The 197,950-nt window shown below is 68.1% G+C and carries 188 protein-coding genes, 3 tRNA genes and 2 pseudogenes (1 of these 193 cut by a window edge); 83 read left to right on the forward strand and 110 right to left on the reverse strand.

The window, feature by feature from the left end; all coding sequences use genetic code 11:
• Positions 1-1,582: the 5' portion of a BCCT family transporter gene (locus tag LFM09_RS24870; protein WP_414098941.1), read on the reverse strand. Its footprint begins 59 nt before the window's first position; the window shows 1,582 of its 1,641 coding nt (coding positions 1-1,582); its start codon is at positions 1,580-1,582; its stop codon lies beyond the left edge, outside the window.
• A 59-nt stretch (positions 1,583-1,641) separates the two neighbouring features.
• Here LFM09_RS24870 and LFM09_RS24875 point away from each other — a divergent pair, with 59 nt between their 5' ends.
• From LFM09_RS24875 to LFM09_RS24890, 4 genes are read left to right on the forward strand one after another with little or no spacing between them, the layout of a single operon-like run.
• Complete coding sequence (locus tag LFM09_RS24875; protein WP_414098942.1) at positions 1,642-2,157, forward strand: hypothetical protein; 516 nt, start codon at positions 1,642-1,644, stop codon at positions 2,155-2,157.
• A 51-nt stretch (positions 2,158-2,208) separates the two neighbouring features.
• On the forward strand, positions 2,209-2,940 hold the full coding sequence (locus LFM09_RS24880; protein ID WP_414098943.1) for a YcnI family protein: 732 nt from the start codon (positions 2,209-2,211) through the stop codon (positions 2,938-2,940).
• Positions 2,937-3,467 carry a copper resistance CopC family protein gene (locus LFM09_RS24885; protein WP_414098944.1) on the forward strand — a complete coding sequence of 177 codons (531 nt, stop codon included), beginning with the start codon at positions 2,937-2,939 and terminating at the stop codon, positions 3,465-3,467. The genes LFM09_RS24880 and LFM09_RS24885 overlap by 4 nt, the downstream gene beginning before the upstream one ends.
• Entirely contained in the window at positions 3,464-4,483 is a 1,020-nt protein-coding gene (locus LFM09_RS24890) for a copper resistance D family protein (protein ID WP_414098945.1), read from the forward strand. Before LFM09_RS24885 ends, LFM09_RS24890 begins: the two co-directional genes overlap by 4 nt.
• Here the strand turns inward: LFM09_RS24890 and LFM09_RS24895 are convergent.
• Positions 4,476-5,303 carry a LysR family transcriptional regulator gene (locus LFM09_RS24895; RefSeq protein WP_414098946.1) on the reverse strand — a complete coding sequence of 276 codons (828 nt, stop codon included), beginning with the start codon at positions 5,301-5,303 and terminating at the stop codon, positions 4,476-4,478. The genes LFM09_RS24890 and LFM09_RS24895 overlap by 8 nt on opposite strands.
• Before the next feature lie 87 nt (positions 5,304-5,390).
• Between LFM09_RS24895 and LFM09_RS24900 the strand changes: the two genes are divergently transcribed.
• Positions 5,391-6,110, forward strand: coding sequence for an SDR family oxidoreductase (locus LFM09_RS24900; RefSeq protein ID WP_414098947.1), 720 nt, complete (start codon positions 5,391-5,393; stop codon positions 6,108-6,110).
• Positions 6,111-6,192: 82 nt separating this feature from the next.
• Here the strand turns inward: LFM09_RS24900 and LFM09_RS24905 are convergent, their stop codons facing one another.
• Positions 6,193-6,474, reverse strand: a complete 282-nt coding sequence (locus LFM09_RS24905; RefSeq protein ID WP_109632983.1) for a hypothetical protein — start codon at positions 6,472-6,474, stop codon at positions 6,193-6,195.
• A gap of 163 nt (positions 6,475-6,637) precedes the next feature.
• Positions 6,638-8,020 carry a helix-turn-helix domain-containing protein gene (locus LFM09_RS24910; protein ID WP_414098948.1) on the reverse strand — a complete coding sequence of 461 codons (1,383 nt, stop codon included), beginning with the start codon at positions 8,018-8,020 and terminating at the stop codon, positions 6,638-6,640.
• A 493-nt stretch (positions 8,021-8,513) separates the two neighbouring features.
• Here LFM09_RS24910 and LFM09_RS24915 point away from each other — a divergent pair, with 493 nt between their 5' ends.
• Entirely contained in the window at positions 8,514-8,873 is a 360-nt protein-coding gene (locus LFM09_RS24915) for a hypothetical protein (RefSeq protein WP_035909125.1), read from the forward strand.
• Positions 8,874-9,121: 248 nt separating this feature from the next.
• Here LFM09_RS24915 and LFM09_RS24920 read toward each other — a convergent pair whose 3' ends face one another.
• From LFM09_RS24920 to LFM09_RS24930, 3 genes are read right to left on the reverse strand one after another with little or no spacing between them, the layout of a single operon-like run.
• On the reverse strand, positions 9,122-9,901 hold the full coding sequence (locus LFM09_RS24920) for an SDR family NAD(P)-dependent oxidoreductase (protein ID WP_414098949.1): 780 nt from the start codon (positions 9,899-9,901) through the stop codon (positions 9,122-9,124).
• The gene (locus LFM09_RS24925; RefSeq protein ID WP_414099113.1) at positions 9,901-11,061 is read right to left on the reverse strand and encodes an MFS transporter; all 1,161 of its coding nucleotides are present in this window, start codon (positions 11,059-11,061) and stop codon (positions 9,901-9,903) included. The genes LFM09_RS24920 and LFM09_RS24925 overlap by 1 nt, the downstream gene beginning before the upstream one ends.
• Positions 11,062-11,101: 40 nt before the next feature.
• The gene (locus LFM09_RS24930) at positions 11,102-12,349 is read right to left on the reverse strand and encodes a GH1 family beta-glucosidase (protein WP_414098950.1); all 1,248 of its coding nucleotides are present in this window, start codon (positions 12,347-12,349) and stop codon (positions 11,102-11,104) included.
• A gap of 83 nt (positions 12,350-12,432) precedes the next feature.
• On the opposite strand from LFM09_RS24930, the gene LFM09_RS24935 reads away from it, so the two are divergent.
• Positions 12,433-13,077 carry a TetR family transcriptional regulator gene (locus LFM09_RS24935; protein ID WP_414098951.1) on the forward strand — a complete coding sequence of 215 codons (645 nt, stop codon included), beginning with the start codon at positions 12,433-12,435 and terminating at the stop codon, positions 13,075-13,077.
• Positions 13,078-13,082: 5 nt separating this feature from the next.
• Here the strand turns inward: LFM09_RS24935 and LFM09_RS24940 are convergent, their stop codons facing one another.
• Positions 13,083-14,264: an amino acid deaminase/aldolase gene (locus LFM09_RS24940; protein ID WP_414098952.1), complete on the reverse strand. Its 1,182-nt coding sequence runs from the start codon at positions 14,262-14,264 to the stop codon at positions 13,083-13,085.
• An 86-nt stretch (positions 14,265-14,350) separates the two neighbouring features.
• Here LFM09_RS24940 and LFM09_RS24945 point away from each other — a divergent pair, with 86 nt between their 5' ends.
• Positions 14,351-15,631, forward strand: a complete 1,281-nt coding sequence (locus LFM09_RS24945; protein ID WP_414098953.1) for a D-arabinono-1,4-lactone oxidase — start codon at positions 14,351-14,353, stop codon at positions 15,629-15,631.
• Here LFM09_RS24945 and LFM09_RS24950 read toward each other — a convergent pair.
• The 4 genes from LFM09_RS24950 to LFM09_RS24965 all read right to left on the reverse strand — a co-directional run bounded on the left by LFM09_RS24950 (position 15,628) and on the right by LFM09_RS24965 (position 18,216).
• Positions 15,628-16,281, reverse strand: coding sequence for an NAD(P)H-binding protein (locus tag LFM09_RS24950; RefSeq protein ID WP_414098954.1), 654 nt, complete (start codon positions 16,279-16,281; stop codon positions 15,628-15,630). The genes LFM09_RS24945 and LFM09_RS24950 overlap by 4 nt on opposite strands.
• Positions 16,282-16,296: 15 nt before the next feature.
• Positions 16,297-16,914 carry a hypothetical protein gene (locus LFM09_RS24955; RefSeq protein ID WP_414098955.1) on the reverse strand — a complete coding sequence of 206 codons (618 nt, stop codon included), beginning with the start codon at positions 16,912-16,914 and terminating at the stop codon, positions 16,297-16,299.
• 315 nt (positions 16,915-17,229) lie between these two features.
• Positions 17,230-18,042 carry an NADP-dependent oxidoreductase gene (locus LFM09_RS24960; protein WP_414098956.1) on the reverse strand — a complete coding sequence of 271 codons (813 nt, stop codon included), beginning with the start codon at positions 18,040-18,042 and terminating at the stop codon, positions 17,230-17,232.
• A 91-nt stretch (positions 18,043-18,133) separates the two neighbouring features.
• A tRNA-Leu gene (locus tag LFM09_RS24965) sits at positions 18,134-18,216 on the reverse strand.
• Positions 18,217-18,334: 118 nt separating this feature from the next.
• Between LFM09_RS24965 and LFM09_RS24970 the strand changes: the two genes are divergently transcribed.
• The 7 genes from LFM09_RS24970 to pknB are packed head-to-tail and all read left to right on the forward strand — an operon-like array spanning position 18,335 to position 27,944.
• On the forward strand, positions 18,335-19,555 hold the full coding sequence (locus LFM09_RS24970) for a DUF3662 and FHA domain-containing protein (protein WP_414098957.1): 1,221 nt from the start codon (positions 18,335-18,337) through the stop codon (positions 19,553-19,555).
• Positions 19,556-19,606: 51 nt separating this feature from the next.
• Positions 19,607-20,068 (forward strand): FHA domain-containing protein FhaB, encoded by a 462-nt coding sequence (locus LFM09_RS24975; RefSeq protein WP_030465595.1) that lies wholly within the window; start codon positions 19,607-19,609, stop codon positions 20,066-20,068.
• On the forward strand, positions 20,065-21,477 hold the full coding sequence (locus LFM09_RS24980) for a PP2C family protein-serine/threonine phosphatase (RefSeq protein ID WP_414098958.1): 1,413 nt from the start codon (positions 20,065-20,067) through the stop codon (positions 21,475-21,477). The genes LFM09_RS24975 and LFM09_RS24980 overlap by 4 nt, the downstream gene beginning before the upstream one ends.
• Before the next feature lie 3 nt (positions 21,478-21,480).
• Positions 21,481-22,953: an FtsW/RodA/SpoVE family cell cycle protein gene (locus LFM09_RS24985; protein ID WP_414098959.1), complete on the forward strand. Its 1,473-nt coding sequence runs from the start codon at positions 21,481-21,483 to the stop codon at positions 22,951-22,953.
• On the forward strand, positions 22,950-24,434 hold the full coding sequence (locus LFM09_RS24990) for a peptidoglycan D,D-transpeptidase FtsI family protein (RefSeq protein WP_414098960.1): 1,485 nt from the start codon (positions 22,950-22,952) through the stop codon (positions 24,432-24,434). Before LFM09_RS24985 ends, LFM09_RS24990 begins: the two co-directional genes overlap by 4 nt.
• Positions 24,434-25,888, forward strand: a complete 1,455-nt coding sequence (locus tag LFM09_RS24995) for a serine/threonine-protein kinase (RefSeq protein ID WP_414098961.1) — start codon at positions 24,434-24,436, stop codon at positions 25,886-25,888. Before LFM09_RS24990 ends, LFM09_RS24995 begins: the two co-directional genes overlap by 1 nt.
• 55 nt (positions 25,889-25,943) lie before the next feature.
• A complete protein-coding gene (pknB, locus tag LFM09_RS25000; RefSeq protein ID WP_414098962.1) occupies positions 25,944-27,944 on the forward strand; it encodes a Stk1 family PASTA domain-containing Ser/Thr kinase in 2,001 nt (666 codons plus the stop codon).
• A gap of 52 nt (positions 27,945-27,996) precedes the next feature.
• Here the strand turns inward: pknB and LFM09_RS25005 are convergent, their stop codons facing one another.
• Positions 27,997-28,638: an aminodeoxychorismate/anthranilate synthase component II gene (locus LFM09_RS25005; RefSeq protein ID WP_414098963.1), complete on the reverse strand. Its 642-nt coding sequence runs from the start codon at positions 28,636-28,638 to the stop codon at positions 27,997-27,999.
• A gap of 77 nt (positions 28,639-28,715) precedes the next feature.
• Between LFM09_RS25005 and LFM09_RS25010 the strand changes: the two genes are divergently transcribed.
• Positions 28,716-30,059, forward strand: a complete 1,344-nt coding sequence (locus tag LFM09_RS25010; protein WP_414098964.1) for an FAD-dependent oxidoreductase — start codon at positions 28,716-28,718, stop codon at positions 30,057-30,059.
• 460 nt (positions 30,060-30,519) lie between these two features.
• Positions 30,520-30,969 carry a hypothetical protein gene (locus LFM09_RS25015; protein WP_414098965.1) on the forward strand — a complete coding sequence of 150 codons (450 nt, stop codon included), beginning with the start codon at positions 30,520-30,522 and terminating at the stop codon, positions 30,967-30,969.
• 357 nt (positions 30,970-31,326) lie between these two features.
• On the opposite strand, the gene LFM09_RS25020 is transcribed toward LFM09_RS25015, so the two are convergent.
• Positions 31,327-31,485 carry a hypothetical protein gene (locus LFM09_RS25020; protein ID WP_414098966.1) on the reverse strand — a complete coding sequence of 53 codons (159 nt, stop codon included), beginning with the start codon at positions 31,483-31,485 and terminating at the stop codon, positions 31,327-31,329.
• The gene (locus tag LFM09_RS25025; protein WP_414098967.1) at positions 31,485-32,438 is read right to left on the reverse strand and encodes a class E sortase; all 954 of its coding nucleotides are present in this window, start codon (positions 32,436-32,438) and stop codon (positions 31,485-31,487) included. Before LFM09_RS25025 ends, LFM09_RS25020 begins: the two co-directional genes overlap by 1 nt.
• Before the next feature lie 460 nt (positions 32,439-32,898).
• Here LFM09_RS25025 and crgA point away from each other — a divergent pair, with 460 nt between their 5' ends.
• Entirely contained in the window at positions 32,899-33,165 is a 267-nt protein-coding gene (crgA, locus tag LFM09_RS25030; protein ID WP_065915483.1) for a cell division protein CrgA, read from the forward strand.
• A gap of 245 nt (positions 33,166-33,410) precedes the next feature.
• A complete protein-coding gene (locus LFM09_RS25035) occupies positions 33,411-33,806 on the forward strand; it encodes a PH domain-containing protein (RefSeq protein WP_414098968.1) in 396 nt (131 codons plus the stop codon).
• Positions 33,807-33,813: 7 nt separating this feature from the next.
• Here the strand turns inward: LFM09_RS25035 and LFM09_RS25040 are convergent, their stop codons facing one another.
• A complete protein-coding gene (locus LFM09_RS25040; protein ID WP_414098969.1) occupies positions 33,814-34,560 on the reverse strand; it encodes a rhomboid family intramembrane serine protease in 747 nt (248 codons plus the stop codon).
• A 167-nt stretch (positions 34,561-34,727) separates the two neighbouring features.
• Positions 34,728-35,276, reverse strand: a complete 549-nt coding sequence (locus tag LFM09_RS25045) for a peptidylprolyl isomerase (protein WP_414098970.1) — start codon at positions 35,274-35,276, stop codon at positions 34,728-34,730.
• Between the two features lie 94 nt (positions 35,277-35,370).
• Between LFM09_RS25045 and LFM09_RS25050 the strand changes: the two genes are divergently transcribed.
• Positions 35,371-35,937 carry a hypothetical protein gene (locus LFM09_RS25050; RefSeq protein ID WP_414098971.1) on the forward strand — a complete coding sequence of 189 codons (567 nt, stop codon included), beginning with the start codon at positions 35,371-35,373 and terminating at the stop codon, positions 35,935-35,937.
• Here the strand turns inward: LFM09_RS25050 and LFM09_RS25055 are convergent, their stop codons facing one another.
• Positions 35,938-36,471: a DUF2020 domain-containing protein gene (locus LFM09_RS25055; RefSeq protein WP_414098972.1), complete on the reverse strand. Its 534-nt coding sequence runs from the start codon at positions 36,469-36,471 to the stop codon at positions 35,938-35,940.
• A gap of 108 nt (positions 36,472-36,579) precedes the next feature.
• Between LFM09_RS25055 and LFM09_RS25060 the strand changes: the two genes are divergently transcribed.
• Entirely contained in the window at positions 36,580-36,972 is a 393-nt protein-coding gene (locus tag LFM09_RS25060) for a DoxX family protein (protein WP_414098973.1), read from the forward strand.
• A gap of 55 nt (positions 36,973-37,027) precedes the next feature.
• On the opposite strand, the gene LFM09_RS25065 is transcribed toward LFM09_RS25060, so the two are convergent.
• The 11 genes and pseudogenes from LFM09_RS25065 to dnaA all read right to left on the reverse strand — a co-directional run bounded on the left by LFM09_RS25065 (position 37,028) and on the right by dnaA (position 49,394).
• Positions 37,028-37,100 (reverse strand) — tRNA-Ala (locus tag LFM09_RS25065).
• Between the two features lie 31 nt (positions 37,101-37,131).
• Positions 37,132-37,251, reverse strand: a pseudogene (locus tag LFM09_RS25070) (DLW-39 family protein); the annotation flags it as partial.
• Positions 37,252-37,383: 132 nt separating this feature from the next.
• Positions 37,384-37,457: transfer RNA gene (locus tag LFM09_RS25075), tRNA-Ile, on the reverse strand.
• 75 nt (positions 37,458-37,532) lie between these two features.
• Positions 37,533-38,555 (reverse strand): DUF3566 domain-containing protein, encoded by a 1,023-nt coding sequence (locus LFM09_RS25080; RefSeq protein WP_414098974.1) that lies wholly within the window; start codon positions 38,553-38,555, stop codon positions 37,533-37,535.
• Positions 38,556-38,588: 33 nt separating this feature from the next.
• A complete protein-coding gene (gene gyrA / locus LFM09_RS25085; protein ID WP_414098975.1) occupies positions 38,589-41,132 on the reverse strand; it encodes a DNA gyrase subunit A in 2,544 nt (847 codons plus the stop codon).
• A gap of 55 nt (positions 41,133-41,187) precedes the next feature.
• Positions 41,188-43,155 (reverse strand): DNA topoisomerase (ATP-hydrolyzing) subunit B, encoded by a 1,968-nt coding sequence (gyrB, locus tag LFM09_RS25090; RefSeq protein ID WP_414098976.1) that lies wholly within the window; start codon positions 43,153-43,155, stop codon positions 41,188-41,190.
• A 228-nt stretch (positions 43,156-43,383) separates the two neighbouring features.
• Positions 43,384-43,917, reverse strand: coding sequence for a DUF721 domain-containing protein (locus LFM09_RS25095; RefSeq protein ID WP_414098977.1), 534 nt, complete (start codon positions 43,915-43,917; stop codon positions 43,384-43,386).
• Between the two features lie 97 nt (positions 43,918-44,014).
• On the reverse strand, positions 44,015-45,121 hold the full coding sequence (gene recF / locus LFM09_RS25100) for a DNA replication/repair protein RecF (protein ID WP_414098978.1): 1,107 nt from the start codon (positions 45,119-45,121) through the stop codon (positions 44,015-44,017).
• Complete coding sequence (gene gnd / locus LFM09_RS25105; protein WP_414098979.1) at positions 45,122-46,003, reverse strand: phosphogluconate dehydrogenase (NAD(+)-dependent, decarboxylating); 882 nt, start codon at positions 46,001-46,003, stop codon at positions 45,122-45,124.
• A gap of 42 nt (positions 46,004-46,045) precedes the next feature.
• The gene (gene dnaN, locus LFM09_RS25110) at positions 46,046-47,170 is read right to left on the reverse strand and encodes a DNA polymerase III subunit beta (protein WP_414098980.1); all 1,125 of its coding nucleotides are present in this window, start codon (positions 47,168-47,170) and stop codon (positions 46,046-46,048) included.
• 646 nt (positions 47,171-47,816) lie between these two features.
• Positions 47,817-49,394 (reverse strand): chromosomal replication initiator protein DnaA, encoded by a 1,578-nt coding sequence (dnaA, locus tag LFM09_RS25115; RefSeq protein WP_414098981.1) that lies wholly within the window; start codon positions 49,392-49,394, stop codon positions 47,817-47,819.
• 349 nt (positions 49,395-49,743) lie between these two features.
• Here dnaA and rpmH point away from each other — a divergent pair, with 349 nt between their 5' ends.
• The 5 genes from rpmH to LFM09_RS25140 all read left to right on the forward strand — a co-directional run bounded on the left by rpmH (position 49,744) and on the right by LFM09_RS25140 (position 52,154).
• Positions 49,744-49,887: a 50S ribosomal protein L34 gene (gene rpmH, locus LFM09_RS25120; protein ID WP_030465619.1), complete on the forward strand. Its 144-nt coding sequence runs from the start codon at positions 49,744-49,746 to the stop codon at positions 49,885-49,887.
• Positions 49,888-49,961: 74 nt separating this feature from the next.
• Complete coding sequence (gene rnpA, locus LFM09_RS25125; RefSeq protein ID WP_414099114.1) at positions 49,962-50,255, forward strand: ribonuclease P protein component; 294 nt, start codon at positions 49,962-49,964, stop codon at positions 50,253-50,255.
• Entirely contained in the window at positions 50,252-50,509 is a 258-nt protein-coding gene (gene yidD / locus LFM09_RS25130) for a membrane protein insertion efficiency factor YidD (RefSeq protein WP_030465621.1), read from the forward strand. The genes rnpA and yidD overlap by 4 nt, the downstream gene beginning before the upstream one ends.
• Before the next feature lie 4 nt (positions 50,510-50,513).
• Positions 50,514-51,560 carry a membrane protein insertase YidC gene (yidC, locus tag LFM09_RS25135; RefSeq protein ID WP_414098982.1) on the forward strand — a complete coding sequence of 349 codons (1,047 nt, stop codon included), beginning with the start codon at positions 50,514-50,516 and terminating at the stop codon, positions 51,558-51,560.
• A gap of 30 nt (positions 51,561-51,590) precedes the next feature.
• Positions 51,591-52,154: a protein jag gene (locus tag LFM09_RS25140; RefSeq protein ID WP_414098983.1), complete on the forward strand. Its 564-nt coding sequence runs from the start codon at positions 51,591-51,593 to the stop codon at positions 52,152-52,154.
• A gap of 504 nt (positions 52,155-52,658) precedes the next feature.
• Here LFM09_RS25140 and LFM09_RS25145 read toward each other — a convergent pair.
• Positions 52,659-53,117 carry a hypothetical protein gene (locus tag LFM09_RS25145; RefSeq protein WP_414098984.1) on the reverse strand — a complete coding sequence of 153 codons (459 nt, stop codon included), beginning with the start codon at positions 53,115-53,117 and terminating at the stop codon, positions 52,659-52,661.
• 210 nt (positions 53,118-53,327) lie between these two features.
• Here LFM09_RS25145 and rsmG point away from each other — a divergent pair, with 210 nt between their 5' ends.
• The 3 genes from rsmG (at position 53,328) to LFM09_RS25160 (ending at position 55,902) form a co-directional block, all read left to right on the forward strand.
• On the forward strand, positions 53,328-53,975 hold the full coding sequence (rsmG, locus tag LFM09_RS25150; RefSeq protein ID WP_414099115.1) for a 16S rRNA (guanine(527)-N(7))-methyltransferase RsmG: 648 nt from the start codon (positions 53,328-53,330) through the stop codon (positions 53,973-53,975).
• Between the two features lie 92 nt (positions 53,976-54,067).
• On the forward strand, positions 54,068-54,943 hold the full coding sequence (locus LFM09_RS25155) for a ParA family protein (RefSeq protein ID WP_414099116.1): 876 nt from the start codon (positions 54,068-54,070) through the stop codon (positions 54,941-54,943).
• The gene (locus LFM09_RS25160) at positions 54,940-55,902 is read left to right on the forward strand and encodes a ParB/RepB/Spo0J family partition protein (RefSeq protein WP_414098985.1); all 963 of its coding nucleotides are present in this window, start codon (positions 54,940-54,942) and stop codon (positions 55,900-55,902) included. The genes LFM09_RS25155 and LFM09_RS25160 overlap by 4 nt, the downstream gene beginning before the upstream one ends.
• An 86-nt stretch (positions 55,903-55,988) precedes the next feature.
• Here the strand turns inward: LFM09_RS25160 and LFM09_RS25165 are convergent, their stop codons facing one another.
• Positions 55,989-56,324, reverse strand: a complete 336-nt coding sequence (locus LFM09_RS25165) for a hypothetical protein (RefSeq protein WP_414098986.1) — start codon at positions 56,322-56,324, stop codon at positions 55,989-55,991.
• Between the two features lie 209 nt (positions 56,325-56,533).
• Here LFM09_RS25165 and LFM09_RS25170 point away from each other — a divergent pair, with 209 nt between their 5' ends.
• On the forward strand, positions 56,534-57,091 hold the full coding sequence (locus LFM09_RS25170) for a winged helix-turn-helix domain-containing protein (RefSeq protein WP_414098987.1): 558 nt from the start codon (positions 56,534-56,536) through the stop codon (positions 57,089-57,091).
• Here the strand turns inward: LFM09_RS25170 and LFM09_RS25175 are convergent.
• A complete protein-coding gene (locus tag LFM09_RS25175) occupies positions 57,055-57,999 on the reverse strand; it encodes a D-alanine--D-alanine ligase family protein (protein WP_414098988.1) in 945 nt (314 codons plus the stop codon). The two genes, LFM09_RS25170 and LFM09_RS25175, sit on opposite strands and share 37 nt — an antisense overlap.
• Before the next feature lie 16 nt (positions 58,000-58,015).
• Positions 58,016-59,332 (reverse strand): PLP-dependent aminotransferase family protein, encoded by a 1,317-nt coding sequence (locus LFM09_RS25180; protein WP_414098989.1) that lies wholly within the window; start codon positions 59,330-59,332, stop codon positions 58,016-58,018.
• Between the two features lie 136 nt (positions 59,333-59,468).
• Between LFM09_RS25180 and LFM09_RS25185 the strand changes: the two genes are divergently transcribed.
• Positions 59,469-60,101 carry a GNAT family N-acetyltransferase gene (locus LFM09_RS25185; protein WP_414098990.1) on the forward strand — a complete coding sequence of 211 codons (633 nt, stop codon included), beginning with the start codon at positions 59,469-59,471 and terminating at the stop codon, positions 60,099-60,101.
• A 48-nt stretch (positions 60,102-60,149) separates the two neighbouring features.
• On the opposite strand, the gene LFM09_RS25190 is transcribed toward LFM09_RS25185, so the two are convergent.
• The 9 genes from LFM09_RS25190 to LFM09_RS25230 form a co-directional block, all read right to left on the reverse strand.
• A complete protein-coding gene (locus LFM09_RS25190; RefSeq protein WP_414098991.1) occupies positions 60,150-61,289 on the reverse strand; it encodes an N-acetylmuramoyl-L-alanine amidase in 1,140 nt (379 codons plus the stop codon).
• Between the two features lie 219 nt (positions 61,290-61,508).
• The gene (trxA, locus tag LFM09_RS25195; protein ID WP_414098992.1) at positions 61,509-61,838 is read right to left on the reverse strand and encodes a thioredoxin; all 330 of its coding nucleotides are present in this window, start codon (positions 61,836-61,838) and stop codon (positions 61,509-61,511) included.
• Between the two features lie 25 nt (positions 61,839-61,863).
• Complete coding sequence (gene trxB / locus LFM09_RS25200; protein ID WP_414098993.1) at positions 61,864-62,844, reverse strand: thioredoxin-disulfide reductase; 981 nt, start codon at positions 62,842-62,844, stop codon at positions 61,864-61,866.
• Between the two features lie 78 nt (positions 62,845-62,922).
• Positions 62,923-63,660: a hypothetical protein gene (locus LFM09_RS25205; protein ID WP_414098994.1), complete on the reverse strand. Its 738-nt coding sequence runs from the start codon at positions 63,658-63,660 to the stop codon at positions 62,923-62,925.
• Entirely contained in the window at positions 63,657-64,274 is a 618-nt protein-coding gene (sigM, locus tag LFM09_RS25210) for an RNA polymerase sigma factor SigM (protein ID WP_414098995.1), read from the reverse strand. The genes LFM09_RS25205 and sigM overlap by 4 nt, the downstream gene beginning before the upstream one ends.
• Before the next feature lie 44 nt (positions 64,275-64,318).
• Entirely contained in the window at positions 64,319-65,839 is a 1,521-nt protein-coding gene (locus LFM09_RS25215) for a protein kinase family protein (protein ID WP_414098996.1), read from the reverse strand.
• 36 nt (positions 65,840-65,875) lie between these two features.
• Positions 65,876-67,525 (reverse strand): murein biosynthesis integral membrane protein MurJ, encoded by a 1,650-nt coding sequence (gene murJ, locus LFM09_RS25220; protein ID WP_414098997.1) that lies wholly within the window; start codon positions 67,523-67,525, stop codon positions 65,876-65,878.
• Complete coding sequence (locus tag LFM09_RS25225) at positions 67,522-69,825, reverse strand: DUF6049 family protein (protein ID WP_414098998.1); 2,304 nt, start codon at positions 69,823-69,825, stop codon at positions 67,522-67,524. Before LFM09_RS25225 ends, murJ begins: the two co-directional genes overlap by 4 nt.
• A complete protein-coding gene (locus tag LFM09_RS25230) occupies positions 69,822-70,340 on the reverse strand; it encodes an NUDIX hydrolase (RefSeq protein ID WP_414098999.1) in 519 nt (172 codons plus the stop codon). Before LFM09_RS25230 ends, LFM09_RS25225 begins: the two co-directional genes overlap by 4 nt.
• Positions 70,341-70,382: 42 nt before the next feature.
• Between LFM09_RS25230 and LFM09_RS25235 the strand changes: the two genes are divergently transcribed.
• The gene (locus tag LFM09_RS25235; RefSeq protein WP_414099000.1) at positions 70,383-71,819 is read left to right on the forward strand and encodes a CCA tRNA nucleotidyltransferase; all 1,437 of its coding nucleotides are present in this window, start codon (positions 70,383-70,385) and stop codon (positions 71,817-71,819) included.
• Between the two features lie 81 nt (positions 71,820-71,900).
• On the forward strand, positions 71,901-72,170 hold the full coding sequence (locus tag LFM09_RS25240; protein ID WP_414099001.1) for a LuxR C-terminal-related transcriptional regulator: 270 nt from the start codon (positions 71,901-71,903) through the stop codon (positions 72,168-72,170).
• Here the strand turns inward: LFM09_RS25240 and LFM09_RS25245 are convergent.
• Entirely contained in the window at positions 72,099-73,439 is a 1,341-nt protein-coding gene (locus LFM09_RS25245) for an MFS transporter (protein WP_414099002.1), read from the reverse strand. The genes LFM09_RS25240 and LFM09_RS25245 overlap by 72 nt on opposite strands.
• A gap of 237 nt (positions 73,440-73,676) precedes the next feature.
• Between LFM09_RS25245 and LFM09_RS25250 the strand changes: the two genes are divergently transcribed.
• Entirely contained in the window at positions 73,677-74,249 is a 573-nt protein-coding gene (locus LFM09_RS25250; protein WP_414099003.1) for a YqgE/AlgH family protein, read from the forward strand.
• Between the two features lie 18 nt (positions 74,250-74,267).
• On the opposite strand, the gene LFM09_RS25255 is transcribed toward LFM09_RS25250, so the two are convergent.
• On the reverse strand, positions 74,268-74,672 hold the full coding sequence (locus LFM09_RS25255; protein WP_414099004.1) for an SdpI family protein: 405 nt from the start codon (positions 74,670-74,672) through the stop codon (positions 74,268-74,270).
• Positions 74,673-74,737: 65 nt separating this feature from the next.
• Between LFM09_RS25255 and LFM09_RS25260 the strand changes: the two genes are divergently transcribed.
• Positions 74,738-75,697 carry an esterase-like activity of phytase family protein gene (locus LFM09_RS25260; RefSeq protein WP_414099005.1) on the forward strand — a complete coding sequence of 320 codons (960 nt, stop codon included), beginning with the start codon at positions 74,738-74,740 and terminating at the stop codon, positions 75,695-75,697.
• Positions 75,698-75,848: 151 nt separating this feature from the next.
• Entirely contained in the window at positions 75,849-78,626 is a 2,778-nt protein-coding gene (leuS, locus tag LFM09_RS25265; protein ID WP_414099006.1) for a leucine--tRNA ligase, read from the forward strand.
• 21 nt (positions 78,627-78,647) lie between these two features.
• On the opposite strand, the gene LFM09_RS25270 is transcribed toward leuS, so the two are convergent.
• Positions 78,648-79,397, reverse strand: coding sequence for a hypothetical protein (locus LFM09_RS25270; RefSeq protein WP_414099007.1), 750 nt, complete (start codon positions 79,395-79,397; stop codon positions 78,648-78,650).
• Between the two features lie 30 nt (positions 79,398-79,427).
• Positions 79,428-80,162 (reverse strand): TetR/AcrR family transcriptional regulator, encoded by a 735-nt coding sequence (locus tag LFM09_RS25275; protein WP_414099008.1) that lies wholly within the window; start codon positions 80,160-80,162, stop codon positions 79,428-79,430.
• Between the two features lie 113 nt (positions 80,163-80,275).
• Between LFM09_RS25275 and LFM09_RS25280 the strand changes: the two genes are divergently transcribed.
• A complete protein-coding gene (locus tag LFM09_RS25280) occupies positions 80,276-82,393 on the forward strand; it encodes an MMPL family transporter (protein WP_414099009.1) in 2,118 nt (705 codons plus the stop codon).
• Here LFM09_RS25280 and LFM09_RS25285 read toward each other — a convergent pair.
• Together LFM09_RS25285 and LFM09_RS25290 are read right to left on the reverse strand one after the other, a co-directional pair.
• Positions 82,330-83,403, reverse strand: a complete 1,074-nt coding sequence (locus LFM09_RS25285; protein WP_414099010.1) for a hypothetical protein — start codon at positions 83,401-83,403, stop codon at positions 82,330-82,332. The two genes, LFM09_RS25280 and LFM09_RS25285, sit on opposite strands and share 64 nt — an antisense overlap.
• A gap of 120 nt (positions 83,404-83,523) precedes the next feature.
• Positions 83,524-85,431, reverse strand: coding sequence for a DUF2339 domain-containing protein (locus LFM09_RS25290; RefSeq protein ID WP_414099011.1), 1,908 nt, complete (start codon positions 85,429-85,431; stop codon positions 83,524-83,526).
• Positions 85,432-85,534: 103 nt separating this feature from the next.
• Between LFM09_RS25290 and LFM09_RS25295 the strand changes: the two genes are divergently transcribed.
• From LFM09_RS25295 to LFM09_RS25315, 5 genes are read left to right on the forward strand one after another with little or no spacing between them, the layout of a single operon-like run.
• Positions 85,535-86,500 (forward strand): LacI family DNA-binding transcriptional regulator, encoded by a 966-nt coding sequence (locus LFM09_RS25295; RefSeq protein WP_414099117.1) that lies wholly within the window; start codon positions 85,535-85,537, stop codon positions 86,498-86,500.
• On the forward strand, positions 86,497-87,906 hold the full coding sequence (locus LFM09_RS25300; RefSeq protein ID WP_414099012.1) for a sugar ABC transporter ATP-binding protein: 1,410 nt from the start codon (positions 86,497-86,499) through the stop codon (positions 87,904-87,906). Before LFM09_RS25295 ends, LFM09_RS25300 begins: the two co-directional genes overlap by 4 nt.
• A complete protein-coding gene (locus LFM09_RS25305; RefSeq protein WP_414099013.1) occupies positions 87,903-88,808 on the forward strand; it encodes an ABC transporter permease in 906 nt (301 codons plus the stop codon). Before LFM09_RS25300 ends, LFM09_RS25305 begins: the two co-directional genes overlap by 4 nt.
• Before the next feature lie 30 nt (positions 88,809-88,838).
• The gene (locus LFM09_RS25310) at positions 88,839-89,753 is read left to right on the forward strand and encodes a substrate-binding domain-containing protein (protein WP_414099014.1); all 915 of its coding nucleotides are present in this window, start codon (positions 88,839-88,841) and stop codon (positions 89,751-89,753) included.
• On the forward strand, positions 89,750-90,628 hold the full coding sequence (locus LFM09_RS25315; RefSeq protein WP_414099015.1) for a ribokinase: 879 nt from the start codon (positions 89,750-89,752) through the stop codon (positions 90,626-90,628). Before LFM09_RS25310 ends, LFM09_RS25315 begins: the two co-directional genes overlap by 4 nt.
• On the opposite strand, the gene LFM09_RS25320 is transcribed toward LFM09_RS25315, so the two are convergent.
• A complete protein-coding gene (locus LFM09_RS25320) occupies positions 90,606-91,283 on the reverse strand; it encodes a hypothetical protein (RefSeq protein WP_414099016.1) in 678 nt (225 codons plus the stop codon). The two genes, LFM09_RS25315 and LFM09_RS25320, sit on opposite strands and share 23 nt — an antisense overlap.
• The gene (locus tag LFM09_RS25325; RefSeq protein ID WP_414099017.1) at positions 91,280-92,491 is read right to left on the reverse strand and encodes a nitrous oxide reductase family maturation protein NosD; all 1,212 of its coding nucleotides are present in this window, start codon (positions 92,489-92,491) and stop codon (positions 91,280-91,282) included. The genes LFM09_RS25320 and LFM09_RS25325 overlap by 4 nt, the downstream gene beginning before the upstream one ends.
• A gap of 47 nt (positions 92,492-92,538) precedes the next feature.
• On the opposite strand from LFM09_RS25325, the gene LFM09_RS25330 reads away from it, so the two are divergent.
• Together LFM09_RS25330 and ptsP are read left to right on the forward strand one after the other, a co-directional pair.
• Positions 92,539-93,384, forward strand: coding sequence for a Dyp-type peroxidase (locus LFM09_RS25330; RefSeq protein WP_414099018.1), 846 nt, complete (start codon positions 92,539-92,541; stop codon positions 93,382-93,384).
• 48 nt (positions 93,385-93,432) lie between these two features.
• On the forward strand, positions 93,433-95,064 hold the full coding sequence (gene ptsP / locus LFM09_RS25335; protein ID WP_414099019.1) for a phosphoenolpyruvate--protein phosphotransferase: 1,632 nt from the start codon (positions 93,433-93,435) through the stop codon (positions 95,062-95,064).
• On the opposite strand, the gene LFM09_RS25340 is transcribed toward ptsP, so the two are convergent.
• The 9 genes from LFM09_RS25340 to macS all read right to left on the reverse strand — a co-directional run bounded on the left by LFM09_RS25340 (position 95,048) and on the right by macS (position 103,545).
• Entirely contained in the window at positions 95,048-95,899 is an 852-nt protein-coding gene (locus LFM09_RS25340; RefSeq protein WP_414099020.1) for a LysR family transcriptional regulator, read from the reverse strand. The genes ptsP and LFM09_RS25340 overlap by 17 nt on opposite strands.
• Positions 95,896-96,936: a hypothetical protein gene (locus LFM09_RS25345; RefSeq protein WP_414099021.1), complete on the reverse strand. Its 1,041-nt coding sequence runs from the start codon at positions 96,934-96,936 to the stop codon at positions 95,896-95,898. Before LFM09_RS25345 ends, LFM09_RS25340 begins: the two co-directional genes overlap by 4 nt.
• Entirely contained in the window at positions 96,921-97,394 is a 474-nt protein-coding gene (locus tag LFM09_RS25350; RefSeq protein ID WP_414099022.1) for an RNA polymerase sigma factor, read from the reverse strand. The genes LFM09_RS25345 and LFM09_RS25350 overlap by 16 nt, the downstream gene beginning before the upstream one ends.
• A gap of 67 nt (positions 97,395-97,461) precedes the next feature.
• Entirely contained in the window at positions 97,462-98,640 is a 1,179-nt protein-coding gene (locus LFM09_RS25355; protein WP_414099023.1) for a glycine C-acetyltransferase, read from the reverse strand.
• Positions 98,640-99,671, reverse strand: a complete 1,032-nt coding sequence (gene tdh, locus LFM09_RS25360; RefSeq protein WP_414099024.1) for an L-threonine 3-dehydrogenase — start codon at positions 99,669-99,671, stop codon at positions 98,640-98,642. The genes LFM09_RS25355 and tdh overlap by 1 nt, the downstream gene beginning before the upstream one ends.
• 36 nt (positions 99,672-99,707) lie before the next feature.
• On the reverse strand, positions 99,708-101,159 hold the full coding sequence (locus tag LFM09_RS25365; protein ID WP_414099025.1) for an SDR family oxidoreductase: 1,452 nt from the start codon (positions 101,157-101,159) through the stop codon (positions 99,708-99,710).
• Positions 101,160-101,195: 36 nt separating this feature from the next.
• On the reverse strand, positions 101,196-101,729 hold the full coding sequence (locus LFM09_RS25370; RefSeq protein ID WP_414099026.1) for a DUF1707 SHOCT-like domain-containing protein: 534 nt from the start codon (positions 101,727-101,729) through the stop codon (positions 101,196-101,198).
• Positions 101,726-102,373, reverse strand: a complete 648-nt coding sequence (locus LFM09_RS25375; protein WP_414099118.1) for a response regulator — start codon at positions 102,371-102,373, stop codon at positions 101,726-101,728. The genes LFM09_RS25370 and LFM09_RS25375 overlap by 4 nt, the downstream gene beginning before the upstream one ends.
• An 11-nt stretch (positions 102,374-102,384) precedes the next feature.
• A complete protein-coding gene (gene macS / locus LFM09_RS25380) occupies positions 102,385-103,545 on the reverse strand; it encodes a MacS family sensor histidine kinase (RefSeq protein WP_414099027.1) in 1,161 nt (386 codons plus the stop codon).
• Positions 103,546-103,661: 116 nt separating this feature from the next.
• On the opposite strand from macS, the gene LFM09_RS25385 reads away from it, so the two are divergent.
• The gene (locus tag LFM09_RS25385; protein WP_414099028.1) at positions 103,662-104,864 is read left to right on the forward strand and encodes a GGDEF domain-containing protein; all 1,203 of its coding nucleotides are present in this window, start codon (positions 103,662-103,664) and stop codon (positions 104,862-104,864) included.
• Between the two features lie 21 nt (positions 104,865-104,885).
• Positions 104,886-105,203, forward strand: a complete 318-nt coding sequence (locus LFM09_RS25390; protein WP_414099029.1) for a hypothetical protein — start codon at positions 104,886-104,888, stop codon at positions 105,201-105,203.
• Here LFM09_RS25390 and LFM09_RS25395 read toward each other — a convergent pair.
• A complete protein-coding gene (locus LFM09_RS25395; RefSeq protein ID WP_414099030.1) occupies positions 105,200-106,351 on the reverse strand; it encodes an AI-2E family transporter in 1,152 nt (383 codons plus the stop codon). The two genes, LFM09_RS25390 and LFM09_RS25395, sit on opposite strands and share 4 nt — an antisense overlap.
• A gap of 79 nt (positions 106,352-106,430) precedes the next feature.
• Here LFM09_RS25395 and LFM09_RS25400 point away from each other — a divergent pair, with 79 nt between their 5' ends.
• The 3 genes from LFM09_RS25400 to LFM09_RS25410 all read left to right on the forward strand — a co-directional run bounded on the left by LFM09_RS25400 (position 106,431) and on the right by LFM09_RS25410 (position 112,725).
• A complete protein-coding gene (locus LFM09_RS25400) occupies positions 106,431-108,608 on the forward strand; it encodes a hypothetical protein (protein WP_414099031.1) in 2,178 nt (725 codons plus the stop codon).
• Positions 108,609-108,770: 162 nt separating this feature from the next.
• On the forward strand, positions 108,771-109,526 hold the full coding sequence (locus LFM09_RS25405) for a hypothetical protein (protein WP_414099032.1): 756 nt from the start codon (positions 108,771-108,773) through the stop codon (positions 109,524-109,526).
• A gap of 193 nt (positions 109,527-109,719) precedes the next feature.
• Positions 109,720-112,725: a chaplin family protein gene (locus LFM09_RS25410; RefSeq protein WP_414099033.1), complete on the forward strand. Its 3,006-nt coding sequence runs from the start codon at positions 109,720-109,722 to the stop codon at positions 112,723-112,725.
• Positions 112,726-112,796: 71 nt separating this feature from the next.
• Here the strand turns inward: LFM09_RS25410 and LFM09_RS25415 are convergent, their stop codons facing one another.
• The 13 genes from LFM09_RS25415 to LFM09_RS25475 form a co-directional block, all read right to left on the reverse strand.
• Positions 112,797-113,153, reverse strand: a complete 357-nt coding sequence (locus LFM09_RS25415) for a hypothetical protein (protein ID WP_414099034.1) — start codon at positions 113,151-113,153, stop codon at positions 112,797-112,799.
• 9 nt (positions 113,154-113,162) lie between these two features.
• Positions 113,163-113,753, reverse strand: a complete 591-nt coding sequence (locus tag LFM09_RS25420) for a DUF998 domain-containing protein (protein WP_414099035.1) — start codon at positions 113,751-113,753, stop codon at positions 113,163-113,165.
• Complete coding sequence (locus tag LFM09_RS25425; RefSeq protein WP_414099036.1) at positions 113,750-114,199, reverse strand: Clp protease N-terminal domain-containing protein; 450 nt, start codon at positions 114,197-114,199, stop codon at positions 113,750-113,752. Before LFM09_RS25425 ends, LFM09_RS25420 begins: the two co-directional genes overlap by 4 nt.
• On the reverse strand, positions 114,196-114,408 hold the full coding sequence (locus LFM09_RS25430; RefSeq protein ID WP_414099119.1) for a hypothetical protein: 213 nt from the start codon (positions 114,406-114,408) through the stop codon (positions 114,196-114,198). Before LFM09_RS25430 ends, LFM09_RS25425 begins: the two co-directional genes overlap by 4 nt.
• A gap of 39 nt (positions 114,409-114,447) precedes the next feature.
• Complete coding sequence (locus LFM09_RS25435) at positions 114,448-115,164, reverse strand: MBL fold metallo-hydrolase (protein ID WP_414099037.1); 717 nt, start codon at positions 115,162-115,164, stop codon at positions 114,448-114,450.
• A complete protein-coding gene (locus LFM09_RS25440; protein WP_414099038.1) occupies positions 115,155-115,637 on the reverse strand; it encodes an N-acetyltransferase family protein in 483 nt (160 codons plus the stop codon). The genes LFM09_RS25435 and LFM09_RS25440 overlap by 10 nt, the downstream gene beginning before the upstream one ends.
• A 10-nt stretch (positions 115,638-115,647) precedes the next feature.
• Positions 115,648-115,821 carry a hypothetical protein gene (locus tag LFM09_RS25445; protein WP_414099039.1) on the reverse strand — a complete coding sequence of 58 codons (174 nt, stop codon included), beginning with the start codon at positions 115,819-115,821 and terminating at the stop codon, positions 115,648-115,650.
• A 41-nt stretch (positions 115,822-115,862) separates the two neighbouring features.
• Positions 115,863-117,890, reverse strand: coding sequence for a replicative DNA helicase (dnaB, locus tag LFM09_RS25450; RefSeq protein WP_414099040.1), 2,028 nt, complete (start codon positions 117,888-117,890; stop codon positions 115,863-115,865).
• Between the two features lie 564 nt (positions 117,891-118,454).
• The gene (rplI, locus tag LFM09_RS25455) at positions 118,455-118,910 is read right to left on the reverse strand and encodes a 50S ribosomal protein L9 (RefSeq protein ID WP_414099041.1); all 456 of its coding nucleotides are present in this window, start codon (positions 118,908-118,910) and stop codon (positions 118,455-118,457) included.
• Positions 118,911-118,928: 18 nt separating this feature from the next.
• Positions 118,929-119,168: a 30S ribosomal protein S18 gene (rpsR, locus tag LFM09_RS25460; RefSeq protein WP_030480165.1), complete on the reverse strand. Its 240-nt coding sequence runs from the start codon at positions 119,166-119,168 to the stop codon at positions 118,929-118,931.
• 58 nt (positions 119,169-119,226) lie between these two features.
• Positions 119,227-119,727: a single-stranded DNA-binding protein gene (locus LFM09_RS25465; protein WP_414099042.1), complete on the reverse strand. Its 501-nt coding sequence runs from the start codon at positions 119,725-119,727 to the stop codon at positions 119,227-119,229.
• Positions 119,728-119,756: 29 nt separating this feature from the next.
• Positions 119,757-120,065: a 30S ribosomal protein S6 gene (rpsF, locus tag LFM09_RS25470; protein ID WP_081901884.1), complete on the reverse strand. Its 309-nt coding sequence runs from the start codon at positions 120,063-120,065 to the stop codon at positions 119,757-119,759.
• A gap of 101 nt (positions 120,066-120,166) precedes the next feature.
• On the reverse strand, positions 120,167-121,090 hold the full coding sequence (locus LFM09_RS25475) for a hypothetical protein (RefSeq protein ID WP_414099043.1): 924 nt from the start codon (positions 121,088-121,090) through the stop codon (positions 120,167-120,169).
• Between the two features lie 146 nt (positions 121,091-121,236).
• On the opposite strand from LFM09_RS25475, the gene LFM09_RS25480 reads away from it, so the two are divergent.
• The 3 genes from LFM09_RS25480 to LFM09_RS25490 are packed head-to-tail and all read left to right on the forward strand — an operon-like array spanning position 121,237 to position 124,399.
• Positions 121,237-122,007: a deoxyribonuclease IV gene (locus LFM09_RS25480; protein WP_414099044.1), complete on the forward strand. Its 771-nt coding sequence runs from the start codon at positions 121,237-121,239 to the stop codon at positions 122,005-122,007.
• A gap of 21 nt (positions 122,008-122,028) precedes the next feature.
• Complete coding sequence (locus tag LFM09_RS25485; RefSeq protein WP_414099045.1) at positions 122,029-123,384, forward strand: glycosyltransferase family 87 protein; 1,356 nt, start codon at positions 122,029-122,031, stop codon at positions 123,382-123,384.
• 4 nt (positions 123,385-123,388) lie between these two features.
• Positions 123,389-124,399 carry a GDSL-type esterase/lipase family protein gene (locus LFM09_RS25490; protein WP_414099046.1) on the forward strand — a complete coding sequence of 337 codons (1,011 nt, stop codon included), beginning with the start codon at positions 123,389-123,391 and terminating at the stop codon, positions 124,397-124,399.
• Here LFM09_RS25490 and LFM09_RS25495 read toward each other — a convergent pair.
• The 3 genes from LFM09_RS25495 to LFM09_RS25505 all read right to left on the reverse strand — a co-directional run bounded on the left by LFM09_RS25495 (position 124,311) and on the right by LFM09_RS25505 (position 129,293).
• Entirely contained in the window at positions 124,311-125,903 is a 1,593-nt protein-coding gene (locus LFM09_RS25495; RefSeq protein WP_414099047.1) for a glycosyltransferase family 87 protein, read from the reverse strand. The genes LFM09_RS25490 and LFM09_RS25495 overlap by 89 nt on opposite strands.
• 94 nt (positions 125,904-125,997) lie before the next feature.
• The gene (locus LFM09_RS25500; protein WP_414099048.1) at positions 125,998-128,472 is read right to left on the reverse strand and encodes a transglycosylase domain-containing protein; all 2,475 of its coding nucleotides are present in this window, start codon (positions 128,470-128,472) and stop codon (positions 125,998-126,000) included.
• Positions 128,473-128,894: 422 nt separating this feature from the next.
• Positions 128,895-129,293: a DUF5318 domain-containing protein gene (locus tag LFM09_RS25505; protein WP_166048805.1), complete on the reverse strand. Its 399-nt coding sequence runs from the start codon at positions 129,291-129,293 to the stop codon at positions 128,895-128,897.
• Positions 129,294-129,457: 164 nt separating this feature from the next.
• Between LFM09_RS25505 and LFM09_RS25510 the strand changes: the two genes are divergently transcribed.
• Complete coding sequence (locus LFM09_RS25510; RefSeq protein WP_414099049.1) at positions 129,458-129,994, forward strand: PadR family transcriptional regulator; 537 nt, start codon at positions 129,458-129,460, stop codon at positions 129,992-129,994.
• Positions 129,995-130,024: 30 nt separating this feature from the next.
• The gene (locus LFM09_RS25515) at positions 130,025-131,107 is read left to right on the forward strand and encodes an inositol-3-phosphate synthase (RefSeq protein WP_414099050.1); all 1,083 of its coding nucleotides are present in this window, start codon (positions 130,025-130,027) and stop codon (positions 131,105-131,107) included.
• Between the two features lie 40 nt (positions 131,108-131,147).
• On the opposite strand, the gene LFM09_RS25520 is transcribed toward LFM09_RS25515, so the two are convergent.
• The 3 genes from LFM09_RS25520 to LFM09_RS25530 all read right to left on the reverse strand — a co-directional run bounded on the left by LFM09_RS25520 (position 131,148) and on the right by LFM09_RS25530 (position 133,307).
• Complete coding sequence (locus LFM09_RS25520) at positions 131,148-131,882, reverse strand: SDR family NAD(P)-dependent oxidoreductase (protein WP_414099051.1); 735 nt, start codon at positions 131,880-131,882, stop codon at positions 131,148-131,150.
• 65 nt (positions 131,883-131,947) lie between these two features.
• A complete protein-coding gene (locus LFM09_RS25525; protein WP_414099052.1) occupies positions 131,948-132,349 on the reverse strand; it encodes a phosphoribosyltransferase in 402 nt (133 codons plus the stop codon).
• Positions 132,350-132,437: 88 nt separating this feature from the next.
• A complete protein-coding gene (locus LFM09_RS25530; RefSeq protein ID WP_414099053.1) occupies positions 132,438-133,307 on the reverse strand; it encodes a DNA-processing protein DprA in 870 nt (289 codons plus the stop codon).
• A gap of 113 nt (positions 133,308-133,420) precedes the next feature.
• Here LFM09_RS25530 and LFM09_RS25535 point away from each other — a divergent pair, with 113 nt between their 5' ends.
• Positions 133,421-133,972, forward strand: coding sequence for a hypothetical protein (locus LFM09_RS25535; RefSeq protein ID WP_414099054.1), 552 nt, complete (start codon positions 133,421-133,423; stop codon positions 133,970-133,972).
• Here LFM09_RS25535 and LFM09_RS25540 read toward each other — a convergent pair.
• Both LFM09_RS25540 and LFM09_RS25545 read right to left on the reverse strand, forming a co-directional pair.
• A complete protein-coding gene (locus LFM09_RS25540) occupies positions 133,950-134,696 on the reverse strand; it encodes an SDR family NAD(P)-dependent oxidoreductase (protein ID WP_414099055.1) in 747 nt (248 codons plus the stop codon). The two genes, LFM09_RS25535 and LFM09_RS25540, sit on opposite strands and share 23 nt — an antisense overlap.
• Before the next feature lie 9 nt (positions 134,697-134,705).
• The gene (locus tag LFM09_RS25545; RefSeq protein WP_414099056.1) at positions 134,706-135,335 is read right to left on the reverse strand and encodes an HAD family hydrolase; all 630 of its coding nucleotides are present in this window, start codon (positions 135,333-135,335) and stop codon (positions 134,706-134,708) included.
• Between the two features lie 66 nt (positions 135,336-135,401).
• On the opposite strand from LFM09_RS25545, the gene LFM09_RS25550 reads away from it, so the two are divergent.
• From LFM09_RS25550 to LFM09_RS25570, 5 genes are all read left to right on the forward strand, one after another.
• Positions 135,402-136,568 carry an MFS transporter gene (locus LFM09_RS25550; protein WP_414099057.1) on the forward strand — a complete coding sequence of 389 codons (1,167 nt, stop codon included), beginning with the start codon at positions 135,402-135,404 and terminating at the stop codon, positions 136,566-136,568.
• Positions 136,569-136,625: 57 nt separating this feature from the next.
• Positions 136,626-138,641 (forward strand): PhoX family protein, encoded by a 2,016-nt coding sequence (locus LFM09_RS25555; protein ID WP_414099058.1) that lies wholly within the window; start codon positions 136,626-136,628, stop codon positions 138,639-138,641.
• 129 nt (positions 138,642-138,770) lie between these two features.
• A complete protein-coding gene (locus LFM09_RS25560; RefSeq protein WP_414099059.1) occupies positions 138,771-140,864 on the forward strand; it encodes a PhoX family protein in 2,094 nt (697 codons plus the stop codon).
• 117 nt (positions 140,865-140,981) lie between these two features.
• The gene (locus LFM09_RS25565; RefSeq protein ID WP_414099060.1) at positions 140,982-141,524 is read left to right on the forward strand and encodes a DUF3455 domain-containing protein; all 543 of its coding nucleotides are present in this window, start codon (positions 140,982-140,984) and stop codon (positions 141,522-141,524) included.
• A gap of 395 nt (positions 141,525-141,919) precedes the next feature.
• Entirely contained in the window at positions 141,920-142,336 is a 417-nt protein-coding gene (locus LFM09_RS25570) for a DUF3455 domain-containing protein (protein ID WP_414099061.1), read from the forward strand.
• Here the strand turns inward: LFM09_RS25570 and LFM09_RS25575 are convergent.
• On the reverse strand, positions 142,309-143,484 hold the full coding sequence (locus LFM09_RS25575; RefSeq protein ID WP_414099062.1) for an MFS transporter: 1,176 nt from the start codon (positions 143,482-143,484) through the stop codon (positions 142,309-142,311). The genes LFM09_RS25570 and LFM09_RS25575 overlap by 28 nt on opposite strands.
• A gap of 14 nt (positions 143,485-143,498) precedes the next feature.
• On the opposite strand from LFM09_RS25575, the gene LFM09_RS25580 reads away from it, so the two are divergent.
• On the forward strand, positions 143,499-144,176 hold the full coding sequence (locus LFM09_RS25580) for an SDR family oxidoreductase (protein WP_414099063.1): 678 nt from the start codon (positions 143,499-143,501) through the stop codon (positions 144,174-144,176).
• Between the two features lie 28 nt (positions 144,177-144,204).
• On the opposite strand, the gene LFM09_RS25585 is transcribed toward LFM09_RS25580, so the two are convergent.
• Positions 144,205-145,518, reverse strand: a complete 1,314-nt coding sequence (locus tag LFM09_RS25585; RefSeq protein WP_414099064.1) for an amidohydrolase family protein — start codon at positions 145,516-145,518, stop codon at positions 144,205-144,207.
• A gap of 426 nt (positions 145,519-145,944) precedes the next feature.
• Positions 145,945-147,102: a sensor histidine kinase gene (locus tag LFM09_RS25590; protein ID WP_414099065.1), complete on the reverse strand. Its 1,158-nt coding sequence runs from the start codon at positions 147,100-147,102 to the stop codon at positions 145,945-145,947.
• Between the two features lie 342 nt (positions 147,103-147,444).
• Here LFM09_RS25590 and tnpB point away from each other — a divergent pair.
• Both tnpB and LFM09_RS25600 read left to right on the forward strand, forming a co-directional pair.
• Positions 147,445-148,455 (forward strand): annotated as a pseudogene (tnpB, locus tag LFM09_RS25595) (IS607 family element RNA-guided endonuclease TnpB); the annotation flags it as partial.
• Positions 148,456-148,543: 88 nt separating this feature from the next.
• Positions 148,544-148,807 (forward strand): zinc ribbon domain-containing protein, encoded by a 264-nt coding sequence (locus tag LFM09_RS25600; RefSeq protein ID WP_414099066.1) that lies wholly within the window; start codon positions 148,544-148,546, stop codon positions 148,805-148,807.
• Positions 148,808-148,851: 44 nt separating this feature from the next.
• Here LFM09_RS25600 and LFM09_RS25605 read toward each other — a convergent pair whose 3' ends face one another.
• The 3 genes from LFM09_RS25605 to LFM09_RS25615 all read right to left on the reverse strand — a co-directional run bounded on the left by LFM09_RS25605 (position 148,852) and on the right by LFM09_RS25615 (position 151,208).
• The gene (locus LFM09_RS25605) at positions 148,852-149,958 is read right to left on the reverse strand and encodes a nitric oxide synthase oxygenase (RefSeq protein WP_414099067.1); all 1,107 of its coding nucleotides are present in this window, start codon (positions 149,956-149,958) and stop codon (positions 148,852-148,854) included.
• Between the two features lie 132 nt (positions 149,959-150,090).
• The gene (gene trmB, locus LFM09_RS25610; RefSeq protein ID WP_414099120.1) at positions 150,091-150,735 is read right to left on the reverse strand and encodes a tRNA (guanosine(46)-N7)-methyltransferase TrmB; all 645 of its coding nucleotides are present in this window, start codon (positions 150,733-150,735) and stop codon (positions 150,091-150,093) included.
• A 68-nt stretch (positions 150,736-150,803) separates the two neighbouring features.
• Complete coding sequence (locus LFM09_RS25615; RefSeq protein ID WP_414099068.1) at positions 150,804-151,208, reverse strand: hypothetical protein; 405 nt, start codon at positions 151,206-151,208, stop codon at positions 150,804-150,806.
• 233 nt (positions 151,209-151,441) lie between these two features.
• On the opposite strand from LFM09_RS25615, the gene mycP reads away from it, so the two are divergent.
• Positions 151,442-152,644, forward strand: coding sequence for a type VII secretion-associated serine protease mycosin (mycP, locus tag LFM09_RS25620; protein ID WP_414099069.1), 1,203 nt, complete (start codon positions 151,442-151,444; stop codon positions 152,642-152,644).
• On the opposite strand, the gene LFM09_RS25625 is transcribed toward mycP, so the two are convergent.
• The 3 genes from LFM09_RS25625 to LFM09_RS25635 form a co-directional block, all read right to left on the reverse strand.
• Positions 152,610-153,512, reverse strand: coding sequence for an ABC transporter ATP-binding protein (locus LFM09_RS25625; RefSeq protein WP_414099070.1), 903 nt, complete (start codon positions 153,510-153,512; stop codon positions 152,610-152,612). The two genes, mycP and LFM09_RS25625, sit on opposite strands and share 35 nt — an antisense overlap.
• 92 nt (positions 153,513-153,604) lie before the next feature.
• Positions 153,605-154,360 carry a hypothetical protein gene (locus LFM09_RS25630; RefSeq protein WP_414099071.1) on the reverse strand — a complete coding sequence of 252 codons (756 nt, stop codon included), beginning with the start codon at positions 154,358-154,360 and terminating at the stop codon, positions 153,605-153,607.
• Between the two features lie 5 nt (positions 154,361-154,365).
• Complete coding sequence (locus tag LFM09_RS25635) at positions 154,366-155,277, reverse strand: ABC transporter ATP-binding protein (protein WP_414099072.1); 912 nt, start codon at positions 155,275-155,277, stop codon at positions 154,366-154,368.
• Positions 155,278-155,408: 131 nt separating this feature from the next.
• Here LFM09_RS25635 and LFM09_RS25640 point away from each other — a divergent pair, with 131 nt between their 5' ends.
• A complete protein-coding gene (locus LFM09_RS25640) occupies positions 155,409-155,843 on the forward strand; it encodes a PPOX class F420-dependent oxidoreductase (protein ID WP_414099073.1) in 435 nt (144 codons plus the stop codon).
• A 7-nt stretch (positions 155,844-155,850) separates the two neighbouring features.
• On the opposite strand, the gene LFM09_RS25645 is transcribed toward LFM09_RS25640, so the two are convergent.
• Entirely contained in the window at positions 155,851-156,639 is a 789-nt protein-coding gene (locus LFM09_RS25645; protein ID WP_414099074.1) for an HAD family hydrolase, read from the reverse strand.
• A 48-nt stretch (positions 156,640-156,687) separates the two neighbouring features.
• Here LFM09_RS25645 and LFM09_RS25650 point away from each other — a divergent pair, with 48 nt between their 5' ends.
• The 3 genes from LFM09_RS25650 to LFM09_RS25660 are packed head-to-tail and all read left to right on the forward strand — an operon-like array spanning position 156,688 to position 158,598.
• Positions 156,688-157,215 carry a TetR/AcrR family transcriptional regulator gene (locus LFM09_RS25650; protein WP_414099075.1) on the forward strand — a complete coding sequence of 176 codons (528 nt, stop codon included), beginning with the start codon at positions 156,688-156,690 and terminating at the stop codon, positions 157,213-157,215.
• The gene (locus LFM09_RS25655; protein WP_414099076.1) at positions 157,215-157,694 is read left to right on the forward strand and encodes a pyridoxamine 5'-phosphate oxidase family protein; all 480 of its coding nucleotides are present in this window, start codon (positions 157,215-157,217) and stop codon (positions 157,692-157,694) included. The genes LFM09_RS25650 and LFM09_RS25655 overlap by 1 nt, the downstream gene beginning before the upstream one ends.
• Complete coding sequence (locus LFM09_RS25660; protein WP_414099077.1) at positions 157,678-158,598, forward strand: SDR family oxidoreductase; 921 nt, start codon at positions 157,678-157,680, stop codon at positions 158,596-158,598. Before LFM09_RS25655 ends, LFM09_RS25660 begins: the two co-directional genes overlap by 17 nt.
• Here LFM09_RS25660 and LFM09_RS25665 read toward each other — a convergent pair.
• Both LFM09_RS25665 and LFM09_RS25670 read right to left on the reverse strand, forming a co-directional pair.
• Positions 158,595-159,251 (reverse strand): response regulator, encoded by a 657-nt coding sequence (locus tag LFM09_RS25665; protein ID WP_414099078.1) that lies wholly within the window; start codon positions 159,249-159,251, stop codon positions 158,595-158,597. The genes LFM09_RS25660 and LFM09_RS25665 overlap by 4 nt on opposite strands.
• A gap of 9 nt (positions 159,252-159,260) precedes the next feature.
• Entirely contained in the window at positions 159,261-160,439 is a 1,179-nt protein-coding gene (locus LFM09_RS25670) for a sensor histidine kinase (RefSeq protein WP_414099079.1), read from the reverse strand.
• A 117-nt stretch (positions 160,440-160,556) separates the two neighbouring features.
• Between LFM09_RS25670 and LFM09_RS25675 the strand changes: the two genes are divergently transcribed.
• Positions 160,557-161,222, forward strand: a complete 666-nt coding sequence (locus tag LFM09_RS25675) for a hypothetical protein (RefSeq protein WP_414099080.1) — start codon at positions 160,557-160,559, stop codon at positions 161,220-161,222.
• Positions 161,219-161,587, forward strand: coding sequence for a GntR family transcriptional regulator (locus tag LFM09_RS25680; RefSeq protein WP_414099081.1), 369 nt, complete (start codon positions 161,219-161,221; stop codon positions 161,585-161,587). The genes LFM09_RS25675 and LFM09_RS25680 overlap by 4 nt, the downstream gene beginning before the upstream one ends.
• Here the strand turns inward: LFM09_RS25680 and LFM09_RS25685 are convergent.
• Complete coding sequence (locus tag LFM09_RS25685) at positions 161,572-162,009, reverse strand: hypothetical protein (RefSeq protein ID WP_414099082.1); 438 nt, start codon at positions 162,007-162,009, stop codon at positions 161,572-161,574. The two genes, LFM09_RS25680 and LFM09_RS25685, sit on opposite strands and share 16 nt — an antisense overlap.
• A 54-nt stretch (positions 162,010-162,063) precedes the next feature.
• On the opposite strand from LFM09_RS25685, the gene LFM09_RS25690 reads away from it, so the two are divergent.
• From LFM09_RS25690 to LFM09_RS25705, 4 genes are all read left to right on the forward strand, one after another.
• A complete protein-coding gene (locus tag LFM09_RS25690) occupies positions 162,064-163,566 on the forward strand; it encodes a dynamin family protein (protein ID WP_414099083.1) in 1,503 nt (500 codons plus the stop codon).
• Positions 163,563-163,928, forward strand: coding sequence for a nucleotide exchange factor GrpE (grpE, locus tag LFM09_RS25695; RefSeq protein WP_414099084.1), 366 nt, complete (start codon positions 163,563-163,565; stop codon positions 163,926-163,928). The genes LFM09_RS25690 and grpE overlap by 4 nt, the downstream gene beginning before the upstream one ends.
• On the forward strand, positions 163,925-165,745 hold the full coding sequence (locus tag LFM09_RS25700; protein ID WP_414099085.1) for a dynamin family protein: 1,821 nt from the start codon (positions 163,925-163,927) through the stop codon (positions 165,743-165,745). The genes grpE and LFM09_RS25700 overlap by 4 nt, the downstream gene beginning before the upstream one ends.
• Positions 165,746-165,995: 250 nt before the next feature.
• A complete protein-coding gene (locus tag LFM09_RS25705) occupies positions 165,996-166,295 on the forward strand; it encodes a hypothetical protein (RefSeq protein WP_414099086.1) in 300 nt (99 codons plus the stop codon).
• Here the strand turns inward: LFM09_RS25705 and LFM09_RS25710 are convergent.
• Positions 166,292-166,891 carry a hypothetical protein gene (locus LFM09_RS25710; protein WP_414099087.1) on the reverse strand — a complete coding sequence of 200 codons (600 nt, stop codon included), beginning with the start codon at positions 166,889-166,891 and terminating at the stop codon, positions 166,292-166,294. The two genes, LFM09_RS25705 and LFM09_RS25710, sit on opposite strands and share 4 nt — an antisense overlap.
• Before the next feature lie 127 nt (positions 166,892-167,018).
• Between LFM09_RS25710 and LFM09_RS25715 the strand changes: the two genes are divergently transcribed.
• From LFM09_RS25715 to LFM09_RS25725, 3 genes are all read left to right on the forward strand, one after another.
• Positions 167,019-167,705: a hypothetical protein gene (locus tag LFM09_RS25715; protein ID WP_414099088.1), complete on the forward strand. Its 687-nt coding sequence runs from the start codon at positions 167,019-167,021 to the stop codon at positions 167,703-167,705.
• 304 nt (positions 167,706-168,009) lie between these two features.
• On the forward strand, positions 168,010-169,821 hold the full coding sequence (locus LFM09_RS25720; RefSeq protein WP_414099089.1) for a phosphoenolpyruvate carboxykinase (GTP): 1,812 nt from the start codon (positions 168,010-168,012) through the stop codon (positions 169,819-169,821).
• A 234-nt stretch (positions 169,822-170,055) separates the two neighbouring features.
• Positions 170,056-170,265, forward strand: coding sequence for a hypothetical protein (locus tag LFM09_RS25725; RefSeq protein WP_414099090.1), 210 nt, complete (start codon positions 170,056-170,058; stop codon positions 170,263-170,265).
• A 285-nt stretch (positions 170,266-170,550) separates the two neighbouring features.
• On the opposite strand, the gene LFM09_RS25730 is transcribed toward LFM09_RS25725, so the two are convergent.
• The 5 genes from LFM09_RS25730 to LFM09_RS25750 all read right to left on the reverse strand — a co-directional run bounded on the left by LFM09_RS25730 (position 170,551) and on the right by LFM09_RS25750 (position 175,401).
• Positions 170,551-171,393 (reverse strand): septum formation family protein, encoded by an 843-nt coding sequence (locus tag LFM09_RS25730; RefSeq protein WP_414099091.1) that lies wholly within the window; start codon positions 171,391-171,393, stop codon positions 170,551-170,553.
• Positions 171,390-172,610 carry a hypothetical protein gene (locus LFM09_RS25735; RefSeq protein WP_414099092.1) on the reverse strand — a complete coding sequence of 407 codons (1,221 nt, stop codon included), beginning with the start codon at positions 172,608-172,610 and terminating at the stop codon, positions 171,390-171,392. The genes LFM09_RS25730 and LFM09_RS25735 overlap by 4 nt, the downstream gene beginning before the upstream one ends.
• 97 nt (positions 172,611-172,707) lie before the next feature.
• On the reverse strand, positions 172,708-174,342 hold the full coding sequence (mctP, locus tag LFM09_RS25740) for a monocarboxylate uptake permease MctP (RefSeq protein ID WP_414099093.1): 1,635 nt from the start codon (positions 174,340-174,342) through the stop codon (positions 172,708-172,710).
• Positions 174,342-174,608: a DUF3311 domain-containing protein gene (locus tag LFM09_RS25745; RefSeq protein WP_414099094.1), complete on the reverse strand. Its 267-nt coding sequence runs from the start codon at positions 174,606-174,608 to the stop codon at positions 174,342-174,344. The genes mctP and LFM09_RS25745 overlap by 1 nt, the downstream gene beginning before the upstream one ends.
• A 106-nt stretch (positions 174,609-174,714) precedes the next feature.
• A complete protein-coding gene (locus LFM09_RS25750) occupies positions 174,715-175,401 on the reverse strand; it encodes a GntR family transcriptional regulator (RefSeq protein WP_414099095.1) in 687 nt (228 codons plus the stop codon).
• Between the two features lie 97 nt (positions 175,402-175,498).
• On the opposite strand from LFM09_RS25750, the gene LFM09_RS25755 reads away from it, so the two are divergent.
• Positions 175,499-176,275, forward strand: coding sequence for a LamB/YcsF family protein (locus LFM09_RS25755; protein WP_414099096.1), 777 nt, complete (start codon positions 175,499-175,501; stop codon positions 176,273-176,275).
• 2 nt (positions 176,276-176,277) lie between these two features.
• On the opposite strand, the gene LFM09_RS25760 is transcribed toward LFM09_RS25755, so the two are convergent.
• From LFM09_RS25760 to LFM09_RS25800, 9 genes are all read right to left on the reverse strand, one after another.
• A complete protein-coding gene (locus LFM09_RS25760; RefSeq protein ID WP_414099097.1) occupies positions 176,278-177,168 on the reverse strand; it encodes an ROK family protein in 891 nt (296 codons plus the stop codon).
• Between the two features lie 36 nt (positions 177,169-177,204).
• Complete coding sequence (locus LFM09_RS25765; RefSeq protein ID WP_414099098.1) at positions 177,205-179,367, reverse strand: hypothetical protein; 2,163 nt, start codon at positions 179,365-179,367, stop codon at positions 177,205-177,207.
• Between the two features lie 51 nt (positions 179,368-179,418).
• Positions 179,419-181,527: a hypothetical protein gene (locus tag LFM09_RS25770; RefSeq protein WP_414099099.1), complete on the reverse strand. Its 2,109-nt coding sequence runs from the start codon at positions 181,525-181,527 to the stop codon at positions 179,419-179,421.
• A gap of 4 nt (positions 181,528-181,531) precedes the next feature.
• Positions 181,532-182,299, reverse strand: coding sequence for an amino acid ABC transporter ATP-binding protein (locus tag LFM09_RS25775; protein ID WP_414099100.1), 768 nt, complete (start codon positions 182,297-182,299; stop codon positions 181,532-181,534).
• On the reverse strand, positions 182,296-183,084 hold the full coding sequence (locus LFM09_RS25780) for an amino acid ABC transporter permease (protein ID WP_414099121.1): 789 nt from the start codon (positions 183,082-183,084) through the stop codon (positions 182,296-182,298). Before LFM09_RS25780 ends, LFM09_RS25775 begins: the two co-directional genes overlap by 4 nt.
• 85 nt (positions 183,085-183,169) lie before the next feature.
• On the reverse strand, positions 183,170-183,982 hold the full coding sequence (locus LFM09_RS25785; RefSeq protein ID WP_414099101.1) for a basic amino acid ABC transporter substrate-binding protein: 813 nt from the start codon (positions 183,980-183,982) through the stop codon (positions 183,170-183,172).
• 244 nt (positions 183,983-184,226) lie between these two features.
• On the reverse strand, positions 184,227-186,881 hold the full coding sequence (locus LFM09_RS25790; protein ID WP_414099102.1) for an MGH1-like glycoside hydrolase domain-containing protein: 2,655 nt from the start codon (positions 186,879-186,881) through the stop codon (positions 184,227-184,229).
• Between the two features lie 143 nt (positions 186,882-187,024).
• The gene (locus LFM09_RS25795; protein WP_414099103.1) at positions 187,025-188,722 is read right to left on the reverse strand and encodes an ATP-binding protein; all 1,698 of its coding nucleotides are present in this window, start codon (positions 188,720-188,722) and stop codon (positions 187,025-187,027) included.
• A gap of 68 nt (positions 188,723-188,790) precedes the next feature.
• A complete protein-coding gene (locus LFM09_RS25800) occupies positions 188,791-190,209 on the reverse strand; it encodes a M20/M25/M40 family metallo-hydrolase (RefSeq protein WP_414099104.1) in 1,419 nt (472 codons plus the stop codon).
• A gap of 355 nt (positions 190,210-190,564) precedes the next feature.
• On the opposite strand from LFM09_RS25800, the gene pdhA reads away from it, so the two are divergent.
• From pdhA to LFM09_RS25815, 3 genes are read left to right on the forward strand one after another with little or no spacing between them, the layout of a single operon-like run.
• A complete protein-coding gene (gene pdhA / locus LFM09_RS25805) occupies positions 190,565-191,761 on the forward strand; it encodes a pyruvate dehydrogenase (acetyl-transferring) E1 component subunit alpha (protein WP_414099105.1) in 1,197 nt (398 codons plus the stop codon).
• A complete protein-coding gene (locus LFM09_RS25810; RefSeq protein ID WP_414099106.1) occupies positions 191,761-192,786 on the forward strand; it encodes an alpha-ketoacid dehydrogenase subunit beta in 1,026 nt (341 codons plus the stop codon). Before pdhA ends, LFM09_RS25810 begins: the two co-directional genes overlap by 1 nt.
• Positions 192,787-192,800: 14 nt before the next feature.
• A complete protein-coding gene (locus tag LFM09_RS25815) occupies positions 192,801-194,174 on the forward strand; it encodes a dihydrolipoamide acetyltransferase family protein (protein ID WP_414099107.1) in 1,374 nt (457 codons plus the stop codon).
• Here the strand turns inward: LFM09_RS25815 and LFM09_RS25820 are convergent.
• A complete protein-coding gene (locus LFM09_RS25820) occupies positions 194,168-195,322 on the reverse strand; it encodes a hypothetical protein (protein WP_414099108.1) in 1,155 nt (384 codons plus the stop codon). The two genes, LFM09_RS25815 and LFM09_RS25820, sit on opposite strands and share 7 nt — an antisense overlap.
• Positions 195,323-195,439: 117 nt before the next feature.
• Between LFM09_RS25820 and LFM09_RS25825 the strand changes: the two genes are divergently transcribed.
• Both LFM09_RS25825 and LFM09_RS25830 read left to right on the forward strand, forming a co-directional pair.
• Complete coding sequence (locus LFM09_RS25825) at positions 195,440-196,939, forward strand: carboxylesterase/lipase family protein (RefSeq protein WP_414099109.1); 1,500 nt, start codon at positions 195,440-195,442, stop codon at positions 196,937-196,939.
• Positions 196,940-196,983: 44 nt separating this feature from the next.
• On the forward strand, positions 196,984-197,904 hold the full coding sequence (locus LFM09_RS25830) for a MerR family transcriptional regulator (RefSeq protein WP_414099110.1): 921 nt from the start codon (positions 196,984-196,986) through the stop codon (positions 197,902-197,904).
• Positions 197,905-197,950: the final 46 nt, after the last annotated feature.

Consider the following 197,950-nt stretch of genomic DNA (forward strand, 5'->3'; position numbering starts at 1 on the left):
CCTCCTCGACCACCTGCCCGGGGTCGAGGTGCGCGGTGACCTCCTCCATCACCTCCGCGACCCGTTCCTCGCGCCGGATCATCGGATCAGAGCGCAGATCCCGAGCCAGTGACACGCACAGCCCGACCATCACGACCATGAACGGCAACGCCGCGATGATCGTGAGGTTCTGCAGCCCTGTAAGCGCATTGGACCCGCCGACCAGCAGCATCACCGCGGCAACGGCACCGGTCAGCACGCCCCAGAAGATCACCACCGGCTTCGTCGGCCGGATCGTGCCCTCCTGCGAGAGCGTTCCCATCACGATCGACGCAGCGTCAGCACCGGACACGAAGAAGATCGCCACCAGCACCATCACGACGATCCCGGCGACCGTGGCCAACGGGAACTGGTCCAGCAACGCGAACAACTGGGACTCAGGCGTCGCCTGGCCGGCCAGATCCACTCCGGACCGCTGCTCGAAGATCGCCGTCCCGCCCAGGATCGCGAACCACACCAGCGACACAGCGGACGGCACCAGGATCACGCCGGCCACGAACTGCTTGATCGTCCGTCCTCGCGAGATCCGCGCGATGAACATGCCGACGAACGGCGTCCAGGAGATCCACCAGGCCCAGTAGAAGATCGTCCACCCGGACAACCAGGTCTCGGTCGCATCCCCGCCGGAAGCAGCGGTCCGCCCGGCCATGGTCGCGAGCTCGCGGAAGTAGTCACCGAGAGCGGTCGGCAGAAGGTTCAGGATGAAGATCGTCGGCCCGACCACGAACAGGAACAGCGCCAGCACCACGGCCAGCACCATGTTGATGTTCGACAGCCACTGGATGCCCTTCGCGACACCCGAGACGGCCGAGGCGACGAACGCCACCGTCAACACGGCGATGATCGCGACCAGCACGCCCTTGCCCACCTGACTGGTCCAGCCGGCCGCCTCCAACCCGCTCCCGATCTGCAGGGCACCCAGACCGAGCGAGGCGGCCGAGCCGAAGAGCGTGGCGAAGATGGCCATCACGTCGATGGCGCGGCCCCAGCCCGAGGCGGCGTGGCGGCCGAGGAGAGGCGCGAAAGCGGCGCTGATCAGCGAAGACCTGCCACGGCGGAAGCTTCCGTAGGCGATGGCGATGCCGACCACGGCGTAGATGGCCCACGGATGCAGCGTCCAGTGGAACAACGTCGTGGCCATCGCGGTCTCGAGCGGATCGCCATCAGTCCCGGGCGGTGGCTTCACGAAGTGGGTCAGCGGCTCGTTCACGCCGTAGAACATCAACCCGATGCCCATGCCGGCGCTGAACATCATCGCGACCCACGAGACGGTCTTGAACTCGGGTTTCTCGTCGTCACGGCCGAGCGGGATCTTGCCGTAGCGGCTGAAGGCGAGCCACAACGCGAAGACCACGAACCCGGAGGCCGAGATCACGAAGGCCCATCCCAGATGCTGGATGATCCAGCCCAGCGCTGTCTTCGAGACGGACGCCAACGAGTCTGTTCCGACAATTCCCCAGGTCACGAACGCGAGCGTGAGACCTGCGGCAATGCCGAACACAACCCGGTCGGTACTGCCCGGCTTGTCGCATTGAACGGTCATGCGGCCCCAGTTACCCGCTCATAGACCGGAACAAACTCCTCCGATTACCCTCACTTGCCGTGAGCACCCGGTCGAGTGAGTTGCGCACCCTGCGTGGTGCTGCGCTTGCGCTGACCTCTGCCGCGCTCACGATCGCGGCACACGGACTGGGCGGCGGAGAGCTGTCGGAGTTCGTCCACGCGTTGCCGCTGGTCGTGCTCATCGCGTTCGCCGCGGCGAGTCTCGCGGACAAGCGGACCGGGAAGCCCTCGATCATCGCCGGGCTCGGCACGGCCCAGTTCGCCCAGCACCTGCTGCTGAGCTGGGTCAACCACGAGCACGCGAACACGCTCACCGGGCAGATGGCCGTGGCGCACCTCGTTGCCGCGGTGCTGACCGGCGTGCTCCTGTTCCACGCGGAGAACGCCCTGTTCAGGCTGTTCTCCGCGGTCACGCGCCTGATCCCCCGCAGGCTCACGCCACTGCCGGTCACGAGGCCGGCCAGGGTGTTCACCAGCACGCCGTGCGTCCAGAACGCGCACTACCTGGACGTCTCGCGGGCGAATCGGCGGCGCGGCCCGCCCTGTGGTTCCTGATCATCCGTATCCCCCAACAGACCCCTTTTGGCAATCAGGAGCCACAACTTCATGTCGACAAATCGATTTGGCGTGCGCGCGCTCGCCGTCCTCGGCGTGGCCGGTCTCGCCGTCCTCGGCACGCCGACCATCGCATCGGCGCACGTCAGCGCCCAGCCGTCCGAGTTCACCCAGGGTGGCCGCGCGACGTTCGCGTTCCGCGTCCCGAACGAGCGGGACAACGCAGGCACCACCAAGATCGAGGTGACGCTGCCGCAGGACACCCCGCTCACGTCGGTGCGCACCAAGCCGCTGGCCGGCTGGAAGTCCGAGGTCGTCAAGGGCAAGCTCGACAAGCCCGTGACGGTCGGCGGCAAGGAGATCACCGAGGCGTTCAAGACGATCACCTGGACCGCCGACCCCGGCGTGAAGATCGGGGTCAACGAGTACCAGGAGTTCTTCGTCTCGCTCGGCACGCTGCCGGAGAAGGACACGCTGCTGCTTCCGGCCAAGCAGACCTACGAGAACGGTGAGGTCGTCGACTGGAGCCAGGCTGCCGGTGCCGACGGCAAGGAGCCGGAGCACCCGGCGCCCGCGCTGAAGCTCGCCCCGAAGAAGGCCGGCGAGGACGCTCACGGCAGCCACGGCACGACGCCGGCCGCCAACGGCACCGACACCCACGAGGCGTCGGCTGCGGGTTCCGACAAGACCGCCCGCTACCTCGGTGGCGCCGGTCTGGCCGTCGGTGCGCTCGGCCTGGGCTTCGGCGTCGGCGCGATCCTGCGTTCGCGGCGCAAGGCATGAAGCGCGCGCTAATCGCGTTCCTGTTCGCTGGTGCGGCCGTGCTCGCCACGGCCGCCCCCGCGGCGGCGCACAACGCACTGATCGGCAGCGACCCGAAGGACAAGACCTCGCTGGAGGTCGGCCCTTCGACGGTCACCCTGACGTTCGACCAGGACGTGCAGGGCGGACAGGGCATCAACAAGATCTCGGTGACCGACGGCGGCGGTGGCCACTACGAGCTCCCGGGCGACCCGATGATCAAGGACACCGCAGTCACCCAGGCGGTCAGCGCACTCGGCAAGGCCGGGATCTACAAGATCGGCTACCGCATCCTGTCCGCGGACGGCCACCCCGTCTCCGGCGAGCTGACGTTCACGCTCACGAAGGACGGCACCGGCACGCCGAGGGTGGAAGCGGCGAACGACGGCTCGGGCGCCGACCCGCACACAAGCGACGGCCTCCCCATCTGGGCGTGGATCGTCGGCGCCGTGGTGCTGCTCGGCGGTGGCGTGTTCTTCGCCCTGCGCACAGGCGGCTCGAAGGCATGAGCGACGTCCGGACCACCGCCCCCACCCACTACCGCGTGCTCGCCGGGCTCGTTCTCGGCGCTCTCGCGGGCATCGCGCTCGGCCTCGTGCTGGCACCACCCGCCGTGGTCGCCGGGGTCGTCGACGCCGGGGCGGCGGTCCGGTACGGCCTGCCGGTCACGCGGGTGCTGCTGGACGTCTCGGCGACGATCGTCGTCGGACTCTCCATCCTGCCGAAGCTGCTCGGCTTCGACCGGCCCACGCACACCGAACCGGTGATGCGCCTCGCCCGGCCGGCCGCGGTCGTCGCCGCGGCCGTCTGGGTGGTCACCGCGCTGCTGGCCATCGTGCTGCAGGCCGCCGAACTGCGGCCGGGCAGCGACGTCAGCATCGGCAACGCGATCGACTACATCGCTCAGGTCGGCGCCGGCAAAGGCCTGCTCTTCAGCGCGGCCTGCGCGTTCGTCTACCTGATCATCGGTGTCATGGCCGTGCGCAGCGGCGAGTCCGTGCCCGCTGAGCTGCGAATTCTCATCTCGATGTTCGGGCTGCTGCCGATCCCGGTGACCGGGCACGCCTCCAACTGGAAGTACCACGACTACTCGATGGTCTCCATGGAGCTGCACGTCCTGGGCGCCGCGGCCTGGACCGGCGGGCTCGGGGCGTTGATGGCGCTCGTGGCCTACCGCAAGGGACTGCTGGCCGTCGCGCTGCCGAAGTTCTCCAAGGTCGCGACCATCAGCCTGATCGTGGTCGCGGTGACGGGCCTGTTCAACGGGCTGCTGGAGCTCGTCCTCAACCCGGTCGTGCCGTTCCCGCAGTCGCTGTTCACGACCGGCTACGGGTTGCTGTTCATCGGCAAGGCGCTGTGCGCCGGGGCGGTCGCCGTGCTCGGCGCGCACATCCGGTGGCGGCTGCTGCCGAAGATCTCCCAGCACAAGGCCACCGCGATCGTGCAGTGGGCGGTCCTGGAGGTCACCATCATGGGCCTGGCGTTCGGGCTGGCCGTGGTGCTGAGCCGGGCTCCCGTCAGCTGAAGTCCATCGCCACGCGCACCAGGTCGGCAACGGCACGCGACCTGCTGTGCGGTGGCCACGCGATCACCGTCGTCACCTTCGGCGCGTCCACCACCGGTACGGCGGCGAGGCCTTCGAGCAGACCCGAGCGGACGACTTCCGGCATGACCGCGACCGCTCGGCCCAGCGCGATCATCTGGAACAGCTGCGTCAGGTTGTGCACCTCCACACCAGGGCCGGGAAGGTAGGTGCCGTCGGGTTCCGGCCAGCGCGCGAGCTCCGGCAGATCGACGACGTCGGCCATCCGCAGCTGTGCCGCACCGGCGAGCGGATGCGAGGCCGACAGGATCGCGAACTGGCTCTCGGTGCGCAGAGGCTCGACGTCGAGACCCGCGGTCGAGTCGTACGGTTCGTGCAGGATCGCCACGTCGGCCCGGCCGTCGAGCAGCGGTTGCCGGGTGTGGGCCTCGCACAACAGCAGGTCGACGGCGACCGCGCCGGGAAGGGCTGCGTAGGCGTCGAGCAGCTTCGCCAGCAGTTCGCCCGAACCTCCGGCCTTGGCGGCCAGCACCACCGAAGGCCTGTCGACCGTCCGGGTACGCCTCTCAGCGGCCGCGACCGCGCCGAGGATGGACCTTCCCTCGGCCAACAGCACCGCACCCGCCTCGGTGAGCGAGACCTTCCGGCTCGTGCGGGTCAGCAACGCGACGCCGAGCCGTTGTTCGAGCTGGGCGATCGTCCGCGACAACGGCGGCTGGGCGATGCCGAGACGGTCTGCGGCCCGGCCGAAGTGGAGTTCTTCCGCGACCGCCACGAAGTATCGGAGCTCTCTGGTCTCCACCGGCCCAACGTATCGATATCAGCCGGGTATCGCTGCCAGACCGAAGTGATGTTGGTCTTGAGGACGCTCCAGACCACGATCAACTGCATGACAGAACAGACGATTGCGCTGGTCACCGGCGCGAACAAGGGCATCGGGTACGAGATCGCGGCAGGGCTCGGCGCACTGGGGGTGAGCGTCGGAGTCGGCGCGCGGGACCGTCAGCGAGGCGAGGAAGCGACGGCGAAACTGCGAGCGGAGGGCGTGGACGCGTTCTTCGTGCCGTTGGATGTGACCGACGACGAGAGCGTCACCGAAGCAGCAGCACTGTTCGAAGAGCGGTTCGGCCGGCTCGACGCTCTGGTCAACAACGCCGCGATCGCCGGAGGGTGGCCGGACCAGCCGTCGACCGCCACGCCGGAGAGCATCAGGGCAGTGGTGGAGACCAACGTGATCGGCGTCGTCCGGGTCACCAACGCGCTGTTGCCGCTGTTGAGCCGTTCAGCGAGGCCGCGAATCGTGAACCTGTCGAGCCACGTCGCGTCGCTGACCTTGCAGACCACAGCGGGTGTCAGCCTCGGCGGGGTCAGCGGGACGTACTCGCCGTCGAAGACGTACCTGAACGCGATCACCGTCCAGTACGCCAAGGAACTGGAGAACATCAAGGTCAACGGCGCGTGCCCCGGTTATGTGGCGACCGACCTCAACGGGTTCCAGGGGACGGACACACCCGCGGAAGGAGCCAGGATCGCGATCAGGCTGGCCACTCTGCCCGAGGACGGGCCGACCGGGGGCCTGTTCGACCACAGCGGACCGGTGCCCTGGTGATTGTTCAACGTGAAACATCCGCGCGATCCGAACCAGACTCGGTGAGTGGTCCGATCGGCGCGACGAGCTGCGCACGAATGGACTAGTCGGTGATCAGTCGAGCCGAAGATTCTTCACGCATGCGCGCGAGCCGGTTCATCGTCCGCTGACCGCGGCGGTCGAGCTCGCGGCTGTCGATCCAGCCGTTCGCGTAGTAGCGGTAGTCCTGGGCCAGCGCCACCAGTTCCGCGAGGTAGTCGGCTGACCTGCGCCGTCGCTCCTCGTCGAACGCCGCCAGCAACGGCAGCTGGGTGTCGACCACCTCGTCGAGCAACTGCGCGGACCGCAGCGCTCTCTTGGAACGCCACCTCCGAGTAAGGCTCACGCGCCGCACCTCGTCCTTCGCCCCGACCTGCCGCACCTTAGGCGTGGATTTCGCGCCCGTCGATGCTGCATTCGTGGGAGAAGGTCCTGGCGTTACCGGTTCGTGTCCCACACCATCCAAAAGTGGTGCTATAGGACCCAAACGAGATGGAAGGCGCCAAAAATCAAGCAGCCGACTCGGTGCCGGTGAAGCGGGCGACGCGGTCCGCCAGCTCGCGGGCCTCGGGGTTGTTGCGGCGCTTGTCGGCTTCCTGGCGCAGCGGCTCCATGCGCTGCTTGGTGCGGACCGACTTGAGGCTTTCCGACAGGTCGACGGCCTGGCGACCGATCTTGGCGCCGTGGTCGATGTCGCCTTCGAGCAGGTGGTTGATGGCCATCGAGGTCAGGTTGAACGAGCGGCTGCGCGCGTACTCGTCACCGAAGTTGTTGATCGCCTTGGACAGCGCCGGGATGGCGGTCCGCGTGTACTTGGCATCCACCGTCTGCGCCAGCTCCGTGTGCACGGTTCCGATCATGGACGAGAGGTCGATCTCGTTGAAGAACTTCGCCCAGGCAGGCGCCTCGGCGACATTCGCACGGGAGAACTCGTCGCGCGCCCGGCCGAGCAGCTTCAGCGCCTGCTCGTCGGAGCCCATCTTCGCGTAGGCCCAGGCCTCGTTCGCGCAGAGAATGCCCACGGCGAGCTCGGAACCGGAGTTCTGCGCGGCCAACTGGCCCAGCTGGAACACCTTCAGCGCGTCGTCGGGGGCGTTCTGGTGCAAGTACACGCGGCCCATGCGGTACAGGATGTTCGCCATCAGGGCCTCGTTCTCGCCCTGCTTCGCGAGGTCGAGCGCCTGGCCGAAGTGGTTGCGGGCCGAGTCCATCAGGCCCGTGTCGAACGACGTCCAGCCGGCGAGGTTGTGCAGGTCGGCCAGGGCGACGTAAAGGCGCGTGCGGACGACGTCCGTGGAACTCGCGCCGAGCATCTGCTGTCCCCAGGACAGCTGGGCGACCACCGCGTCACGGCAGGAACCGCCGCCGTACTGGTAGTCCAGAGCACGCAACGCCCGCGTCGCCGCTTCGACCTGGCGCACATCGGTCATGCCGATGCGTCCCGGAGCCGGAGTCTGTGTGGGGTGTGAAACCCACGACCCGGAGTCCGCTCCGAACACGGCCGCGCCCACTGTCACGGCGGCGGCGTGCGCGAGGAACTTCCGACGCTTCACCGACTCGTCCTCCTCAGGATGGGGTGAGTCCGCGGTTGCGGCCACCCTCACTGCCGTTGTCTCGTCATAGGCGAGACCCATGTATCCACGTGGGACACCCAAGCCAACGGCGATCCGGGTAAGGACGTCATAAGCCATCACCTGGCGTCCCTTGAGGATCTCCGAGACTTCGGACTGCGACTGACCCGTGAGCGCCGCGATCTGGCGCTGGGACACACCGTGCCGTCGGAGCAGCCGGTAAACCGAGCTGATCTCTCGTCGGGCCAGTGCGTCCCGCATCTCCTGCTGGTCCCACACCTCGGCGGGGATCGGAGAGCCCTGGGAACTCATGGTGTTCATCGCGCACCCTCACAGTCCGTTGGGCGTCATCGGCAGACTAGGGGCAGGTCCCCGAGTCGAGAAGTCCTCTTCGGCGGAGCTGATCGGCCCTACCGAACACCGCTTACCGCTCACCGTAAGACTTCCACCGGTGGGCGCTGTGACGTCCCGTTCCGGCATGAATCATCGCAATCTAGATTCCGGTAAGCGAGTGAGCACGGAGAGGAACGACCGATAGTGGACAGCTCCTCCCCAAGCTCCACCTCCATTGTGGAGACGGGTGACACCGAATCCACATGGCGCGGCATGACCGGGCAGCGTCGAACGTGGCAGATCAGCTGCGGCGACGTGGTCGACCGGGACCGCCAGCTCACCGTGAAGGTCGTTCAGGGCCAAGTGGTTCTGGTCGGACCTCCCGGGGAGACGGCAGTCTTGTCCCACGACCAGCTCGTACAGCTCAGGGCCGCGCTACGCGAAGCCGCCGACCAGGCGGAAAGGTGACGGTGACGTTTCGATGGACGCGATCCTCGGACAGGTTCTTCGCAACGCTGTGTGGGAACGCCTCGACCTGCTCACGGAGCTGGCGAGCCGTGCGGACGCCCCGTCCCTCCTGTCGGTGGCTCGATCCGAGCTCCCTCGGCTGACCGAGGGATGGCGTGCTCTGCTGGCAGCGCACGAGCCGGACGAGAAGGGCAACTGCCCTGAGTGCTCCGGCCGTTGGCGCCAGCAGAAGTCACCTTGCTCGGTGTGGCGCGCCGCGTACGAACACCTGGTTGCGGGCGGACTCGCCCCGCGCCCGGCTCGCCACCTGCGCGAGGCTCCGGTGACTCCTCCTGTCACCAGGACCCGCCGCGCGGTGGCTCGAGCCCACTAACGGGCGTTTGCGACTGACCTGGCGTCCCCCCGACACGACCAGGTCTGCAAACCGCCTACTGACCGGTGGTCCGCGATGTGCGAACCCCCGACCGCGACATCGCGGACCCCGGTCAGCTCAACAACTCCACAGATTCCCGCGGGCCGGTGACGTGCACCTTCCCTCCCCGACCGTTACTGGTCCGCGGTCACCAACCACGGCCCCTTGCCTGCACCTCCCGCGCAGGTGAGGGGCCGTTTTCATGGGTTCTAGCGGTGAGTACCGGTCTTCCAGGTCAGGTACGAGGTCAGCCCGGGGAACAGCCGGCCGGAGATCTCGAACGCCTTGAGCTGCCACGGGAAGAGGTGCTCCGCGCGTTCCTTCTCCACCGCGTCGACGATCGCCTTCGCGCACTGCGACGGCGTGACCGTGGGGATCAACCGGGCGATCGACGGGATTCGTTCCTCCGCACCGGGATTGTTGTTGAAGTACTCGCTGGAGACCTTGCCCGGCACCACTTCGCTGATCCCGACGCCGGTTCCGCGCAGGTCGAGCCGCAGCGAAGCCGTCAGACCGCGAAGAGCCCAGCGCGACGACTGGTAGCCCACGCAGCCGGGAATCGGGAGCCGGGACACCGGTGAGTTCACGTTGACGATCCAGCCCGACCCGCGCGAACGCATGGCGCCCAGGTACTCCCTGGTCAGCAGCAACGCCGCCAGGTACGGCACCGAGGTCATGGTCTGCAGCTCGTCGGCGGACGTGTCGTCGAGGAACAGCCAGCGGCCCACGCCCGCGTTGTTCACCAGGACATCGGGTGCCGGAACGCTCTCGGCGAGCGAACGGATCTCCGCGGCGTCCGACAGATCCGCCACGTGAGCGGTCGCGGAGCCGCCGAACTCGGTGATCCGTTTGACCTGTAGATCGAGCAGTTCGGCGCTCCGGGCCACAAGGTGGACGTGCGCGCCGTGCGCCGCGAACCTGAACGCGGCCTCCGCGCCGATCCCCTGGGACGCTCCCGTGACCAGAACCTTCTTGCCCGAGACCTGCATCAGACCACCGATCGCACTCGACTCATCAACACCGCCGCCAGCGTCGTCGCCAACGCCGACACCGCGAACAGACCGCGGTAGCCACCAAGGTTGGCCAAGATCAAGGCAGTCAGCAAGGGGGCGATGACCTGCGGCAACGCATTGGCCACGTTCAGCACTCCCAAATCCTTCGCCCGATCGGACGCGGCCGGCAGCACCTGGGTCAGCAGTGCGATCGCGACCGCCCAGTACGTGCCGAAACCGACGCCGAGCAGCGGTGAGGCGATCAGAACCGCGGTCCAGGTCGGCCACACCACCAGGATCAACGCCGCGAGCGCCATCACGGCCGCGGCGCCGTAGACATACGGCTTCCGGCGCCCAGAACGATCACTCCGTGCGCCGAACAGCACCGCTCCTGCGGCGAGTGCCACCCCGTAGAGCGCCATCAACACCAGAAGTCCGTCCTCAGGGGACTCGTGGCGGACCACGTCACCGAGGAAGTACAAGAGGTACAGCGTCCCGAACGCGTTGCCGAGATTGATCATCAGGTGACCGGCCCACGCCCACGCGAAGTCGGGGTGCTGACGCGGCGAGATCCAGAACGTCGGCCGCACCGGCTTCACGATCAGCTGGGTGTCCGGTGTCCTCAGCACGAAGAAGAGCGCGCCTGCCAGCACGATGACCGCGCACGCCAAGTACCCGGCCGGCAGTCCGCTGACCAGCAACGTCACAACGACCGCGCCCAGCACCGTGCCGAGCATCTGGCTGATGCCGATCAACCCGCCGACCTGCGCGCGTTGCTCGACCGGCACCCGGTCCGGCACGGCCGAGGTCAGCGCGGCGAGCATGCCGCCGATCCCCGCCTGCACCAGGCACCAGCCGATGGTCATCACCACGACGGTCGGCGCGTTGGCCAGCACGGCAAGACCGATCGCGCCGACGATCGCACCGCTCAGCGTCCACGGGTGGCGACGCCCGAACCGTGAGGTCGTGCGGTCGGACAGAAAACCGATCAACGGCACCACGAGCAGCGAGACCAGACCGCCGAAGCCGGTGACGATGCCGAACACGAGCTCCTTGTTCGCCCGGTCGAGCAGTTCGGCCTGCTGCGGCAACAGCACCTGGATCGGTGCGTAGATCGCCAGCCACAGCCCCAGGTTCGCGAGGAACAACCACGCCATCCACCCGCGGCGGACGCGGACCACCGGCTCAGCAAGCGCTTCACTCACCGCTGATCACCTTTCTGTACCAGTGGAACGAGTCGCGCGGCGTGCGGGCTTGCGTCTCGTAGTCGACGTGGACCAGGCCGAACCGCTGCGAATAGCCGGCCTCCCACTCGAAGTTGTCGAGCAGCGACCACACGAAGTACCCGGCGACGTCGGCTTCCTGGGCGGCACGCAGATGTCCGTCGAGGTAGGCGATCCGGTCGGCGTCCTCGATCTGGTGCGGGAAGCTGCAGCCGCTCTCGGTGACGTGCACCGGAGGGAGGTTCGGGTGCCGCTCGCGCAGCGCGTTGATCATCTCGGTCAGCCCGGACGGCACGATCGGCCAGCCGAAGCCGGTGCGCGGGTACTCGTCGATCTCCACCAGTTCGAACGGCAGCGGGTTGCCCTCTGACGGCGACTTGAGTCGTGTGGGGTTGTAGTAGTTGACGCCGTAGAAGTCGAGAGGCTGGTGGATGACCTGCAGATCTCCGTCGACGACGGGCATCAGATCAGCGACTGCGTCGGGATATCGGCCCGACAGCATCGGATCTGCGTACAACCAGTTGTGGATTTGGCTGTAGGCCTCAGCAGCCGCTACGTCGTTCGGAGTAGCCGGCCAGGCGGGAGTGTGGTTGTTCGCCGTGCCAACGGCTTGTGCGTTGTACGCGCGCAGCACTTCGACCGCACGACCGTGAGCGAGGTTCAAGTGGTGGGCGGTGGGCAACGCGTCGAAGAGAAGCGTCTTACCGGGCGCGTGCTCACCGATCGCGTAGCCCTGCAACGTCACCATCGCGGGTTCGTTGATGGGGATCCACAGCTTCACCCGGTCGGCGAGGCGGTCCGCGACGAGCGCCGTGTAGTCCGCGAACCGGTCGGCGATGTCGCGGGTGAGCCAGCCGCCCTGCGCCTCCAGCTCGAGCGGCGTGTCCCAGTGGTAGAGCGTGACGACCGGAGCGATGCCGACGTCGACGAGCGCGTCGACGAGCCGGTCGTAGAAGTCGAGGCCCTCGGCGTTGACCGGACCCTTGCCGGTGGGCTGGATCCGCGGCCACGCGATGGAGAACCGGTACGCGTTCACACCGAGCTGAGTCATCAGTGCAACGTCTTCGCGCCAACGGTGGTAATGATCGCAAGCAACGCTTGCGTTGTCGTTGTCGTGTACCGGAGCGAACTCGTCCCACACGGAGGGACCCCGGCCGCCGGCACCGAACGCGCCCTCGATCTGGAACGCGGACGTGGACACTCCCCAGAGGAAGTCGCGCATCGATCCTCCAAAATGTGAAACTTGTTCGGATCGTAGGCGTGTTGACAGGTTCAGGGAAGTGAAAAGCCCGTACAACAGGCAAGATGAAAGCACCCGAACTACTGGGAGTCGCCGTGACCAGCACCACCCCGCTTCGCCGTCAGCCCGTTCAGCAGCGCAGCGCCAAGAGAGTCGAGCGCATGCTCGAAGCGTGCGCGACCCTCATCGACGAGGTGGGCTACGACGGCGTGACCACGACGTTGATCGCGGAAAGAGCGGGTGTGGCGGTCGGTTCGCTGTACCAGTTCTTCCCCGACAAGAGAGCCGTCGTGCAGGCGCTGACGCTGCGCAACGTCGACAGGTTCTCCCAGGGCATCACCGAACGGCTTGAGCAGGCGACGCTCGAGCACTGGTGGGATGCCGTGGACACGGTGTTCGACGTCTACGTGACGATGCACCGGGAGATCCCCGCGTTCGGGAAGCTGCACTTCGGTGACGTTGTGGACATGCGGCTGCTGGACGACCGCCGCGACAACAACGCCGTCATCTCCGACAAGATCTCCGAGCTGATCTCGGGGAAGTTCGGAATTCCGATGGGTGAGGTCGGGCTGCCGATCGCGATCGCCGTCGAGGCCGCCGACGCCGTGCTGAAGATGGCGTTCCGCAACAGCACGACCGGCGACCAGGCGATCCTGGTCGAGGCGAAGGCGCTCGTCAGGGGTTACCTGTCGTCGCGCCTGCCTGCCTAGACCTGCTAACCGAAGTTCCGGCGCTCGCCGCGGTACGTGGGCACGGTCCGCTCGATGCGGTCACCGTGCACCAGGTGCACCTCGTCGAACCGCTCGAACAGCTCGCCCGCCTTGGCGTGCCGCATCCACACGCGGTCGCCGATCTTCAGCTGCTCCGCCGCCTTGCCGGTGACCGGCGTCTGCACCTCGCCCGCGCCTTCGAGGCCGAGCGTTTTGAGACCTTCCGGCAGGTACGGCGACGGCTGCCGGTCCGGCGTCGGCGTGCCGGACGCGATGTACCCGCCGGCGAACAGCGTCGCGACCCGCTTGGTCGGCTTGCGGACCACGGACAACGCGAAGAGCGCCGCGGGTTCCGGCTTGAACGCCTGGTAACCGTCGAAGAGCGTCGGCCCGAAGAGCCCCGACCCGGCCGCGAGCTCGGTGACCGACGGGTCGGAGCCGGTGAGCTCCAGGCTGCCGGTGCCGCCACCGTTGACGAACTCCAGGTCGGCGACCTGCCGGACCGCGCTGACGACGGCCGTCCTGCGGCGGATCAGCTCCGGCCCGGACTTCGACTGGATGAACCGGATCCCGAGCGCCCGCAGCGGCTGACCGGGCGGGTTGTCACCCAGGCCGGCGATCTGGCCCTCGTACGCCATGACGCCGACCAGCTTGAAGCCTCGCCGTTGGGTGATCTTCGCGGCGAGTGCCCGAGCCTGGGCCGGGGTGTGGATCGACGAACGGCGCGGACCGATGTGGACACCGGGAAACGGCCGCCACGAGACATCCAGCTCCAGGCAGACCCTCAGATCCGAGTGCGGCCCGATCGCCGCGTCCACGAAGTCCAGGTGCTCGACCGAGTCGACCATGATCGTGACGCGCTGACGTGCGGTTTCGTTGGCCGCGAGCTTCTGCAGCGACGCCCGGTCCGCAGTCGGATACGCGACGAGCAGGTCCTCGCTGACGTTCTGCTCGGACAGCCACAACGCCTCGGCCAGCGAGTAGCACATGACCCCGTGGTAGCCGGGCCGTTCGAGCGCCCGGCTCACCAGGTCGCGCACCCGGATCGACTTGCTCGCCACCCGGATCGGATGACCGGCAGCGCGACGGGCGAGGTCCGCCGCGTTGTGGTCGAAGGCGTCCAGGTCGACGATCGCGAACGGAGGATCCAGATCCTTCGTCGCGGCGTCGAGTCGGTTTCTGCGCATGCCCTGACGGTACGTCCTGAACCCTTGAAACGTGAAGAGCTTTCACTTACGTTACTCGCAGGTCACACTCTCTCGTGGAGGTTCGCGTGTGGACGAACTGGGCTAGAACTGCTTCGTGCACCCCGACGCGCGTCGTCCACCCCGCGAGCACGGATGAGATCGCAGCGGCGGTCGTGTCCGCAGGCCGTGTCCGCGCGCGGGGCAGCGGTCACTCGTTCAACGACATCGCGGTCGCGCCGGAAGTGGCGCTCGACCTGGACCGTTGGACCGGGATCGTGCGCGCGGACACGGAGACCGGCCTGGTGACCGTCCGCTCTGGCACGCCGCTGCACGCGTTCAACGCCGACCTGCACCGCCTCGGCCTGGCCATGCCGAACCTGGGCGACATCGACGCCCAGACCGTCGCGGGCGCCGTCTCGACCTCCACCCACGGCACCGGCGCGAAGCTGGGCGTGCTCGCCACCGCGATCGAGTCGCTGGAACTGGTGCTGGCCGACGGCTCGGTGGTGACCTGTTCTCGCACCGAGCGTCCGGACCTGTTCAACGCGGCCCGCGTCGGGCTCGGGGCGTTGGGCGTCATCAGCACGTTGACCCTGCGGTGCGTGCCGTCGTTCGTGCTGCAGGCTTCCGAGGCACCGGGCCGGCTGGACGCGGTGCTGGAGCAGTTCGACGACCTGTGCGCGGTCGAGGACCACGTGGAGTTCCACTGGTTCACGCACTCCGACCGGGTGATCCTCAAGCGCAACAACAGGATCCCCGAGCCCGCACGCCCGCTCTCGAAGCTCCGGCAGGCGTGGGAGTACGAGGTCATGGAGAACGCCGCGTTCGGCGCGGTGTGCAAGGTCGCCAAGACGTTCCCGCGCTACACCCGCAAGCTCAACGAGATCTGCGGTTCGCTGATCTCCGAGCGGACCTACTCCGACTACTCGCACAACGTCTTCGTGACGCCGCGCCGAGTCCGGTTCGTGGAGACCGAGTTCTCGATCCCGCGCGAGACGTTGATGGACGTGATCGCCGAACTCCGTGCTGTGGCGAACAAACTGGGCGACCGGGACGCGTTGATCGTGCCGTGCGAGGTGCGCGTCGCTCAGGCGGACGACATCTGGCTGTCGACGGCGAACGGTCGCGACACCGCGTACATCTCGATGCACCAAGCACTCGGCATGCAGTACAAGGCTTTCTTCGACGCGTACGCGAGCATCGCCGCGTCCGTCGGCGGGCGGCCGCACTGGGGCAAGATGCACGACCTCACCTCCGCCGAGCTGCGGCCGTTGTACCCGCACTTCGACGACTTCCTGCGGGTGCGCGACGAGGTCGATCCGGGCAGGACGTTCACGAACGCCTACCTGGACCGCGTGCTCGGCTAGAAGGAGCGAACCGCTTCTGCGACCGGCGTCTCGCCGTTCACCAGCTCGATCGTCTTGCCGATCGTGTTGGGAGCGTTGAGCAACTCCGCCAGCACAGCGGCGACATCCGCCCGAGTGACCGAAGCGCGAGGCAGTTGTGGCGCGCCCATCGTGACCAGACCGGTGGGCGCGTCGTTCACCAGCGGACCGGGCCGCAAGATCGTCCAATCGAGATCACGCGACTTGAGGTCTTCCTCCGCCAATCGCTTGGCCTTCAGGTAGACCGCGAACTCCGGGTCCACAGAAGGAGAGTCGGCGGCTTCGATGCCGACCGTCGAGACCTGGACGAACCGCCGTACCCCCGCCTCCACCGCAGCGGAGGCGAACAGGGCGGCGGCGCGGAAGTCCACAGTGTCCTTGCGGGCGGCTCCTGAGCCTGCCCCGGCGCCGGCGGCGAAAACCGCGGCATCGGCACCCTTCATGTACGCCGCGACCGAGTCCAGATCGGAGGACTCGAGGTCGCACAACACCGGAACTGCTCCGGCTTCCTGCACGTCCGCGAAGTGATCGGGATTGCGAACCAACGCTGTTGCCGCGTCTCCACGGGCGGCCAGCAGCTGCTCGAGAAGCAACGCGATCTGCCCGTGTCCGCCGGCTATGACTACTCGCATAGCCCCGACCGTAGATCAGGAAGCGGTGGCGAGCACCTGCTCGTAGACCAGCTCGTTGACCCAGCGGGTGATGGCGGTGTCCTCGGCGGGCACGTTCTCCTGACGACCGGTGACGTCCACCGACAGGTCCTTCTCGTCGTCGGCCAGCAGAACGGAGACGCCGTAGCGACGCACGCGCGGCAGGCAGTTCGACAGGTAGTCGTGCGAGAAGGCGACCGACTCGGGCAGGACGACCGCGGCGTTGCCGTAGCGGGCGAAGGGAACGGCGGACGCGAGCGCGGTGCGCCAGTGGCGGGCCACGGCCAGGACGCCGACGATGCGGACGGCGGCCGGCGGGACGCGGCCTTCCATCTCCGGCCACACCCACGTGGAAACGGTGGTCTTGTCGGCCTCAGGGCCCGCACCCACGCACACGCGCTCGGCGTGGGCGTCGGCCAGGAGCTCGGCCACGACGACGACCTTGCGGCCCATGAGAACCATCTCGGGGAGGACGACCCCGTGCCAGCCGAGGCGGATCGCCGCGGCGGCTGCCAACTCCTCGACGGACGCGGGCAGTTCCGGAACCGGGACTGCGGTCGTCGACAAACCGTTCGAGCTGTCGAGGGCCGCGATCCTTGCTGGGGTGCTGCTCACGCCAGTGCCTCCTCGTCACCCGCGGCGGGCGATCCGCCGCGTTTCGACTCGTGCTCTGGATAAGGATTAGCAGGAAGCGCACGGCCCGCCCCCAGGTCACCGCACCCCCTGCGATCGACGGCGCCGACCGGTCGGTGACCGGTCGAAGAGCGGCACGCGGAGTTCGGTCCAACGGTGCTGCCGTCTGGGTGACGTTAATCCGGATGGACGCACCAAAAGACCTGCTCAGAGTGGGTGCGCCAGGCGTGCGGGCAAAACACCGGTGAGCGGCGCCGGTCACCGTCCGTCGACCGTTCACCGCGTCAGAACGACCACCTACATGATGATCACGGTCTTGCCAGGCCCGCGACCTGCGAAAACACCGGCCGCGTCGCGCAACGGCACGCGCTGGGAGATCGGGACCTCCAGGTCCCCTGCCTGCACCATCGACGCGAGCCGCACGAGCGTTTCCCTGGAGCCCCGCATGCCGAAGTTCTGGGCCGAGTCACTGGAGACGTAGTTGGTGTTGAAGGCCAACGGGGCGTAGCGCGCATTCGCCTCGAACGACGAACGGTCGGCGCTCACGAGGTCGATCAGCGCGTCAGCCTCGACGAGAGAGTCGCCCCGGCCGATTGGAATGACGCGCTTGCCGGCCGCACGAGCGATCTGCACGGCGAACGACCCGACGCCGCCGTTCGGCCCGATGATCAGCACGGATTCCGCGGACCCCAGTGACTCGACCAACTGCAAGGCAGTCATACCCGCGGTCGGCAATGCGGCGGCAACGGCGGGATCGAGGTCTTCCGGCAACGGCGCCAACGCGTTCCCGGCCGGAACTGTGACGTACTCGGCGTATGTTCCGCGGCCGACCGGACGGTGGAAGAAGGTGCCGAAAATCCTCTCTCCGGAACCAACCACCTCACCCGCACCATCAGTTCCGGGAACCAAGGGGAAGAGGTGCTCGCCAGAACCGCGAAGCATCCCGTTGACCACTTTGACGTCGAACGGGTTCACGCTCGCCGCGAACAAGCGGACCTTCAGTTCGTTCGGGCCCGCCTCGGGCTCTGGAAGCTCCACGAGTTCGAGCTGAGCCCCGAAGTCCGCCGCCGCTATCGCCCACATGCCGACCCCCGAACGAGTGACAGACATCACCTGTTGGATCAAGGAATCCGATACTGCCGATCAACGAAAGAACCCCTCTCGCGGATTCCGCGAGAGGGGTTCCATCTGTCTTTCTGGATGGGCAAGGGGGGAGTTGAACCCCCACGTCCTTTCGGACACACGGACCTGAACCGTGCGCGTCTGCCATTCCGCCACTTGCCCCTGGAGACGTTGGGAACACTAGCACGCGTCCAAACCAGGTTCCTAATCGCCCCCTGTAGGCCCGGTCGTACCCGGATACGATCGGTACAGGAGCCCGACCGAGCGGAAGGAGTTGACCGTGGGCCTGAAACGTTTCGAGCGCAAGCTGGAAGGTCTCGTCGGCAACACCTTCGCGCGCGTGTTCGGAGGCAACGTCGTGCCCCAAGAGGTGGCACAGGCGCTGCAACGGGAGGGTGACAGCAACATCCGCGAACTCGCGGGTGGCAGACTGCTAGCCCCCAACCACTTCAAAGTGTTGCTCGGACCTCAGGACCACGAACGTCTTGCGGGCGATGAGCAGGATGAACTACGCATCACCCAGCTACTCGCAGAGGGCCTGCGGGAGCACCTGGCCGAGTCCGGATGGGATACCTATGGTGACGTCGTAGTCTCCCTGGAGCGCTCCGAGGCGCTGCACACCGGACAGTTTCGAACCAGCTCGTCCGTCGACCCCGACGTGAAAGCGGCCAGCCGACGGTCAGCACCACCTCGCACCGCAGGAGACCGATCCATGAGCCAGCCACCCGGCTACGGACAAGGACAGGGCCAGCCCGGCCACGACCCTTATGGTCAGCAGGGCGGCTACGACCAGGGTTACGGCCAGCAGGGCCAGCAGGGCTACGGCCAGCAGGGCTACGACCAGGGCTATGGCCAGCAGCAAGGCGGCTATGACCAGGGTTACGGCCAGCAGCAGGGCTACGGCCAGCAGCAGCAGGGCTACGACCAGGGCTATGGCGGCGGCCAGCAGCCGGGCTACGACCAGGGTTACGGCGGCGGCCAGCAGCCGGGCTACGACCAGGGTTACGGTCAGCAGCCGGGCTACGGCCAGCAGCAGGGCTACGACCAGGGTTACGGCCAGCAGGGCGGTGGCTACGACCAGGGTTACGGCCAGCCGGCCGGCTATGACCAGGGTTACGGCCAGCAGCCGGGTTATGGCCAGCAAGGCGGCTACGACCAGGGCTACAACCAGGGCGGATACGCCCCGCCGGCGACCCAGGGCGCCAACCGCCAGCTCAACGCGACACTGCATCTCGACGACGGTTCCAACCGCACGTACAACCTCAAGCAGGGTGGAAACGTCGTAGGACGTGGGCAGGAAGCCGACTTCCGCCTCCCGGACACGGGTGTCTCCAGGCGCCACCTGGAAATCTCGTGGGACGGGCAGAATGCGATGCTCGCTGATCTCGGTTCGACCAACGGGACCACGGTGAACGGCACGCCAGTGCAGACTTGGCAGCTCGCGGAGGGCGACGTCGTCCGCATCGGCCACTCGTCACTGGTCTTCCGCACCGCGGGCTAGAGGTCGATACGGGCGTCGGTAAGCAACTCAAGGCAGGAGCGGTTACAACCGGTGCCAGAGCTGGTGATGCAGCTGACCAGAGCGGGCTTTCTCGTGCTCCTCTGGCTCTTTGTGCTGGCCGCCCTACGTGTGGTCCGCTCTGATCTCTACGCAGCCTCAGGGCTCCGGGCGTCAGGTCTGCCCGGATTCCGGAGGTCCGAGAAGTCGGCGAGGGGAAGCAAGGCGCCTCGGCAACTCGTGGTCACCCACGGGGCGCTGACCGGCACCCGCATCTCGCTCGACGGCAGGCCGATCCTGATCGGCCGCGCTGACGACTCCACGCTGGTCCTGGACGACGACTTCGCGTCGACCAGGCACGCACGGCTGTCCATGCGCGGCACCGACTGGTACGTGGAAGACCTCGGCTCCACGAACGGCACCTACCTAGACCGAGCCAAGGTCACCGCACCCCTGCGCGTACCTCTCGGCACCCCGATCCGCATTGGCAAAACGGTGATCGAGCTGCGCTCATGACCTTGGTTCTTCGATACGCGGCCCGCAGCGACAGGGGCCTGGTTCGCTCCAACAACCAGGACTCCGTGTACGCGGGCCCCCGCCTGCTCGCAGTAGCCGACGGCATGGGTGGCCACGCCGCCGGTGAGGTCGCGAGCAAGGTGGTCATCGCCTCGCTGGCCCACGTCGACGACGACGAGCCCGGCGACGACCTCCTCGGCAAGCTCCGCGACGCGGTCGCGAGTGGCAACGGCGCCATCTCCGAGCTCGTGACCAGCGACCCGGACCTGGAAGGCATGGGCACCACGCTCACGGCCATCCTGTTCGCGGGCAACCGGCTCGGACTCGTGCACATCGGCGACTCCCGCGCGTACCTGTTGCGCGAGGGGATGTTCGCGCAGATCACGCACGACGACACGTTCGTCCAGTCGTTGATCGACGAGGGCCGGATCACGCCGGACGAGGCCGCCACGCACCCGCAGCGCTCACTGCTGCTGCGCGCGCTGACCGGCCACGACTTCGAGCCCAGCCTCACCGTTCGGGAGGCACGGGCCGGAGACCGGTTCCTGCTCTGCTCGGACGGTCTGTCCGGTGTCGTCTCCCAGGAGACGCTGGACGAGGCGATCCGCATCCCGGACCCGCAGGCCTGCGCGGACCGCATGATCGAGCTCGCGCTCAAGGGCGGCGGCCCCGACAACGTCACGGTGATCGTGGCGGACGTCGAGGACGTCGACTTCGGCGACGACTACCCGATCGTCGGTGGCGCGGCCGGTGACGGCAGCGAGGAGCACAACACTCCGCCGGACTCCGCGGCGTCCCGTGCGAGCGCGCTCACGCAGCAGCGCCCGCCGATGCCGCAGCGGGTGGAGCCGCCACCGCCTCCGCCGCAGGACCCCAAGCGCAAGAAGCGCAACGCCATCAAGGCGTTCGCGATCATCTTCGTGCTGCTCCTGCTCACCGGTGCGCTGGCGGTCGGCGGCAAGCTGTGGCTCAACACCCAGTTCTACGTCGGCGCGACCGAGGACGGCCAGGTCGCGATCTTCCGCGGGCTCAACGGTTCCGTGCTCGGGTTCAAGCTGTCGTCGAAGGTCGAGGACTCGTGCCCGCCCGGTTCGACGGGCTGCACCCCGATCACGCTGAAGGACCTGCAGGAAGCCGGCCGCAAGACCATCACCGCGGGCATCCGCAGTGACAACGGTCTGGACGGCGCGCGTGCTGCGGTCCGGCTGCTGCGCACGGAGCACATGCTGCCGTTGTGCAAGGACACGTCCTCGACGACGACTCCCAACACGACGCCGTCGAACCCGACGGGTTCCAGCACCCCGACCGGAACGCCGCCTGCCAACGGTTCGCCGGACACCGGGGCCACCGAACCGCCGCCCACCCCGTCCGGGCAAAAGGTCGGCGTGGAATGCCGGGAGGGTCCGTAGTTGATGGGCTCGCCCGTCCCCACCGGGGAAGGCTCACCAGTCGCGTCGGTGGCGACCAGCACGTCGCCAGGGCTGCGAGCGCCGACGCGCCGCGGCACCGAGCTGGTGATGCTCGCGTTCGCCGCCGGACTCGTGACGCTGGCGCTGATCCTGGTGGAGCTGAACCAGGAACGATCGCTGAGCCTGAGGATCCTCTACCTCGGTCTCGCCTATCTCGGCCTCTTCGCCTGTGCCCACCTCGCGGTCCGCAGGTGGGCGCCGTACGCGGACCCGGCGATCCTGCCGTGCGTCGCGTTGCTCAACGGACTAGGTCTGGTGGTCATCCACCGGATCGACCTCGCGCTGGAGGGCGTCCCCTTCCCGGACGGCTCCGTGTGGGACCCGGTCGCGTTCAAGCAGGTCATCTGGACCGCGATCGGGTTGTTGCTGTTCGCGGCCACGCTGAAGTTCCTGTCGGACCACCGCACGCTGGCCCGGTTCGGCTACACGTTCGGCCTCGTCGGACTGGTCGCGCTGCTGCTGCCCGGTGTGCTGCCGGGCTTCATCGCACCGACGATCAACGGCGCGAAGATCTGGCTGCGCATCGGCCCGTTGTCGATCCAGCCGGGTGAGTTCGCCAAGGTCCTGCTGATGGTCTTCTTCGCCGCGTTCCTCGTGTCGAAGCGGGACCTCTTCACGACCGCCGGCCGCCGGTTCCTCGGCATGGACCTGCCACGTGCCCGCGACCTCGGCCCGCTGTTCGCGGCCTGGGGCGTCACGGTCGCCGTCATGGTGCTGCAGAAGGACCTCGGCTCCTCGCTGCTGTTCTTCGGCATCGTGCTGGTGCTGCTCTACGTCGCCACCGAACGTGCGGCGTGGGTCGTGCTCGGCCTCGGGTTGTTCTCCGCCGGTGCGATCGTCGCGTGGAAGCTGTTCACGCACGTGCAGCAGCGCGTGGCGAACTGGCAGGACCCGATCGGGCGCTACGACCTGATCGGTGGCGGCTACCAGATCTCGCAGTCGCTCTTCGGTCTCGCGACAGGTGGCATCGGTGGTGCCGGCCTCGGAGCCGGGCGCCCGGAGATGATCCCCGAGGCGAACACCGACTTCATCACCGCCGTGATCGGCGAGGAGCTCGGGTTCGTCGGCCTGGCAGCGGTGCTGCTGGTCTACATGGTCCTCGCCCTGCGCGGCCTGCGCGGCGCCATCTCGGTGCGCGACAGCTTCGGCAAGCTGCTCGGCGGCGGTCTCGCGTTCGCGCTCTGCTTCCAGGTGTTCATCATCGTCGGTGGTGTCACCAAGCTGATCCCGATGACGGGTATCACCGCACCGTTCCTGTCCTACGGCGGTTCGTCGCTTCTCGCGAACTACATCCTGGTCGCGTTGCTACTGCGAATTTCTGCCGCTGCGCGGGCTCCGCAGAGGGCTCCGAAGCCGAAACCGCAACAACCGGCTATCGCCGACCAGCACACTGTGATGGTGGAGCGTCCCAAATGAACACACCGCTCCGCCGCGTCGGCATGGCAATGATGGTGATGATCGTCCTGCTCCTGGGCAACGCGACCTGGGTCCAGGTGATCAACGCCGACGAGTGGCGCAAGAACCCGTACAACCGGCGCGTGCTCCTCGACGAGTACGCCCGCAAGCGCGGACTGATCACGGTCGCCGACGGCACGGTGATCGCGGACGTCAAGGAGACGACGGACCGTCTCAGGTACCTGCGCACCTACAACAACGGCCCGGCGTATGCGCAGGTGACGGGGTACCTGTCGGTCACCTACGGCACGTCGGGCATGGAGCGCGCGGAGAACGACCTGCTGAACGGCTCGGACGACCGGCTGCTCGCCCGCAGGCTCTCCGCGCTGATCACCGGTCGCGACCCGGTCGGCGGCAACGTGCAGCTCACGCTCGACGCGAAGGTGCAGCAGGTCGCGTTCGACCAGCTGACCGCGAAGGGCTTCACCGGCTCCGTCGTCGCGATGAAGCCGGACACCGGCGAGATCCTCGCGATGGTGAGCACGCCGTCCTACGACCCGAACCTGCTCGCGAGCCACAGCGGCACCGAGCAGCAGGCGGCGTGGAAGCAGCTCACCGCGCAGGGCAACGGCAATCCGCTGATCAACCGCGCGACGCAGGGTCTCTACCCGCCCGGCTCGACGTACAAGGTCGTCGTGGCGGCCGCGGCGCTCGCCGACGGCAAGAACAAGGACACCCAGTACACCGCGGCGGGCACGATCAACCTGCCGGGCACGGCGAACGCCCCGTTCCCGAACTTCAACGGCCAGCCCTGCGGACCCGGCCAGACCGTGTCGATGGAGACCGCGCTCGCCAAGTCGTGCAACACGGCGTTCGGCGAGATGGCCGGTCAGGTCGGCAAGGCCAAGCTGACGACGCAGTCGAACAAGTTCGGCTTCAACGACGACGACCTGCAGATACCGCTGGCGGTCGAGACCTCCAACCTGGGCGCGATCCAGGACGAGGCGGCGCTCTACCAGAGCGGCATCGGCCAGCGCGACGTGCGCGTCACGCCGCTGCAGAACGCGATGGTCGCGGCGACGATCGCCAACGGCGGCAAGCGGATGCAGCCTTACCTGGTGTCGAAGGTGCTGGGCCCGGACCTGAAGCCGATCGACGAGACCGAGCCCGACGAGGTCGACACCGCGATGAGCACGGCCAACGCGGCCGTGCTGCGCGACATGATGATCCAGTCGGAGATCAACACCGGTGGTGAGGGCCGCCAGGCCAACATCCAGGTGGCGTCGAAGACCGGTACCGCCGAGGTCGGCGGGTCGGCGGAAGACAGCAGGAACAAGGCTCCGCACGCCTGGTACATCGCGTTCGCCCCCGCGCAGAAGCCGGAGATCGCGATCGCCGTGATCGTCGAGAACGGTGGCGACCGCGGTCTGGGCGCGACCGGTGGCAAGGTCGCCGCGCCGATCGGGCGCGCCGTGATGAACGCGTACCTGGTGGGTCGCTGATGCTCACCACGGGCCAGCTCCTCGCCGACCGCTACCGCCTCACCAGGCGGATCGCGGTCGGTGGCATGGGCGAGGTCTGGGAAGGCGCGGACGAGCGGCTCGACCGCAGGGTGGCCGTGAAGGTGCTCAAGGCGGAGCTCTCCGGCGACCCGGAGTTCCTGCACCGCTTCCGCACCGAGGCGCGGATGACCGCGTCGCTCAACCACCCCGGCATCGCGTCGGTGCACGACTACGGCGAGACCGCGTCCGTCACCGACGGGCCGGAGGACACCGCGTACCTGGTGATGGAGCTCGTCGAGGGCGAACCGCTCGCGACGATCATCTCGCGCGGCCGGCTTTCCGCCGACGTGACGATGGACCTGCTGGAGCAGACCGGAAACGCGTTGCAGGCGGCCCACGAACGCGGGCTCGTGCACCGCGACGTGAAGCCGGGCAACATCATGGTCACGCCGTCGGGGAAGGTGAAGATCACCGACTTCGGCATCGCGAAGGCCGTCGACGCGGCACCCGTGACACGATCCGGAATGGTCATGGGCACCGCGCACTACATCGCTCCAGAGCAGGCTCTCGGCGGCGAGGCCGAACCGGCGAGCGACGTTTACTCGTTGGCCGTGTGTGGTTACGAATGCCTGGCAGGGCACCGCCCTTTTCTGTCGGACAACGCGGTGACCGTCGCGATGATGCACATCCGCGACATCGCGCCGCCGCTGCCGCCGGACGTGCCGCCGGGCGCGCGTGCGTTGATCGAGGCGACGCTGGTGAAGGACCCGCGGCAGCGCTACCGGACCGGTGGCGAGTTCGCCGCCGCGGTCAGCGCCGTGCGGGTGGGCCAGCCGCTGCCGACGCCGTCCGGGTTCACGATGCCCCCGGTGATCCCGCAGCAGGTGCAGGTACCTCCGCCGCCACCTCAGGTTTCGCAGCCGCTCCCGATTCCGCCGCCGATGCCACACCACCAGACAGGACCGGGACGCCCCGGTACCCATCCGGCGATGCGGCCGGCGCACCAGACCGGGACGTTCGCGCCCATGCCGACACCACCCGGGAGAAACCGGGCCGTCGTCTGGGTTATGGTCGCTGTCCTGGTGACCGTGCTGCTCGTGGTCGGCGTTGTCGTCCTGTGGAAGCTGACCGTGAAGCCGGACACCGGCGGCGGACAAGGCGGTCCGACCACCTCGAGCTCGGCGAACCTGAACCCGCCGGCGAACGGACAAGCGAAGCCCGACTCGGCCGACCGACTGCCGGGCAACGCGCTGAAGCAGATCGACGAGGACGACTACATCGGTCGTTCCGGCGACGAGGTCAGGACCGATCTGATCGACCAAGGCCTGGAGCCCAAGGTGCAGAGCCCGCAGGGTTCGACGCCGGGCGACCTGAAGAAGTGCCGGGTCACCGCCATCGCGCCGACAGGCGGGGTGGCGACGGGCTCGGAGGTGAAGGTGACGTGCGCGCCATGAGCAAGACCAGAACCGAGTTGGGAACACCGTCGACGAGGAGCGGGACGAAGCACCGATGAGCACTCCGCGACTGCTCTCAAACCGCTACGAACTGGGTGAGACCCTCGGGTACGGCGGCATGTCCGAGGTCCACAAGGGGCGGGACGTCCGTCTCGGCAGAGACGTGGCGATCAAGGTGCTGCGTGCCGACCTCGCCCGCGACACCCAGTTCCAGGAACGGTTCCGGCGCGAGGCGCAGAACTCGGCGGCACTGAACCACCCCGCGATCGTCGCGGTCTACGACACCGGCGAGACGCAGACCGAGTACGGCCCGCTGCCGTACATCGTGATGGAGTTCGTCGACGGGCGAACGCTGCGCGACATCGTGAAGACGCAGGGCCCGCTGTCGGGCAAGCGCGCGATGGAGGTCATGGCCGACGTCTCGGCCGCCCTCGACTTCAGCCACCGGCACGGCATCGTCCACCGCGACGTGAAGCCGGCGAACGTGATGATCACGAAGTCCGGCGCCGTGAAGGTCATGGACTTCGGCATCGCGAGGGCCATACACGATGGTCAGGCCGCGGTCACCCAGACCGCCGCGGTCATCGGCACGGCCCAGTACCTGTCGCCGGAGCAGGCGCGCGGCGAGTCCGTCGACGCCCGTTCCGACGTCTACGCGGCGGGTTGTGTGCTGTTCGAGCTGCTGACCGGCGAGCCGCCGTTCACCGGCGACTCTCCCGTCGCGGTCGCGTACCAGCACGTGCGGGAGGACCCGAAGGCGCCGTCGCAGCTGAACCCCAAGGTGTCGCCGCAGCTCGACGCGATCGTGCTGAAGGCGATGTCGAAGGGCCCGGCGAACCGCTACCAGTCCGCCGCGGAGATGCGCGCCGACCTGGTCCGCGTGCTGTCGGGTCAGCGTCCGTCCGCGCCGGCCGTGATGACGGCCGAGGACCGCACCGCCGTGATGAACGAGCAGGCGCGCGCACCCCGCACGCAGGTGATGTCCGGTGGTGGCCGGCACCGCCCGGCGGCGTTGAAGTCGGAGCCGGAAGACGACTACGACCCGATCGCCGACGAGGAAGAAGAGCGGCGCGCGAGGCGCAAGAAGGCCATCATGATCACGTTGGTGGTCATCCTGTGCGTCGCCGTGCTCGGCCTCGCCGCGTGGATCACCAACAACATCATGAACTCCGGCAGCGAGGGCTCCGACAAGGTCCCCGTGCCGTCGTTGGTGGGCCAGAGCCCGTTGGAAGCCAAGGAGAAGATCACGCAGGCGGGCCTCGTGCCGCAGCAGCAGGAGATCGCCTGCGAGCCCGGCGCGAACGGCGCGGCCGCCCCGTGCACCTCCGACCAGATCTCCAAGGTCGTGCGCACGAACCCGCCGGACGGCACCCAGGTGCAGAAGGGTTCGCAGGTCACGATCTTCGTCGGCGCGCCTCCCGGTGAGGGCACCGTGCCGGATCTGAAGGGCAAGTCTCCGCAGGAGGCGCAGCAGATCCTGGACAAGGACCCGAACGGCTTCAAGCTCCAGCAGAGCGCGGAGGGCATCGAGGTCGACGACACGAAGCTCGAGGGCAAGGTCGCGGCGCAGAACCCGGAGACCGGGCTGAAGCTGAAGAAGGGTGGCACGATCACCATCCAGCTCGGCAAGGCACCGGACAAGCAGAACGTGCCGAACGTCGTCGGCGACGACCTCGAGGACGCCAAGCAGACGCTGGAAGGTTCCGGCTTCAAGGTCAGCGTCGAGACCATCGACAGCGCCAAGCCGCAGAACCAGGTCGTGTCGCAGACGCCGACCGGCAACAGCAAGGCGGCCAAGGACACGACCGTCACGATCCGCGTCTCGAAGGGCAACCAGATCGAGATGCCGGATCTGACCGGCCTGTCGGCGAAGGACGCCGAGGAGAAGCTGCGGGCGACGGGCTGGAACGGCAACTTCAACGTCCAGGACCAGACTGTGCAGAACCCGGCCCAGGACAAGAAGGTGATCTCGACGGCGCCGGCGAAGGGCACGCAGATCACCAAGGGATCCGCGGTGACGGTCACGGTCGGCAAGCTGGGGATCGTGACGACCTAGCGTTTTTGTTTTGCTGAGGGGCGGCTTCCCGTTGGGAGGCCGCCCCTTTTGCTCACTGGCGCGCGGCGGCGGCGAGCGTGCGCATGCCGTTCTCGAGCTGCGCGACCGTGGCCTCGGGCACCTCGAACCCGCAGACCTTGAGCCAGTTGGCGAGCATGCGGTGACCGCCGTCGGTCAGCACCGACTCGGGGTGGAACTGCACACCCTCGACCGGAAGTTCCTTGTGGCGCATGGCCATCACGATGCCGGTCTCGGTCTTGCCGGTGACCTCGAACTCCGCGGGGATCGTCTCCGGCAGCACCGTCAACGAGTGGTACCGCGTCGCGATGAAAGGCTGAGGAACGCCGTCGAGCACACCCTTGCCCTCGTGGAAGACGATGCTCGTCTTGCCGTGGAGGAGTTCCGGCGCGCGGTCGACCGTGCCACCCCACACCACACCGATGGCCTGATGCCCGAGGCAAACGCCGAAGACCGGCTTCCCGGTGTCGGCACACCGCTTGATGACGTCGATGCTCGCACCCGCACGCTCCGGCGTACCGGGCCCAGGACTGACGAGCACCCCGTCGACGTTCTTGATCTCGTCGAGGTCAACCTCGTCGTTGCGCCGCACGACGCACTCCGCACCCAGCTGAGCGAGGTACTGGACGAGGTTGTAAACGAAGCTGTCGTAGTTGTCGACCACGAGCACGCGCATGTACGAAGCCTAGTCGGTCGCGTCGAGTGAGTTAGCTCATGCTTTGAGTGAGGTAAGGCTTCCCTAAAATAGGTGTCATGAGTCGTCCCTTGCGCGTCGCGGTCGTCGGCGCCGGCCCAGCCGGTGTCTACGCGGCCGACATCCTGACCAAGTCCGACGTCGACGTGCAGATCGACCTCTTCGAGAAGCTGCCGGCCCCCTACGGCCTGGTCCGCTACGGCGTCGCCCCCGACCACCCGCGAATCAAGGGCATCGTTTCGGCGCTGCAGAAGGTGCTCGACAAGCCGTCGGTCCGCTTCTTCGGCAACGTCGAGTACGGCGTCGACATCAAGCTCGACGACCTGCGCTCTTTCTACGACGCGGTCATCTTCTCGACCGGCGCTGCCGCCGACCGTCCCCTTGATGTTCCGGGTATCAACCTGCCGGGCAGCTTCGGCGCCGCGGACTTCGTTTCCTGGTACGACGGTCACCCCGATGTGCCACGCACCTGGCCGCTGACCGCTACCTCGGTCGCGGTGCTGGGTGTCGGCAACGTCGCCCTGGACGTGGCGCGAATTCTGGCGAAGACCGCGGACGAGCTGCTGGTGACCGAGATCCCCGCGAACGTCTACGAGGGTCTTGCCTCCTCGCCGGTCACCGACGTGCACGTGTTCGGCCGCCGCGGCCCGGCTCAGGCGAAGTTCACCCCGCTGGAGCTCCGCGAACTCGACCACTCGCCCAACGTCGAGGTGATCGTCCACGCTTCCGGCATCGAGTTCGACGAGGCCTCGCTCGCCGTGATCCGGTCGGACAAGCAGGTCTCGATGATCGTGAAGACCCTGCAGGAGTGGGCGATCCGCGACGTCGGCAACCGCCCGCGCCGCCTGCACCTGCACTTCCTGGAAGCACCGGTCGAGGTGCTGGGTTCTGACTGCGTGACCGGCCTGCGCACCGAGACCCAGGAACTGACCGGCGACGGCGGGGTGCGCGGCACCGGCGTCTTCACGGACTGGGACGTCCAGGCCGTGTACCGCGCCGTCGGCTACCTCTCCACGCACCTGGCCGACATCCCGTTCGACCACGTGTCGGGCACGATCCCGCACCTCGCCGGCCGCGTGCTGGACCTGGACGAGGTGCCGATGCCCGGCGTCTACACCACGGGGTGGATCAAGCGCGGCCCGATCGGCTTGATCGGTCACACCAAGGGCGACGCCCTGGAGACCATCAACAGCCTGCTGGAGGACGCCGAGTCGCTCCCCCGCTGCGAGTCGCCCGGGTTGGACGCGGTAGAGCAGTTCCTCCGGCAGCGGGGCGTGCCGTTCGTCTCGAACGAGGGCTGGCGGCGGCTCGACCTGCACGAGATGGCTCTCGGCGCGGTCGAGGGACGCGAGCGCGTGAAGGTCGTCCCGCGTGAGGAGATGACCAGGATCTCGAACGGCTGACCGCCGTTCTTCGATGGGGCCGCCACCGCGGTGGGCGCGGTGGCGGCTTCAGCTATTTCCGCCACAGTGGCGGGCTCCGCGGGCTCGGCCGCGGTTGGCGGCTCCGCAGGCTCGGCCGCAGTGGCGGGCACCGCGGACTCGGTGCCGTTGGCGGCTCCACAGGTGCGGTCGCGCTGACAGCCCGTGGACTCGGTGGCGTTGGCGGCTCTGCGGATTCGGTGGCGGCTTCAGCTATTTCGGTCGCGGCGGTAGCTCCGCGCGTTCGACCAGTGCGGCAGCAACGTGCACTCGGTCGTGCTGGCATCTCCGTGCACTCGGTCGTGGTGGCCAGCTACGCGGGCTCGGCCACGGCGGCAACTCCGTGCACTCGGTCGTCGTCGTGGTTTCGCGGCTCGGCCGCAATCGTGGCCTCGGCAATTTCGGTCGCGGCCGCACGGACACTGGAGCCGTGGACGCCGACATGACCGCTCTCCTGATGCGCCTCAACGCCGACGTAGCCGACTACAACGTCGAGCCCGACCGCGCGGTGTGGCTGGCCTGCGACCTCCTCGTCGCCGGACTCGACACCCCTGCGTTGCGCGAGCTGGCCGGCGAATCGCCGTCGCGGCTGGAGAAGAGCGAGGCTGGCGCACTCGTCGGGCAGTTCCTCGCGGAGCTCGGGATCAAGCCGATGACTCGTGAGGAGGCCGACTGGTTCATCGGCCGCGAAGTCGCCTGGAAGGTGCTCGGCGGAGCACCGCGCGCTGAGTGGGAGGACGACACCTGGCGCGTCAACATCCGGCTCGCGACGGAGAGCGGCAGCGATGACGTCTTCGCGGCGGCGGCCAACTACGACAGCGACTCCGGGCCGTACCTCGGCTTCATGCGCGACTACCTGCGGCTTGCAGAGGCTCAGCTCACTGAGTGGTGACGTGACCGGCCTCTGCGGTGACCGGCCTCTGCGGTGACCGGCCTCTGCGGTAGCCGGTCTCTGTAGCCAGGCCGACCAAGGAGTCACCACATGTCGACGACAGGTCGTGGCCAACCCCAGAGGGTCCGCTGAGAGCCTGTGCCCGCTGCCCCCGCGCGCTTCCTCATGCGCAACGACGAAAGCGGATTTCAGGTTCCCGGAGCTGCCGGAATCCTGTGGACAACTCCCTCACCTGCAGCCCCACGCTACCTCGCCCAAGTACCTGAACTGCGCAAACAGCGGTGATAGGCCCATGATCGCAGCCGAACGTCACCCGACCAGGTGGCCCGCACGAAAGCGATCACCGAGGGCCGGAGGTCACTGCTCCGTTGTGACGTTGTTGAACGGGAGCTTCGGCTCGGCCCACGGGAACACCACGAACATCAGCAGCGCGACGATGCCCGCGACGAGCACGACCGCCTCGATGATCCGCAGGTACAGCGGGCCCGGCAGGTGCCGCCAGATCCAGCCGTACATCAGCCCTCCGTCATCTCGGGCGGCACGAAGCCGTCGGCCACCGGGTAGCTCTTGGTTTCCACCGCGTGCACGATCAGGCGTTGCCGGTCGGAGAAGCGCGGGTGGCACGTCGTCAGGGTGAGCAGGCGGGCCTGCTGTTCGGGCGGCACCGTCGTGTTGACCTGGTGCGGGATCGGGGCGATGACCTCGCCCTGGGTCGGGACGACGATCTCCTGGCCCACGGTCTTGGCGTAGGCGTCGCCGAGGGTGGTGGACAGCGGGGCGACGCCGGTGCAGGCGGCTTCCTTCGCGCGCGGGTTCGTGGCCCAGCCGGCCACCTCGTTGCTCATGGGGAGCACTCGGTAGACGAACCACTGGGTCTGGGTCTGCACGACGATGGCGTTGCAGGACTGCAGCAGGTCGAGGTCGTTGAACGGGGCGCCCTTGCCCACTCGGTGGCCCGCGATGGAGAAGTTGCCGGCCTCGCCTGGCTGGGCGGTGTCCTTGTAGTGGCCCGGGCCGATTTCGAGGTGCTTGTCGGTGGTGCCCTCGACGACCGAGAACTTCCAGTCGTTGCCGAAGACCGGGATGTACATCTTCGCGAAGGCCTTGCCCTCGACCAGCTCCAGCTTCGCCTTGCGGTTCGGGTCGGACGGGGGCGGCGTGACGACGTTCGAGCTCCACTCGGAGTCGAGGGCGGCGGTCGCGTCCTGCTGCTTCTCGGCGGAGAGCAGGTCTGTCACGTAGACCTCGTAGACGACGAACAGCAGCACGACCAGGCCCATCGTGATGAGGGCTTCGCCGACGCCGCGCACCGTCTTGCGCGCGAGGCTGTCCGGCGGCGGTGCGTCGGCAGGCTCGTCGTCGTAGTAATCGTCGTCGTCGTAATAGTCATCGTCGTAGTCGTCCTCGACGCGCGGGATCACCTCGGTGGGTGGATCGACCGGGCGGGGACGAGGCGGGCGAGGGGGCATGCCCTGGGGCATTCCGCCCGGAGGGGTGCCCATGGGCGGGCGACCGGGAGGCATGCCGCGTGGAGGCGTGCCCGGCGGCGGACCCTGAGGAGGCATGCCGTTCGGCGGCGTACCGGGGGGCGGGCCTTGCGGAGGCGGGCCGGGACGGCGCGGGGGCGAGCCCGAAGGCGGCAGGCTGCCGGAGAAAGCGCTGGTGAACTGCGTCGCGTCGGGAGGCGGCACCGGACGCGGTGGAGGTGTTGCCCGCACGTGCTGCAGGTCGTCACGACGGGGAGCAGGACGCCGGGGAGGCGGCTGCTGCGGTCCCGAGTTCACCTAAGACCTCCGCGCGGACTGTGAACTGAAAACAACTGCGTTCTGCCAGGTGGTTCGCTGACCACCTCCGCTACGTTAACGTGTTCCCCGAGTAGTGCACGTAAACTTGCGTCACTCAGGGATATCCACGTCAGGCGAGGACAGCATGCCCAAGTCCAAGGTCCGGAAGAAGGCGGTCTACACCGCACCCACTGACCGCCGCACGCCGGTCAAGGTCAAGGCAGCGGGACCGTCTCACCCGGTCTACGTCGTCATCATGCTCGGCTTCATGCTGCTGGGCCTCGCGTGGCTGGTCGTCAACTACATCGCGGCCGAGAAGATCCCGTTCATGCTCGAGCTGGGGGCGTGGAACTTCGCGATCGGCTTCGCGCTGATGATCATCGGCCTGCTGATGACGATGCGCTGGCGCTAGTCACGCCAAGGGGCTCAGCGAGTCACTGTTCGTAGAGGTCGGCCCGGACGTCACACGTCCGGGCCGACCTTTGTTTGCGCCAAGTTCACCTGGTTCATCTGAGCGTCACCGAAGCACACGGCTGTAAGTCATCCCCATTGGGGACAAGTCCTGTGGACAACTTTGCGCGAAATTGCACAAGCGCCCGTTTCCCCTCATGCAGCGGGGGTTCGGTTGTCCACATTTCATGCGGGACACTCGACGGTGTGACTCGCACCTGGTCCACTCCCGCCCCGCTCGTCGCCGGCGCGTGGGTGCTCGCAATCATGCTCGCCGTCGGCACGCTCCTGGTCGGCGACAACGCCGGCCGCCTCCTCGTCGGACTGGCAACGCTGCTGGTCAGCTACCTCGCGGCGTTCGCAACGATCGCGCGGCCGAGGCTCACCGCGGACACGAACGGGCTCGCCGTGCGCGGATTCGCCAGCACCACGCTCCTGCCGTGGCACGAGGTGAAGGTCAAGTTGCAGACCACCCGCAGGCTCGGCCGGGAACAGCAGGCATTGGAACTCGACGCCGACGACCGTCTCGTGGTGCTCACGAAACTGGACCTCGGCGTCGATCCCGAAGAAGTAGCCGGAGTGCTGCACGCACTGCGGCCGTGAATCAGTTCTAGCGGCACGTCTCGGCGTACTCGAGGACGACCTCGGCCACCGTGTCGAGTTCGGAGGCACGCAACACGAACATGACTCCGAGCAACAACGCGGCCGCCACCACAGCGCCGATCTGGTAGGCGTTGCGGTTCTCGCGCGGCGCCTTGACCATCGCGAGCGTCAGCAGGCCGCCGATCACGAACCCGCCGAGGTGCCCTAGCAGCGAGGCGTTGGTGAAGATGTTCGACACCAGGTTGAGCCCGACGATCACGACGATCGTCGAGATGTCCCGCTTCTGCCGCTTGAACACGATCAGCAGCGCGCCCATCAGGCCGAACACCGCACCGGACGCGCCGGCGAGCTGCTGGCAGACGGAGCCGAAGTAGAACGCCGCCGCGCTGCCGCCGAGCAGCGACAGGAAGTACACGGCGCTGTAGCGCAGCTTGCCCAGCTCCTGCTCGATCACGGGGCCCACGACGAACAGGGCGGCCATGTTGAGCGCGAGGTGGATCAGGCCGAAGTGCATGAATCCGGACGTGACGATGCGCCACCACTCACCGTTGGCGGTGAGCTCCGGGATCAGCGACGTCGCCGTGAACAGGCCCGCGCGCGAGTTGTTCATCGGGCTGCCCGACTGGACGACCGTGACGACGTACGCGAGCACGTTGAGCGCGATCATCACCTGCGTGATGATCGGCCGGCCGTTCGAGACCTCCGCGCCCGCGAGCGTGCGGGGACGGCGAACGGTGCGAGCGCCTTCGTTCACGCAGTCGACGCATTGCATGCCGACCGAGGCGTCCCGCAGGCACTCAGGGCACGCCGGACGGTCGCACCTGGTGCAGCGCAGCCGGGTGGGCCGATCGGAATGACGTGCGCAAACCGGGGTTTCCGGTTCCGCTCCGATCGGCCCGTCCGGTGGCACTTGTGCGTTGCTCACGCGCGTTCGATCGTGATCCGCTCGATCTTGATGTCGTTGACGGGACGGTCGGCCGCACCGGTGGCGGTGTTGCCGATCGCGTCGACGACGTCGCGCGAACCCTGGTCCGCGACCTCACCGAAGATCGTGTGCTTGAAGTTCAGCCACGTCGTCGGCGCCACGGTGATGAAGAACTGCGAGCCGTTCGTGTTCGGCCCGGCGTTCGCCATCGCGAGGATGTACGGCCGGTCGAACTGCAGGTCCGAGGTGAACTCGTCCTGGAAGCGGTAGCCAGGGCCACCGCGGCCGGTACCGGTCGGGTCTCCGGTCTGGAGCATGAAGCCCGCGATGACGCGGTGGAACAGGGTGCCGTCGTAGAACGGGCCCGAGTTCGTGCCACTCGCGTTCGCCTCGGTGTAGTTCTTCGTGCCCTCGGCGAGCCCGACGAAGTTCGCCACCGTCTTGGGGGCGTGGTCGGGGAACAGGTTGATGCGGATGTCGCCCTGCGTGGTGTGCAGGGTCGCCGTCACCTTGGTCCCGACGAAGGATTCGTTGCTGTCAGCCACCACCCCATCGTGCCATCACAGGCGGCGATGTTCAGAAAGGGGCACGATGGGTACCTCCATGACATAACCGAACGACAAACGGCTGGAGCACAGAATGGACGAGGTGGACGTCATGACCCGTGCCGGCGAGTCCGTTGGCAAGGCTGTCGGCACCAGTCTCAAGGCCGCGCGTCAGGGTGTCGTTCGCGCTGGTCACGCCGCCGAGGTGAAGCTCGCGGAGCGTGGCATCACGGCTGACCAGGTCCGCGGAGCGCTCGTCGAGCGAGCCGACACGCTCATGGGCAAGGCCGAGGACTGGGAGAAGCAGACCCGCCGCTCCCGCAAGCGCCTCGCGAAGAAGAGCGCGAAGACGCGCGCAGACCTCATGAGCAAGGCCGAAGTGGTGCGCAAGGAAGTGAAGAAGGCGGCGAAGCACGCACGCAAGGACGCCAAAGTGCGCGCGAAGGAGCTCCGCAAGGCCGCAGCGAGCCTCGGTGCCGACGCACCGAAGCGCCGCCGCTGGCCGTGGGTGATGGGTCTCCTGATCGCGGCCGCAGTGGCCGGCTACATCGCGATGACGCGCAGGCCGGAAGAGGTCCACCTGCAGGACGAGGAGCAGGCCCCGATGCCGGAGCCCGTCCTCAACGGGCAGGTGCCCACGCAGAAGGAACCGGTCAAGTAGTCAGAGCTTGAGCCCCTTGATCGCCTCTTCGGCGATCCGGCGGGCCTTGATCGACTGCTTCTGGTTGGAAGTCACGACCACAGCGGCGTCGCTCTTCGCCACGGCGTAGACGACGCCGCTGTTGTTGCTCACGTACCCGCCGCTCCAGCCGGTGGGCGAGTTCGCGGGCTGTGAACCGTCCGGCGCCGCCTCGTTCACGATCGTCTTGGCGACACGCTCGTCACCCACGTAAACACGCACAGTCAACTGGACCTCAGTTGCATTGGCGTAGAAAAAGCACGCTGGGTGGGGTTCGTCCGTTGACAGTTTCACTTTGGGGACGCGCTGCCCGTTCGCCTCGGCGACGAACGCGGTCGCGAGGTACGGGCAGGTGCCGTCCTTCGCGGGCTGGGGCACGGGCGGCACTGTCGGAGCGGCGCTGGTCGTCGTGGTGACCTGCTGGGGCTGGGTCGTGGGAACCGGCACGTTCTGGGCGACATCGGTGCCGCACGCGGCGAGTACGCCGAGCAGGGGCAGCAACAGTGCTCGTTTCATAGGGGCAACAGTCAACCAGATACCAAAAGCGCCTTGAGCGGCACACTCTAAATTGGTCCATACCTTTTGTGCCCTGCCCCTGCCCCCGCGCCCTGGAAGGACCCTGACATGGAGTTCCTGGAGCAACGACGAGAGCACGCCTTGGCGCTCTTCCGCATCGTCGTCGGACTGTTGTTCATCTTTCACGGCGTGCAGAAGATCTCGAAGGGAACCGAGCTGCTGTCCTGGCCGGGCGGTCCGATGAGCCTCATCGAGCTGATCGGTGGCGGCCTCATACTGATCGGCCTGTGGACGCGCTGGGCCGCACTGCTCGCTTCCGGCGCCATGGCCTACGCCTACTTCGTCGTGCACCAGCCGCGAGGTCTGCTGCCGATCGAGAACGGCGGCGAACTCGCGGCCATGTACTCGTGGGCGTTCCTGCTGCTGGCGTTCACGGGTGCCGGCGCCTGGTCGATCGACAAGCTTCGACAGTCATCGAAGAAGTCTCTGGCCAACGCGTGATGCAAACACCGAAGCCCTGTTCGCTGCGGCGAACAGGGCTTCGGTGAAAGCAATATGGAGACGAGGGGAATCGAACCCCTAACCCCCGCCTTGCAAAGGCGGTGCTCTGCCAATTGAGCTACGTCCCCATGACCGGGCGGCAAGCCGCCCGCGAGATCAGTCGGTGGGAGCGGTGGCCTCGCGCCACAGGTCCGCGTCGGCCTTGGCCGAACGGCTGCGCTTGACGAAGAACAGGACCGCACCGGCGACCACGACGAGTGCGATGATCTTCTTAGCCACTCTGAACCCCTCCAAAGACTGTTATGCCCCGACCTACCGGACCAGCCTACAGGCTTTTCAGGTCTTCAGCCGGGGCTCCGGAACTCAGTTCCAGACAGAAACGATGATGATTCGAGAGAGTTTCGAATCGAGTGGGCCTAGGAGGACTTGAACCTCCGACCTCTTCATTATCAGTGAAGCGCTCTAACCGCCTGAGCTATAGGCCCTCGATCAACTGTCACCCCCTTGGGGGCGACGAGAAGAACCTTACAGGATCGTCCTCGCCGTCCCCAAATCGGGGGTCACTCGCGCTCGGAGAGCGTCAACTCCAAGCCACCAGCCAGATCCGCGGACACGTTGTAGACGAACGCACCCACGGTCGCGAGCGCCGTGAACAGCACGATGTTGACCGCGCCGATGATCGCCGAGACGCCGAAGACGCGGCCGGCACTGATCAACGGCTCGCCCGGCTCGTTGGCCTGGAGCAGGTCATTCGCGGTGCTGTTGATCTTGTCCCAGACGCCCATGCCGTGCAGCACGCCGTAGAGCACGCCGACCGCCACGAGCCAGACGAAGAACAATGCGACGCCGAGCACCAGGGCGAGCTTGAGCACCGACCACGGGTCGACGCGCTTCACCTGGAGCGAGGCGCGGCGCGGACCGCGGCCGGGGCGGCGGGCCGACGGGGTGGCCGCGGCGGGACGGGCTGCGCCGCCGTTGCCGAGGTTCACCGACGTGCGGCTGCTGCCCAGACCCACCGGCACGGCCGAGCCCGTGACCACGGGCTTCTGCACCTTGACGGTGTCCGGGTCGGTGGACGGGAAGGCCGGCTCCGCGGACGGAACGGGCGGCGCGCCAGGAGCCACGTACGCCTCGGTCGAGTCCTGCTGAGCGGCCTCCGTGTCGTTCGTCACGCGCTGCCAGGGCGGCGGCGCGGCGACGACGACCGGCTCCTCGGCCACCGCGGCGACCGGCACCACCGGCTCAGCGGCAGGCGCCGGAGCCGGGGTCGGCGCCGCGGTCGGCGCTGGAGCCGGAGCAGCAGCCGGAGCGGGCGTGTCGATCGCGACCGTCTTCTCCTCCGCGGGAGCGGGAGTAGGAGCGGAAGCGGCAGCGGCCGGTGGCTCGGGAGCAGCGGCGGGTGCGGTGGCCTCGGCCGCCTTCTCCGCCGACACAGGCTTGGTCTTGTCCTGCGCGTTCCCACCCGAGGAACCGGAGGCCGGCGCGGCCGCGTCTGCGGACTCCGCGTTCTTCTGCGGAGTCGGCTTGGTGATGACCGCGGTCTTGTCCGCGTCCCGACCTTCGCGGTTCTCGGGTGGAGTCACGAGCTGTCCTTAGCCTCTCGCTAGCAAGTCCGACTACTCGGCCGAGTCGGTGGGGGTAGCTGCCTGGTCGGCGGCAGAGCCCTCCGCGGCAGACGTCTCACCGTTAGTGACGTCGCTGGGCTCGTCCGCGTTGCGTGCGACGGCGATCAAAGTGGTGCTCTCGCCGAGGTTCATCAGCCGCACGCCCTTCGTCTGCCGTCCAGCCTTGCGCACCTGCTCGGCACGGGTCCTGATGACCCCGCCGGTCGAGGTGATGGCGTAGAGCTCGTCGTCGATGTCGACGATGAGCGCGCCCACCAGCCTGCCACGTCGGCGGTCGTGCTGAATGGTCAGCACACCCTTGCCGCCGCGGCCCTGGACCGGGTAGTCCTCGATCGGCGTGCGCTTCGAATACCCACCGTCGGTGGCGACCAAAACGAAGAGGCCTTCCTGGACGACTCCCACCGAGAGCAGCTCGTCGTCCGGGTTGAACCGCATGCCCTGCACGCCTGACGTGGCACGACCCATCGGGCGCAGCACGTCGTCGGTCGCGTGGAAGCGGATCGACTGGCCGTCGCGGGAGACCATCAGCAGGTCGTCGTCCGCGGAGCACAGCACGGCGCCGACCAGCTCGTCCTCATCGCGCAAGTTGATGCCGATAAGTCCACCCGATCGGTTGGAATCGAAGTCGGAGAGCTTCGACTTCTTGACCAGGCCGTTGCGGGTGGCGAGCACGAGGTACGGCGCGACCTCGTAGTTCTTGATCTGGATGACCTGCGCGATCTCCTCCTCCGGCTGGAACGCCAGGAGGTTCGCGACGTGCTGGCCGCGCGCGTTGCGGTTCGCCTCGGGCAGCTCGTACGCCTTCGTGCGGTACACACGGCCCTTGTTCGTGAAGAACAAGATCCAGTCGTGCGTCGAGCACACGAAGAAGTGCGCCACGATGTCGTCCTGTTTGAGCTGCGCGCCCTGGACGCCCTTGCCGCCGCGCTTCTGCGCCCGGTAGAGGTCGGTCTTGGTGCGCTTCGCGTAGCCGGTGCGCGTGATCGTGACGACCACGTCCTCGACCGCGATCAGGTCCTCCATGGACACGTCGCCGTCGAACGGGATGATCTTCGTGCGGCGGTCGTCGCCGAACTTGTCCACGATCGCCGTGAGCTCGTCGCGCACGATCTTGCGCTGCCGCTCCGGCTTTTCGAGGATGTCCTTGAGGTCCGCGATCTCCAGCTCGATCTCGGCCAACTGGTCGATGATCTTCTGGCGCTCGAGGGCGGCCAGGCGGCGGAGCTGCATCTCCAGGATCGCGTTGGCCTGGATCTCGTCGACGTCGAGGAGCTCCATCAGGCCCGTGCGCGCGATGTCCGGAGTCTCGGACCGGCGGATCAACGCGATCACGGCGTCGAGCTGGTCGAGCGCCTTCACCAAGCCGCGCAAGATGTGCGCGCGCTCTTCGGCCTTGCGCAGGCGGAACCTGGTGCGCCGCTGGATGACCTCGATCTGGTGCTTCACGTAGTGGCGGATCATCTGGTCGATCCGCAGCGTGCGCGGCACGCCGTCGACCAGCGCCAGCATGTTGACGCCGAACGAGTACTGCAGCTGGGTGTGCTTGTAGAGGTTGTTCAGCACGACCTTCGCCACCGCGTCGCGCTTGAGCGTGATCACGATGCGCATGCCGATGCGGCGGTTCGACTCGTCCGCGATGTTCGCGATGCCGGTGAGCTTGGCGTCGCGCACCAGTGCCGCGATGTTCTCGACCAGGTTGTCCGGGTTCACCTGGTACGGCAGTTCGGTGACGACCAGGATCGTGCGGCCCTTGGCGTCCTCGTCCATCTCGACGACCGCGCGCATGCGGACCGAGCCGCGGCCGGTGCGGTACGCGTCCTCGATGCCGGAGGTGCCGAGGATCTGGCCGTACGTCGGGAAGTCCGGACCCTTGATCCGGGCGATCGTCGCCTCGAGGGTCTCCTCGTCGGAGGCCTCGTGGTTGTCCAGCGCCCACACCACCGCGTCCGCCACCTCGCGCAGGTTGTGCGGCGGGATGTTGGTCGCCATGCCGACCGCGATGCCCGAGCTGCCGTTGATCAGCAGGTTCGGGATGCGCGACGGGAGGACGACCGGTTCCTGGATGCGGCCGTCGTAGTTGTCGCGGAAGTCGACGGTCTCTTCCTCGATGTCGGCCAGCATGTGCATGGCCAACGGGGAGAGCCGGCACTCCGTGTACCGCATGGCGGCGGCGGGGTCGTTGCCCGGCGAGCCGAAGTTGCCCTGGCCCTGGATCAACGGGTAGCGCAGCGCCCACGGCTGGGCGAGACGCACCAACGCGTCGTAGATCGCCGAGTCACCGTGCGGGTGGTAGTTGCCCATCACGTCGCCGACGACGCGCGCGCACTTGTTGAAGCCGCGGTCGGGACGGAAGCCGGAGTCGAACATCGAGTACAGAACGCGGACGTGCACGGGCTTGAGCCCGTCCCGCACGTCCGGCAACGCGCGTCCGACGATCACGGACATCGCGTAGTTGATGTACGAGTTCTGCATCTCCTGCTGGATCTCGACCGGCTCGATGCGGTCGTGGTCCGGGGGCAGAGTCGTCTCGGTCACTGTTCTCTTTCCTTCTCGCCAGAAGCGCCAGGGTGCCTAGGTGCCAAGACCGGACTCAGATGTCCAGGAACTTGATGCTCTTGGCGTTGCGGGTGATGAACGAACGGCGTGCCTCGACGTCCTCGCCCATGAGCACGCTGAACAGCTCGTCGGCGGTGGCCGCGTCGTCCATGGTGACCTGCCGCAGGATCCGGTTCGCCGGGTCCATCGTGGTCTCCCACAGCTCCTCGGCGTTCATCTCGCCGAGACCCTTGTACCGCTGGATGTTGTCGTCCTTGCCGAGCCTCTTGCCGCCCTCGATACCTGCCTTGATCACGGCGTCGCGCTCGCGGTCGGAGTAGACGTACTCCGGCTCGGCCCGCTGCCACTTGATCTTGTAGAGCGGCGGCTGCGCGAGGTACACGTGGTTGTGCTCGATGAGCGGCTGCATGAAGCGGAACAGCAGCGTGAGCAGCAGCGTGCGGATGTGCTGGCCGTCGACGTCCGCGTCGGCCATCAGCACGATCTTGTGATAGCGCAGCTTCGTGAGGTCGAACTCGTCGTGGATGCCGGTGCCGAGCGCCGTGATCAGCGACTGGACCTCGGTGTTCTTCAGCACGCGGTCGATGCGCGCCTTCTCGACGTTGATGATCTTGCCGCGGATCGGCAGGATCGCCTGGTACATCGAGTCGCGGCCTTCCTTGGCCGAACCGCCTGCCGAGTCGCCCTCGACGATGTAGAGCTCGCAACGCTCCGGCTCGGTCGAGCGGCAGTCCTTCAGCTTGCCGGGCAGGCCGCCGATGTCCAGCGCGCCCTTGCGGCGCACCAGCTCGCGGGCCTTGCGGGCGGCGATGCGGGCCTGCGCCGACGACACCGACTTCGTGACGATCGTCTTCGCCTCGTTGGGGTGCCGCTCGAACCAGTCGGCCAGGTGCTCGTTCGTCGACTTCTGCACGAACGACTTGGCCTCGCTGTTGCCCAGCTTGGTCTTCGTCTGGCCCTCGAACTGGGGCTCCTTCAACTTCACCGAGATGATCGCGGCGAGACCCTCGCGGATGTCGTCACCGGTGAGGTTGGCGTCCTTCTCCTTCAACAGCTTCTTCTCGCGCGCGTACTCGTTGACGACACGCGTCAACGCGGCGCGGAAGCCCTCTTCGTGCGTGCCGCCCTCGTGCGTGTTGATCGTGTTCGCGAACGTGTAGACCGAGGCCGTGTAGCCGGTGTTCCACTGCATCGCGACCTCGACCTGGAGGTCTTCGCCCAGCGCCTCGAAGCCGATGACCTTCGTGTGCACGGCCTCGCGCGTGTGGTTGATGTGGCGGACGAAGTCCTCCAGACCACCGGGGTAGTGGAAGACGCGCTCCTTCACCGCAGCCTTGTGGCCCTCGGCGTCGGCGACCTCGTCCTCCTCCGAGACCCGCTCGTCGCGCAGGATGATCGTGATCCCCTTGTTGAGGAACGCCATCTCCTGCAGGCGGCGCGCGATCGTCTCGACGTTGTACTCGGTGGTCTCGAAGATGTCCGGGTCGGCCCAGAACGTGACGCTGGTGCCGGTCTCGGTCGTCGGCGCACCCTTCTCCAGCGGAGTCGGCTTCGCGTTCTCGTAGCGCTGGGTCCAGTTGAACCCCTTGTGCCTGATCTCGAGATCGACGGCCGTGGACAGCGCGTTGACCACCGAGATGCCGACGCCGTGCAGACCGCCGGACACCGCGTAGGAGTCGCTGTCGAACTTGCCGCCCGCGTGCAGCTTGGTCATGACGACCTCGACGGTCGGGATGCCCTCGACCGGGTGGATGTCGGTCGGGATGCCACGACCGTCGTCGATGACCCGGACACCGCCGTTGGCCAGCAGGGTGACGTCGACCGTCGTCGCGTAGCCGGCCATCGCCTCGTCGACCGAGTTGTCCACGACCTCCTGGACCAGGTGGTGCAGACCGCGCTCGCCGGTCGAGCCGATGTACATGCCCGGCCTCTTGCGCACTGCCTCAAGACCCTCGAGGACAGTGATCGAGGACGCGCCGTACTCATTCTTCTTAGCTGACACGGGCCTGGAGTCTCCTCGCTGATGCGGGCAGGACCCGCACGATGATGGGTGACGCTCCCCGTGATTCTACCGGGCCACCCCGACAGAACGGGGTCAAGGACACCTTTGATTCGGTCACAGAGCGCCTCAACAAGCACGAGACGGGTCAGGACGGCTGAAACGGGGGTTCAAATCCGCTGGTGAACGCTCATTGCGCCGCAGAACGGCCGCTGAGCCCTTGACAGGACCTCACCCGTAGGTGTCACGCGGACCGCGCCCCGGAGCGTGCCTGGGGCCGTGTCGCCAGCTGGGAGCGTCCGGCCCCTTGATCTTGAGCCGTTTCACGACGCCGTGGCCGATGCCCGCGGCGATCCGCTTGAGCAGGTCGCGCTGCAGCAGGCGCAGCTGAGTGGCCCACGCCGTCGACGACGCCTGGACCGTCAGTTCCCCGTCACTGAGAGCGATCGGTTTCGCGTGCTCGGCGACGTCCTCTCCGACTAATTTTGCCCAACGGGCGAAGACCTGGCCACCCTGAAGTTGCTCGACCCAGCCGCGGTCGGCGGCGAGCCTGGACGCGATCCGGCCGATCGTCTGCGGGTCGCGCTCGTCCGGTCCGGGACCCGACCAGCGGCGCCGGCGGCGGTTGACCGGGCGGCCCTTCGACTTGCTGCCGGGGGTGCGTCCACGGGCCTTCGCGCTGGCCTTGGCGGCCTCCAGAGCGGCACGCGCCAGGTCGGAACCCTTCAGTGGCTCACCCTGGGGTGTGAATGAACCTGTGGACAAGTCCGGATTTGTGACGGAGTTATCCACACCATCCACAGACTTGTCCCCAGATGTGTGGGCGGACACACCCGATCGAGCTACATCTTGGGGCTCTGAGTCAGACACGTCGGACCTCCCCGCCATTCACGTCGAACCGGGCACCGCTGAGCTCTTCCGGCACGTCCTCCGCCACCGCGGCGGTGATCAGCACCTGTTCCGCGGCGGACGCGACCTTGGCCAGCTGCTGCCTGCGACCGCGGTCCAGCTCGGCGAAGACATCGTCCAGCACGAGCACCGGTTCGATGCCGTCGACACGCATGAGCTCGTACCCGCCGAGCCTCAGCGCGAGCGCGAACGACCATGACTCTCCGTGACTGGCGTACCCCTTCGCGGGCAGCTCGCCCAACGTGAGTTCCAGGTCGTCGCGGTGCGGTCCGACGAGGCACACACCCCGTTCGATCTCCTGCCGCCGCACCCGGTCGAGCTCGGCCAGCAGCAGGTCCTCGATGCTCTCCCTGTCCTCCGGAAGTTCGCCGACGCTCGACCGGTACGAGATGAGCGCCGGGCGTGACTCCGGAGCGACCTCCGCGTACGCCGAGGTCACGTGGTCCGCCATGTCGCGGACCAGCTTCATCCGCGCAGCCAGGAGCTCCGCGCCGTGCTTGGCGAGATGCCCGTCCCAGACGTCGAGCGTCGACAGGTCCGCCGACCGTGAATGCTTCACCGTCTTCAACAACGCGCTGCGCTGCTTCAGGACACGGTCGTAGTCGCTGCGAACGCCGGCGAATCTGGGCGCGCGCAACACCAGCGTCTCGTCGAGGAACCGCCGCCGGTCGCTCGGATCGCCTCGCACAAGAGAGAGGTCCTCCGGTGCGAACAACACAGTGCGCAAAATCCCGAGCACATCACGCGGACGCGGCACCGGCCCGCGGTTGATCCGCGCCCGGTTCGCCTTGCCCGCCGTGATCTCCAGCTCCACGAGCAGCTCGCGGTCGTCGTTGACCACGGCCGCCCGCACGACAGCGCGCTGGGCACCGTGCCGGATCAGCGGTGCGTCCGTGGCGACGCGGTGCGAGCCCAGCGTCGCCACGTATCCGATCGCCTCGACCAGGTTCGTCTTGCCCTGGCCGTTGCGTCCGACGAGCACCGAGACACCCGGCTCGAACGCCAGGTCCGCGACCTCCCACGAGCGGAAGTCGGTGACCTGGAGGTGTCTGACGTGCACTTATGCCTTCTGAACGGCGTGGCCACCGAACTGGTTGCGCAGTGCGGCCACCGCGCGCATCGCCGGTGAGTCGTCCTGGCGCGACTGGAACCTGGCGAAGAGCGCCGCGGAGATCACCGGGAGCGGCACCGCGTTGTTGATGCCCTCCTCGACGGTCCACCGGCCCTCACCCGAGTCCTCGACGTAACCGCGCAGGTCGTCGAGCTCCGGGTCGGACTCCAGCGCGCGCACCAGCAGGTCGAGCAACCACGACCGGACAACGGTTCCGCGCTGCCACGCCGAGATCACCGCGGGGACGTTGTCCACGACGTCGGTCTTGTCGAGCAGCTCGAAGCCCTCGGCGTACGCCTGCATCAGGCCGTACTCGATACCGTTGTGCACCATCTTCGAGTAGTGGCCGGCGCCGACCTTGCCCGCGTGCGCGAAACCTTCCTCGCGCGGACCTTCCGGACGAAGCGCGTCGAAGATCGGCATCGCCTGCTCGACGTGCGCGGCGTCGCCACCGACCATCAGCGCGTAGCCGTTGTCGAGACCCCACACACCGCCGGACACACCGCAGTCGAGGTAGCCGATCTCCTTCTCCGCCAACAGGTCCGCGTGGATCCGGTCGTCGGTGAACTTGGAGTTGCCGCCGTCGATCACGAGGTCGCCCGGTGCCAGCAGCTCGGACAGCTCCTTCACCGTGTCACGGGTGATCTCGCCAGCGGGCACCATCACCCACACCACGCGCGGCGCTTCGAGCTTGGAAACCATGTCCGCCAACGACTCCGAGTCGCTGACCTCCGGGTTGCGGTCGTAGCCGATCACCTCGTGACCGGCTCGACGCACCCGCTCGCGCATGTTGAAACCCATCTTGCCGAGGCCGACGAGTCCGAGCTGCACGGTGTTCTCCCCTAAACGTTTCTCGTTACCCGGTAAGAGGTTTTAGCCGGGCAGGCGAACGGGCATCAGGAGGTACAGGTAGCCCGGCGCCACGTTCCCATCCTCGTCCACCGGCTTGAGCAATGCCGGTCGGCTGGGTGTGGTGAAGGACAAGTGGACGCGCGGCGTGCGGACCGCGCCGAGACCGTCGAGGAGGTACCCGGGGTTGAACGCGATAGTGACCGCGTCGCCGGTGTACTCCACCGGAAGCTCTTCCTCGGCCGAACCCTCGTCGTCGCCACCGGCCGACAGGCGCAGGCCGCCGTCCACGAACTCGAGCCGGACCTGCGTGCCGCGCTCGGCGACGAGCGAGACGCGCTTGATCGCCTGGACGAGCGTGTCGACCTCGATGATCGCCGCGGCCGAGTGCTCGGTCGGGAGCAGCTGGCGGTACTTCGGGAAGTCCGCGTCGAGCAGGCGGGTCGTCGTGCGCTTGCCGGTGCCGGACAGACCGAGCAGACCGTCGTTCGCGGCGAGCGACATCTCGACCTTGCCGCCGGACGCGCCGAGCGTCTTGGCCGCGTCGCCGAGCGTGCGGGCCGGGACGAGGACGGCGACCTCGCCGAGGGACGCGTCGGGCTCCCACGGGAACTCGCGCATCGCCAGGCGGAACCGGTCCGTGGCGACGAGCACGAGCTTGCCCTCGCCGATCTCCACCCGGACACCGGTCAGCATCGGGAGCGTGTCGTCCTTGCCGGCCGCGACGGCGACCTGGGAGACGGCCTCGCCGAAGACCTCGCCGGGGAGCTCACCGATCAGCTGCGGCATCGACGGCAGCGCGGGGTAGTCCTCGACCGGCATCGTCGGGAGGCTGAACCTGGCGCTGCCACAGCTGATCATCATGCGAGCGCCGTCGACCGCGATCTCGACGGGGTGGTTCGGCAGCGCCTTGGTGATGTCGGCGAGCAGACGCCCGGAGACCAGCGCGCGGCCACCGTCGGCGATCGTCGCGGGGACCCCGACCTGAGCGGAGACCTCGTAGTCGAAGCCGGAGACCGTCAGCGAATCGTCCGACTCCGCGTCGAGCAGCACGCCGCCCAGCACGGGGACCGGCGGGCGAGACGGAAGGCTGCGAGCGACCCAGGCGACAGCGTCGGCGAGGCCGTCGCGTTCGACGCGGATCTTCATGAGGCGTCCTTTCCTCGACAGTCGACAAGCCCAACCACGACAACGTGCCAGTGGGGGTTAGGGAGCCTCGACCCTCGGCTGACCCGAGGTGCGGAGCAACCACGTTAGAGCGTCCTGGCCCTTCCCGTCACTTCGGGGTTCGGGCACCGATCCCCGGGAGCTGTCCCCCGCTGTTTTGCTTTTGAGTTCTTCCAAGAAGAGATCCAACAGCAGTAACAGTAAGGGCTGTGGATTGTGTGGACTGGTGTTGAACCCGCAGGTCGGGACACCAGCTTCCATGTGGACTAAGGGGGGATGGCACCCGGGGACAGATCGGCGCACCCGGGGACAGCCGGTTGTGCACAGGTCTCGATCCACAGATCGTCCACAGTTGTCCCCGGGTGCGTCCCCGGGTGCGGGGCAGTTGTACCCGGGTGTTCAACAGGCATCTGTGGCCAGATCGTGGCCCAGGTCTCAGAGTTTTTCAGTTGTCCCCACCCCTTCGAGTGCGGCGGGTCAACAGAAAGCCTCTCCGCGTGGCCAACCACCCCACCACCACCCGGGTTCGAGCGCGCGCGTACGGGCGTACGTCTCGTGCGACCCCGTTGCGTACGAACAAAAAAGGGGCCCTCCGTCGTGGAGGACCCCTCGTCGTACCCGGGTTGGATCAGGGTGCGTGGCGAGCGCGCTGCTTGATCCGCGACGTCAGTTCCTGCACCTGGTCGTAGATCCGCCGGCGCTCGGCCATCTCCTTGCGGATCTTCTTGTCCGCGTGCATCACCGTGGTGTGGTCGCGGCCGCCGAACGTCTGACCGATCTTCGGCAGCGACAGGTCGGTCAGCTCGCGGCACAGGTACATGGAGATCTGCCGCGCCTGCGCGAGCGCCTTCGTCTTACCCGGGCCGCAGAGGTCGTCGATCGTCACGCCGAAGAACTCGGCGGTGACCGCCATGATCGTCGGCGCGGTGATCTCCGGCGCGTGCGAGTCCGGGATCAGGTCCCGCAGCACGATCTCGGCGAGCTGGACGTCGACCGGCTGGCGGTTGAGCGACGCGAACGCCGTGACGCGGATGAGCGCGCCTTCGAGCTCGCGGATGTTGCGCTCGATCCGGGCGGCGATGAACTCCAGCACCTCGGCCGGGGCCGCGAGCCGGTCCTGAGCCGCCTTCTTGCGGAGGATCGCGATCCGGGTCTCCAGCTCGGGCGGCTGGATGTCGGTGATCAGGCCCCACTCGAACCGCGTGCGCAGGCGGTCTTCCAGCGTCTCCAGCCGCTTGGGCGGCCGGTCGCTCGACACCACGATCTGCTTGTTCGTGTTGTGGAGCGTGTTGAACGTGTGGAAGAACTCCTCCTGCGTACCTTCCTTGCCCTCCAGGAACTGGATGTCGTCGACGAGAAGAACGTCGATGTCCCGGTAGCGGCGCTGGAAGGCGACCTTGCGGTCGTCGCGCAGCGAGTTGATGAAGTCGTTGGTGAACTCCTCGGTCGACACGTACCGCACGCGCATGCCGGGGAACAGGCGCTGGGCGTAGTGCCCGACGGCGTGCAGCAGGTGCGTCTTGCCGAGGCCGCTCTCACCCCAGATGAAGAGCGGGTTGTACGCCCGGGCGGGAGCCTCCGCCACCGCGACGGCTGCGGCGTGCGCGAACCGGTTCGAGGCGCCGATGACGAACGTGTCGAAGTTGTACTTCTCGTTCAGCCGGGTCTGCGACGGCGACGGGTTCGCGGGCCTCGTGTACGGGAGGTTCACGTTGGGCGTCGCCGCTGCCGCGGTGTTGGCCGTGTTGAAGGTCGGCCAGATCTCGGTGACGGCGGCGAGCGCGTCGCCGGCTTCGTCGACCTCGTCCGAGTCGTTTCCTTCTGTTGTGTCAGTCGTTGTGGCAACCGGTTCTTCGGTGAGAACAGCGGCGTCGCCGTTGGGGATGCCCGGCACCGGCTGGACCGCCTGCACCGGGATCGGTGTGGTCGGCGGGCTGACCGGTTCCGGTGAGTCGACCTTCACCGCGAGGGAGACCGTGCGACCGAGCCTGCGGGACAGCGCGTCGGTGATCGGGTCGCGAAGTGCGCGTTCGATCGCTTCCTTCGCGAAGTCGCTCGGAGCCGCGAGCAGCGCGGTCCCGTCCAGAAGACCGATCGGACGGGTGACCCTCATCCACGCGCGCTGCTGAGGGGACAGGTGGCTCGTGGCGAGCTCCTGCACCACCTCGGCCCACACGAGACCAAGATCGACCTGCTGGTTCGACACCTCCGCGCTCCCCTCCCCTCCACCGGAGCCCATGACTCCACACGTGGACACGGAGAATAGAGGCATCCACAGAGTTATCCACAACTGTGCACTAAACGGTGCGTTGTGTTGCCGGTGCGGTGGCGGCTCCCACGCCAGGCCCGGCATGCGCGAGGGAAGAACGGTAACAAGGGCTGGCACGCCTCACAAGACGTGGCGTCGGCCACCCCGATTTGGTCGGGGCACCCGGGGGTGCGTACCCTCGTACGAGTCTCCCGCTTGCGACGGGCGCCTTTCGCGCGCCTACGTCCACTGCCGTCGGGGACGACCACCAGGCTTTGTAAGCAGTGAAGCACCGGGAGAACCGACCGTGAGCAAGGGTAAGCGCACCTTCCAGCCCAACAACCGCCGCCGCGCGAAGACGCACGGCTTCCGGCTGCGCATGCGGACCCGCGCCGGCCGCGCGATTCTCGCTGCGCGCCGTAGCAAGGGCCGTGCCACTCTGTCCGCCTGACAGCGGCTGGTAAGCGCAGCGTCGTCGTGCTCCCACCGGCCGCCCGGCTCACCCGCAGCCAGGACTTCGGCCTGGTGGTCCGCCGGGGCCGCCGCGCCGGACGACCCCGGTTGGTCGTCCACGCCTTGACGCCTGACGTGCCCACCTTGGATTCGTCCAAGGTGGGCTTCGTCGTGAGCAAGGCCGTTGGCAACTCGGTGGTCCGCCACCGGGTCTACCGCCGTCTTCGCCACGTGGTCCGACCGTGCCTGGCAGACATGCCGCCGGGAACTCTCGTCGTGGTTCGGGCGTTGGCCCCAGCAGCCGATGCTTCCAGCTCGGAGCTGGAAGCCGACTTCTCCTCTGCCTTGCGCAAGGTGCTGCGATGACCACGTTGCCCGCGAAAGTCGCCTTGTTGCCGGTGCACTTCTACCGGCGCTTCATCTCGCCGCTGCTGCCGCCGACTTGCCGCTTCTACCCGAGCTGCAGTGCGTACGCGGTGGAAGCCCTGACCGTCCACGGCGCGCTGCGTGGAACCTGGCTGACGATCCGCCGGTTGCTGCGCTGCGGACCCTGGCACCCTGGAGGCCTGGACCCCGTTCCGCCGAGGCGGCAGGTCCCCGACGTATCCACCGAGGAGTAGCTCCGTGCTCAACTTCATCTACTACCCGGTGTCCTTCATCTTGTGGTGTTGGCACTGGGTGTTCGGCAAAGTCTTCGGTGAGTCGAGCGGCTTCGCCTGGGCACTGGCCGTCGTCTTCCTGGTCTTCACCCTCCGCGCCATCCTCTTCAAGCCGTTCGTCGGCCAGGTGCGCTCCATGCGAAAGATGCAGGAGTTCGCGCCGGAGATGCAGAAGATCAAGAAGAAGTTCCCGAACGACCGCCAGCGCCAGGCGCAGGAGATGCAGAAGCTGCAGTCCGAGCACGGCGTGAACCCGCTCGGCGGCTGCCTGCCGATGCTGGTGCAGATCCCGGTGTTCATCGGTCTGTTCCACGTGCTGCGCTCGTTCAAGCCCGGCTGGGGCGAGGTCTACTTCTTCGACAAGGCGGGCGTCGACTCCTTCGTCAACGCCAAGCTCTTCGGCACGAACCTGTCGACGTTCATCACGATGCCGGCGGACCAGCTGGAGCTGTACAACACGGATCGCCTGAACGTGATCCTGCTGTCCGTGCCGCTGATGATCGTGGCGTCCATCGCGACCCACTTCACGGCCCGCCACTCGGTGCAGCGTCAGAACCAGGCCGCGCTGGACAACCCGCAGACGGCCATCATGAACAAGCTGACGCTCTACATCTTCCCGTTGGGCGTCCTCGCCGGTGGCTTCTTCTTCCCCGTGGCGATCCTGCTGTACTGGCTCTCCAACAACGCGTGGACGCTCGGCCAGCAGCACATCGTCTACAAGCGCATCGACGCCGAGGAAGAAGAGAAGAAGACCACCGCGACCACCACGCGGCAGGCCCTCGCCCCGAAGCCGGGCGCGAAGCCGGTCAACCCGAAGAAGCCCGCACCGGGCGCGAAGCCGGCGAACGGCGCCAAGCGCATGCCGACCGCAGGCCCCGGAGGAGCTTCCTCGTCGACGCCGTCGCCGTCGCCTTCGTCGGACGCCACCAACGGCAGCTCCAACACCGAGATTCCCGGCCTGACTCCAGGCCGATCCACCAGCAAGAAGCCGGGCAGCAAGAAGCGCCGCTGATTTCGGGCGTTGCCCCGGAGAGGAGACATCGTGTCGGAGACCTTGCAGGCGACCGACGACGTGGAGGCGTCGTCGTCGGCTGAGGCCGAAACTGGAGCCGAGGCCGAGCCGCAGTCGCAGAGCAAGACCGAGGACCTGCTCGTCCAGGAAGGCGACATCGCAGGCGACTACCTCGAGCGCCTGCTGGACCTGCTCGACTACGACGGCGACATCGACCTGGACGTGGAAAGCGGCCGCGCGGTCGTGAGCATCGACGGCGGCGAGGACCTCTCGAAGCTGGTCGGCCCCCGCGGCAACGTCCTGGAGTCGCTGCAGGAACTCACCCGCCTGGCCGTCCAGCAGGAGACGGGCGTCCGCTCCCGCCTGATGCTGGACATCGCCCAGTGGCGAGCAGGCCGCCGCGCCGAGCTGGCAGAGCTCGGCCGCTCCACCGCAGAAAAGGTGGTCGCCTCCGGCGAGCGCGCCCGCCTGCACCCCATGACCCCGTTCGAGCGCAAGGTCGTCCACGACGCCGTTGCCGCGGTCGCGGGCGTGCACAGCGAGAGCGAAGGCGAGGAGCCGCAGCGTCGGGTCATCATCTTCCCGAAGGACTGACGGTCCAGCTTCACAACGGCCCCTGGTTCCACCCGGAACCAGGGGCCGTTTGCTGTCCGTGCTCAGACGTGATGCCGACTTGTCGACATGACGAGATACGGCTCGCAGCTCGACCGGGTGGATGGGCGAAGCTGAAGGCAAGCGACCCTCCGCGGTGGCGATCTGAAGCGAGCCGGACAGACCTGCTGCCACGCAGGGCAACGGCGAAGCCAAGCCACCGCTCTTCCGCAGTGGGGAGGCGAAGCGGCCGGACAGGACTGCAACCCGCACGGGTAGCGGAGGCGGTGACGTGTCGTGCCAACGCGCCCACGCTGCTCGCAATCGTCGCGCAGCGGCGATGCGTGACTCGGCCCGTCCAACGGCCCGCCCCGGCCACGCACGCAAGGCGACTCTTCCGCTGGAATCGGCGCCGGCGCAGGCAAGCTGACCCGCCCGCCTGGTATCCGGTGCCCGCCACCGCAAGGTGACCCGCCCGAAACGGCGACACGAAGCGAGCCCGCCCCCTCACTGTTCCACGTGAAACCGACCATCCCGAGCCGCCCACCACTCAGCGAGCCAAGCCTCCTGCTCCGCAGTGTCCGGCACCGGAAACCCCCGAGCAGCCGAGATCAACGTCCAAGCGGCTTCAGGCTCCACTCCGTCCATCCCCAACAACACAGCGGCCAACAACGAAGACCGCCCAATCCCAGCCCAGCAGTGGAACACCACATGAGCCCCAGCGAGATACAACGAGTAGAGCTCAGCCAGAGGCTCCACCACGGCATCCCCAAGCGGCGCCGTTCGATCCTCAATCGGCACACACACGAACTTCATCCCAGCCGCAGCCACGACCTCGGCCTGTGAAACGAGATCGCACTCAACCCGCTCTTCATCGGTCTGAGCCGACACGAGCACATCAACCCCAAGCCGCCGCAGCCCCCGAACATAGGGCGCCAACAACTCCCCACCCGGCGGGTGCCCCATCGTCGAAACGATCCCAGGCCCCTCATGGGCGACCGTGTAGACACGAGGACGCAACTTTCCCCCAAGTTTCACGTGAAACAGCGCTCAGGATTTGGCGGAGCGCATGGTCGATCCGTCATGATGGTGCCCTGGCATTCGCCAGCTTTTCCACCCGGCCGCCGGAACGCCGCCGCCGCGTGGTTTCACGTGAAACGCTCACGGACGGAGAACATGGCCGGGGAGTTGCCCGACAACGCGAAGCTCGTCTTCGGTGAGCACGTGGACCGTGCCGCCGAGTTCGTCAGGCTCCTGGAGGAGCACGGCGTCGAGCGCGGACTCATCGGTCCTCGCGAGGTCGACAAGATTTGGGATCGCCACGTGCTCAACTCGGCGGTCATCGAGGAGCTGTTCGATCAGAACGCGCGCGTGGTCGACGTGGGCTCGGGAGCGGGGCTGCCGGGCGTGCCGCTCGCCATCGCGCGGCCGGACCTGAGGATCACGCTCCTGGAGCCGATGGCGCGCCGCATCGCATGGCTCGAGGAAGTCAAGGAGCGGCTCGCGCTCGACAACGTGACGGTCCTCCGCGGACGGGCGGAAGAAGGTCCGATCCGGGCGCAGCTGAAGAACTGCGACGTGGTGACCGCGCGGGCCGTGGCGCCGTTGGAGAAGCTCGCGAAGTGGTGCCTTCCGCTCCTCAAGGGTGGCGGGCAGATGGTCGCGCTCAAGGGTGAGCGTGCGCAGGAGGAGCTCGATCGCGACGGGGTCGCTGTGGGACGCGTTGGGGGCGTCAACGGCAGGGTCGTCGTCGTGGGAGCGGATGTACTTGAGGTGCCTACGACGGTGCTGATCGTCGAGCGCCAGACGAGGAGGGATCGGTGAGCGTGTACCCGGAGTTCCAAGCAGCCGATGTTCCACGTGAAACCGACTCCAAGCCCAAAGCCAAGCCGACCAACAACGGAGATGACAGCGCCGTGGTGTGGACCCCGATTGCAGAAGAGGCGGCTCGTGCGGCAAGCGTGCTGCACCCCGATGAGTCAGCGCTCCCCCGGCCCACCCATCGCCGGGTGATGACCGTGGCCAACCAGAAGGGTGGCGTCGGCAAGACGACGAGCACGGTGAATCTCGCCGCGGCTCTCGCCATCCACGGGCTCAAGACGCTCGTGATCGACCTCGACCCGCAGGGCAACGCCAGCACGGCGCTCGCGGTCGAGCACCGCTCCGGCACGCCGTCCGTCTACGAGGTGCTCATCGGCGAGATCTCCATCGCCGAGGCCGCTCAGGTCAGCCCCACGTCACCGAACCTCTACTGCGTGCCCGCCACGATCGACCTCGCCGGCGCCGAGATCGAGCTCGTCTCGATGGTCGCCCGTGAGTCGCGGCTCAAGGAAGCGCTGAGCCCGGAAGCGCTGGACGCGATCAACCCGGACTACGTCTTCATCGACTGCCCGCCGAGCCTCGGCCTGCTGACCGTCAACGCGATGGTCGCCGCCCAGGAGGTCCTCATCCCGATCCAGTGCGAGTACTACGCGCTGGAGGGGCTGAGCCAGCTGCTGCGCAACATCGAGCTCGTGCAGCAGCACCTCAACCCGGACCTCGGCATCTCCACGATCCTCCTGACGATGTACGACGGCCGCACGAAGCTCGCCGACCAGGTGACCAGCGAGGTCCGCGGCCACTTCGGCGACACGGTCCTCAAGACGGTCATTCCGCGCAGCGTGAAGGTCTCCGAGGCACCAGGATTCGGACAGACGGTGTTGACGTACGACCCAGGCTCGCGCGGTTCGATGAGCTACCTCGACGCCGCCAAGGAGATCGCCGTGCGTGGGGCGAAGGAGGAGGGCGCATGACGGAGCAGCGCAAGGGCGGACTCGGGCGCGGCCTGGCCGCATTGATTCCCCAGGGACCTCCGCCCGGTGCGCCCAGCACCATCCGGCCCGCCGCGGCCGGGAACGGGGCGACGAAGACCCAGCAGCCGATCGGTGAGGTCGCGGGTGCGGTCTACCGCGAGGTCGCGGTCACCGCGATCAAGACCAACCCCAAGCAGCCGCGCCAGGTGTTCGACCAGGACGCGATCGATGAGCTGTCGTTCTCCATCAAGGAGTTCGGGCTCATGCAGCCGATCGTGGTGCGGGAGCTCACCGCCGACACCTACGAGCTCGTCATGGGCGAGCGCAGGTGGCGGGCCACTCAGCAGGCGGGCCTCAAGACGATCCCGGCGATCGTGCGGCAGACCGCCGACGACGTGATGCTGCGCGACGCGTTGCTGGAGAACATCCACCGCGTCCAGCTCAACCCGCTCGAAGAGGCGGCGGCCTACCAGCAGCTGCTCGAAGAGTTCGGCGTGACGCATGAGGAGCTGGCCGACCGCATCGGCCGCAGCCGCCCGGTCGTCACGAACACCATCCGTCTCCTCAAGCTCCCTCTCCCCGTCCAGCGCCGGGTCGCGGCAGGCGTCCTGAGCGCCGGTCACGCTCGCGCACTGCTCGGTCTGGACGACGCCGGCGCCCAGGAAGACCTCGCCGCCCGGATCGTCGCGGAGGGCATGTCGGTCCGCGCGACCGAGGAAGCGGTGACGATCGCCAAGAACGAGCGGCCGGCCAAGGCCAAGCAGGCTCCGCGCAAGCAGATGCACGCGCCCGGTCTGCAGGAGCTCGCCGAGCGCCTCTCGGACAACTTCGACACCCGCGTGAAGGTCGAACTCGGGCAGCGAAAGGGCCGGATCGTCGTCGAATTCGGGTCAGTTGACGATCTTGAGCGCATCGTCGGAATGATCAGCCCGAATACGACAATTCGGACATCGGAGTAGGCCCATAGGATCACCCATGGGCCTTATGTCACGGTGACGATGACGCCCCGCAGCTGAAAAGCTACGGGGCGTCACCGCGTTGTGGATCAGAAAATCCGCACCTTCGTGATCCGAACACTGCCCAGGTTGTGGTTCGACCAGTGGCTGAAGTTCCGGAATCGCGCGACGCCGTCCGTGTCGATGAAGTCGACGTAGCCGCTGTTGTTGCCGGCCCTCAGGTGGTAGCTCCGCGGGAAGTCGGTGTTGGCCGATCCGGCGTTGGCGAAGCAGGTGGCGACCGCAGCGCCGTTCGGCAGGACGTGCGAGATCTTGAGTTGCCCGTTGTCCGGCGCGCAGTTGACCAGCGTGATGGCGAAGGCCGGAGTAGCGAGCCCGACGACAGCAGCCGCCGCGAGCGTTGTGGACACCAGCAGTTTGCGCACAGGTAGGTCCTTCCCCCAGGGAGTGGACGCCGATCAGCGCCCGCAACGAGACTGCTGGTCGGCTGAGAAGAGCGCACTGACTTTCGGTCACGCCCGAAAGACCCGACGTGGTGATCTAGGCGCTGCTAGGTTCGAGACGAATTCGGGTCTGGGGGGACCAAACGGTGCTACGTGTTCAACTCACGCCACAAGATCTGACAGCGATCCGCATGGCCAAGGCAGGAGCCTGTCAGCCGCAATCAGTGGCGGCGGAACGAGAAGCCAGAGCCCGCGCTTTCCTCGACGGCGGTGTGGAGGCGTTGCTGACGGGCCTGCACCCGACGATCCGCTGGGTTCGCCCGGTACTGGAGATCCACGGCCTGCCGCACGCCAGCGTCCACCTGAACGGCAAGGGGCTGGTCCTCCAGCCGATCTTCAGTCCTGGCGGCACCGTCACCCTCACCGATGGCGTCCTGACCTATCCGGTCGACCCTGAGGCACTTGTTCCACGGGGAGCCACGCCAAGCACGGTCGTTCGCCTCATGGGCCGAACAAGGGCAGCCGCCCTGGACTTCATCGCGTCAGGTGACAGCAGGTCGAGCGGGGAGATCGCGAAGTACCTCGCGATCTCCCCGTCCTCGGCCAGTGAGCACGCCAGCCTTCTGCGGAGCGCCGGGCTGATCATCAGCCTGCGCGTGCGGAACACCGTGCGGCACATGGTCACGCCGCTCGGCCGTGCTCTGCTCGAACCTCAGCGAGCGACAGCGCGCTCGATCAAACCGGCGTAGATCTCGCCCAACGACTTCCCCGCCGCCTCAACGGCCATCGGAAGCAACGACGTCTCGGTGAGCCCCGGCGACACGTTCACTTCGAGGAAGTAGACCGTGCCGTCCTCAGCCACCACCGCGTCGGTCCGCGACACGTCCCGCAGCCCGAGCAACCGGTGCGCGGCGACGGCCAACTCCCCCACCGCCTTGGCAGCGGCAGGCTCCAGCCGAGCCGGCGCGTGGAAGTCGGTCAACCCAGCGGTGTACCGGGCGGTGTAGTCGTAGACACCGGTCTCCGCCACGATCTCGACTGCCGGCAACGCGGACGGCCCGTCCGGACCGTCCACCACGGTGACAGCCACCTCGACGCCCGAGATGAACTGCTCGGCCAGCACGGTGTCGCCGTACGCCAGGCACCCCACCATCGCTGCGGGCAGATCGGCGGCGTTCCGCACCACCTGGGCACCCAGCGCGGACCCGCCCTGGTCCGGCTTGAGCATCAGCGGCAGGCCGAGAGTGGACACCATCGCGTCCAGCACCGGCTGCGCGCCCAACTCGCGGAACGTCGCGTGCGGCAGGACGATCCACTCCGGCGTGACGAGGCCGGCGCGGGCCAGTTCGGCCTTCGCGGTCGGCTTGTCCCACGCGCGGCGGCACGCCCGTGAGTCGGTGCCCACGTACGGGATGCCGAACATCTCCAGGATCGCCTGCACCGAGCCGTTCTCGCCCTCGCCGCCGTGCAGAGCGACGACGACAGCGTCCGGGCGTTCGGAACGCAGGCGCTTGACCAGAGAAGCGTCGGCGTCCCACTCCTCCACGGTCAGGCCGACTGATCGCAGGGCGGCCGAAAGACGGCGACCGGAGCGGATCGAGACCTCGCGTTCGTGGGAGAGCCCACCGGACAGCACAGCGACCATGCGGTCAGCCACAACAAAACTCCAAGGATCAGGCGGTGTCGGGCGACGGGGTCTGCGGCCCGGACAGCTGGCGGCCCGGCGTCGCCCCGAACGTCGCGTGCAGCTGCATCTCTTCCTCGATGACGTTCGCGAGGCGGCGGACGCCCTCGCGGATGCGTTCCGGGGTCGGGTAGCAGTACGAGATCCGCAGCTGGCGGGAGCCGAAGCCGTCCGCGTAGAAACCGGTGCCGGACGCGTAGGCCACGCGGGCCGTCACGGCTCGGGGCAGCATCGCCTTCGTGTCGATGCCCTCGGGCACCGTCACCCAGACGTAGAAGCCGCCATCCGGAATGTTCCACGTGGAACCTTGCGGCATGTGCTGCTCCAGAGCGGACACCGCCGCGTCCCTGCGTTCGCGGTAGGCCTCGCGGTACGTCTTGATCTGACCCTTCCAGTCCTGGGTCGAGAGATACCGCGACACGATCATCTGGTTCAGCGTGGGCGGGCACAGCGTGGCCGACTCGGCCGCCAGCACGAGCTTCTCGCGGACGGCGTGCGGCGCCAGCACCCAGCCGACCCGCAGGCCGGCGGCGAACGTCTTGGAGAACGATCCGAGGTACACAACGTTGTCCGGGTCCATCGACCGCAGCGCCGGGTACGTCTGACCGTCGAAGCCGAGGAGCCCGTACGGGTTGTCCTCCACGACCAGCACGCCGTACGAGCGGCAGATCTCCAGGATCTCGGCTCGCCGCGACACCGCCAGCGTCACGCCGGCCGGGTTGTGGAAGTTCGGGATCGTGTAGAGGAACTTGACCCGCTGACCAGCGCGTTTGCAGGCCTCAAGGGCCTCTCGCAGCAACGACGGCACGAGCCCGTCAGCGTCCATCGCGACGTGCACGACGTGCGCCTGATACGCCGTGAACGACCCGAGGGCGCCCACATAAGAAGGCCCCTCCGCGATCACCACGTCGCCGGGGTCGCAGAAGATCCGGGTGACCATGTCGAGGCCCATCTGCGAGCCGACGGTCACCACCACGTCGTCCGGGTGGCCGTTGATGCCCTCGAGCGCCATCACGTCGCAGATCTGCTCGCGCAGCAACGGAACACCGTGCGCCGAGCCGTACTGCAGGGCCACCAGACCCTCGGAGGCCACGAGCTGGCCGATCTCCGCGGACAGCGACTCCAGCGGAAGAGCCGCGAGGTGCGGCATGCCTCCGGCCAGCGACACGACCTCAGGACGGGATGCGACTGCGAAAAGTGCCCGGATCTCCGATGCCGTCATCCCTGCCGTGCGCGCTGCGTAGCGACGGAGGTGGGGATCAAGGCTTCTGGGGCCCTGCTTTGCGGGCTGTCCGGGCACAGTCATGTGGGACTCCTGAATGGGAAACGTCCCGAGGGAGTGTAACCGTCGTCCCGTTCAGGGCACGTGCCTTCCCGGTTCCGTCACATTCGCCTACCCTCGTATGGGTTCACTGTGTGTGTGCCGAGGGGTGGAGGTCGGGGTGTCGCGACGCGTTGTGGGCGTCACGCTGGACAACCTGGAGCATCTCTCCAAGCACAGCAGGACGTGCGTTTTCTGGGAACTTGCCCCTCACCTGCGTGAACAGGCCGAAGAGTACGGCGACACCGAGTTCGAGAAGGAAGCCTGGGTCTCCAGCGTCCTGCTCGAATGGGGCTCGTGCGGCCGGCTCATCTACTGCGACGGCATTCCCGCTGGTTCGGTGTTCTACGCACCACCTGCGGCCGTTCCGCGCAGCGCAGCCTTCCCCACGTCTCCGGTGAGCCCGGACGCGGTTCTCATGACGTCGCTGGAGGTTCTTCCCGAGTTCCGAGGGGGAGGACTCGCGCGCGTGCTCGTACAGGCCGTAGCGAAGGATCTGACGCGTCGTGGCGTGAAGGCCATCGAGGCGTTCGGCGACATGCGCCCGGACGAAGAAGAGCGCAGTTGCGTCACGCCGGCTGAGTTCCTCACGAGCGTCGGCTTCAAGACCGTGCGGCCGCACCCGCGCTGGCCCCGGTTGCGCCTGGAGCTGCGCAGCGCCATCACGTGGAAGGAAGATGTCGAGGCAGCGCTGGAACGTCTCCTCAACAGCGTCACCGTCTCCACCGCGGAACCGAGCTTCCGCCCCGTCTGACCACATGAAAAAGGGCCCCTGCGAAGGGGCCCTTTTTCGTCAGCTCGATCAGCTCTTCGACATCTCGTAGCGCAGCAGGTCGTTGAACGTGAACGTGCCCGTCGGCTGGTCGTCCTTGCCGAGCAGGTAGAGACGCTTCACGGCCACGAGGATGCCCTCGGCCACGATGTCGCGGAAACCAGGCGTGGCCAGGCGCGCGCGGTCCTCGGCGTTCGTCAGGTAGCCGACCTCGACGCGGACGGCCGTGCAGCGGGTGAGCCGCAGCAGGTCCCACGTCTTCGGGTGCGTACCGCAGTTGCGCATCGACGTGCGGGCGGCGACCTCGCGCTGGATGAACCCGGCCAGCGCCTCACCGACCGTCGACGACGTGCCGTTGCCCGTGCCGTAGTGGAACGTCGCCACGCCCTGCGCGTGTGGCGACCCGTTGCCGTCGGCGTGCAACGACAGGATCAGGTCGGCGCCGGCCTCGTTCGCGAACCGGGCGCGCTCTGCTTCATCGGGGCAGTTGTTCGGCCCGCGCGTCAGCAACGCCTCCATGCCGGTGGCGGCCATCTTGCCTTCAAGGCGGCGGGCCAGGTCCAGCATCAGGTCGGCCTCGGAGACGCCCTCCACCACCACGCCGCGGTCCTGACCGCCGTGGCCGGGGTCGATGACGATTCGCTTGCCCGACAGCCGCGAACCGGCCGTGCGGACCTGCTCCTGCTCACGCAGCAGCACCGGACGGCCACCGCGGACCTTCGGCTGGAGCTGACGCAACGCGCGCACGGTGTCCGGACCGCACATGCCGTCCACGATCAGTCCGTAGTCGCGTTGGAAGTTCTTCAGCGCCTGCTCGGTCTGCTGACCGAACACGCCGTTCGCACGACCGGCGTCGTACCCGAGCTCCAGCAGGCGTTCCTGCAGCATCAGCACGTCGTCACCGGTGGTCGGCTGCGACATCAGGAACGCGAGCGGCCGGTCGCCGAGTGAGAACGTGGCATCGCGCAACGCGCGGTAGGTAGCCGGGCCGACGATGCCGTCGATGATCAGCCCCCGCTGCTGCTGGAACGCGCGCACGGCGTGCTCGACCTGCTGGTCGAACTCCGGCGGCGCCTGGGGGTCGGCCGGCGGAAGCATGCCGAGCCTGGTCAGGGTCGACCTGATCTCGGCAACATCACTTCCGACGTCCCCGCGGCGGAGCAGCTGCATGCACCCTCGCTCGACTAGGGCGCCGATACTTGGTCGGCGCGTCAGTTGGGAAGTCCTCATTGTGCCCTGCGACGTTCAGTGATCGATGCAGGGCTACTCACAGTCGCACCGAGATCACTTTCCCGGTACCTGACAAGCGTGACCCGCCCGTCTTATCGATAGACGGGCGGGTCACGTTGCGCGTTGCACTGGACTTATTGGCCCATGCAAGTTTTTTCGTCAGGCCAGAACGTCCTGCAGGTCGTTGAGCAGCGCCGCCTTGGGCTTCGCGCCGACGATCTGCTTCACCGGATGGCCGCCCTGGAACAGGATCAGCGTCGGCACGGACATGATCTGGTAGTCACGGGCGATCGACGGGTTGGCGTCGATGTCGACCTTGGCGATGGTGAGCTTCTCGCCGTGCTCGGCGGCGATCTCCTCCAGCACCGGCGCAACCATCTTGCACGGGCCGCACCAGGTCGCCCAGAAGTCGACCAGTACGGGCTTCTCGCTGGTCAGCACGTCGTCCGCGAACGACTTGTCGGTCACCGTGACGGTGGCGCCTGCCATGTTCTCTCCCTAAATCGCAGAAACTTCAGTTGCTCTTGCCGTAGCCGCCACCGACGGCCTCAGCGGCGATCTCGGCGTGCTCTTCACCGCGCTCGGCGAGCCACCGTTCCGCGTCGATCGCGGCGCTGCAACCCGAGCCGGCGGCGGTGATGGCCTGGCGGTACTCGTGGTCGACGAGGTCGCCGGCCGCGAACACGCCGTCCAAGTTCGTGTAGGAGGACTTGTCCTTCGTCAGGACGTAACCCTCCTCGTCGAGGTCGACCTGGCCCTTGACCAGCGCCGAGCGCGGGTCGTGGCCGATCGCCAGGAAGAAACCGGTGACGGGCAGCTCGGACTCGGCGCCCGTCTGGGTGTCCTTGACCTTGATGGAGGACACGGTGCCGTCGCCCAGCACGTCCGTGACCTGCGTGTTCAGCTGCCACTTGATCTTCTCGTTGGCGCGGGCGCGCTCGAGCATGACCTTGGAGGCGCGGAACTCCTCACGGCGGTGGATGACCGTGACCGACTTGGCGAAGCGGGTGAGGAACGTCGCCTCCTCCATCGCCGTGTCACCGCCACCGACGACCGCGATGTCGTGGTCGCGGAAGAAGAAGCCGTCGCACGTCGCACACGCCGACACACCGCGGCCGAGCAGCTCCTGCTCACCGGGGATGTTCAGGTAACGGGCAGCGGCACCCATCGCGAGGATGACGGCCTTGGCCTCGTACTCGACGCCGTTGGCGACGACCTTCTTGATCTCGCCGGTCAGCTCGACGGACTCGACGTCCTCGGCCCGCAACTCGGCACCGAAGCGCTGCGCCTGCTCGCGCATCTGCTCCATGAGCTCCGGGCCCATGATGCCGTCGCGGAAGCCGGGGTAGTTCTCCACCTCGGTCGTCGTCATCAGGGCGCCGCCGTACTGCGAACCCTCGAAGACCAGGGGCTCGAGCTGCGCGCGAGCGGCGTACACCGCCGCGGTGTAGCCCGCGGGCCCCGATCCGATGATGATCACGTTGCGCACGCTCACGGCCCCAGCAACTCCTCGATCTCGTCGTCTGTCTGGCTCAACGGATCGTAGGTGCCGCTAATTCCGTGACGTGAGCGACTACCTCTGGCCCACGGTGGTGTCCGCGAGAACGCCTTCCGGCTTGTCCGGCCCGCAGGTCTTCGGGTCCAGCACGACCAGGCGGTACTGCCCGAGACCCGCAGGCAGGATCGCCATGACGGCGTCCTTGCCCTCCAGGTTGATCGGGCTGATGCCGAGCGGGTTGCCCGAGCTGGTGATGCCACCGCCCTTGAGGCAGCCGGCCAGACGGTCCGGGGTCTCCAACGGGCCGTAGTTCTGCGCCTTGAGCACGTCGCCGACCGCGGTGCCCAGCTCGTCGCGCTTCAGGGCGAGCGGTGCGGACGCGTTCGAGTTCGTGGTGGGTGTCTCCTGCGCGGCCGGCGGTGTGTTCGCCTGGTTCCCGGCAGGGGAGACGGCCAGCACGATGCCGAACGCCGCGGCGGCCGCGACCAGCACGCCACCGCCCATGCCGAGCCTGCGGTTGCGGCGCTTGCGGGCCTCGTCCAGCGACACGACGGGCGCGGCTGGACGGGCCTCGGCGGCCAGCGCCGCGTCGATCCGCGCGGCCACGTGGTCGGGCATGGGGATCGACGGCAACCCGTGCAGGTCCGCCAGAGTGGCGTCCAGCGCCTGCAGGATCTCCCTGGCCTCAGGGTCTGCCTCCACCCGTGGACGCAGCTGTGCGGCGACCTCAGGGGGCAGCACGCCCGCGTGCAGGTCCGCGATGAGGTCTACCGACCACGGCGGACCCATCGGCACGCGCTCCATGCCGGTCATCGGCCCTCCCACTGACGTTGCTCTTGCACATTCACACCGTCAGCTGGGACGTTCGCATCTGCGATTCGGTTCCTGAGGTGCCCGAGAACTTTGGCGAGCTTCGCGCGACCTCGCGCACACCTGCTCTTGACCGTGCCTTCCGCGATGCCCAGGAGCTGGGCCGTCTCCGCGACGGAGTAGCCCTCGACGTCCACGAGCACGATGGGCGCGCGCTGCTCCTCCGGCAGCTCCATCAGCGCTTCCTGCACGATGAGGCTGGTCTCGCGGTCGCTCATCGCGTCCCGCGGAGCGACGGGTTCGCCGGGACCGGCCTCGGGCAGGGGCACTGTCGGTCTTGTTTGTCGTCGCCTCATCCGGTCGAGGCACGCGTTCACCACGATCCGGTGAAGCCAGGTGGTGACCTGTGACTCAGCGCGGAACGTCGACGCGGCGCGGAAGGCCGAGATGAAGGCCTCCTGGAGCGCGTCCGCGGCCTCCTCCGGGTCCCGCAGCGTCCGCAACGCCACCGCCCACATCCGGTCGCGGTGCCGTTTGACCAGCTCCGAGAACGCGTAGGGGTCACCTGCGGCGTGGGCCGAGATGAGATCGGCGTCCGAGCTGGCTGCGGCGGTCACGAAGGCACTTTAGCGAGGCTGATCACAGATCATCCGAACAGGGGCTACTGGGCCCTGGTGTAGAGGATCTCTCGGATCTCGGAGCGGTTGTTGCCCGCTCCGGTGTTGGTCAGCTGGGTGATCCAGATCAGCACGTGCCCGGTCGGCTCGTGCTCGCTGAGCTGGATCTGCGTCTGCCCGTTGGACAGGTCGCCCTCGCCGATGATCTTGGTCTCCTCCAGCGGCGAGTCCAGTGCCGACGCCACCCGGATCTGCACGTGGGTCTTCTCGCTCGGAGACGTGATGGTGATCGACGCCAGCCGCACCGGCTCGGCGAACGACGCCATCAGCCCGATGCCCGGCTTCAGGGCTGGGAACTGCTGGAAGTAGTTGTCCGTCCGCCAGAACGTGTTCGCGTTGTTGTCGACCGCCCGGCTCGCCTGGTTCTGGTTGTCCGGCTGGTTCGTCACGTCGTAGACGCCGATCTGGCCCGGCTGCACCGGTCCGGCCGGCGCGGGCGGAGGCGCGGACTGGCCGTTCGAACCCGTCTGGCCGATCACCACGGTCGGGCCGCCGCCCTTGGACGGCTCGTCGCTGAAGAACCCGACGATCTGCACGCTCAGCCACACGATCACGGCGAGCGTCGCCGCGGCCAGCACACCGACGCTGATCCACAGCTTCTTCTTCTGCTGCTTGTCCTGCCTCGGCCGCTGAGTCGTCCACACGACCTCGTCGTCGTCATCACGATCACGTGGCGACACGGCCTGGATCAGCGAGGTCTCGGCCTCTTCGGCCGCGATCTGGTTCAGGACCTGCAGGATCGCCGCCGACGTGCGGATACCGCCCACCGACGTGTCTTCCAGCGACCGCACGGCGACGGACGACAGCTCGTGCGGCAGGTACGGGTGCAGGGCGTTCGGTGCCACGACGGTCCCGTCCGGCCCGGTCGGGGCGACCGGCACTCCGTTCGGTCCGCCCGGCAGCGCCCACCGGCCGGTGAGCAGCAGGTACAGGATCGCGCCGAGGCCCTTGACGTCGTCGCGCGCGATCGCGTCCGGCCGCGGACCGGGGAACGCGAGGCGCAGGCGGCCGTCCGAGGTGACCCGGATGCGCTGCGGGTGGTCGGCGCCCAGCACCAGGCCGGCGTGGTGCGCGCCCTCGATGGCGGCGCCCAGCGGTTCGAGCAGGCGGGTCGCGGCTCCCGCCGGCAGCGGGCCCTCCGCGATCAGGTCCATCAGGTCGGTGCCCTGGGTCCACTCGGCCACGACCATGCCGAGGATGCCCTCGTCCGGGCGGATTCCGGTGCCAGGCGTGAGGACGTCGATCACCCTCGAAACGCCGGGATGCGTGAACGACGCCGCGTGCATCGCACGTTCGACCGTTCGGCGGGCACGGGCGGCGGCCGCGTTGTCCGCGAGGTCGCCGAGCAGGACCGTCAGTGCGACGTCCCGGTTGAGCTGACCGTCCCTGGCGCGCCACAGCTCGGCGTTGGACCTGGCGTCCGCTCCTGATTTCGCGAGCAGGCGGTAGCGGCCGTTGCCGATGACGCCGCCGGGAACAAGGGCGGCGTGAACTCCGCTACTCACGGTACGAGGGTACGGGACGACGCTCACGGACTGGAGTCACCGGCGCCGCACCAAACGGTTGATCTTGTCGATCGCCGGCTTCATCTCGGGTACTCGGAAAGCCGCCAAAAGGCCGAACGACAGCGGCAGACCGATCAAAGTCACCAGAACGACCTCGACCCAACTGGCCACAACGACGTTCGAGAACCCGATCGCGTTCTGGACCAGCCAGTTCACGCCCTTGGCGACCGCGAACGCCAGCGAGGACGCCACCACGGTGAGACAGACGGTCCAGATGGTGAACCCGGTGCGCAGCCGGCCCAGGCGGATCCGCAGCCACACCTGACCGACGACCGCGCCGAAGACGAAGCTGAGCGACATCGCGAGCGACACGCCGACGGCGAGCTGAGCCGCGTCACCGGGCGTCGACACCGCGAGGAACAGGTAGAGCAGGCCGATGCGGACCGCCACGATCAACGCCTGGATCAACGTCGGCGTGCGGGCGTCCTTCATCGCGTAGAAGACCCGCAGCTGCAGCAGCGTGATCGCGTACGGCACGAGACCGAACGCCGAGAGCGCGAGCGCGAGACCGATCCTCGTGCCGCCCTCGACGCCGGAGTTGCCCCACGCGAACGCCGCGAGACCGATCGCCAGGCCGGACACCGTCATCAGCGCGCTGAACGGCATCAGCAGGATCGCCGACATCCGGTTGCCGAACAGCAGGTCGCGCACGATCGAGTCGTTGTCGTTGTGGGCGGCCGCCCGGCTCATCTTCGGCATCAGCGCGGTCAGCAGCGAGACGCCCAGCACGCCGTACGGCACCTGGGCGATCAGCCACTGGTAGTTGAACGCGACCAGCGTGCCCGTGGCGCTCGTCGCGACGTTCGTCAGCACCGTCATGCTGGCCAGGCCGAGGCCGACGTAGAGCAGCACCCAGAACGCGAGGCCGCCGAACTCCGACAGGCGCGCGTCCCAGCCGAAGCGCCACTTGAACCGGAAACCGGTCTTCTTCAACGCCGGGAACAGCACGGACGCCTGCACCAGCACACCGAGCGCGGTGCCGAGACCCAGCACCAGCAGGTGGGTGTCCGTCATCCGGACCGGGTTGAGCGTGAGCTCGCCGGGCAGCATCGCGTAGACGCCGAGCACGACGATCACCACGACGTTGTTCAGCACCGGCGCCCAGGTGGGGATGCCGAAGACGTGCCGTGCGTTCAACACGGCGCTGAGCAGCGCCGTCAGGCCGTAGAAGACGATGCCCGGCAGCACCAGGTACGCGAACGCCGTGACGAGCTCGGGGTTCGCGTCCGGCGAGTCCGAGATGTAGACGTCGGTCAGCAACGGCGCGGAGATCATCGCCAGCACCGTGCCGACACCCAGGATCAACGTGCCCATGGTGATCAACCACTGGGCGTACGACTCACCGCCGTCGCTGTCCTCCTTTTCGGCGCGGACCAGCAGCGGAATCGCCACGCTGGTCAGCACGCCGCCGAGGAGCAGCTCGTTGATCATCGTCGGCAGCGTCGACGCCGCCTGGTAGGAGTCACCGAGGGTCTCGGCGCCGATCACCGCGATCAGCAGGACTTTCGACAGCAGGCCGGTGACGCGGCTGACGATCGTCGCGATCGCCATCGAGCCGCTGGCCCTGGCGACCGAGGGTGCCTGCTTCTGCTGCTCTGGTTCGGTGGTCAGGGCTGTCTCGCTCACGCGCTCGACTTCTCCGGTGTGACGTTCTCGATGGACGGTGCGTCGCCGCCGTTCTCGCCGTTGCGAGCCCGGACCCGCTTGTAGATGCGTCGCCCGGAGAGCAGGACGAGCGCGATCGCGGCGATCACGGTGACGATCACCGTGATGGTGCCGTAAGCGGACGACGACACCTCCAGCTTGACAGTGTCACCGAGAGCGACGCCCTCGGGAGTCGTCAGACGGACGTTGACCGGGAACCGGCCGGAGCGCAGCACCTCGACCGGCACCCGCACGACCCGCTCGCCGCGGGCGGGAAGCACCTGGTCAGCGAGGTCGAGCTTGCGGATGCCCGGCGTGTCGGCCAGGACGATCCGCACGGTGACGCGGACGTCGAGCTTGTTCGTGATGGTGACCGGGATCGGGCTGTCGCCGGAGCCGAGCAGGATCGGGCTGGCCGGCGGCGTGACGCTGACCTGGCCCGTGAGCGCGTTCAGCTCGCTCTGGCTGATGTCGGCGGCGGACCGGGCGCCCTGTTCGTTCGACCGCCAGGCGCCGGACATCGTGCGCAGCAGGCCCAGCCACAGCGGGCCGGCCAGGTCGTTCGGCGACGCGGCTTCGGTGTCCGCCTGCTGCATCGCGGCGACCAGGCCGTTCAGCTCGGTGCTCTGCTTGGTCACCGAGTCGGTGATGGTGGGCGAGATCTCCCGAGCGCCGGCTTCCGGCGGGTACGCCACCTTGGCGGTCTTCACCGACGGCGTCGCCCTGGTCAGCTCCTCCAGTCCGGTCTGGGCCGCATAACCGGTGGCCAGCAGCTTCTGGGCGGCGCCGAGGAACTCGGTCATCTCCGCCAACGGCGCGTTCCACCGGCGCGGCGGCGTGACCACGACGTTGCGGCCGTCGCCCTGCCAACCGGCCCGGAACACCAGGACCGCCAGCGCGTTCTGCACGGACACGGGCTGGTTCTCGACCGGCGTGGTGACGCCGGAGAGCGTGCGCTGCCGGGAGTCACTGCCCTGCAGCGCGTCCGAGACCATCGAGTCGATCTTGACGGCGGTCACCGGGTGCTTGCCCGCGATGCCGACCGGGGCGGTGCCCGGAGCGTCCGTCAGGCCGGTCGGGTCGAGCAGGACCGACTTCATGCCCTGGTACTTCTGCTCGGCCAGCGGGGTGGCCAGGTCGTCGAACGTCGTCTGGTCGAGGACGCCGTCCTCCGGCCACACCAGGTCGGGCAGCGGCTGGACGGACAGGGTGTCCTGGATGATCCTGGGGCCGTCGATCAGCGCGATCGTGCGCATGTTGCCGAGCTTCGCCCTGTTCAACGCCACGAGGTCGGCGTCGGCGTACGGCAGCGCGACCACGCAACGGCCGGTGACGGCGAGCTTCAACCGGTCGAGCCACAGCTCGGCCTCGGTCCTGCCCTTGCCCTCGGTGCCACCGCGCACCTTGTACCCGGTGGTCATCGCCACGACGGTGCGCAGCAGGTCGGGGTCGATCGCCAGGCACATGCTGGTGCTCATCGACGCGATGGCCTTCTCGTAGGCCTCCAGCAGGCCGTACAGCCTGCCGTTGACCGAGAGCGACGTCGCGAGCTCGTCGTCGACCAGCTCGGACTGGCCCTCGCCGCCGAGCCGGACCATCCGCGGCTTGTCCGCGATGGGCCACAGCACGGTGAGCTTGGCCGGCGCGCCCGGCTTGCCCTTGGTCTCGCCGCCGGGGACGCCGAGCACGGGCAGCAGGGTCGACAGCGCCGCGAGCCGCGCCTGGCCGCCGTAGTCCGGGCGGCCGTTGATGTTGGCGAGGATCGGGTAGATGCCCGGTTGCTCGATCGCGAGCGAGGTGGGCGCGTTGCCGCGCAACGGCACCTCGAGCGTGAAGTCCTGCTGCTGACCGGGCTGCAGCTCGTCCGTGACCTTGGTGAAGTTCGGCTGGATGAACTCGGCGGCCGCGGGCTCCCGCAACGCCTTGCGCAGGTCGTCCTCGGAGTCGAGAGGCTCACCGCGCTCCAGGCGCAGCACGATGTCGGAGACCTTGCGGTCACCGACGTTGACGATCTTGCCGGTGATCTTGACGGTGCCCGGTGAGTCACCTGTCACGAACCGGGGGGTCAGCTGGGCGATGTCGAGCCGCAGGAACTGCTGCGGCTGCTGGCCCGGCTGTGCGGAGAGCGATCTGGTCGCCCACACCTGGGTGGCGGGCGCGGGCAGGAACGGCAGTGCGTCGACCTCGTCCGGTTGCGACTGCTCGATCGCGCCTGCGGGAGGCGCTGTGACCAGCGCGAACGCGGCGACGGCTGCTGTGCAGACCAGCTTCTTCAAGCTCACGCCGACTCCGCCCCGTTACGGCAGCGTTCGGCGAGCAGTTCCGCGGCTCGGCGGACCAGACGGCGCTCATCGGCATATGCCAGTCGCTCGTCCAGTTCGCCGAGTGGCACCCACGCCACCTCGGTGACCTCCACGTCTTCGTCGGAAAGCTCTCCCCCCAGCGCTTCGAGGAGGAAGTGGTGAACCGTCTTGTGCACCCGGCGGTCGTCAGCGACGAACCAGTAGTCGATCGACCCCAACGGGCGAAGCACCCTGCTATGAATACCGGTCTCCTCGGCGACCTCGCGCACCGCGGTCTGTTCCGCGGTCTCGCCGGCCTCGATGTGACCCTTCGGCAAAGACCACAGCAACCGGCCTCGCCGGTCAAGTCTGCCGATCACCGCAGCCCGTTGCTCGCCGTCGAGCACCAGGCCACCTGCCGACGTCTCGTCGACGGTCTTCAGCCGCCTGCCCCTGCGCCGCTTCCGGCGGCCCGGCTTGGGACCTCCTCCGGAACGTGCGGCTGACGGGGGCATACGGCCGATCGTACTTACGAACCTTAAGTACGCTGGTTTCTCGTGTCTCGATCGCTCCAGCAGAATGCGGTGGTGGAAGCTCCCGCCATCACACCCGTCGTCGCTGAGCTCGCCGCTCGGTTCGCAGCCGAGGGCAAGCGCCTCTACCTGGTAGGTGGCAGTGTGCGCGACGCCGTGCTGGGCCGCCCGACGAACGACTTCGACTTCACGACCGACGCGCGTCCGGCCGAGATCCAGTCCATTTTGTCCGGTTGGTCGGACGCTCAATGGGACACCGGGATCGCGTTCGGCACGGTCGGCGCCTCGAAGAAGGGCGAGATCATCGAGATCACGACCTTCCGCGCGGACGCCTACGACGGCGTGACCCGCAACCCCGAGGTGACCTTCGGCGACACCATCGACGGCGACCTGGTCCGCCGCGACTTCACGGTCAACGCCATGGCGTTCGACATCGCGGCCGGTGAGTTCGTGGACCCGACCGGAGGCCTTCAAGCCGCCCGAGAGGGGGTCCTGGACACCCCAGCAGCCCCGGAAGTGTCGTTTGGAGACGACCCGCTGCGGATGCTGCGGGCGGCGCGGTTCGTCTCCCAGCTGGGCTTCACCGCCGCGCCGCGGGTGATCGAGGCGATGCGCTCGATGGCAGGCGAGATCGCCCGCATCACGCCGGAGCGCGTGCAGGTCGAGCTCTCGAAGCTCCTGTGCGGCGCGCACCCGCGCCGCGGCATCGAGCTCATGGTCGAGACCGGTCTGGCCGACATCGTGTTGCCAGAGCTCACGGCCATGAAGCTGGAAATCGACGAACACCATCAACACAAGGACGTCTTCCACCACTCGCTGGTTGTGCTGGAACAGGCAATTGATCTTGAAGAAGATGATCATTCACCTGATCTGGTGTTGAGGATCGCGGCCCTCCTGCACGACATCGGCAAGCCGGCCACCCGCAGGTTCGAGCCTGGTGGCGGCGTCTCGTTCCACCACCACGAGGTCGTGGGCGCGAAGATGGTCCGCAAGCGCTTGCGGGCGTTGCGGTACTCGAAGGAGATCACCGAGGACGTCGCCAAGCTCGTCTACCTGCACCTGCGGTTCCACGGCTACGGCAACGGCGAGTGGACCGACTCGGCGGTGCGCCGCTACGTGACCGACGCGGGCGACCTGCTGACGCGGCTGCACAAGCTCGTCCGTGCCGACTGCACGACGCGCAACAAGCGCAAGGCGAACCTGCTGAAGCGGACCTACGACTCTCTTGAGGAACGCATCGCGCGCATCGCCGCCGAGGAAGACCTCGCGCGCGTGCGGCCGGACCTCGACGGCAACGAGATCATGAAGCTGCTCGGGCTGCCGCCGGGCCGGGAGGTCGGCGCCGCGTGGAAGTTCCTCAAGGAGCTTCGGCTCGACCGCGGGCCGCTGGACCGCGACGAGGCCGAGGCGGCGCTGCTCGACTGGGCGCGCGAACAGGGGATCACTCCGCCATCTCAGTGACACATCGTGAGCGCATGAAATCCCCGCGTTAGCGAACTGACAGCGCCGGGCTGCACCATGGAAGTGCGCAAGGGAGTGCGCATGGGGGTGGTGCAGATGTTCACTTGGGGACTTTCCTCAGGTCCGGCAGTACACGACCTGTGTGAGCTGACCGACGACCAACGGGCCGTGCTGAGGTGCCTCGCGCGTGGTCACGCCGACCACGAGATCGCGAGAGTGCTCGGCTTCGGTCAACAGCGCGTGGCCGACGAGGTCGCCGACATCCTGCGGCGGCTGGATCTACCCGATCGGGTGGCTGCGGTCGTCTTCGCGCACGAGGCCGGGATGTTGCACCTGCCGTTTCCGCGCTAGCAGGAGCAGGTAGGCGGCCAGACCGACCAGGTAGAGACTCGCGGCGATGATGATGAGAGCGGGCGAACGCCCGTCCAGGGGGATCACCGTCGCGGTGATGGACACCGCGGTGACCTGCGTGATGTTGAAGAGCGTGTCGTACAGGGCGAAGACCCGGCCACGCACTTCGTCACCGACGTCGTGCTGCACCGCGGTGTCCACGCAAAGCTTGACGATCTGACCGGCGAAGATCACCACGAAGCTCGCCAGCAGGATGCTGACCAGCGTCATCGGCAGCCCGAGCCCGACCTGTGCGAGCCCGGTGAGGATCAACGCGCCGCAGATCGTGCGCTTGGTGCCGAACCTGTCGACGATCCGGTCGGTGAAGACGCCGGCCAGCAGGATTCCGGCGCCGCCCGCGATCGCGACCTCGCCGAGCCCGCCGATGCCGGCCTTGAGGATGCCGACGTCCTCCAGGCTGTAGCGCATCAGCAGCAGCGTGATCATCAGGCTGATGCCGAACGCCGCCCGGTGCGCCAGCAGTGCCGCGAGCCCGGCCGTGACGCTCGGCGTGCGCCAGGTGGCCTTCGCGCCGTCCAGCAGACCTCGTGCGACAGCCTTGAACGCGTTGTGCGGCTCGTCGACCTCGTCCGGCCCGAGCACCCCGGCCTTGAACCGGCTGGCGATGAACGCGCTGCCCAGCATGCCCACGACGGCGATGCTGGTGGTCCACCCCGACCCGCCGTCCCCGGCGCCGAGCAGTGTGCGGAACCCGATCGCACACGCCGCGCCGAACACGGCCGTGATCGCGCCGGCGGTCGTGGCCAGCGCGTTCGCCTCGACCAGGTGGTCCTCGTCGACGACGTGCGGGAGTGAAGCTGAGAGTCCGGAGCCGACGAACCGGCCGATGCCCATGACGACGAGGGCGGAGATGTAGAGCGGGAGTCCGCTCAGACCTGCGCCGACTGCAAGGGCGGTGAGCAGGACGAACGCGGCGCGCGTGAGGTTCGCGACGACGATGACCTTCTTGCGGTCCCACCGGTCGAGCAACGCCCCGGTGAACGGCCCGACGAGCGAGTACGGCAGCAGGAGCACCGCGAACCCGGCCGCGATGGCAGCCGGATCGGCCTGACGTTCGGGGTTGAAGAGCACAGCGCCGGCGAGCCCGGCCTGGAAGAGTCCGTCACCCCACTGGGAGGCGAGCCGGGTCGCGAGGAGCCTGCGGTACTCGGGAATGCCGAGGAACCGGCGTGATCCCCAGTGGTGCTTCTCCACCGCAACCGTTGCCACTGCTGCACTCTATGCGCGTTGGGGTGAAAACCACGAAAGCCGGACCTCTCGGTCCGGCTCCCCTGGATCGGATGCCAGGTCGCCTCACGGCGCGGTGCACTACGCGGCTCCAGCCGTACGGTATTCCGCGAAGGCGGTTGTCTGTTGAGCCCGGGGGACACAAAGACATCCGACACCTGAGTCTAACGGGGCGCGGCCCTGAGTTGTTCCGGCGATCACGGATGATTTCATGGTGACGTGCGTCCCGATGCCGAGGTCGAGCCAGGCTCCCTGTTGGTTGCCGCCCCGAGCCTGAACGACCCGAACTTCACGCGCACGGTCGTCTACATCATCGACCAACGTCCAGAGGGGACCCTTGGCGTTGTGCTGAACCGCCCCTCCGAGGTGGCGGTGCACGACGTGCTGCCGCCGTGGGGCCCACACGTCACGAAGCCGCAGTGCATCTACATCGGCGGCCCGGTCGAGCAGAAGACGGCGCTGTGCCTGGCGGCCCTGAAGGCGGGCACCGACGCCGATTCGGTCGAGGGTCTGGTCAGCGTGCAGGGCCCGGTGGCGTTGATCGACCTGGACGCCGATCCGGACGACCTGATGCCGCTGGTCCGCGGCCTGCGGGTGTTCGCGGGCTATTCCGGGTGGGGCGAGGGTCAGCTGGCGGGCGAGATCGACCGCGGCGACTGGATCGTGGTCACCGGGCTCGCCGATGACGTGCTCGTCGGCGCGAAGGTCGACCTCTGGGGACGGGTGCTGCGCCGGCAGGGCATGCCGCTGTCGCTGCTGTCCACCTATCCCAAGGACGTCCGGGACAACTGATTTACGTGAAACGTCGGGTCACAGGCCGGCGAGCGGCGAGCAACCGCCACCACCGCAGGCGCAGCCACCGCAGCCCTTGGGCTTGACCGGCTCCGGCACCAACGCTGCCGCACGGCTGCCGACGATCCCGCCGGCGAACGCGATCACGAGCGCGCCCAGCAGTCCGATGATCCCAGCGGTGACGGCCAGGTCGGCCATGACGAACGCCATCGCGCCCGACACGATCGCCACGGCACCGGCCGCGACGTTCGGCACCCCGGCGACGCGGTTGGCCAGTGCGAACGTCTCCTCGTCGCGCAGCGCGGCGGCCGTGCGCACGCCGACGAAGCGGTTGCGGCGCAGCTTGCCCTGCAGACCCAGCAGACCGACCGCGCCGAGAGCGACGCCGAGCACACCCAGGACGACCGACAGCACGATGTTCACCACATGAGGGTAAGACGGATCCGCAGTTCACCTGGCAGTCACCCCGGTCAGGTGTGCTGTGCGCCATGCTCAGACGACTTCTGCTCGTCCCCGTGCTGCTCGGCCTGATCGCGGTTCCCGCGCAGGCGCACTCCCCCGAGGTCCGTTTCCTCGGCGAACACGTCGTGCCGAAAGGCCTGGTCGTAGGCGGTACGACGGTCGGTGGCATCTCCGGTCTCGACTACGACCAGCGCACGAACAAGTGGATCCTGATCAGCGACGATCGGGTCAAGCCGCGGTTCTACGAGGGCAAGCTGTCGCGCAGGGGCGTCGAATTCACGAACGTCCACTCTCTCGTCGGCCCCAACGGTCCATACGCACCTGGCACGGTCGATCCCGAGGACGTCCGGGTGGACCGCTGGACCGGTGACCTGCTGTGGAGCCAGGAGGGAGACCGCACGCCGACCACGTTGATCGACCCGTCGGTGCAGTTCAGCCGCGCGGACGGCTCGTTCAAGCGCGGCCTGCCCACGCCCGAAGACCTCAAGATGAAGCCCGAGACCGGGCCGCGGCAGAACCAGGCGCTGGAAGGCCTCACGTTCGCGTTCGGCGGCAGTCTCGTCGTCACCGCGCTCGAAGGCCCGCTGCTCCAGGACGGCCCGCCGGCGACCGCGGAGAAGGGCGCGGTCTCCAGAATCATCGTCCAGACGCGCACCGGTCAGGTCGTCACCCAGTACCGCTACCAGCAGGAACCGCTGTTCGCGCCGGACGCGAGCACCGGTGTCACGGCGATCCTGGAGAAGTCCCCCGGCGTCTACCTGACCCTCGAACGGTCGTTCAGCCCGACGCTCGGCAACGAGGTCCGCCTGTTCGAGTACCGGCCGTTGTCCAACAGGAAGCGGCTGCTCGCGGACATGGGCAAGTTCACGAAGCCCGACAACCTGGAGGGCATGGCGTGGGGTCCGGACGGCACGTTGTGGCTGGTCTCGGACGACAACTTCAACGCCTCCCAGGTCACCCAGTTCATCGCGCTTGCGGTGCGCTGATACCGTTGACGACATGAGCACGGCCCGCCTGCTCCTTATTTAGCCGCGCAGACCTGATCGCAAGACGGTCGGCGCGGCCGCCCCCATGCCCTCTCTGGGCTGGGGGTTTCGTCATGTCAGGGGCAGGATCGATGGAGAGGGACTCATCAACATGAGCACGGACGCGGCGGAGATCCCCGCCTACCGCTACACCGCCGAGCTGGCGAACCAGATCGAAGAGCGGTGGCAGCAGTACTGGGAGAACAACGGCACCTACCACGCGCCGAACCCCGTCGGTGCGCTCAAGGGTGACGTCCCGAGCGACAAGCTGTTCGTGCAGGACATGTTCCCGTACCCGAGCGGCGCCGGCCTGCACGTCGGGCACCCGCTGGGCTTCATCGGCACGGACGTCTTCGCGCGCTACCACCGCATGAACGGCCGCAACGTGCTGCACACCATGGGCTTCGACGCGTTCGGCCTGCCCGCGGAGCAGTACGCGGTCAAGACCGGTCAGCACCCGCGCAAGACCACGGAAGAGAACATCAACACCTACCTGCGCCAGATCCGCAGGCTGGGGCTGGGCCACGACGAGCGCCGTCGCATCTCGACGATCGACCCGGGTTACTACAAGTGGACCCAGTGGATCTTCCTGAAGATCTTCAACTCCTGGTACGACGCCGACGCGGGCAAGGCTCGGCCCATCGCCGAGTTGATCGCGCAGTTCGAGTCCGGCGAGCGGGCGACGCCGGAAGGTCAACAGTGGTCTGACCTGTCTTTTGCCGACCAGCAAAGGATCTTGGGCGATTTCCGCCTGGCCTACTTGTCGGAGGCGCCCGTCAACTGGTGTCCCGGACTGGGTACTGTGCTGGCGAACGAAGAGGTCACCGCCGACGGACGCAGTGAGCGCGGAAACTTCCCGGTGTTCAGGAAGAACCTGCGCCAGTGGATGATGCGCATCACCGCGTACTCGGACCGGCTGATCGACGACCTGGACCGTCTGGATTGGACGGAAAAGGTGAAGGCCATGCAGCGCAACTGGATCGGGCGCTCGCATGGTGCCCGAGTCCGATTCGCGGTGGGAGACGAGAACATTGAGGTCTTCACGACCCGTCCGGACACGCTGTTCGGCGCGACCTACATGGTCCTGGCACCGGAACACGAGCTGGTGGACCAGATTGCGACGCCCGATCGCGTGGCAGACATCGCCGCGTACCGGCGCGCCGCGTCCCTGAAGTCCGAACTGGACCGTCAGGAGAACAAGGAGAAGACCGGCGTCTTCATCGGGGCGTATGCGACGAACCCGGCGAACGGCACCAAGATCCCCGTCTACATCGCGGACTACGTGCTGATGGGCTACGGCACGGGCGCGATCATGGCCGTGCCCGGCCAGGACCAGCGCGACTGGGACTTCGCGAAGAAGTTCGACCTGCCGATCATCCGCACGGTCCAGCCGACCGCGGACTTCGAGGGCGAGGCGTTCACCGGCGAGGGTCCCGCGATCAACAGCGGGTTCCTGGACGGCATGGACATCGCCGAGGCCAAGAAGACGATCATCAACTGGCTGGAGGAGAACGGCTCCGGCAACGGCACCGTCCAGTTCAAGCTGCGCGACTGGCTGTTCAGCCGCCAGCGCTACTGGGGCGAGCCGTTCCCGATCGTCTACGACGAGCACGGCACCGCGATCGCGCTGCCCGAGTCGATGCTGCCGATCGAGCTGCCCGAGGTGGACGACTACTCGCCGCGCACCTTCGAGCCGGAGGACGCGGACACCGAGCCGTCGCCGCCGCTGTCGCGCGCTACGGAGTGGACGACGGTCGAGCTGGACCTGGGCGACGGGGTCAAGACCTACCGCCGCGACACGAACACCATGCCGAACTGGGCGGGTTCCTGCTGGTACCAGCTGCGCTACGTCGACCCGGACGAGACCGAGCGGTTCGTCAACCCGGAGAACGAGAAGTACTGGCTGGGCCCGCGCACGGACGAGCACGGCCCGAACGACCCCGGCGGCGTCGACCTGTACATCGGCGGCGTCGAGCATGCAGTTCTGCACCTGCTGTACTCGCGCTTCTGGCAGAAGGTGCTGTTCGACCTGGGCGAGGTGTCCAGCGACGAGCCGTACCGCCGCCTGTTCAACCAGGGCTACATCCAGGCGTACGCGTACACCGACACGCGCGGCGTCTACGTGCCCGCGGCCGAGGTCGTGGAGGAGAACGGCAAGTTCTTTCACAACGGCGCAGAGGTCAACCGCGAGTACGGAAAGATGGGCAAGAGCCTGAACAACGTCGTCACGCCGGACGAGATGTGCGAGAAGTACGGCGCCGACACGTTCCGGTTCTACGAGATGTCCATGGGCCCGATGGACGTGTCACGTCCGTGGGCGACCAAGGACGTCGTTGGCGCGCAACGGTTCCTGCAGCGTCTGTGGCGCAACCTGGTCGACGAGACCGACGGCTCTCTGCGCGTCACTGACGAAGAGCCGTCCGTCGAAGCGCTGCGGCTGCTGCACAAGACGATCGCCGGCGTGCACGACGACTACGCGAACCTGCGCTACAACACGGCAGGCGCGAAGCTGATCGAGCTGAACAACTACGTCACCAAGCACTACTCCGGCGGCACCCCCCGCGCGCTGGCCGAGCCGCTGGTGCTGATGCTGGCCCCGCAGGCCCCGCACGTGGCCGAGGAACTGTGGGCGAAGCTGGGTGGTACCGACTCGCTGGCACACGGGCCGTTCCCGGTCGCTGACGAGCAGTACCTGGTCGAGGACACCGTCGAGTACCCGATCCAGGTCAACGGCAAGGTCCGCTCGCGGGTCGTGGTCTCGGCCTCCGCCTCGCAGGACGAGATCAAGGCCGCGGCCCTGGCCGAGGAGAAGATCGCCGAACTGGTCGCGGGTGGCGAACCGCGCAAGGTGATCGTGGTCCCCGGCCGTTTGGTGAACGTCGTTCTGTAGCAACGAGACGAGCTGGCGTGGCTAGGGCCGCGCCAGCTCTTCCATCTCTGCCTCGGGCCATGACTGCGGTGCCGGGCCGAACGCGCGCCGGGCAGCCCGGACGGCCAGGGTGGCGACAGCGGCGTTGGCGCCACCGCCGATCACCGCGCCGATGCCGAACGGGACAGCCCGGCCGAGCACGATGATCCCCTGCTTGGTTCCGTACTTGGTGACGAAGTTCCTGCCCAGGACGCTGTTGATCTGACGCAGCGTTGCCGTGGGCACTTTGCTGACGAGCTGGCGGGCCCAATGCTGTCCGGTGCGCTCGGCGACCTTGCCGATGGTCTTGGAGCCGGACTCGCCGAGCAGGATCCCCAGGACCAGGGTGCGGCGGCGTTCGATCTCGTCGAGCGGGACCCTGTGGACCTCGGCGACCGAGAGCACGAACAGAGTGCTCAGTTCGAGCGAGGACAACGCCTCGCCCGCCGACAACGCCAGCGCGACACCAGTGCCGACACCGGGCGCGGCCGCGGCGCCTCCGACTGCTGCCCCCGTACCCGCCAGGGCGCTGACGTACATCTTCTCCAGGGTGCTGACGACCTCGGCTGGTGTCGCGTCCGGCTTGCGCTGGCGGGCCCGTGCGATGTTCTTGCGCACCAGCGATGTCTGCACGCCGATGGCCTTGTCCAGCAGGTCGAGGATCGCCTGGCCGCGTCCGCTCGACGACGGGACAGGTTCTTCGAGGACGTCAGGGAGATCAGGAGACTCTGCCGAGTTCGTGGCGTCGACCATGGTCCTATGTCGCCGAACACCCGATCAGCGCTACAGCGCGCGCGTCTCGGTTGAGTCGCCTTCCTGGAAGCCGATGTCGGACAGCATCTGGTCGAGCATGCTGTCGAACATCGGCTCCGGGTTGCTCACCGCGAACGGGAACCGCCCGAACACCTCCAGCGCCACATGCCCGTACAGCCGCACCCACGACTGCACCACGTGGTAGATCTTCCCCAGGTTGAGGACGTCATCCTCGACCGTGACGCCGTGCACCGACACCGCGTCCATCAGCACCTGTTGGAACCTGGCCAGGTCCTCGTGCAGCACCTCGGGCACGACGTCGTCCGCGTGCTTGGCCACGAGGTTCGACGCGATCAGCCGGCCGGCCAGCTGCAGGAACACCGACCCGAACTGGTCGGCGCCCAGCGGGTCCCGCGGCGAGGCGAACACCAGCGCGAACTCCTGCGGGTGGGCCAGTGCCCAGCGGCGGAAGCTGCGGCACACCGCCCTCACCTGGCATCCGACCTGGCCTGACGTGTCCGCTGCGAGGTCTGCGTACAGGACGTTCGCCATGTCCGCGCAGATGTCGTCGCAGAGCTGTCGCAATAGCGCGTCGTGGGAGTCGTAGTAGCGGTACAAGGCGGGTGCGGTGATGCCCAGCTCGCGTGCGATCGCACGCAGGGTCACTGCGTCGCGGCCGCGTTCCACCAAAAGGGCGCGGGCCGCCTGCCGAATCTCACGCTCGGTCTCCGCGCGGAGTCGTTCTCGGCGAGTGGCCTCGGTCATATGTCACTCCATCGGGTTGTAGACCCCGTCCACGGACCCGTACGGTTTTCAGTGAACGGTGTTTACAAGAGTTCACGGGATTTACAGAACGGTAACCCAGGAGGCCGTCGTCGATGTTCGCGAAGTGGGGATCAATCGCATATCGCCGCCGGTGGGTGGTGTTGATCGCGACCGTACTGCTCGCCGTGCTCGGCGGCGTGTGGGGACTGGGCGTGTTCGACAAGCTCAGCCAGGGTGGTTACGAGGCTCCTTCCAGCGAGGCGGCGCGGGCCGACAAGGTAGCCGAGGAGGCGTTCGGGCGGCAGAACGGTGATGTGATCGTCATTTACCGCGGCGATTTCGCCAACCCGCTCGAACTGAAGAAGATCGCCGATCACATCAGCGGCTTCCCGAAGGACGACGTCCTCAAGACCGTTGGGCCGGTGCCGTCGGACGACAAGCAGCAGGCGCTGGTCGCCATCACGTTGAGCAGCGGTGACTCGAACGAGCAGATCAAGCAGTTCGAGGACGTCCAGAAGCAGCTCGCGGTCGACGGCTTCAGCCAGCAGGTCGGTGGGCTCGTGCCCACCCAGAAGGCCATCAACGACATGTCGCAGGAGGACCTGACGCGCGCGGAGATGTTCTCGCTGCCGCTGGTCCTGCTGCTGCTCGTGATCATCTTCGGCGGTCTCGTGGCCGCGAGCCTTCCGGTCGTCGTCGGTGGGCTCGCGATCATGGGTGCGCTCGGCGTGCTGCACGGCATCGCGATCTACACCGAGGTCAACTCGTTCGCGGTCAACGTCGCGTCACTGCTCGGACTGGGCATGGCGATCGACTACGGGCTGTTCATGGTCGGCCGGTTCCGCGAGGAGCTCGCGCAAGGCCGCACGACCGAACAGGCTGTCGGCCGCACGGTCGCGTCCGCCGGCCGGACCGTGGTGTTCAGCGCGACGCTGCTGGTCATCGCGCTGGCCGGGTTGATGATCTTCCCGCACGGCTTCCTGAAGTCCCTCGCGTACGGCGGTGTGTCCGCGGTCGCGATCGCGGCGCTGGTCTCCGTCACGCTGCTGCCCGCATTGCTCGGTGTCCTCGGCCACCGGGTGGACAAGCTCGCCATGCCGTGGCGCAAGAAGGAGCCCAGCGAACGCGGCTGGCGCAAGCTCAGCGGCGCGGTCATGAAGCGGCCCGTGCTGATCGCCCTGCCGATCATCGGTGTGCTGGTCGCACTCGGCTCGCCGTTCCTCGGCGTGCAGTTCGGCCAGGTCACCGAGAAGGTGCTGCCCGAGGGCAACGCCGCGCGCGTGGCCACCGAGAACATCAACCAGAACTTCTCGGCGCTGTCCAACACCGGCTTCAAGATCGTCATCAAGGGCGGTGACCAGGCCGCGGTCCAGGAGTACCTGGGCAAGGTCAAGGACATCGCAGGCGTCACCGAGGTCCAGCCGATGGGTGCGGACAAGGGTGTCACGGCCGCGGCCGCCGGGCTGGAGCACGACGCGCTGAGCGACGAGTCGAAGCAGGCGTTGAAGGACGTCCGCGCGCTCACCCAGCCCGAAGGCGCAGAAGTGCTCGTCGGCGGCAACACCGCCATGGTCAGCGACTCGCTCGACGCCATCGCGGAGGGGCTGCCGTTGATGATCGTGCTGCTCGTCGGGGCGACGCTGATCCTGATGTTCCTGGCGTTCGGCTCGGTCGTGCTGCCGATCAAGGCGGTGATCATGAGCGCGCTGTCGTTGTCCGCGACGTTCGGCGTGCTCGTGTGGATCTTCCAGGAGGGCCACGGCGCCGGCCTGCTCGGCGTCACGCCCGGCCCGCTGGAGTCCGGCATCGTCGTGCTGATGGCGGCGATCGTGTTCGGGCTGTCGACGGACTACGAGGTCTTCCTGCTCTCCCGCATGGTCGAGGCCCGCGGCCAGGGAGCGACGACCGAGGAGGCCGTGACCACCGGCCTGGCCAAGACTGGCCGGGTGATCACCTCAGCGGCGTTGCTGCTGATCGTTGTGACCGGTGCGTTCGCGTTCTCGCAGGTCGCGATGATGCGGTTCGTCGGTGTCGGCATGATCCTGGCGCTGGCGCTCGACGCCACGGTCGTCCGGATGCTGCTCGTGCCGGCCGTGCTGAAGCTGCTCGGCAACGCCGCGTGGTGGGCGCCCGGCCCGCTCAAGCGGATCCAGGAGCGCCTCGCGCTTCACGACGAGCCGGTGGACGACCTCGACCCCGACGAGGTCCGGGAGCCGGTCGCGGTCGGCTGACCCGGCGGGAAGGCGATCATGGCCGCGTCGAACTGGCGCGGCCTTTTCTCCTCCAGCTCGCTCGCCTTCATCCGGTAGGTCGCGAGCACCGCGTTCGAACTGTCCAGCACCGTCGTCGTCGTGCCGGTCGCGAGGAACACCCTCGGGTCTCCCGGCGCGATGGCGACGCCCGGTGCGTTGATGGGCAGGCGTTCGCGCAACGTCATGGTCGCCGCGTCGATGACCGCGACCGAGCTCTCCTTCGGCAGCGCCAGGTACACCGTGGCACCGTCCGGCGTGACGGCCACGCTGCCCGCTCCCCTGCCGACGCTCACCGTGCCGACGACCTGGTTCGTGGTCGTGTCGATCACCGAGAGCGTGCCCGGAGTCTTCTCTCCCAGCCGCATGCTGCTCACGTAGAGGCGCTTGCCGTCCGGCGAGATCGCCAGGTGCTGCGGCATCCCGCCGACCTGCACCGTCGACGACTGGAACGCCGTCGCGGTGTCGACCAGGCCGACCGTGCCGTCCTGGGAGTTCGCCACGTAGAGGACCTGGTTGTTCGGGTGGACGGCGAGACCCTGCGGCTGGCCGGGCACCTTGACCGCGGCGACCAGCCGGAACGTCTCCGGGTCCACCACCGCGACGCTGCCTCCGGCCGAGACGTAGAGGCGCTTGCCGTCCGGGCGCATCGCCGCCTGCGAGAGCTGGACCTGGGTGTAGAGCTTGTCCAGGACCGCGCCGGTGTTCGCGTCGACCGCGGTGATCACGCCGGTCCAGCCGTTGACGACGTAGACCCGCCGCGCGTCCGGTGACACGGCGACACCCGTCGCGCGACCTGCCGTGTCGGCGTTGGTCAGCACGGTGCCGGTCATCGTGTCGACGACCTGCAGAAGTCCTGTCTTGCCGACCACATACGCACGCGGAGCTGCCGTTGAGGAGGTCATCGTGACGTTGTGGTGTTGCTGGACACCCATCGCCGCGATGGCCGCTGAAAGGGCTAGAACCGCGGCCACGAGGCGTGGCTTTGCCATACGCCCGATGGGACCACTTCCGGGTGCTTTCGATCTACTTCCGTCACCCGTCAGAGGGAAATCTTTGCCCGGTTGTAGTACGACCGTGCCCGCGACGGCGGTGCGGGCACGGTCGTCCCACTAGTAGGACGGAGGAGCAGCTGGTTTGGATTCATATGAATCCGAGTTCTTCGCCGTTGCCACCAATTTGGCGTAGCGGGCGCCTGCGGTCAGGAGCACCAGACCGGCGCCGAGGAACGCCAGCACGCGGGCCACACCGTCGAGCGCGGCGAGGTCGAACGTCACCAGCTTGACCACCGCGGCACCGACCAGGATGAGCCCGGAGATCCGCAGCGCCTTGTTGTTGATTCCCTTGACCAGCAAGAACAACGCGGCGATCGTCCACGACACGGTGACCACGGAGTGTCCGAAGAGGAATCCGGTCTCGTCCGGCGACACCAGCAGTGCCGCGCACAGCACCGCACCCGCCGCGCCGTAGAGCAGCACGAGGCCGGCGACGATCCACGGGAACGGGTGCCTGGCCGGTTCGCGCAGCACCTGCATCTTCAGCGCGGCCCACGGCAGCGTCGCCGCGAAGATGCCCAGCACGAGCGCCGTCACGAGGCCCGCCGCGTAGTCGCCGGGGTCGACGGTGAGGAAGCGCGGTTCGTCGAGCAGCCACGTGATCGGCACGGCCTGCCCGATCGTCATCAGGAACCCGATCGCGCCGAACGCGATCGACCCGGCCAGGGCGCTCTTCTTGCCGAGCCGGGCCGCGAGGAACGCCAGCAGCACCGCCTCGGCCAGCACGATCGCCGTCCGGACGTTGCCGTCGAGCGCGATCACCGTCGTCTGGAACAACGCGAGCATGCCCGTCGCACCGGCCGCCGTCGTGAACGCGCGGGGCAGGTCCGGGACCATCCAGATCGCCAGCAGCACCGCGGCGACCGCGCCGGCGAGCACCGAGTTGGCCGGGTCGTCCAGGAGCGTGGTCGCGAACAGCGACGGCAGCGCGGAACCCGCGACCAGCGCGATCGCGACGATGTCCTCCGGCCGCTTGCGGATCGTCAGCAGCGCCACGGCGATGCCGACGACGGTCGTGGCTCCGGCGACGCCGACCACGGTCCACTCGAAGTCGTTGGGGATGGCGCTCGCGGTGGTGAGCAGCGAGGCGATGATCGGCGGGAAGCCGCCGGCGATCGCGAGACCCGGCCAGCTGCGCTGGATCTGGACCGGTGTGCTGGCCATCTTCAGCACCAGCAGGAAACCGACCAGCAGGACCGTGAAGCCTTCGGTCAAGATCGGCGAGCAGATGGCACACGCTGCGACAACGCCGACCGCGAGCGTTTGCGAGTCCCACCGCAGGGCGAGCACGACACCAGCGGCGGCGACGCCCAGGCCGACCACGAGACCCACGCCAGGAGGCAGGTACTCGTACAGGCTGGTGGCGGCGATGACGTCGAGGTAGAGGCCCGCGAAACCGGTGGCCGCGAGCGCGAACGCCCCGGTGCGCCCGGCCGGGTTGCGGTGCAGCCACATGCCGATGCCGACCAGCGCGCCGCTGAACACCGCGCCGCCGATCACGCGCGGCATCGGGCCGAGCCAGCCGCGCTGGATGGCGAGGATCAGCAGCAGCACGAAGCCGAGAACGGTGATCGCGCCACCGACCCAGGCCAGCAGCTTCGAGCCGGCGCCGTCCTTGCCGAGCTTCTCGAACAGCGTCTCCCGCGGCTGGGGTGCAGGCCACGGCACCTGCTGAGGCGGCTGCTGCGGCCACGGCTGCTGCACGGGCGGCGGTTGCTGGGCGTGCTGCGACCACGGGTTCGGCTGCTGCGGCACCCCCGCAGGCGGCGTCGGGAAGGCCGTGGCCGGTGGCAGCGGCACGGACACCGGTGCCGCGGGAGTCGGCGGCGGCGCCACGACCTCGGCCACCGCGGTCGCGGCCGACGCGGACCGCATCTCCGAGCTGATCGTCACCAGCCGCTGCCCGATGGCTGCGAGCTCCAGCGCGAGGCGCTGCTCGTACCCGAGGCGATCCTGTCCGTCCATGTGATCAGGGTGAGGCAGACCACGCCGAGTGACATCCGTACACCTACTCATCCGGCTTGACTACATAGGTGTGTAATCGATTAACTACGCCCTCGTGACGACCATGAAGGACGTCGCGCAGCACGCCGGCGTCTCCACGGCCACCGTGTCGCGCGTGCTCAACGGCCATGCCGCGCCGACTCCCGAGACCCGCGAGCGGGTGCTCGCCGCGATCGAGGAGCTCGGCTACCGGCCCAACGCCCTGGCGCGATCCCTCAGGACCACCAGCACCCAGACCCTCGGTCTGGTCATCAGCGATCTGCTGAACCCGTTCTTCGCCGAGATCGCCCGAGCGGTCGAGGACGAAGCCCGGTCACACGGCTACTGCGTCGTGATCGGGAACGCCGACGAGAGCGCCGAGCAGGAGGCGACGTACGTGCGCACCCTGCTCGACCGCCGGGTGGACGGCCTCCTGCTGTGCCCTGCGACCGATGACCCGAGCTTGGTTCGCGAAGTGAGCGCAGGCGGCGTTCCGCTCGTCCTGCTCGACCGGACGGTCAGGGGCGCAACATGCCCCGTCGTCCGTGCCGACGGCAGCGAGGCATTGACCGCGCTCGCCCGGCGGCTCGTCGGCGCCGGCCACTCCCTCATCGGAGTCATCGCGGGCCCGCCGAACACCTCCACTGGAAGAGAGCGAACGGACGTCCTGACCGGCGCGCTCGGTGGCGTGGCGCGGGTCGTGCACGGCGACTTCCGGCAGGAGAGCGGCAGCCAGGCCGCCGCCAAGCTGCTCGACGACGGCGTCACGGCGCTGGTCGCGATGGACAACCTGATGGGCCTCGGCGCGCTGGGCGAGATCAGGGCCCGCGGCCTGCAGATCCCGCACGACGTCGCGTTCGCGGTGTTCGACGACCAGCCGTGGTTCCCGCTGCTCGACCCGCCGATCACGGTCATCGCCCAGCCGACCGTGGAGATGGGCCGCGCGGCCGCCCGCAGCCTGCTGGCGCTGATCGACGGCCGGCAGCCCGACGACGTCCGCCTCACCGCGAAGCTCGTGCTGCGCGGCTCGCTCGGGGAGGCCGAGCTGTGACCACCCTGATCACCGCCCGCGGGATCACCAAGCAGTTCGGCGCCACGAAAGCGTTGGACGGTGTCGACCTCGACATCAACGCCGGTGAGGTCCACGTCCTGCTCGGCGAGAACGGTGCGGGCAAGTCCACGCTGGTCAAGGTGCTCGCGGGCATCCACAGCCACGACGCGGGCACGATCGAGGGCCACGCCAGCCTCGCCGTGATCCACCAGGAGCTCGCGCTCGTCCCCGAGCTGAGCGTCGCGGAGAACCTGTTCCTCAACCGGCTGCCGCGCAAGTACGGCTTCGTCGACCGCGCCGAGATGCGCCGGAAAGCACCACTGCTGCTCGAACGGGTCGGGTTGAACGTCGACCCGAACGCCAAGGTAAAAGACCTCGGCATCGCTCAGCAGCAGATGATCGAGATCGCCCGCGCGTTGGACAAGAACGCCGGTGTGCTGATCCTCGACGAGCCGACCGCGGTCCTGACCGACACCGAGACCGACCGGCTACTGCAGATCATGGCTCAGCTGCGGCACAACGGCGTCGGGCTCGTCTTCATCACCCACCACCTCGACGAGATCCAGCGCATCGCCGACCGCATCACGGTCCTGCGCGACGGCCGCAGCGTGGGCGTCCTCGGGCCTGGGGCATCGACTCAGCACATGATCGAGCTCATGGTCGGCCGCCCGATCGACGAGCAGTACCCGCGTGCTGACCAACGCCCTGGCCAGCCGTTGCTGAGCATCTCGAACCTCACCAAGCGCGGCGTGTTCCGCGACGTCAACATCGAGGTCCACGCGGGCGAGGTCGTCGGCATCGCGGGCCTGGTCGGCGCCGGTCGCACCGAGGTCGCGCGGGCGGCGTTCGGCGTGGACGACTACGACTACGGCACGGTCGAGGTCGCCGGGAAGCCGGTGCCCCGCAACAACGTCCAGGCCGCGATCAAGGCCGGGCTCGGGCTCGTGCCGGAGGACCGCAAGGGCCAGGGCCTGGTCCTCACCGCAACGGTCGGCCAGAACCTCGAGCTCGTGACGCTGGAGAACCGCGACGAGAAGCGCCTGCACGACATCGCGGGCAAGCTCCGGATCAAGGGCCGGGTCGAGCAGCCGGTCAAGGAGCTCTCCGGCGGCAACCAGCAGAAGGTCGTCATCGGCAAGTGGCTGCTGGCCGACCCGAAGGTGCTGATCCTCGACGAGCCCACGCGCGGTGTCGACGTCGGCGCGAAGGTCGAGATCTACGAGCTCATCAACCGCATGACCGCCGCCGGCCGAGCCGTGTTGCTCGTGTCCAGCGACCTGCCCGAGGTGATCGGGATGAGCGACCGCGTCGTCGTGATGGCGCACGGCCGGGTGGCCGGTGAGCTGCCCAGGGGCGCAACCCAAGACCAGGTGATGGCACTCGCCGTGCAGGAGATTTCGGCATGACCACGATCAGCATCCGCAAGTACGCCAGCGAAAACGGAGCTCTGGCAGGGCTTCTCCTGCTCGCCCTGGTCATCGCGATCATGCAGCCGGCGTTCCTCTCCGCGCAGAACCTGGTCAACGTCGGCGTGCAGGCCGCGGTCATCGCGATCATGGCGTTCGGCATGACGTTCGTGGTCGTCGCCGGTGGCATCGACCTGTCGGTGGGCAGCATCGCGGCGCTGGCCGCGATGGTCGGCGCGTTGACCGCGGGCCCGATCGGGCTGGTCGTCGGCGCGTTGTGCGGGCTCGTCAACGGTGCGCTGATCAGCTACGGCAAGCTGCCGCCGTTCATCGCGACACTCGCCATGCTCAGCGTTGCCCGCGGTCTGACGCTGGTGTTCTCCGAAGGTCAGCCGCACGAGACGGACGCGCTGGTCACGTTCCTCGGCTCGAACCTCGCGCCGATGGTCCCGTTGCCGCTGCTGCTCATGCTGGCGTTCTTCGGTGTCACCGGCCTGATCCTCACGCGCACCAACCTCGGCCGTCGCATGTACGCGATCGGCGGCAACGAGGAAGCCGCGAAGCTCAGCGGCATCGACGTCCGGAAGCAGAAGCTCTGGATCTACGCGCTCTCCGGCCTCTTCGCCGCCGCCGCGGGCCTCGTGCTCGCGGGACGGCTCGGGTCCGCCGGTCCGCAGGCAGCGGTCGGCTACGAGCTCGACGCCATCGCCGCGGTCGTCATCGGCGGTGCGTCGTTGTCCGGTGGCGTTGGCCGCGCCACCGGGACGTTGGTCGGCGCACTTGTGCTCGCCGTCCTGCGCAACGGCCTCAACCTGCTGCAAGTGCCGCCGTTCTGGCAGCAGGTCGTCATCGGCGCGGTGATCGCTCTTGCCGCGTTGCTCGACTCACTTCGCCGTCGCTGAGAAAACCCGCAACAGGTAAGGAAGACACCAATGAAGGTGACCCGACGGATCGCGCTGACTCTCGGTGCCGCAGCTCTGCTGGCGACCGGGTGCAGCGGTACAGGGGCGTCCGGAGGCCAGATCACCATCGGCCTCGCTGTGTCCACTTTGAACAACCCGTTCTTCGTGGAGCTGCAGCAGGGTGCGCAGGCGATGGCGGACCAGCTCGGCGCCAAGCTGACCGTGGTCGACGCGCAGAACGACGCGACGAACCAGGTCAACCAGGTGCAGACGCTGGTGACCCAGGGCGTCAAGGCGATCATCCTGAACCCGGTCGACTCCAAGCAGTCCGCACCCGCCGCCAAGGCCGCCGAGCTGGCGAGCATCCCGCTGATCTCGGTCGACCGCGCCGTCGAGGGCAAGGTCGCCGCCGAGGTCGCGTCGAACAACGTGTCGGGCGGCAGCCTCGCGGCCATCGAGCTCGGTCGCGCCACGTCCGGCGAGGTCGCGCACCTCAAGGGCATCTCCGGCGCGTCGGCGTCGCGTGACCGCGGCCAGGGCTTCGAGCAGGGCCTGAACAGCGGCAACATCAAGGTCGTCGCCTCGGCCGTCGCGGACTTCGACCGCGCCAAGGGCCTCAACGAGACCACGAACCTGCTGCAGGGCCACCCCGGCCTCAAGGGCATCTTCGCCGAGAACGACGAGATGGCGCTCGGTGCGATCAAGGCCCTCGGCGCCCGTGCCGGCAAGGACGTCATGGTCGTCGGCTTCGACGGCACGCCGGACGGTCTGAAGGCGATCCAGGACGGCACCATGGTCGCGACCATCGCGCAGCAGCCGAAGCTCCTCGGCTCGAAGGCCGTCGAGCAGGCGGTGCACGCCGCGAAGGGCGAGCCGGTTCAGCAGGTCGTGGACGTCGAGGTCAAGGTCATCACGAAGCAGAACGTGGCAGAGTTCCTCAAGTGACGAACACTCTGCTTGTCCTCGGGTCCGCCAACGCCGACCTCGTGGTCGAGGTCGGCAGGCGGCCCGCCGGCGGTGAGACCGTGCTCGGCGGTGACACCGTCGTGCTGCCCGGCGGCAAGGGCGCGAACACCGCCGTTGCCGCCGCACGCGTTGGTGCTTCCGTTGCGCTCGTTGGTGCCGTTGGTGGCGACGGGTACGGCTCGCTGCTGCGTGAGTCGTTGGAGTCGTCCGGCGTCGACACGTCGTTGGTGAAGACTTCTTCGCGGCCGACGGGCATCGCGTACATCACCGTCACGCCGGACGGTGAGAACTCCATCGTCGTTTCGCCCGGTGCCAACGCGGATGTGGCATCGTCCGATGTGGACGCTCTGTCGTTCGACGGCGCGCAGGTGCTGACGTGCTCGCTGGAAGTGCCGTTGGAGACGGTGATCCACGCGATCGACGTGGCCTCGAAGGCCGGCGTGCGGACCGTGCTGAACCTGTCACCGGTGGCCGAACTGCCTGCTTCGACGCTCGCGCAGCTCGACACGTTGATCGTGAACGAGCACGAGGCCGCGGAGCTCGTGTCCGACTGGCGGCACCTGCTCCGGCTCGGCCCCAAGACCGCGATCGTCACGCTGGGATCGCGCGGTGTCGCCGTCGTGGTTCCGGCCGGGGTCACGGAGGTGCCCGGGATCAAGGTCGACGAGGTCGTCGACACGACCGGTGCCGGTGATGCCTTCGCCGGTGCCTTCTCCGCGCGGCTGGCCGAGGGCGACCGTGTTGTGGTCGCCGCCGAGTACGCCGTGAAGGTCGCCGCTCTGTCCGTGACGAAGGCAGGCGCGCAGCCGTCCTACCCGACCGCCGCCGAGGTCAGCTCGCTAGCGGCGGAATGACCTCGACCGGCTGCTTCGAGTCGGTGAAGTCGAAGACGGCGAGCTCCTCCTGGTTGCCCAGCTTGGCTTCCAGCCTGCGCAGCTTGCCGTCGGAGTCGAGCCAGTAGCGCACCCGAGCGTCCGCGGCGTCCTTCTGCTTCGGGCCTTCGAACACGTCGACCGCGGTGTCGCCGATCTTCTCCGAACGCAGCCAGCGCGCCGAGCTCTGCAGCAGCAGCTGGGGGTTCTCCGGTCGGTCCGCGCCGAGGTTCACCAGCAGCCGCAACGCGCCGTCCAGTTCGGAGCCGCGTTCCTGCAGGTTGCGGACCTGCCAGTCGACCACCGGCACCGGGTCGACGGCCTTGGTCGACGGCGTCATCGCGAACGCCATCCGGCCGAGGTTCCACTGCACCAGGCCCTGGGAGAACTTGTCGTCGCGGCCGTCGGTGCGCATGCCCGCGTAGCCGAGGTGGTTCACGAAGTCGACCCGGCCGTCCAGCACCAGCTTGCCGCCGGCTGACGGGACGGAAGCGGTGAACGCGCTGACGCCGGTCGTGTAGTTCGTGAACCGCACCAGTGCCAGGCGTTCTGCCTCGGGCACCGTCAACGATCGCGGGGACGGCGCCGTGCTGCAGGCGGTGAGGACCAGGAGCAGAGCGAGCGCCGGCTTCCTCACGACCGCACCGCCGCACGGTCCAGGAACAGGTCCTCGCTGGGAACGGCGTACTTCTCGACGTTCGGTGCCTTGTCCGGCAACGGGTCGTTCGGCATCTCCGGCTGCGTGGGCGGTGCGGCGACCTGGTTGAACGGGATCCCACGCGGTGCCGCAGGCTTCTTCAGCGGCTCGCCGACTCCCCCGTAGCAACGCCCTTCGACGCAGTTGTTGCGGCCGGGAGCGCGTTTTGTCGCGGCGTACAGCACGTCCTGGCCGTTGCGGGTGATCACGTTGCCCTCGAAGCGGTTGTCCAGCGGCGGCAGGTCCTCGCTGGAGCCGAGCGCGATGCCGCTGCCGGGGTTGCCGGTGATCAGGTTGCGGGACAGCACGTTCTTCGTGCCGCCCGCGATGCCCACGCCGAGTCCGAACGCGCCGTCGGCCTGCGCCGGTGAGAGCGCCTCGCTGTTGTCGGAGACGAGGTTGCCGGCGAACACGGCGTCCTCCTGCGGCACGAACGCCTCCTGGTAGTCGGAGTTCGAGGTCATGCCGACCCGGTTGCCGCTGAACCTGTTGCCCAGCACGTACATCTGCCCGGACGCGTTCGTGCCCTCGTAGCCGACGGCGTTGCGTTCGGCGACGTTGCCGCGCACGACGATGTCGCACGGCTTGCACTGGCCGACGTAGAAACCGGAGTCCGCGCTGCCGCTCGCGTAGCTCTGCTCGATCACGCCGTGCTGCGCGTCGAACGCGTAGATGCCGTACAGCGCGTTGTTGCTAGCCGTCACGTACGAGACGCGGAACCCCTGCAGCGGCGGGAACTTCTGCGTGTCCAGCTTGGTGTAGCCGTTGCTGCCGCGGCCCATCCCGCCGTTCTCGCTGAGCCCGGTGATCAGCAGGCCGTTCAACGTGTGGTTGCGGACGGTCAGGTTCTGCACGGAGACGTCCGGCGCGGTCACCACGATCCCGTTGGCGCGCTTGACCTCGCCGTCGATGATCACGCTGCCGCGCTGGGTGCCTCTGATCGTCAGGCCCTTGGTCCTGACCTGCACCGTCTCCTTGTAGACGCCGGGGGCGACGACGATGGTCGCGCCTTCCTGCGCCGCGTCGACGGCAGCCTGAATGGTGCTCAGCTGCGCCGGGACGGTGATCTCGGGTCCGAGTTTCGGTTGCGCCGCCGATGAGCATCCGGCGACCAGCAGCACTGCTACGAATGTGTACGGAGTGCGCACAGCCGGTCACCGTACTGCGCCGTTCGGCCTACTGTCACACTGCCCCTGTGAGCCCACTCTCACGCCGCCGTCTGTTGTACGGCGCTGCTGCTATCGGACTACTGGGCGGCTGTGGCTTCGAATCCCGGCAACCCGGGGTCGCCACGCCGCAGCAGCTGCATGCCGACATCTCCGTGTGGGATGCGTCGTCGTTGCCGTCGGTGCAGGTCAGCTCGTCGGTCACGGTGACGTACGGGCACGGGATCGACGGGCTGCCGGAGTTCCCCGGAGATGCCGTCCAGCCGCAGGATCTCGGTGGTCGGCTCTTCCTGCAGATCTGCGGGGACGACGTCGGTGCCGTTCGCGACGCAGCTGCGCGGTTGCGCCCCGACGGCCGGTTGCGGTGGCGTGAGCAGGGGTTCTGCAATTCCGATCGCACGAACGTGTTGGGTTTCCGGGACGGCATCGTCGTGCCGAAGACGCCGCTGGAGTTCGACCAGGAGGTCTGGCTGCCGGACGGCTCGACCATCGCGGTCGTGCGCCGGATGAAGCTGGACGTGGCCGGGTTCGCGGCGTTGCCGGTGGGTGATCAGGAGCGCGTCTTCGGGCGGCGCAAGCACGACGCCGTGCCGCTGTCCGGTGGTTCGGAGGTCGACCTGTCGGCGAAGACCCCGGACGGTGAGTACGTGATACCCGCTGACGCGCACGTCCGGCGCGCGCATCCGTTGACGGCGGGGGCCGGCCTGATGCTGCGCCGCTCCTACAACTATGCCGAGGGTCTGCTCTTCATCTCGTACCAGCGCGAGCTGAAGACGTTTGTGAACACGATGTATCGGATGGTCGATGGAGACGCACTTCTGCGTTACGCCACGACCACCAGCTCCGCTGCCTTCCGCGTTCCGCCGCTGAATTAGTCACACTGAGCTGTCCTCGGTTCCCGGTGGAAGGGTATGGTCTAGACCATGTCGAGCGCGCGGCTGAGCGGTGTCGGTGTCAGCAGCGGCCGGGCTTCCGGTCCCGTGGTCAGGGTCGCGGAGGCCCTGCCGGAACCTCCGCTGGGCCCGCGACCTGCGGATACAAAAGAAGAAGCGTCCCGCATCCGTCCGGCGACCGAGGTCGTGGCGCAGCGCCTGATGGAGCGCGCCAAGTCCGTCGAGGGCGAGGCCCGCGCCGTTCTGGAAACGACGGCCGCGATGGCCGGCGACCCTTCTCTCATCAAGTCGGCCGAGAAGCTCGTCGTGGACGAAGCTCTCCCGGCTGCCCGCGCGGTGCACCAGGCGGCGCAGAAGTTCGTGACGGCACTGCAGGCCGCCGGTGGCTACATGGCCGAACGCGCCCGCGACGTCCAGGACGTCCGCGACCGCGTGGTCGCCGAGCTCCTGGGCCTGCCCGCACCCGGTGTTCCCGATCTGGCGTCGCCGTCCGTGCTGGTAGCGCGCGACCTGGCGCCCGCCGACACCGCGGGCCTCGACCCGTCGAAGGTGCTCGCGCTGGTCACCGAGGAGGGCGGTCCCACCTCGCACACCGCGATCCTGGCGCGCTCCCTGGGCATTCCGGCCGTGGTCGCGTGCCGCGGTGTGCTCGCTCTGGACGCTCCGGCCCTTGAGGTCGACGGCGACACCGGCCAGGTCCGTGAGTCGGACGGCAAGGTCCGGGCCGCGGGTTCGGGCAAGAAGGCCACCTGGAACGGCGTCGGTGTGCTGAAGGACGGCCACCGCGTGAAGGTCCTCGGCAACGTCGGCTCACCCGCCGACGCCTCAGCCGCCGCTGCCGCGGGTGCCGAAGGTGTCGGCCTCTTCCGCACCGAGTTCTGCTTCCTCGACGCGGCGGAGGAGCCGAGTGTTGCTGAGCAGACTGCTGCTTACACGGCTGTGCTGGCGCCGTTCAAGGGCAAGCCGGTTGTGGTGCGCACCCTCGACGCGGGCGCGGACAAGCCGCTGGCGTTTCTGAACCCGGACCCCGAGCCCAACCCGGCCCTGGGCGTCCGCGGCCTGCGCGTCGCCTTCGACCGCCCGGACGTCCTGGACCGCCAGCTCGAAGCCATCGCCGCCGCCGCCGCTGCCTCCGGTGCCGAGGTCTCCGTCATGGCCCCGATGGTCGCCACCGCGGCCGAAGCCTCGTGGTTCGTCGCCCGCGCCCGCCAGGCCGGCCTCACGCGCGCCGGCGTGATGGTCGAGGTCCCCTCCGCGGCGTTGTCCGCGCGGGAGATCCTGCAGGTCGTCGACTTCATCTCCATCGGCACCAACGACCTCGCGCAGTACGTCTTCGCCGCCGACCGCCAGCTGGGCGGAGTGGCCGCGCTGAACGACCCGTGGCAGCCGGCGCTGCTGCGCCTGATCGCCCAGGTAGGCGAGGCGGCCACCGCGGCAGGCAAGCCCATCGGCGTGTGCGGTGAGGCGGCGGCCGACCCGCTGCTCGCGTGCGTGCTGATCGGCATGGGCGTGACGTCGTTGTCCATGAACCACACGGCTCTCGCGGACGTCGGCGCCAAGCTCGCCACCTCCAGCATGGACATCTGCCAGCTCGCCGCTCGTGGTGCGCTGGCGGCGGCGGACCCGGCAACGGCGAAGCTCGCGGCTAGGGCACCGCACTAGTCCGCAGCTGGTCGAGGACCGCCCCGATCAGCGGGTGGTCCTCGGTCCCGCGCCGCACCGCCGCAACGACCCGCCGCAGCGGTGCCACTCCGGCCACCGGCACCCCGCGCACGGCGTTCCGCGGCGCCAACGCCACCCCGGCTCCAGCCGCCACCAGCGCCTGGATCGCCCGGAAGTCGTCAGACGTGTGCCGGATCCGCGGCGTGAACCCGGCCTGCGCACACGCCATCTCCACGACGTCCCGCAACGGGTTGCCGGGCAGCGTCACGACCCAGTCCTCGTCGGCCAGCGCGGCGAGGTCCACCGGTCCGGTGAGCGGATGCCCTGGTGGCAGAACCACGTCGAAAGGCTCGGTGTAGAGCGGAAACCGGGTGAAGCGGTCCGTCGTGCGGTGCTCCTCGGTGATCGCCACGTCGATCTCGCCGTCCAGCAACAACCGCACGCTCTCGTGCCCCTCCGCGTCGCGCACGGACAGCTCGATCGACCGTTCCCGCAACGCGGCCAGCGCCGGCGCCACCACCTGCGTGATCGCCGAGGCGAAGGCCGCGACCCCGACCCGGCCCGCGGTTCCGGACGCCAGAGCGTCCAAAGTGGCCTGTGCGCGTTCCAGCTCCGCCGCGACGACGTGGGCGTGCGCGACGAGCAGCTCACCGGCCGGGGTCAGCGAGACCCGGCGGCCCTTCCGCAGCAGCAACGGATGCCCGGCTTCCGACTCCAAGGCCGCGAGCTGCTGTGACACCGCGGACGGCGTGAGGTGCAGCGCGGCGGCCGCGGCCGTCACCGTGCCGTGGTCGGCGAGTGCGCGCAGCACGCGGAGCCGTCGTGGGTCGATCACCGCTCAATGATGGGGGATTCCACTTCGCCGTTCACGACGACGCCTGTGGGCAGCATCGGGTCGGAGTTGCTCGCCTCCAGGAGCACGAACTCCTCCTCCGAGATCGACGTGCCCGCCGCCAGGCCGTGCTGCGGCGTGGTGATCACGTCCCGCCGCATGATCGGCATGCGGGTGTCGGGGTCCAGCACGAGCTGTGTCTCGACATCCTTGAACTGGAAGGTCTTCGGCGACGGCACCACCCCGACGATGCCTTCGCGGGTGTTCGGCAGCGTCACCTTCTCGACGTTGCGCACGAAGAGGCCCAGGAGCACCTCGTACGCCGCGAACCGCTGTTCGACGGTGACGTTCGCGGCCATCATGCCCATCGCCAGCAAGGCCATGCGGTACCTGCGATCGACCTCGCTCTGGCGGGGATCAGAGTTGAGGTCCGCCAGCTTCGCCATCAGGGCGGACGGGGTCGCCGGCAGCTTGGCGAGCTCGTCGAAACGCATCTGATCGCCCGGCGCTATCTCGAAGTCGGGGTAGTTGGTCTTCCTCACGGCGGGCTTCATCGGCCCGATGCGAACGTCGTGGTTCCCGCCCACCTGAGGCGCACGTGACGGACTGCCCGCAGCCTTCCACTTCTCGTCGTCGGCCGGCCCGAACGGCATGACGGTGCCGCTGACCTGGCTGATCGTGGTTTGCCCCTCTGCGGCGAGCCACTTGTCCGACTCCGAGGCGAACCGCACGACGTACGGGTTCGCGGGATCGCCCACCACCATCAGCGAGGTGACACGAGAGAGGACGCGCCATTTCTCCGGCCCCTTGCCCATCTGCGCGGGAGGCTGTGACGGCACCGCAACCACCGCGAGCGCGACGACCGCGGCCGCAACCAGCAACGGCAGGAGGCGCCGGAACGACGGTGCGCCCGCCCATTCACGGCGGTAGCTGGACCGGGGCAGCGAGACGATCCGGGCGAGGTCTCGTTCCATCCGCTCGGGATCGACGTCCGGAGTGGACGGACGCGTCCGGGCGAGGTCCTTCAGCAGGTCTCCCATGACTCCCTCACACGGTCGGTGGTCGGTGTCGAGAGAGCGCGCCGGAGTCGTCGTCGGGCACGGTGCAGCCGCACGAAGAACGTCGCGGTGGAGCAGCCCAGCACCTGCGCGGCTTCGGCCGAGGTCAGCCCGTGCCACGCGATGAGCGTGAGGACTTCCTGGTCGGCGGCAGACAACCCGGCGAGAGCCTCGCGCAGTTCGACGACCGCGAAGTCGTCGAAAGCCGGGGCGTCGACCAGTTCGTCGTGCGGGGTCTGCCGGTGGGCGGTGCGGATCAGGTTGCGGGCGATGCCCAGCAGCCACGGCAGCGCGTTGGCCGGCATCTGGTCGAGCTTGCGCCAGGCGATCGTGAAGGTCTCGCTGGTGATGTCTTCCGCTCGTTGCGCCCCCGCGTGGCTCGCCGCATAGGCGAGCACGCGGGGATAGCACTCCCGGTAGACCGCGCAGAAGTCCTCCACGATCGCCCCTCCCTCTTCACGAGGTAGTGCGCTGACCGTTGGGATTCTTACCGGGGGGTGATCCAGGTCACATCTTGGCTCGTGCGGCGACGAACGCGTCCACCGCGCGGTTCACGTCGTCCAACGAGTGAGCGGCCGACATCTGCGTGCGGATTCGCGCCTTGCCGTGCGGCACGACCGGGTACGAGAAGCCGATGACGTAGATGCCCTGTTCCAGCAGCAGGTCCGCCAACCGGGCCGCCTCGGCCGCGTCACCGATCATCACCGGGATGATCGGGTGCTCGCCGGGCAGCAGGTCGAAGCCCTCCTCCGTCATGCGCCGGCGGAACAGCTCGGTGTTCGCCCGCAGCTGGCCGAGCAGCTCGGAGGAACTGGAGAGCATGTCCAGCGTCGCGATCGCGGCGGCGGTGATCGACGGCGCGAGCGAGTTCGAGAACAGGTACGGCCGCGAACGCTGACGCAGCAGTTCGACGATCTCCTTGCGACCGGACGTGTAGCCGCCGGACGCACCGCCCAGCGCCTTGCCGAGCGTGCCGGTCACGATGTCGACGCGGTCCTGCACGCCGAAGAGCTCCGGCGTGCCGCGGCCGGTCGGGCCGGTGAAGCCCACGGCGTGCGAGTCGTCGACCATGACCAGCGCGTTGTACCGCTCGGCCAGGTCGCAGATCTCGTCCAGCGGCGCGAGGTAGCCGTCCATCGAGAACACGCCGTCGGTCGCGATCAGCCGGTAGCGCGCGTCGGCCGCGTCCTTGAGCTGGCGCTCCAGGTCGTCCATGTCGCGGTTCTTGTACCGGAAGCGCTTCGCCTTGCTGAGCCGGACGCCGTCGATGATCGACGCGTGGTTCAGCTCGTCGGAGATGATCGCGTCCTCGGCGCCGAGCAGCGTCTCGAACAGACCGCCGTTCGCGTCGAAGCACGAGCTGTAGAGGATCGTGTCTTCGGTGCCGAGGAACTCGCTGAGCTTGCGCTCCAGTTCCTTGTGCGGCTCCTGGGTGCCGCAGATGAACCGCACCGACGCCATGCCGAAGCCCCAGTCGTCGAGGGCCTGCTTCGCGGCCTCGATCAGGCGCGGGTGGTCGGCGAGACCGAGGTAGTTGTTGGCGCAGAAGTTCAGGACCTCGTCGCCCTGGCCGACCCGCACGGCGGCGTTCTGCGGGGTGCCGATCACGCGTTCGGACTTGTAGAGGCCGGCCTCCCGGATCTCCCCGATCGTCTTGAGGAGATCGTTCTTCAGCTCGCCGTACATCAGGCTCCCGTCCAGTCGAGGATGACCTTGCCGCACTTGCCTTCGCGCGCGGTGGCGAAGGCCTCCGCGTGCTGCGTGTAGTCGTACCGGTGGGTGATGACCGGCGCGAGGTCGAGGCCGCGCTGCAACAGCACGGTCATCGAGTACCAGGTCTCGAACATCTCGCGGCCGTAGATCCCCTTGATGTGCAGCATCTTCAGCACGACGCTGCTCCAGTCGACGGGGAACTCCTCCGCGGGCAGCCCCAGCATCGCGATGCGACCGCCGTGCGCCATGTTCGCGATCATGCTCTGGAGTGCCGACGGCTTCCCGGACATCTCCATGCCGACGTCGAAGCCCTCGGCCATGCCGAGCTCTTGCTGGGCTTGCTCGATCGTCTTCTCGGCGACGTTCACCGCGAGGTCGACACCGACCTTGCGCGCCAGGTCCAGCCGGTGCTCGGAAACGTCGGTGATGACGACGTTGCGCGCCCCTGCGTGCTTGGCCACCGCAGCCGCCATGATCCCGATCGGCCCGGCGCCCGTGATGATCACGTCCTCGCCGATGACCGGGAAGCTCAACGCGGTGTGCACGGCGTTGCCGAACGGGTCGAAGATCGCGGCCACGTCCAGGTCGACCGGCGTCCGGTGCACCCACGCGTTCTGCTCGGGCAGCACGACGTACTGCGCGAACGCTCCGTTCGAGTGCACGCCCAGGCCCTTGGTGTTGGCGCACAGGTGCCTGCGCCCGGCCTTGCAGTTGCGGCACGTCCCACACACGAGGTGACCCTCACCGCTGACCAGGTCTCCTGGTTTCACGCCGGTGACGGAGGCGCCGGTCTCGACGACCTCACCGACGAACTCGTGGCCGAGCGTGAGGGGCGCCTTGATGTTGGCGGCAGCCCAGTCGTCCCACGAGTCGATGTGCAGGTCGGTGCCGCAGATGCCGGTGCGCAGCACTTTCACGACCACGTCGGTCGGCCCCGGAGTGGGGTCGGGGACGTCGGTCAGTTCGAGGCCAGGCCCAGCGGCGACCTTGACGAGAGCCTTCATGCGGGAAGTCTCACCCTTTGCTGCTTGTGCAGTCCATCAGGACTTTCTGAACTTCTTGTGCAGTTCAGCTTCATTGGCGATGTTGCGCACCATGCCGCCGAACACCACCCCGTGAAACGGCCAGACGACCGCCCAGTAGAGGTGTCCGGCGAGCCCTTTGGGCACGAACACGGCGCGTTGGCGGTAAGTGGACCCGTGTCCCTCGTTGCCCGCCACTCGAAGTTCCAGCCACGCCTTGCCGGGCACCTTCATCTCCGCGCGCAACCGCAGCAGGCGCCCACGTTCGACCTCCTCGACCCGCCAGAAGTCGAGCGCCTCCCCCACGTTCAACCGGTGCGGATCACGCCTGCCCCGGCGAAGACCCACCCCGCCGACGAGCCTGTCGAGCCATCCTCTGATCGCCCAGGCCAGCGGAAACGAGTACCAGCCACGTTCGCCACCGATGCCCTCGACGACCTCCCACAGCCGTTCGGGCGTCGCGTTCGTCCGTCGCTCGCGCTCGTCGACGTACACGGAACCGCCGGACCAGTCGGGATCGCTCGGCAGCGGTTCGCTCGGCGCTCCCGGAGTGGAGGCTCCCGACCACCGGGTCTCCACGTCGGCGTCGCGGATCTTGTCCAGCGCCAGCTCGACGGCCTTGTCGTAGCCGGTGTTCTCGCCGGGCAGCACCTCGCGGATGTCGTTCTCCCGGCACACCACCTCGTGCACCAGCGACTCGATCAACGGCCTGGCGATCGACCGCGGCACCGGCGTGATGAGGTTGACCCAGTGCGAGGACAGGCCCGGGGTCAGCACGGGCACCGGCAGCACCCTCCGCTTCGGCAGCCCCGCGACCTCGGCGTACCTGAGCATCATCTGCAGGTAGGTCAGGACGTCCGGCCCACCGATGTCGAACGTCCGGTCAGCGTCCAACGTCGTGGCGTCGACCAGGTACCGCAGCACGTCCCGCACGGCGATCGGCTGGATCCGGTTGTGCACCCAGCGCGGCGTGACCATGACCGGCAGCCGTTCGGTCAGGTACCGCAGCATCTCGAACGACGCCGACCCGGAGCCGATGATCACCGCGGCCTGCAGCACCACCGCCGGCACCGACGACTGCAGGAACACCTCGCCGACCTCCTTGCGGGAGGCGAGGTGCGGCGAGAGCTCCGCACCGGCCGGGTGCAGCCCACCCAGGTAGACGATCCTGCGCACACCAGCGCGTTCGGCGGCTCGGGCGGTGTTCTCGGCAGCACGACGGTCGGCGTCCGCGAAGTCCTTCGAGTGCAGCGAGTGCACGAGGTAGTGGACGACCTCGACGTCTCGCATCACCGGGTCCAGGTCGCCGAGCACGTCCCCGCGGACGATCTCGACGTCAGAGGCCCACGGAACGTCGCGCAGCTTCTCCGGCGATCGCACCAGGCAGCGGACCTCGTGCCCGTCGGCCAGCAGCCTGGGCACGAGCCGTCCACCGAGGTACCCGGTCGCGCCGGTCACGAGACACCGCATGCCTCGATCCTGCGTGCCACCGAGCAAGACCGCAGATCAGCGCTTGCGCTTGATCACCACGGTGCCGCCCCGCACCGCGCCCTTGAGCTGGAAGTGCGGGTTGCCGACCGAGTTGTGGACCTTGTCCTTGAGCTCGCCGGCGGTGATCTCCACGGCGTCGCTGTTGACCGACGAGCCCGGAGGCAGCAGCAGCTTCACCGTGCCCAGCGACACGTCCAGGTCGACGTCGACGACCGGCGGCACCTCGGCGGCGGTGAAGTCGAGGTTCGTGGTGCCGAGGGTGTTGCGGATGACGAGCTCGCGCGGCACGACCCAGTGGCCCTTGCGGGTCGTGGTGCTCATCGTGTTCTTCAGCTCGGTGCGCGCGTGGGCGAGCTCGTTGTTGACCATGCCGGGCAGGTCGACGAGCACCGCGTTGAGATCGGCGCGGGTCACCGCGGCCAGCGCCGTGTCCGTGCGGACGGTGAACTCGTCGAGCGTGATCATGCCGCGGCCCACCGCCTTGTTCAGCAGGGTGACGACGTGCTCACGTTCCGCGTCGGACACCCGTAACTCGCGAGGGTCTGTCATTTCTCTGCCTCCGGTTCGCTGTCGAGACCGTGCTCGATGGCATAACGCGCCAGCTCCACCCGGTTGTGCAGTTGCAGTTTGCGCAGGGTCGATTGCACGTGGTTCTCGACCGTGCGGTGGGAGATCACCAGGCGGTTGGCGATCTGGCGTGCGGTCAGGCCTTTTGCCACCAGCCGGAGCACTTCGGTCTCCCGGTCGGTGAGTTGAGGCTTCTCCTCCGAGTCGTCCGGCGCTGCGGCCATTCGCCGGTACTCGCCGAGCACCAGGCCGGCGAGCCCCGCGGTGAACACGGCGTCACCGGCGGCGGTCCTGGTCACGGCCTCGACCAGTTCCTCGGAGGACGCGGACTTCACCAGGTAGCCGGACGCGCCCGCCTTCACGGCCTGCAGCACGTCGTCGTGCTCGCCAGACGCGGACAGCACCAGCACGCGCGTGTTCGGCAGCTCGCTGGTGATCATCAGGGTCGCGTCGACGCCGGACAGCTCGCCGAGGTTGAGGTCCATCAGCACCACATTGGGTCGCACGGCCTTCGCGATGCGCACGGCGGACGCGGCATCACCTGCCGTCGCCACGATCTCGAAGCCGCGCTCCTGCAGATCGCGTGCGACGCCTTCGCGCCACATCGGGTGGTCGTCCACGACCATCACCGAGACCGTCACCTTGCCGCCCCCTTCCTGAACACCCGAACCTCCCACTCCGTGCCCTCCCCCGGCCCGGTCTGGAGCTCCAGCGTTCCGCCGAGCGACTCCACCCGGCCTTTGATCGACTTCTCGATCCCCATCCTGCCTTCCGCGGCTGCGGAGGCGATGCGGCCGTCCGGGATGCCCGGCCCATCGTCCCTGACACTCAACACGATTTCTTCCCCGAGATCTTCCAGCAGCACCCACGCCCGCGCGTCGTCACCGGCGTGCTTGTCCACGTTGGACAGTGCCTCGCGGACGAGTGACGTGAGCTCGCCGGCCGTCGCGGCGGTGAGCATCACCTGGGTGGCCGGGGTGGACACCTGAACGCGAGGTGTGGCCAGCAACTGCAGGCCGGGGCGCAGATCGATGTCGCCGTCCACAGTGGAGTCGGTGGGTGCGGCGGCCACTAAATTGCGCAGCGCCACCTCCTGCTCACCGGCCATCTTGGCCAGTTCCGCGGCCTCGCCACCGACTTCAAGCCCGCGCTTGCGCACGCGGGCGAGCACCTGCAACACGCTGTCGTGGATGGAGCGCGCGAGCCGTTCGCGTTCCGCCGTCGCCGCTTCCGCGCGCAACGCCTGAGCGAGCAGCACCGCCGAACGCCGGGCCGTCGCCGACGCCATGCCCACGACCATGCCGGCGCCGGCCAGCAGCACCACGTCGCGCAGCAGGTCGAGGCTCGGCACGCCCTTCGACAGGTAGGTGAAGAGGCCGACGGTCAGACCACCCGCGAAGCCGGCGAACGACCCGCCGAGCGCGCCCAGCGCCACCGCCGGCACGCACGCCCAGATCGTCGTGATCAGCGGCACGTTCAGGGTCAGCAGCTGGTGGTCGGACATGATCAGCGGCGAGAGCGACATGAGTCCGCACGTCAGGGCCAGGTCGACCAGCACGAGCGGCCACCGCCTGCCCCACGTCGTGCTGTACGCGCGGCTGGTGAAGACGGACCACAGCGCCATCACCCCGAGCGTGGTCCACGCGAGCCAGGGCCGAACGTAACCGGATTGATTCGCGATCACGTTCGCCGCCGCGAAGAGGAATGTGACTATGCGTAGCGCAATCGTCCCGCGCCACAGCGGCGTGGCCGGGTCGTCGATCACCTTCGTCACACGTTCGGCAGGCAGTTTGGGCACGCTGTGCTCCTTTCGGACACCATCCTGCCGCGTGAACGTGCGCTGGCTAACCCCCAGGTGGCCGTCTTCTGCCGAACGGAGGAATGTGCGACGCTCTCCGGGTTCGGGGGAGGGCGATGCGGGTGCGCGATTGGCCGGTGTGGACACTGCGGCGGCCCGCGCTCAGCTACTGGCTGTTCATCGACCTCGCGGCACTGGCCACCGTCACCTACGTGATCGTCTCCACGCCGACGCCGTCACCCTCCGACATCGCCAGGTTCGCCGCCATCGCGGGCACCGCGGGCGCCGTGATCATCGGCAGTTCGATCTACAGCCACCGCTTGGGCGAGACCGAGCGCAACCCGTGGGCGGCACACCTCTCCTACCTGACGGCCGGCATCCTGGCGCTGCCGCCGAACCTGCTGGTGCTGTTGCTCTTCGGCCCCGCCCTGCACTGCCTGCTCGCGCAACGCCCCGAGATGTACCGCTGGCTCTTCACGCTCAGCGCCACCGCACTGGCCGTCTTCGCAACGCGCTTCCTCCTCGGCTGGTCCAACCCGCACGCCAGCCTGCTGATCATGGTCGTCGGTGCCACCGTCCTGCTGGCCCTGCGCGCGGCCCTGATCTCGTTCGGCCTGAAGCTCCGCCGCCCCACCGCGACGTTCGAGGAGAACGTCGGCGAACCCATCGACGTCGTCCTCGGCATCGTCGCGGTGTCGATCGGCGGCCTCATGGGCTGCGTCGCCGAGTCCAACGCCGTCCACGCCCTGATCGCCGGCCCGCCCCTGCTCCTGCTCGAACGCGCCGCGCAACTCCCGCAGTGGCGCCGCTCGGCCCAGCGCGACGCGAAGACCGGCCTGGCCAACGCCGTGCACTGGGACAGCCGCGCCCGCTACGAACTGACCAAGGGCTCCGGCCGCACCCGCCCGATGGCCGTGATGCTCCTCGACCTCGACCACTTCAAGAAGGTCAACGACGAGGTGGGCCACCTCGCCGGCGACGCCGCCCTCGCCGCGATCTCACTGCTGCTGCGCGGTACCGTCCGCCGAGGCGATCTTGTGGGCCGGTTCGGCGGCGAGGAGTTCGTCGTCCTGCTGCCAGAAGCCAGCCCGGACGAGGCCGAGTCGGTGGCGGAGCGGGTGCGCAAGGCCGTGGCGGCGTTGCGGGTGCCCACGATGGCCACGGACGGGAAGCCACACGAGCTGCGCGGGCTGACGGTGTCGATCGGCGTGGCGACCACGACCCGGTTCGGCTACGAGCTGCCGGACCTGTTGGTGGCGGCCGACGCGGCTCTGCTGGCAGCCAAGGCGTACGGCCGCAATCTGGTCTCGATGGCCTGACCGATGTGTCACTCTCGACCCATGGGGGAGACCACCTCGTTGGGGCTCATCAGCGTCTACCGCCCGGCCGCCGTGTGGCGCGACCGGGCCCGCAGGTACTGGATCGAGATCAACGGCGTCCGCTCCGGCCAGATCGGCCACGACGAGCACCTGGAGTTCCCCGTCCAGCCAGGCGTCTACGACCTCCGTGCCGCGATCGACTGGACCGGCAGCCCCGTCGTGCGTCTCTCGGTGGCGCCCGGCCAGACCGTGCGGCTGACCGTCGAACCCGCCGGCAACTCGTTCCAGTTCTGGCAGTCGTTCACCAAGCAGGGCTACCTGAAGCTCATCGCGAACTAGAGGTCCTTGACCCGTTCACTGTTGTCGTCCTTCGGCGCGGTGTCCTGCGGGTTCAGCACGTCCACCTTCTCGGGCTTCTCCGCGGCGTCCGCGTCGGACACCAGCGACCGGATCCCGGAGTTCAGCACCGCCAGCAACGGCACCGCGAGCAACGCCCCGGCGATGCCACCCACGACCAACCCGCCCGCGATCGCGAGCACCACCGCCAGCGGGTGCAGCTTCACCGCGCGCCCCAGCAGCAGCGGCTGCAGCACGTGCGACTCCAGCTGCATCACGCCGATGAGCACCGCGAGAACGACGAGCGCCGCGATCGGCCCGTTCGTCACCAACGCGATCAAGACGGCGACGGCACCCGTGAACACCGCACCGATGATCGGGATGAACGCGCCGAGGAACACCAACGCCGACAGCGGCACCACCAGCGGCACACCGATGATCGCCAGACCGATGCCGACACCGACGGCGTCAACGATCGCCACCACGGCCGTCGCGCGCACATAAGAAACGAGAGAGCCGAACCCGCGGCGCCCCGCCACGTCGACACGCTGACGCACGTCACGAGGCACCGCACGGATGACGAACCGCCAGATCCCGTCGCCGTCGTGCAAGAAGAAGATGAGGGTGAACAGCGCCAACAGCAGTCCGGTCAGCACCTCGCCCAAAGTGGCCGCGGTGGTCAGCGCACCAGACGTGATCTCCGCCTGGTTCTCCTTGATCGTCTTCACGATCTCGTTGACGTAGTTCTGCAGCTGCGCGTCGGACAGGTGCGCCGGCCCGTCCTTCAGCCACTTCTGGATGGTGTCGAGCGACGCCGCCACCTGCGTCTGCAGCTCGGGCAGGCCGCGGGAGAACTCACTGATCACGAACGTCAGCACGCCGCCGAGCACGCCGATGCCGAGGATCATCATCACGGTCGTCGCGACGCCGCGCGGCACCCGCCACTCGACGAGCTTCGCCACGCCGGGAGACAGCAGCGCGGCGAGCAGAAGCGCGATTGCGACGGGGATCACGATCGACGCGAGGAAGCCCAGCACGTACGCGACCACGTACAACGCGGCCACCACGACGACGAACCGCCAGCTCAGCGCGGCACTCACCCGCAGCAGTAGTGGAACTCGACTGCTGATCTCCGACTCCGGTGCGCTCACAGGCCTCACGTTAACCGTTCGAACCCTCGCCAAGCCGGAACCTGATTAGGGATGATCCGTTCGTCAGGGGAGGACGAAAGTGATCAAGCCCGAAGACTTGACCGACGTCGAACGCCAGGTCGCCGGGGCCTACGCGGGCGGCACCGAGATCGACCTCACCGGGCAGAGCGTTCGCGGCGAGGTGCTCACCGGGTTGCTGACCGGCATGTACCGCGTGCCGCGCAAGGGATTGCCGGCGCTGCGGATGCGGAACGCGCGCATCACCGGCAAGTTCGAGCTCGAAGGCACCCGCGTCACGCGCGTCATCGACCTCACCCACTGCGCCTTCGAGGAACCGCTCGACCTCCGCATGGCCCGCCTCATCGGCCTCAGACTGCGCGGCACCCGAGTGCCTGGTCTGCAAGGCCGCAACCTGAGGGTGTTCAGCGACCTCGTCCTGGAAGCCGGTTTCACCTGCACCGGCACGGTCGACCTCACCGACGCCGCGGTCGACGGCACCCTCCGGCTGGCGGGCGCGGTCCTGCGCAGCAACACCGACCACGCCCTGCTCGGCGCCCGCCTGCGCGTCAGCGGATCCGTCCAGGCCATCGCGATGCGCGCCAACGGCGAGGTCAGGCTGCGCGGTGCGGCGATCGGCGGCAGCGTCCACCTCGGCGGCGCGCGGCTGATCAACACCGGCCGGGACGCGCTGGACGCGTCGGGCATCGTCGTCGCGGGCAACGTCTTCTGCAACGCGGAGGGCGGTCGTTTCACCGCCGACGGCCGGGTGCTGCTCGACGGTTCGCGCGTCGGCGGGAACCTGGAGTTCACCGGTGCCCGCCTGCACTCCGCCCACCGCGTCGACAACCAGGTGCTGGTCCTGCCGCACGGGTCGGCGGACGAGGCGGCGACGCTCGTGGCCGACCGCATCCGGGTCGAGGGCAACGTCGAGCTGGACGACGGCTTCACCAGCGCCGGCACGATCCGGCTGCCGAACGCGAGCATCGGCGGGTACCTGCGCATGTCGGGCGCGGTGATCGGACCGCGCGACGTCGCCGAGGAGCTCGCCGGTGACGTCACGAACCGCATCCCGGTCGCCATCCACGCGGACGGCATGCAGGTCCGCGGCGACGTCGAGGCCCGCAGCGCGGTCAACGGCGCGGGCGTCCGTTCGCTGCCGTTGCAGACCTACGGCCAGGTCCGGCTGTCGAACGCGCACATCATGGGCAGCGCCAGCATGTCCGGGGTGTCGCTGCACGGGCCGGGCATCGACGTCCTGTTCGCCGACCGCCTCCAGGTCGGTGGCACGCTCTTCCTGCGCGAGCTGAAGGCCAAGGGCTCGATCCGCCTGCAGAACGCGAACATCGGCTCCTCCCTCGACATGTCCGGTGCCGAACTGACGCTGCCGCGACTCCGCCCGAACGGCACGCAGAAGCCGTCACTCGACGCCCGCGCCATCACGATCGGCAAGGACCTCCTGTGCAGCCGCGGGTTCACCGCGGTCGGTGGTGTGCGGCTCCGGCTGGGCGAGGTCGGCAAGATGGCGACGTTCAGCGACTCACACCTCGGCTCGACCGCGGCGGACATCGCGCTCAACGCCTACGGCCTCACCGTGCACCAGTTCCGCCTGCACATCCCCGAAGGCCAGCAGCCCAAGGGCAAGATCGTGCTGAGCAGGCTCAAGGCGGTCTCGGTGACCGACGGGCCCGGCCTGTGGGACGCCGAGGGCGGTGTGGCCGTCGACGACTTCGAGTTCGCCGGCATCACCGCCGATCCCGACGTGCCGGTCGAGACCCGGCTGAAGTGGCTGCTCAAGGTGCAACCGGACTTCGCGCCCGGACCGTACGAGCAGCTCGCTGCCGTTTATCAACAGGGCGGCGAGGAGGAGCTCGCCCAGAAGGTCCAGCTGGAGAAGCAACGCCGCCGCTACTCCGAGCTCGGCCGGGCCGGGCGGGTCTGGGGAGCCGTGCAGCGGTGGACGGTCGGGTACGGCTACCGGCCGTGGCTCGCGATCTGCTGGCTCGGCGTGTTCTGGCTGGGTGGCGCGCTCTGGTTCAACTGGCACCCGATGGTCAAGCTCAACAAGGACGAGGACCCCGTCTGGAACGCCTGGCTGCTGTCGCTGGACCTGCTGCTGCCCATCATCGACTTCGGCCACGACGGGAAGTGGCAGTTCGCGGGCGCGTCGCAGTGGATCTCCGGGCTGCTCGTGGCCGTCGGATGGGTGCTCGCGTCGACCGCCGCGGCGGGTGCGGCGCGAGTGCTCAAGCGAGTTTGATCTTGGGCCTGGAAATTCAGGCCGTCGTTCACACGATGTAGTTAACCGAGCGCTCTGAGCGTGCATTCGGGGCAGTGCGACTGGCAGAGTCGCCGACGTCGACTTGATCACTTGATCGTCGGCGAATCCCTTGAGTGTCACCGAGTAGCGAGGTTTCCTGCATTGTCTGCTGTCGATCTGCGAGCGAAGACGGGAGCGTCCGGCATCCGCCGGTTCGCCACCCGTGCGCTGCTCGCTGTCGGTGGCGCGATCGCGGGTACTGCCGTCGCCTGGGCGCTCTCCACGTCCTCGGCCTCCGCGGCTGAGGGCGATGTGCAGCAGTTCGACGTCGTCACCAAGATCGTCTCTGTGGACGAGAAGCTGCCGGTCGTCGTCCCCGCTGCCAAGGCCGTCGACAAGCTCGACGAAACGCTGCGCACCGAGCAGCAGAAGGCTCGCGCCGCTCTGCCGGACGTGCAGGTCCAGAAGGCGGTCGAACAGATCGCCGAGCGGATCCTCCCCCAGGTCACCAGGAGCGGTCAGTCCCACGCCCCCGCCACGGCGCGGTCGATGGACGTGACTTTCTTGGAGTCCCCGGCAACCTTCGAGACCGGACAGTCGCCGGTCTCGAAGTCGCAGTTCACCGGCCCGTCCGGTGCCACTTGGACGGAACTGCTGGAGAAGCGCCACTTCGTGGTGCCCTCCGCCGAGCACCCGTCTCTGCCTGCCGACCCGTCCCCGAAGCTGCCTGTGCCGGCCCCCGCGCCGGTGCACTGCACCTCGTGCTCCGACGGTTCCGGTTCTGCCAGCGGCAACAAGTCCGCTGCTCTGGCTGCGTCCGGCAACGCTCTCGGCACCTCGGTGACGCGCGCTCTCGCGCCGTCCACCGATGAGGTGACCGTGACGCCGGGCAAGCAGCCCGGTATCAACCCCGACTGATTCCAGCGCGCGGTCCGCGACAGCCCACCTCCCCCGGCTGTCCGGAAGTCGACCGTCGCGCTTTTTTCTTGCGCTCCTTTCACGGTCGATCACCGCGTGCGCTTCCCCCGGTGATGGCGCGCCCTCCCCAGCGCGTCAGGCCCCACCCCCGTGAACCCCCCTGATTCCAGGGGACTTTGGAAAAGGAGATCAAATGCAGACCTGGGCAAAGCGCGGAATTCAGTCCGCGTTTGTCACTGGTGGTTTGCTGATGCTCGGTACGGGCATCGCTTCTGCCCAGGAGAACGTCAACCCGGATGCAGCTCCTCCGGCTGTTGACGCGGGCGTCACGGTTCCGGTGAAGGTGGACCAGAACAACCTGGGCACCCCCGCCAAGAGCCTGAACGTTCCCAAGATCGACCGCACGATCAGCACGGACCGCGTCACCAGCGCGGTGCCGACCCGCACGGCTGCTCCGGTCGCACACCCGCTGGTCCGCCAGATCAGCGACCGCGTTCAGGGCACCGCCCTGCAGAGCGTCTTCCGCGGCAACACGATCCAGGCGCACGTCGATGTGCCGATCAACATCTGCGGCAACGCGATCGCCGTCCTCGGGAACTCCGAGGCCGCCGGCGACTGCGAGCAGAACACGCACCGCGACGGCAGCATCGTCACGGACGGCTCGGGCCAGGCCATCGCCGGCAACGTCGTCGCCGTCAACCACGTGCTCCCGGTCCAGCTGACCGGCAACGCGATCGCGGCGGGTGGCAACGCAGCCACCGACACGACCGCCTCGCAGGTCTCGACGACCGGCGGCGACATCACCACCAGCGGTGACCAGGGCGCCATCTCCGGCAACGTCGTCGCCGAGCAGGGTGCGACCCCGGTTCAGATCACCGGCAACGGTGTGGGTGCGGCTGGTATCGCCGACGCGACCTCGACCGCGTACACGTTCGCCTCCTCCGAGGGCGACACCACCACCAGCGGCAAGAACAGCTCGATCTCCGGCAACGCCGTGCCGATCCCGCTGGCCCCGCTGGCCGAGGTGAACGGCAACTCGGTCGCCGGCGCGGCGAACACGTTCACCGACTCGTCGCAGACCGGTGTCGCCTACGCCGGTGGCAAGACGCACACCGACGGTGACCCCGCCACGCTCGCCGGCAACGTCGTCGAGCCCGCCCTCGCGGGCCCGATCACGGTCGACGACAACGCGGCTGCCGCCGGCGGCAACGCGACCGCGATCAGCGAGACCGTCAACGACTCGAAGGCCGGTGGCGAGAAGGCCACCAGCGGCCACGGCTCCACCGGCTCCGGCAACATCGCCGGCGTGCCCATCTCGCTGCCCGTCGCCGCCGGCGGCAACGGCGCGAGCGTGGTCGGCAACGCGCTGACCGACCACACGAACGACGCGAAGTCCACCGCCGGTGGCGCCTCGTGGTCGCAGGGCGACAAGTCCGTCCTGTCCGGCAACATCGCCGACGTTCCCCCGGCCTCGGCCGTGGACGTGTGCGGCAACGGTGCCACGCTCGTCGGCCAGGCGGCGGGCACCTGCTTGAACGACGTCGAGTCGACCACTGGTGGCACCCAGGGGACGACCGGCAACGACTCGGTCGGCTCCGGCAATGTGGCGCAGACCCCGCTCGCGGCTCCGGCCGAGGTGTACGGCCTGGCCGCCGCCGCCGGTGGCCAGGCGAGCGGTTCGGCGGACGAGACCAAGGACATTCGCTCCAGCGGTCAGCCGAACACGCAGGACGACCACGGCACGGTTTCGAGCAACATCGTGACCGCGCCCACCGCTGTCGCGCCGCAGGTCTTCGCGGTCACGGCCGGTCTGGTCGGCAACACCACGTCCGACGCGTCGAACGACACGTCGGTCACCGCTGGTGGGGACTCGAAGGCCACCGGCAAGAAGAGCTCGGTCTCCGGCAACATCGTCCAGGCACCGACCTCGACGCCGGCCCAGGTCTTCGCTGACGGCGTCACCCTGGTCGGCAACAACTCGACCACGGGCGACAACGCCACCGACATGAAGGCCGGCGGTGACGCGATCACCACCGGTGAGGCGGGCTCCATCGCGGGCAACGTCGTCTCGGCTCCGGTCGCGACCGGCACCCAGGTGCTCGGCTGGTCGGTCGGCGGCGGCAGCAACGTCGACTCCGCTGCCACCAACGACCTCGACTCGGTCGCCGGCGGCGACGTCAACAGCAACGGTGACAACGGCTCCGTTTCCGGCAACCTGATCGGCGCGCAGCCTGCTGTGCTCCCGGCGGTTCCCGGCAACACCGTCGCCGCGGCGGGCATCACCAACTCCGACGTGGTGACCGACACCAACGTCGTGTCCGGTGCCGACAGCTACTCCTCGGCCGAGGACGCCTCGGTCTCCGGCAACCTGATCCACGTCCCCGCCACCGCCGTTGCCGGCGTGTACGCGGACGCGGTGGCGGCTGCGGGCAACGCCACGACGACCACCGACAAGGTCTCGAACACCGAGGCCGGCGGCGAGATGCTCACGGAGGGCAGCGGACCGCTGTCCGCCCGTGAGATGACCGTCCCGGTCGAGGCGGCTGCCAAGGTCGCGCGCATCCCCGTCGAGGTCGTCGGCCAGGCGACCACGCTGGGCACGAGCGACGACACGCAGCTCACCGGCGAGGACAGCGAGGGCACCCTGCGTGCCACGCAGCTCAAGGGCATCCAGCTCCCCAAGGGCGTGGACAAGCTCGCGGGCGCCACGGAGATCCCGGCGTTCCACGGCCTGCCCGTGAACACGCTGCCGAGCACCGAGGGCATCACCGCGATGGCCGGCCAGCTGCCCACCCAGGGTCTGCCCGGTCTCGCGCAGGAGCGCACCGAGCTGCCCGCGGGCCCCGGTGGCGTTGCCAGCGTGACCCCGAACGTCCAGGGCCTGCCCCTGGGCCAGGTGCTGGAGGCCGCGAAGGGCCTGCTCCCCGGTGCCGCCGCGCAGCGCTCGCTGCCGTCCCTGCCGGTGACCGCTCCGGCCCTGCCGCTGGTGCCGGCGCTGCCCGCGCTGCCGACCGAGCGTTCGCTGCCCACGCTGCCGCTCGACGGTCCGGCCTCCATCTCGGGTCTCAACCTGAACCCGACCCAGGGTCTGGCCCCGCAGGCCGACGAGCGTTCGCTGCCGGCTCTGCCGTTGAACGCTCCGGCGATCTCGCTGATCGACACCGCCAAGGTGTTCGAGACGGTGACCGGCACGCTGTAACACCCCGCTAGCTGCAACACCCTCCTCCGGTAAGAAGCTGAGCCCCGACAACACGACGGTGTTGTCGGGGCTCAGTGCCGTTCAGCGGTGGCGATCACTTCGTCCGGCGGCGTCTCTCCGTCGCTCGTCACCCAGTGGATGTGCGGGCTGTCGCCGACCAGCTGCCGGATCAGTGAGGCGATCGGCGAACCGTCGCCGAAGTCGTGTTCGGCGAGAACGGCCAGGGCCGTGTCGCGGTACCGGGCCACGGTGAAGTCCGGACGCAGGCCAGCGCGCAACACGCGAGCCGCGTCCAGCAGCGAGTCCGGTGCCGTGATCAGGACGAGCGTCACGAGCGTGCCGCGTGTTCGGGCACGGATCAGCGACTGCTCCAGGCGGTCGAGCAGCAGCGCGTGGCCGGGCAGGCCCGTGAGCGGGTCGTGCAGCACAGATCGTGTTTAGCCGAGGTCCGGGCGCTTGACCAGCATTGCCGCGCCGAAGACAGTCAGCCAGGTGAAGCCGATCGTGATCGTGAGGCGTTGGAACAGGCCTCCGAACTCGACGAGGCCCGGCGTCTGGGCGAACGCGGCGTTGGTCAGGACGAACATCAACACGAAGAGCACGCCCGATGTGATCGAGAACCACGGGCGGAAGCGGCGGGCCAGGACGAAGCAGGCGATCGGCCAGCCCACGAAGGTCGGCACGGCGAACAGGTCGTGCAGCAGGCCGTGCCAGGTGTACTCGGACACGGCGGGACTTCCCGGCGGGTAGCCGTTGAGCGGGTCGGTCGTGAAGATCCCGGAGCCGACCAGACCCAGTCCGACCGCGCCGATCAGCCACGAACCCCAGCCGACACGAATCCCGGCGGCGAACGCCATCACCAGAGCGCCGGTCACGATGAAGTTCGCGGACTGGACCCAGCTGGCCAGTTGCAGGCCGCTCACCGGGTGGCGCAGAAGCGAGTAGTCCGGCACGAAGAAGCCGTTGACCAGGAACGACGCGATGAACAGCGGGCCCGCGATCACGCCGCAGAGCACCAGCCGGTTCATGACAGGCGGCTGCGCACCGCGTCGACCTCGACGCCGAGGTGGGCCAGCAGATCGGCGGCCGGGTCCGGACGGTCGTTGGCGAGGATGGCCAGCACGAACTGTTCGGCGGTCGGGTGGTTGACCTTGCTGCGCGGCGCCGGCCTGATGGCGCGCAGCAGAGTGGCGCGGGCGGCGGTCGTGAGCGGCGGACGCTTGGTGGCGGCAGGCACGGTGCCCGGCTGGAAGTCCGTGTTGATGCCGATCGCGGACAGCGCGGCGCGGTCGAGGGCGTCCAAGCCTGCTCGGGCGGCGTCGAGGTCGATGCCCAGCGCCGCGACCGCCGGCGGTTCGTGCAGGACGCCGAGCAGCAGGTGTTCGGTGGAGAGGCGGCGATCGCCCCGGCGCTGGGCCTCAGCCTGCGCGGCCATGATCACGCGGGTGCGGACCTGCTTGGCGAGTTGTTTCACGGAGTCCCCCTGTACTTGGCGTGCACCGACTGGCGGGACATGCCCAGCGCGTCGCCGATCTGCTCCCACGACCAGCCCTGCTCTCGGGCGCGCGCCACGGAGGTTGCCTCCACCTGTTCGGCGAGGCGGCGCAGCGCCCCGACGGCGCGCAGGCTGACAGCGGGGTCCACGGAGTTGATCTGACGCGTGAGCTCGTCCACGTTTGTCAGGCTAGGCTGACAAACGTGGAGTGTCAACGCTGCCTGACGTCAGCCAAGTGTGTAAACGTCACCTTCCGAGGCTGCCACGACCTCACCTTCGAACTCAGAACGAGCGGCCGCGACCGCGGCGGAACGGTCGTTGCCGGGCCAGAAGTGGGTCAGCATCAGCCGACGGGCACCGGCCGCCTGAGCCCACGAACCGGCTGCAGCGGATGACATCAGCAGACCCGAGGTGTCGCCGGGGCGGTCGGTCGCCTCGACGACGAACAGGTCCGCGTCGCGCCCGAGCGAGGCCAGCGCCGGGTCAGGACCGGTGTCGCCGGTGTAGGCGAGGACGCGCGAAGCCTCCAGGCGAACGCCCGCGTTCGGAACGAAGTGCGGCAGGTCGACGCCGGTCAGCCGGAACGGTCCGACCTCCCCGGCGCCGGGGAGCTCGAAGAAGTCGAAGACCTCCAGCAACGACACCTCGGGTTCGAGGCCCTGCAACCGGTCGAGCACACCCGGCGGGCAGTACAACGGCAGCCGCCCGCGCCGCCCGTAGTACTGCATGCGGAACAAACCGTGCAGGTCAGCACAGTGATCGGGGTGCTCGTGGGTGATCACCACGGCATCGGGACCGGACGGCCACAGGTCCAGCAACCGCGGCAACGTGCCGTAACCCAGGTCGAGCACCAGCCGGAAACCGGACTCCTCCACGGCGAACCCGCTGCACGCCCGCCCCGGCTCCGGATAGGCGCCGCAGCTGCCGAGAACCGTCAGCCGCACGGTTTGCTCAGCAGAATCCCGCGCGGGCCGAAGCCGTGCGCGGAGTAGAAGGCGACCGCGTCGTCGTTCGTGGCGAAGATGTTCGCGTAGATGATCGTGACGCCGTGAGCGACGGCCATCCGCTCCGCTGCGGCCACCAGCGCCGCACCGACACCCCGGCCGCGATGACCGTCGAGGACGACGGTGTGGACGTCGGCCGCACGGCGCGGCACCAGGATCTGGTGGTCCGGCGGATCGGTGAGCAGCACGACCTCGACCATCCCCACCACCTCGCCGGCCACTTCGGCGACGGAGATCAACGAGTGCGGAAGCGTCACCTCGAAGTGCCGCCGCACGGCGTCGGCGTCGGGCAGCCGGAACAGGTCCGGCGCGAGCTGGACGTGACGCTCGGCGTTGGCCAGGCGCAGCCGGACGAGAGCGGGGACGTCCTCGGGCTCGGCAGGCCTGATGAAGGGTCTCGTCGCTGACGACATGTGGTTTCCCTTACCTGAGCCCGTTCCGCGTCCGCTCCGGGGAGGCGAACACCGACAGCAGGTCGATGGCCTGCGAATCGTCAGCGGGCTTCGACACCGTCGTCGAGGCCGGGGCTGAGCTCGGAGCCGGTGTGCCGCAGCCGGTCGCCGCCAGGCACAGCACGGCCGCGATGAGTCGCTTCACCGGACCGAGCCTAGATCGTCACGCCGCTCCCGGTGCGAAGATCAGGACTGCGCGAGGTCCGTGAACCGGCTGTAGTGCAGCTGGTGGGCCACGGTGATGGTGGCGGTCGGGCCGGCACGGTGCTTGGCGATGATCAGGTCCGCCTCGCCGGCGCGCGGGTCGTCGCGTTCCCAGGCATCCGGGCGGTTGATCAGGATGACCATGTCGGCGTCCTGTTCCAGCGAGCCGGACTCACGCAGGTCGGACAGCTGCGGGCGCTTGTCGGTGCGTTGTTCCGGACCGCGGTTCAGCTGGGAGATCGCGATGACCGGGACGTGGAGCTCCTTGGCGATCAGCTTGAGGTTTCGGGAGAACTCCGAGACCTCCTGCTGACGGGACTCGGACTTCTTGCCCGACGACATCAGCTGGAGGTAGTCGACGACCACCAGCTTGAGGTCGTGCCGCTGCTTGAGGCGGCGAGCCTTCGCGCGGATCTCCATCATCGTCAGGTTCGGGCTGTCGTCGACGAACAGCGGCGCCTCGCTGATCTCGCTCATCCGGCGGGCGAGGCGGGTCCAGTCGTCGTCGCTCATCTTGCCGCCGCGCATGTCGCCGAGGCGGATGCGCGCCTCGGCGGAGAGCATGCGCATGACGATCTCGGTGCGGCTCATTTCCAGACTGAAGATGGCGCTGGTCAGGCCGTGCTTCACCGAGCACGAGCGGGCGAAGTCGAGGCCCAGCGTCGAGTTGTGGGTCGGGATCATCGTCTCGCCCGCGAGGTACAGGTGGTCGTGGTTGTCGACCTCCACGCACCGCACCGGCACGGACGCGACCGGGCGCACAGCGACGATCTCCACCTGGTCGTGGCGGCCCAGACCGGCGATCAGCTCGTCGACGTCACGGCGCAGGCGGGCGAACCGGCCGTCGATCTGCAGCGCCGCCAGCAGCTCCTCGCGCTGCTTGCGCGACGCACGCAGGTACGCGGCGGGGATGTGCGGGTCGTCGGCCACGTCGAGGTCCTTGGCCACGCGCAGCTCGTCGTCCGTCAGCTCCAGGTCGCCCAGACCCGACAGGAACAGGCCCAGCGCGCGCGGGGACAGCGGCAGCGCGGCGGTCGGCAGCTCCCACGCCGCCGACATGCGGATGAACTGGCGGCACAGGCCGGCGCGCTCGAACAGCTGCTTGGTCGTGCGGATCGCCCAGAAGCCACCGGTCTCGCTGCACGACTCGGTCAGCCACTGGTGCTCGGCGTCGGCCACGATCACCGTGCCGTCGGAGAACTCCACCTCGAAGCACGGGCGGCCGGTCATGACGTCCGTCGTGGCGACCACGCGCGTCGGGCGGCCGTCCGCGCCGATCAGGAAGTCGCCGGACGAGACCGCACCCATCGTGGTCCAGCCCGACGGCGTGGGCAGCGGCGTGTCGAGCGCGAGCGCCTTGCCGACACCGGGACGCGCCGCGACGATGATCATCTGACCGCCGTGCAGGCCGTTCGTCAGCTCGTCGAGGTCGGCGAAGCCCGTCGGGATGCCCTGCGAGATGCCACCGCGCGACGCGATCGCGTCGATCTCGTCCATCGTCGGCTGGAGCAGGTCCTCCAGCGCCACGTAGTCCTCGGACGTGCGGCGGTCGGTGACCTCGTAGATCGCCGCCTGCGCGCGGTCGACCACGTCGTCGACGTCCGCGCCCTCGGCACCGTTGTAACCGAGCTGCACGATGCGCGTGCCGGCCTCGACGAGCCGGCGCAGCACCGCCTTCTCGGCCACGATCTCGGCGTAGTAACCGGCGTTCGCGGCCGTCGGCACCGTCGCGATCAACGTGTGCAGGTACGGCGCGCCACCGATGCGCAGCAGCTCGCCGCGCCGTTCGAGCTCGGCCGAGATGGTGATCGGGTCCGCGGGCTCGCCGCGGCCGTACAGGTCGAGGATGCAGTCGTAGATCGCCTGGTGCGCCGGGCGGTAGAAGTCGTTCGGCGCGAGCGCCTCGATGACGTCCGCGATGGCGTCCTTGGACAGCAGCATGCCGCCCAGCACCGACTGCTCGGCAGCGAGGTCCTGCGGCGGCTGACGCTCGAATCCGGGTTCCGCCATACCCCGGTCGTCCACCAGCGCCACTGCCAAATCACCCCTGCGAAGAGTCGAGAGCCGGTGCCCAGGTCCGTCAGGACCTTTTGCCACAGGCCCTAGTTGTACAGCGCGGCACCGACAATTTCGGGCGGCCACGCTGTGCGATGACCATCGCCCGAGCCGCGACGCTAGAGGGACCCGTCCGGAGCAAGCAAACCAGCGTGTGGATCGTCCTGTGGACAAGTGGGGGACAACCTGTGGATGGTTGCTCACAGGGCTGCAGACACTGGGGACAACTTGGGGACAACCGGTGGAGTGACAGAAGTAACTGCAGCTCAGTGGCTGTGCACAAGTTGTGGAAAAAGTTGTGCGCCACACCCTCGGCGTGTCGCGAAAAACACCCTCTTCGGCGTGTCGCGACCCGGCTGAACGCGGGGTTTATCCACAGGACGTGGACAGGACGGCGCTGGTCCGAACGAGCGAAAGCGCCACCCTCCTGGAGCATTCCGGGAGGGCGGCGCTTCAGCAATCGCAACCAGCGTGAAGTGCCCCCGGAGGGGTCACGTCACGCTGCTCGCGTTGCGGGGCTTACTCGCCGGCGGTAACGACCAGCGGCAGGGCCACGGTCACCTCGGGGTGGAGGCGAACCGTCACCGAGTGCTTGCCGACGGTCTTGATGTGACCCGGCAGCTCGATGGCGCGCTTGTCCAGCACCGGACCACCGGCGGACTTGACGGCAGCCGCCACGTCCGCGTTGGTGACCGAGCCGAACAGCTTCTTGGAGCCCGCGGCGGCCTTCGCGGTCAGGGTGACGCCACCCAGACCCTCGAGAGCGGCCTTGATCTCCTTGGCGTGGTCCAGGTCGCGCACGCGGCGGGTGTCCTGCGCGCGGGTGATGACCTGGATCTGCTTCTGCGCACCGCGGGTCGCGACGATCGCGAGACCGCGCGGGAGCAGGTAGTTGCGGCCGTAACCGTCCTTGACCTCGACGATGTCGCCGGGCGCGCCAAGGCCGGAAACGTCAGCGGTGAGGATGAGCTTCATCGCGAATGTTCCCTTCTCTTAGCGAGCGGTCGAGGTGTAGGGCAGCAGGGCCATCTCACGGGCGTTCTTCACGGCAACAGCGACGTCGCGCTGGTGCTGCGAGCAGTTGCCGGTGACGCGGCGGGCACGGATCTTGCCGCGGTCGGAGATGAACTTCCGCAGCAGCGTCGTGTCCTTGTAGTCGATCAGGGACGCGCTCTTGTCCTTGCAGAAGGCGCAGACCTTCTTCTTGGGCTTGCGCACAGGCGGCTTGGCCATGTGTCTCTAACTCCTGGAATACGCAGTGATCAGGTTCTGGATGACCGGTGCAGTCGGTCTAGAAGGGGGGCTCGTCGGCGAAGCCACCCGAGCCGGCCGGCGGGGCGGAACCCCACGGGTCGTCTGCAGGCGCGCCACCGCCACCGCCGCGAGACTGCTGGCCGCCGCCGAAGCCGCCGCCACCGCCGTCTCCACGGCTGACCTTGTTGACCTTCGCGGTCGCGTAGCGCAGCGAGGGGCCGATCTCGTCGACCTCAAGCTCCACGACAGTGCGCTTTTCGCCTTCCTTCGTCTCGAAGGAACGCTGGCGCAACCGTCCGGAGACGAGCACTCGCGAACCGCGGGTGAGCGACTCGGCCACGTTCTCGGCGACCTGCCGCCACACGTTGCACCGCAGGAACAGCGCTTCGCCGTCCTTCCACTCACCGGACTGGCGGTCGAAGGTGCGGGGCGTGGAGGCCACCGTGAAGGAGGCCACCGCGGCACCGCTCTGGGTGAAGCGGAGTTCGGGGTCGGCAGTCAGGTTCCCGACCACCGTGATCGTCGTCTCACCAGCCATGTCTTGGGAGCTCCCCTAATCGAGGTTCGTCAGGCCTTGACGGCCGACTTGGCGGGCTCGCGGCGCAGGACCTTCGTCCGGAGCACCGTCTCCTGCAGACCGAGCTGGCGGTCCAGTTCCTTCACCGCGTCGGGAGTCGAGGTCAGGTCGAGCACCGCGTAGATACCCTCGGTGTTCTTGTTGATCTCAAAGCTCAGCCGGCGCTTGCCCCAAACCTCGACCTTCTCAACGTTTCCGCCAGTGGTGCGGATGACGTTGAGGAACGTGTCGAGAGACGGCGCGATCGTGCGCTCGTCAAGGCTGGGGTCGAGGATGACCATCACTTCGTAATGACGCATGAGGACCACTCACCTCCTGTGGACTCGCGGCCACGGGCTTTCCGTGGCAGGAGGGTCGTCGCGTCAGCAACTGAAGAAGGTTAACAGAGCGCGTCCGGCGACTACGCAGGGGTGCGGCGGAGCACCCAGGTCCGCACCAGCGCGCCCGTCACGCAGGCCAGCAGCAGCACCGCGACCAGCACCGGAAGGCCGACGCCACCGGGACCGCCCAGCCTGGGCAGCGCCGTCGCACGCCCGGCAGCCTGCACCGGGTCGCCGTCGTAGCCGTTGCCGTTGGACGCGCGCGGCACCTGCGAGCCGTAGCGGACGCCGGGCGACGGCGAGTACAGGCCGGGCATCGCGAACGGCAGCGAGCCGTAGCTGAACAGCGGCACGCGGCCGTAGTTCGTGCCGAGCGAGTAGAGCGGGAAGTCACGGGTGATCGGCGAGCCCTGCGGCGAACCGGGGTTGCCTGCGCCGGGCTGACCGGGCGGCGTGCCCGGTTGCGGCTGGGGCTGGCCGACGGGCGGCTTCTGCGGCGTCACGCCACCGACCGCCTGCTGCGAGTTGTCCGCGATCGCCTTCGAACCGTCCTGAACGGGCGCCGCGACGGCGTTCACGCCGGTCACCACGACCTGGCAGCCGCTGGTCAACGTCGTCCGCACGGTGGTGTTCAAGGTGCCCAGGATCGGGCCCAGGAGAGGGATCTTCTGCAGCTCGGCGACCACGGCGTTCGCGATCGTGGCACCGCTGATGGTCGTCGTGCCGACCTGCACCGCGCCGATCGGAATGGGCTTGGCCTGCGAGAACGCCTGCTTGAACGGCTCGGCGAGCGGTGGCCCGAGCAGGGGGACGGCCCGCACCAGGTCGGTGATCGGCTGCGTCACGGCAGCCGGGCTGAGAGAGACGGGCTGACCGGGTGTGCCCTGCACCGATGTCGCACAACTGCCCACGACGATCGGCTCGGCCGCCGTGGCCGGAGACATGCCCACGATGGCGGAGGCCAGCGCCAGCAGCGTCGTGGCGGTGACGCTCAGCAGTCGCATGGTTTCACCCCTGTCCCACTCGCTTACCTACTCTCAAGTAACGACCGTAGGTCCTGGTCGTGACGCGAACCACCCCCAGTTTTCGCAATTACTCCTATCGGCGGCGGCTGCGGTCGCGTTATGGGCTCCGACTACCCTTCACGTTCATGCGCATCGGGGCTCATGTCCGCGACGACGACCCGGTCGGAGCCGCGGCCGAACGCGGGGCCGAGGTCGTCCAGTTCTTCCTGTCGGACCCCCAGGGGTGGAAGAAGCCCAAACCTCATCCGCAGACGGAGGCGCTGCTCGCCTCCGATCTGGAGGTCTTCATCCACGCCCCGTACATGATCAACATAGCGTCGCTGAACAACAAGATCCGGATTCCGTCCAGGAAGAACGTGATCCAGCACGCCGAGGCCGCCGCGACCGTGGGCGCGAAGGGCCTGATCGTGCACGGCGGGCACGTGACGAAGGGCGAGGACCCGGCGGAGGGCTTCGCGAACTGGCGCAAGTTCTTCGAGCGCCAGGTCGCCGACGGCGGCTTCGCGGTGCCGATCCTGATCGAGAACACCGCGGGCGGCGACAACGCGATGGCGCGCTCGTTCGACAACCTCAAGCGCCTCTGGGACGCGGTCGGTGAGTTCGGCTCGGGCTTCTGCCTCGACACCTGCCACGCGTTCGCCGCAGGTGAGGACCTGGTCGGCATCGTCGACCGGGTGAAGGCGATCACCGGCCGGATCGACCTCGTGCACCTCAACAGCTCGCGCGACGAGTTCGGCTCCTCGCGCGACCGGCACGACAACATCAAGACCGGCACCATCGACGCCGACCAGCTCGTGGCCGTCGTCGCCGCCGCCGGATGCCCCGTCGTGGTGGAGACACCGGACGAGGGGCAGGCCGACGACATCGCGTACCTGCGCGACCACGCCGGCCGGTAGTCCGTGCACGAGGTGGTGAGCGTGACGCCCGACCGCGGCGATCCAGGGCGTCTCGTGAACCGCTTCGGCAGGCCGGCAGCTGTCGTCCTCGTGCTGCTGTGCGGGCTCACGCTGCTGCTGGGCTTCATCAACAAGGACCGCTGCACCGGTCCGGCGTTCGACCAGTGGGGCCGCACGCAGCCCGACTACGACGAGCGCAACAAGGAAGAGGTCTGCTACTCCGACATCCAGCACCTCTGGATCGGGCGCGACATCGACCGGCACGTCTTCCCGTACGTCGACGGCGGCATCAACGACAAGGGCATCCTCGTCGGCGGCACGGTCGAGTACCCGGTGCTCTCCGGTCTGCTGATCTGGGCCGGCGCGATCTTCGCCCACAACGACGCGGAGTACCTGCTCTACTCCTCGCTGCTCATGGTGCCGTTCGGCCTGCTCACGGGCTGGATGCTGGGCAAGCTCGCCCGGTGGCGCGCCCTGCTGTGGGCGATCGGGCCACCGCTGGTCCTCTACGCGTTCCACAACTGGGACCTGCCGGTCGTGCTGTGCTCGGTGGCCGCGGTCTTCGTGGTGCACAGGTGGAACCGGCCTCTCGTCGAACGGGCGACGGTCGCCTCCGTCCTGCTGGGCCTCGGGTTCGCGTTCAAGGTCTACCCGGCGATCTTCGTGCTGCCGCTGATGTTCTACGTCGCCACCGGTGGCTGGCGCGGCGCCGAACTGCCAGAGGGCAAGAAGGTCGACGTCGTCGGCGCGCTCAGGGTCGGCCTCGCGTCGATCATCACGGTGGTGCTGGTCAACCTGCCGTTCGCGATCGCCGGCTACGACGGCTGGATGGCGTCGTTCGAGTTCCAGCAGCTGCGCCGGGTCGACATCACGACGAACTCGATCTGGTACTGGGGTCTGCGCCCGTTCATCGGAGACGACGAGATGCAGCCGCTGGTCGCTGTCGTCTCGCCGATCCTGATCCTGGTGTCGATCGCGATCGCGGCCGGCTACGGCTGGCTCCGCTACCGCCGCGAAGGCACCTACCCGTGGATCGCGGCGTCCGGGGCGATGTTGTGCGGCTTCATGTTGCTGCACAAGGTCCACTCACCGCAGTACACGCTGTGGCTGGTGCCGTTCCTGGTGCTGCTGCGCGTGCCGCTGATGTGGGCGTTCTCGTACTTCGCCGTGGACCTGGCGATGGGGATCGGGATCTTCCGCTGGTTCTGGGCGATCGAGTTCGGGCAGCCGGCCGGGATCTACGACAGCTGGTCCGCGCAGGCCGTGATGATCGGCGTGTGGGGCCGGGCGGCGCTGCTGGTTGCGCTGTTCGTGGTGTTCCTGAAGGCAAGAGACGTCACGGAGGACCACGAGCGGGTACCGCTCAGGCATCCTTGATCGCATGAGGGTGAGCGTCCTCGCGGTGCTCCTGTTGGTCTCGTGCGGTGCCTCCGGACCGCACGAGCGGTCTGCGGCGGTCCGCTGGCTGCCCGTGTGGCAGGCGGTCCCGACCATCTCCGCCGAGGTGCCGGACCAGAGCGTGCGGACGACGGTCAACCTCACCGCGGGCGGCACCTCCGTCCGGGTGCGCCTGTCGAACCTCATGGGCACCAAGCCGGTGCGCGTCGAGCAGGTCGAGGTCACCGCGAACGGCGAGACGCGGCCGCTCACGTTCCGCGGATCCCGTGCGGTCACGATCAAGGCGCGCGACGAGGTCTACAGCGACGCCCTGCCGCTCACCGTCACCACCGCGTTGGAGATCAGCACGTACACCCCGGCCGGCACGCCGTGCCAGGCGCGGGCGTGGCGCACGATCACGTCGACGCACACGAACATCTGCCTGGTCTCCGCCGTCGAGGTCGCGGGCTTCACCGCGCCGGGTGCCGCGGTCATGCTCGGCGACTCGATCACCGAGGGGTACGTCGAGGGCAACTGGCCGGAGATGGTCGAGAGCGACCACGCCGTGCTGAACGCGGGCATCAGCGGCAACGGCGTGGTGTTCGGCGACGCGCCGATGGTGACCCGCCTCCACCGGGACGTCCTCTACAGCGACGAGGTCCGCAAGGTCGTGTTGCTGGGCGGTATCAACGACATCCAGAACGGCATCAGCGCGGACAACGTCATCGCGGGCATCCGCACGATCCTGCAGCGCTGCAGCAACGAGGGCGTGCAGGTGACAGTCGGCACCATCACGCCGTGGCGCGGCTGGCGCAACTGGACCGAGGAGCGCGAACAGCAGCGGCAGAAGGTGAACGCGTGGATCCGCGCCACCTTCCCCGACGCGATCGACTTCGACCTGGCCGTGCAGGACCCGGCCGACCCGCTCAGACTGCGTCCGGCGTACGACTCCGGTGATCACCTGCATCCGAACGCCGCCGCATTCGGTGCAATGGCTCGCCTCGTGCGGGTGTGACGATCTGCCGGTCCGGCGCACCGGCGAGGACACCGGCCAGCGGGTCCTCCTCGCCGTCGGCGCGCACGAGGTCGCGCTCCGGCTGGTAGATCTCCTTCAGGATGATCACGCACAACAGGACGACGGCCGCGTCGCGCAGCACCACGGCGCCGAGGAACCAGTCGATCGGCAGGCCCTTGTTCTCCGTGCCGAGGTAGAAGTACATCCGCGGCACCCACACCAGCGCGTCGATCGTCATCCACGCCAGCAGCAGCTTCCAGCGCGGCAACGCGAGCACCGCCAGCGGCACCAGCCACAGCGAGTACTGCGGGCTCCACACCTTGTTCGTCAGCAGGAACGCCGCCACGACGAGGAACCCGAGCTGCGCGAGCCGCGGCCGCGTCGGTGCCGACAGGGCCACGTACGCGATGCCGGCGCAGCACACGAGGAACAGCACCATGCTGACCGTGTTGAGCACCGTCGGCGGCTGACCCTGCTGCAGCCCGGTGTCGAAGCCGGGCCAGCCGGTCCACTGCACCAGCACGTTGTAGATCGTGTCCGGGTCCGCGTTGCGCTCGGTGTTGAGGCGGAAGAACTCCCGCCAGCCCGTGTGCGACGGCGGGTACAACGCGAGCGGCAGATTGACCGCCAGCCACGCGCCGATGGCCGCACCGGTGGTGGTGAGTCCCGCCTTCAGCCGGTCGGATCGCCAACAGAGCAGGAGTAGTGGTCCGAGCAGGAACAACGGATAGAGCTTCGCCGCTCCACCCAGGCCGATCAGCACACCGGCGAGCGCGGGTTTCTTGCGCGCCCAAGCCAGCAGACCGGCCGTGGCGAACGCCGTCGCGATCGTGTCGAAGTTCGTGAACGCATGCACGATGACCAACGGCGAGACCGCGACCAACGCCGCGTCCCACATCCGTCGCCGAGCTATCCGGGCCACCGAGAACACGGTCACGAGCCACGCCACCGCGAGCCAGAACGCCGTGACGTTGAAGAACACGATCACCGTCATCGGCAGCCCCGGCACCAGCGCCACGAGCCCCTGCGCCACCCGTGCGTTCAGCCACATGAACAGCCCGGTGACCACCGGGTACTCCATGTACCGGACGTGCTCGGTGGGCTTGCCTTCGTCGTCCTTCCACGACGTGATGTACGGGAAGGAACCGCGCTGGTCGAGCCGTTCCGCGGTGTAGAGCGGGACGGTGTCGGAGTAGCAGAGCGCGGTGAACTGCTTGCTGCCCCGCCAGTCCAGCTGCACCTGGCCTTTGTCGTCGACGTACTGCTGGATGCACGGCGACTTCTGCACCCAGCCCGCCAGCAGCGTCAGCACGGCCAGCAGCAGGATCACCCGCAGCGCCGTCCAGAACCAGTGCCTGCCGACCTGCGCGTGCTCGCCGAGCGGGCCGCCGAACGGTCTGCTCAGGGTGCGGGCGAGTGACTCGGTCCAGGTGGGCGCGACCCGCTCCTCGTGGGTGAGCGAGTCGGTGTCCTCGGCGGGAAGCTCGGCAGGGCTGCTGGGCACGTCGCGGATGTTACGGCCAAGACCGTTTCGCCGTGGTCAACATCCCTGGACCAAAGCGAAGGGCCCCGGTTCGTACCAGGGCCCCTCGGTTCAGTTACGTGTCTCCCGGACTTCGTCCGTTGCCGGGATCGGGATTCTCGGTGGTCGGCTTCGGGTTGCCCCCGGTCGGCGGGCAGAGGAAGCCCTCACAGGGCTCCGACGGCCTCGTCGGCTTGGTCGGGCTGGTCGGCTTGTCCGGGCTCGAGGGACCGGTCGGCACGCTCGGCGTGTTCGACGGCTGGCTCGAGGCCGAGTTCTGCCTCACCGGCGGGTTGAACTGGTTCAGCGGCTTGGCCTTGGCGAACTTCTCCATCTGCGTGCCGGCCAGCGCCTTGTTCATGAACGCCTGCCAGATCTTGCCCGGCACACCGGAACCGAAGATGTTCGTACCGGACTTGTCGGTGATGGGCAGGTTGCCCTCGTTGCGGCCGACCCACACCGCCGCCGAGATCGACGGGGTGTAGCCCACCATCCAGGCCTTGGAGTTCAGGCCCACCCGGCCGCCTGGCGCGACCTTAGGGTCGAGCTCGTGCGTACCGGTCTTGCCGGCGCACTCGCGGCCCTGCGCACACGGGATCGACGACTTGCCGGGGATCGTCTTCAGCACGTCGGTGACGTTGTCGGCGATGTCCTGGCTCTTCGTCTGGTCCGCGTCGAACGCGGCGATCGGCTTGTCGACGTGCTGGTAGAGCACGCTGCCGTCCGGCCCGGTGATCTTCAGGATGAAGAACGGCTGGCGGTAGACACCGCGCGCGGCGAACGTGGCGTACGCCGAGGCCATGTCGAACGGCCGGACGCGGGCGTCACCACCACCGAGCGCGATACCACCGTTCGGCGTGCCGCCGCCCTCACCGACCAGCAGCTTCTGCGGGCCGTTGCCGACGTTGACCTCCTCCGGGATGCCGGCCTGGTGCGCCGCCTTCACGGTCGGCTTGATGCCGATGTCGTTCACGACCATGTCGTAGAACACCGTGTTGAGCGACTTCTCCATCGCCTCGCGGACGGGGCAGGGGTCCTTGCAGGAGTTGTTGTTCTCCGAGTTGCGGATGGTGACCTTGGCTTCGCCGCTGCCGAACGTGCGCGGCGACGAGCCGTCGTAGGTCGAGCCGACGCCGCGGCCGTTCTGCAGTGCCGCGACCAGGTCGAACGGCTTGAACGACGAGCCCGGCTCCTGCAGCGTGCCCTTGGCGTAGTCGAAGGAGCCTCGACCGTCCCGGCCGCCCCAGTACGCGCGGACCGCACCCGTGGTCGGGTCGATGGCCGTCAGCGACGTCTTCAGCGCCTCCGGCTGACCGCCCTTGATCATGATCTCGTCCACGGCCGCCTCGGCCGCGTCCTGCATCTTCGGGTCGATCGTCGTCTGGATGGTGACGCCGGTCTTCTGCGCCTGCTCGAACGAGACACCGGTCTGCTCGGCGTCGAGGGCCTCCTGGACCTGGTCGACGATCAGGCCGCGCGGGCCCTCCAGCGACTTCGGCTGGGTCTCGGCGAACGGCAGCGGCTTCGGCCACTCCTGCGAGTCGTAGTACGCCTGGTCGATCCAGCCCTTCTGGAGCATCTGACCCATCACGTACTTCCACTGCTTCTGCGAGTGCTCCTTGTCCTCGGACCAGGAGGGCGTCTGGATCATCGCCGCGATCAGCGCCGCCTCGGAAGGAGTGAGGTCCTTCATCTCCTTCTTGTAGTACACCTGCGCCGCGGCCTTGAAGCCGTTCGCGCCACGACCGAAGTACACCGTGTTCAGGTACGCGGTGAGGATCGTGTTGTGGTCCGACTCGTTGCTCATCTTGTAGGCCTTGACGAGCTCGGTGAACTTACGAGTCAGCGTCGGGTCCTCGTTGCCCGTCGCCTTCTTGATGTACTGCTGCGTCAGACCGGAGCCACCACCGGAGCCGCTGGTCACCTGGAACCAGGCCGCGCGGAGGATGGCCTTGGCGTCGAAGCCGGGGTTGTCGTAGAAGTCCGCGTCCTCGGCCGCCATCACCGCTTTCTTGACGTGGTCGGGGAGCTCCTCGTACGTCAGCATCGTCCGGTTCTCACCGGGCGCGGTGATCTTGGTCATGTCCTTGCCGTCGGCGTACTGCAAGGTGATCGTCTTGTTCTGCTCGGCCGCGATCTGCTCCGGCCGCGGCCAGTCGACCAGCGGGTACGCGACGGCGATCGCCAGCACCGGGCCCAGGATCATCAGGCCGAGCGCGACGAACGCACCGATCCGGACGCGCTTCCAGATCTTCTTCTTGCGCAGGCGGCGCTCCTCCTCTTCGGTGAGCTCCGGCTCGTCGTCGTAGTACTCGTCGTCATCGTCCACGCCGGCCATCAGGAACTCGTCGTCCGGCTCGCGGTGCGTGAGCAGGTCGGGTTCGCGCTGCGTCGTCGGCCGGTTGACCGGCGGCAGCTGCGTGGTCGCTTCCTGACCGGGGTTGCGCGGGGGCACGCCGGGACGGCCGGGGCCACCCGGACCGCCCTGGGGACCGCCGGGACCGATCGGGCCGCCGGGACGACGGCCACCGGGCGGCGGTGCCATCGGCATGCCGCCGGGAGGCGTCGGCGGACGGTTACCGCCGGGACCGCCCTGAGGGCCGCCGGGACCGCCCGCGGGTCCACCGGGGCCAGGCGGACGGCCGGGGCCGCCCTGAGGGCCACCAGGTCCGCCTACTGGGCCGCCTGGTCCGTTCGGGCGGCGTGGAGGCTGTTGCTGTGGGAAACCACCGGGTGGCGTGCCACCCTGGGGAGGGCGTGCGAAACCGCCGGGTGGGGTGCCCGGTCGTGGCTGATTCGGGACATCGCGCCTCGTGCCGCCGCCGTCGGGGTCGTCCCCGGTCGGCCATTGCGGCTCGCCTCCGCGCTGCCGGTCATCATGCTGGTCGTTCACGTGAAAAGGCCTCCCAGACCGGCGCGCATCAGCACGCGGTTCGGTGGTCGTACTTCATTCGGAGCAGTGTCACCTGTGGGTCATTCCGCCGCAGTCCTCCTGCGTGGCTTTTCCAGCCCACGCTTCCCCAGGACGTATGACTGCACCAGGTGGTTCCAACTGCATGTGCGACAGACTTCAACGACGTACACGGTGAACTCGTCGAAGAGGGTTGCCATCTTCACGAGTTCTTCAGGTGTACGCGCCGAGCCGGTCGCGTGCTTGAGCTCGTCACCGTAGACCCAAGACACGTTGGTCAGTGGCTCCTTGCGGCACACCGGGCATGGCACTTCCGTTTGCGTACCGTGGAACTTCGCAGCTCGCAGCAGGTACGGGGACGCGTCGCAGACCTCCATGGTGCCCGTACGACCGGCGTAGACCTCCGCCAGCAGCGCACGTCGCTGCAGCGAGTAGTCCACCACCTGCCGTTGGGTCAACACGTGACCAGAGTACGTGCCGCCCGCTTTCCGATGATGGGCCGTTCAGGGCAGCGAGATCCGGCGCGATATGACGGTGTGCCACATCCCACAGTTGAGAGGGGCCATCGATGTATCGCGGCGATATAATCACCTCACCTATCGGTGCAGGTGCGAGGAGGTGACTCGTGTTCGAGTTCGCGCTGCTCGGCCTGCTGCACGAGGCGCCGATGCACGGCTACGAGCTGCGCAAGCGCTTGCACGACCTGCTCGGAGCGTTTCGAGCGTTCTCGTACGGATCGCTGTACCCAACATTGCGGCGACTCCAACGTGCGGGCCTGATCGTGGAGGAGGGGCCGGAGGAGTCGGCTCTCTCTTGGGGACGTCGGGCGCGCAAGGTCTACAAGCTGACGCCGGAAGGTAAGGAGCGGTTCGCCGACCTCCTCGCCAACGCGGGGCCGCAGACCTGGGACGACGACTCGTTCGGGGTCCACCTGGCGTTCTTCTCCCGGACGCCGGCCGAGATCAGGATGCGCATCCTGGAGGGCCGGCGGCGGTGTGTCGAAGAACGCAGGGAGGGACTCCGCGAGCGGCTCACGCGCACGGGTGAGCAGATCGACCGCTACACCCGTGAGCTGCACAGGCAGGGCCTGGAGAGCACGGAGCGCGAAGTGCGGTGGCTCAACGAGCTCATCGCGCACGAACAGTCCGAGCAGGACGAGTAGTACTCACCGTTGATCAAGGAGGACTGGGCAATGGGCGGAAACCGCCGCACCGTTCGCGTGGCCATCGTCGGGGTTGGCAACTGCGCGGCGTCGCTGGTGCAGGGCGTCCACTACTACCGGGACGCCGACCCGAGCACCCGCGTGCCCGGCCTGATGCACGTGCAGTTCGGTGACTACCACGTGCGCGACGTCGAGTTCGTCGCCGCGTTCGACGTAGACGCGAAGAAGGTCGGTGTCGACCTCGCCGAGGCCATCGTGGCCAGCGAGAACAACACCATCAAGATCGCAGACGTGCCGCCGCTGGGCGTGGTCGTGCAGCGCGGGCACACGCTGGACGGTCTGGGTCGCTTCTACCGCGAGACGATCGAGGAGTCGGACTTCGAGCCGGTCGACGTGGTCGCCGCGCTCCGCGAGGCCGAGGTCGACGTGCTCGTGTCGTACCTGCCGGTGGGCTCCGAGGACGCCGACCGCTTCTACGCCCAGTGCGCCATCGACGCCGGTGTGGCGTTCGTCAACGCCCTGCCGGTCTTCATCGCGTCGGACCCGGAGTGGGCGGAGAAGTTCCGCGCCGCCGGTGTGCCGATCGTCGGTGACGACATCAAGTCCCAGGTCGGCGCCACCATCACGCACCGCGTGCTGGCGAAGCTGTTCGAGGACCGCGGCGTCCAGCTCGACCGCACCATGCAGCTGAACGTGGGCGGCAACATGGACTTCCTGAACATGAAGGAGCTGGAGCGCCTGGAGTCCAAGAAGGTCTCCAAGACCCAGTCCGTGACGTCGCAGCTGTCCCGCGACATCGGCAAGGACAACGTCCACATCGGCCCGTCGGACTACGTGGCGTGGCTCGACGACCGCAAGTGGGCCTACGTGCGTCTTGAGGGCCGCGCGTTCGGCGACGTGCCGCTGAACCTGGAGTACAAGCTGGAGGTCTGGGACTCCCCGAACTCCGCGGGCATCATCATCGACGCGGTCCGCGCGGCGAAGATCGCCCTCGACCGGGGCATCGGCGGCCCGATCCTCTCGGCGTCGTCGTACTTCATGAAGTCCCCGCCCGTGCAGTACTCGGACTCCGAGGCCCACGCGGCCGTCGAGTCCTTCATCCGCGGCGAGTGACGTGGTGGGCCGCCCTCTCACGTGAGGGCGGCCCGTCGTTCTACCGCTTGGAGAGCCGCAGCTTCTGCCAGCTGCCGTCCGCGGTCCACCCGCCGTCGACGGGCAGCGCGACGCCGTTGATGTACCGCGCGTTGTCGCTGGCCAGGAACCTCACGGCCTGAGCGATGTCGTCCGGTACCGCGAACCTGTTGGCCGGCACGTGGTTCGTGATGTCCTCGTCGACGTAATAACCGCCGGCCTGCGACTCGACGTCCATCTCGGTCTTGACCCAGCCGGGGCACACGGCGTTGACCCTGATCCCCCGCCCGCCCCACTCGACGGCGAGTGTCCGCGTAAGCCCGATCAGCCCGTGCTTGGTCGTGTTGTACGCAGCTCGGTCCGCCACCCCCTGCAGCCCGGCGACGCTCGCGATGTTGACGACGCTGCCCGAGCCCTGGGCGAGCATGACCTTGCCCAGCGCCTTGGTGAGCAGGAACGGCCCGGTCAGGTTGACCGCCATGATCCGCTCCCACTGGTCGAGGCTGGTCTCCTCGAACGGCACGATGCCGGCGATCCCCGCGTTGTTGACCAGCACGTCCACCCTGCCGTGGGTGCTCATGACGTGGTCCGTCAGGCGCTGGACGTCCTCGGCGCTCGCGACGTTGCCGACGATCCCGTCCTTGCTCTCCTGCAGGTCGAAGCCGACGACGGCGAACCCGTCCTCGCGCAGCACGTCCGCGATCCGCAGGCCCATGCCCTGCGCGGTGCCGGTGACCACAGCAACTCGTTGCGTCATGAGCGCGAGGCTAGGGACAGACCGGGGCGGCGGGAATCACCCGATCCCGGTTCTGGTGCTCAGCATCAGCCTTGCTGACAGAGGGGGCAGACATCCCAGTCGAACGAGCCTGAAGGTTCCGCGTCGACCCGCCGTCCGATGACCAGGCCCACGACCCGCGCCGCTCCTGCCCGTTTGAGCGCGATCGCCGATGACTGCAGGCTCGCGCCCGATGTCCACTGATCATCGATGAGCAGCACGCGCTTGTGCTTCGCGAGAAACGTCGCGAGCACATATGCCAGCTCGTCGGTGAACTGCCTGCGCATCTCCGGGCGCTCGCCGTACTTGTACTTCGCCAGCACGTGGGCCAACTGCCCACCTCTGCCCGCCATCGAGATGATCACGACCTCGTCGGCCAACTCCGCTCCGAACTCACGGACATGGCCGTTGCACTGCGAGCAACGCACGTAACCGTCTGTGGGACGCAAGCACGTGGTGCACACGTTCGGTCCGCGATTCGGGGGCGAAACGAGGATGTTCTGGTACCGCTCGAGGATGCGGCTGAGCGGGCTCACGTCAGAGGTCGATCAGGTCCGGGACTCCGGCGCGCAGCTCGTCGAGCACGCGCAACAGGTGGTCGGGACCTTCCAGGACGGTCGTGTTCGGCCGCTGGGCCACTTCCTGGCCCCACGTCGTGCCGGAGACGACCTCGGGCAGGAAGAAGACGTGCCGGCCGTGCTCCAGCGCGAGCCGTGCCTGGATCCGGGTGCCGCTGTGTTCGCTCGCTTCCACCACGACGGTTGCGACGCTGCAGCCGCTCATCACGGCGTTGCGCATCGGGAAGTGGTGCTTCGCGGGACCGGCGTCCGGCCAGAACTGGGACACGACCGCTCCGGTCCTGGCGATCTCTTGCTGCAACTCCGCGTTCTCCGCCGGGTAGCAGCAGCGGCGCAGGCCCGTGCCGACAACGGACACCGTGCGCCCTCCGGCGTCCACAACGGCTCGATGCGCCGCGGTGTCGACACCTGCGGCCAGACCGCTGAAGACCGTGATGTCGTGCTTGGTCAGCGTTGTCGCGATCTCGCGCGTGATGTGGAGTCCACGAGCTGTGGCGTGCCTGCTGCCGACGACGGCGACGCCGAACTGGTCGGCGGGGTCGAGAAAGCCCCTGCACGTCAGGAAAGGCGGTCGCTGGTGCACCATCAGCAACTGGACCGGGTACTCCTCGTCCAGCACGGTGACCAGGTTGATTCCCTCGTCCGCCCAGGACTCGATCTCCTTCTCGACGGGGTCGAGCCGCCTGGAGATGTTCGAGTGTGGGCTGGTCGGGAGTGAGCAGCGATTCCAGCACGGACTCCGCGGATCCGGACTCCTCGACGGCGTTCGTGACGTCGGCCCAGCCGCGCTCGCTGTCGCGGAGTGCGAGCAGCAGCGCTGCCTGTTCACGCCGGTTCACCACACCCACATCCTGTCAAACACAGGTTCGACCCGCTGGTTCGAATCGCCCGAAAGTGGGCGAGTCCAGCCGGGAAAGTGGTGATCACCGCTAGGTTCGGCCGGTGCGCACGCTGCTCGTCGCCCTCCCCGGCCTGGTCCTCGCCGCCATCGGCCTGACCCACCCGCATCACCTCGACGCGTCGACGGCCCAGTGGTGGCGGGACATGCACATCATCCTCGCGGTGATCTTCCCGCTCCTCGGTGCCGCGCAATGGGTTCTGCTCGAAGACGCCCCGAAGCCCGTGCGCTACCTCGGCCGCGCAGCAGCGTTCGGGTACGTCGTCTTCTACGGAGCGCTGGACGCGTTGGCGGGCATCGGCGGTGGCGCCATGACGTTGAACGACGCCCGAGACGCCGCCACTCCGGTCTTCAAGATCGGCAACCAGCTCGGAACCGTTGGCGCGTGGTGCTTCTTCGCGGCCAGCATCGCGATCGCGGTCTGCGCGCTGGTCAAGCACAGGCTCAAGGCGATCCCAGGAGCTGCCTTCCTGCTGGTCGGCAGCTTCCTGTTCCTCAGCAGCCACATCTACTGGCCCAAGGGCGTCATCGCCTGCACGTGCCTCGCGATCGGCATGGCCGCGATCAGTTTCGTCAGCCCACGCCCGGCGCAATAGCCGTGTAGCCGCCGTCGACGGCCAGTTCGGCGCCGGTCACGAACGACGCGCGGTCCGACAGCAGCCACAGGGCGGCTTCAGCAACCTCCGACGGCGAGGCCAGGCGCTTCAAGGCGTTCCAGGTGGCCGCGCGTTCGCGTTCGCCGGGGATCGAGAGCCACGGGCCGGTCTGCGGCGTGTCGATCACGCCCGGATTCACGGCGTTGACCCGGATGCCGTGCCTGCCGTACTCGGAGGCGGCGGTCTTGGTCAGGCCGATCACGCCGTGCTTCGCGGCCGAGTACGCCGAGGCGAACGCGGTGCCGAAGAACGCGGCGGTGCTGGCGTTGTTGACGATCGCGCCGCCACCGCCCGAGAGCATCGCGCGGATCTCGTGGCGCATGCACTGGGCGACGCCGGTCAGGTTGACCGAAAGTGTTGTGTCCCAAGCGGTGCTGTCGGTCAGCACCACGCCGTCGGGGCCGATGCCGGCGTTGTTGAACGCCACGTCCAGGCGGCCGAACCGTTCCACCGCAACCGATACGGCCCGCGCGCAGTCCTCATCCGACGCGACATCCGTGACGACCGCGACGCCGCCGATCTCGGCAGCCAGTGCAGCGATCTTGTCCTCGGACCTGGCGGCGAGCACCACCGAGGCCCCCTCGGCCGCGAACAAGCGAGCGGCGGCCGCACCGATTCCCGTTGAGGCGCCCGTGATCAGGGCGACCTTGTCCCGCAGCAGCATGTGCGGAAGTTACGTCAGGGCACCTGGCAGATCCGCGATTGAAGACAGAACCGTCACCTTCGACAACACTTCTGGAGCAGGCGGGAAGTGCGGGTTCGGCACGGCGAGCACGGTCATCCCCGCGGCCAGCGCGGCACGCAGCCCGTTCGTCGAATCCTCGACGGCGTAACAAGAACCAGCCGAAACCCCGAGACGCGACGCCGCCAGCAGGTAGACGTCCGGCGACGGCTTGCCGGCCGCGCACTCCTCCGACGACACCGCAACGGGCACGGGCAGGCCGGTCACGTCCAGGAAGACCTTGATCAGCACGGCCGGAGCCGAGGACGCGATCGCGACCGGAAACCGCGAGGCCACTTCCCGGACAGCCTCCACCGCACCGGGAATCACCGGCAGATGCGCCGCGTAGGCCTTCTCCATCTCGGCGATCACGCCGGCGGAAGCCTCGGCAGGCGTCAACCGAACGCCCACCGCGGACACGAGGTAGGAGCCCCACTCGGGCGTCGACATCCCCTGCATGGCCCGAGTCGCCTCGGGAGTCCACACACCGCCGTGACGTGCCGCGAAGTCCTGGCGCACCTCGTCCCACACCTGTTCGGAGTCGATCAGCACGCCGTCGAGGTCGAAGATCACCGCATCCACACCGAGACCGTACCGTGTGGCGCAGAATACTTCGCCATGCTAAGTGAAAAAGCTTAGTATAGCTAAGTGAATTTCAAGGCTCAGCCCAAGCCGGTGTGGATCACGGCGTTCGCCGCGGTCATCGCCTTCATGGGGATCGGGCTCGTGGACCCGATCCTGTTGTCCATCGCGGAGGGTCTGCACGCAACACCCGCGCAGGTCACCCTCCTCTTCTCCTCCTACCTCGGCGTCCAGGTCGTCGCGATGCTGTTCACCGGCGCCGCGACCGCGCGGTTCGGGGCCAAGCGCACGCTCGTCGGCGGGCTCGCGCTGATCGTCATCGCCACGCTGGCGTGCTCGGCGGCAGGGAGCATCGGCCAGCTCGTGGGACTGCGGGCAGTCTGGGGACTCGGCAACGCGTTCTTCATCGCCACCGCGCTCAGCGTCATCGTCGGCGCGGCCAGCGGTGGGCAGAAGGCGGCGATCCTGCTCTACGAGGCCGCGCTCGGTCTCGGTCTGAGCGTCGGGCCGCTGCTGGGGGCGTTGCTCGGCAGCATCTCGTGGCGCGGGCCGTTCCTCGGCACCGCGATCCTGATGGCCGTCGCGCTGATCCTTTGCGCAACTTTCCTGGCCGAGGACTCCCACCACGAACGTCCGAGGATCAGCCTGCTCGACCCGCTGAAGGCGCTGAAGAACCCCGTCCTGCTGCGCACCTCGATCGGTGCCGCGCTCTACACGGCCGCGTTCTTCACGGTGCTCGCGTGGTCGCCGTTCGTCCTGCGGTGGGGTGCCGTCGAGATCGGACTGATCTTCTTCGGCTGGGGTGTGTGCGTCGCGGTCTCCAGCGTCCTGCTCGCGCCGCGGCTGGCCGACCGGATCGGAGAGAAGAACGCGATCATCGGATCGGTCCTCGCGTTCGCGCTGCTCATGCTCGTGATGGCGGTCCCGAGCAAGCCGTTGCTGGTGGTCGCGGTGATCGTCAGCGGCCTGGTCAGCGGGCTGCTGAACACACTGTTCACCGGCACCGCGATGAGCGTCAGCGACGCGCCGCGGCCGGTCGCGAGCGCCGGGTACAACTTCCTGCGCTGGCTCGGCGGTGCGCTGGCGGCGACGTTCGTGAGCCACCTCGCGCAGCCGTTCGTCGTGGCGGCGGTGCTCTGCGCGGTCGCGGCCTTGCTGCTGACGTTCAACCGCACCGACACCCGCGAGGTACCGACGGAAGTCGTGATCGCGAGCGAGCAGCTAGTGGGTTAACGAAGGGTGAACTACGGTCGGTTGCGGTTCCCGCACCGACCGTAGGAGGCCACCACCATGATCCCCCTGCCGCTCGTCAACCACAGGATCGGCAGAGCAGCGGTGACCTGCGAGTACCGCTGTGGCGACGCCTGCTTCCACGACGTCCCGAACACTTCTGACAACCCCTACTTCGGCGATCTGATCAGCCGCCGCACCGCGCTCAAGGCCGGTGCGGTCGTCGCTGCCGCCACCGCACTGCCCGCCGGCACCGCTGCTGCCGCCGAGCCCGAGTCCAAGGGGCGCCCACCCAGGGGACTCGACTTCAAGCCCGTCCAGGTCAACACCAAGGACGAGGTCGTGATCCCCGAGGGGTACGAGCAGGGGATCGTGATCCGCTGGGGCGACCCGCTCTTCCCCGGCGTCCCCGAGTTCGACTTCAAGAACCAGACCGGGGCCAAGCAGGCCAAGCAGTTCGGCTTCAACTGCGACTTCGCCGCGATCCTGCCGCTCGACCCGTTGGAACTGACCGGAATCATGGTCACCAACCACGAGTACACCAGCGAGCCGTTCATGTTCAGCGGCTACGACGCGAACAACCCGACCAGGGACCAGGTCGAGGTCGCCTGGGCCGCGCACGGCCTCTCGGTGTTCATGATCAAGCGCTCGCTGTTCTCTGGCCACTACCGGCCGCGCTTCAGCAGGTACAACCGCCGCATCACCCTGCACACGCCGTTCGAGGTGCGTGGCCCGGCCGCGGGCAGCGACCTGTTGAAGACCTCCGTGGACCCCACCGGGAAGCGTGTTCTCGGCACGATCAACAACTGCTCCGGCGGCGTCACGCCGTGGGGCACGATCCTGTCCGGCGAGGAGAACTTCAACCAGTACTTCGGCAACGCCGCCGGCCGCAACGACCCGAGGCTGACCCGGTACGGCGTCACCGGGACGGCGACCACGCGCAAGTGGGAGCGCTTCGACAAGCGCTGGGACCTCGCGCAGGAACCCAACGAGGTCAACAGGTTCGGCTGGGTCATCGAGCTCGACCCGCACGACCCGGACTCGACGCCGATCAAGCACACGCACCTCGGCCGGTTCAAGCACGAGACCGCGAACATCCGCGTCGCCGACGACGGCCGTGTCGTCGCGTACTCCGGTGACGACGAGCGGTTCGAGTACATCTACAAGTTCATCTCCAACGGCAAGATGAAGCGCGGCAACAGCAAAGCCGCGCGCCGCCACAACATGACGCTGCTCGACGACGGCACGCTGTACGTCGCGCGCTTCAAGGGCGACAGCCCGGCGAGTGAGATCGACGGCACCGGAAAGCTGCCGTCAGACGGCAAGTTCGACGGCTCCGGTGAGTGGATTCCGTTGGCAGCGGGCAAAAAGTCCTTCGTGCCCGGTATGACCGCCGAGGAGGTGTACGTCTTCACGCGCATCGCGGCGGACAAGGTCGGCGCGACGAAGATGGACCGCCCCGAGGACATCGAGTGCCACCCGCGCACCGGCACGGTCTACTGCGCGCTGAGCAACAACACCGAACGTGGTGTCACGCCTGGCAAGGAAGGCGCGACCGAGCCGAACCCGCGCATCAACAACCGGCACGGGCAGGTGCTGGAGCTGGTCGAACGCCGTGGCGACGCGCTCTCGCTGACGTTCAACTGGGGCCTGTTCATGGTGTGCGGCTTCCCGGACGACCCGAACACCTACTTCGGCGGCTACGACAAGTCACAGGTGAGTCCGATCTCCAGTCCGGACAACGTGGCGTTCGACCGGCACGGCAACCTGTGGATCTCCACGGACGCCGACGGCAAGCTCGACGGGCTGAACGACGGCCTCTACGGCGTGCCGCTGGAAGGGCCGGAGCGGGGCCATCTCAAGCTGTTCCTCACGGTGCCGCGCGGCGGTGAGACGTGCGGTCCGGTGATCGGCGAGCGGGTGATCACCGTGTGCGTCCAGCACCCCGGTGAGGTGGACGGCGCGAGCGCCGACAAGCCCGCTTCCAACTGGCCGGACCGGGGTACCTCGCGGCCTCGTCCGTCGGTCGTCGCGGTGTGGCGCAAGGGCCGTCGTCAGCTGGGTGAAATCGGTTGATCACCCTGCGTGCGACAACCGTTCGGGTGTAGTACGTGTTCGCCTGCCGTTCACCTCGTGGACGGCAGGCGATCTCGTTGGGCTCTTAGGTTCGGCCAGTTCCCACACTGACCGATCTCGGAGGCCTGCGTGTCCTCACCCACCGATCGGGGCCGCCGCCTGCTGCCCCTGCTCCCGACGAACCACCCGCTCGGGCGTCAGGCTGTCACCTGCGAGTTCCGCTGCGGCAACGCGTGTTCGCACGAGGCGCCCAACTCGTCGCAGAACGCGTACTTCGGCGACGTCGTCAAGGAGGTCGTGAGCCGCCGCGGCATGCTGAAGGCCGGTGCGGTCGTCGCCGTCGCGGGCGCCGGCGCGCTCGCCATGTCCGGCTCGGCCGCCGCCGCTCCGGTGAACGTCGATGTCGACCTGGACCTCGGCTTCGGCCGCGACCCCGGCGGTCTGAACTTCGAGCCGGTGCAGCCCAACACCCTCGACCAGATCAGCGTGCCGAAGGGCTTCCAGCAGGACGTCGTGATCCGCTGGGGCGACGCGGTGCTGCCGGACGCGCCGAAGTTCGACTTCGACAACCAGACCCCAGAGGCGCAGGCCAAGCAGTTCGGTTTCAACAACGACTTCTGCGGCCTCGTCCCGGTGCCCGGTTACCACGACAGCTGGCTCATGGTGAGCAACCACGAGTACACGTCCGAGACCTTCATGTTCAAGGACTGGGCCGCGGACAAGGTCACCGAGAAGCACGCCAAGATCGCGTGGGCCGCGCACGGCCTGTCGATCGTGATGGTCGACCGCGACCCCCGCACGGGCAAGCTGTTCGTCTGCCCGGACGACATGGAGAAGTACAACCGCCGGATCACGCTCACCACGCCGTTCGAGGTGCGTGGCCCCGCCGCCGGTTCGAAGTACCTCAAGACCTCCGCCGACCCGTCCGGCAAGGTCGTCCTCGGTACGCAGAACAACTGCGCCGGTGGCGTCACGCCGTGGGGCACGATCCTGTCCGGCGAGGAGAACTTCAACCAGTACTTCGCGAACGGCGGCCAGGTCACCGACCCTGACACCAAGGCCAAGTTCGCCCGTTACGGCATCACCGGTGGCGCGACCACGCGCAAGTGGGAGAACTTCGACAAGCGCTTCGACCTGCTCAAGGAGCCGAACGAGGCCAACCGCTTCGGCTGGATCGTCGAGATCGACCCGCTCGACCCGAAGTCGACGCCGGTCAAGCACACCGCGCTCGGGCGCTTCAAGCACGAGGGTGCGAACGTCATCGTCGCTCGCGATGGCCGTGTGGTCGCGTACATGGGTGACGACGAGCGCTTCGACTACATGTACAAGTTCGTCACCGACGAGAAGTACATGAAGGGCAACTCGAAGCGAGCCCGCGAGCACAACAAGCGCCTGCTGGACAAGGGCACGCTCTACGTCGCCAAGTTCACCGGCGACAGCCCCGCCGCCGAGATCACCGGTGACGGCACGCTGCCCAAGGACGGCGAGTTCGACGGCAGCGGCGAGTGGATCGCGCTGGCGCACAACGACAAGTCGTTCGTGCCGGGCTTCACCGCCGAGGAGGTCTACGTCTTCACGCGCCTGGCCGCCGACAAGGTGGGCGCCACGAAGATGGACCGCCCGGAGGACGTCGAGCCCTCGACGCACAACCGCCGGATCTACGCCGCGCTCACCAACAACACCGACCGCGGCAAGGCCGGCAAGGAAGGCCCGACCGAGCCCAACCCGCGCAACGGCAACAAGCACGGTCACGTGCTGGAGATCGAGGAGCGCCGCAGCGACAACACGGCGACCACCTTCTCGTGGAAGCTGCTGCTGGTCTGCGGTGACCCGAAGGACCCCGGCACGTACTTCGGCGGCTTCGACAAGTCGCAGGTCAGCCCGATCTCGTGCCCGGACAACGTCGCGTTCGACTCGCACGGCAACCTGTGGATCTCCACGGACGGCAACGCGCTGGGCTCCAACGACGGCCTGTTCGCGGTGCCGGTCTCCGGCAAGCGTCGCGGTCAGGTGAAGCAGTTCCTCACCGTGCCCAAGGGTGCGGAGACCTGCGGCCCGGTCATCACCGAGGACTTCGTGCTGGTGTCCGTGCAGCACCCCGGTGAGATCGACGGCGCGTCGGCGAACAACCCGCTGTCGCACTGGCCGGACGGCGGCACCTCGCAGCCGCGTCCGTCCGTCGCGGTGGTGTGGCGCAAGGACCGTCGCAAGATCTGCGACTGAGTGGTCTGGCTCACTCAAGTGGAATGAACCGGTGCAGCCACCCGTCCGTGTGATGGGTGGCTGCACCGCGGACAGCCGAGGGAAGGTCCACAAAGGCTGTCTACTTTGGAGTTAGTCGTGCGCCGTGTTGCTCTTTTCGTTGGTACTGCTGCTCTTCTGGGTCTTGCTGCGTGCGGCACCACGCCCGGCACCGCAACTCCCACCCCGGTCGCCCAGGCTTCGCCGGATGCCCCGGTCGCCGCGGCGGTCCAGGTCCCCGCCGGCCAGAAGCTGGTCGGCAAATACCAGGCCACAGGCGTCCAGACGTACACCTGCACCGCGAACGCGTGGAAGGGTCTGGAGCCCGCTGCGACGTTGGTCGACAAGGACGGCAAGCCCATCATCCTGCACTCCCGCGGCCCGGTCTGGGTGTCCACTGTGGACGGCAGTGCGGTCGAGGCGACCCCGGTCGACGGCGCGAAGAACGACGTCAAGGGCGCCGTTCCCGAGCTGCTGCTGAAGACCAAGGCCGTGCGCGGCGACGGTCTGTTCGGCAAGGTCAGCTACATCCAGCGCCTCGCCACCGAGGGCGGCGTCGCCCCCTCTGGCGGGTGCAAGGCCGGTGACCAGGCTTCTGTGCCCTACCAGGCCCTCTACACCTTCTTCGCCCCGGCCTCCTGACGCGTGGTAGCGCTCTCATCACTCCACGAAGTCGTTTGAACCGGTGCGGCCATCAGTCCGTAGGACCTGGTGGCTGCACCGCTCAAACGAGAGACACGTCGCACTGTCTACTTTGGAGTGAGTAATGAAGCGTGCTGGTCTTGTGCTCGTTTCCGCAACTCTTCTCGGTTTCGCCATCGGAGGCGTCGGCTCCACCGCCGCGCCGACCCCGGACGTGGACGCCGCGGGCGCGAAGGTCGCGCCCGCGGTTCAGGTTCCACCGGGCAACAAGCTCGTCGCGAGGTTCTACGCCAAGGGTGTGCAGACCTACACCTGCACGGCCGGAGCGTGGAAGGGCCTGGAACCGGCCGCCACGTTGGCTGACCGGCTCGGACGCGCGGTCGGACTGCACTCGCGTGGGCCGATNTCCACCGGGCAACAAGCTCGTCGCGAGGTTCTACGCCAAGGGTGTGCAGACCTACACCTGCACGGCCGGAGCGTGGAAGGGCCTGGAACCGGCCGCCACGTTGGCTGACCGGCTCGGACGCGCGGTCGGACTGCACTCGCGTGGGCCGATCTGGGTGTCCACCGTCGACGGAAGTGCAGTCGAGGCCGCACCGGTGGACGGCGCCCGCAACGAGGTTCCAGGAGCCGTTCCCGAGCTCCTGCTGAAGGCCAAGGCCGTGCGCGGCCAGGGCGTGTTCGGCAAGGTCGGCTACGTGCAGCGCCTCGCCACCAAGGGCGGCCTCGCACCGGCGGGCGGATGCCAGGAGGGCGCCCAGACGTCCGTGCACTACGAGGCGCTCTACACCTTCTCCGAACCCGCTCGCTGAACGAGCGCCACCACGGCTGCCGTGACCATCGTGATGCCGACGACCCAGAGTCCGGTCTTCTGGGTCCCGGTGATGTCACGCAGCCACCCGGTGACATACGGCGCGACGAACCCGCTCACGTTGCCCAACGAGTTGATCAACGCGATCCCGCCCGCCGCGGCCGTGCCACCCAGGAAGCTGGTCGGGAGTGCCCAGAACGTGGGCAGGGCGGCACAGACACCGATCGCGCAGACGCTCACCGCGACCATCGCGGCGACGGGGTTGCTGAGGTACAGCGCGACGGGGATGGCCGCACCTCCCAGCAACATGGGCGCGGCGACGTGCCACTTCCGTTCTCCGGTGCGGTCTCCGTGCCTGGCCCACAGGACCATGGCGACCGCACCGAGGACGTACGGGATCGCGTTGATCAACCCGCGCTCGACGATGCCCGCTCCGGGCGCCAGTCCCTTGATGATCGTCGGCAGGAAGAACCCCAGCGTGTAGAGCCCGTACACGATCCCGAAGTACACGAAGCTCAACGCCAGGACGCGCGGGTGAGTGAGGGCTTTGCGCAGCGGCCAGTGCTCCTTCTGCGGCTCCTCGATCGCCTCGTCCGGCTTGTCCGGCAGCCAGAACCACGTCACGAACGCCAGCGCGATCGCCGGCAGCCCCTCGATCAGGAACATCGTGCGCCAGTCCGTCCACTGGATCAGCAACCCGCTGAACGTGGCCCCGAGCGCGGTCGAGATCGGCACCGCCACCATGAACAGCGCGACGATCCGCGCCCGCTCCTTCTCCGCGTACCAGTACGTCAGGTACAGGATGATCCCGGGAAAGAACCCGGCCTCCGCCACACCGAGCAGAAACCGCAGCACGATCAGCACGGTCCCGTTGGGCACGAACGCCATGGCCGTGGCGACGATCCCCCAGCTGACCATGATCCGGGCGATCCACTTCCGCGCCCCGAACCGGTGCAGCGCCAGGTTGCTCGGCACTTCGAGCAGCAGATACCCGATGAAGAACACCCCGGACGCGAACCCGAACACGGTCGCCGAGAGCTTCAGCTCCTCCGACATCCCGTTCGGCCCGGCGAACCCGATGTTGACCCGGTCCAGGTAGTTGATGAAGTACAGCAGGCCCAGATACGGCAGGATCAACTTCCTCGGCACGTTACGGTTCCCCCATGAGTGATCGTCCGGTCGCCCTCGTCACCGGGGCATCCAGCGGAATCGGCTCGGCCATCGCCCGCAGTCTGGCCCCAACTCACGATCTCCTGCTAGGTGGACGCGACGAAACGTCCCTGTCCCTGCTGGCAGCGGAACTCCCCGGCGCAACCGCTTGGCCCTTCGACCTCACGAACGCGGCCAGCGCCGACCTCGGCGTCGTCTCGCGCCTGGACGTGCTCGTGCACAGCGCGGGCATCGCCCTGCTGGGCCCGCTGTCCGAGGCGACCCAGGCCGACTGGCGCCAGACGTTCGACGTGAACGTTTTCGCCGTGGCCGAACTGACCAACCTGGTCCTGCCCCAGCTCCGCACCGCAGGCGGCCACGTCGTGCTGATCAACTCGGGTGCCGGCCAGAACGCCAACCCGGGCTGGGGCGTCTACGCGGCCTCGAAGTTCGCCCTGCGCGCCTACGCCGACGCCCTGCGCGGCGACGAGCCGGCGCTGCGCGTGACCACGGTCTACCCCGGACGGACCGCCACGCCGATGCAGGAGAGCGTGCGCCGCCAGGAGGGCGGCGAGTACGACCCCACGCAGTACATCGACCCGGACTCGATCGGGCGGGCGGTGGCGTCGGCCGTGCTGGCGACGCCCGACGCCCACATCACCGAGGTGACCGTGCGTTCCCGGCCGAGGTAGTTGTCCACAGATCCATCAACAACTGTGGCTAGCTGGTGACGCTCCGCAGTCGCTGGGCCACCGCGGTCACCCCGGCCTGGGCCTCCTGGCGGTCGACCCGAGTCGACTCCCCACCGGCCACGACGTGGTCACCGGCCACCCACACGTCGGTGACCCGCCGGGACCCGGACCCCCACACGAGGTTCGCCAGCAGCTGCGGATCCGGCGCGTCCAACCCGGTCGCAAAGGCCGGGTCATCAGCCGCGATGTGCACGACATCGCCCCAACGCCCAGCCTCCAGCGCACCGATGTCGTCCCGGCCGAGCGCAGCAGCCCCACCCCGAGTCGCCATCAGCAGCGCCTGAGCCGCCCCGAGCACGGTCGCGTCCATCGCGGAGACCCGAGCGAACATCGCCGCGAGCCGGGCTTCCTCGAACAGGTCCAGATCGTCGTTCGACGCGGGACCGTCCGTGCCGAGACCGACGTTCACCCCGGCCTGCAGCATCGCCGGCACTCGCGCGATGCCCGACGCGAGCTTCGCGTTCGAGCCGGGACAGTGCGCCACACCCACGCCGTACGACGCGTACAGCGCGATGTCGTCGTCTGACAGATGCACGGAGTGAGCGGACAACACCCGGCCGCCCAGCACGTCCGAAGCCTTCAGCAGCGCGGGCACCGAGCCATGCGAGGCACGCTGCGCCAGGTCCTCCTCCGGCGACTCCGCGACGTGCACCATCAACAACGCCCCGCGCGCCCGAGCCTCAACAGCCACTGCGGTCAGCATCTCTGGCGCCAACGTGTAGGCGGAGTGCGGCCCGTACGCGAGCTCGACCCGTTCGCCGGGGCCGAACCGCAGCCCATCGGCGTCGATCCACGCGGTGATCTCGTCGGTCATCGACTTCCAGGACATCCCCGGCACGTCGAGGATCGCGGCGCCGAACACCACCCGCGAGCCGGCGGCCAGCACGGAGGACACCAGCTCCGGGCCGTGGAAGTACATCTCGGTGGACGTGGTGACGCCGTGCCGCAGCATCTCCACGGCGCCCAGCAGCATGCCCGCACCGACGTCGGCAGCGGTCATCCGCGCCTCGTTCGGCCACATCTGCTCCTGCAGCCACCGCAGCAGCGGCAGGTCCGAGCCCAGTCCGCGCAGCACCGTCATCGGGCTGTGCGCGTGGGTGTTGACGAGGCCGGGCAGCAGGATGCCGGACAAAGAGCGCACCTCGCCGGAGAAGGCCGGTGCGCCGGAAAGCTCACCCACATAGGTGATTCGCCCGTCGACCACGTCCACGACGGCGTCCCGCAGGACGGAGCAGGACGGGTCGCAGGGCAGGACCACCGGGGCGTGGAGGCGCAGTGACATGCACGGAATCCTGCCACTGTGATGCCAGTCACAAGCACGCATACATCTGTGACGCGTGGGAATCCTGCCTCCGTCGGGGCGGGCCGACCCCCAGGGTCCGCCCCGATCAGAAACTTCTCCCCAACCAAGGGGCCCGTCGAGCATCACCCGGCGGGCCCTTTGTGCATCCGCAGGCAACCAGCGAGACGGGGTCGGCGTCACATGATCATGTCGAAGAAGCCGTGCAAGTCCAGTGGTAACTTCCGGCGCGCGCAGAAGCCCGCCACCCCCAAGCCGCCGACTCGGGGTTGAGTTGGCATGATCACATCCGCACGGGACCGGGCGTGATCATGCGGAGGCATCAGTGGCCGACATCGACCCTCAGAACGACGACCAGTTCAGCGATGTCGAGATGACGCAGGAGTTCGACGTCATTCGCGACGAGCGCTAGGCAAGCGGCAGTTCGGCGCGAACCGTCCACCCAGTCGGTTCGCGTCGGCCTGCGGAGAACGTACCGCCTAGCAGTTCCACGCGCTCGCGCATGCCCACGAGCCCGTAACCTCCCGAGCCACCAACGGGAACGTCCGAGGCGACCCCGTCGTCCGCCACGAACAGTCGCAGCGAACCGTCCCCAGAGGACAGTGCGACGTCCACTGAGGACACCGCGTCCGCGTGCTTCTGGGTGTTCGTCAGCGATTCCTGCACCAGTCGCAGCACCGACCGGGCCAGCTCCTGCGGCACCGCGTCCTGCAGATCGACCGACAGGTGCACGGGCAGTCCGGAGTCCGAGGCCAGCGTGCGCACGTCGTCCACCAACGACGAAGACGCGGCAGGCCCGGAAGAAGTGCCGTCCCGCATCGTCCCCACCAGACGGCGCATCGCCGTGAGCGCCTCGGTGCCGGAAGCGGCGATGGACGGCAGCACGTCGACCTCGCGGTTCATCTGGCCGGCCTGGGCGTGCACCACGATCGCCGTCACGTAGTGCGCGACCACGTCGTGAAGTTCGCGCGCCAACGCCATCCGCTCGGCGTTCTGTGCTGCCGCAACGGATGCAGCCAGTTGAGACGCGCGTTCGTTGTCACGGGCCCGGAAGTACAACCCGCTGCCGACGGCCAGCACCAGCAGGATGCTCGCGCCGAACAGATAAGACGTGGTGTCCGGTCCGTACTCGCGGTACTCGACGGGCGCGACGACCGGCCAGCCGAGGACCTCCGCGGCCACCATCGCGGCCACCACCAGCACTGTGCCGGACACCGCGCGCCACTGCGGCACCTCCCGCACGAGCACCGCGATGGTCGCCATCGCGGCACCGGTGATGGAGACGTTGGCACCGCTGAAGAAGAAGTGCGGCTCGAACGCGACGCCGAGAAACCGCATGTAGAGCGCCACGCAGACGATTGCGAACGCCAGTGCCAGTGCCGCGTCGAACGGACGGCGGGGTGCCAGCACCGCGATCACGCAGATGACCAGCACACCGGGGACCTGCCACCAGCCGAGCGCGGTGTTGATCGACCCGGTTTCCGCGATGGCGATGCCGGTGAGCGAGAGCGCCAGCGGCCACTGGCGTTTGGCGAGCAACCGCCAGTTCAGTTCCGTGCTCTCCACGCAGTACACGGTAAAGCCGGAAGGCTGATCCCGCGTCCGTCGGAGGTATGGGGGCGGCATCAGCCAGAAGGCTGAGTGGACGACCTGCGGAAATACCCTCACGGCGGATGCCGGATGACGGCTCGGTAACGGACTCTGGAGGAGCAGTCGGGGAAACGGAGGACGCCATGTTGTCAGTTGTGTTCACTTGGGCCGCCGCGGTGGTCGGCCTGTTGGTCCTTGCGCTCATGGCCCTCTCGGGCGTGATGATCGACTCGAAGCACTAGGTGCCGATCCAGCGTGTGATGGGGAAGTCATGCGCTGCGCGGTTTTGTCGGTGTGGCCCGCTACCGTTTCGACGACATGGTCACGGTGATCCAGGCCTACCGGTTCGCGCTCGATCCGACCGCAGGGCAGTACGCGGCTCTGCGGTCGCATTGTGGCGCGCAGCGGTACGCGTTCAACTGGGGTTTGGGCCGGATCAAGGCGAACCTGGATCAGCGAGCCGCGGAGAAGACCTACGATCTCCCGGACGATCGGCTCACCCCGCTTCACCCGTGGTCGGCCTACAGCCTGCGCAAGGTCTGGAACCAGGCCAAAGACGAGGTGGCGCCGTGGTGGAACGAGAACTCGAAGGAAACCTGCTCGTCCGGCCTGGCCAATCTCGCGACCGCGTTGGGCAACTGGGCCGACTCCCGGAATGGCGAGCGAAAGGGCCGCAGGCTCGGCTTCCCCCGGTTCAAGGGCAAGCGATCCGGGTGGTCCTGCCGATTCACCACGGGCGCGTTCGGCCTGGCCGCCGACCGGCGACACGTGAGGTTGCCGCGCGTCGGGACGGTCCGCACCCACGAGTCCACCCGCAAACTCGCGCGTCAGTTGGAGCGAGGTAGCGCCCGTATCCGCTCGGCCACCGTGACCTTCCGCGCGGGGCGGTGGTTCGTGGTGTTCTCCGTCGAGATCACCCGATCGGATCCGGTGCCCGCCCGGCCCGACAGCACGGTTGGTGTCGACCTCGGAGTGCGATCCCTGGCCGTGCTGTCGACCGGTGAGATCATCCCGAACCCGCGGCGCCTTGAGACCGTGCTGCGGCAGCTGCGCCGCTTGCAAAGGCAGGCCGCGCGCCGTCATGGGCCGGATCGGCGCACGCGGCGTGGCCCCTCAGCCCGGTGGCGCACGACGCAGTCGCGCATCGCGAGGCTGCACGCCGCAGTCGCGAACGCCCGCCGGGACAGCCTGCACAAACTCACCACCAGGCTGATCCGCACCCACGGCGCGGTTGCGATTGAGGACCTGCACGTGGCGGGCATGATGAAGAACCGGCCGCTCGCCAGGCACGTCGCCGGTGTCGGCCTGGCTGAGTTGCGCCGCCAGATCGAGTACAAGGCCCGCTGGGCCGGCGTGCAGGTGCACATCGCCGATCGGTGGTACCCCCAGCTCGAAGACGTGTTCGGGATGTGGTGCGGTGAAAGCCAAACTGCGCCTGTCCGAACGCATGTACCGCTGCGAAGCGTGTGGTCTGAACCTGGACCGCGACCTCAACGCGGCACACAACCTCGCCGCGCTCGTGCAGCGCGAGTCGTCCTCCCCGAGTTGCGGGGCGACGCAAAACGAGCCCGATGGAAACCTGCGTAAGACCCGCGCGACGCGGGCAACGGGTACCGCCACGGGAAGACTCGCACCGGCCGGTGCGAGTCAACGTCGACGCGGGGACGCGACGGCTGCCTGAATCATCAGCGGACTCACGCCCTCTGATGATTCAGGTAACGGAAGTCAGACGCTGGTCAGGGAGTGTTGCTGGCGGAGCAGCTCCGCCAGCCTGCTCGTCGGTTGCGGACGGGTCTCGTCCAACGCGGCCGTGAAGCGCGCCGGAGCACCGGTCCGTGCGCGTGCCGCGGCTGCGGTGTCCAGGCGGAACGCGGGACGCGCGGCTGACGAGCGTTGGCGGGAGCGCAGCCACGCGAGCCGGTGGAGCGCTTCCGCGTGGTGGTCCGTGATGGTGACGGACGCCTTGTCGAACGAGTGGAGCACTGCCGCGTTCAGGTGAACGGTGGCGAAGTCCCGCCACAGCGTGCGTTCGGACGAGGTGTCCAAACCCAACGCGTCGGCGACTTCGCGTGCCACGCCGTACGCACCTTCCTCGGCAAGAGAACGCGTACCGATCTCGGCACCGACGAACCACGAGTTGAAGGGTGCCGCGGGATAGTGCACGCCGCCGATCGACAGCCGCATGTTCGAGATGACCGGAACCGCGTGCCAGCGCAGGCCCATCTCGCCGAACCACGGCAACGTCGGGTGCTCCAGCGGGACCTCGTGCACGATCTCGGACGGCAGCGTGAACAGCCGCGGTCCCTCGTGCTGGGTCTCCACCACCAACGGCAGCAGGTCGAAGCGCGTGCGTCGCGCCGGCGGCCGCCATCCCATGCCCTGCATGGTTTCCGTGAACTGGGCGTACCGGCGGTCCCCCATCCCGTCGGCGTACCCGGCGTACCGGATCAGCTGCTCGTTCCAGATCACCGGCCCGGGCGAGCCAGGTGCGTCCGGCGCGAAAACCGTGACCAGCGGCCGGATTTCGCCGCCGTTCGTCGCCAGTCGCAGGTGTTCAACGCACTCGCCGGCGACAGCGGCGGCGTTGCGATAGCCGCGCAGATCGCGGACTTTCAGTCGTCGCCACGGCACACCTGAGGTGCACCAACCGGAATCTCGCAGCGCGATCCGCGCGCCGTACGCGAGCTCGTTGGTGGTGTGGCGGTAGGTTCCGGTCTCGGCGATCTCGGCGCGCACCTGGGCGATGCGGGCGGACAGCGAGCCTGCGTCGGAGTGCGCCGCGTGGAACATGCGGACGAACTCCTCCGCGACGGGGAGGACGTCGGGGGTCACGGAGCGAGACGCTAAGGCCGGAAGAGCTTCACGCGTCACTGCCACTCGGGGCATTTCGGGTGATCAACACCGGCCACTCCAACGAGTGAACGCTAGACCCAGGGTGTTCACTCGAACGGCTTGAGACCTCGATCAGGTGAGGTCGTTCCGGCGGAACATCAGGTCGTGCGAAACGCGGCCCTCGTTCACAGCCCGCTGCTCGAACTTCGTGACGGGCCGCCAGTCCGGTCGAGGAGCCCAGCCGTCGTACATGTTGGTCAGCAAACGCTCGCCGGAGCACACCTCGAGCATCTGCTCCGCGTAGTGCTCCCAGTCCGTCGCGAGGTGCAGCACCCCGCCTTCCGAGAGCCGTGACGCGAGCAGCGCCACGAACTCCGGCTGCACGAGCCGGCGCTTGTGGTGCTTCTTCTTCGGCCACGGGTCCGGGAAGAAGATCCGCACGCCGTGCAACGACCCCGGCGCGATGTGGTCGGTGAGCAGGTCGACGGCGTCACCGCGCAGCACGCGCAGGTTGTCGAGCCCACCGAGGTGCTCGCCGCGCAGCAGCAGCTGGGCGAGTCCCGGCTTGTAGACCTCGACGGCCACGTAGTTCAGCTCCGGCGCCGCGGCCACGAGCTGGGAGGTGGTCTCGCCCATGCCGGACCCGATCTCCAGCAGCACGGGCGCGGAACGGCCGAACCACGAGTCGAAGTCCAGCGGTCCCTCGGGCAACGACTTCACGTCGTTGCCCATCTTCTCCCAGTACGTGTCCCAGGCGCGCTCCTGTCCCACGGTCATGCGCTCGCCGCGCTGGACGAAGCTGACGATGGAACGGTGGAACTCAGGCCTGGTCACAGCCGTACAGACTAGGCGATGAGCTCGATGTCCTCGATCTGCGCACGGAGGTCGGCGACCGTGAAGTCGATGGACTGGGCCTGGCCAGGCCCGCGGTGCGCGGGTACGAGATCCACAAAGCCCTTGTGCCGCGAGGTGAACTGCACGGTTGTCGGCGTGGCAGGCCCGTAGACACCGCTCTCGGACGGCACGAACTCCCAGTACCCGACCTCGCCGAGGTCGACCCAGGGCACGAACACCCAGCCGGGACGTGACGAGAGCAACTCGCTCACCGCGTCCTCGACGGCGTGACCTTCGGCACGTGACTTCAACCGGCCGCGATCCAGGGCGCGCAGCCACCACGGCGCGGGCGCGTCCTCGGCGGAGCGCACGGCGCGGTACATCGCCAGGACTTCGGTTTCCGGAGCGCGGTTCACCCAGGAACGACGCGCTTCTGCAGGGGTGAGGGCGATTTCGGCAGGGTTGGGAGCCTCAAGTGCACTAGCCCACTCGAGGCCGAGCATTGCTTCCACACGGACCACTGGCCACCTCCGCAGCGGGGATAACCCCATTGAACGGGAAGTCAAACGCCGAAGATGTCCTGATAGGGGCTTTTCACGGCCTGTTAACAACACTCTTACGCAACGTGTGACGCCAGGCACGTTGCGCCATGACGTGGAAACGCGATGTACGTGACGTGCCTCTGCTCCCCGCCCTCGCCGTCGCGCTGCCGTTGCTGCTCGCCGCGCAGACGATCGAGGAGCAGGAGTGGCACCTCGACGCGCTCGACATCTACTCCGCGCAGGACCAGACCCGCGGCGACGGCGTGATCGTCGCGTTGATCGACTCCGGCGTCGACGCCAAGCACCCCGACCTCGCCGGCCGTGTCTTACCCGGCATCGGCTACGGCAGCTCGAAGGGCACCGACGGCACGACCGACCCCGACGGCCACGGCACCGGGATGGCCGGGATCATCGCCGCGACCGGCCGCAACGGTGGTGCGCTCGGCATCGCGCCCGGCGTCAAGATCCTCCCGATCGCGAGCGCCGAGAAGGAGCAGTTCTCGCTCGACGTCGTCGCGGAGAGCATCAGGTGGGCGACCGACAACGGCGCCAAGGTCATCAACATGTCGCTGGGCTTCTCCAGCTCGATGACCCCGACCCTGGTCAAGGCCGTGAACTACGCGATCGAGAAGGACGTCGTCCTCGTCGCCGCCACCGGCAACGAGGGCAAGGAGGTCTCGGCGCCCGCGAACATCGCCGGCGTGATCGCGGTCGCGGGCACCAACCGCGAGGGCAAGCCGTGGAAGTCGTCCAACATCGGCGCGGACACCGCGATCGCGGCACCGGCGGAGGGCATCGTCACCGCCGCGCCGCAGGCGGTCTTCGCCAGCGGTTATGCCGAGATGGACGGCACGAGCGCGGCCTCGGCGATCGTGTCGGGCGTCGCGGCGCTGGTTCGCGCGAAGCACCCGCAGATGCCCGCCAAGGACGTCGTCAACGTCCTGATCAAGACCGCGAAGGACATGGCGGAACCCGGCCGTGACGAGACGACCGGGTTCGGCATGGTCAACCCGATGGGCGCGCTGACCGCCCAGCTTCCGCCGGTGGAACGGAACCCGCTCCTGCCGCCGCCGAAGCCGTCGACCACCGCGACGACACCGGCTGTTGCCGCACAACAGAATCCGGTGCAGCCGATCGCGGACATCAGCGACCGGCTGCCGTTCGTCGGTGCCGTGGCGGGCGGAACCGCGCTGATGACGGGCCTGCTGATCGCGTTGCCCGCCATCAGGTCACGCCGCCCGCGCCCGCAGGCGACGGTCCACGTGCTGCCGCCCTTCAGTGGGCGTGATACTCCACCGACTCCTTGGTGAGCTGCATGAAGGCCTCCTCCAGCGACCCGCGCTGAGGGCTGAGCTCGTGCAGCACGATCTGGTTCTCCGCCGCGATCTCACCGATGCGCGGCGCCGGAAGACCGTGCACCACCAGGGCTCCGTCCACCGCGTCGTCGGTGACCGTCGACTCCGCCGCGAGGATCTCGCGCAGCTTCGCGGCGTGCGGTGACCGCACCCGGACGTGGTCCTGGGTGGCGTCGCTGATGAACTGCTCGGTGGTGGTCTGCGCGATCAGCTGACCCTTGCCGATCACGATCAGGTCCTGCGCGGTCTGCGCCATCTCCGAGAGCAGGTGGCTCGACACGAACACCGTGCGGCCCTCGTCCGCGAGCCGGTGCATGAACTGCCGGATCCAGAGGATGCCCTCCGGGTCGAGACCGTTGACGGGCTCGTCGAACAGCAGCACCTCGGGGTCGCCGAGCAGTGCGCCCGCGATGCCGAGCCGCTGCGCCATGCCGAGCGAGAACCCGCCCGCGTTCTTGTGCGCGACCTCGGTGAGGCCGACGATCTCGAGCACCTGGTTGACCCGGCTGACCGGGATCTTGTTGGAGACCGCGAGCCACTTCAGGTGCGAGCGCGCGGACCTGTTGGGGTGCACCCACTTCGCGTCGAGCAGCGCGCCCACCTTGCGCAGCGGCTGCTTGAGCTGGGCGTAGTGCTTCCCGTCGATCGTCACGTCTCCGGCCGTGGGAGTGTCGAGGCCGAGGATCATCCGCATCGTCGTGGACTTGCCGGCGCCGTTCGGGCCGAGAAAGCCCGTGACGCGGCCGGGCCTGACGGTGAACGACAGGTCGTCGACCGCCTTGGTCCGGCCGTAGTGCTTGCGCAACCGCACTGCCTGGATCATGACCTCTCCCGTTCGTTCGAAGACTGATCGGGACGAGGGTCATCACCCCCGATGGATGACCCTCGTCCCGCTCCCCCTTTATTCGGAACCGGTCACGCGTCGCGCTTCTTGGCGACGATCAACGCGACCACCAGCAGCGCGACAGCGATACCGGCGAAGTAGGCCAGCGATCCCCACTGGCTCAGCTTGAAGTCGACGCCCGCGGCCGGGTTCTCGGCCGGGTCACCCCCGCCCAGTGCCAGGAAGTTGTTGGCGTTCTGGAACGGCAGCCACGCCTGGATCTTCACGCCGACCTTCGGGATGATCCCGATCAGGCCTTCGAGCAGCATGTTCCAGACGAGCAGGATGGCCACGGCACCGGCGGTCTGGCGGACCAGGATGCCGACCGCGATCGCGAGGATCGCGCCGATCCCGAAGAGCAGGCCGACGCCGGCGACGTGCCGCCACTCGGCGCCGGTGTTGATCGCGAGGTCGGACGTCGGCGCCATGATCTTGGCCAGGCCCCACGAGCCGAACGCGATGATCTCGCCGAGCACACCGGCGATGAACGCGACCACGACGGTCTTGGCGACCAGCGCGGACGTCCGGTTCGGCGCCGCGAGGAACGTGGCCTTGATCGTGTTGAACCGGTACTCGGTGGTGACCGCCAGCGCCGACATCACCAGCACGACGGCGAGCGCGAGCTGGCTGCTGCCGAACTGGGTGAGGCCGATGGACATCTGGCCGTTCTCGGTGGTGCCCGCGATGATCGCGGTGAGACCGACACCCAGGACCACGGCGAGCGCCGTGCACCAGTAGGGCGAACGGGTCGAGAAGAGCTTGATTCTCTCAACTGCCAAGAGGGTCATTGGTCTCACTTCCCGATCTCTGCGTGGTACTCGACAGCATCGCCGGTCAACTGCATGAATGCCTCTTCAAGCGAACCGCGCTGCGGGCTCAGCTCGTGCAGAACAACACCGTTAGCTGCGGCGATGTCACCGATCTGGTCACTGGTCGCACCCGATACGGACAACGCGCCGTCCGCGCCGTCACGAACCGTGAAGCCCTTGTCGACCAGCAGCGGGCCGAGCTTGAACAACTGAGGACTGCGCACGAGCACTGAGTTACCCGTTGAGCGGTCGATGAACTCCGCCGTCGTGCTCTGCGTGATCAGCTTCCCCTTGCCGATCACCACGAGCTCGCTGGCCGTGAGAGCCATTTCGGACAGCAGGTGGCTCGACACCAGGACCGTGCGGCCCTCCGCGGCGAGGTTCTGCATGAACGTGCGGATCCAGAGGATGCCCTCCGGGTCCAGGCCGTTGACCGGCTCGTCGAACAGCAGCACCCGCGGGTCACCGAGCAGTGCCGCGGCGATCCCCAGTCGCTGCGACATGCCGAGCGAGAACCCACCGGCCTTCTTGCCGGCGACCTGCGTGAGACCGACCGCCTCCAGCACCGCGTCCACGCGCTTGGCCGGCAGTCCGTTGGAGACGGCGAGCCACTTCAGGTGCGCTCGCGCCGACCGGTTGGGGTGCACCCACTTCGCGTCGAGCAGCGCCCCGACCGTCCGCAGTGGACGGTTCAGTTCGGTGTAGGGCTTCCCGTCGATCAGCACGCGGCCTGCCGTCGGACGGTCGAGCCCCAGGATCATCCGCATCGTGGTGGACTTGCCGGCGCCGTTCGGACCGAGGAACCCGGTCACCCGTCCAGGTTGGACGGTGAACGACAGGTCGTCGACCGCGACCGTCCTGCCGTATCTCTTGGTGAGGCCGATTGCCTCGATCATTGGCTTTCCCCTCTCGGTGTTGGGGACAACTCTCCAACTTCCAAGTGGTCAGCCACATCGCCCAGCAGTCCACGCCGGCGTCAACTTCAGTCGTCCGGTGCCGCTACCTCAGTCGTAGTTGAATGCTTCTCATGGGTTACACGGAAGCTCCTGAAGGCTGGTGGCGCGAGTTCGTGCAGGCCTTGCCCGCCCGCACCGGCAAACTCGCGGTCACCCGCAAGGACGGCAGTCCGCACATCGCCCCGGTGTGGGTGGACCTGGACGGCCCGGACCTCGTCTTCCTGACCGCGCGCGACACCATCAAGGGCAAGTCGATCCTGCGCGACGGCCGGGTGGCCCTGTGCTTCGACGACGAGACCCCGCCGTTCAACTTCGTCACCATCACCGGCCGCGCGCAGGTCGACGAGGACCCCGAGCAGCTGAAGTACTGGGCGGGCCGCACCGCGGCCCGCTACATGGGCGCCGACCAGGCCGATGCCTACGCCGAACGCAACGGCGTGCCCGGCGAGATGGTCGTCCGAGTGAAGATCGACAAGGTCGTCGCCAAGAACAACATCTCGGACTAGGCGGCGCCTAGGCGGGGAAGTACCGGGACAACGCCTGCGCGGCCCCGTCCTCCAGCACGGTGCCGGTGACCTCGTCGGCCACGGCCTGCACGGTCACCGGCGCCTGTCCCATCGCGACACCGACCGCCGCCCACCGCAGCATCTCGACGTCGTTGGACCCGTCCCCGATCGCCAGCGTGTCGTCCGCGCTGATTCCCAGCTCCAGCCGCAACTCCTCGAGCGCCCACCCCTTCGTGACGCCCTCGGGCACCACGGTCAGCCACGCCTCCGTGTAGTCGACGTGCCACGAGACGCCCGGCAGTTCCAGCTCCCGCACGGCGAACGCGAGCTCCGGCGGTGTGTGGTCGAGCCAGCGCATCACCAGCCGCGCGGTCGGGGTCGCGGCCATCTCGTCGAACGTCGCGTCTGTCGTGACGCCCCACAGGTCGTTGGGCAGGAACCGGCCCAGCGAAAGATTGCCCACGCCGGTCTGCTCCACCGCGAACACCGAGCCGGGCAACAGCGCCTGCAACGTCTTGATCGTCGGGCCGGGGTCGAACGTCGTGCGCTTGATGATCTCGTCACGCGTCGGGTCCCACCACACCGCGCCGTTCGAGCACAGCGCCAGCGACACGGGCAGTTGCGGTGCGACCGGAGTGGTGCCGATCAGGCTGCGGCCGGTGCACAACACGACCTGGGCGCCGTGTTCCGTCACGCGCGTGACGGCGGCCTGCACGGTGGACGAGATGTCGTTCGAGCCGACGTGGGTCAGGGTTCCGTCGATGTCCAGCGCTACGAGGCGCGGTCTCCAGCTCACGTGTCGCCACCCTATGCGAAGGTTAGTGAATTGTGGTTCACTAATGGGGTGGCACGGCCTCGCACCATCACCGACGAGCGGATCCTCGCGGCAGTCGCGGCGGTCATCGACCGGCGTGGCCCGGAGTTCACGGTCGCGGACGTCGCGGCGGAGGCCGGGGTGTCGGTCGGTGCGGTGGCCAAGCGGTTCGGGTCGAAGAGCGGGCTGCTGCAGGCGTTGACGCGAGCCGGCACGGAAGAGGTCACACGCCGGATGCGGGAGGCGGGCACGGTTCGCGAGGCCCTCATGACCTGGTTCGACCGGCTGGCGGATCCGGTGGTGGCGACGAACAACCTCGCGCAACTGGGGGTCGACCTCATCGACCCCGAACTGAGAGCGTTGCTGGCTCGGCACTACGCGGTGCTGGAGTCGGAGCTGGAGGTCCTGTGTGCGGCCGAGGGGCTGCCACCGAACGCGGCTCGCGTGCTGGCCGCGCTGGTCTACGGGATCTCGATGGACTGGTCGGTGAGACCGCGGGGGGATCTGCTGGCACGCACGGGAGAGGACATCGATCTGGTGCTGAAGGGGATGCGCTGATGGCTACCTGGGCCGAGTTCGCGGCCGAAGAACCCGACCTGGCCGCGTTCGTGCAGGGCAGGTTCGCGGCGGACCGGCACGCGTTGATCGCGACGCTGCGCAAGGACGGCTCACCGCGGATCAGCGGCGTGGAGCCGGACTTCACGCACGGCGAGTTGTGGGCGGGAATGATGGTCGACTCGTTGAAGGTGCGCGATCTGCGCCGCGACCCGAGGTTCGCGCTGCACTGCATGACCACGACCGCCTCGATGACGGAGGCGGGCGACGCGAAGATCAGCGGGACGGCCGAGTTCTGGACCGACAAGGACGTCTATCTGAAGGACCTGTTCGACCGCACCGGCTGGCAGCCGAAGCCGGAGGAGATCGATCTCTTCCGGATGAACGTCACCGAGGTCGTGCAGATGACCGTCGAGGGCGACGGAATGGTCGTGCTGTCGTGGCACGAGGGAAGGGGAACTCGGCGTGTCGCAAAGAAGTGAGCCTGACCTGAGCGGCAAGGTCGCCGTCGTCACCGGAGCCACGCGAGGTGCCGGCCGGGCGATCGCGGTCGAGCTGGGCGCGGACGGCGCGACGGTCTTCGTCGGCGGCCGCACGACGCGCACGCAGCAGTCCGAGGTCGGTCGCTCCGAGACGATCGAGGACACCGCGGAGCTGGTCACCAAGGCCGGTGGCAGGGGGATCGCCATCCGGTGCGACTTCACGGATCCGTCCGATGTGGACGCTTTCGCCGCGCGCATCGACAGGCTCGACATCTTCGTCGACAACGCGTGGGGCGGCGAGAACCTCGTCGAGTGGGGCAAGTTCTGGGAGCACGACCTCGACAAGCAGCTCCACATGTGGCGCAACGGCGTCGAGACGCATCTGGTGGCGATCCACAAGCTGATGCCGATCCTGCTCCGGTCCGACGACGGGCTCGTCATCGAGGTGACCGACGGCGAGGACGGCGAGGCGTACTTCGTGAACCTCGCCTACGACGCGGTGAAGAACTCCGTGCGCAGGTTCGGTGAGGTGCTGGCGAAAGACCTCAAGGACCACCCGAACGTGACCGCGCTCGCGGCCACCCCGGGGTTCCTGCGGTCCGAGCAGATGCTGGAGGGCTTCGGCGTCACCGAGGAGACCTGGCGCGACGCGATCGAGAAGGTGCCGGACTACGCGCTCTCGGAAACGCCGCACTACCTCGGCCGCGGCCTCGCGCACCTCGCGGCGGACAAGGACCGCAAACGTTTCTCCGGGCAGTGCCTGTCGTCGTGGAAGCTCATGCGCGAGTACGGGTTCACCGACCTCGACGGTTCACAGCCCGACTGGGGCCGGTGGTACGACGAGGTGGTGAAGCCGCGGATGGCGGGCCAGACCGTCGAGGCTGACCCGGAGCAGTACCGCTAAGCGTCGCCGGGGCGGACGAGACCGGTCTCGTAGGCCAGCACCACGGCCTGCACCCGGTCTCGCAGCTCCAGCTTCGCGAGGATCCGGCCGACGTGCGTCTTCACCGTCGCTTCCGACAGGAAGAGCTTGCGGGCGATCTCGGTGTTCGAGAGCCCCTTCGCGATCAGCACGAGCACCTCGCGCTCGCGTTCGGTCAGCACGTCCAGCACGGTGGCGTCGCGCAGCTCACCGCCGCCGTCGCCGAGGAACCGGCCCAGCAGCCGCTTGGTGACCGACGGCGAGACCACCGCGTCGCCGGAAGCCACCGCGCGCAACGCCGACACCAGGTCTGACGGCGGCGTGTCCTTCAGCAGGAACCCGCTGGCGCCGTTGCGCAACGCCGACAGCGCGTACTCGTCCATGTCGAACGTCGTCATGACCAGCACCTTGGCGGTGTCGGCCTCGGCGATCCGCTTGGTCGCCTCGACACCGTCCATCACCGGCATGCGGACGTCCATCAGCACGACGTCGGGACGCAGCTTGTCGGCCATCTGCACCGCGTCGAGGCCGTCGGCAGCCTCGCCGATGACGTCGATGTCCTCTTGCGCACCCAGCACCATGCGAAAGCCCATGCGCATGAGTTCCTGGTCGTCGACCAGCAGCACCCGAATCACTCGATCACCCTATGCGGCCAGGGGGAAGCTCGCGCGCACGCGCCAGCCCCCGCCGGGGTTGGGGCCCGCCTCGAACTCGCCACCCAGCACCGCAGCCCTTTCCCTCATGCCGATCAGTCCGTTGCCGCCGGACACCTTGACCACGTCGTGCGGTGTGCCGAACCCGTTGTCGACGACCTCGAGCCGCAGCTCGTCCGGCGTGCGGGTCAGGCGCACCAGCGCGGTCGTGCCGGTGCCGGCGTGCTTGATGGTGTTCGTCAGTGCTTCCTGCACGATCCGGTAGATGCTCAGGCCGACGCCGACGGGCAGGTCGTCCACGTCGCCGCTGATCTCCAGCCGCACCGGCACACCGGCCGCGCGGGTGTTCTCGGCGAGCTCGACGACTCCGCGGGCGTCGGGTTGCGGGGCCCACTGCGTCTCGGCGTCCTCGCTGCGCAGCACGCCCAGCAGCCGGCGCATCTCGGTGAGCGCGAGCCGGCCGGTCTCCGCGATCGTGCGGACCGCGTTCTCCGCGACCTCCGGCTGCGACCTGATCGTGTAGGCGGCGCCGTCCGCGTGGACGATCATCACGCTCACCGCGTGCGCCACCACGTCGTGCAGCTCGCGGGCGATCCGGGAGCGCTCCTCGCCGACCGCGATCTGGGCCTGCTGGTCGCGCTCGGTCTCCAGCAGCTTGAGCCGTTGCTCCAGCTCGCTCTGGTACGCGCGGCGGGCGCCGATGAACTCGCCCATCGCCCAGCTGAAGCCGAAGATCACGAAGACCATGAACACGAGGAACACGGCCTGGATGTCGCCGACCTGGAAGACCGCCCACAGCAGCGTGCCGGCGAGCAGCCAGCCCGAGTAGATCAACGCGGACTTGCGGCCGATGTACGCGACGAGCGTGTAGAGCGCGATGGCCAGCGCGAAGTCCGACATCCGCACCGGGATGCCGCCCTCGTAGCCGCCGTGGGTGAAGAGCTGCAGGAACGCGCCCGCCAGGATCAGGTAGCTGATGCCGAGCGGGTGATAACGCCGGAACGGCAGCGGCCCGAGCATCAGCAGTGTGACGGCGAGGAACGCGGAGAACGACACCCCGCGATCGATCGCGGTGACCGCGAACCCCATGTCGAAGATCAGCAAAAGCCCGGCGATCAGGGAGTCCCCGAACGCCGGGTGAGCCTTCATCCACAGGCTGAACCGCCGCACCGGACAAGGTTAGGTGCGGGTCGAACTTCCGCGCGTCGCGCCACGGGTTGACGCTGCGTACGACTTCAGTGTGAGTTATTGTATCGAGGAGTTGATACAAAGAGGAGGGGGTGCGCTGTGTTGATCGACATCGTGATCGCCGCGGCTTGGGGACTCGCGCTGCTCGTGACGCTGTGGCCGATGGCGCAGAACGGCGTGCGCCTGCTGAAGCGGTGGGAGATCGCCGATCCGACAGAAGCGCAGGTGGAGGAGGCGGTTCGCTACCTCAAGCGCCGTCGCCTGCTCTACCCGTGGATCTACGCGGGGCTGGCGCTGGCCCCTCCCTGGACCGACGGCATCGGGCAGCTCGTGGTGGTCGTGCTCGGTGGTTCGCTGCTCGCGGAGCTGCTGGCGTTGCGCCCGCGCCGGGACGCGTTGCGAGTGGCGACGCTCACTCCCCGTGGTCTCTTCGACATCGCGTCGAAGTGGGTGCTGGGCTCGTACACGGTGCTCGTGGTGGGTGGGGCGATCTACCTCGGGATGAGCCAGCAGTGGGACCGCTTCCTGTGGCTCGTGCTGTCGGTGGTCGCGACCGTCGTGATCATCTGGGCGGCCGTCGCCCGTCCCGCGACCGGTGACCAGGCCGTCGACATGGCGTTGCGCACCCGCAGCGTGCACGTGTCGGCGGGACTCGGCGTGGCGCTGGCCGGTGTGCTGATCGGCCACTCGATCGGCTTCGTCGGGATCCTCGCGTGGATCTCGATGGCCAACACCAAACCGGTCCCGGCCAAGATCAAGGGATGAGCGCTCCCCGCATCGTCGTCGACGTCGACAACGGCGTTGCGCCCTGGCGCCAGGTTCGCGACCAGCTGGTGCTGCTGATCAGCGGTGGGGTGCTGCCGGTCGGGTCCCGTCTGCCCACGATCCGGCAGCTCGCCGCCGACCTCGGGCTCGCCGCCGGCACGGTCGCGCGGGCGTACCGCGAGCTGGAGACCGAGGGCGTGCTCACGACAGGGCGAAGGCAGGGCACCGTGGTGGCTGCCCTGCCTTCGCATGCACCGGACCCGCTCTCCGCCGCCGCAGCGGAGTTCGTCGCCATCGCTCGGTCGCTCGGCGTGAGCGAGGGGGAGGCGCTCGACGCCGTGCGAACCCACTACGGGGCTGAGTAAGGCGACTCGATCTTTGGCGCGGGTCGCGGTTCGCCGACGTGGGCGTGCCGCTCTTCGTAGATGCGGTGTTCTTCCGCCATCTGGTCAGCGAGCTGTTGCTGCAGCTGACGATCCCGAATCCTGGACAGGATCGCCATCGTGACGCCGTGCGCCAGTGCCAGCAGCAAGAGCACCACACCCAGCTTCACGACCACGTTCTTCACCGGGTCGCCGGTCTCGACGTCGATGATCGACACCAGCGCCAACAGGCCGAGCACGACGAGGTGGAACAGGACGGCGGTCAGCTTCATCATGCTGCCGGCCTGTTCGTCGTCGTACGCAGCGCGCTTCAAATATCCCTTGCCGCTGTGGTAGATCAGCTGGCCATCGACCACGACCAGGACGATCCCCAGCACCAGGAACGTCACGTAGCTGTCACCCATGAGCTGTGGCTACCCGCGCACGCACGCGCACAAACCGTGGCACGATCAGTGCTCGTGACGGCGTTGCAGGGACAACAACTGGCCGGACCGCTGTGCGCGGCGGTGGCCCATTTGTGTGTCGCTTTGCAACCACAGGTTTCCCAGCAGACCGCACATGGATTCCAGGAAGTGTTGCGGCGTCTGCACGCGCCGCTGCAGGTCGCGGTGGCCGGGCGGATCAAGTCCGGCAAGTCGACGTTGGTCAACGCGTTGATCGGGCGCCGGGTCGCGCCCACCGACGTCGGCGAGTGCACCCGGCTCGTCACGCGCTACCAGTACGGAACGGTCGACCGCATCGAAGTCGTGCTGCAGGACGGACGACGGCAGGTGCTCCCGTTCGACGCGAACGGCATGATCCCCGCTTCTCTTGGCGTGGAAGGCATCTCGCACATCGAGGCGTTCCTGACGAACGCCGTGCTGCGTGACTTCACCGTCATCGACACACCAGGGCTCGGTTCGCTGGACGCCGCTTCGGTCGCCCGCACCGAGGAACTGCTGGATCCGGTGTCGCGCAACGCCGTCGCCGGTGCCGAGGCGGTTCTCTACGTCGTGACGCAGGGCGTTAGGGCGGACGACCACTCGACTCTGGCCGCTTTCACCGCCGCCACCGCCTCCCGGGAAGCCGGGCCGGTCAACGCCATCGCCGCGCTGAACAAGGTCGACGCCGTCGCACCGGAGACCGTCGAGGGTTCCGAAGGCGAGGTCTGGCGGGCCGCGGAGATCCTGGCGGGCAAGCAGGCCGCGTTGCTGAAGCCGCGGGTCGCGGACGTGCTGCCGGTGATCAGCCTGCTCGCCGAGTCCGCCGAGACCGGGGAGTTCACGTCGGCGGACGCGGAGGCGTTGCGGCAGCTGGCGGCCCTGGACGCGGACACCCGCACGATGATGCTGATGTCCGGCGACCTCTTCACCTCGTGGGACTGCGACGTACCGACGGGCGTGCGCTCGCGGTTGCTGGAGAAGCTCGACCTCTACGGCATCGATCGCGCGTTGGTGGCGCTGGACGCCGAACCTGCGCTCACGGCAGGTGCTTTGCGGCGAGTGCTGTTCGACGCCTCCGGGTTCGCGGCGGTTCGTGGACGGTTGGACGCGGTGTTCCGGGCACGGGCCGACGGCATCAAGGCGGCGGCCGCGTTGGCCTCCGTCACCTCGCTGGCCTCGGGCGATCCCGGCGAACGGCAGCGCGTGCACGACGCGATCGAGGTTCTGCTGGCCCGGCCGGAGGCGCACCAGCTGCGGTTGCTGGAGGCGTTGACACTGGTGTCGTCCGGCGCGGTGACGTTGCCGGAGGACCTGACGGAGGAGGTGCTGCGCGTCGGCAGCACCCCGGACGTGCCAGGTCAGCTGGGTCTGCGCGGCCGGCCGTTGCCGGAGCTGGTCGCCTGTGCGCTGGAACGGGCCGGTTGGTGGCGTTCGTTCGCCTCGTTCGGGGCGACACCGGCGCAGGCTCGGGTGGCGCACGTCGTCCACCGGGCGTATTTCCTCATCTGGCAGCAACTACGTGCTGGGGGGCACCGATGAGCGGGAACGGAACCGATCCGACGGACGTGGCGTCGGACCACGGTGTGGAGACCATTGCCGACGAGCTGCTCGACCAGGCGCTGGCCGAACGCCGCGCGTTGGTCCAGCTGTGCCTGTACGCGCTGGACCGCGCCAGTGCCGGCGTGGTCGCACGCATCGAGGAAGGCCTGTCGTCCATAGGCGTCGTGGCCGTGCGTGCCGACGGTGAGCGCTTCGACCCGTCGATGCACGAGGCGGGCGGCACGGTGCCGACGGAGGACGCGTCGCTGCTGGGCCTGGTCGCCGAGACCGAGGTGCCCGGGTTCTGCGACCGCGGCCGGGTGCTGCGGGCGCCGATCGTGACGGTCTACACGGCCCGATGAGCACACTTCCGCAGACCGTCCGGCAGACGCGCGAACGTCTCACCTCTCTCGTGCGCGAGCTTGACCCGTCGATGGCCGACTGGGTTGCTCGTCGTGCGGCCCCCGAAGTGTCGTCGGTGGTGATCGTCGGCGAGACGAACCGCGGCAAGTCCTCGCTGGTCAACGCCCTGCTGGCGACCCCAGGTCTCTCGCCGGTCGACGCCGACGTGGCCACGTCCACGTACCTGGTGTTCCAGCACGGCTCTTCGTGGGCAGCCCGCGCCTGCTACCCCGGCCTGCTCGCGCCGGTGACGTTCCCGCTGCCCGCGCTGATCAACTGGGTCTCCGCCGCGCACGAGCTGCCCGACGGCGAGCTGCCGCCGCGCTACGTCGAGGTCGATGCACCGATCCCGTTGCTGGAACGGATGTCCGTTGTGGACACCCCGGGCGTCGGCGGCCTGGAGTCGGTGCACGGCGAGCTGGCCCTGGAAGCCGTCACCTCCGCCACCGCCCTGGTCTTCGTGGTCGACGCCTCGGCGCCGTTCACCCGCGGTGAGCTCGACTTCTTGAAGCGCGTGGGCGACCGCGTCGAAACCGTGGTCTTCGCGCTGACCAAGACCGACCAGTACCGCGGCTGGCGCCAGGTCCTGGACGCGGACCGCGCCCTGCTGGCCGAGCACGCCCCGCGCTTCGCCGACGCCACCGTCTACCCGGTGTCGTCCCGCATGTTCGACATGGCCGCCCAGGCCCCGAACCCGGACGCGGCCGCGATGCTGCGCGAACGGTCGGGCGTCGCTTCGTTGCAGACCGCTCTGCAGGAACTCGTCGCTGGCCGCGCCGGAATGCTGGCCGAGGCCAACGCCCTGCGCGCTCTCTCGACCGTGCTCGACGAACTCACGGTCCGCCTTGAGCACGAGAAGCGCGCTCTGTCCGTGGGCGAAGACGAAGCCGCTGTGCTGCGCGCCCGCCGTGAGGAACTGCAGACCGAACGCCGTTCGTCGACCCGAGGCTGGCAGGTCAGGCTGCGCGGCGAGGTCCAGCGCGCCCGCGTCGAGAACTCCCATGAGATCTCCCGGCAGATGCGCGACCTGCAGACCTGGTACCGCCAGGCCATCGACTCGGCGGACCGCGCGGCTCTGGCGGTGTTGCCGCAACAGGTCGACACGGCGCTGCAGGTCGTGTCCGGCCGCATCTCCACGGCCCTGTCGGTGCGCCTGTCCCAGGTCACCGACGCAGTCCTCGCCACGATGTTCTCGCGCGAGGAGCTGACCCTCATCCGCGGCCAGTTCGCGCGTGGCGAGCAACCGCCGGTCATCCTGCGACCCAAGGAAAAGCGCCCGCCGACAGCCGAGGACAAGCTGCTGGTGTTCATGGGCGTCTCCGGCGGCCTGGGCGCCGGCAAGCTCGCCGTCATGCCTCTGGCCGGCCTGGGCATAGCAGTGCTGAACCCGATCGTCCTGCCGGTGACCATCGCCCTGGGCCTCGGCGCGGGCTGGTGGATGGCCCGCACCCGCACTCACACCGCCGAGAAGCAGCACGTCAAGCAGTGGCTCTCGGACGCCATCGCCGACGCACGCTCCACAGTGGACCAACTGGCCGCCGAACAGCTCATCGAAGCCGAACAGGCCCTCTCGCTCGCGCTGGACGAGGCCCTGGCCAAGCGCATCGAGGCGATCGAGGCGGAGCTGCGCGAGGTCGACAGGGCGTTGCGGATGGAGGCCGGCGAACGGGGCCGCGAGCTGCAGTCGGTGACCCGGCAGCTGGCCGAGGTGGAGTCGGGCCGCTCGAAGGCCGAGGAGCTGCTGGGTCGGATCCGCTCAGTGCGCGATCGGGCGTGAAAGGGCAACAACGAGCGGTCCGCACAGGGCTACGGGCCGTCGGTGAGTTTGCTCGAACTTAATTGAGCAATGCTCATTTTGGCTGGTCAGGATGCTGTTATCGATGCAACTTAATTGTGTTTGTCCGAACATGCACTGGCACTAAGTATTTGTCTCCGATGTAGGTTCACCATTCCGTCATGAATTGGGAATGCCGGTTAATTCCGCACGGATTCGCTCTTGAAGCATGAAGCTGCAGTGAGACCAGGTGGTGGCGGCGACCCTGGTGGGCACCGTGGTCGTCGTGCTCTGGTTCGCGTCGGGCATCGGCCGGATCTCGCAGGCGCAGAGCTCGCAGAACTCCATCAGCCAGCCGGTCGGGCACCCGCACCCGCCTGCCGAGCCGTCGCATCAGCCGGCCCCTGTCCCGCATCAGCCGGCGGGGCCGCACGTTCCGGCACCAGAGCCGGCCTCACCGGTGTTGCCGCCGATGCCGCTGCTCGCCGGACTCGTCGCCGCGGTCACCACGCTCTGCCTGTTGATGATCGGCTCGCGACCGGATCGGGCCTAGCCCGGTGAGATCTCGAAGACGGCCCAGGCCACGAGCAGCGGCGGCCCGAAGCACATCGCCAGGAGCAGGAACGGTGCGAAGAAGCGGACTGCGAACCCCCAGATCTTGTGCCCCGGGGGCGGCTCGGACAGTCCCAGCCGGTCAGCGGCGTCCCCGGAGATGCGCGGAGCGTTGGCGGGATTCGCCACCAACGCCTGCATCGTCGCCTCGTCGACCTCCGGGTCCTCGTTGATCATGAGTCGCACCCCGTCGGTGTCGACGAGCATCAGCAGATCGATGGACGGCACCTGCTCGGTGCGGAAACGGCTGATCCTCGCCAGCCGGTGCAGGTCGACGGTGCGCCATCCGCTGACCGTGCGCGCCGTCAGATAGCGCTGGTCGTGCACTTCGGCGTATCCGCCCTGGGCCAGGAACGGCAGCACGAACATGATCAGCCCGGCGACGGCGACCAGCGGGAAGCCCAGATCGCTGTCCGCTGCGGGGCTCATGAGGTAACCCCCGAGCACGGACAACGTGGTGCACGTCGCGAGCGCGCCGATCAGCGCGGCCCGTGCCCGTCTTCGGGCACTCGCCGCTGGTACCAGCCCTCTGTCCACCGCATCCCCCTCGCTCGTCGTCACCACCCAGACGCCGGGCAGGTTGCCGTTGTTGAGCTTGGCGAGGGAACCGAACCGGCATAACGTGGGTCATACCGGTACATGAGCGGCAGGGAGGTGTGTCCCGGTGTACATCGACGAGAACGGTGCGGCTGACGCCGAGCTGAAGGTCACCGTCGAGGATGAGGAGTACACCGCCGACGTCACCTTCGACCTGAACGACGACGGCGTGAACGACTCCGCCGTGGTCGAGACCGACGACGGTGGTCACCTGGCGTTCACCGACACGAACGGCGACGGCGACGCCGATCTGATGAGCACGTTCGACAAGGACGGCAATCTGCTCGGCCAGGCTCGCTTCGAGGAGAATTCCGGCGAGTGGGTCGCCGTCGACCCGAACGACACTCAGCAACAAAAGACGAATTCCTCGCCCCAACAGACGATTGTCGTCGACACGGACGAAGGCGACCGAAAGGTCGGCCAGGCGACCGAGGACACCGACGGCGACGGCAAGGCCGACACCGCCGTGGTGCGCGACGACGACGGCGACACCTGGCTGTTCACCGACAAGAACGGCGATGGCAGGGCCGACGTGGCGACCGAGATCACACGATCGGGCGAGGTCACGATGTCGGAACACCGCGGTGACGACTGGGTCGAGGTCGAGCACGGGCACATCGAGGCCGACGGCCGGTACGTGACGGACTCCAAGAGCGGCATTTTGGACGACTCGGACGACTGGTTCGAGGAAGAACGGTTCGACGGCGTCGTCCGAATCGATTCGACCACCGGGCAGTGGATCAGCCCGAACTGAAGCGCAGGTCACAGGCCCCGGTGTGGTGAGAACCGCACCGGGGCCTCTTGTGTTTTTCCCACCTCAAGCGCGCCTTAACGCCGTCCGAGTGCTGAATCGATTCCAGAATCGGTTTTGTGAGGGAAGCGACAGGCTGGGGGTGCTTTACCCACCATTAACCGGGCTAACCTCGATCCATCCCCTTCCACGCACGCCCGGCCCCACCGGGCGTCTGGAGCTATTCCCGAGGACGACGAAGTCCCCACACCGGACGACCCACCGCGTCCTCGGGCAGCCGAGGCGTTCAGTCAGGAGACGAGACGAGATGACGGCAGTGACCATTCCCGGTCTCGAACACGCACCTACCAACCACGCGCGTTTGCTCGCATGGGTTCAGGAAGTCGCTGAGCTGACCTGCCCCGACGAGGTTGTTTGGGCGGACGGGTCCCAGGGTGAGTGGGACCGCCTCACGCAGAAGCTCGTCGACGCCGGCACCTTCGTTCCGCTGAAGAAGAAGCAGAACTCGTTCTGGGCGGCCTCGGACCCGAGCGACGTCGCGCGTGTCGAGGAGCGGACCTACATCTGCTCCGTGCGCGAGGAGGACTCGGGCGCCACGAACAACTGGATGGACCCTTCAGAGATGAAGGCCATCATGACCGAGCTCTACCGGGGCTGCATGCGTGGCCGCACGATGTACGTGATCCCGTTCTGCATGGGCCCGCTCGACGCGGAGAAGCCGATGCTGGGCGTCGAGATCACGGACTCGGAGTACGTCGTCGTCTCGATGCACATCATGACCCGCATGGGCACCAAGGCCCTCAACCTCTTCGGTGAGGACGCGGACTTCGTGCCCGCGCTGCACTCGCTCGGCGCGCCGCTGGCGGACGGCCAGCAGGACGTGCAGTGGCCGTGCAACGACACGAAGTACATCTCGCACTTCCCGGAGACCCGCGAGATCTGGAGCTTCGGCTCCGGCTACGGCGGCAACGCCCTGCTCGGCAAGAAGTGCTACTCGCTGCGCATCGCGTCCGTGATGGCGCGCGACGAGGGCTGGCTCGCCGAGCACATGCTGATCCTCAAGCTCACCTCGCCGGAGAACAAGGCGTACTACATCGCCGCCGCGTTCCCGTCGGCCTGCGGCAAGACGAACCTCGCCATGCTGGAGCCGACCATCCCCGGCTGGAAGGTCGAGACGCTCGGCGACGACATCGCCTGGATGCGTTTCGGTGAGGACGGCCGCCTGTACGCGGTGAACCCGGAGAACGGCTTCTTCGGCGTCGCGCCCGGCACCGACTACCACACCAACCCGAACGCGATGCGCACCATCGCCAAGGGCAACTCGCTGTTCACGAACGTCGCGCTGACCGACGACGGCGACATCTGGTGGGAGGGCATCGGCGAGGCGCCGGCCCACCTGACCTCGTGGAAGCACCAGGACTGGACCCCGGACGGCGACGAGCTGGCGGCGCACCCGAACTCGCGCTACTGCACGCCGATCGAGCAGTGCGACATCAAGGCGCCCGAGTGGGACGACCCCAAGGGCGTGCCGATCTCGGCGATCTTCTTCGGTGGCCGCCGCGCCACGACGATCCCGCTGGTCACCGAGTCGCGCGACTGGCAGCACGGCACCTACATGGGCGCCACGCTGTCGTCGGAGACCACGGCCGCCGCGGTCGGCAAGACGGGCGTCGTGCGCCGCGACCCGATGGCGATGCTGCCGTTCATCGGCTACAACGCCGGTGACTACTTCCAGCACTGGGTCGACCTCGGCAAGCGCGCCGACGCCGACAAGCTGCCGAAGATCTTCTACGTCAACTGGTTCCGCCGCGGCGAGGACAAGCGCTTCCTGTGGCCGGGATTCGGCGAGAACTCGCGCGTGCTGAAGTGGGCCATCGAGCGCCTCGAGGGCAAGGCCGCCGCTGTCGAGACCCCGATCGGTTACGTGCCGACCGCGGACGACCTGGACCTCGAAGGCCTGGACGCGTCGCGTGAGGACATCGAGGCCGCGCTCGCGTTCGACGCCGACGAGTGGCGTGCCGAGATCCCGCTGGTCGAGGAGTGGTTCGCGAAGATCGGCGAGAAGGTCCCGACCACGCTGCGCGACCAGCTGGAAGCCCTGAAGCAGCGCCTCGGCTAGTGGCGCGACCCGGCCCGTTGACGGCCGTGTTCACGCTCAGCAGGGCACTCGCGGCACCGCCCCCACGCCCCCATACGACTCAGATATGAGGGCGTGGGGGCGGCACCGCGATGCACCCGTCTGACCGCGAACTCGTCCGGCGACGTTCCGGGCCACGCCACTCTTCTGAGGTGTTTGGTGACCCACCGGTCAACGGCGACCGGTGGGTCACCTTTTTGAGGTACTACTAGTGGTGTGACGCAGGACGACTTCCTGGGGGGACTCCACTTCGACGGCACGAAGCGCGATGTGGAGGTCGGCCCGACGACGGGCATCGTGCGCTACTACCCGGTGCCGCCCGCCCAGCCGGCCCGCACGCCGTGGTGGCGCTACACCCTCGTCTTCGTCGTCGGTTTAGCCATCGGTGCCGCCGCAGGTGTGGTCCTGTGCAGCAATTTTCTCTGAATCATTGCAGCTCACCGTCCATTTGAGACGAAGTTGTCCACAGGTGTGGACGGCTCTGTGCACATGTTGTGGATAGCTGTGGACAGCCCGGGGGCTTGTCCACAAGTTTCTGAAATGGTCTTGCTCCAGGAATGAACCTGACCCCTTCTGGGAACGTCTTAGGTGTGTGATGGCGGTCACAAAGATCGTCACCGAAGGCGGAATGGGAGGTGTGCCGTGGGGATCGCAGGAATCGCGATGCTGGTGCTGTCCCTGGCCGCCGTGCTGATGGTCGTGGTCGCCGGCTCAGTTCGGGAGCGGGTTGTCGCGGATGCCGAAGAGAGTGCCGTTGAAGGCCTTGGTGGACTCCGCGTAGCAGATCGCGTTGGTGAAACCCTCTGACCAGGCTTGAGAACCGGGGTTCCGCCACGCCGGGAACACGTCGGTGCGCTTGGACGAACCCAGGTAGTCGTGCACGGCCTTGGTGCACTTCTCGTCCGCGATCGCGTTGATCTGGTCCTTGGACGGCGCGGGGTCGGTGTACTTGCCGAGCGACACCACACCGCCGGGCACGGCTTCGGCCAGGTGCGACGTGTTGCACGCGACGACCTTGACCTCCTGGTCCTTCGACGGCGAGCCCTGCGTGCACGTCTGGAACGTGGTGAAGCCGTTGCCGCCGAGGGCGCCCTTCATGGAACCCTTGCGCGCCAGCGGCTTCTCGTCGGAGCTGATCTCCACGACGGTGCACAGCCGCCAGCGCTGGCCGTCCTTCCAGCCCTGCTCGTTCGGCCAGAACGCCCAGACGCGCAGGCGCGTGGCGTCCGCGTCCGGGTTGCCCAGGTACTCGGTGAGTGTCGCGCGGCACGGCGGGAGCGCGGCCTTGCGCAGCGTCTGCGTGTCCGGGTAGGTCGAGGGCAGGCCCTTGAGCTCACCGACGCTCATGACCTCGGCCTCGTGCGATTCGGTGCACTGCAGCACCTTGAGCTCGTAGGCGTTCATGCACTGCCCCGCCTTGGGCAGGGTCGGTGCGTCTGCGGAGGCGGTGGACGGCATCGGGCCTGGAATGGCCTGACCTCCGACGTGGATAGCGCATGCGGACAGCGCCCACACGCTCAGACTGATTGCCACCGCCAGCCGCACACGAGTCACACCACAGAGACTAGGGCCTTGACCTGATCGGCGATGTCCCGACGCTGTTTTTCGAACGCCGCGTCGGTCAGCGCGGCCGGGTCTGCGGGCTGGCCGAGCACCGGCGTGTGCAGGTGTCCACCGAGGACATTCGTTGCGCCGTAACCGATTCGGAGCCGGTTCGCGCGGTACATGCTCTCGTTGGAGAGGTAGTCACCACCGCCACCGGAAGCCGCGACCCTGCCCGGAGTCGGTTCGTCCGTGCGGCACGACTGCTGGGAGCCGACGACGACCCACTCGCAGAAGTTCCGGTTCAGCTGCACGGTGAACGGCCCGGTGCCCGCGTCGATCATCTTCTGGAACGGCAGCGTGGTCTCGATGAACTCGTTCGTCGGCTGCGGCCAGCCAGCCGCGTTCGGGACGCTGCCGTACGAGCCGACGTTGTTGTTGTCCGCGAAGCCGCCACGCCAGCGCGCCGCCCACCGCTCGATGTCGAACCGGCCCGGCCTGCCCTGGCTGATCGTCACGAACCCGTCGGGCTTCTGCTGGAGTGCGGAACCGTAGAACTGCTCGACGACGCCCTCGTCGAAACCGCCCCACAGCACCGGAAGCACCGCTGCCTGCAGCACGACCTTGCCGTTCGGAGTGGTGATCTCACGGCCGTCGAGCTGCAGTGCCGCCGCACCCGCCGGGTTGGCGCGCCGGACGTTCGTGCCGCTGAGCTGGAACGGGTCGAAGCCGGTCACGGCGATCTTGCGCACGCCGGGCTTCGAGGGGAACGCCGAGTCGCTCAGGCCGCGCGAGGCCCAGTCGAACTTCTGGATGAGTTTCAGGCGGTCGTTGACGGAGATGGGGGAACGCGGCTTCCACTGGCGCAGCGCGGTGGTGAGCTGCAGGCGCGCCCAGTAGAGCGGGCGGTCGTCGTAAGCGTCGTGCGCCAACGGTTTCGTGCTCTGCGCGCGGGCGACGGCGGCCTTCCACAGCGCGTTGCCCTCGCGTTCGACGAACTGCTGCGCCTGCTTCGGCACGACCTGGCGGCAGAGGTTCGTGGTGAAGTCCGCGACCCGGCCGTCGAACCCGGCGAGCTTCACGAGTGCGGGGCCGACGGCGGGACCACCGGCGACGAGCGTGTCGTCGAGGCGTTGTTCCTCGACGGTGAGCGGGACGTTGGTGTCGTAGCAGCTCGCGTCCTGCGCGTGGGCGACGCCCGGTGCGATGACGAGTGCGGTTGCGGTCAAGGCGACTAGTGCAGCAGGGATTCTCACTTGATCCATCTCAACGCAAACGGTCCGCCTACCGGAACCCGGCAGGCGGACCGTCTTGTTCACATGCGTCTCAGTGGGTGGCGACGGGCTTGACCCGCGGGCTGTCCTCGTCGACGTGGTAGTCGGACGGGTCGGTCTGGTCCGTGCCGTTGAAGACCTTGGCCTTCTTGGCGATCAGCGTGATGGCCACGGCGACCAGCAGGTTCATCGTCAACGCGGGGATGCCGACGTAGATCGCCATCTTCGAGCCCTCGAACGGGTTCCAGCCGAAGATCGACAGCTTCTCGAGTGCCAGCGCGGAACTGCCGAAGTGCTTGCGAGATCCGTCGGCGCTCGGGATGAGGTACAGCAGGTACATGCCGTAAGCCATGCCCGCGAACCAGCCCGCGACCAGTCCCCACACGTGGAACCAGCGGGTGTAGAGCGCGATGGCGACTGCGGGCAGCGTCTGCAGAATGATCACGCCGCCGATCAGCTGCAGGTCGATCGAGAACTGCGGGTCGATGAACACGATGAACGCCACCGCGCCGAACTTCACGACCAGCGACGCGAGCTTGGCCTGCTTGGCCTCCTCCGCGGGTGTGGCGTTCTTCTTCAGGTACTCCTTGTAGACGTTGCGCGTCCACAGGTTCGCCGCCGCGATCGACATGATCGCAGCCGGCACCAGTGCGCCGATGCCGATGGCCGCGAACGCGATGCCCGCGAACCACGACGGGAAGTTGTTGCCGAAGAGCTCCGGCACGATGGTGTTCGTGTCGGGTCGCCCGGTCGCCTGGTTGACGATCGGCTTGGTGCCCGCGCTGATCGCGACGTAGCCGAGCAGCGCCAGCAGGCCCAGCACCAGCGAGTACGCCGGCAACGCGACCATGTTGCGCTTGATCACGTTGCGGCCGCGGCTGGCCAGGATGCCGGTCAGCGAGTGCGGGTAGATGAAGAGTGCGAGGGCCGAGCCGAGCGCCAGCGTCGCGTACTGCAGCTGGTTGTTGGCGTTGAGCAGGATGCCGTCGCCCGGCGCCGGGGTTGCCTTGAACTTGGCGTCCGCGTCGTTGAAGATCTCGCCCCAGCCGCCGAACTTGGCGGGCAGGTAGACGATCGCGACCAGGATGACGATGTAGATCAGGATGTCCTTGACGAACGCGATCAGCGCGGGCGCTCGCAGGCCGGACTGGTACGTGTAGACCGCGAGGATCACGAACGCGACGAACAGCGGCGCGTGCCCGAGGATGCCGCTGCCGTTCAGGCCCATGCTGCGCAGCACGGCTTCGAGGCCGACCAGCTGCAGGGCGATGTACGGCATGGTGGCGAAGATGCCGGTGATCGCGATCAGCAGCGCCAGCCAGTGCGAGCCGTAGCGGCCCTTCACGAAGTCGGCGGGCGTGACGTAACCGTGCACGCGGCTGACCGACCACATGCGGACCAGCGGCAGGAACACGATCGGGTAGAGGATCACCGTGTACGGCAGGGCGAAGAACCCGGTCGCGCCCGCGCCGAACATCAGCGCCGGCACCGCGACGAACGTGTAGGCGGTGTAGAGGTCACCGCCGACCAGGAACCACGTGATCCAGCTGCCGAACTTTCTTCCGCCGAGGCCCCACTCGTCGAGGTGGTCGAGGGTGTCGCCCTTCTGCCACTTCGCCGCGACGAAGCCCATGACGGTGACGAGCAGGAAGAGAGCGCTGAAAACGATCAGCTCGGTCCACTGCATCAGTTCGCTCCCTCGTCCAGGTCGTCAACGCCCAGCTTGTCCGGCTTGCCCTTGACCACGGGCTCGTCCTTGGTCTTGACGTAGACCAGGCCGACGGCCAGCACGCCGAGCGGCACGAACGCGAACTGGTACCAGTAGAAGAACGGCAGCCCGAAGACTCGGGGCTCGTCGAAGTTGAACCACGGCGTGATGAGCATGAGCAGCGGAAGTATCAGCAGCAGGTTCCAGTTGCTCCAGCGCAAGCCGGTCTTGGGGTCCGACGGCATTGGTGGCCCTCCGTGTACGCGGTGTTGCGCGGATGTTAGGCCTGATGAGACGGCTCGTCAGCTCCGAGATCGGAATCGTTGCACTCCGCTTAACAGTCCCTTTGGACTATTGCCCACCGAGCTGGTTGACCAGATCGGCCTCGGCCAGGTCGAAGTACTCGCGCAACCGCTCGGTGGCCCGGTCGACCTCGTCGGAGTTGAGCAGCTCGACGATCGCCCGGTTGAGCGGCAGGTACGCCATGTGCAGCCGCTTGGGGTCGCTGACCACCCGGAACGCGAGCATGAGTTCGGCGAACAGCCGGTCGGACTCCTCGCTCAGGCGGTGGCTGCCGGCCAGTCCCACGATCCCGCGGTGGAACCGGATGTTGGCGGCCCCGACCTTCGCCCAGTCCTTCTTGGCACCGTGCGCGGTCGCGTCGTCGATGGGCGTCCGGACCGCGTCCCGCATGGCCTCGTCGACCTCGGGCCACTTCTGCAGCGCCCCGCACTCGATGACCCGGCGGGCGGCGTAGAGGTCGCGCACGTCCTCAGCACTCGGCGTCCGCACGAACACGCCCCTGCTGTGTTCGTGCACCAGCAACCGGTCGCGCGTGAGCAGCCGGAACGCCTCCCTGAGCGTGTTGCGGCTGACGCCCAGCGCACCGCCGATGGCTTCCTCGCTCAGCCTCAGACCAGGCGCCAGCTCACCGTCCAGCACCCGCTCTCGCAGCATGTCGGCGACCTTCTGCGCGGTGCTCGCGCGCTCCAGTTCGGCCTTGCCCTGCGCCAGCGTCGACACCCACGTCTCGGTCACCTGCCAAGTCTATTTGCAGGATCGTTCGATTGCAGTATCGTCAAATCGTTCAACAATCCCACAATCCAACAACTTCGGCTTGTCGAGGGGTGGGCTCATGGACCTGAACGCGGATCTCGGTGAGGGCTTCGGCCACTGGTCCCTCGGGGACGACCGAGCGCTGTTGTCCGTTGTGACCAGCGCGAACGTTGCTTGCGGCTATCACGCCGGTGACGCCGACACGATGCGGTCGGTGTGCGCCCTCGCCGCTGAGGCCGGGGTGGCCGTGGGGGCCCACGTCGGCTATCGGGACCTCGCCGGGTTCGGGCGGCGGTTCATCGACGTTGCTCCGGACACCCTGACCAACGAGGTGTTGGCACAGCTGGGGGCGTTGTCGGCGTTCGCTCGGGCGGCCGGAACTCGGGTGTCCTACGTGAAGCCGCACGGTGCGCTCTACAACGCCCTGGTCCGGCACGAGCCCCAGGCTGATGCCGTGGTGGACGCCGTTCGGCTGTTCGATCCCGGGTTGGCGGTGCTGGGGCCGCCCGGTGCCGTGTGGTTGAAGCGGGCATCGGTGGCCGGGCTGCGCGTCTGGCACGAGGCCTTCGCCGATCGGGCCTACACGGCGGCCGGGACGTTGGTGCCTCGGTCGGAGCCCGGAGCGGTGTTGCGGGATCCCGCCGAGATCGCGGCCCGGTGCGTGCAACTGGCCACCGAGGGGTGGGTCCGGAGCGTCGGCGGACGCCCGGTCCGGATCCAGGCGGATTCCATCTGCGTGCACGGGGACACGCCTGGGGCTGTGGAGATCGCGCGAACGGTCCGTGCGTCGATGGAGTCGGCGGGCGTCGTCATCGCGCGGGTGGAGTCGCCGCTCCGGCATTCCCGGGTCTCGTAGGACTAGCGGACCAGCGCCGCCGCTCCCACCAGCCCGGCGTCGCCGCCCAGCTCCGCTGCCCGCACTTCGAGCCCGTCCAGGTACGACAACCCGGCGTGAGCCTTCAGAGCGCGCCGCACCGGGTCGAACAGCAGGTCGCCTGCCTGCGCCACCCCGCCTCCGATGACCGCCAGCTCCAGATCGCACACGGCGGCAGCGCCCGCGATGGCCAGTCCAACCGCCTGACCAGCGCGTTCGAACGCCTCCAGCGGGATCTCGTCCCCAGCCAGAGCCGCTGCGGCCAGGACGGCGGCATCGGCGTCGTCGGGTGCCTGCCATCCGGTCCGCCGCGCCCAGGCCACCATCCGCGGCCCGCCCGCGACGGTTTCCACGCACCCGCGCCCGCCGCACGTGCAGGGGTCGCCGTCGGGTTCCACGACGATGTGGCCGATGTGCCCCGCGTTGCCGGTCCGGCCGCCGAACGGGCGCCCGTCCAGCACCAGACCGCCGCCCACGCCGGTGGACACGACCAGGCCCACCATGAACGTGCTGCCCTGCCCGGCGCCGCGCCAGTGCTCGCCCAACGCCATGCAGACGCCGTCACCGGCCAGTTCGACGGGCACGCCGGGGAACAACGACGCGACCGAGGACCGCAGCGGGAAGGCCTGCCACGAAGGCACGTTGATCGGTGAGACGGTGCCGCGCACGGTGTCCACCGGTCCGGCCGAGGCGATGCCGACGCCGGAGACGGCTTCCGCCTGGACCACCGACGAGATGACCGAGACGACTGCGTCCCACGGGTCAGAAGTCGGCGTGGGTACCCGAGAAGAGCGGAGCACGGAGCCCGCGGGGTCCACCAGGGCGGCGGCGATCTTGGTGCCGCCGAAGTCCAGTGCCAGCACCAGATCAGTCACGATGACCCATCGTAGCCAGGAGTGGTTCGGACCAGTTCAGCGCACGATCTCCAGGCGGATCGGCGGGGTGTGCCGGACCAGCTCACCGGCGGCGATCTTCACGACGGCCGACCAGGAGTCCGCCTCGGCCCACTGAGGTGCGGAGAGGGTGAAGTCGAGCGACAGCCGCCCCTGCGCGGGCAGCAGGCCGCCGACGCTGAACGGGCCGATGAACTCCCAGGAGGACCGCGGCGACAGCACCCAGGCCCGCACCGGCAGGTCGCCGTGCGCACCAGACGCCACAGAGACGCGCAGAGGTGAAGAACCACCCGCAGGTGCCGAGACGGTCGAGGGTGAAGAGGCCACCCAAAGCACCTCGACGGGATCTTCGGAGTCCCATTCCGGCACGGTCAGCAGCGCGATGTCGTAGACCTCGAACGGCAGGCCGTGCAGTGTGGCCCGCACGGGGTAGCAGCCGGGCGTGCGCGGCGGCACCAACCGCACCTCGGCCGAGACGAAACCGCCGGCGGGCAGCGACACCGGCAGGGAGTCCCAGGAGGCCGACCAGCCGCCGGGCAGGGACAGTCGGACGGTGCCCTCGAAGGCGTCGCCGTCGGACACGGCCACGACCCGCAGCCTGGTCGGGCCGAGGACCTCCAGGTGCACGTTCGCCGCCAGGCCGCCCAACGGCGCGGGCTCGTGCAGCCAGTAGCGCGCGAAGACCGGTGTGACGGCGGGCGCGACCGGGCCCAGCGGAGGCCCGGCCACGGCCAGCCGGGCAGCCACCGAGGGCAACGAGCCGGAGGCGGGTGTGCGGGCACCGAGCACGCCGACCAGCGGCGACGGTTCGAGATGGTCGACCTCGTGCCACAACGTGAAGGTCGACGAGCCGACCATCTTCTCGCCGACCTCGCTGTGCCAGACGGTCACCGGACCGGTCAGCTTCGGCGGCTCCAACGTCGGACCGTCGACGGCCACCAGCGACGCGACGGGGTCGTAGGAAAGGACGTAGTGCGTGGAAGCGATCTCAACGCCGTACCCGCGCTTCCAGCCGTGGTCGGCCGTGTCGTCGACCAACGTGTAGGTGCGCCAGCCGTGTGCCGGGACATCGCGGGCCAGGAAGGTGACGGTGGTGTCGTCGACCAGCGTCGGCAGCGCGTCGCCGGACAACGCGACGTGCACATTCCGAGCTCTGGGCAGGTGCACGGACACGATGTCGGTGCAAGGCGTCGGCAACGGGTTCCACACGGTCACGGATGAGTCCACAGTGGACGTCAGCGCGGCCAGCGATCTGGAGATGACCGCGGACCGCAGGTCGAAGGCCTCCCGGGGATGCGCGACGGCAGCGCGTGCGAGAGCAGAGGCGGGATAGACCGCTCCGGTCAGCCGTGCCGCGTGTGAGGCGAACACAGCAGCCGCCGAGTCGTCAGCGGGAGCGGGAGGCACCGGCACAGAGCCGCGCACGTAGTAGTCACGCGGCAACGAGCAGACGACCCGAGGCCACGTGTAGCGCGCGCTCCAGTCGTGGTGGATCGCGGTAGCCCACGGCGAGGGCATCGAACGCGGCGACCCGATGGGCAGCATCACGTGGTCACCGGAAGATCTCTGCGCCAGGAAGGCCGCGTAGACCGCACGCTCCGCCTCCGCCAAAGAAGAGGCCTCCAGCGAGATCCCGGCGGGCAGCGACGAGAGCAGCGGCTCGACACCGACCACATTGGACTCGGACCCGACAACCTCGACCCGCCCCTCGGAGATCAGCCGCAGCAACAACGACCGGTGCTGCGGAAACATGTCCCAGTAGGGCTGCAGCAGCTCGACGGACGTCACGGCGAACCGGTACGCAGGATCGGTCAGGGCCAGGTCCAGATGCGCCCGCAGGACATCAAAAGGCGCATCCGCGGCCACGTGCCCGACGAGGTGCACCGTCCACCCCGGCGAGCCCACGACCAGCGAGAACGCGCAGGTTTCCTCGCCAGTGGAAGACCGCACCACGGCCTGGGCGGGCACCACCGAGCCGGGAGTGTGCGAGGAGACGTCGACGCCGACCTCGAACCCGAACGGACCCATCACCGCCGCGCCACCGTGCCGCGGCGAGTGGAGCCCAGGCCCGGAGACGTGAGCGTGCACCGGCCCCGCCAACGTAGGCGAGGTCACCCGCACCACCTGGAGCAGTGCAGTCCGAGGACCGACGAAGAGCTCGGTGGACTCGGCGGCGATCACCGAACGATCGCACCACCGTTCAGAACCAGACGAAATACCCCGATGGTGGCGTCATCGTTTCAACATTCGTGTCAAGCCGGCCGCCACCGTGGTCGCCAGAATCCACCCGGTCACGATCAACCCAGAGGCGATCCACTGCGACGCACCCGGCGTCTGCCAGCGGTTCTTGTTGCCGAAGTCGACGATCGGCACCACCAGGTCGATCGTGTAGAGCCACGCGTTCCACGGCAGGTGGTCGTCGGCGTTGATCTCCACCAGCGGGCCCTTGAACTGGAACCACATGCTGCCCACCACCCACGCGGTGATCAGCCAGCCCAGAGCGCGCGCCGGCCGGTAGCCGTAGCCGACCATCGAGCGCTGCAAGAAGCTCCACAACAGCACCAACGGACCGAGGAACTTCATGCCCTCAGCGACCGCGCGGTACCGCAGCCGCTGCTTCTCGATCAGAACCGTGGAAGCGTGCTCCTCGTTGCCGGACGCGTTCAGCATCTCGGCGAACTGGTCGTACGGGCGCGGGCGGTAGCTGCGGCGCATGGCGTGCCGCAGCCAGCGCAGCCGCTGCTGGACCTGGGCGTCGTCGCGCAGGTCGATGGGGTAGGCGAGCGAGTCGTAGCGGAAGTCGTCCAGGTCGATGAAACCGGTGGAGTTCCAGAAGTTCTCGTTGTCGTCCAACGACGTGCAGCGCGCCTGCCGCAGCGTCACCAGGCCCTTCGGCGGCGAGACGACGTTGAGCATCAGCTCCTGGACCTGCATGCCCATGGCGTTCAGCGCGTGGCTGTCCAGCTTGTAGCCGAGCACCGCGCCGTTGAAGTTCGCCATGCGGCCGATGGTCGCGCGCCGACACCGGACGCCGCCGTGCGCGACGAATTCCTTCTCGCCGCGCGCGCAGATGAGGTCGCGGCCGATCGTGGCGCCGCCGATGTCCAGCGACGGCTTCTCGCGCGGCTGGTGGCGGTACCGGCCCGGTTTGGTCAGGCGGCTGCCGCGCAGGTCGAGGTTCGCGCCGACGGTGATGCCGCGCAGCTCCAGACCGCCGGAGATGTCCGACTCGCGCACCACGAAGTTGCTGCCGACCTGCGAACGGTTGGCGAGCACCGCGTCCGCGGCCGGGTTGTCCACAGTGGCCCGTTCGATCGTGATGCTGCCGCGCACGTGGGTGTCGACCATGCGCAGCTGGCCTTTGATCACCACACCGCGGCCGACGACGTCACCGCCGATCTCCGCGCCGTCGACGTGCAGCGCGCGGCCCGATCCGGTCGGGTCGGTGCCGACAGCGGGTGGCGACACGGCGTCCAGCACGGCGTCGGCCAGTGACAACGTGCCGCCGATGCGGGCGTTCACGGCGCGGACGGTGCCTGCGCTGGTGAAGCCGCGGTCGAGTTCGAGGTCACCGGACACGTCCACGCGGTCCAGGACCAGCGTCGCGGACGGGTCGTCGTGCGGGTCGGTGGTGTCCTTGAAGTCGGAGCCGCGCGAGAGCATGGCGCGGCTCAGCGACAACGTGGAGCTGATCCTGGCGTTGGACAGGAACACGATGCCGTGCGAGGTGAACGCGCCGAGCAGGTTGCCGCCGACCTGCATGCCGTTGCCGTTCAACGTGAAGCCGTCCGGGTTCTGCATGACGGCGCTGCCGAGGTTGACGTTGCCGCCGATGCGCGACCCCGCCAGCCGGATCTCGCCCTCGGTCTGGATGCCGAACCCGAGCAACGCGCCGGCGACGGTCAGCCGGTCGCCGTGCACGCACAGCCCACCGGGCACGCTGAACCTGCTGTCCCGCAACAACAACGAGCCTGCGATCTCCGCGTCGGTCAGGTCGACCAGATCGGACACGCGGCAGCCGAGCAACGAGACGTCGTTGCTGCTGCTGAGATTGCGCGCTTCCAGACCCGGCAGGTCGCAGTCGCTGAACGAGATGCCGGCGAGGTTCGCCTGCCGCACGTCGGGCGCCGACTCGAACTGGCAGCGCTCGAACTCCAGCACGTACGGCACCTCGACCGCGCGCAGGTCCAGCACGTCGGTGACGACGCGGTCCACCACGCGGATGACGGGCGGGGTGCTCGGCTTGCGCCGAGGCAACCGCCACCCGCCACCACCTGAGTTGTCGTTCTCCCCCAACAGCCCCCGCAGCAAGTACTCCGCGGAGACCTTCCCCCTGGCCACGCGGCTAGACCGGGTCGCTCGGACCGTGGTGCGTCGGGTCGAGCACACGGGCGAGGAACTCCCTGGTGCGCTCCTCCTGCGGGTTGCCGATCACCTCGGCCGGGGAGCCTTCCTCGACGATGTAGCCGCCGTCCATGAAGATCACCTTGTCGGCGACCTCACGGGCGAACTGCATCTCGTGCGTCACGACCAGCATCGTCATGCCCTCGTCGGCGAGCTGGCGCATGACGCCGAGCACGTCGCCCACGAGCTCCGGGTCGAGCGCCGAGGTCGGCTCGTCGAACAGCATCACCTCGGGGTCCATCGACAGCGCACGGGCGATCGCCACGCGCTGCTGCTGGCCACCGGAGAGCTGCGCGGGCATTGCGCCGACCTTGTCGCTCAGCCCGACGCGCTCCAGGTTGTGCCGCCCGACCTCGTCGGCTTCCTTCTCACTGCGCTTGAGCACTTTGCGCTGCGCCACGGTGAGGTTGTTCAGGACGTTGAGGTGCAGGAACAGGTTGAAGCCCTGGAACACCATGCCGATCTTCGTCCGGGCCTTGTCGATGTCGACGTCCGGATCGGTCAGCTCGGTGCCCAGCACGGTGATCTTGCCGCCGGTCGGCTCCTCCAGCAGGTTCACGCACCGCAGCAACGTCGACTTGCCGGAACCGGACGGCCCGATGATGCAGACGACCTGGCCGCGGTCGACCTGCAGGTCGATGCCCTTCAGCACGTCCAGCGGCCCGAAGGACTTCTTCAGGCCCTCGATCTCGACTACGCGCTCGCTCATGACACCTTCTTCCCGCCGGTCCGGTTCTCCAGGTACCTCGACAGGTAGCCCAGCGGCAGCGTGATGATCAGATAGCAGAGACCCGCGATGAGGATCGGGGTCAGCGACGGCGAGCGGCTCAGCACCTCGCGGCCGTACTTCGTGAGCTCGTACTGGTCACGGGAGACACCGATGACGTAGATCAGCGACGAGTCCTTCGTCAGCATGATCAGCTCGTTGGTCAGCGGCGGCAGGATGATCCGGAACGCCTGCGGGATCACGATGGTGATCATCGTGCGGCTGCTGGACATGCCGAGAGAGCGGGCGGCCTCGATCTGTCCCTTGGGCACCGCCTGGATGCCGGCGCGGATCGTCTCCGCCATGTACGCGGCACCGACGCCACCGAGCGCCACCATCACCGTGGCCCACGACGTGAGCTGGAGCTGCGGGAACGCCAGCGGCAGGCCGAAGAAGACGCCGATGAAGACCAGCAGCGCGGGAATGCCGCGGAAGAACTCGATGTACGCGGTGGCGATCCAGCGGTACGGACCGACCGTCGACAGCTTCATCAACGCGAGCACGAGGCCCAGCGCGAGACCGAAGGAGAACCCGAGCACGGTGTAGAAGATGGTGTTCTTGAGCGCGACCGTGATGACGTTCGGGAACATCGAGACGATCGTGTCGACGTTGAGGAACGCCTTCTGCAGCTGGGCCCAGTCGGCGGTGAAGCCGATCACGACCGCCAGCAGTATCAGCAGTCCGTACTGGGCGTAGCGGAAGTACTGCGCCCGCTTGCGCTTGGACATGGTGGCCATCGCGGCTCCTGGTGGATGTGGTTCGGACAAGCGACGGGGCCGGCGCGACGAGCTTGCACCGGCCCCGGAGAAGCGACTACTTGGACGTCGGCTTCTTGCCGAACCACTTCTCGTAGATCTTGTCGTACTCGCCGGACTCCTTGGCCTTCTTCAGCACCTCGTTGACCTTGGTCAGCAGGGCGGTGTTGCCCTTCTTGATGCCGATGCCGTACTTCTCACCGGTGTCGAACTCAGCGGTGACCTCGGTGTCCGCGAACTCCTTGGCGTAGTCGAAGAGCACGCCGTTGTCGTTGATCACCGCGTCGACCGCGCCGGTGCGGACGGCGGTCTGCGACAGCGGGAGATCTTCGAACTGCACGACGGTGTAGCCGTTGGCGGCCGCGTTGTCGTTCGCGTACTTCTCACCCGTGGTGTCCAACTGGACGCCGAGCTTCTTGCCCTTGAGGTCGGCCAGGGTCTTGATGCTCGACCCCTTCTTGACCAGCAACGCCTGCGAGGCGTCGAAGTACGGGTCCGAGAAGTCGATCGCCTGCTTGCGCTCGTCGGTGATCGTCATGCCCGCGGCGGCCAGGTCGCACTGGTTCGCGTTGAACGACGTGCCGGACGTGATCGTCTCGAACGGGGTGTCGAAGATCTGCTGCGTGACACCCAGGTCCTTGGCGATCAGGTTGACCAGGTCGACGTCGAAGCCGACGGTCTGGTCGCCCTCGCTGAACTGGAAGGGCTTGTAGGACAGGTGAGTGCAGGTCACCAGCTTGCCGCTCTGGACGAGTGAGACGCCCGACGCGGTGGTGCCTCCCTGGTTGGAAGACGCGCAGCCCGAAGCTGCCAACAAGGCCAGCCCCAGTGCCGGGATCATGGCCATCAACTGCCTGGTTCGACGAGCCACTGCGTCACTCCTCGTAACTGTCGCGGACGAGTGAACGGGATCCTGCCACTCGGGTGACGTGGTGGACAGCACGTGCGTGTTACAGGCCACTCGGACGCAACGATTTTGCGTCAGACTGCCCCAGTGGGCGCAAGATATTGCGCACATTGGCCTAGATCACACAACGTCTGCACGTATTGCACCCGAATGGTAACCATCTGCAGCGGGTCGCTTGATCAGGATTTGATCACGGCATAGGCGCTGTTCACCGTGAACGGTGCTGGATCAGGCCTGCGACCAGCGCCGTCCACCCGGTCTGGTGCGTCGCGCCCAGCCCTTCACCCGTGTCGCCGTCGAAGTACTCGCTGAACGTGACGTGCCTGCGCCAAAGCGGTGACTCGGAGGCCTCGATCCGCTTGCCGTCCGACGGCCTGCGCCCGTCGTGGTCCGGCAGGAACAGCCCGACCAGGCGGTCGCTCAGTTCGTCCGCCACCTGACCTGCGGTGACCCAGCGGCCGGAGTGCGTCGGCATCTCGACCTGGAACATGCCGTCGTGGAACGCGCAGACCGTGCGCAGCGCCTCTACGAGCAGTGCGTTCGTGGGCAACCAGACCGGGCCGCGCCAGTTCGAGTTGCCGCCGAACATCGGCGTGTGGGACTCGCCCGGCTCGTAGCCCATGCGGTGGTCCTGGCCCGCGACCTTGACCTCCAGGCCCTCGCGGTGTGCCGCGCTGAGCGATCGGATCCCGTGCGGCGAGAGGAACTCGTGCTCGTCGAGCATCCGGTGCAGCACGCGCTTGAGCTTGTGCTCGTCCAGCAACGACACGAACGCGCCGCGCTCGTAGTGGAACGTGATGAACTGCCGCAGCTCCGGCCGGCGCTTGAGCAGGTGGTCGAGCCTGCTGGTGAACCCGTGCAGCTCGCTGAGCACCCACGGTTCGAGAACCGCCGACGCCAGCAACGGGATCAGCCCGACCATCGACCGCACGCGCACCGGCTCGGACTCGACGTGGCCGTCCGGGTGGCGCCGGGACACGCGGTCGTAGCAGAAGCCGTCCTCGTCGTGCCAGATGCCGCCGCCGTGCGACCCGAAGTGCGTGAACGCCTCCGCGATCGACAGGAAGTGCTCGACGAACTTCGTCGCAACGTCCTCATAGGACTCGTCGTCGCGCGCCAGCTCCAGCGCGATCTGCATGAGGTGCAGGCTGTACGCGGCCATCCACGACGTGGCGTCGGACTGTTCCAGCCGCCACTCGCCCAGCATCGGCTCCGATCTGTTGACCGGCCCGATGTTGTCCATGCCGAGGAACCCGCCCTCGAACAGGTAGCTGCCGTCGGCGTCCTTGCGGTTGACCCACCACGAGAAGTTCAGCAGCAGCTTGTGGAAGATCTTCGCGAGGAACTGCCGGTCCTTGCTGCCGTCCGCGCGGTAGACCTGCAACGCCGCCCACGCGTGCACCGGCGGGTTCACGTCGCCGAACTCCCACTCGTACGCGGGAATCTGGCCGTTCGGGTGCATCATCCACTCGCGACAGAACAGCAGCAGCTGCTCCTTCGCGAACGCCGGGTCGACCAACGTGAACGGGATGGTGTGGAACGCGAGGTCCCACGCCGCGAACCACGGGTACTCCCACTCGTCCGGCATGGAGATCACGTCGGCCACGTCGAGATGCCGCCAGTGCACGTTGCGTGCCTCTGGGGTGCGTCGTGAGCTGGGCGCCTCGGGCTTGGTCGGGTCGCCGTCGAGCCAGTCGCGCGTGCGGAACCGGTAGTGCTGCTTCGTCCACATCAACCCGGCCAGCGCGCGCCGCAGCACGTGCTTCTGCTCAGGCCCGGCCTGCGGCGCGATGTCGTCGTGGAACTCGTCCGCTTCGGCCTTGCGGGCCTGCATGGTCTGTTCGAAGCTCGGCCCGAACGGGTCCAGGTGCCCGTCGCCGCCGACGAGCCGCAGCCGGATCGTCACCGTCTCACCGGGCTCGACCGGGTCGAACGAGTACCAGGCCGCGAACTTCGTGCCCGCCGCCCCCGCGTCGTCCGGCCCGACGACCTGGCAGGTGGACGTGCTCCCGTGCACCACGTAGTTGCAGATGCCGTCCTTCGTCCACGGCGACGGGTTGCGCTCGGCCCCGAAGAGCGACATCTCGTTGCTCTCGTTGTCCGTCATGAGCATCGACGGCGAGTCGTCGAGATGCAGCGTGTACCGGCCGAGATTCCCGTGGTCCGCGGTCACCTTGCGCCCGCTCGCGGTGCTGGCCACCAACTGACACGGCCGCTGGTCCCGCCCCCACGCCCACGTGTTGCGAAACCACAGCTGCGGCAACAGGTGCAGCGGCGCGTCCTCGGGCCCCTGATTGGTCGCCTGGATCTCGACGCAGATGTCGTCCGTGTCGGCCTTCGCATACGTGACCTGCACGTCGAAGAACCGGTTCTCGTCGAGCACCCCGGTGTCACTCAGCTCGGGCTCGCGGTTCTCCCGCCCGGCGTTGCGCGCCATTTCGCGCAGTTGCCCGTACGGGAACTCCCGCTGCGGATACCGGTAGACCACCTGCATCCAGGAGTGGGTGGGCGTCCCGTCGGTCACCCACCAGTGCTCCTTGACGTCCTCGCCGTGGTTGCCCTCTTCGTTGGCGAGGCCGAAGTACCGCTCCTTGAGGATGACGTCGTTCCCGTTCCACAACGCAAGCGCGAAGTTCAGGAACCCGTGCACATCGCAAATACCCGCGATGCCGTCCTCACCCCACCGGTACGCGCGAGCACGGGCGTGGTCGAACGGGAACGACCGCCAGGCATCACCCTCGGGCGAGTAGTCCTCGCGGACCGTGCCCCACTGGCGACCCGACAGGTACGGCCCCCACAGCCGCCACGGCGAAGTCGGGTTCTCCGACTCCGCGAGACGCGCCCGTTCCGCATGTTCGCCCATCGGCCCAGTGTGCGACACCAGGTAGGACGGTCGGTCGTGCCCAGGTCAGGTCTGAGTCTTTCCTCACTAAAACGCACCCGGATCCGCGCCTGCATGTCGCTTGAAGGTCCCCGGTCCGGGCCGTGTGGCCGCGACCAGCTTGCTCACCGCCCACCTGTCCACAGATACCGGCGCTTGGGGCTGTTGGGTGCGCCTTCGGCACGGACCAGTCCGGCCTGGATGAGCTCTTCCAGTCTGAGGAGCACGGTAGGTCGTGAGTACCCGGTTGCCGCGATCAAGTCCTTGGCACTTGCCGAGAGCCGCGTGCGCAGTACTTCCGCGACATCGGTCTGCGGCGATGCGATCGTGAAGAGATCAAGGGTCTCAGCCGACGCTCCGAGTGAATAGGTGGCGTAACGGCGCCCACCGGTTCGCACCGCGAGTCCCTTGTTCACGAGATCTCGCAGCACGGAGGTCGCATCGGACTGGCTCGCACCGAACTGCCGAAGTGCTGCGTTGCTGATCGGACGGCCGTGATACATCGTCGCGAGAGCGAGCTCGTGAAGCTGGGTGAGTCCGGGCTCGCGCAGCTGGGCCAGCCACTGCCGGGTTGCGGGGTCGAGCAGTTCGGACCTGCTGAACTCGACCTCGAACCGGTTCGCGAAGTTGCGGAAGATCGGCCGTGCCAAGCCTGATCGCTGCAGTTCTCTGATCATCGCGGGTACACCGGAAGCGCGGTTCTCCGCGACGAGCCCGTCGCTTGCCGGCAGGTAGGTGTCGGACAGCAACGAGGCGAGGAAGGCGTTGCGTGACGAGCTGACGCCCTCGGTGCCGAGATCCTCGAGAACGACCGGGCCGAACAGTCCTCCCGGACTGCGGACGAGCAGCCGGTCGGGGTGCAGTTCGATCTGGACTTGAGTGCCACGGGTTCCGCCGCTGTAGTCGCGGTGCAGAAGTGCGTTGACCACTGCTTCACGCACAGCTTCCATCGGATAGTCGAGCTGTTCTCTTCGACCGCTGCCGTCGACGTGCGTGCGTACTCGCATGTGCCGGCGCAGCACCGCCATCGTCTCGGACACCAGCTCCGGGATCGGCCCGCGGATGACCGGGTTGTCGTCGAACCGCGGGCCGGTTTCGGCACCGCTGTACACCACGACCGACACGGTCAGCTGTGGGAAGTGCTGCTGGGGGTAGACGCCGAAGGTCAGCAATCCGCCGAGGGAGGGCACCAACGTGCCGTTCTCGGTTCGCACCAACACCCGCAACCGTTCCAGTGCGGTGACCTCGTCCATGTCGCGAAAGGCTCGCGACGTCTGCCTCACGCGTTCGATGGTGCGGCCGAACGCAACGCGGTCGAGGTCGCCGATCACGGCCTCGGGTACCGCCTCCAGGTCGTAGCGCGGCTGGCCGCGGTTGGCGATCGCCAGGCCGATCTCGGCCTGGGTCATTCGGCGATCGCCGTCGCCCACGCGCACGTACGAACCTGTGGCGATGCCCTTCGAGTCCACGTAGCACGGACGGTGGTCAGACGGCAGTGGATCGATCTCGGCCACGACGAGAGGCATGCCTTCGAGCTCAACCACCTCTACGGCTATGCGCAGTGGAGGGTGAAGGCAATCGCTCGCGAGCGCGGCCAGGTCGTCGCGCAGTTTGGCCGGGTCGGCGAGATGGACTGGGCGGAAACCATCGGCTTCGTCCAGTCCCAGTACGAGAGTGCCGCCGTTGGTGTTGGCGAACTCCGACATGGTCTCGGCGGCACTTCTCGGCAAACCTCCGGCAGAGGACTCCACCTCGACTTCGCTCATCTCCGCGCCTGTTCGGCGCAGGCGTTCGATGAGCGACTGCAAGGTCGAGGTTTCCAAGCGCACTCCAACTCTCAACTCTCAACCGAAGTTAAGAGTACCTTAGAGTAGTTGAGAGTAACGTAACGTCAACTCCGCTTTGAGTGGGCGTCCAGCACCAGCGCGACGGCCTCGGTGACCCGAGCCGCGTGCGCCAGGTGCAGCCACTCGTCCGGCACGTGGCAGTTGGAGTCCGGCCCAACAGCCCCGGTCACCAGGAACTGAGCCTCCGGGTAGGCCTCGTGCAGCAGCCCCATGAACGGGATCGAGCCCCCGAGCGACACGGTCCGCCACGGCGAGCCGAAGACCTCCTTGCCGGCGTCGTCCAGAACAGCCGACAGCCACGGCGCGAGCTGCGGCGCGTTCCACCCGTCAGCAGCCTCGACGCGCGAGAGCTCGACGGTCGCGTTGTAGGGCACGTCGGTGGTCAGCTTCGCCCGCACCGCCTCCAGCGCGGCCGCGGACGAGGCCGTCGGCGGCAGGCGGAACGACAGCACCAGCGAGGTGAACGGGCGCAGCACGTTGCCGGCGTCGTCGGGCAGCGGGAGGCCGTCGGCGCCCGTCACGGACAGGGTCGGGCGCCAGCCGGTGCCGATCGCCTGCTCGACCTCGTCCTCCGACATCGGCTGCAGGTCGCCGACGCGCGGCACGGGACCCCACAGGGCGCCCGGTGCGGCCTCGACGGCCTCGCGGACCTCGGCCAGCCGGTGCGCGGGGATCTCGACGTGCATCTCCGGCACGAGGACTTCGCCGGTCGAAGAATCTTCGAGCCGGTCCAGCAGCACGCGTGCGATGCGGAACGACGACGGCACCATGCCGGACGCCATGCCCGAGTGCAGGCCGCCCTCCAGCACGCGCACGGTCATCGTGACCTGCACCAACCCTCGCAGCGACGTGGTCAGCCACATGCGTTCGTAGTCGGAGCCGCCGGAGTCCAAACACACAACGAGCGACACGCGGCCGAGCCGCGAAGACAGGTGCGAAAGGTACGCCGGCAGATCGGGCGAACCCGACTCCTCGCCGGTCTCCAGCAGGATCACGGACCGGGCGTGTGAACCGCCAGCCGCGCGCACGGCCTCGATGGCGGCAATCGCGGCATATCCGGAGTAACCGTCGTCCGCCGCGCCACGCCCGTAGAGACGTCCGTCACGCAGGACCGGGGTCCACGGGCCCAGCCCAGGACCCCAACCGCCCACCGGTGGCTGCTTGTCGAGGTGTCCGTAAAGCAACACCGTGTCGTCGCCCGAGTTACCGAACGCGGGCACGTCGACCACCAGGAGAGGCGTGCGTCCCGCCAGTTGGACGACGTCCAGCGTGATGCCGGGCAACGATCGAGAATCAATCCACGCGCGCACGTGCTCGATGGCGGCGGCGAGTTCGCCGTGCTCTTCCCAGGCCGGATCGAACGCGGGTGAGATCGCCGGCACGGCGACGAGCTGAGACAGGCTCGGAACGATGTCGTCGTCCCAGAGCGTCCGGACGGTGCTGGTCACAACTGAACGGTCCACCTCTCGATCCTGTCACGACTCCGCCTCTGCCCGCGTCCACAACCTTGTCCGTGGAGGCCTCCCGCGAAGTTAACGATCGGTAACCGGGACAGTGGTGTCCGGTAATCGGACGGCCTAGTCGGAGGTCAAAAGGTCGAACCTCCGACTGTTGTCGCTGATCAGAACGTTGACCCTTGTGTTACGAAGTGGGATGGGGCTCACCAACTCGGGTGAGGCCGTGTCAGGATGTGGTCGTAAGCCACCGTCACCGTCGACGGCTGCCTCCGGCCCCACAGGGTCAGCGGCGACCGCCGGCGTCGCCGCACGAGATCGTCACGAGCGATCAGGCGGTCGGAGTAGACAGAGGAGAAGGCGCATGTCGTCCCCTGAGCAATGGACGCACCCTGAGCCGGACGCAGCGCCGGCCGCCACTGCCGCAAAACCGACAGCGGAACAGGTGATCGCAGGCTTGCGAGCAACAGACGAGGGCGGCGCCGACCTGGTGCAGCTGCTCACCCCCGAGGGCGAGCGGGTCACGCACCCCGACTTCGACATCGACATCTCGCCGGAGGAGCTGCGCGGTCTCTACCGCGACATGGTCCTGATCCGCCGGGTCGACCGCGAGGCCAACGCGTTGCAGCGCAAGGGCCAGCTCGGCATCTGGGTGCCGCTGCTCGGCCAGGAGGCCGCGCAGATCGGCGCCGGCCGCGCGATGCGCGAGACCGACATGGCCTTCCCGAGCTACCGCGAGCACGGCATCGCGTGGACCCGCGGGATCAACCCGACGGAGCTGCTCGGCATCTTCCGCGGCACCGACCAGGGCACGTGGGACCCGGTCGAGAAGCGCTTCCACCCGTACACGATCGTCATCGGCAACCAGGTCCTCAACGCGGCCGGGTACGCGATGGGCCAGAAGTTCGACGGCAAGGTCGGCGACGACGACGGCGAAGCCACCATGTGCTTCTTCGGCGATGGCGCGACCTCGCAGGGTGACGTGCACGAGGGCTTCGTGTGGGCCGCGGTCTACGACGCGCCGCTGGTCTTCTTCTGCCAGAACAACCAGTGGGCCATCTCCGAGCCCACCGAGCGCCAGTCGCGCCTGCCGCTGTACCAGCGCGCCCGCGGCTACGGCTTCCCCGGCATCCGGGTCGACGGCAACGACGTCCTCGCGACGCTCGCCGTGACGAAGTGGGCGCTGGACGAGTGCCGCCACGGCAACGGCCCGATCCTGATCGAGGCGTTCACGTACCGGATGGACGCGCACACCACCTCCGACGACCCGACGCGCTACCGCCTGTCGGACGAGCTGGAGATGTGGAAGCTCAAGGACCCGATCGAGCGGGTCAAGGTCTACCTGGTGCGCCAGCAGTGGGCCGACAGCGAGTTCTTCGAGAGCGTCGAGGCGGACGCGGACAAGCTGGGCGAGGAGCTGCGGGAGTTCTGCACGAACATGCCCGACCCGCCCGCTGAACGGATCTTCAGCAACGTGTACGCCGAGGGGAACCCCAACCTCGAAGCGCAGCGCGATGAGTTCCTCGACTACGTCTCGGGTTTTGCTGGAGGTGAGCACTGATGGCTGCTCCGACGATGGACCGTTCCTCTGCCGCTGCCCCGGCGACCCCGGTGCAGACGCTCACGATCTCCAAGGCGCTCAACATGGGCCTGCGGGCGGCCATGGAGGCCAACCCCAAGGTCATCATGATGGGCGAGGACATCGGCAAGCTCGGCGGTGTCTTCCGAATCACCGACGGTCTGCAGAAGGACTTCGGTGAGCAGCGCGTGCTCGACACGCCGCTCGCGGAGTCCGGCATCATCGGCACCGCCGTCGGCCTCGCGATCCGCGGCTACCGCCCGGTGTGCGAGATCCAGTTCGACGGCTTCATCTTCCCCGGCTTCGACCAGATCGTGTCGCAGGTCGCGAAGCTGCACTACCGCACGCAGGGCAAGATCAAGATGCCCATCGTGATCCGCGTGCCGTTCGGTGGCGGCATCGGTGCCGTCGAGCACCACTCGGAGTCGCCCGAGTCGTACTTCGCGCACACCGCCGGCCTCAAGGTCGTCTCGTGCTCGAACCCGTCCGACGCGTACTGGATGATCCAGCAGGCGATCGACTGCGACGACCCGGTGCTGTTCTTCGAGCCCAAGCGCCGCTACTACGAGAAGGGCGAGGTCGACACCACGGCCCAGCCCGGCCCGCTGTTCCAGTCGCGGGTCCTGCGTTCCGGCACGGACGCCACGCTCGTCGCGTACGGCCCGATGGTGCGGACGTCGTTGGACGCTGCGAACGCGGCCGCGGAGGACGGGACCTCTCTTGAGGTCATCGACCTGCGCACGCTGTCGCCGCTGGACCTCGCGCCCGTGTTCGAGTCGGTGCGCCGCACCGGCCGTCTGGTCGTCGTGTCCGAGGCGCCGTCCGAGTCCTCGATCGCCAGCGAGATTGCAGCCAAGGTCCAGCAGGAGTGCTTCTACTCCCTGCAGGCACCGGTGCTGCGGGTGACCGGTTTCGACACCCCGTACCCGCCGTCGAAGCTCGAGGAGGAGTTCCTCCCCGACCTCGACCGGGTCCTGCACGCCGTCGACCGCTCTCTCGCCTGGTAAGGGGACAACCGGAAATGCCGCAGTACAAGCAATTCCCCCTGCCGGACACGGCTGAGGGGCTGACCGAGGCCGAGATCCTCACCTGGCACGTCAAGCCCGGTGACACCGTCACGGTCAACCAGATCATCGTCGAGATCGAGACGGCCAAGGCCGCCGTCGAGCTGCCGTGCCCGTGGGCCGGCGTCGTGACCGAGCTGCTCGCGGAGCCCGGCCAGACCGTCGAGGTCGGCGTCCCGATCATCACGATCGACACCGACCCCGGTGGCGCGGCCGCACCCGTTGCTCCCGCTCCCGCTGCTGCGGAAGCGAACGGCACCTCGTCCGGCAAGATCGGCGAGGAGATGCCGGGCGGGCGCATCGCCACCCTGGTCGGCTACGGCCCGAAGTCCGGCGCGGCCAAGCGCCGCGCGCGCAAGGACACCGCTCCGGCCGCGGCTCCGGCTGCTGCTGTGGTGGCACCACCCGTGCCCGCGCCCGCTCCTGCTCCCGTGGCTCCGGCTCCGGTCCAGGCTCCCGGCGGTTACGTGCCGCTGGCCAAGCCGCCGGTCCGCAAGCTGGCCAAGGACCTCGGTGTCGACCTCTACGCGTTGACGGGCTCCGGCCCCGACGGCGTGATCACCCGTGAGGACGTCGAAAGCGCCGTCGCCGCACCGGCTGCCGCTCCTGTGCAGTCCTTTGTGGACAACGGCTCGCGCGAGCGCCGCGTGCCGATCAAGGGCGTCCGCAAGGCGACCGCGCAGGCGATGGTGGACAGCGCGTTCACCGCACCGCACGTCACCGAGTTCCTGACGGTCGACGTGACGCCGATGATGGAACTGCGCGCGAAGCTCAAGAACGCGCCGGAGTTCCGCGGCGTGAAGCTGACGCCGCTCGCGTTCTGCGCCAAGGCGGTCATCCTCGCCACGCGCCGCACGCCGGACGTCAACGCGACGTGGGACTCCGCCGCGAACGAGATCGTCTACAAGGACTACGTCCACCTCGGCATCGCGGCCGCAACGCCGCGCGGCCTGGTGGTCCCGAAGGTCCGCGACGCCGACCGCATGTCCCTCAAGGAACTCGCGGTGGCGCTGGACGAGCTCGCCACGGTCGCCCGTGACGGCAAGACCTCCCCGGCCGACATGATGAACGGCACCATCACGATCACCAACGTCGGCGTCTTCGGCGTCGACACCGGCACGCCGATCCTCAACCCCGGCGAGTCCGCGATCCTCGCCCTGGGCGCGATCCGCGACATGCCGTGGGTGGTCGACGGCGAGATCAAGATTCGCAAGATCTGCCAGCTCGCGCTGTCGTTCGACCACCGCGTGGTCGACGGTCAGCAGGGCTCGCAGTTCCTGGCCGACGTCGGCGCGCTGCTGGCCGAGCCGGGCATCGCGATGACCTACTGAGGTTCGCTCGACGCGCTGGGGAGTTCTTCGATCTCCCCAGCGCGTTCGACCGTGTTGTTCGTGAACCGCACGGGCTGAACGTCGGAGTAGAACGTCCGCACCTCGATGGTGCTGTCGACGAGCGTGCAGAGTTCGACCCGCACTGGCGTGGACATGGCCATGTCCACGTCGTGTCCGGCGACGCTGCTGTCGGTGAAGGTGCTGCGGTAGAAATCAATCCCGCGGCCACGTCCGGTCATGCGGCTGAGGTTCAAGGTCGCGCGGTCGAACGTGCAGCCGACGAACTCGATGGCCCCGAACTCGAAGTACGTGTCCTGGAAGTTCACCTCGGTGTTGGTGAACGTCGTGCCGTGACAGCTCAACGTGGTGTGTTTGAACCTTGTTCGCTCGAACGAGGTGTTGTCACCGGTGAACTCGGCGCCGTCGAAGACGACCGCACCGGCGAACGTGCGTTCGCTGAAGTCGGCGTCCAGGAACCGGACGCCGGTGAAGTCGAAGTTCAGCGCCGACCACGGGCCGGGTTCGCGGTGTGATCCGAGCCGGTCGCGGAGAGCGCGGAAGATCTTGTTCGCCGTCTGGCCGTCGTCCTCCTGCAGCCGCAGTTGGTCGATCAACGCGTCCACGCACGTCTGCCGTTGCGCTTCCCAGTCGTCGGCGAGGCCGGCCATGGCGGACACGCCGGCGACTCGCAGACTCACCTGATCGCCGGCGAGCAGTTCGGCCGCGACCTTGAAGCGTTCGTTGAACAGCTTGGTGCGCTCGCGTTCTTCCTGGTTGAGGGCGTGCACGTGGGCAGCCTCCGTGACGCGCTGCTTGCGGTAGTTCACCGCTAGCGCGACCACACCGCCGAAGCCGGCAACCACTGCCAGCCCGATCTTCAGCAGATCCAGCATCTCGGTCGTGCTGAACGCCGCCTGCTTCGGCAGCTTCGGCCAGCCCAGCAGCCACAGCAGTCCGCCACCCGCCGTCGCGGCCACGAGGGCCGCGATCAGCAGCCAGCCGACGATCGACATCCAGACTGGAACCTGGCCTTCGCGCCTGGACCGCTGCCGTCGACGAAACGGCAGGCCAAGGCGCCGGATGAGCAACAACAGCCACACCACGGCCAGCGCCCCCGCCACCGCGTACTGCCAGGTGATCGACCCCACGCAGATGATCGTGCCTCACGGAAGAAAGCCCGGTATGTGCGGCCTTCCGGATGTCTTTCCACGGGCCCGCTGGTTCGACGTATGTGTGTCAACGCTTCTTCTGAGGGGACACACGACGTGCGCAAACGACTGTCTTTGTTGATCGCCGCAGCCCTGCTGGCGGGACCGGTGGGTGTGGCCCAGGCCGCCGAACCCGGCCTGGTGCGAACCGATGCCGGGCCGGTGCGCGGCACCGTTCTCGCTGATCACCAGCTGTACCAGGGGATTCCGTACGCGGCACCGCCGGTGGGCGAGCTGCGGTGGCGTTCGCCGCGGCCGGTCACGCCGTGGACGACCCCGTTGGACGCCACGAAGCCCGGTCCTGCCTGCGCTCAGGCCGCCGGTGCCGGTTCGCCGAGCAGCAACGAGGACTGCCTCTACCTCAACGTCACCACTCCGTCGCGGCACGGACGCAAGCCGGTCATGGTCTACATCCACGGCGGCGGCAACAGCTACCTGTCCGGTGCCGGGTTCGGCACGAACCGCTTGGCGGTGCAGGGCGACGTGGTGGTCGTGACCATCAACTACCGGCTGGGCTTCTTCGGTTTCTTCGGGCACCCGGACCTGCCGGACTCGGGCGCGTACGGCATCGAGGACCAGCAGGCGGCGCTGAAGTGGGTGCAGCGCAACGCAACCGCGTTCGGCGGGGATCCGCGCAACGTCACGGTTTTCGGTGAGTCCGGTGGTGCGTTCGACGTGTGCGCGCACGTGACGTCACCGCGGTCGCGCGGGCTGTTCCAGAAGGCCATCGCGCAGAGCGGCGGCTGCTCCACGACGTGGGGAGCCAACGGCGTGATCCACACCAAGCCGGCTGGTTCCCCGTGGATCACGAAGGACGCGGCTCAGGCCGACGCGGTGGCGATCACCGCGCAGCTCGGTTGTTCGGACGTCGCGTGCCTGCGAACGTTGCCTCCCACGGCGTTCACCGCCATCGACCGCGGCGCGACCCCGATCGTGATCGGCAACAGCGTGCTGCCGCAGCACCCCGTCGACGCGCTGAGGTCCGGTCGTTTCAACCGCGTCCCGGTGATCTGGGGCAACACCCGTGACGAGGGCAGGCTGACGTCGGCGACCGTGCCGGAACCGTTCGACTACCAGGGTCTGCTGGAGCAGGGGTTCGGTCGCGAGAAGGCCGCCGAGATCGCTGTCGAGTACCCGGCCGGAGAGTCGGCACGTCTTGCCTACGGCGCTGTGCTGACTGACGGCGTCTGGGCGTGCCACCAGCTCACCGACGATCGGCTGCTCTCGCGCTACACGCCGACGTACGGCTACGAGTTCGCCGACCGCACCGCGCCGCTCGGCTGGTTCAAGGACCTCTTCCCCGCGGGCCTCCCGGCCGGTGCCGCGCACTCCTTCGAGCTCGCCTACCTCTTCGACATCCCGACGTTCGACCTCAACCCGGCGCAGCAGAGGCTCGCGGCGACGATGATCCGCGACTGGACGACGTTCGCGCGCACCGGCAAGCCCGGCTGGGCGCGGTACTCCGGTGGCAACGTGCAGGAGTACTCGCTCGACCGTGTCGGTCAGATCAACGGCTTGACCAGGCACAACTGCTCGTTCTGGAACTCGATCGGTTAATCGGGTTTGACTCTCCAGTCACTGGAGGGTTCAGAGTTGTCCCCGTGACGCGCTACCAGATCGGCGAGCTGGCCAGGATGACCGGCCTCACCGTCCGAACGATCCGGTTCTACTCCGACCAGGGCCTCATCCCGCCCACAGCGAGAACGGTCGGCGGCTACCGGACGTACGACGGTGAGGCGGTCGCCAAGCTCAAGCTCGTCCGCACCCTGAGGGATCTCGGTGTGGACCTGCCGACCGCCGGGCGGATTCTCGCCCGCGAGGTCTCGGTGACCGACGTGGCGCGCACCCATGCAGACGCGATCGACGCGCAGATGAAGACGTTGCGGCTCCGCCGTGCCGTCTTGCGCGCCGTCGCCAAGGGAGGGGAGATGGAACTGATGAACGAGTTGGCACGGATGTCGGACGAGGAGCGCCAACGCATCCTCGACGACTTCTTCGAGGAGGTGTTCGGGCCGTACGAACTGGATCCGCAGTTCGAACAGCACATGCGGTCCGTGCGGATCGAGCTGCCGGACGACCCGTCGACCGAGCAGCTGGAGGCGTGGGTCGAGCTCGCGAAGCTCGTGCAGGACCCGGACTTCCGTGCGGCGATCAAGCGGATGTCCCAGCAGCACGAGGAGTTCCGCCGCAACGGTGAGGACATGGGCCCGCGGTCCCAGGACCAGATGGAGGCGTTCAACTTCGCGATCGCGCAGGCCCGCGCGGCACTCGACGCCGGCATCGCGCCGGGGTCGGACGCTGCCAAGGAAGTCGTGGACCGCGTGAACGCCAACTGGGCGGAGGCGCTGGGTGTGCCGAACGACGAGACCGTCGTCGAGCGGCTGCGCCAGTTCGAGGACTTCGCGGACCCGCGCGCCGAGCGGTACTGGGTGCTGATCGCGAAGGTCAACGGGTGGCCTGCCATGCCTGACCACTCGCGGGAACGCGCCTGGCTGCGCGAGGCCGGGCAGCCGTTCGGCTAGATGTACTGCCTTGAGAGGTTGTGAACGGTCCGACACGTAGTCGGAT

The sequence above is a fragment of the Lentzea alba genome, from assembly GCF_047445655.1.
GTDB lineage: Bacteria > Actinomycetota > Actinomycetes > Mycobacteriales > Pseudonocardiaceae > Lentzea > Lentzea alba_A.

Excerpts from the sequence above, each read along its gene's own strand:
- LFM09_RS25500 (WP_414099048.1), bottom strand. The coding sequence starts at position 128,472 with ATGCCGATGGCACCGCCGCCCGGTGGCCGTCGTCCCGGCGGCCCGATC.
- rsmG (WP_414099115.1), top strand. The coding sequence starts at position 53,328 with ATGGCCGGGGAGTTGCCCGACAACGCGAAGCTCGTCTTCGGTGAGCAC.
- tdh (WP_414099024.1), bottom strand. The coding sequence starts at position 99,671 with ATGAAGGCTCTCGTCAAGGTCGCCGCTGGGCCTGGCCTCGAACTGACC.
- LFM09_RS25700 (WP_414099085.1), top strand. The coding sequence starts at position 163,925 with ATGAGCACACTTCCGCAGACCGTCCGGCAGACGCGCGAACGTCTCACC.
- grpE (WP_414099084.1), top strand. The coding sequence starts at position 163,563 with ATGAGCGGGAACGGAACCGATCCGACGGACGTGGCGTCGGACCACGGT.
- LFM09_RS25680 (WP_414099081.1), top strand. The coding sequence starts at position 161,219 with ATGAGCGCTCCCCGCATCGTCGTCGACGTCGACAACGGCGTTGCGCCC.
- LFM09_RS25685 (WP_414099082.1), bottom strand. The coding sequence starts at position 162,009 with ATGGGTGACAGCTACGTGACGTTCCTGGTGCTGGGGATCGTCCTGGTC.
- LFM09_RS24925 (WP_414099113.1), bottom strand. The coding sequence starts at position 11,061 with ATGGCGTGGTTGTTCCTCGCGAACCTGGGGCTGTGGCTGGCGATCTAC.
- crgA (WP_065915483.1), top strand. The coding sequence starts at position 32,899 with ATGCCCAAGTCCAAGGTCCGGAAGAAGGCGGTCTACACCGCACCCACT.
- LFM09_RS24995 (WP_414098961.1), top strand. The coding sequence starts at position 24,434 with ATGCTCACCACGGGCCAGCTCCTCGCCGACCGCTACCGCCTCACCAGG.
- LFM09_RS25270 (WP_414099007.1), bottom strand. The coding sequence starts at position 79,397 with ATGGTCGACGCCACGAACTCGGCAGAGTCTCCTGATCTCCCTGACGTC.
- LFM09_RS25720 (WP_414099089.1), top strand. The coding sequence starts at position 168,010 with ATGACGGCAGTGACCATTCCCGGTCTCGAACACGCACCTACCAACCAC.
- LFM09_RS25625 (WP_414099070.1), bottom strand. The coding sequence starts at position 153,512 with ATGATCCAGGCAGTGCGGTTGCGCAAGCACTACGGCCGGACCAAGGCG.
- rplI (WP_414099041.1), bottom strand. The coding sequence starts at position 118,910 with ATGAAGCTCATCCTCACCGCTGACGTTTCCGGCCTTGGCGCGCCCGGC.
- LFM09_RS25370 (WP_414099026.1), bottom strand. The coding sequence starts at position 101,729 with ATGACAGACCCTCGCGAGTTACGGGTGTCCGACGCGGAACGTGAGCAC.
- LFM09_RS25365 (WP_414099025.1), bottom strand. The coding sequence starts at position 101,159 with ATGCGGTGTCTCGTGACCGGCGCGACCGGGTACCTCGGTGGACGGCTC.
- LFM09_RS25355 (WP_414099023.1), bottom strand. The coding sequence starts at position 98,640 with ATGTACGGCGAGCTGAAGAACGATCTCCTCAAGACGATCGGGGAGATC.
- LFM09_RS25240 (WP_414099001.1), top strand. The coding sequence starts at position 71,901 with ATGGGGGTGGTGCAGATGTTCACTTGGGGACTTTCCTCAGGTCCGGCA.
- LFM09_RS25385 (WP_414099028.1), top strand. The coding sequence starts at position 103,662 with ATGCGGGTGCGCGATTGGCCGGTGTGGACACTGCGGCGGCCCGCGCTC.
- LFM09_RS24920 (WP_414098949.1), bottom strand. The coding sequence starts at position 9,901 with ATGCAGGTCTCGGGCAAGAAGGTTCTGGTCACGGGAGCGTCCCAGGGG.
- LFM09_RS24880 (WP_414098943.1), top strand. The coding sequence starts at position 2,209 with ATGTCGACAAATCGATTTGGCGTGCGCGCGCTCGCCGTCCTCGGCGTG.
- LFM09_RS24990 (WP_414098960.1), top strand. The coding sequence starts at position 22,950 with ATGAACACACCGCTCCGCCGCGTCGGCATGGCAATGATGGTGATGATC.
- LFM09_RS24980 (WP_414098958.1), top strand. The coding sequence starts at position 20,065 with ATGACCTTGGTTCTTCGATACGCGGCCCGCAGCGACAGGGGCCTGGTT.
- LFM09_RS25145 (WP_414098984.1), bottom strand. The coding sequence starts at position 53,117 with ATGGGGCACCCGCCGGGTGGGGAGTTGTTGGCGCCCTATGTTCGGGGG.
- LFM09_RS25555 (WP_414099058.1), top strand. The coding sequence starts at position 136,626 with ATGATCCCCCTGCCGCTCGTCAACCACAGGATCGGCAGAGCAGCGGTG.
- LFM09_RS25055 (WP_414098972.1), bottom strand. The coding sequence starts at position 36,471 with ATGAAACGAGCACTGTTGCTGCCCCTGCTCGGCGTACTCGCCGCGTGC.
- LFM09_RS24935 (WP_414098951.1), top strand. The coding sequence starts at position 12,433 with ATGAAAGCACCCGAACTACTGGGAGTCGCCGTGACCAGCACCACCCCG.
- LFM09_RS25810 (WP_414099106.1), top strand. The coding sequence starts at position 191,761 with ATGGCTGCTCCGACGATGGACCGTTCCTCTGCCGCTGCCCCGGCGACC.
- pdhA (WP_414099105.1), top strand. The coding sequence starts at position 190,565 with ATGTCGTCCCCTGAGCAATGGACGCACCCTGAGCCGGACGCAGCGCCG.
- ptsP (WP_414099019.1), top strand. The coding sequence starts at position 93,433 with ATGTCGAGCGCGCGGCTGAGCGGTGTCGGTGTCAGCAGCGGCCGGGCT.
- trmB (WP_414099120.1), bottom strand. The coding sequence starts at position 150,735 with ATGACCGTGGGACAGGAGCGCGCCTGGGACACGTACTGGGAGAAGATG.
- LFM09_RS25585 (WP_414099064.1), bottom strand. The coding sequence starts at position 145,518 with ATGTCACTGCGCCTCCACGCCCCGGTGGTCCTGCCCTGCGACCCGTCC.
- LFM09_RS25780 (WP_414099121.1), bottom strand. The coding sequence starts at position 183,084 with ATGTCCAAGCGCAAGCGGGCGCAGTACTTCCGCTACGCCCAGTACGGA.
- LFM09_RS25010 (WP_414098964.1), top strand. The coding sequence starts at position 28,716 with ATGAGTCGTCCCTTGCGCGTCGCGGTCGTCGGCGCCGGCCCAGCCGGT.
- LFM09_RS25160 (WP_414098985.1), top strand. The coding sequence starts at position 54,940 with ATGACGGAGCAGCGCAAGGGCGGACTCGGGCGCGGCCTGGCCGCATTG.
- LFM09_RS25025 (WP_414098967.1), bottom strand. The coding sequence starts at position 32,438 with ATGCCCCCTCGCCCGCCTCGTCCCCGCCCGGTCGATCCACCCACCGAG.
- LFM09_RS25640 (WP_414099073.1), top strand. The coding sequence starts at position 155,409 with ATGGGTTACACGGAAGCTCCTGAAGGCTGGTGGCGCGAGTTCGTGCAG.
- LFM09_RS25295 (WP_414099117.1), top strand. The coding sequence starts at position 85,535 with ATGAAGGACGTCGCGCAGCACGCCGGCGTCTCCACGGCCACCGTGTCG.
- LFM09_RS24885 (WP_414098944.1), top strand. The coding sequence starts at position 2,937 with ATGAAGCGCGCGCTAATCGCGTTCCTGTTCGCTGGTGCGGCCGTGCTC.
- LFM09_RS24985 (WP_414098959.1), top strand. The coding sequence starts at position 21,481 with ATGGGCTCGCCCGTCCCCACCGGGGAAGGCTCACCAGTCGCGTCGGTG.
- LFM09_RS25345 (WP_414099021.1), bottom strand. The coding sequence starts at position 96,936 with ATGGGAGACCTGCTGAAGGACCTCGCCCGGACGCGTCCGTCCACTCCG.
- LFM09_RS25260 (WP_414099005.1), top strand. The coding sequence starts at position 74,738 with ATGCTCAGACGACTTCTGCTCGTCCCCGTGCTGCTCGGCCTGATCGCG.
- LFM09_RS24910 (WP_414098948.1), bottom strand. The coding sequence starts at position 8,020 with ATGAACACCATGAGTTCCCAGGGCTCTCCGATCCCCGCCGAGGTGTGG.
- LFM09_RS25465 (WP_414099042.1), bottom strand. The coding sequence starts at position 119,727 with ATGGCTGGTGAGACGACGATCACGGTGGTCGGGAACCTGACTGCCGAC.
- LFM09_RS25390 (WP_414099029.1), top strand. The coding sequence starts at position 104,886 with ATGGGGGAGACCACCTCGTTGGGGCTCATCAGCGTCTACCGCCCGGCC.
- LFM09_RS25290 (WP_414099011.1), bottom strand. The coding sequence starts at position 85,431 with ATGGACGGACAGGATCGCCTCGGGTACGAGCAGCGCCTCGCGCTGGAG.
- LFM09_RS25655 (WP_414099076.1), top strand. The coding sequence starts at position 157,215 with ATGGCTACCTGGGCCGAGTTCGCGGCCGAAGAACCCGACCTGGCCGCG.
- LFM09_RS24915 (WP_035909125.1), top strand. The coding sequence starts at position 8,514 with ATGGACGCGATCCTCGGACAGGTTCTTCGCAACGCTGTGTGGGAACGC.
- dnaN (WP_414098980.1), bottom strand. The coding sequence starts at position 47,170 with ATGAAGATCCGCGTCGAACGCGACGGCCTCGCCGACGCTGTCGCCTGG.
- LFM09_RS25205 (WP_414098994.1), bottom strand. The coding sequence starts at position 63,660 with ATGACCGGCATGGAGCGCGTGCCGATGGGTCCGCCGTGGTCGGTAGAC.
- LFM09_RS25745 (WP_414099094.1), bottom strand. The coding sequence starts at position 174,608 with ATGCCGTCGGACCCCAAGACCGGCTTGCGCTGGAGCAACTGGAACCTG.
- LFM09_RS25635 (WP_414099072.1), bottom strand. The coding sequence starts at position 155,277 with ATGATCGAGGCAATCGGCCTCACCAAGAGATACGGCAGGACGGTCGCG.
- LFM09_RS25285 (WP_414099010.1), bottom strand. The coding sequence starts at position 83,403 with ATGGCAAAGCCACGCCTCGTGGCCGCGGTTCTAGCCCTTTCAGCGGCC.
- mycP (WP_414099069.1), top strand. The coding sequence starts at position 151,442 with ATGACGTGGAAACGCGATGTACGTGACGTGCCTCTGCTCCCCGCCCTC.
- LFM09_RS25475 (WP_414099043.1), bottom strand. The coding sequence starts at position 121,090 with ATGCGACTGCTGAGCGTCACCGCCACGACGCTGCTGGCGCTGGCCTCC.
- LFM09_RS24890 (WP_414098945.1), top strand. The coding sequence starts at position 3,464 with ATGAGCGACGTCCGGACCACCGCCCCCACCCACTACCGCGTGCTCGCC.
- LFM09_RS24960 (WP_414098956.1), bottom strand. The coding sequence starts at position 18,042 with ATGTCTGTCACTCGTTCGGGGGTCGGCATGTGGGCGATAGCGGCGGCG.
- LFM09_RS25310 (WP_414099014.1), top strand. The coding sequence starts at position 88,839 with ATGAAGGTGACCCGACGGATCGCGCTGACTCTCGGTGCCGCAGCTCTG.
- LFM09_RS25060 (WP_414098973.1), top strand. The coding sequence starts at position 36,580 with ATGGAGTTCCTGGAGCAACGACGAGAGCACGCCTTGGCGCTCTTCCGC.
- LFM09_RS25280 (WP_414099009.1), top strand. The coding sequence starts at position 80,276 with ATGTTCGCGAAGTGGGGATCAATCGCATATCGCCGCCGGTGGGTGGTG.
- LFM09_RS25230 (WP_414098999.1), bottom strand. The coding sequence starts at position 70,340 with ATGCCCCCGTCAGCCGCACGTTCCGGAGGAGGTCCCAAGCCGGGCCGC.
- dnaB (WP_414099040.1), bottom strand. The coding sequence starts at position 117,890 with ATGGCGGAACCCGGATTCGAGCGTCAGCCGCCGCAGGACCTCGCTGCC.
- LFM09_RS25790 (WP_414099102.1), bottom strand. The coding sequence starts at position 186,881 with ATGGGCGAACATGCGGAACGGGCGCGTCTCGCGGAGTCGGAGAACCCG.
- trxA (WP_414098992.1), bottom strand. The coding sequence starts at position 61,838 with ATGGCAGGCGCCACCGTCACGGTGACCGACAAGTCGTTCGCGGACGAC.
- LFM09_RS25020 (WP_414098966.1), bottom strand. The coding sequence starts at position 31,485 with ATGTACGGCTGGATCTGGCGGCACCTGCCGGGCCCGCTGTACCTGCGG.
- mctP (WP_414099093.1), bottom strand. The coding sequence starts at position 174,342 with ATGCAGTGGACCGAGCTGATCGTTTTCAGCGCTCTCTTCCTGCTCGTC.
- LFM09_RS25305 (WP_414099013.1), top strand. The coding sequence starts at position 87,903 with ATGACCACGATCAGCATCCGCAAGTACGCCAGCGAAAACGGAGCTCTG.
- rpsR (WP_030480165.1), bottom strand. The coding sequence starts at position 119,168 with ATGGCCAAGCCGCCTGTGCGCAAGCCCAAGAAGAAGGTCTGCGCCTTC.
- LFM09_RS25015 (WP_414098965.1), top strand. The coding sequence starts at position 30,520 with ATGACCGCTCTCCTGATGCGCCTCAACGCCGACGTAGCCGACTACAAC.
- LFM09_RS25170 (WP_414098987.1), top strand. The coding sequence starts at position 56,534 with ATGGCCAAGGCAGGAGCCTGTCAGCCGCAATCAGTGGCGGCGGAACGA.
- LFM09_RS25630 (WP_414099071.1), bottom strand. The coding sequence starts at position 154,360 with ATGACCCTCTTGGCAGTTGAGAGAATCAAGCTCTTCTCGACCCGTTCG.
- LFM09_RS24930 (WP_414098950.1), bottom strand. The coding sequence starts at position 12,349 with ATGCGCGACTTCCTCTGGGGAGTGTCCACGTCCGCGTTCCAGATCGAG.
- LFM09_RS25515 (WP_414099050.1), top strand. The coding sequence starts at position 130,025 with ATGGGCGGAAACCGCCGCACCGTTCGCGTGGCCATCGTCGGGGTTGGC.
- LFM09_RS24950 (WP_414098954.1), bottom strand. The coding sequence starts at position 16,281 with ATGCGAGTAGTCATAGCCGGCGGACACGGGCAGATCGCGTTGCTTCTC.
- rpsF (WP_081901884.1), bottom strand. The coding sequence starts at position 120,065 with ATGCGTCATTACGAAGTGATGGTCATCCTCGACCCCAGCCTTGACGAG.
- LFM09_RS25755 (WP_414099096.1), top strand. The coding sequence starts at position 175,499 with ATGGACCTGAACGCGGATCTCGGTGAGGGCTTCGGCCACTGGTCCCTC.
- LFM09_RS25540 (WP_414099055.1), bottom strand. The coding sequence starts at position 134,696 with ATGCTGCTGCGGGACAAGGTCGCCCTGATCACGGGCGCCTCAACGGGA.
- LFM09_RS25775 (WP_414099100.1), bottom strand. The coding sequence starts at position 182,299 with ATGAGCGAGCGCGTAGTCGAGATCGAGGGCCTGAAGAAGTCCTTCGGG.
- LFM09_RS24900 (WP_414098947.1), top strand. The coding sequence starts at position 5,391 with ATGACAGAACAGACGATTGCGCTGGTCACCGGCGCGAACAAGGGCATC.
- pknB (WP_414098962.1), top strand. The coding sequence starts at position 25,944 with ATGAGCACTCCGCGACTGCTCTCAAACCGCTACGAACTGGGTGAGACC.
- LFM09_RS25190 (WP_414098991.1), bottom strand. The coding sequence starts at position 61,289 with ATGCAGCTGCTCCGCCGCGGGGACGTCGGAAGTGATGTTGCCGAGATC.
- LFM09_RS25005 (WP_414098963.1), bottom strand. The coding sequence starts at position 28,638 with ATGCGCGTGCTCGTGGTCGACAACTACGACAGCTTCGTTTACAACCTC.
- leuS (WP_414099006.1), top strand. The coding sequence starts at position 75,849 with ATGAGCACGGACGCGGCGGAGATCCCCGCCTACCGCTACACCGCCGAG.
- LFM09_RS25275 (WP_414099008.1), bottom strand. The coding sequence starts at position 80,162 with ATGACCGAGGCCACTCGCCGAGAACGACTCCGCGCGGAGACCGAGCGT.
- LFM09_RS25180 (WP_414098989.1), bottom strand. The coding sequence starts at position 59,332 with ATGACTGTGCCCGGACAGCCCGCAAAGCAGGGCCCCAGAAGCCTTGAT.
- LFM09_RS25520 (WP_414099051.1), bottom strand. The coding sequence starts at position 131,882 with ATGACGCAACGAGTTGCTGTGGTCACCGGCACCGCGCAGGGCATGGGC.
- LFM09_RS25440 (WP_414099038.1), bottom strand. The coding sequence starts at position 115,637 with ATGTCGTCAGCGACGAGACCCTTCATCAGGCCTGCCGAGCCCGAGGAC.
- LFM09_RS25420 (WP_414099035.1), bottom strand. The coding sequence starts at position 113,753 with ATGAACCGGCTGGTGCTCTGCGGCGTGATCGCGGGCCCGCTGTTCATC.
- LFM09_RS25490 (WP_414099046.1), top strand. The coding sequence starts at position 123,389 with ATGAGGGTGAGCGTCCTCGCGGTGCTCCTGTTGGTCTCGTGCGGTGCC.
- LFM09_RS25480 (WP_414099044.1), top strand. The coding sequence starts at position 121,237 with ATGCGCATCGGGGCTCATGTCCGCGACGACGACCCGGTCGGAGCCGCG.
- LFM09_RS25410 (WP_414099033.1), top strand. The coding sequence starts at position 109,720 with ATGCAGACCTGGGCAAAGCGCGGAATTCAGTCCGCGTTTGTCACTGGT.
- LFM09_RS25375 (WP_414099118.1), bottom strand. The coding sequence starts at position 102,373 with ATGGTCGTGGACGACCACCCGATGTGGCGCGAAGGCGTCGCACGCGAT.
- yidD (WP_030465621.1), top strand. The coding sequence starts at position 50,252 with ATGACCACGTTGCCCGCGAAAGTCGCCTTGTTGCCGGTGCACTTCTAC.
- LFM09_RS25580 (WP_414099063.1), top strand. The coding sequence starts at position 143,499 with ATGAGTGATCGTCCGGTCGCCCTCGTCACCGGGGCATCCAGCGGAATC.
- LFM09_RS25050 (WP_414098971.1), top strand. The coding sequence starts at position 35,371 with ATGGACGAGGTGGACGTCATGACCCGTGCCGGCGAGTCCGTTGGCAAG.
- LFM09_RS24940 (WP_414098952.1), bottom strand. The coding sequence starts at position 14,264 with ATGCGCAGAAACCGACTCGACGCCGCGACGAAGGATCTGGATCCTCCG.
- LFM09_RS25815 (WP_414099107.1), top strand. The coding sequence starts at position 192,801 with ATGCCGCAGTACAAGCAATTCCCCCTGCCGGACACGGCTGAGGGGCTG.